Genomic DNA, 230,686 nt, shown 5'->3' on the forward strand with positions numbered 1-230,686 from the left:
TGAGCAGATATTTGCCCTTGATCTTGCCCTTCAGATAGAAGGCCAGCCGGCCCTTGGAATAGACCTCGTCATACTCGCCCGGACGCGCCACCTCGATGTTGTCGTCGCCCATGCGCTTGCCGATGGTCAGGTCGGCCAGCGCCACATAGAACCAGTCATTGTCGGGGATGTTGATGTCTCGGAAGAAGTTCAGCCCTCCGCTCTTCGACGGGCCGTTGACGGCGACATCGACCACATGGTCGCCCGCCGGCAGGATGCGTTGCACCACGAAGGCCTGATGGGGATCGACGGGAATCATCTCGCCGAACACCTCCACCGCATAGCCCGGCGGCACGTGCTGGCCGTGCACCGTCACCGCGCCGCCGCGCACCGGGATGTTGCGGAAAGCCGTGCGGTCCTCACCCATCCCCGGCGCCACCGCCTCCTCCTGCTTGTGCGAGGGAAAGTCGCGGCCGCTGCGGGCGATGGTGAACGGCTTCGTCTCGTCATAACGCCCCTTGGCGTCGTACACCCGCAGCACATAGGCGAAGTCGCTGTCCCCCTCGGCCGGCATGACCCAGCCGGCGGTGCCGTTGATGGCGACGGGGACGTTGGCGACGGGGCGCCCCGTTCCCTCCTCGCCCCGCCTGTAGATGCGGATCTCCGAGCGCTCGATGAAGGCCGGATAGTTGGCCGTGGCGAGGAAAGTGATCGCCTCGCCCGGCTTGTAGAGCCGCTCGATCGGCATGGTGGAGACGTTGAGGATCGTGCCGGCGTCAAGCCCGTCGAACTTCACCTGGATGTCGACCGCGCTCAAATCCAGATCCGCCTGCCGCTGCCGGTCGACCGGACGATCCGCCGGCTCCGCCTCGCCTGGGGCGAGCACCTTCGGCTCGGCACTCTTGTCCACCGTCTCCCCATCCACCTTGATCGTGAAAGGGATGGAGGGGGCATCGGCCGGCGTCTCATTTTCCGTGTTCTCGCCAACCGGCATGCCGCCGGTGGCACCGTTGTCGAGTGCCTTGCCGCGGATCTGGGTGGCGCAGTCGTCGGCCGTGCAGATAGCCTCCTCGGCGGAAGCCGGCGTACCGACGAAAGCCAATGCCATGAGCGCGCTGCCGGCCAGAAGAGGCGAGCGATGCCTGAGCGATGTCTGCGCAGTTGCCATGCCCGTGATCCCGATCATCGCTCTCATTGGACCGCCTCCACACGCATCTCGACTTCGAGCCGGTAGGCTCCCCCTCTCCTGCGCCAGCGGTCAGCGACGAGCCGCCTCATTTGCATGACCCGTTCGCCGGCAAACTTTCTGTCTGGATCGGCATAGAAGTACGTCACCCGCAGCACCGACTGCTCCTCGGCCAGGACGCCGACCAGCTGGTCGATGCCCTGATCCCACTCGGGCTTCAGCGCAGTGCTGCCGGCCTCGAAGGCATCGTCCGTCAGTTCCAGGCGCACCACCCGGCTGATCGAGGCGCCGAAATTGAGCTTGGTCATCTTGCCGGCCGTCAGGCGGACCACACGCGGGTTCTCCGTCGTCAGCCGGTAGCCGGTCGGCAGCGTGCGCGGGTCGAGCTTCATGATGAAGTTGGAGCCGATGCGGCTATCGGGCAGGTCCGCACAGGCCACGTGGAAGCGGCCATACGCGTCCGTCGTCACCAGCCAGCCCTTGACCGTGGCCAGCCGCACGCCGGCAAGACCGGGCTCGCCCTGGTCCTGGTAGCCATTGCGGTTCACATCGTCGAACACCTTGCCGATGATGTCGCCGCAGTCGAAGACCGGCTCGGCCAGGATCTCGACGACAGCCCGCGCCTCGTTCGACACGGTCCGGCCGGTCGGATCGGTGACGGTCGCCCGGTTCACGTGCTCGCCCGGTCCGGCGGAGCTAAGGGCAAGAAGCTGGAGCGAGATTTCGATCGTGCTGTCGGGTCCAAGCTGCAGACCTTCGAACACAATCCGTCTGCCATTGACGGCCGGCGTGACCTCGACGCCGTCAACCGCCGCCGAACCCTCCACATAGCGGAAGCCCGACGGCATGACGTCTGTGACCGTCACCGTGCCCACATTGCTCGTCGAGCTGTTTTCCACCCGGATCAGGTAGGGCACCTTCTCGCCGCGCCTGACCCGACGCAGCAGCGCCTGCTTGGTGATGACAACGGATGTTGGCTCCGCTGCAGGCAGCGAGATCACCGAGACGGCTTCGGGCGACGTGATCGTCTCACCATTGGCCAGCAAGCTGCTGGCCGTCGCGGCGTTCGCCACGGCATCCACCGCCCCGGCCGCATTGTCGATGTCCTCTTGCGACAGCGAGTAGCGAGCCGTGAACTCCTGCGTCTGCCCCGGCGCCAGCGTCACCAAGCTCGGAGCAAAGGGGGACAAAGTGCCGGAGCCCGGCGTGCCGGCGAATGTCGGTCCCGGATCCTCCAGCGTCACCTCGGGCAGCGTCACATTGCCCGTATTGGTCACCGTCAAGGTGTAGTCGATCGTCTCCCCGGCATCGGTGAAACCGTTGCCATTGGTGTCCTGCAGCGTTCCCGTCTTCTCCAGTTCGAGCTTCGGATCCTGCCCAAGCTCGACGATTGTCGGATCATCCGGATTGCCGTCGCCGTCGGGATCGACATCAGCCGTGTCGGTCGGATCGTCCGACGTGTCGGTTACGGAGTCGCCGTTCGGGTCAATGCCTTGCGCGGTGGCGACATTGACCACCGAGCCGGCGTCGATGTCGGCCTGCGTGACCACATAGCGCGCCGCAAAGGTCGTCGAATCCGACGCTCCCGGTGCCAGGGAGGGCAATGGTCCACCACTGACCGGCGCTTTCTCGTCGCTGATCGTAATGTTGGTGAGCGTGACCTGTCCGGTATTCGTCACCGTGAAGGCGTAATCGATCGCCTCGTCGACATCGGCGAACCCATTGCCGTTGGCATCATTCAGAGAGCCGGTCTTCTCCACCGACAGGCCCGACGTCTGCTCCGGCGGCACCGTCACCGTGTCGGGTGGGCTGGTGATCTCCGGACCCGAGGGCGGCGTGCCGGTGCCCGTCGCCGTGTTGGTGACCGAGCCGGCGTCGATGTCGGCCTGTGTCGGCGTGTAGGTCGCCGTGAAGGTGAAGGTGCCGCCCTGCGCCAATGTCTGCGGTCCCTGGTCGACGGTGACCAACGGGTCGTCGACCATGACGTCGGTCAGAGTCACATTGCCGGTGTTGGTGACGAGGAACGAATAGCTGATGGTCTCGCCGAGATCGAGCAGGCCGTCGCCGTTGAGATCGTTCAGCGTGCCCGTCTTCTCAATCGTGATGCCGGGCGTCTGGTCCGGCGGCACCGTCACAGTATCGGGCGGGCTCTCCGGCGTGTCGCCGTCCGGCGTCGTGCCGGTCGCTGTCGCCGTGTTCTCCACCGAGCCGGCATCGATGTCGGCCTGCGTCGGCGTATAAGTCGCCGTGAAGGTGAAGGACGCACCAGGAGCCAATGTCTGCGGTCCCTGGTCGATCGTCACCAGCGGATCGTTCACAGTGACGTCGGTCAGCGTCACATTGCCAGTATTGGTGACCAGGAATGAGTAGCTGATGGTCTCGCCCGGATCGATCAGGTCGTCGCCGTCGAGATCGTTCAGCGTGCCCGTCTTTTCGATGGTCAGGCCGGGCGTCTGGTCCGGCGGCACCGTCACGCTGTCGGGCGGGCTTTCGGTCGTATTCCCGCCGGGGTCGGTACCGGTGGCCCTTGCCGTGTTGGTGACCGAACCGTTGTCGATGTCGCTTTGGTTCGGCGCGTAGGTTGCGGTGAAGGTGAAGCTGCCGCCCGGCGTCAGCGTCTGCGGGCCCTGATCGACCGTCACCAGCGGATCGTTGACGGTGACATTGCTCAGCGTCACCGTGCCGGTATTGGTGACCAAGAACGAATAGCTGATCGTTTCGCCGAGATCGATGAGCCCGTCGCCGTCGCTGTCATTCAGCGTGCCGGTCTTCTCGATGGTCAAACCAGGGGTCTGGTCCGGTGGCACCGTCACGCTATCGGGCGGGCTTTCGGTGGTGTTGCCGCCCGGATCGGTACCGGTGCCTGTCGCCGTGTTGGTGACCGAGCCGGCATCGATGTCGGCCTGCGTCGGCGTGTAGGTCGCCGTGAAGGTGAAGCTGCCGCCCGGCTCCAGCGTCTGCGGGTCTTCGTTCACCGTCACCAGCGGGTCGTTCACAGTGACGTCGGTCAGCGTCACATTGCCGGTGTTGGTGACCAGGAACGAATAGCTGATCGTCTCGCCCGGATCGAGTAATCCGTCGCCGTCGAGATCGTTCAGCGTACCCGTCTTCTCAATGGTCATCGCAGGAGCGGCCTGCGCGTCGGTGTCGATCGCCGTGTTGTTGCGCGTGTCGGTGTCCGGCACGTCCGCCGGGCTGGCGACGGTCGCGGTGTTCACCAGGTCGCCGGTGAAATCCGCCGGCACGTCGATGGTGAGCGTGAAGGTGACGGAGCCGCCGGCCGGCAGGTTCACCGGCACGTCGGTGATCGCGCCCGTGCCGCTGGCCACGGTGCAGGTGGCACCCTCGGTCTCGGTACCGCAGGTCCAACTCGCCTCCGTGATGCCCGCCGGCAGCGCATCGTTCACCAGCGCGCCCTGCACGCCAAAGGGGCCGTTGTTGCTAACGACGATGTCGTAGACGGTCCGTCCGCCCGCGGTGTAGGTGTCGGTGTTGTCCGTCTTGGTGATCGCCGTATCGGCGGCGAATGTAAGCGCCGTGTTGACGCACTTGGCGCCGTCATTGCCGACCGAGTTCGGGGAGTCAGAGATCAGCGTCACCTCGCCCGTGGTCAGGTCGAACCGGTAGAAGCCACCGGTGTTTTTGGCACCGAACACGCCGTTGGTGGCGCCAAACAAGGCACCGAAACCCATGACAGCCTGCGGATCGCCGATCTCCGTCACCTGGCCGGTGGCCGGATCAATGGAGTAGAACTGCCCCGTGAGGTGAGACTGCGAATAGAGCAGGCCGTTATGCCAGGCGAGGTCGACGCCGAGCGGGCCGCCGGAAAGGGGGATGGCCGTGGCCGTCCGCGTGCTCAGGTCAATCCGGAACAAAGTACCGCTGTTGGAGGTGGGCGAGTAGACATAGTAGGCGCCGTCCGGCCCGATCTCGCCGGCCTGATACGGCGCGCTATTGGCGGGAGACGTGACACCTACGTTGATTCCGCCGCCCAAAACGTTGCCGAGATCCTGGGCCGATCCATCCGGCAGGATGCGCAGAAGCCTGACACCGCTGCCGTTCCACGTAAGGCCGTAGACAAAGTTGTCGAGCGGGTTATACCCAGCCGCATTATAGGTGAAACTCGTCGAGCCTTGCGTATTGTAGATGAACGGATTGCTCGACGAGTCGAACTGGATCAGCGTCGTCGGGGCACCGATGCTCGGATGCTGCATAAGATACATGTCGCTCGTGCACGAGCCGAAATCCGGCGGCGTTTGCGCCCGCGCCTCGGAATTCCCTCCGGTCAGCAGGAGGAACCCGGCGATCAATCCCGCAACAGTATTTTTGAAGAATCGCGGAGCAAGACCCGCCGCCGCCGACAGCGAAGCAATAATATGCATGAAAGTCCCCTCGGCTTTGCAATCGCCCGATGGCCGAGTCGCCTTTCGCTATGTACCCCCACCCCTATACAGCCGGCCTCCCCAGACCGGCTGAGCCACCCAACGATCAAAGCGACGGCCCCTCAAACACCGGACGGTTCATTTGTCTTACGCAGGACAACGCCGTATTTTGCCTTGGTGCGTATTCTCCCTCCGGAAAAACAATCACAGTATCCCCAAGCATTGTCGCACGATGTCATCTACTAATTCTGCTCATATCAGCGATTGTCTTACGTTGTCAACGTATTCCGATAAGGACCTAGCCAGCGGGTCGTGCGATATTGCAAGCCTGAAGCGTATCCTTGCGGCTTCGAACAGTCGGCAACCCATAATGCCCCGTTTTGTATGTGCCTTTAGAGCGGGTCAGCCGGCGGAGCTGGCCGGGACTATCACTTCGGGGTTGCCGTCGGCCGGCAGGCGTGCCACCAAAGCGTTGTCACATGTCCAACGCGAGCTAATCGTCAGAATGACGACGCAACGTGAAATTGCCCGGCGCGCCAAGACCTCGCTCAAGACGGTGTCGCGCGTCATCAACCGCGATCCGCTGGTCAACGCCAAGACCCGGGCGCGGATCGAGGCCATTGTCGCTGAGCTAAGGTACGAACCCTCCCAGGCGGCGCGCATGATGCGTTCGCAGCGCAGCAACATCATCGGCTTCCTGGCGGACCAGGTCGCCACATCGGCCTCCTCAATCGATCTCGTCCGCGGAGCCCAGGATGCGGCTTGGGAGTGCGGTAAGCAGATGATGCTGTTCAATATCGTGCGCGGGACACCGAGCCAGGACCTGGCCGATGCGCAGCTCGCCGCATTCCGCGCGGAAGCAGTCATCTACGCGGCGGTCTATCACCAACCGGTCGAACTGCCGCCTTCGGCCGTCCCCCGGGTGCTGCTCAACTGCTTTGACCCCGGAGGCGGCCAGCATGCGATCGTACCGGACGATTACCAGCTCGCGGCAACGCTTATGGACGAAGTACTCGACCGCGGGTACCGGCGCCCGGCCTTTCTCAATCTGAACCGGGCGATCGTCGCGGCGGGGCTGCGCGCCGCCGGCATCACCGATGCGGCGCACAAGCGCGGTCTCGACATGACTGGCCGTATTCATGAGGTCGTGGTCGGACCCGAGCATCACGGCCAGCCGCAGTTCATCGCCGACAAGATCGTTCCGGAGCTGATGTCGGCACCCTCCGAAAGCCGGCCAGACGTGCTCATCTGCGCCCAGGACATTCTTGCAATGGACGTCTACTTCGTCCTGTCAGAGCTTCGTCTTAAGGTCAGTCAGCACGTTGCTGTCGCCAGCTTCGACAATCGCGAGCCGATCGCCAGCCTCTTGAAACCGGGGCTCTCCACGATGGAACTGCCCTATTACGAGATGGGGCGCGCGGCGATGCTCGCCGCCATCAATCCGCCTCCCGCGCCGGAGACGGTGCGGCTCCCCGGAAGATTCATAGAGCGCGGCTCGCTTCAACCTTTCCACACGCTTGCAATTCACCGAACGGGCAGCACTCCCAATGCCTAGAGGTCTGCCTTTGACAACGTGCGTGGCTAGCTAATGCCTCACATTGTCATAGGACAACGTTTTCGGAGGAGACAAAGATGAAGCATGCCCTTTATGCTGGGGTGGCTCTGGCCGTCTGCATGACATCCCCGTACGCCTCGGCAGGCCAACTCACGACCTGGGTCATCGACGGAGACAGTGAAAAGTCCTATTTCACCCAACTCGAAGAGACCTTCAACGCCAAATACGGCACCGAGGGCATCACCGTCGATGTGGTGCCGATCCCGAGCTACAACGAGGCCATCCAGGCCGCGACCCTGTCGGGCGACCTGCCGGACGTGATCATGCTCGATGGTCCCAACATGGCGTCCGCCGCCTGGGCAGGAACCATCCAGCCGATCGGCGACATTCTCGATCCGGAAATCCTCGAGGACCTTTTGCCTGCCGTTAAGGCGCAGGGCACCTACGGCCCGGACCAGCAGCTCTATTTCGTCAGCCCCTACGATTCCGGCACCATCCTGTGGGGCAACACGGCGCTGCTCGAAAAGGCGGGCGTGCGGATCCCAACTTCCGTCGAGGACGCATGGACTCGCGAGGAAATGCGCGATGCGCTGGAGAAGCTTGCCGCACTGCCGGAAGTCGAGTGGCCGCTCGACGTCAAGATGCACTATGGCGCCGGCGAGTGGATGACCTATGGCTTTGCGCCCTTCGCCCAATCCAACGGCGGCGACATCATCGATCGCGAAACCTGGATTGCCGACGACACCATCAACTCCAGGTCCAATATCGAAACACTGACCGAACTGCAAAACTGGAACAAGAACGGCTGGATCGTTCCCGCCAGTGCCGGCGACAACAAGTTCTACGGCGAAAAGACCGCGGCTCTCTCCTGGGTCGGCAACTGGATGTGGCCTGCCCACCGCGAGAGCCTGGGCGACGATCTCGTTCTGATCCCGCCGCCGGCCTTCGGTGAAGCCGGCCCAATCTCGGCCAATGGCAGCTGGGGCTGGGCGGTCCCGGCCTCCTCGACCAATCTCGAAGATATCAAGGTGTTCCTCAACTACGCTATGTCCGGCGAACAGGTCGCGGCCTATGCCGATATCACCGGCTATGTCCCCTCCCGCGCCTCGGCTATTCCCCTGTCGAAAACCTATCGTGAAGGCGGCGCGGGCGAAATCTTCGCAAAGCTGGCCGAATGCTGCGGCGTGGTTCGTCCGGTGCACCCCGCCTATCCGGTCATAACCAATGCCTGGGCGACGGCCGTGGTCAACATCCTTTCGGGCGACGTCGACGTGAAGACCGAGCTCGACCGTGCGGCCCAGACCATCGATCAGGATATTGCCGATAACGACGGTTATCCGCCCTTCGGGCAGTAATCGGCGCCTGACGCAGACCTCGTCTTGGCGCCGACCAACCAGCTCTTTTGCCTCTCTCGTTTGTGCGGAAGAATCGGGAGGGAGTACAGCGGCCCGCAACGCCATCACCTCCTCGGTCCTCCGTTCAAGTGCCGAGAGCCACGATTGAGTCAAGACACGGGCCAGGAATGGCCGGGGGAGAAATCCATGGGAATCAGGACAAGCGGAAAGACACAGGAATGGGCCATGCTGCTTCCCGCGCTGTTCTTCATTACCGTGCTCATCATCGGCCCGTTTCTGCTCTCCGTCTGGTTCTCCTTTACCGATCAGCGACTGGTGCCGCGCCCGATCCCGACCAAGTTCATCGGCACCACCAACTACGAGCGAATGTTTGCCGATCCGCTATTCTGGCAGGCGATCTGGAACACCGTATTCTTCGCGGTGATCGTGACGCCGGTTCAGCTGTCCATGTCGCTCGGCGCGGCGCTGATCCTCAATTCAGCCGTTCCCTTCCGTGGCTTTTTCCGCTCGGTGGCCATCCTGCCTCTGTTGCTTCCGATGACGGTCATTGTCTCCATCTGGGCGGTACTGTTCCGCATCCCCTCAGGCCCGTTCAATGCCGTCTATCAGTGGTTCGCCGGGCAAGGGAATTATGTCGATTTTCTTGGCAATCCTTCCGTCGCCATGCTCTCGATCGTGGCGCTTTCGGCCTGGGCGACCTTCCCCTATCAGATGTTGATCTATCTCGCGGGCCTGCAGGAGATTCCGCAGGATCTTTATGAAGCCGCCAAGCTCGACGGGGCCAGGGCCTGGCACCGTTTCCGCTACGTCACCTGGCCGGGCCTGCGTAACGTCAATATCTTCCTGCTCATCATCACCACCGTGGGTGCGCTCAAGCTCTTCACCCAGGTCGACATCCTGACCAAGGGCGGCCCCAATGGCGCCACGACGACTATCATCCATTATCTCTTCAAGCGGGGCTACGCGAACCAGAAGGTTGGCTATGCCTCGGCCGTCGCTGTCTTCTTCTTCCTCGCGGTCACTGCCATAGCGCTCTTCCAGCGCCGTGTTCTCAAGAACGAGGGAGAAGCATAATGCGCATTCCCCGTGATGTCGTACTGCCATCGCTGTTTGCCGTTATCCTGGCGATGGGCGTGCTCTTGCCGCTGATGATGACCCTCACCATCAGCCTCAATCCCAACGAGCAGGACATCATGGTCTCCATGGGGGCCGTCCGCTCGTTCATCCCTCAGGTATTTTCGCTCCAGAACTATATCGAGGTATGGACTGACCCGGTGCACCCGTTCGCCCGTTACCTCGCCAACACCGCGCTCATAACTTTCTCCACGCTGGCACTCTCGATCCTGTTCAACTCGATGGCCGCCTTCGTATTGGCCCAAGGTACGCTACCCATCCGCAAGCCGGTGATGATCCTAGTCCTTGCAACCTTGGCCGTGCCCGGCGAGAGCCTGGTGCTGCCACAGTTGATGATGGCGGGCTGGGCCGGCATCGTTGACAGCTACGAGGTGCAGATCATGCCGGGCGTTGCCAACGCCATGTCGATCTTCCTCTTTTTCCAGTTCTTTTCGCGGCTGCCCAAAGAGCTGATCGAGGCGGCCCGCATTGATGGGTTCTCCTTTTTTCAGGTCTACAGGTATGTGGCCATGCCGCTCTCGAAGCCGGTGATCTCGGCAATCGCGGTGCTGCAGTTTCTCGAAATCTGGAACGCCTATCTCTGGCCCGTCATGGTGACCCGCGGCCCTGAATACCGTCCGCTTTCGGTCGCCATGTCCGCCTACTTCGGCACCAACCAAGCCGCTTGGGGCAACATCATGGCCTTTGCCGTATCCATGGCTGTCCCCGTCATCCTCTTCTTCCTTATCCTCCAGCGCCAGTTCATCGCCTCGGTGATGAGTTCGGGCATCAAGGGTTAAGCCAACACCATGACCGAGAAATACCGTTCCGATCTGCACTTCACGCCTCGCGCCGGCTGGATGAACGACCCAAATGGCTTGATCCGCATCGACGGCGTCTGGCACCTGTTCTTCCAGCACGATCCGAACAGCACCAGCCACGGCCCGATGCACTGGGGTCATGCCACCAGCACGAATCTCGTGCACTGGGCCGAGCAGCCCGTGGCACTCTATCCTACTGAACTTGGCACCTGCTATTCCGGCAGCGCGGTTGAAACCGCGGACGGTGAAATCAAGCTGTTCTACACGGCCCACAGTCGTACCTCGGAAGGCGACGACTACGAGGTGCAGTGCCTCGTCCATGCGGACCGTTCACTGTCTTTCTACCACGCAGAGCCGGCAAACCCTGTCGTCGCTAATCCCGGCCTCATCGTCTTCCGTGATCCCAAGGTCATCTGGCATGAACCGACCGGGCGCTGGATCATGCTGATCACGGAAGGCCAATCGATCGGCTTTTGCGGCTCCACCGATCTCAAGAGCTGGACGTACCTTTCCAGCTTCGGCGATGGTCACGGTCGCCACGGCTCCGGCCCCTGGGAATGTCCCGACCTGATGCCATTGACCGCGCCGAACGGCGACACCGTCTGGGTGCTGCTCGTCGGCCTCAACACCGGCAGCTATGCTCCGGGGTCGGGTACGCAATACTTTCTGGGCCAGTTCAACGGTACGGCGTTTACCAACGCCAATCCGCCCGAAACCGAACTCTGGCTCGACTATGGCCGCGATTATTATGCGGCGCAGACCTTTTTCGAACGCGGCGGCACCGATAAGCCCAGTGTCATGGCTTGGGCGAGCAACTGGCTCTATGCCAGGCAGACCCCGACGACGGCCTTCCGCGGCGTCATGTCCCTGCCGCGTGAACTGCGGTTGGTCGAAAGCCCGGATGGCCTTCGGGTCGCCGCCCGCGCGCCACTGGCCGCATGGCAGGCTTTCGGCGCCGCCGACCGTCCCGGCACCAGCCGCTCGGACCACAAGGCCGATCTCGCCGTCGGTGAGGAACTGGCCATCACACTTTTCGGTGAAGATCAGCCGCATTTCATCGCAAGGCGTACAGCAATCCATCGCGGCACGCTCCGCACGATGCGCGGCCCAGTACCTGGCATGCAGCAGTTCGCGCATGACTATGCGGTCGATTTCGCCTGGCCCGAAAGCGGTGCGTTGGACATCACGATCTTTATCGACCGTGGCCTTGTCGAACTCAGCGCCGCCGATGGCCTGGTCTGGATCACCAATCTCTTCTACCCCGCCAATCCTGATTGCTGCGGCGTTACGCGGCCGAGCAGAGTTGACCGCACTTTTGCGGTCAAAGGAACAGCGAGTCGTCGTACTGCGCGATACCGGTCAGGACGATCTGGTCGGCCTCCCCGTCGAGGGTGAGGACCAGTGACCCGAAAAGACTATTGTGGTCAGCGACCTTTGCTGCGCCCAGGTCGATTGCGTCGGTGCCGATCTCGAAATCGAAGATCATCGTGTGATCGCGGCGGCCGTCGTTGGTCTCCGCGCCGAAGAAGAAGATGTCGGAACCTTCGCCGCCCCAGACGCGGTCGAGCGCGCCGCCACCGGCGGAGATCACGTCGTTGCCGCTCCCACCGTTGATCCAGTCGCTGCCGCGGCCCGCACGCAGCACGTCGGCACCCGCGCCGCCTTCGATCCGATCGAGCCGATCGCTCCCGACGATCACATCGTTGCCGCCGCGGCCATCGAAGCGCAGCGCACCTGTGGCCCCCTCCCAAGGCATCGGCGACCGCCTTCCTAGCGTCCATGAAGGGGCCGCGCGCCGGCTACGGCGACGTGCAGCCCTTGCGAGTCCTCGCCGCCTTGCGCAGTTTCGCTTCTTCCCGTGTCCTCTTCTTTCTTTTCGACGTTCCTTTCGCACCGATCTTCGTGATCATCCTCTATTTCATCCATCCGGTGCCTTTTTTTGTGACGCTCGTGGGTGCGGCGGTGCTGCTGATGATTGCCGTCATCAACCAGATCGCCACCGTCAGAAGCGGCGCCCAGGCGGCGGAAACGACGGTGGGCGCGATGAACGCCGCACAAGTCTTCGTGCGCAATTTCGAGACCATCAAGGCGCTCGGCATGCTTTCCAACGTCACCGAAAACTGGGGAGGACGGTGTGCCGAATCCCTGCGGGCGACCGACCGGCTGGCGCGCACCAACTCCTTCTATAGCGGCCTGTCGCGGATACTGCGCATGGTACTGCAGATGTCGATTCTCGGCATAGGCGCCTATCTCGTTATCCAGGGCGAGATGACCGCGGGAATGATCTTCGCCTCCTCGATCATTTCCGGCCGCGCCCTGCAGCCGCTCGACCAGATCATCGGTGCCTGGCGCCAGATCGTGGAAAGCTACGGCGCATGTCGCCGGCTGAAAACGATCGCCCGCGAAGCACGGCACGCCGGCCATGAAGGCATCGTGCTGCCTTCGCCCGACGGCTCGCTCGCTGTCGAGCAACTCGTCTATTCCTTGCCCGACTCGGACGCCGGCGCACCGCCGCTCATCAAGCGTGTGAGTTTCGCGCTTGAGCCCGGCCAGTCGCTCGCTCTCATCGGGCCGAGCCGGGCCGGCAAATCGACTCTGGCGCGCCTGTTCGTCGGCGCCATTGAGCCGCGTTCGGGCGTCGTGCGTATCGACGGTTCCGATCTCCGCAACTGGAATTCGGACGCGCTCGGCAAGCATATTGGCTATCTCTCGCAGGAGGTGGAGCTATTCCCCGGAACGATCGCGGAGAACATTGCGCGCTTCGACCCCGATGCCGACGACGCGGCGATCATCGAAGCGGCCCGGCGGGCGCACGCCCATGAGCTTATTCTGGGCCAGAAGAAGGGCTATGCCACGGATATCGGGCCAGGCGGCACGCGTCTTTCGGGCGGGGAGCGGCAACGCATCGGCCTCGCGCGTGCCTTTTACGGCGACTCGAAGCTGCTCGTGCTCGACGAGCCCAATTCCAATCTGGATGCGGGAGGCGAAGCCGCTCTCGAAAAGGCGCTTGCGGAGGCCAAGGCCCGCGGCGCGACGGTGATCATGATCACCCACAAGATCGCCATCGCCGCGCGCTGCGACCGCATGCTGCTCCTGCAGGACGGTCAGGTCGAATTGTTTGGGACCTCGCAGGACGTCATCCAACGGTTGAGCCAGGGTATCCAGAGAATACAGCCGGCCAACACGGCCCAGCCTGCCCCGCAGGCGAAAACGGGAGATGGGCCGACCAGGCCGACGGCCTCCTTCGCCAAAGAGGCGAGGGTCGAGGCCAGTGGTTCCCCGATCCGGCGGCTATGATAAATGCGACGCCGCTACATATCGATGCCGATCCCGCGCTGCCGCCCAAAGGTCCATTCTATGCCGCCGGTGGTTCGGATATGGGCGCTGATGGTCTGGCCGATCCGCTTTTCCAGCATCGGCTCCCAAGGCACGAGATGGAGCTGGTGCCCGTCGTCGAGCATGGCGTAGCGGCCGCTGGCGAGATTGGCGGCGCCGACGAGCTTGCCGCGCGCTTCGTCGCCGATTTCCATGGCTGTGAAAATGCGGTCCCTGGCGTTGGCCATCTCGCGGCCGATGCGCTCCACTTCCTGTCGTTCCAGCGCGCGACGCATGCCCCGCGGGAACGTGATGACGCCGCTTGCGGCATCGCGCGTCGCTATCCCCATGTCAACGAGTTTGAAGGCGCGCCTATCAAGCGCCCGGTCGATCTCCCGGCCGAAGCCGCTGGGCGCGAGCCTGGTCTTGTCGGGTGAGGCAAGCTCGCGGTCGAGCCAGGTGGCGCCGTCGCTGCCAATCTGCGCTTCGAGATCGACAGCGGACAGCGTGCGGACGGTGAAGTCCTTGCCCCTGTTGCGCGCGTCATAGGCTATGCCGCGCTCGGGCAGGTCGGGCGGAACCTTCCAATGGTTCTCGTCGATGCGCTCGACATGGCCGGCCCGGCGCAGCGCTTCCAGGCGGCGGACATGGGAGCGGACGAAGGCGTCGGGATCGCCGCCCATGCGTTCGATCTTGTCGCGTGCTTGTTCTCGATGACGGCTCGGCCGGTAGAGGCCGCTCTCATCGGCTGCATCACGGATGTTGATGTCGGCGGGTCTGGGCTCGGTCTTGGCCTGGACCGGCTCCAGGGCGACGATGTGGCCTTTGCCGATGTCGTTGAGCTTTGCTGCGCCGGCCATCTCCACATAATGGACGCGGCCGTCGACCCCGTCGATGACGACATGCAGCCGGTCGCTCATCTCGTCGCCGGCCAGCCCCTTGGCCAGCACGCGGCCGATGATCGAGTCCTTGATGCTTGCCCCATGCATCGCGTAGCTGCCTGGCGAGCGCTCCTCGGAAAGGTTGTGCGCCTTTACAGCCCGGTGCATGGTCTTGATGATGTCGTTGCGGATGCCGAAGTCTCTCAAAGTCTTCTCGGCGTTGTCGGACAGCGACCATTGTCCGGGCTCGATTTCTTCGGCCAGTCCCATGCGCTCCAGCTTGCGCACCCGGTCGATCAGCAGATAGCGGTTGGCGCGGAGGGTGAAGCTGTCGCTGGCATTGGGATTGAGATCGATCAGGCCTTGGTCCCGCTGCTCGGCGATCAGCATGCGGTCGAGCCGGGTCAGCCGGTCGGCATCGACTTCCCTGGCGAGCTTTTGAGCGACCTCCCGCTCGCTCTGCGGGCCGAGCTCCAGCGTCAGCCGTTCCGATGCCCGGTGGCGGATGCCGTGGGCGATGTAGTTGCCGGCGATGTTGAGGGTCTTGCCGTCATCGGTGATGCCGCGCACCAGGATATGGGTGTGCGGATGACCGGTGTTGTGGTGGTTGATCGCCACCCAGTCGAGCCGCGTGTCGAGGTCGTCTTCTATTCTAGCCATCAGGTCACGGGTAAAGCCGCGCAGATCATTGAGCTCGGCGGCATCCTCCGGCGCAACGATGAAGCGGAACTGATGTCGGTCCGCGCGCCCGCGTTCGATGAAGGCCTTGCCGTCGGCCGCGTCCTCGAAAACCGAATACACGCGGCCCTTCTCACCGTCCCGGGTCACGCCGTCGCGTTCGAGATAGCGCAGATGCGCATCGACCGCTTTGGCACCGGTGACGAAGCTGCGGCCGCTGCGCCCTGCATTCAGCTTCACGACACGGGCCTTCACGACCACGCGGCGTGAGCGAAAGCGCATCCCGCCTTCGTATCGTTTCCAGCCGCTGCCTTCTTTGGGAAACGATGCCGCCAATTTGGCGCCGCGGCCGCGGGCATTGAACCGGCCGCTCTCCCTTCCGGCCGACCGCCCGATCCGGCGCGGATCGCCGCCCGCCTTGCGCACCGCCATTTCCACCTGGCGGCGGAACGAGTTTCCGCCCGACTTGCCGCCGCGGCCCCGGCTGCGCGACGGTCCCGGCCGGATCTGGAAAAGGTCATCGAAATCGTCTGCCATGAGAGCTGACATGGACCGACGATTCCGGGCGTTCAAGGGTGAAAACCGCGTGATCGCAGGTGGGCGGACATAAAGGCAGGGAGGGCGTAGCTACCTGGATTCCGCCTCTCAACGGCACCATGTCAAGCCATTGAAACCACGAAGAAATCTGACCCGCTGGCACCAGCCCACCTCCTGATGGTGCCAGCATGGCGCCAACCGGAGGCACAAAAAACAATGTGCAGACAATGGCTTAACGACCAGCGGGAGGGCGAACCCCGGTTCGCTTTATCTTGCTCTCCGCCGCCCCAAACCCTTCTCCCGCTCCAAACCACGCTGTCTGCTGGATCATGCTGGCGCTCATTTCTGCTACGGGAACCGCAGCCAGATTGCCCGGCCGATGACCAGCGACCGGTCCACCGGCCCGAAGTACCGCCCATCAAAGGAATCCGGATGGGCCTGCAGCACGAAAATCTGATCCTCGCGAAGCACCCTGCATCCCTGCCAGGCGGGCATTGTCCGCCCCAATCGATCCTCGTTTCTGGCCACCGCAACGGTCACGCCATCGAGCAGAATCTCCCGCTTCCGGCGGCAGATTTCGTCGCTGCCGACGGCGACGATGCGCTTGATCAGCGGCATACCGGGCGGCACATAGCGCCGCGTTTCGACAAGGTTTCGGACGCGGTCGGGTACGATCATCAGCACGAAATCGCCCCGCCCGACAGGCGCATCATCGATCCAGTAGAAGCCGATCCGGGCGCTCGCCGAGCCGTTGTAGATCAGCTTCGTCGGCAGCTCCGCGATGCTTGCTGCGGCCAGCGCGAGCATCGAGACGGCCGTGGCTGAAATCGTGACGAGCCTCATCGGCGCAGCCTTTTCGCGGCCAGATGGGCCGCGTGCTGATCACGGGAATAGGCGCGGATATCCCGTCCGGTCGCGAGGCGAACATGAACGTGGCGGTAGTAGGCGGGAGAAATATCTTCGGGCCGAAAGCCTTGGCTTTCCAGCTGATCGATCACCGCGAGGGCCCGCTTGACCCCCGCCTGTCCGGTCATCAAAAGCAGCACCTCCGCGCCCGGCACGACCCCCGGAATCCGGCTCAAAAGCAGCGACGGCTCCCGCGCCTCGATGATCGTGAACCGCCAGTCCTGCGTCCCGTATTCATTGGCGCGCCAGCGCACATAACCGAAGACCTGGCCAGGTTCGAACACGGCGATCGAGCGTCTGCGGTCGAGCTCGACGCGCTCGACCGGCGCGCCGAAGCGCAGCCAGTAATTGAGATACTCGGGATAAAATGCGATCTCGACGCGGGTCAGAAACTCACTCATCGGCGGTCGAATCCTTCTTTCTGAGGTTCGACCAGTCATTCAGATCATCGATGTGATAGCGCACGTGGCGGCCGTGCTTGCGGTAGATCGGGCCACCGCCATAAACGCGCATCTTTTCGAGCGTGTTGGGCTTGAGCTTGAGGAAACGCGCCGCTTCCTTCGTCGTCAGAAAGGGGGCGTCTTCGTCCCAGGGCGGTTCATTGTCAGTCATGGTCGCTCCGATATTGGCAAACGGAGCGGCCGGGCTCTCCCGTAACGCTGTCATGCGCGTGAAGAAAGCCGCTCCGAACAGCGCCACCATCGGCGAAGGACAGCCATTGCGGGACCGGCGAAAACTCGACCTTGAGTTTTCGCCGGACCTTCGGGCGTGATTTGTTCGTTTGAGCTTGCGAAAACCCCCGCGCCGGGCGGCGCGGGGGCTCTGTTTGAAGCCCTCAGTTCGGATTCCACAGGATCGCCATGACGTCTTCGTCGTCCTGGCCGGCGGCCCGGCCGAGATTGGCGTAGATCTTGTGCGGCCCGAATTCGGGGGCTGCGAAGGTCAGCGAGACGTAAGCGTTGCCGCTCGTCTTGCCGGTCCGGTTCCAGCCGCCGCCGATCTCCACGCGGTCTTCGGTATAGACCCGGAAGTCGGGCTGGGCGTCGCTTTCCTTGGCCCGGTTGGGCTGGATGCGGATGCGCTTCTTCAGGCTCATCATCGCGAGCGTGCCCTCATAAGCGCCGTTTTCCGTCTTCGTCACATATCCAAGTGCCTGTGCCATTTTTCAGTCTCCTTGTCGTTTGCCGCTTCGGGGCCCATCCCCTCGGCTGACGCGGGACCGTTGATGGCGGGCGGCGGACGGGCGAACCCGTCAGGGCCGCAGCGCAAGCGGAGGACCGGCGGCGCGCGGTTTTTTGTAGCGAAGCGGCCGCGAGGAAGTCCGCCCGCACGGGCGGATGGGGAAAAAACCGCGCGCCACCGGTTTCGCCCGACCGGCGTTCGCCATTGGTCCACAAAGCGAAAGCCGAGGGGATGGGCCCATGGCGCCCGCGTTGCAGGGAGACCAAAATGGCCGCCGGGTGCCTGGATATGTGACGAAGACGGACGGGGGACCCGGCTCGGGCAGCGCTCCGCCTGATGAGCCGTTGCGCCTCCGAGCGCACCACCGCGCGCACTGGCAGCGTCCCTACCCGACCAGAGATCATCCGCAGTCCGTGGAGACCAGCGGTGGCAGGAACCGCTCAACGTTGCAGGACCGGCCCGATCCAAGTTTCTCGCCTGAGCCGACTATTGGACCCGAATTTCGTGATCGAAGCTATTGCCGATTCTTTGACGGGCCGCCGGCCAGGACGACGAAGACGTCATGGCGATCCGCGCGATCCGTTCATGCGAATAGGCCCCGCGCCGCTTGGCGCGGGGGTTCTCGGATGCCGCATGACCGACCAATCGGCGGGGCGCGGACCTCCAGCAGTGGGTGAAAGGTCCGCACCCCGCCTCCCCCGGATCAACCGAGAATGCTAGCTGGAACGCTGTCTGGCGCGGCGGGCATTGTCGGTGAGCCGCCCGGCTCCAGCCTTGGTGTAGGCGGTAAGGGGGAACCCCATGTAGCGCGGTAGCCAGCCTTCCTTCTTCTCGCGGCCCTCGCCGGTGAGGAAGTCGCGGACGATCTTCTTTTGCACCTTGGTCGTGGCACTGACATTGCCGTCCGCAACCGCCTTGCCGCCGATATGTTTGAGCATGGCGTTGATCGCCGCCTTGTCGCGGATGAGTTCGAAGAAGGCATCGTCCGGCTCCCAAACCGCGCCCACATCGACATTCAGGTGACAGCCAATCTGCTCGACGACGCAGGTTCCCGCCTGCAAAGTTTCGGCCATGACGAAGGTCAGGATGCGCATGATTTCTGCATCGCTGAGCTTGATCAGCGCGGCAAACAACTGCCCGACGCGATGGTCGTCACCGTTCGAGCGCACAACCGAATGGCCGTGTTCGGGCAGGCCGAGGAGTTTCAGGATTTCGGTGCGCTCGGCCTCGAAGGCGGCCTGTGCCTTCGACTTGGCAAGGCTCTCGGCGGTGACTTCCTTGTCGGCCTTTTGCGGCTCAGGCCGCGTTTGCCACAGGGCCGATCCGCCGATGGCATGGGCAACCATGAGGCGCAACGTCAGTTGCGGCTGGCTCAACAGTGCATGGCGCACGGCAGCATGCCGGTGCAGTTCGATATAGTTCTGCGCGGCGGCGGTGAGTTCGGGGCGTACCGCCTGTGCTTCCCCTTCGGTGGCATCGCCACCGGCCAACTTGCGCATACGCTTGTCGTGCTCCTTGCGGGTGATGAACCCTTCGTGGAACGTCACTTCGCCGTTGGGCCGGACCTCGACATAGACCCGCCCGCCGTCCTTCTTGGCAGTCTTCACATGATCCCATGACTGGAAATGTTCGCCGCAATCGAGGACAACGACATCGTCCCATCCGGCCTTGATCATAGCCTCGCGCTTCTCGGCAATCGCAGCGTTCTGCAGTGACCAGAACCGTTCAGTATCGGCAAAATAGCCGCCCTCCCCGAACAGGTCGGTGACGATCTCGCCGGCGTAGCTGCCCAGCGGGAACAGCGCCACGCCGGTCTTGATCTCGCCGCCGAACAGCCATTGCTTCAACTGCCAGCCGCGCGGCGCATACTGCTCGGGATCGCAGAACAGGGCGAGCCACTCGGCCTGCTGCGCTTCACTGGCCAGCGTCAGTTGCCGGATGGTTTGCGTATCGATGTCCTCGGCGCGATAGGCTTCGCGAATGTCCGGCAACAGATTGCCGAGCGCCAGGGCGCGTTTGACCATAATCTCGGTTGTGCCGAAGGTCGCGGCGATATCCTCGACCGTACGGCCTTCCGATACCAGCCGGGCGAAGGTCTCGTACTGGGCCATATTGTCGGGGTCGAGCCGGGCGATGTTCTCGATCAGGGACGCTTCAAGCGCGGCCGCGTCGTCGCGTTCGGCCATCACGGCGCACGGCACCGGCTCGATCTCGCCGCCTTCCTTGGCTATTGCTTTGAGCGAGAAGAACCGCCGCCGTCCGGCGACGATCTCGTAGCCCTTGCCGTTCGGGCGAACGAGCAATGGCTGCTGGACGCCGCGCGCCCGGATGGACGGCAGGATGTCGGAAACGTCCGGGGCCTTGCGGGCATGGCGCATGTTGAAGGCGGACACCTTCAACTGGTCGAGCGGGATATGGGTGAGTTCCATGGGTCAGTCCTCCTGTTTGCGGTCGGTGGATGCGCCGCGTTCGACGGCGCGGAGAAGGTCGATCAGGTCGCACTGGTCGCGCGCGGCCGGATCGAACAGGCCGATGTCGCAGGGCTTCTGCTGGGCATCGGGATTGCGTTTCGGGGTCATTGGCGCGGCCGTCCGGGCGACAAGCTGGTCGCGCAAAGTGATCGGCGCGACGCCCGGAACAAGCATCTGCTCGCCTTCGGGCGTGATTTCGGTCGTTATGGGGCAGGTGTCTTCGGTCATCGCCCCGCCCTCACCGTGACCAGAAGACGTGCACGTCCTCGAAGCCGGGTTCGACGGTGAACACATCGCCATTCAGCTCCATATCGCGGGCCATCGCCGCGTAGTCGATGTAGTGGATCAGCGTCGGCGGGATGTCGGTGGTTTCCTCGGTGATCTCCTGTGCGAAGTCGGCAAGGGAGCGGTAGCAGCCCGCATATTCGTCAAAGGCAGCCTCGGCCTGATCGATATCGCCGCCGAAATGCTCCAGAACCTTCGCGCCGAGTTCACCGCGCTCGGCAATGAAGGCGGCCAGTTCCACCAGGCGCTCGATGCCGGAATATTCGTGAAGCTCCGCGCCCTCGAAGCCCTCATGGTCGTGGATCGCCCATTCCTCTGCGCCGAAAATGGGTGAGGCGTTCAGCATGGCGGAAATCTCCGCCTGAATGGCTTCCGGCTCCTGATCGGCGTCGATCCAGCGTCCGTGCAAATAGCCGTTATTGTAGGCCGCAAGGCAGGCCACATAGATGCGCGGCCCCGTGCCTGCCGCTTGCTTGAAGGTCTGTTCGGTGTGCTCGGTCATGACCGCTCTCTCCGTCTCCGCGCCGCTTTCCCCCGAGGTGGGGGGCGGCGAAGAGGCCCGTCAGCCCCGAGCGGGCGCGGCGCAACCGGTTCGGTAGGAGAAGGAAGACGATCTGGACGGATATAGAGCCGAAGCGGTTGCGGCGCGACCGCTCGGGGCTATAAGGGCCGACCGCCCCCCACCGACAGGGGAAAGCAATTAGAAAAACCGCGCCGGCGCCAGCTGGCGGCCTTATCCCGAAGCGTCAGCTTCGGGCCCGCGCCAGGGGGCGAAGCCGGATGGCCGAGACCGCCCGAGCAAAGCGAGGAATAGCGGGCTCGGTTCACGAGCACCCGGTGCGCGGCGACAGCCGCGCAGGCGCCCAACCATCTATGATCGGAGCTTGGCAAGTATCTCGCATGGATCGGCGTCAAGCGCGGCCGTCACCTCGAGAAACTCAATAACATCGAGGCGTCGTTCCCCACCCTCGTATTTGGCCACAAAGGACTGCGGGCGACCGAGCCTCTCAGCAACCTGCGTCTGGGTCAGGCCTTTGGCCTTGCGCAGTGAAATCAACTGGTTCAGAAATTGCTGTTGGCGGGGAGATCTAAGAGATTTGGGCATGTGGGCGAACCGGTCGTGAAAAGACCGGACACCGGCTAATCCCAGTTTCGGATTATCCCAGTTTGGGATATTCTGCTTTCGCTCCGTTACGAAAAGAGGAGAGGCTCGCAGCGATCATGAATCGACCGACGGAAACTGGTGTAGCACCAACCTCACATCTGGCCGAGGAAGTGCCTTGGTCGGACCGCCTCACGGCGTACGACAACGAGCACTTCACCATCTATATGCGGCTCCTGGACGCCTCGGCCGATGATGCCAGCGAAGAGGAAATGGCGCAGCTGATCCTCGGCATTGATCCGGTTACCGAACCGACGCGTGCCCGAAAGGTACTTCGCAGCCACCTCGACCGCGCGAACTGGATGGTCACGACGGGCTACAAGGAACTGTTCGCCGGGTGACAGGCACCCTCGGTCATGCACTGCTTTCTTTACACGAGGAAATCCAAATATCCGCTGTTCATCAGCGTATGACCGCGCAAAACGGCGCGGCGGATGCGATCGCGAAGATGATTACCCGGATCCGCCCAGTCTTCCTGGATGCGCTCCCGACCCAACAGCGCAATCGCGATGTCGCGGTGGGACGCACCGTTTAGGCTGCCGTCGAGTGCCCGAAGCACGAAACGAAGGCGATTGCCACGTGCGTCCGCTGGAAAGAGACCAACTGGAAAGCGCCCTTTGGCGTGGAGCGCATTGAGACAATCGAGCGCCACCAGACGATGTTTCGTCGATTTGGCGTCCCAGATCGCATGCACGCGTAGCCGCACAGGTTCCGTGATATCCGCGCCGGCGACACAGAGTTGGAGATCCCGGCCGCCAGCACGCAGCAAAACGTGCTGATGGTCGTCAGACGTCGTCAGGATCGTTGCGTGGCACGACATACTAGCCAGATCAAAGAATGGCGGCGTCGCCGGGCGATCGGCAACGACCGGAAGTACCAGCGGACATTGCCGCGGGCACCAGAGGACAGATGCATCAGAGCTTGCGGAATCGGCGAAAGAGAATGCCCCAGCGTGAGAGATCAACGGCCGACCTGATCACCTGAAGCGCCGCGCGCACCTCGGAACACATCGCCTGCTGGATGGCGATGGCCAGTTGGTGCCTGAATTCCGGATTGCGTCTGAGGAATTCCCATGCCCATCCCCGCCGCGTCAGCTGAGCGGTGTAGGCATATGCTTTCTCATTCCGCCAGTCCGGCGGGTTGGCATTGGGAGATCTCGCCATCATGCCGATGCTCTCCGCATTCGGTAAACAAGAGCGTTGCAGGCAGCCATCAGAGACTCCTTGTAACTACCGGCACCCACAGAACAGGCTTGGCGAAACCACCATTGCGACGGATCTCATCGAGGCTCTCGGCTGATACGGGGAGAAACCCGGCAACTGCGCGCGTGGTGCCGATCGTCCGCGGTACGGCGATGCGTTCCAGTGGCCAGCCTGCGCGGTGCAGGATCCGCTCCATGCGCAGATCGGTCACAGTCACAATCTTGCGCAGGCCGCGCGAGAGCCCAAATTCGATCATGCCCGCAAACAGTTCGTAGGTGCCGCGCGCAATGCCCCCTGCCCTTTTTGGAGTGGACGGTGGCAGGTCCAGCGCAAAACGGCTGCTCTCCCAGATATGAGGTGTCTGCGGTGGCGACAGGCCGTCCAGAAGCGCGGGAAACGTGTCGCGCAGCATTGTCGGCCCGGTCGTGGGAAGAAGACGGACGCATCCATCGACGCGCCCCTCCTCACCACGAAGCAGGAGATAGTGAGGCTTCAATGAATCGAAGGTATCGATCTCGAACCCGCCGCTGGTGCTTACGTCCCAATCGAGCCGCTCCTTGAAGACGCGGTAGCGCAGGCGATGCATGTCGTGAAGTTCGTAGGCGAAGTCGCCGTACCGATCAGGCGCAATAAGCTGCAACATCAGGGTCTCCTCGCAAGAATGACCCTGAAATTGAATGTGAAGCGGACCCGCGAAGCATCCTGTCGAGTTTCACAGGAACCATGACGGCCGCATCAACGACGGAACGGTCCGTGGGCGGAAAAGCGGGCGATGGCCTGCGCTCTGGTGCGAACGCCGAGCTTTGCCTTGGCGTTGTCGAGATGAAATGTAGCCGTGCGCTGCGTGATATCCAGTATGGCGCCGATATCGCGAGCTGACTTGCCGCGGGCTGCCCATTGCAGGCACTGGTACTCGCGCGGGGTCAGTCGCACGCCGTCCACAATCCGGCATCCCGAACGCTTGCGGCGCAGCTCGACATGAAAGCAGGTCGCCATGAGCTGGAGGGCCTGCTCGTAGCGATCAGCGACCCGCAGGAAGGCGTGATCATCCTCGTCGGCGGCAAACGTCATTGCGGCGAGGCCACCGCGGCGGTCGGCAATCGGAATTGTAAGCCCACAGCAGATACCGAACTCACTTGCTTCATCGAAGAGCCGCCTCTGGGCCTTCGAAGTGTCGGAGCAGCCGAATTGTGGTCCCCACCGAAACGGGCATCCGTCGCACCTTGCCCTGGTGATCACCGGATCGATCTTCTCGTACCGCTGGTTCAGGTAGCGGGTCGTCCAAGGGGACGGGTAGTTCGAGATCAGCCTTGGCGTTCCCGAGACGTCAGACGGCAGAGACAGATAGGCGAATGTGCGCAGATCGAATGCCCCAGCGGCATCAGCCATTGCCTTGCGCAAGTCCGCTTCATCGACACTCTCCGACAGCCGCTCCCAGAATGTTTCGTAGATGTGCTGCATACGTTTGTGTCGCCATTCTCATATAGGAAGTCGCATGGTGGGGTTGCCTGTGTCAGATGTCAGGCAGTCGAGTTCACGTTGGCTGGCAAGCCTGTGCTTCTTGGATCGAGCAATGTGGAGTCGCTCGCACCACAACTCCGCACATTCGCAGTTGCGGATCGGGCGCGAGCCAAGCATGAGGACGTTATCGAGCTCGCGCGACCGCAGGCGGCGATGTGTTCGTCGCGGCCGCCATCCCGAACGTCGATGTGCACCTTCGGATATTCCCGGCGATAAGCGACAAGCAGTTTCCGGAGAAACCCACCTGCAGTTGAGGTCAGGACGCCGATCCGGACGGTCCGCGCGGCCGGCGGCGCAAGCCGAACGGCGCGCCTGCTCGAGTTGCCGAAGCGCCGGCTCCACATCATCCAGGAAACGCTGCCCCGCATTGGTGAGCCGCGCGCCCGTATTGCTCCGTTCGAGCAGCGAAACGCCGAGCTTGTCCTCCAGACGCATGATTGTGCGGCTGAGGCAGGACTGCCCTACTCCGATCGTTTCGGCCGCCCGTCGCAGGCTTCCGTTCTCTGCCGCGGCTACAAAGCGGCGGATTTCCGAGAGTTGGGGCATGACATGATACGAGGCGACTTTGAGAAGGGCATCGAATGCGCTATGGTGTGCACGACAGCAAAAAGATCATTTATTTCAACGCTCTGCGTTTCAACAATTCTACCAAGGCAAGTCGATGCCCGCATTGTCGACATAGCGTCCATTGTCTATTGTCGTCATCGACTCGATCACCTTGCGCACGGAACGGGCGTTTTCTTCCGGTGTCGATGGCGCATTGTCGCCGCCCATAGAGGTTCGCGTCCAGCCGGGGTGCACCATCAAAATGGTAATCCCGTCTTCGTGCCAACGTGTCGCCATGCCGCGCATGAGACTGTTGACGGCTGCCTTCGACGAACAATAGTCGTAAGCGGTTCCCGGATGGTTGGTGACCGAGCCCCAATCGCTCGAAATGGTCACGAGCCGCGCAGCGCCCGCTTTGGCCAAATTGGCGCGCAACGCAAAAGACACGCGGGCGGGACCAATCGTATTGACCTGCAGCGTGTGCTCCCAATCGGCAAAGACAACCTCTTCAGGTACACTCCATTTGCGGTAGTGAACGCCGGCATTGTTGATCAGGATATCGACCGCCTGATCACCCACCTTGTCCTTAAACGCCGCCATCGAGGAGTCGCTCGTGACATCAAGCTTAAGCGCCGTGAGGTTGGGATATTTTTTGGCCAATCGGGCAATCTCGCCGCCGGACGGATTCAAGCAACCGGCAATGACACGGGCGCCTTCCTCGGCATATTGCTCCGCAAAGGCAAATCCAAGCCCCATATCGGCGCCGGTTATGATGATCGTTCGCATACTGGTACATACAAGCCATAGTTTGATGGAAAAATGCCGCCGCGAAGGTCGGCTGCATCCGGTCGGCATGGAATCTTAATAGCCCTTGCCGCGCATCTCTTCGGCGTTTTCTGCGGTAACAGCGACCGAATTCAGAATGATCTCCTTCTCTATCGTTTCGCCTTTCGCCACCTTGTAGGCGTACTGCACGCCCTCCGGCGCGCAGTAAGGATAGGTGAACGTGGCGTCCATCTTCCCTTCAGCCACCAGATCGATGGCCCCATTCGCGCCATTGATCGCCACGATGCTGACGGGATCGGTGCGGCCAGCTTCTTCCATTGCCTGTATTGCCGCGAACGCCATCTCGTCGGCATGGGTGTAGATGGCGTCGAACTCTCCTGGCCCGAAACGCTGCAGCGCGTCGACCATATAGGCAAGCGCCTTCTCCTGCAGATAATCGCAGTAAGGGTTGGCAACGATTTTCATGCCTTCGTGACCCTTCAGTCCGTTGGCGAAACCGACATTGCGATCCACCGTTGCCGAGGCACCGGCCGACCCCTGCAACTCGATGATCTTCGCCTTGCCGCCGAATTTGTTGACCAGGAATTGACCTGCCGCCTCGCCGATCGGCAGATTTCGTGCGCCAATATGACTGGTAACATCGGTATTGACCTCGCGGTCGATCGTCAGGACCGGAATGCCGGCCGCCATCACATCCGCCACGACGGGCGTCAGCGCGTCCGCCGTGACCGGAGAAATCATCAGGACATCGAGCCCTTGAACCATCAGGCTCTCGACATCAGCCACCTGCTTGTTGGCATTGTCCTGACCGTCGGTGAATATGAACTCGACGTCCGACAGGTTTACATCGATATATGCATTGTTGGTTTCCACCATGGCAACGCGCCATGGATGGTTCATTGTCGCCTGGCTGAAACCGATGCGATATCTTTTCTGAGCCAGCGCCGGGCGCGCCAGTGCGAATCCAGCGGCAGATGCCGTGAGCATCAAGGCGCCGCGTCTTGAAATGACTGTCATTACACCCCCCTCCTCCGTGAATGAAATCGCTATACAGCGGTGGGTTAAGAAAACGATTTCACGCGAAGTCTTCACAATTTTGGCGCACTTGTCAAGTTATTGGCCTTTTTCGGCGCATCGATTGCAAGTATGGGAATTTTCGGGCAAACGTTTTCTCAATAAACGGCCATCACAAGGCCTTGGGAGGAGATATGCTTGAAGGGTTTGGTGTTCATTCCAGCATTTTCGCGTCCGACTGGATCAGCGGCGCGTCGCACGCGGTCGACGACTCCGTCCGCTACGGTCTGGATTTCATTGAGATTCCACTTCTCGACCCCGCCAATTCGCAGCCGGAACGCGACCGCGGCCTGTTGCAGAAGAGCGGGCTGAAAGCGCTGTGTTCACTCGCACTGCCGGAAGGTTGCTGGCCATCGGTCAACGGTGATGAGGCGGTCGATTTTCTGAAGCTGGCCCTTGATAAAACCGAGCAGATCGGCGCGGTGGCTCTCAGCGGCGTCATCTATGGCGGCGTTGGACAACGCAGCGGAAATCCACCCACCGACCGAGAGATAGACGATATCGCGCGCGCGCTGGAGAAAGTCGCCGCCTATGCAAGGTCCAAGAACATCGCCCTGGGAATCGAGCCGATTAACCGGTACGAAAACCATCTTATCAATACCGGCAGCCAAGCCGCTGGCCTGATCGAGAAGATCGGTGCCGACGGGATGTTTGTTCATCTCGACACCTATCACATGAACATCGAGGAACGTGGCATAGCCCGCGGCATTATCGATTGCGGCGAGCATCTGGGCTATATCCATCTGTCCGAAAGCGACCGTGGCGTTCCGGGCAAGGGAACCGTTCCCTGGAACGAGATCTACGGGGCGCTGGCGGCGATCGGTTATAGCGGCGGCCAGGGCATTGAAAGTTTCGTCAATCTGCCGCCGCAATTTGCCTCTGCCCTTTGTGTCTGGCGGCCGGTTGCCGACAGTGCAGAAGAAGTCATGGCCGCCGGTCTTCCGTTCCTCAAAAATCTTTCCAGGCAATACGGACTGACGGCGTAAGCCGTCTGTCAGGGTCGGCCCAAAATCATGTCGGCGGCCTTTTCGGCGATCATGATCGTCGGTGCATTCGTGTTGCCCGAGACGAGTTGCGGCATGATCGAGGCATCGACGACCCGCAGCCTGTCTATGCCATAAACCCTCAGCCGATTGTCGACCACGCAGCCCTCGTGCGGACCCATCCGACAGGTACCGACCGGATGGTAACCCGAGCGAGCCTCGCGCCGAATATAGTTCGTTACAGCCGAGCGTGACTGCACCTGCGGGCCTGGCATCGTTTCATTCGCCAAATGACGTGCCATGCTCGGCTGGTTCATGATCGCCCGGCACATTTCGAAAGCCTCCACCGTCTTTTCAAGATCGTCAGGCTCAGCAAGAAAATTCGGATCGATAAGCGGCGGGTCGGCCGAGTTGGCCGATCTGAGGCGCAGACTGCCCCGCGACTTCGGATGGAGATAGTAGGCGTTGAGCGTACAGCCATTGTCCGGAGCACCCTCTTCGGTCACTGCCTCGATGCCGGAGCCGGCCAGAAAGTGAAATTGCACGTCGGGAGCTTCCGCGCGCCCTTCCGTCGACCAGAACGCCCCGCCTTCGACGATCACCGAACTGGCCGGTCCATGCCGGTCAACCAGATAGCGAAGCCCGACGCCGAGCTGGCGCAGCGGATTCTTGTAAACGTCATAGCTGTTGATGCCGGCAAGCTTGTAGATCGCGAAGACGTCGAGATGATCGTGCAGGTTCTGGCCGACTCCCGGCAGATCGCTCCGGCATGGGATGCCATGTGTCTCCAGCTCTGTTGCAGGCCCCACGCCCGACAGCATCATCAATTTCGGCGTGTTGAGCGCGCCTGCGCAAAGCAGGACCTCGCGTTCGGCTCGGACCTGCCGTAAATCGGCGCCGCGGCGATAGGAAACGCCGGTCGCGCGGCCGTTTTCGATCGTGATGCCCTCCACCATCGCACCTGTCACGATGGTGAGATTTTTGCGGCGGCGGATGGGAGACAGATAGCCGCGTGCAGCGCTGCAGCGCCGTCCGTCGCGGTTTGTCACCTGATAAAGGCCACAGCCGGCCTGGTCCCCGCCATTGAAGTCCTCGTTGTCCGGCATGCCGAATTCGCGGCAGGAGGCGAGAAACGCCTGGCTCAGCGGATGGACATGGCGCTGATCGGCAACACCCAACGGGCCGTCTGTGCCATGAAGCGGCGGGCCCTTGCTGGCATTGCCTTCCGCCTTGACGAAATAGGGCAGTACATCCGAATAGCCCCAGCCTTCGCAGCCAAGTGCGGCCCAGTTATCGTAGTCGGCGGCCGTCCCTCGGATGTAGACCTGTGCATTGATGGAACTGCCGCCGCCCAGAACGCGTGCTTGCACATATTCGGGCGTAATAGCGTCCTGATGGTGTTGCGCGGCGAGATGAAAACCCCAGGTCAGCGGCCCCTTCGCCGCGCGATAATAACCAACCGGCAAATGGATAAAGGGATTGAGATCACGCGGCCCGGCCTCGAGCAGGAGAACGCGACAGGCCGTATCCGCCGAAAGGCGGTTGGCCAAAACGCAGCCGGCCGAGCCACCACCGACAATGACGAAGTCATACCGATCCGCAGCTATACCCATTTGAGAATGTGCTGTCCGACACAGACGGTTTCGTCATTCTGGTTGGTGATGGTGATCTCGGAAACGGTGCGCCTTTGCTCCTCCAGCACATCTCGGACCTCGTAACGCAAGTGCACATTGTCGCCGATATAGACCGGCTTGACGAAGCGGATGCGATCATAACCGAGCGAAACCGGCGTCGCGCCGTCGCGAACGCCGGGCACCCGTTCCACGATTTCCGTCGAACAGGCCGACATATAGGCAATCAAAAGCGCACCATGGGCAATGCGCTTTCCATAGACAGAGCCGGACATATCTGCCTCGTCCATGTGATTGGGCGAGAAATCGCCACTCAGCTCCGCAAAGCTGTTGACCGCCGCTTCGGTCACGGTGTGATCCTGCTCGACGAAATCGCCGGGCTTCAGAAAAAAACCGTCAGCCAAGGGTACGCCCTCCATTGACCGCCAGGGTCTGGCCATTGACGAAGGACGCCGCATCGGAGGCCAGGAACGCCACGGCACCGGCAATGTCCTTCGGCTTGCCCATCCTGTTGAACGGGAGATGGGGGAGATAATCGGCAATCATCTTGTCTTTCGCCATTTCTTCATGCCGTTCGACGGTGATGAACCCCGGCTCGATGAGATTGACGTTGATTCCGAACGGGCCCAGCTCACTGGCCCACGACAGTGTCAAACCAAGCATGGCCGCCTTGGCACCGACATAATGGGCGAACTGGGCGTTGCCGATATTGACGACCTCGCTGCCGATATTGATGATCCTGCCGGAGCCACGCGCCTTCCAGCCGGCCACGACCTCCGCCATCAGCAGGACTGGCGCCTTGACGCTGAATTCGAGCTGAAAAAGGTGGTCTTCCCACGTCTGCTCTTCCAGCGGAATCACATCGTGATGGCCAACGGCATTGTTGACGATACAGTCGAGCGCACCGAACCTTTGATGCAGCTCCGCAATGCCGGCCATGACCGCATCGGCTTCCGTTACATCGAATTGAAAGACATCCGCCTCGCCGCCAGCGGTCCGGATCGCCTCGACCACATCCTCGGCCGCGCTGCGGCTGTTGGCGCAATTGACGGCAACCCGGTGTCCGTCTTTCGCCAGCGTTTCGGCAATAACGCGTCCCAATCCGCGCGATGCACCCGTCACCAATACAGTCTTCATCATCGCCTCCCGTAGAATGGCTCCATCCGCGGAGCCGTTTTTTGCTCCGCGTCAGGAAATTAAAATGGCGCGGAAATCATTGACATTGGTTCGCGTCGGTCCTGTGACCAGCAGGCTCTGGGCGGCATCGAATGCGCTCCAAGCATCATTGCCGGCCAGCAGCAATTTGGGGTCGGCACCCGTGGCGCGAATGCGGTCAGCCGTTGTCCCGTCGCAGAGCGCTCCGGCATTGTGCTCGGTACCGTCGCGGCCATCGGTGTCGGCGGCGAGCGCGTAGATGCCGTCGCGCCCGGCGATATCAAGCGCAAAACCAAGCAGGAATTCGCTGTTTCGCCCGCCCTTGCCCTCGGCGCGCACGGTTACGGTGGTCTCGCCGCCGGACAGCAGCAGACACGGCGCGGTGAAAGGCTGGCCGCGATCTTTGATCTGAAGCGCGAGCGCCGCATGCACGCGGCCCGCATCGCGAGCCTCGCCCTCGACACGATCCGACAGGATGTGAACATCGTAGCCACTTTGGCGCGCCTGCGCCGCGGCCGCCTCCAGCGAAACCTGCGCGCTGCCGATCACATGGCATTGCGCCGCGCCAAGGCGAGGATCGTCAGGCATCGGCGCCGAGCAATCTGGGTTGTCCAGCCATCGCATCAGCGCCTCTGGCAAAGCCATGCGGTAGCGCGTGACGATTTGCCTTGCCTGATCGCGATCGGTCTCGTCGGCGATCGTTGGCCCGGAGGCCACGAGATGCAGGATATCACCGGGAATGTCCGACAGGACCAGCGTGTGCACCCGCGCAGGATAGGCCGCGGCCGCCAGACGGCCGCCCTTGATGGCCGAAAAATGCTTGCGCACGCAATTCATCTCGGCAATTGTTGCGCCGGACTTCAATAGCGTATCGTTGAGCGTTTGCTTATCGGCCAGATCCAACCCGCCGGCCGGCAGACACAGCAGGGCAGAACCACCGCCGGAAATCAGTGCGACAAGTTGATCGTCCGGCCCCAACCCTTGCGCAAGCGCAAGGATGCGCTGCGCCGCCAAAAGGCTGTCATCATCGGGCACCGGGTGTCCGGCTTCGACGATTTCGATATCCTGGCACGGTTCGACATAGCCATATTGGGTGACGACCAGACCTTCGAGTTTGCCCCGTCCTGCATCGTGCCAGGCTGACTCGAAAGCCCGCGCCATCGCCGCTGAACCCTTCCCTGCGCCAACGACGACGGTGCGGCCGCCGACAGGCTCGGGAAGAAACTCACCGATCACACGTTGCGGCTGCGCGGCGGCGACCGCCGCATCGAACAGGTCGCGCAAAAGCGCGGTGGCTTGCTCGGACGTTATGGTGCAGGAGTGTGCGTTTATCACGGCAGTGCTATTTGACCCAGTGGTCGCGCTTGCCGAGGGCAATGTGGACCGATTTGACCTCGGTATATTCCTCAACGCCGTAGACGCCGGTCTCCCGTCCATTGCCCGATTGCTTAAAGCCGCCGATCGGAAGCTCCGGCCCGCCAGCGATTGTCGTATTCACCCAGGTGCGGCCCGCCTCGACGCGGCGCATGGCGTGAATGGCCTTGTCGAGATCCTTCGTCCAAATGCTTGCGGCAAGACCGAAGATGCTGTCATTGGCGATTTCGATGGCCTCTTCGAACGTCTCGAAAGTCTGCATGGCCAAAACCGGGCCGAAAATTTCATCACGCGCCACCGCCATCGACCGTTCGACATCGGTCAGAAGCGTCGGCAGCACGAAATGTCCACGCTCGGTCTCAACCGCGCAGCCGCCACAGACGACATTGGCTCCATCCTGCTTCCCGCTTTCGATGTAACCGAGAATTTTCTCGAAATGTTGCGGTGAAACGATAGCGCCGAGCTGTGTTTCGGGATCGAACACATCGCCCATCCGGACACGCTTCAGCTTGTCTGCGACCAGCGCGGCGAACTCCTTCGCGACCGATTTTTCGACGACCAGCCTGCTGCCCGACACACAGCATTGGCCCGCATTGAAGCAGAGGCCGAACACAACGCCATCGGCGGCATCTGCGAGATCGGCATCGGCGAAAACCACCTGCGGGTTCTTGCCGCCCAGCTCCAGCCCGAGCTTTTTGAAGTTTCCGGCAGATGCCATCAACGCCCTGCGGCCAACATCGACCGAGCCGGTGAACGACAGCATGTCAATATCGTCATGCTCGGTGATCGCCTGGCCGACCTCGGGGCCCATGCCCGTGACGACATTGAACACACCAGCCGGCATGCCGGCCGCGGTCAAAATCTCGGCCATGCGCAGCGTCGTTGTCGACGTCAGTTCGCTTGGTTTGCAGACAATCACGCATCCGGCAGCGAGCATGTAAGGAATGCGCTCAGCCAGGATGATGAAGGGAAAATTCCACGGGATGATCAGTCCGATGACACCGATGGGCTGGCGTGTGACCACGCCAAACATATCATCGCCCAGATTGTTGAAGCTGTCCCCGTGCAGCGACCGCGCAACGCCTGCCGCGTAGTCGTAGTGGCCGGCTGCCCCTTCGATTTCCCCGCGCGATTGCGAGATCGGCTTGCCAGTTTCGAGCGTCTCCCAATAGGCCAGTTCGTCCAGATTCTCACGAATGCCGGCGGCCGCTTTCAAGAGGACGGCGGCGCGCTCGGCGCCTGACCAACGCGACCACGCGCCGCTTTCGAAGGACTTGCGGGCCGCAGCAACCGCCTCGTCCACATCGGTTTTCGTGCACAGAACGGTTTCGCTGACAGCAACGTCATGAGCCGGGCTCAAACGGGTCAGAACTTCCCGCTCGCCGCGATCTCGCACCTGTCCGTCGACATAAAAACCGAGCTGGCGCGGTTCAGACGGAAGCTGGGGCGAATTGGCGTGATTGTTCATGGGGTTTTTTCCAAGGCCTTTGTTGGGGTTTCAGCGGTCGTCGCCGCCGGGCTCGAGAGGCGGCCCAGAACCAGATCAGCACCACGCTCGCCGATCATGATCGTCGGCGCATTGGTGTTGCCGCTCGGCAGAACCGGCATCACGGACGAATCGATGACGCGCAGCCCGTCCATCCCGTGAACGCGCAGCTGCGGATCGACCACTGCCATATCGTCAACGCCCATCTTGCACGTCCCGACCGGGTGATAATCGCAGCACGCATATTGGCGAGCGTAGGCGAGGATGTCCTCGTCGGTTTTCGCATCCTCGCCAGGCAGGCGCTCATGCTCGATCAGACCGCTGATTGCAGGCTGCGACAGGATGTTGCGGATTTCGCGCACCGATTGGATAGCCATCTGCCGATCGTAGGGATCGGCAAAATAGTTCGGATCGACCACCGGCTGATCGGCAGGATCTGACGATTTAAGCGTCAATGTGCCCCGACTGCGCGGGCGAAGGAACGTCGAATTTACGGTAAAGCCGTATCCGGGAATCGTCGATTGTCCACCGCGCACAACGGTGGCCGGCGCGACGTGGATCTGCAAATTGGGCCGGTCCTCGCCTTCGGTTTGCAGAAATCCGCCGCCTTCAACGATGACTGAGGCCGCAGGTCCGCTGCGATAAAGAAGCCATTGCAGGCCATGCACCATGCTAATCGGAAACTTGTCCTGGCCGTCATAGCTGATGCGCTTCTTGGTCTGCACATGAACGTTGGTGCAGATGTGATCGTGCAGGTTCTTGCCGACGCCATGCAAATCATGCACCGGCTCGATGCCAAGCCCTCTCAATTCATCGGCAGGGCCGATCCCCGACAGCAGCATCAATCGCGGCGAGTTGATCGCCCCGGAAGACACAAGAACCTCCGATGAAGCTTCGGCGCGTTCGACCTGGCCGCCCACCTCATACTCGACGCCCTTGGCGCGTCCGTCTTCGGTCAGGATGCGAAGTGCCCTTGCACCCGTGAGAACGGTCAGGTTCTTACGGGTGCGAATGGGCCACAGATAAGAGACAGAGGTCGAGCGCCGGCGACCATTGCGGCAAGTGACCTGGTAGAAGCCGGCGCCATACATCGTTTCGCCGTTAAAATCGGCATTGTAGGGCAAGCCATATTGCTGCATTGCTTTGACAAAGGCGCGGCTGATGCCATGCGGAGCGACCTGATCGGAAACCCACAGCGGTCCGTCTTGGCCGTGATACTTGTCGGCCAGCCGGTTGTTGTCCTCGGCCTTCTTGAAATAGGCAAGAACGTCGTCGTATCCCCAGCCTTCGTTGCCCAGCGCAGCCCAGTTGTCATAATCCTCTTTCTGGCAGCGGATATAGATCATCGCATTGATCGCCGACGAACCGCCCAGCGTCTTCCCTTGCGGATACCACACGGCGCGGTTGTCGAGATGCTTTTGAGGCGCGGTGAAAAAACGCCAGTTGACGCCAGGCCCGAACAGCTTGCCAAGGCCGCCGGGAATATGGATCATCGGGTTCCAGTCGCGGCTGCCGGCTTCCAGCAACAGCACCCGGCAATCGGGGTTTTCCGACAACCGGTTGGCAAGAACGCAACCGGCGGAACCGGCACCAACGACAATGTAATCCCAGCCTTTTTCACGCATCTCTTCATCTCCGGGATGGAACCGGACCATCCAACCTCGACGTCAGTCGCTCAGCGGCCCTTGAATTTTGGCTCGCGCTTTTCCGCGAATGCCTTGAGTCCCTCGATCCGGTCTTCCTTTTCGAAGGCAGCGACGGTCAGTTCGTGCTCCAATGCCAACCCCTCACCGAGCGGCAATTCGAAGGCGGCATTGACCGCGCGCTTGGCATAGGGTGTTATCGCGGACGATCTGGATGCGATCTCGCTCGCGATTTCGACCGCGCGATCCTGCAGCACTTCCAAGTCAACCGCTTCGCTGATCAATCCCTTGCGCTCAGCCAGATCCGCATCGACCATCGTTCCGGTCAGCACCATCTGCATCGCAAAGCTCTTGCCAACCAAACGTGGTAACCTTTGCGTCCCGCCATCGCCGGGAAAGGAGCCGATCTTGATTTCTGGCGAACCGAACTTCGCGGACTTCGCTGCAATAATGATGTCGCACAGCAAGGCAAGTTCGAGACCGCCGCCCAGGGCATACCCATTGACCGCCGCCAGGATCGGCTTGGGGAAATCCTCGATCCGGCGCCAGATTTCCAGTCGGTCGGGATCGGCATAGGAAGCCGCTCCACGTTCAATCATGTCGCCGATATCGGCGCCGGCGGCAAAGGCACGTCCGTTGCCGGTCAGGATCACGCAGCCGACCTCGGGCACGTCCTTGACAGTGTCCAGATGGGCAACCAGTTCGGCCAGCAGCGCTTTGGACAAAGCGTTCAGCTTGTCGGTGCGGTTGAGTGTCAACCGCACCACGCCTTTGCTCGGCGCGTCTTTCTCGACCAATGCCATCGGCAATTTCCTTTCGAGACAAACGGGCCAGCCAGGGGTTACCCCCCGGCGCACCGTTCACGCAGGTCCGGCCGCATCGCTCAGGCGGCGTTCCGGTAGACTGTATCTGCAGTCAGTCCGGCCTCTTCGAGCATACCACCGATTTTAGCAATCTCGTCCGGACCAGGCTTAACCAGGGGCGGACGGACATAGGACTGTTCCAGCTTGCCGAGCAGCACAAGCGCTTCCTTCATGCGGTTGTGCATGTCGAGAAGTGGCGCATCATAAAAGGCGCGAACGGTCGGATAGATGCGGTCGTTGATCGCGCGCGCCGCGTTCAGGTCGCCGGCCTGAACGGCACTGAACAATGAGACCTGCAGGTCGGCGATCACGCTTCCCGCACCAGACAAGAGACCGTCGCAACCCATCGAAAGCGAGCCCAAGAGCCAGGCACTATGGGTGGTCAGCGTATTGACGGGCTGATCCAGCTTCTTCAGCTCCCGCATCTGGTATTCGTGCAGATTGCCGTCGCCAATCTGGTCTTTGACCGCGCGGATCGTCGGAAATTTGTTGCACAACTCCAAGAGCGTCCCGATCGGATGCGACAGATTGGAACTCAACGGATACTGGAACAAGATAATCGGAAGGTCCGACGCGTCGGTGATAAATTTCAAATGCGTCTCAGTCATTTCCGGCCGCAAGTGACCACCCAGCGTCATGAAGCTGGGTGGAAAGACGAGCAGCGCGTCGGCACCTTCTTTTTGCGCATAGGCTGCCATGCGTCCGGCTTCCATGCTGGACTCTGTATAGACACCGGCGATCGTCGGCAGTCGGCTGCCCAGAACGTCTTTGGTGACCACGATGGCGCGATACTGCTCCTCGATGGTCAGCGCATGCACTTCCGCGGCATGGCCATTGATCGTAATCCCCGCAATACCGTCCACGGATGCGATATCTTCAAGATGAGCACGATAGGCTGCCTCGTCGATACCAAGGTCAGCATCGAACGGCATCAGGCAGGCGGGGATCACTCCTTTGGGTTCAAACGGATATTCACTGCTCATCTCAAGTTCCTTCTAGGTCTGGTAAAATCCGGACCGCACGGCTGACGTCGCGCGATCCGGTTGGGAGGAAATCGATCAGAAGCCGGTTCCAAGCATTTCATCGATGTTGTCGGCATCGACCTGCTTGCCGGGAAGGATGACTTCTTCTTCCACAGGTTCGCCCTGGGCAACTTTGTAGGCAATCTCGATGCCTTCCGGCGCGACATAGGGGTAGGTGAATGTTGCGGCCATCTTGCCTGCCTTGATCGCCTCGAAAGCGGTTTCCTGGCCGTCGACACCGACAACCATCACTTCTTCGAGCCGGCCAGCGGCTTCCAGGGCCTGAACGGCGCCGAGCGCCATCTCGTCATTGTGGGCGTAAACAGCCTGGATTTCGCCGGGGCCGAAGCGCTGAAGCTGGTCTTCCATGAACTTCAGCGCCTGCTCGCGCAGATAGTCGGCATGCTGGGAGGCAACCACTTTAAGGCCGCTGCCCTCGATGCCTTCCATGAATCCATCATGGCGATCGACTGTCGCCGAAGCGCCGGCAGTGCCCTGAATTTCGATGATCGCGCCTTCGCCACCCAGTTTCTCGACTAGGAACTTGCCGGCCTGCTCGCCGATCGGCTTGTTGAGCGCGCCAACATGAACCGTAACCGGAACATTGACTTTCCGGTCAAGTGTGACGACTTTAATGCCGGCGTCGAGCGCATCCTGGACGACTGGCGTTAAGGCGTCAGATGTCAGCGGGCTGATCATCAATACGTCGATTCCGCGTGCAATCAGGCTTTCCACGTCCGTCACTTGCTTTGCAGAATCGTTCTGGCCGTCCGTTACGATGAGCTCGACGTCAGGCAGATTTTCATTGGCGTATGTCTGGTTTCCCTCGACCATGGCCACGCGCCACGGATGGTTCATCGTGCCTTGCGAAAAGCCGATCACGATGTTGTCCTGGCTGAGCGCGGTGCCGACCATTAGGCCGAATGCGGTAGCGGCGGCGGCCGCTACACCAATGAACATGCGTTTCGAGATCTTTCGCATAAGGGTCCTCCCTGTTTTTTGCTAAAGGTTGATGAGGTTCATCATCACCTGCCCGATAACCGGAGCAGGCATGCTCAAGACGACCTCCGCCGCCTTTGCATTTCGTAGAGAACGGCGCCGACGATGATCGCGCCCTTCACAATCTGCTGGGTGAACGGCGTGATGCCGATCAAATTCATGATGTTGGCGAGAACGGCGAGAATGGCCGCCCCGATTATCGTGCCGACAATTCCGCCCTCGCCGCCAAAGAGGCTGGTGCCGCCGATGACGGTAATCGCGATGGCTTCCAGTTCGATGCCGGTGCCGGCCGTCGGCTCGCCCACGGTCAGCCGCGACACAAAGATCAGCGCGGTCAACGCGGCCAGCATTCCCGAAATCACATAGACCGAAAAGGTCACGAAACCGACATTGATGCCCGAGAGGCGCGCCGCTTCTGAATTTGAGCCGACGGCATAGATCTGTCGACCATAGGCGGTGTAGCGCAACACAACGATGGCGATCGCCGAGACAACGAAGAAGATCCACACAGGCACTGGCAGACCGAGGAAATCACCGCGGCCAAGCCACATGAATTTTGGTGCCGCCTCTCCAAGGCCGATCGGCTGACCGTTGGCCAGCGTAAGTGCTAGCCCGCGGCCCATAACCATCACACCGAGCGTCATAATGAACGGAGGCACTCCGCCAAGCGTCACACCCAGACCATTGACTGCGCCGAGCGCGGCGCCTGCCAACAACACTAAGAGAATGACCACGCCTGGTGCCCACCCATCTGTCAGCATTAGCGCAGTCACGACCGCGCAAACCCCAAGGATCGATCCGACCGACAGGTCAATGCCCTTGGTGAGAATCACGAATGTCATGCCAACACTGACAATGCCGAACAACGCCACCTGACGCAGCACGTTCGTCAGGTTGAGCGGGTTGAGAAATGCCGGTGAAAGCAGGGCTGCAAAGATACAAAGACCCAGCAATACCCAGATCAGCCCGGACCGTTTGGGCAGAAACGAGAAAAAGATCTTGCTGCTGCGTGGTTGTTCTGTCGTGAGTTCGGTCATGCGGTTGGTTCCTGATGAGCGTAATCGCTGTCGCGCGCCAGCACGCGGCGGATGGCCGCCGCCGCACCGGCATCTTCATTTGTTGTCGAGACCCAGTCGGCTATCTCTTTGAGCGCCGGCGTCGCATTACCCATCGCAATCGCGGTGCCGGCCCAGTTCAGGAGTTGCAGATCGTTTTCGGAATCGCCGATCGCGCAGACCTCCTCGGCCGAAATCTGCAGTTGGTTGCAAAGCCGGGCGATGGCCGTCTGCTTGGAAACGCCGTGGGCATTGATCTCTAGGAGATGGCAATCGGAAAATGCGAACTGAAATTCGCCGCTGAAGCACCTGATGAGATCGTCCATTTCCGAACCGCCACGCGGATCAAGGCAAAGGATTTTCATGACTGGCCCGTCATCACTCACACCGCCGGCAGCGATGCGCGGCCTGATACCGGTCGCCAGGGCTTCTCGGTCAACAAGCGGTCCGTCTGACAGTGCAAAAGAGCCCTCAGTCGTGAACCAAACGGGATTGAAGCCGGCCATGCCAGCAGCAGTGACCACGCGGATGGCTGACTGAGGGTTCATTGTCTGGCAATGCACCGCACCCTGACCGCAAAGCTTGCCCGTCCATGCACCGTTAAAGCACACGCACACACCGGAGATGCCCAAGCGATCGGCATACGGGCGAAGGGCTTGCGGCGAGCGCGCCGTCGAAGGGACTACCATGACGCCGTCGTTCAGGGCGTGCGCCACCGCATCAGCGACATCGGGAAGAACGCGATAGTCATTCGTTAGCGCAGTACGGTCCATATCCAAGGCAATCAGCCGGACCTTGCCGTGCGGAGCGACGATGTTAGTGGAAGGTCGCATGAGTCATGATCCCTTCCTCGGTGACGTCCTCGCGCATAATCTCAGCGGTTATCTCACCTTCGCGCATCACAAGAACGCGGTCGCACATGCCGATGATTTCCGGCAGTTCAGATGAGACCATGATGATCGCGAGGCCCTCGCGCTCTGTCAGATCAACCAGCAGATCATAAATTTCACGCTTGGCGCCGACGTCGACACCGCGTGTCGGCTCATCGACCAGCAAAATATCGCAATCGGCGTTGATCTGCTTGGCCAGAACGCATTTCTGTTGATTGCCGCCCGATAGGTTGCCAACCGGCGACTCGATGGTCGGCGTCTTGATACGAAACGCGCACGACAACTCGTTAACCCGGCTGCGCTCTTTGCGATGGTTGATCAGACTGCCGCTGAGATGTTCTTTCAGGCGCGAAATCGTGATGTTGAACTTCACGCTCTGGGCGAGGAACAATCCCTCCGTCTTGCGATCCTCCGGCGCAAATCCCAGGCCATAGCGAACAGCCGCACGCGGTGAAGGAATACGCACCGGCTTGCCGTGCAACTCGATCTCGCCTCCATCGATCGGATCGGCCCCGACGATGGCTTTCAAGAGCTCAGATCGGCCGGCGCCGGCCAGACCACAAACGCCGAGTATTTCGCCGGCCCGCAAATGCAGCGAGATATCCTTCAAGACGCCCTTGCGCGTCAGGTTTTTGACCCGGAGAACCTCGTCGCCGAAATTTGGATTGCGATTGGGGAAGAAGTCGGAAATCGACCGGCCGACCATCGATTGGATAAGCGTCTCGGTGGTCCATTCCGAAATCGGCTCACTCTTCATCACCTGCCCGTCACGCAAGACCGTGGCGCTCTGGCAGATATCGAAGACCTCTTTGAGCCGGTGCGAGATGTAGATAAAAGAGACACCTTCATTCTGAAGGCTGCGGATGGTCACGAACAGCTTCTCAAGTTCGCTGTCGCCAAGCACCGCCGACGGCTCGTCCAAAACGATCAGCTTTGCATTCTGGGAGACAGCCCGCGCAATCTCGACCATCTGGCGCTGCGCCACACCCAATTTGCTGATCTCGGTTTCCGGATCGATCATAAAACCGAGGCGGTTCATGTACTCGACCGCATCGGCACGCGCCTTGCGCCAGTCAACCAGCCCGCCTGCCTTGCGCGGCAACCTGTTCAGGAAGATGTTTTCGGCAACGCTCAAGTGCTCGGCTTGGGCAAACTCCTGATAGATAACCGCTAGCCCGCATTCGATCATTTCCGAGGGCGTTGCATTGGTGCGAATGGCCCCATCGAACGCAATGATGCCATGATCGGCCCGGTAGGCCCCGGACAGAATTTTCATCAGCGTGGATTTTCCGGCCCCGTTCTCCCCCACGAGCCCGTGAACCTCACCGCGCTGAACTTCGAAGGTGACCTTCTGCAGCGCTTTCACGCCGGGGAAAGATTTTTCGATTCCGACCATTTTCAAAATGGCATCAGAGTCCAAAACCTCTCTTTCCAACTTGTCTTTATCGTCAACCATTCTACCGTCCATCAACGCATCGCGGTTGTGAAATCGTTTTCTTTCAATTGCGCATTAAAGGCGCGGAATTTGAATACCGCCGCCAATATTGAAGACATCGCCTGTGCTGAACGGGATGGCACCGGAAGCAAGCGCGGCGACACCTTCGCCGACATCTTCCGGCTGACCCCATCGGCCAACTGGTCCCAGGCGCCCGGCGCGGACATCAGGATCGTAACGCTCGTACACATCCGCGGTCATATCCGTTTGGATCAGGCCTGGACGTATCTCGTGAACGGAAATGCCGTGCGGAGCCAGACGAATGGCGAATTGCTGCATGGCCATCGACAGACCGGCTTTGGAAACGCAATACGGCCCCTTCTCCGGCGAAACCATGTAGGCGTTCGCCGAGGTCAGCGTGATGATGGACCGCGCGACCTTCTTTTCGGCGGCTAGCATGCGGCGCGCGACGGCCTGCGTCATGAAAAACGTGCCGCGAAGATTGATCGAGATCAGCCGATCGAACGCCGCTTCGTTAACGTCGAGCAGATCGCCACGCTCGGAAACCTGAACACCGGCATTGTTCACCAGGCAGGTGACATCACCCAGCTCGGCTTCAACCTTCTCGATCAGCCCCGCATGCGCATCTGTGTCGGCAATATCGTTCTTGGCAAACCAGGCCCGACGCCCCGTTGCCACGAGCAGATCGAGCGTTTCATGGGCAAGATCGTCCTCGACGATATCCACCAGAGCGACATCGAAGCCACGGCCGGCGAGAGCCAAGCAGATGGCGCGACCGATACCGCGTCGTCCGCCGGTGACCAGCGCGACACCGCGCTCAGTCGACATATCTGATGTGGGCAGCGAGCCGGGCATGTCCTTAAGCATCGACGCGTCCTTCCGTCTTGGAGGCGTCGACCTGACGCGCGACCACTGCGCCGCTGCGAACCAGTTCGTCGATCTCGTCCCCGCCGAAACCGTGCTCGTTCAAGATTTCGCGCGTATGCTCGCCGATTTCCACGGCAAGGACACGCAGTTCAGGCACCTGCCCGTCATATCGGTTGGGGTGATTGACAAGATGAATGCGTCGTCCGCGCACGGTGACCTCGCGGAAAACCTGCGCGTGTTGAAGCTGCGGGTCGTTCAGAAGTTCATCATAGTATCGTATCGGCGCCCACCAGATGCCGCGCGCATCGAAACGCTCAGCCAGCTCCGACGCGGTGAACTCGGCTGTCGCGGCGGCAATCATGCGCGCATAGGTGTCGCGCTCGACATAGCGGTCGGCATCGGCGTTTTCGCGCAACTCCTCGCTTTCCAGCGCATCGGCCAGCACTTTCGGATCGCACAGCGAAATGACGATGTGCGCATCCGATGTCGGATAGATGCCGTAAGGCGCCTCATGGAACCAGGTCGCCAGGTTCTTTTCCCGCTTGAGAACGTCGCGCGTCTTATTGCCGGCCAGAAAATTGACGATCGCCTCGCCCTGCAAGTCGATACCGGAATTGATAAGGCTGGCCTCAACCCGCGTACCTTTGTTTTCGCGATGACGACGCACCAAGGCGCCCAAAATCCCCATCGCCATCAGCGCACCGCCATGCTGGTCGACAATCGCCGCTCCAACGGCAGTCGGGCCGACGGCCGGATTGCCGGTCACGCTGGCCAGACCCGAGCGCGCCTGAATCAACAAATCCTGGCCAGGCGACAACGCCATCGGCCCAGTGGAGCCGAACCCGCTTGCGGACGCGAAGATCAGGCTTGGATTGCGGCGCTTCATCTCGTCCCAGCCAAAACCGAGGCGCTCGAAGACTCCTGGCCGGAAATTCTCCATCACCACATCCGCCTGCTCGATCAGCCGCCAGGCAACACGCTTACCCTCATCCGACTTAAGATCGATGGCGACCGAGCGCTTGTTGCGGTTCGCGCAAAGAAAGAAGCCACTGACGTCATCGACGAAAACATTGGCACCCGACCAATGCCGCTCATGGGCTCCGCCTACCGGCTCCGCCTTGATCACATCGGCACCCATGTCAGCCAAATATTGCGCGGCAGCCGGCCCCTGGAGAAAGTGGCAGAAACTGACGATGCGCACGTCGTTCAACAACATGAAAAGCTCGCTCCCTGATCTTTTCGGACTTGTCTCGCCCGTTAAAGAAATCGTTTTCTCATATTCCCGGTTCACCGTCAACTACTGGGCCGCGGAAGCCGCTGCGGCAGGCGGCTTCACCCCATCCCCGGCGCCCATTTCAGCGATCCACGAAGATAATTGCGAGTACGCGCCCTGCCCGAGCCGCCATCAAATGAATCTCGGCATGAGAAGCTTTGGCAGCCACAAAGAGAGCGCAGGAACAAAGATGACGGCGAGGATGACGAGAATCATAAGGGCGAGGAAGATGAACATCTGCGGCATGACCTTGACGACGGAAACCTTCGAGATCATCGAAGCGACGAGCAGGCAGAGCCCATAGGGCGGCGTTACAAGGCCGAGCGCCAGCGTCATGATCACGACGATGCCGGTCTGCACCGGATGGGCGCCGGAGGCTTCGACTAGCCGTGACACGATTGGCATGAAGATGATGATGGCCGGCACCGCATCGAGAAAGGTTCCAAGCACGAGAAAAAGCGCCATGATGGCGATGAGGGTCGCTTCCGGTGACCCGAGCGCCGGCTCGGCAAAGTGTACCGCCATGTCCGGCACTTCCAAAAAGGCCAGAAGCCATCCGAAGAAGGAGGCGGCCGCGACCGCCAGCAGCGGCAGCGAATAGTTCACGACGGTTTCGCTCAGCAGCCTGGGAATGGAGCGGATCGGAAACGAACGGTAGACGATGAAGATGAGGAAAGCCGTATAGACCGTCGCCACCATGCCCGCTTCGGTCGCCGTGAACTGGCCGGACAGCACGCCGCCCAAAATGATCGCCGGCACAATCAGCGGGCCAATCGCCGCGCGGCCGGTGCGCCCAATCTCGCCGGCACCCTTCCACGGTTCAGCCGGGCTGCCATAAGAAACCGCATGCACGAACGAGTAGACCATCTGCACCAACCCGACGAGGAGGCCCGGAATGGCACCAGCCAGGAACAGCGCTCCGATCGAGACATTGCCGGCGGCGCCGTATATGACCATCAGGATGCTGGGCGGGATGATCGCGCCCATTGTCGAGGAGGCGGCCGTTAGCGCCACCACAAACGGCTCCGAATAGCCGCGCGATTTCATCGACGGGATGAGAATGGCGCCAACACCTGCCGTATCTGCCACCGCCGATCCGGACATGCCGGCAAACAACATGCTGACGACGACATTGACATGGGCAAGACCGCCCTTGATGTGGCCAACGAGCGCCATCGCGAAATTCATGATGCGGTCGGTCACTTCGCCCGCGTTCATCATCTGGCCGGCGAGCAGGAAGAAAGGCACAGCAAGCAGTGGAAACGAGTTCAGTCCCTCATACAATCTAGAAATGGCGACGATCGGATTGAGCCCCTCGATGAAGACGACGAGAAAGCCCGAGAGCCCTAGCGCCATGGCGATCGGCACGCGCAGCAGAAGCAGAACAAAAAAACTGGCGAAAAGAACCGTAACGCTCATTCCCCGGTCTCCGGCAGAGTGTTGCACGCAGCGCTTTGCGCGCGGGACGGATTTGCAATCAGATCGGCCAAATTGCCAAGAGCGAAGACGAACATGATGGCGGCAGAAACCGGAATCGCCGAATAGACGTAAATGCGTCTGTATCCGAGCATCATGGAATATTGTTTGTAACCCGACAGGGCAAAATTCAGCCCGTAAAAGGCAACGAGCACGATAAAGCAGAGCACCAGAATATAAGCTGTCGCTTGCAAGATCATTTCGGCGCGTTGCGAGCGAAACGCGACGAGCTCCACCGTGAAATGCATGTTCTTGCGCACGCCGACGGCAGCGCCGAGAAAGACCGACCAGACGAACAGCGCCAAGGCGATATCCACCGTCCACAAAATAGGCAGCTCGATGATTTCCCTGAACACCACGTCGAGAAAGACCAGGATGATGAAGGAGGCGAGCGACACCGCACAGAGGGCGCGCACCAAGGCTTCCAATGCGTCGAAAAACTTGATCATGGTCAGACCGTCCGCGAAGAAAAATGCCGGCGCCTTGACGCCGGCATCGTTTCAAGAAACGAGCGCTATCGCAGCTCGCGGATGCGCGTCAGCACATCCTGCATGCCCAGCTCCTCCGCCGCGCTGTCCTGGATCGGGGCGACTTTCTCCACGAAGCCGTCCGTATCGACTTCATTGACCTGAACACCGGAATTGGCGACCAGTTCTTCAAGCATGTCGGCGTCGGTTTTTGCCGCGTAATCGATCGACAGGTCCGTCGCCTCCTTGCCGATCTCCAAGAGCGTGTCCTGCTGGTCGGCCGTCAGGCTGTCCCAGCGCGACTGACTGATGAACACGAAACCGACGAGCCATTGGTGGCCTGTCAGGCTGTAATAGGGCGCCACCTCGTAGTGCTTGTTGGCAGCATAGACGGCCGCCGCATTCTCGGCGCCCTTGGCAAGGCCGGTCTGAAGCGCCGTGTAGACATCGGAGAACGGGATGGAAAATGGCGAAGCGCCGATCGCGCCCCAAACCTGCGATTCGATCGGCGATCCCATGACCCGCAGACGCAGGCCATCGACATCATCGACCATTTCCACCGCGCCGACCGCGTTGTAAAGGTTGCGCACGCCCGCCGTGATCGTCGCCACACGCTTCATGGCAACGTCCGATTCGGCGATCTTCTCATCGATCAGCGCGTTAAGCGCCTCGTCGTTCAGCGCCTTACGGAAATCCTCCTGCGTCGGGAAGATATAGCTGACAGAAAAAAAGCCCATCGATGGCACGAAGGTAGAGGTCCAGGCCGAGGCGGCGATCGCCATGTCCTGCACGCCTGCCATCACCGATTCGAGCATTGGCACCTCCTCGCCGAGCTGGGCGGCGGGGAAGATCTTGATATCGAGGCCCTCGAGACGCTTATCAGCCTCTTGGGCAAAATGGTCCGCGACCGCGTGGTAAACGTGATTGGTCTGCTGGTTATGGCCGAAGCGCAGGGTCTCCCCCTGTGCCACCGCGACCGTGAGCCCCATCGCGGCGAGCGTCGTCAGCGCGACCGCCAACCTGCGCCCGGTCATTTTTGCCGTGTGAAACACCATGATTTCTCCCTCCCTATGTTTGGACAAGCAGTCTCGCTTGGCCCTTCCGAAAACTCCGCACTGCGTTGCGGGCTCTCCTCTGCCGCGATGAGACGCGTCCCGCTCGGATTTAAGAAAACGTTTTCTCAAGCATATGAAGCCATGTCAATGCCCTATCGAAAACTCCAAGCGTACTTTACGCTTGCGAATTTAGATGTAATAAATCGATTTCAAGAACAGCAGGAAATCACGAGTGCCAAGTCCTTCCAGCGAAAAGACCAAACTGGTCGATGTGGCAAAGCGCGCTGGATGTTCGCCAGCCACCGTCTCGCGCGTCCTTAACAACAATCCCAAGGTCGGCCGCAACGAACGCGAACGTGTGCTCAAGGCCGCCGCGGAGCTTGGCTATGTACCCAACGGCTCTGCCCGAGCACTTCGCTCGACCCGCTCACGCCTGGTCGGCACAATCATCCCCACGCTCGATCATGCAATCTACGCCATCATGGTCAGCGGCCTTCAGGCCCGCCTGGCCGAAGGCGGTGTATCATTGATCATGAACACCTCCTCATATGACCTCAACATGGAGTATGAACAGGCGCGGCTACTGGTCGAGCGCGGTGTCGAAACAGTCGTTCTGGTCGGCTCGGAACACAAGAGCGAAACCATTGAGCTCCTGCAGCGGGATCGCATCGGATACGTCTTCACATACACCTGCCACGCCACCGGCGACGCCGCCGCGATCGGCTTTGACAATAAGAAGGCGGGGGTAACTGCCGCAAACTATCTTCATAGCCTCGGCCACCGGACATTCGGCATGATTGCCGGCATCACGAATGGCAATGATCGCGCCCGCGAGCGTCGGGATGGCTTCCTTGCTGGTCTCGCGTCCCTCGGCATCGGGAAGGAAAGCATCGGCGTCGTCGAGGCTCGCTACGACTTGGGTAGTGGTAAGCAGGCGATGCAGGCCCTGCTGCAATTATACCCCGATCTCACGGCCGTTTTTTGCGGCAGTGACATCATCGCGGCCGGCGCTCTCAAATACTGCCAATCGCGTGGCATCCGGGTGCCCGAGGACTTGTCAATCATAGGTTTTGATAACCTTGAAATCGCGACCCTGACCAGCCCCGAACTTACCACACTCGAGGTACCAGCCAGGGAAATGGGCACTCTTGCAGGGGAGTATGCCCTCACAGGTCCTGAAGAGCGGCACCTAATGCGTGAGCGAGAACTGGATGTTCGTCTCATCGTGCGGTCCAGCTCCGGCGCGGCAAAATCTGTGTGAACGAAACCGGCCAAGGAGATGAGAACAGGGCTCGGCGCAGATGCGGCATCGGGCTGAGGCACAACTCCTTTTCCCAAGTTGGTTTGACTGCCGCAGCGGTCTCAAGTTCTCGGGAGCCACGGCAGCAATCTTTTCATCGCCCGTTTTCAGCGCGCTACGCGGCAAAGCTGGCCTCGAATTCAGGGTTGGTGCAGGGATAAAGCCCGATGATGGACGTACCGGTCTTGACCAGACCAACGACGAAATCCTCATAGATGGTCATTTCGGTCGCTTCGCTCGCCACCTCTTCGGCCAGATGCGCAGGCACAACAATCACGGAATCCTCGTCACCAACGATGATCGCCGGGAAAGACAGGTGCATCACCGCAAGCGGTGGGCTGGTGATCGCGATCGCCTCGTTGTTCGTCAAATTGGTCGGGCTCGATGGCCGGGTGTGATAGGCTGGAATATCGAGTTCGCCGATCCGCGCCGCGTCACGGAAGCCTCCGTCGGTCACGACACCTATCGCCCCGCGCATCATCAAACGGGTGATCAAAATATCGCCCGCAGACGCAGCCTCCGCCTGTTAGCCAGCTAGTGCCAAGGACCAATCGTCTCTTGGCTCACGATGGCCGCATGCCTCTGTTTGCAGTCTTGGGTCACTGCTTTGAAGGGTGTATGAATCTTCATCTACCCGCCTCACCCGCCGATGGCATCGCACGGCTCGTGGCGTACGCCACCGTGCCAGACCTTCCCTTGGTGGCGATCGCGGCGGTTTCCCGTTCGCATGTTCTTACGCCCTGTTGGCAGCGAGTTTGGCGTGGTTTGGCACTTGGGTTCCCGGTTCTTCTACGATTGCTGGTCCTGTTATGGTGGCAGGCCTGCGTTGCCCCGAGACCCTTGGCCTTGAGCCTTTAGCGCCATCAAATCCCAATCGCCTCGTACAGCCCCTTGATGCGCGTAAGAGCGAGGACGTATGCAGCGGTACGGAAATCGGTCACGGCAGGGTTGTCGGCCAACAGAACCGACATTCGGGCATAGGTCGCGCGCATCTTTTCCTCAAGACCGGAGCGCACAAGATCAAGCTCAGCACCACCGGTGGCGAAGGCGGTCTTGTGCTCGGGAGCAAACTCGATATTGAGCGCATGCTCCAACCCTTCGATCAGTCTTGCTTGTTCGCGCTCGCGTTGACGGCGCTGCATCAGCCCGAAGGGCATGTGCGTGATGTTCTTGACCCATTCGAAATAACTGACGGTGACACCACCGGCATTGGCGAAAAGGTCGGGGATGATCACGACTCCCATCTCGTTGAGGATGTGGTCCGCCGCGTAGGTTACGGGTCCATTCGCCGCTTCTACGATCAACTGAGCTTTGATCCGCTGAGCGTTGCCGGAATGAATGACGCTTTCGAGCGCGGCGGGAATGAGAATGTCGCACGCGCGTTCCAAAGCCCCGGCGCCGTCCGGGTCGTAGTCGCCACCGCCGAAACCCTTGACGCCGCCACGGCTGTCCACATGCGCCTTGAGAGCTTCGACATCGAGGCCATCCGCTTTGCCGACCACCCCGTCCCGCTCAATCACCGCGATGATCCGGCAACCATCTTCGGCGAGGAATTTTGCCGCATGATATCCCACATTGCCCAAGCCCTGGACGATGACTCGGCATCCGTCGAGGGATTTGGGCAGTCGGGTGCGTTCTCGATCGCGGTCACTATTGAAGAACTCTCGAATGGCATATTGCACGCCCCGACCTGTGGCTTCGACACGCCCCTCAATGCCCCCAGCCGTTACCGGCTTGCCTGTGACGCAGGCAGCGGCATTGATGTCCCCTGGATGGATGCGCAGATATTCATTGGCCATCCACACCATGGTTCGCTCGGACGTCCCTACATCCGGCGCCGGCACATTGATGGCGGGACTCAAGAAATTCTGCCGCGCCAATTCCTGGGCGAAGCGGCGGGTGATGCGCTCGAGTTCGGCGTCAGTCCAGTCTGCCACGTTGATCTTCAGAGCCCCCTTCGAGCCTCCAAAGGGCAGATCCATCAGGGCACACTTATAGGTCATCAAAGCCGCCAGGGCCTCGACCTCGCTCTGATCGACGTTTGGTGCATACCGGATGCCGCCCTTGGCCGGCGCCGGATGATTGGTATGCACCGCTCGCCAGCCCTCGAAAGTGAACATCCTGCCGCGCAACCGCACGCCGAACCGGGTGATATAGGTCTCGTTGCAAATGCGGATCTTCTCGGCCAGCCCATCCTGCATCGGCACCAGTTCCACCGCCCGGCGGAACATCGCATCGACATCGGACAGAAAGCCGCGATGCGCGGGATCTGTTGCCGCATCGTCCAAAACAGCAAGGTCCTGCAATTCAGTCTCCCGAACGATCAGCGTCGTCTTATGCAAGCGTGAAAGAAGTGCGTGCTGAGAACGCGCGCAGCGTCATCTGAATGTCCTACGCGCGTATAATTGTTCCTTCCGATTGCCACCGTGTCCACCGCGCCGGGCGGGCACGGCCGTGGAGCGGAATCGCCCGGTCAGCGCAGGAAGCGCTTTTCGCTTTCCGTCACCTGATCCATTCTTTGCAGGCGAAAGATTTCGGAAACAGGGACAATCTCCGCGTCGGTATTCTGAATGCCGCCATCCTTGATGATCTGCGCAAAGACCTGCCGCATGCCGGTGACGGCTCCACGCACCGCATGATTGCCATAGATCAGGATGCCGACTTTCTTCAGGGCCTTGGCGCGCGCCTCGGTCATCTGCGGGTAGGCGGTGGGCACGATGACGATCGGCGCGTTCCCGTCCCAATTGTTGATGAAGCTCTCGATCTCGTCGGGCGTCTTCTGCTTGGAATGAATGAGGATCATGTCGGCACCAGCCGCTTCATATGCGCGCGCCCGTTCCAGGGCTTCCGTCTCGCCGCGGCCGGCGATCAACGCTTCGGTGCGCGCAATAATCAGGAAATCGGAATCCTTGCGCGCGCTGACGGCGGCTTCGACCTTACCCTGGAACTCGGGAATGGAGACCAGTTCCTGCCGGCCGCCCTCGATCAGTGATGTGACCTTGGGGAACATCTTGTCTTCGATCACGACGGCGGCGGCCCCGGCGGCTTCATACTGCTCGATCGTATAGAGCACGTTGATCGCATTGCCGTATCCGGTGTCGACATCGGCCACGATCGGCAACGAGGTGCGCTCCGCCATATGGCGCATGTTGGTGAGGTGCTCGGCCATGGAAACCAGCGAAACATCGGCCAGGCCCATTGCGGCCGAATACTCAAACCCGCTGGCCCAGATACCGTCGAATCCGGCTTCCTCGACCAGGATCGCAGAGAGTGGATCGTGCGCGGCCATCACCCGCGCCATTTCCCCCTTGGCCACAATCTCGCGCAGATTTTTGCTTGTCTTTCGCATCATTTGAACCTTTCAGGCCTAAGCCACGTCTTGCGGGGATGGGAATTTGGACACTGCTTGCCCGATAGCGGCGCAAGCCTTTTTCAGATCGTCTTCGGAGGACGCATAGGAGATGCGGATGAAACCGGCGGCGAGGAAACCCGAGCCGGGCACGACCGCCACGCCGGCCTCCTCCATGAGGTACATGGCAAAATCCATGTCTGTCTCAAGCCGTTTGCCAGAGGGCGTGTCGCGGCCAAGAAGCTTCTGGCAACCGACAAAGACATAGAACGCTCCGTCCGGTGTACTGCATTCGAGACCCGGGATATTGTTGATCAGGTTCACGACGAGATCCCGGCGCACCTTGAAGGCATCGCGGAATTCACGAATGAAACTCTGGTCGCCGTTGAGGGCTTCGACGGCCGCGTATTGGGAAATCGAGCAGGTGTGCGAGGTCGATTGCCCCTGCACTGTGTTCATGGCCTTGACAAGTTCGATCGGGCCGCCGGCATATCCAACCCGCCATCCTGTCATGGCGTAGGATTTGGAGACACCATTGACGGTCAGCGTGCGCGAGGCGAGATCGGGGGCTGCTTCGGCCATCGTGCTGAACTCGGCCTCGCCATAGACCAGATGTTCGTAGATGTCGTCGGCCAGCACCCAGACATCGGGGAAATCGCGCAGCACCGCCGCAAGATCCTCGAGGTTCTGGCGCGTATAGACTGCTCCGGTCGGATTGGACGGCGAATTTAGCATCAGCCATTTCGTTTTCGACGTGATGGCCGCACGCAGATCGTCGGGCCGCATGATGAAGCCGTTCTCGACACGGGTTTCGATCGGCACGGGAACGCCGCCCGCTAGTTTGATCATCTCCGGATAGGACACCCAACACGGCGTGGGGAAGACGACCTCGTCGCCCGCATCGAGGCTTGCTACCAGGGCGTTGAACAAGAGCTGTTTTGCGCCACAGCCGACGGTAATCTGGTCCGTCGTGAAGTTCAGCGAGTTCTCGCGCTGGAATTTTCGCACCACTGCTTCGCGCAGTTCGGGAATACCGGCGACAGCCGTATACTTGGTGCGCCCGGCATGGATGGCATTAATGGCTGCCTGGGAGATGTTTTCCGGAGTGCCGAAGTCCGGCTCTCCCTGGCTGAGCGTGATGATCGATTTGCCCTCAGCCCGCAAAGTCGCGGCAAGCGCCGTCATGGCTTTTGTTTGCGAAGGTTTTACCGCCGACAATTTGGCAGACAGGATACCCATTTTTCGGTCCTTTGGATTTGAAGGAGAAGGGCCGGTTCTACCCGGCCCCAGACTTGCGGAGGCCTCAGTCCCGAGCTTCGGTCCAGAGGTTGAGCAGCATCTCGCGGTCGGACGCCGCCTTGCCCTGATCGATATCGACGATGTTGATGTTGTTCATGAGCGGGAGACCGCTCGATTTGAGGGCATCGTCAAGGTCCGCGCGCGAGGGACGACGGAAGGTCAGGCCAACCAGGCCTGCCTGAATGTCATGCGACAAAAGCAGATCGTAGACGCGCTTGGCGTCTTCGGGATGCGGCGCATTCTCGATCAGAGCCAGCCCCTCAGGCGACAGGAAGGTGCCGTCGGAGGGATAAACGAGTTCGATCTCTTCCTGGCCACCGGCGACGTAGCGCTGCGCGGCGTATTCCATTGTCATTCCGACGGCATATTCACCTTGCGCCACCGAGCTGTATGCCCCGCTGGTCGAGCCTTGAAGCTCAACGACACCGGCGAGCTTGCGGACGCCTTCCTCGCCATAGAGCGTGTAAATCCCATAGAGCTGAGCGTAGGCGGAGCTGGAATTGGCGGGGTCAGCCATCGTGACCTTGCCTTTCCAGCTTTCGTTGAGAATGTCCTCCCAGCTTTGCGGGACATCGCCCTCGATCACGTCCTCATTGATCATCAGGACCATGACGTGGGTGTTGGTTCCGGTCCACGGATCGTCCTCCGCCCTCAATGCGGGCAGTAGGTTGTCCACTTGCGGACTGTCATATTTTACGAAGAGATCGGCGAATTCGGCGAGGGTCGAAAAACCGCTGCTCCAGAACAGATCCGCAACATTGGCATTCTTTTCCGCTTCGATACGGCGCAACAGTGTGCCGGAACTGCCCGCAATCACGTTGATGGTAATGTCGGGAGCTTCCTCGCGCACCTTGTCGAGGACCATCGCCACCGAGTCCTCGCTGTTCGATGTATAGAGATTGACTTCGCCAGCTGTCGCGATCGGGATGCCGACCAATGAGAGGGTCGCTGCCGTGGCAAGGTTCAAAAGTGCCTTTTTCATTTTGTGCTCCCTGGGGTTAGGACGAAAACAATTTCACCTTCATCACCCGGATCCCGAAGAAGACGGGTACTAGGATGATGATCATGTTGATGACGCCGAACGCGGAGGCCCGCGCCATCAGATCACTGCTGATGAGCCGGAAAATCTGGATGGGAAGCGTCTCTTGCCCGGCCTGATAGATGACGACGCTGGCGCTGAGTTCGGCCACGGTCGTCACCCATGTCAGAATGGCCGCGGCTGCAATTCCCGGCGCCATCAACGGCAATACCACGTTGAAAAAGGTGCGGCCGGGAGGGACGCCTAGGCTGACGGATGCTTCCTCTAGCGAGTTGGAAATATTGTGCAGATTGGACGACGCATTGCGCACGCCGAAGGGCAGCCGCCGCAGCATCATGGCGAGCACCATGATCGCCGCCGTTCCGGTGAGGACGAGTGGTCCGGAATTGAACCCCTGGGCCAACGCGATACCAAGCACCGTTCCCGAGATGGTAAGCGGCAAAAGCAGCAGGTAATCCAGCGTCGAACTGAGCGCGTTCCGCTTCTTGACGAGGAGGTAGGACACCAGTGTCGCGAAGGTCACGCCGAAAAGCGTGGCGAGAGAGGCAAATCTCAGCGAGTTGCCGATGACACCGAGGTTGAAGTCCAGGATACGGGTGTAGTTGTCGAGGGTGAATTGCCCCCAATACATGACCGGGCCGCGTGCATAGGTGAAAGAGCCGGCGAGCACCACAAATGCGGGCAGCAGAGAAAGGACGATAATCAAGCCGGCCGAACCGCCGGCCAACAGGGACTTCCAGCCCTTGAGCTTTGCCCGTGGCGGCGTGCGGCCGGCCACCATCTGGTAATCGCGCTTGCTGATATACCAGCGCTGGAGGAACAGGACCGACGCCACAAGAAGGATCGAGACCATCGCCAGCGTCGACTGCATGGTCGGGTTGCCCCCAAGCTCGCTGATGAAGCTGCGATAGGTCAGGACCGACAGGAGCGGTACGCGCTGACCGAGCGCGATGGAAATCGCGAAGTTCCCGACGACCAGCGTGAAGACGACCAGTCCCGACGACAAAACCGCCGGTAGGATGGTGGGGAAGACGACCCGGATGTATGTCGGCAGCGGTGCCGTGCCGAGGCTCTGGCCGGCTTCCTCAAGGCTGTGGTCAAACCCGCGCAGTGCGGCAAGCGCGGCCAGGAAGATGTGGACGTAGTAGGTGAGCGTCATCACATAGATGAGCCCGAACCAGCCGTAAAAGCGCGGAAACGGTATTCCCAGCGCATCGAACAGGTGCGTGATCAGTCCGTTGTTGCCGAAAACCATGATCCAGGACTGTGCCGAGATGAGCTCCGGAATGATCAGGACCGACAGCGGCAGGAGGAACACGATATTGGAGAAGGGAATTTCGAAGCGTGCCACGATGAAGGCGAGAAACACGCCGACCAGCGTACAGATAAAGGTGACCGCGATCCCGAGGATGATCGAGTTCAACAGAGCTTCGAGATAGCGGCCTTGCGTGAGAAAGATGACAAAACCCTCTGTCGAGAAGGCGCCCTTCTCCCCGATGAAGCTGCGCAGCAGGACCCCTAGGATCGGATAGGCGATGAACAGAAGCAGAAAGCCGAGGGCGAACAGGCTCAGAAGCCCCCAGGGCAGGAAACGGTTCATGACGACGCCTCCGGCACAAAGAGGCATTTGTCATTGAACGAGATGATGACCTCGTCGCCCCGCCCCAAGGGGGTGGCGGCCAGTTCTCCAAATGTCTCGACATTGACTTCCTCGCCACCGCACAGAACGACCCGGTAGCTCGTTCGGTAACCCTGGAACTGTAGCGATCGCACGCGCCCGGCGACTTCTCCTTCACCGGGTGCGCCAGAGGCCTTGCGGATCCCGAGATTCTCCGGACGGGCAACGACAAGATATCTGCCATCGGCAGCTTCGGACATCGTCCGGCCCGTCACGATTGTCCCATTGACCTCAAACCGGCCCACCTCTTCGGTCTGGTTGCCCATCGGCCTGGCTTCGAGCAGGTTGGCCGAGCCGACAAAGCGTGAGACATAGGCCGTTCGCGGGTTGCGGTAGACCTCGTCCGGCGCCCCGCACTGGTCAATGCGGCCATCTTTCATCACCGCGATCTGATCTGACATGGCCAGGGCTTCTTCCTGGTCATGCGTCACGAAGATGGTGGTGGTCTTGGTTTCCAATTGCAGCGAACGGATCACGTCGCGCATCTGCACGCGTAGTGCGGCGTCGAGATTGGACAACGGCTCATCCATCAGAAGAACCCGCGGACCGATCACGAGCGCGCGGGCGAGCGCCACGCGCTGGCGTTGACCTCCGCTCATTTCCGTTGGCAGCCTGTTACTCAGGCCGCCAAGTCCGACCCGCTCCAGATATTCGCCAACCTTGCGCTTGATTTCGTCATTGGGCCTTCTGCGCGCGCGAAGGCCGTAGGCAACGTTCTCGAACACCGATTTGTCGGGGAAAAGCGCGTAATCTTGGAAGACCATGCCGATTTCGCGCCGGTGCGGCGCGACATGCGTCACATCCTCTGCACCGAAATGCACCCTGCCGGCTGTGGGCGCGACAAATCCCGCCACGACACGCAGCAGGGTTGTCTTTCCGCATCCGCTCGGCCCGAGCAGCGTGAAGAAAGTTCCGTCGGGAATCCGACGGCTTATGCCTTTAAGGACTTCGACGTGGTGATAGGATTTCCTGATGTCACCTAAAACGAGTTCCGTCACGCCTACACTCCCAGGTTCCCCAAGCCGGCTTTCGTCCGAGCCTGAGGACTCCCCTACGGAGAGGGCAGAGAGAATGAAAGCAACAGAAATTTACCCTTGTGTTAGTATAACTAACGAAGGTGGGAAGATTTTTGCCGGAAATAGTGGAAAATATTCCAGAACATTAAGTTTTAATGACAGTTTGACGACCCAAAGATGACAGCGATCTGAAGGCAGGACGTCAGCCTTATCCGATCCCGTGTTAGGAATAGAGTTCCCATTCGACGTCCATGCCATCGGGGGTACCGTTTGGAACGCGCCGCATCAGCCAGTCGAGAAGTCCTTCTATATTGCGGATGCTCCGGTTCTGCTTGTCGTAAAGGGCGAAGAAGCCCGACCCGATCACAACGACGTCCGGACAGAGGTTGACCAACCGCCCTTCTTCGAGCTCCTGCTCGACGAAGGCGCGCGGAGTCAGGCAGATGCCGGCTCCGTTCTTGGCCGCGGCAATGCTCAAAAAAATGTGGTCGAAGACCTGGCCCTTCAGGGTCTGGCTCGATTCGATGCCAGCCTTGCGAAACCAGGTCGGCCAGGCCGATATCCGGCTTCTGATATGGAGCAGGTCGTAGTTCAGCAATTCCGACGCTTCGGCAACATGCCGATCCTCCAAAATCCTCGGAGACACAACGGCTATCGTTTCGTCTTCCAGCAGGCGCGTGCACACCATTCCCGACTGCTTCATCGGATATCGTCTGATGATCAGGTCGTTGTTTTCGGCCTCGTTGCGCAATTCATCGGTCGTCGATGTCTCTATCCGCACCTCGATGGTGGGGTAAGCACGCTGAAAATCAGCGACCCTCGGTATGAGCCACTGGGTGGCGAGGGTCGGCGTCGCGTTCACGCGCACCCTTTTTAACGCGCCCGAGCTTGAAAGATTTTCTGACGCGACGGCGATTAGATCGAGACTTTGCTTGATGTCCTGCAGGTAGTTTCTCGCCTTGGGCATCAGCTCCAGCCCGTTGCCCTTTTTTCTGAAGAGCTTTTGATTGAAATATTGCTCGAGCGCCTTGATCTGCTGGCTGACGGCGCTGTGACTCACATTGAGTTCGTCGGCCGCCCTGGTGACGCTCTCATGTCTGGCAGTGGCCTCGAAAGCCTGCAGCGCCTTCAGCGGGGGTAATCGTCGCATCGCGGGATCGTCTATATTTCTAACAAGCTCACCTTATGCCGCCCGTGGGTCCCCGACAATCACAGACTTGCCAGTCCACTGGACACAGCAGCAGGCTGTCGCTCCAGCCGATCAGGTCCAAATCGGGGTAGCTGGCGTAATCAACGATCTCCCCGGGGCACGCGAAGATTGGCTCGATTTCGCTCACTTGCTGCACGGGAATTGCACGGACATCTCATTAATATATTGAAATTTCCGTGTTTTTCGTCCAATCCATCATCGGTGCGACGGCAAACCGTGGCCCAGAGTAATTCATATCCGCGCGCGCATTCGTCCTGACAATATTTCTTCTCCAATGCGCCGTTCAGATGCTCGTGCTAAATATAGCCGTCATCCCCCTCCCCCGCCAGTCTGTTGACACCAACATAGTCCAAGCGGAAGAGACACTTTCAAAATCGATCAGCTATCGGTCCGAAGCGGTGAAGCGGTCATCGGGACACGTTGCTAGAAGCGACCGCTTTGCGCCTGATATCGGTCATTAAGGCTCGGAGATGAAGCCCGCGAAAGCAGACACTCGCTTTCGAATTGGTCGAAGTGCAGGAGGAAGGCAAGTCGCCGCAGAAACCTGCGGTATTCGCCGAAAAACGTCGCTCAGCCTCCGGTTCGAACCCCGGCGCGACTAAGTAGCGACCAGTTCGGCGATTTTGGCCGCGACTTCCGCCATCGACACTTCTGCAGTGCTCAGCCCGGCTCGGGAGGCTAGCAGGAGGCTGACCTGCTCAAGCTCTTCATAGGTCGTTCCGTGAACAACCGGGACGAGCCGCTCACGCCGGAGGAGCGGGGCTCGATCAATGCATCATCGAACACGGGATCAACAGCCCCGCCCCCTTACAGAACCTTCAGCGCGGTGCCCGTCTCCCAATATCTGCGGCAGAACCGGCGCTGATCTCTGCTCTCCCTTACGCCAATGTAAATCCTTGCAGACGCTCGCGTAGCATAGAGACGGTGGCGACCGTCGCATTGGCGAAGGCGAAGCGGAGATACCGCTCTTGACCGGGACCGAAAAACTCGCCTGGGATTGTGACGATGCCGGTACGCTTCGCCAACTCTTCGGCCACGCGGACAGAACTCACTCCCTCGAAGGGATGGCGAACGAAGGCGAAGTAGGCGCCAATCGCCTCAACCTGCCAGGCCATTTCTCCCAATGTTTCGACCAGGGCCTCAGCGCGAGCCGCGATCTCGGTCCGGTTTGCCCGTCTCCACTCGACTAAGGCCGAAAGACCTTTGGCGACGGCTGCTTGCGGCGCCCGCGATGCGCAGATCTGGAGGTTATCCATGATTTTACCGATCTGGACCACGACAGGCTGGTCCGCCACCACGGCACCGAGGCGGTGGCCGGGAATGCAGAAGGATTTGGAGAAACTATAGAGCTGGATCAACGCCTCGTTCCAGGCGGGTGCCGAGAAGAGCCTATGCGGCCTTTCGGTGCCAAGTGCTAGGAAATCGCGATAGGTCTCGTCGAGAATGAGCCACACGCCGTTCCTGTGGCAGATTTCGAAAATCGCATTGAGAAGCGCCGGCGGATAGACCGCACCCGTCGGATTGTTGGGCGAGACAAGCGCGACTGCCCGCACCTTCGGCCCGAGCGCCTTCTCGATCGTTTTAGGATCGGGAAGGAAACTCCGCTCCGGCAGGCAATCGACGGTCCGCGCCTCGATTCCCAGCATCCTGAGCGTCGTCTCATGGTTAAAATACCAGGGATTGGTCACCACGATCGCGTCGCCTGCCGCGGCGACGGCCATCACGGCGGCAACGAAGGCCTGATTGCAGCCGGAGGTAATGTGGACGTTTCGTGCAGCAATATCCGCGCCGTAGAGCGCCGAGACATTGAGCGCGTAGGCCGTGCGCAACGCCGGCTCCCCCTCGATATCGCCGTAACCCGCATAGGCCTTGGAAGCAGCCGCTTCGCCAAGCCAGCGCAGCAGATCCTTGTGCGGCGGATAGCCCGGAACGGCCTGTGAAAGGTCAATCAGCGGCCCATGCCTGCCCGAATAGGCGCGCGCCCAGCCCTGCACGGAGGGGATCGGCGGCGGCGAAAGCTCCGCAACGAGCGGATTGGGGACCGGCAGGGGCATGATGATCTATTTCCTTATGGATCTAAGCTTCGCGGCGCGTCGCGAAATTCGCCTGGTCTCGACGGGCTTCCCCGTCGCCCGGCGCAGTGCCCGTCGGGCTGAGCTTTGCGGCTCTGCCCGGGCATCGTCTTCCTCGAGCGCGGCAAACAGCCAGTCGATGAACACGTTGACAATCGGTGCCGCCCTCAAATCCTTCCGGCAGGCGACATAGAAGGCGTCGACAGCCGGCACGGCGAGATTGAAGGGGGCGACGAGTTGTCCCTTGGCCAGAAGGCTCGCTGCCGTCAGGGTGTCGCCCAGCGCAATGCCAAGACCATGCACCGCCGCCTCGGTTGCAAGGCGCGCGTCGGACATATGCAACTGCGGTCCGCGCTTCAGGTCGAGCGCGTCGGCCGCTGCAAGCCAGGTATGCCACTCCCGTCCGTCGTCGGCATGGACCATCACATGGTCGCTCATGTCGCGAATGGTACGGATCGGGCGGTTGTTGATCAGCGTCGGACTGACGACGGGAAACAGGTCAAGTGATGTCCATAGCTTGACCCAGCTATCGGTCCAGTTCCCGTCCCCGTAAAGAATTGCCACGTCGACATCAGGCGAGTGGACGTTGCCGGGATCGTTGGATGCATCGAGCGTCAGCCGAATTTCCGGATATTGGGCGATAAAGCCGCCGATACGCGGGATGAGCCAGAGCGACAGAAGCGCGGGAACGCAGGTGACAGACAGGGAACCGGAAGTGGTCGGCCGCGTCATGCGCGCCGTCGCCGTCGCGATCTCCTCGAAAGCAGAGGCGACCGCCGGCAAGAGTTCGGCGCCATGCCCCGTCAACTTCAGACGCTGGCCTGCCCGCTCGAACAGCTTCACGTCGAGCGAAGCTTCGAGCGCGCGGATCTGATGGCTCACCGCGCCATGGGTCACGTTCAATTCCACCGCCGCCTTTGTCAGCGAACCATGCCGCGCCGCCGCCTCGAAGGCGCGCAGCGGATTGAGCGGAGGCAGGCGTGTGGCCACGGGGGGGGCCTTTTGTTAGTTTTTCTCACAGTGATCCCTATAACAATATCAATTGCATTTTCAACTGCTCTGCACCACCATTCAGCGATCTTGAACATTGTCGACTGGTCGGAACCGCCCGCGAGGTAGCGTCCAATCCACCGGTCAAGGCAAGCGGGGAGGGAACTGAATGGCCTGGGACCACGCGAAGCTCGAAGCACTCAGGAAGAAATATGGCGAGGGCCATGGCGGCGAGCTGTTCGACCCGCGCTTCCGCCGCGTCGCCGACAAGATTTTCTCCGAGTCCGGAACACGCTTGGCGCCCTATGCCGGCATTCCAACTTTCCTTTCGGCACCCTATCGACAGGTCGATCCCGCCGCTCCCGATCTCACCAACCTCCACGTCGCCCTCCTGGGCGTGCCCATGGATCTCGGTGTGACCAACCGGCCGGGCTCACGCTTCGGCCCGCGCGCGGTTCGTGGGATCGAGCGCATCGGCCCCTACAACCACGTGCTCGACTGCGCCCCGGCTTTCGACCTCAACGTGGCCGATATCGGCGACGTGCCCTTCGCCAGCCGTTACCGACTGGAGCAGTCACACGAGGATATCGAGCGTTATGTGCGCAAAATTATCGACGCGGACGTCGTGCCACTCTCTGTGGGTGGCGATCATTCGATCACCCACCCGATCCTCAAGGCTGTGGGCAGTCAGCAGCCAGTCGGCATGATCCACATCGATGCCCATTGCGATACTGGCGGCGCCTTCGACCAGACCAAGTTCCATCATGGCGGGCCGTTCCGCAACGCGGTCCTTGACGGTGTTCTCGACCCGACCCGCACCATCCAGATCGGCATTCGCGGCGCGGCCGAATATCTTTGGGAGTTTTCCTACGAATCCGGCATGACGGTGATCCACGCCGAAGAAATGTCGGCTCTTGGCATTCCCGCGATCATCGAAAAGGCGCGAGAAGTAGTCGGCGACGGTCCGACTTATCTCTCCTTCGATATAGACAGCCTCGATCCGGCCTTCGCGCCTGGCACCGGCACACCGGAAATAGGCGGACTTACCACGCGCGAGGTGCTGGAGCTCCTGCGCGGGTTCAAGGGCGTGAACCTTGTCGGCGGCGACGTGGTCGAGGTCGCGCCCCAATATGATGCGACGGCCAACACCGCGCATGCCGGCGCGCAGGCGCTGTTCGAGATTCTGAGTCTCATGGTCTTCAGCCCTGCGGTGAACACAAAACAGGATTGAAGCGGAAATATTATAAGAAACAAAAGGGAACCGGGCTGAAAAACGGCCCACCTAGAGGAGAACAAAAAAATGAAGGGAATTCACAAGATGGGTATCAGCCGCCGCAAGATTCTGGCTGCCGGCCTGACCGGCGTGGGTATGCTTGCCGTGCCGTCCATTCTCCGTGCGCAGGACAGGTCGCTCAAGGTCGGCGTCTATGGCGGCTACTTCAAGGACTCCTTCGACGAGAACATCTTTCCGGAGTTCACCAAGGCCACCGGCATCGCCGTGGAATCTGTGGCCGAGCCGACCGGTGAAGCCTGGCTGGTGCAACTCGAACAGGCCGCCCGCGCCGGCCAGGCACCGGCAGACGTCTCGATGATGTCTCAGGTGGCGACGCTGAAAGGCCAGGAGACGGAGCTCTGGACACCACTCGATCCCGCCAAGATCGGGCACTACGACGACCTGCTCCCGCAATTCATTTCGAAGTACCCGGACTCCCGCGTGGCGGGCATAGGAGCCGTTGCCTGGTACATTACGCTGGTCACCAACACCGATACTTATCCCGAGCCGCCTGATTCCTGGGCCGCGCTCTGGGATCCGGAAAACAGGGATAGGCTCGGCCTCCTCGCGCTGGTCTCCAATTCTTTCCTGCTGGAAGTCACCGCCAAAACCTTCATGGGCGGGACCGACTCGCTCGATACCGAGGAAGGCCAGCTTGCGGCCTTCGAGAAGCTTGCCGAGGTGAAGCCCAATGTGCGGCTGTGGTATCGGGACGAGGCACAGTTCGAGCAGGCATTGAAGTCGGGCGAAATCCCGATGGGACAGTACTATCACGACGTCACGGGCCTTGCCGCAGCCGATGGCTTTCCCGTGCGTTCAACCTTTCCGAAAGAAGGCGGAATCCAGGATTCCGGCAACTGGGTTCTGACGCGCGCTTCGGACAAGACCGAGGAGGCGCATGTCTTCATCGATTATATGAGCCAGCCGGAGATCCAAAGCCTGATGTCGCGAAAGGTCGGCACCGCCCCCACGCTGAGACGCGACACGCTCGATCTCACAGACGAGGAGTTTTCGGCCGTGTCGTCGGAGATCGAGCCGATCATCCCCCGCTACGACCTCTACACGACCAAGTCCGACTGGCTGAACCAGAAGTGGACGGAGATGATCGCCGGGTGAGTACCGGCAAACAGGGCGGGCTGCTGAAGGCCCGCCCTCTCGCGACCCGTAATCATCGGCCCTCGCTTCGCTCGGCAAGGGTGCTGGAATATTTTGTCCACGCCAGGAGCACTTGCGAGCGGCCCCGTCCCCGAGCCAGTGCTTGAGAGACGATCGATTTCGATAGGTAATTCCATGTCAGGCCTGGTTTTCAACGATGTATCGAAGCATTTCGGCAACTTTGCCGCAGTCGACCGTGTCAATCTGAGTGTTCCTCACGGCACCTTCGTTTGCATGCTGGGGCCATCCGGCTGTGGCAAGACCACGCTGCTGCGCATGGTAGCCGGTCTCGAGGAATCTACGACGGGCACCATTCTCCTCGATGGGAAAGACATCACGCCGGTTCCCACGCACAAGCGCAATCTCGGCATGGTGTTCCAGTCTCTGGCGCTCTTCCCGCACCTTACGGTGGGTGAGAACGTCGCCTATCCCCTGCGCATCCGGAGTATGGCCAAAGAAGAGCAGAAGAAGCGCGTGGAAGAGCTTTTGACGCTCATCCACCTGCCCGGCTATGCCGAACGTCCGGTATCGAAGCTCTCCGGCGGGCAGCGCCAGCGCGTGGCGATCGCACGCGCCCTTGCCCTGTCGCCGCGCCTCTTCCTGCTTGACGAGCCGCTCTCGGCGCTCGATGCGAAGCTGCGCGAAGCCATGCAGGTGGAACTGCGACAACTCCAGCAGAAGCTCGGCATCACCACCATCGTGGTGACCCACGACCAGCGCGAGGCCATGACCATGGCTGACCTCGTGGTCGTGATGGGCGACGGGCGTATCCGGCAGGCAGCCTCCCCGATCGATATCTATCGCAAGCCGGCAGATGCTTTCGTGGCCGATTTCATCGGCTCGACCAACCTGCTCACCGTGGAGGCTGACAGCGCCGGCCGCGCTATCGTCCTGGGCCAGCCTGTTCCCGGCCTTTCGCTACCCAACGGGATGGCCAAGGGGCTCATCTCGATCCGACCGGAAGACGTGCATCTGGCGAAAAACGCCAACGGCGGCATTCGCGGGAAGGTCACCTTCATTCGCGATCTCGGCGGCACGATCGAGACCTTCGTCGATGCCAGCGGCACGACCATTGTCGCCGTGACCACGCCCCGCGAACGCGGCGATATCACGGCCGGTGCTGAGGTGAATGTGGTTCTTCCGGCGGACAGCTGCGTGGTCCTGAAACAATGAAACGCGAGCCGCCCCGCACGATCGCCGACTACGCTCCGTTGGCCTTTCCCGCAATCATGCTGATCGTCTTCTTCGTGGTTCCCTTCTCGACCATGATCGCGGTCAGCTTCTTCCGGCGCCAGCAGGGCGGTTTCTACACGCCCGACTTCGTCATCGACAATTATGCGCGCTTCCTGAGCGCCTTCTTCGGGGGCGTGCTCGGTTTCTCGCTGATGCTTGCGATCACGGTCGCCGTGATCTGCGTGGCGATTGCCTTCCCTTTCACCTATCTCCTGACCAAAGCCTCGCGGCGCGTGCAGATCGTGTGGCTCGTCTGCCTGCTCTCGGTGCTTTCACTATCGGAAGTCATCATCGGCTTCGCCTGGTCGACGCTGTTCTCGCGCACGGCAGGCATTACGAACCTTCTCGTCCCTCTTGGGCTGATGTCGGAATCCCAAGCCCTGCTGCCGGGCATCGGCGCGGTGCTGACCGGCATGGTCTACCAGGCCCTCCCCTACACGATCCTGGTGCTTTACCCCGCCCTGGTGCGACTCGACCCGACGCTTCTCGAGGCCGCACGCACATTAGGAGCCTCGCCGCTGCGGGGCTTCTTCGGCATCATAGTGCCAGCGCTGCGCAACACGATCGTCGCAACGCTGATCATGGTTTTCGTCTTCGCCCTTGGGTCCTATCTCCTGCCACAGATCCTTGGACGGCCCCAGCACTGGACGCTCTCGGTACACATTACCGACCAGGCGATCTACCAGTCCAACATGCCCTTTGCCGCCGCAATGGCAGTCTTCCTGGTGCTCATCTCGCTGGCATTGGTGGGGCTCACCTTGCTCGTCGGCGGACGCAAGGAGGTCGCATGATGGAAACCTTTCTGCGCCGGCTCGGTTTCGCACTTGTGGCGCTCTTTCTCGCCGGCCCGCTGATCGTCGTCGCCGGGGTGTCGGTCAACGAGAGACAATCCCTGTCCTTCCCGCCGCAGGGTTTTTCCATCGCCTGGTACAGCCAGATCTTCACCGATCCGGGTTGGCGCGCGGCCCTCATCGCCTCGGTTCTGCTTGCCGCCTTTTCCGCCGCGCTCGCCGTGATCATCGCACTGCCGCTTTCCTGGTTTCTCTGGCGGCGCGTGGCACCTTGGGCAAACGTCTTCCGCCTTCTCGGCGTGGCGCCCTTCATCCTGCCACCGGTCATCACGGCGCTCGGCCTGCTCACCTTCTGGGCCACCATTGGCTTCTACGGCCAGCCCTGGACCGCCGTCATCAGCCATGCAATCTTCTTCGTCACGCTGCCTTTGGTGACCCTCTCGCTCGGCTTCTCCTCGATCGACCGTTCTCTGGTCGAGGTCGCCGCGACCATGGGCGCCGACGAGCGCACGGTACTGCGCACAGTCGTCCTGCCGCTTATCCTACCCTATCTCATTTCGGGTTATGCCTTTGCCTTCGTGCTGTCGCTCAACGAGTACATCGTTGCCTATATGACCGTCGGCTTCACCATGGAGACGCTGCCCATCAAGATTTTCAACGCGCTGCGCTACGGCTACACGCCGACAATGGCTTCTGTCTCGATCTTCTTCGTGGCGATCGCGGCCCTCGTCTTCTCACTGATCGCCCGCTTTGGTGACCTGCCGCGGCTCCTGGGCGCGATGAGCTCGGAGGAAAAATGATGCGGATTGCGGCATTCCAGATGAAGGCGGGCGCCGTCGATCAGGCCGCCAACCTCGCCCGCATCGGGAATGCCGCACGCGATGCGGCGGCCGCCGGAGCGGAGTTCCTGATCACGCCCGAACTCGCCCTGCCGGGATACGGCGCGGGAGACGACATGCACCGGCTGGCCAGGCCGCCGGACGGCGAGATCGTCGCCAAGCTGGCGCTGATCTCACTGGAGGCGGGGATTGCAGTCCTTGCCGGCTTCGCCGAAGCAGCGAAGGGCTGCGCTTACAACAGCGCGGTCTTCGTTGATGGACGCCAGGAGCCTGTCATCTACCGCAAGTCCCACCTCTACAGCGACTACGAACGCAACCTCTTCGCCGCCGAGCAGCCTTCGGCCCGGATAGTCCAGCACGGCGGCATCCGGATCGGCATCCTCATCTGCTACGACGTCGAATTCCCCGAAAACGTCCGCCGCCTGGCACAGGCGGGCGTCGATCTCGTTGCTGTGCCAACCGCCCTGCCCACGAGTGACCATGCCGAGCTGATCGCGCGCAAGATGATCCCCGTCCGCGCCTTCGAGAACCAAGTGTTCGTGTCCTATGTCAATCATTGTGGTGCGGACGGCCTGTTCTCCTATGCCGGGCTTTCCACAATCGCCGCGCCCGACGGCAGCCTGCTCGCCGCAGCGGACGGCCCGTCCGAAAAGCTTATCTTCGCAGATATCCGGCCGCAGGACTTCGCCGCCTCGGCAGCCGCCAATCCCTATCTGCGCGACTTGCGCCCGTAATCCCACTGATCGTTTGCCAATAATCGGCGTGTCTGGCCCCTGCATGAGAGGCTTTCGTACGTCTGAGACGTCCGCTATCGCTTCCCGACGGCCGCAAGCGGACCTACTGCTCTCGGCCAAACCCGTCAACAAGCAAAGGGCCATCAAATCGGCCGTAGCTGTCTGGTTGATAAAGGCCGCGTGTTCGCTGGGTACAGTTCTTCTTCCGACCCCGCATAAAGGCCGAACATTCGCGCCGAGAATTCACATGTGCCGTGCGAAAGTGAGAACGAATGATGCAGGGCTTTCGATCTCCGGAAAGTCTGCAAAGCTTCGTCTCTGTCTTCTCAGCCCTTTGAAACCCTTCGTTCCACCCCGCAAACAACGTTCCGCATCCGAAATCGCGCTCACCGCCTCCAAGCGCTCGCGGAGTGGAGAGCTGTGGCGGGAGTCATGGCCTGAAATCAATTCGTAAGGCAGTATTCCCTCGGCACGCCCGGACGGCAGTTAAAGTAACATCGCCTGGCATCTACCGCAGCAAACTTCCCGCGACAGCCCTGTTTTATCGGTCGCCGTGCCGGGCCGAACAAGGCCGGCCCGGAGGCATTATCGGGCGTCCAGCGATTTTGCGAACGGCATGACGCGGATGCGCTTGCCAAGAGCCTTGTAGGCGGCATTGGCCACAGCAGGGCCGATGGGCGGAACGCCCGGTTCGCCGATGCCCGAAGGTGGATTGGCGGAGGCGAGGATGTGGACCTCCACCTCGGGCATCGCGTCGATCCTGAGCGGAGTGTAAAGATCGTAGTTGCCCTGGTCGACCTGGCCTTCGGTGAGCGTGATTTCCTCTTCAAGAATGGCGCCGAGACCGAAGCCGATGCCGCCTTCCACCTGAGCGCGGATCTGGTCGGGGTTGATCGCCACTCCACAATCCACTGCTGCAACCACACGTTCCACCTTGATGCCGCCGCGGCTATCGACCGAGACTTCGGCTACCTGAGCCACCACCGAGCCGAAGCTTTCGGCAACGGAGACGCCCCGGAACCGGCCTTCTGCCGCCGGCGTGTCCCAGCCGGACTTCTCCGCGACCATTTTCAGGATCGTGGCATGACGCGAATCCGGCTCCATCATCGACAGACGATACTCGATTGGGTCACGGCCGGCTGCTTCAGCGATCTCGTCCATGAACACCTCGACGACGAATGCCGTATGCGTGGAGCCCACCGCGCGCCACCAAAGGGGCGGAACGCCTGCTTGCGTGGTGGTCAGCCCCACCTTCAGGTTGGGGATAGCGTATGGCAGATGCACAGCCCCTTCCACCGATGTCGGATCGACACCATTCTGGACCATGCCCTCCATGATCGTGCCGGACATTATGGATTGCCCCACGATATGGTTACTCCAGGCGACCAGATTTCCAGCCTCGTCGAGACCGGCCTTGATGGCATGCGCGTAGGCGGGGCGATAGCGGCCGGCGCGCATGTCGTCCTCGCGCGTCCATTGTACCTTGACCGGAGCGCGGAAGCCAAGTGCCTTGGCAATATGCACAGCCTCAACCACCACATCGCCATCGGCCACCGCGCGCCGGCCGAAGCTGCCGCCCGCTTTCATGACATGCAGATGCACCTTGTCGGGTGTCACCTCTGCGATCTCGGCGGTGAGCGCCTGATACACATCCGGGAACTGATGACCGCCCCAAACTTCAACCGTGCCATCCGCATTCTTGCGGGCCACTGCATTCAGAGGCTCCAGGGCAGCATGGGCGAGATAGGGGAATTCGAAGGTGGCTTCGAGGACATTTGCCGCGCCGGCAAATGCCGCATCGGCATCACCATCCTCCCGGGCCATGGCTGCAGGAGGCTCTGCCGCCAGATCGCGGTACATCTGCGCCAGTTCTCCGGTGCTGCGCTTTTCGGCGCCGCTCTCGTCCCACTCGACGGTCACGGCGTCACGACCTTTGAGTGCGGCCCACATATGCTCGCCGACAACGGCAACACCGCGCGGTATCTCCACCACGTCAACGACGCCCGGCAACTTTTTCGCTTCGGTAGCGTCGAACGACTTCACCGTTCCACCGAACACCGGCGGATGAATCATGACGGCGGTCAGCAGGCCGGGCAGCTTGACGTCGATCGTGTACTGCTCGGTGCCATTGGTCTTTCCGGCACTGTCGTAACGCTTCAGGTCGGCATTGCCGATGAGCGTCCAGCCGGAAGGCTGCTTCAGGACCACCTCCGACGGCACGGGCATGGCCGCGGCTTTTGCCGCAAAATCGCCGAAGCCGCCCTGCCTTCCAGACGGGTGCTTGATAATTCCACGCTCAACGGAGATTTTCGCCGCCGGAACGTTCCATTCTGCAGCCGCGGCTGCAACGAGCATGGTGCGCGCGGCTGCGCCAGCGTTGCGGTAGCGCTCCCATGAGGTCATCATCGAGGTCGATCCGCCGGTGCCCTGAATCGCACCGCCGAAAGCAACGTTGCCGTATGCCTGTACATTGCCGGCAGCGCCTTGAACATCAATGGTGGAAAAATCCGCCTCAAGTTCCTCCGCAACCAGCGTCGCAAGGCCATGGTAGGAACCCTGGCCCATTTCGAACTGGGAAGACAGCACGGTCACCTTGCCGCTCGAATCGATAGTCAGATAGGGCGAGAAGGCGTGGGCATTTTCTCCGGCCGTCTCGTTGGCTGCGGCGGACACGGCGCCGAGCGTTCGGAAGCCGACGGCAAGGCCGGTGGCAGTGGCGACGGCACCGATCAGGAACTGCCGGCGCGAAGCCTGGACCCGGGGTGCCGGAATGGCGATCGAATGCATCAGTTTGGGAATCATGGCTCAGGCCTCCAGACGCTTGGCGGCTTCGTGAATACCGGCTCGGATCCGCTGATAAGTTGCGCAGCGACAGAGATTACCCGACATAGCGGCGTCGATGTCATCGTCGGTCGGCTTCGGATTGGTCGTCAGCAGGTCCGTTGCCGACATGATCTGGCCGGACTGGCAGTAACCGCATTGCGGCACATCCATATCGACCCAGACGGCCTGCACCGTTTCCGCGACTTTGCCGTCCAGACCCTCGATAGTGGTCACAGCCTGGCCTTCGATATCGCCAATGAAGGTCTGGCAGGACCGCATTGGCACGCCGTCGACGAAGACCGTGCAGGCACCGCATAGCGCCATACCGCAGCCGAACTTCGTGCCGGTCAGGCCGACGAGGTCGCGAATGACCCAGAGCAGCGGCATATCCGCCTCTGCCTCGACTGTGTGCTGGGTGCCGTTGATGGTTACAGTCACCATGGTTTTCTCCCTATGGTTGGCGCGCAGGACAAGTGCGGCGCGGCTTGGGCAGGCCAGATCACGCGCCATTTTCCGGACACTGAATTGCCGTTCCAGTTTAGTGGACAGGAGGGAAGTGGGGTAGGCACGATCCTGTCCCATTCTTGCCCGATCGTCTTTATGTTTGCCGCCGACCGCGTTCAGCCCACGACATCCCGCCGAGGCATCTCTTTGGAGTTGCGAATCGACTTGACGTCGCGCAGAGGCGGATGGCCGAACATGCGGCGGTATTCTCGACTAAACTGGGTGGGGCTCTCATAGCCCACCCTGTGCGCCGCCGTCGCGGCGTCGACCGATTCCGCCAGCATCAGCTCCCGCGCATGGTAGAGCCGCAGATGCTTCTGAAACTGCAGCGGGCTCATGGCCGTCATGGCGCGGAAGTGATGGTGGAGCGTCGACACGCCCATATTGGCTTTCCCGGCCAGTTCTTCCATCCGTAACGGTTGGGTGTAGTTCTCCCTGAGCCAGGCGATCGCCCGAGCCACACGATGGCCGTTGCTGCCGGCAAGCGCAACGCGCCGCAGCTGGCCGCCCTGATCGCTCGTCAGCAGCCTGTAAAGGATCTCGTTGTGGATGTGGTCGGCGAGAAAAAGCAGGTCGCCGGGCGCATCTGCAAGGGAAATCAGCCTTAGCAATGCATCGAACAACTCCGGCGTCGCGGTGCCGACGCTCACGCCGAGAGTGCGTTGCGATATGTGCGACTTACCCAGATCGTAATCGGCGATGATACGTCGCGCCTTTTCAAGATCGAGCCGAAGCCGCGCCGCTACGTACGGCTCGTCAAAGCTGGCCGCACAGACCTGCCCGGTGAGCGGCAAGCCGATGGATATGAGGAAGAAACTGGATTCGTCATACACCATCGTTTCGTCGCCGACGTGTATTTGTTTGCTGCCTTTGATGATCAGCGATACGCTGGGCTCGTAAACGAGGCACGCGGGAGCGAGCGGCTCGACCACGTGATACAGATCGAGATTAGGGATGGGATGCTGATAGGTCGTTCCGTCCCATACGAGCGATGACAACCGGTCAAGAATTTGGCTTCGGATGGCTGCGGTGGCCTCGTACACCGAACCTCTCTCGCTGAACACGCCATTCATGAAAACCTTCCAAGACGCCCGCTCACAAGTCGTGCAGTAGTCTGCGTACCTTACCACATGTCTCTAATTCGAAGAGAATCAGGCAAGAATACCGAAAAATCAGACTAACGTCTGCTTGCAAAAGTTTCGTGTCACCAGACCATCCAGAGATCTCGGTTCCGTTGCGCCGCAAATGACGTCAGTCCTCTGCCGTGGCGAAAGAGGCTTTTCGGTTGGGAACCTGGTGAGAGCCGATTGGATCGCAGCGACTTCGGCTACAACTTCATCTAAGATGATGCTGGCTCTCAAGCACAGGAAACTACATGCGCTATGGCTTGTTTGGGGTCGTCAACAGAACGACCGTTTGTACTGAGCGGCCCCCGAAAGCGGACCGTCAACTTCCGGCCCCAAACAGGACGTTCGTCAGCGCGCGAGAGTGCCCGCATTCCACCTAGCTCAGGCATCGCTGTCACGCGATAATCCTTGCATCGTCTTTGATTTCCTGGTGCACGGATAGTGCACAGGAACGCTGCTAACTATTTGAAAAAAGGGAGCTTTAGCTCCAATCCATCATGGGCGCGATAGCAAAAATGGCAGGCTCGAAATACCTTAATTTTTCTTTTGTCACAGGCTCTTGGGCCATTTTCTTTCTGTTTCGTTTACGCCGGTTTTGGACCAAATATAATCTCCGTGGACCAAATGAGGAAGCGGACATGAGCACGATTACTGCGCGCAAGCGCAAGGACGGCAGCGTCGACTGCAGGGCACACGTGCGTGACGGCGTGACTTATCACGAGACAGAGACCTTTGACAGACGGGCAGCAGCTACCGCCTGGTCACCGTCACGGGCGAAAAGGATCTCTCACGTATGGCGCCGGGTGCCGATCTTGCCACTCACCTCCTTCAGCACGGCGTTTACGAGCCGCACTTGGAGACGCTTTCGGCGATCGACGACGATGCATCGGCAAGGTTGCGCAAATTCGTAAAGGACGAATCCATCGATATGCTCGTCATGGGCGCATTCGTCCATTCACGCTTCCGACAGGCGATCCTCGGCGGCGTTACGCGTTCGCTGCTGGACGACGTTCCCGTGCCACTTTTCATGCCCTGGTGCTTGCGGAGGATGGCAGACCAACCGAAGTGGTCATTCCGCGCTGGACGAATGCCAATCCTGAGAAAATCTACCGCGAGCAACCTTTCGGGACTATCTCTCGACGTTCAAGCAATTTGAGGGCTATAAATTGCCCACGCGCGTCGAAGGGGGAAATCTCTTCGGCACCGAAGACTACTTCCCATTTGACAAGGCGGAAGTGAGCGCCATCGACCACCTTCAGAGAACGGTTGACCAGCGTCAGCATCATCAATGATGACTTCGCGGCTCCGCGAAGCTCGGATCTCACCCGGCCTCACCATCGTCAAATCCGGTGCGCGGGACGTGCTTGAGGAGGGAACGCTTGACGTATTCCTGCCTGAAGATCAGCATGTCGAACGCTTGACAAGCGCCTTGAGACGCTTGTCGTCCGACCATGCCTTACACGAAAAGCGGGCAAGAGGGCACTCGCAGTATTAGAAAAGTATTCGATGTCGCGAATACTCAAACTTTAGGATCTGACGTTGCGCGGAGCTATAAGCGCCGAACAAAGCGAGTTAGCCTGCAACGGAAGAATGGCGGTCGATCAACTTCCCTGCAGGAGGAACAGATGTACTCGCTGACAGAGCCCAAGCTCCCGATACATGTGCGGCTGCTCCCGTTGAGGATCACATGTGCGGGATTGTAGGGTTCTGGGGACACCATCGCCATGCCCATGTCCTGGCGCAAGATATGGCATCGCGCATCGCACACCGTGGTCCGAATACAAGCGGAGTTTGGAGTGACGAACATGCGGGCGTGACATTGGCACACCGGCGGCTAGCGATCGTAGATCTCTCACCTGCAGGTTTCCAGCCGATGGTCAGCCGGGACGGACGGTTCGTGCTAACCTACAATGGAGAACTATATAACCACCAGGAGATTCGTGCTGCCTTGATCACTCAAGGACCGATTGCCTGGCGCGGGAGTTCAGACACAGAGACACTGCTGGAGGCCGTTTCCACCTGGGGCCTGGAAACTGCGCTTGGTCGCTGTAACGGAATGTTTGCTTTCGCTCTGTGGGACCGCGCCAGCCGCGAGTTGCATCTCGCCCGCGACAGAATGGGCGAGAAGCCGCTATACTGGGGCAAGATCGGCTCCGACTTCGTTTTCGCATCCGAATTGAAGGCGCTACACGCGCATCCCGGTTGGACCGGAGAGGTCGACCGCGATGCTGTGGCCCTGTTCCTTCGCCACGACTATGTCCCCAGTCCCTATTGCATTCACAAAGGAATTCAGAAGTTGCCGGCGGCGCACTGGCTCACGGTGTCCCAGGCCGGCAAGTGCGTATCAGAACCAAAAAGTTATTGGTCCCTCGAAGAGGTCGTCGAACGTGGCGGCACGACCCCTTTCCTCGGCGACGAGGTTGCCGCGACTGATAAGCTCGAGAGTCTTATGAAGGATGCGGTCAAGCTCCGGATGATGGCCGACGTTCCATTGGGCGCCTTCCTTTCAGGCGGCTACGATTCGTCAACGGTCGTTGCGCTTATGCAAGCGCAATCTGATCGTCCCGTACAGACCTTCACAATCGGATATCACGAGAAAAGTTACAACGAGGCCGAGCACGCAAAGGCCATCGCCGCACACCTCGGTACCGACCATACGGAACTCTATGTGACTTCAGAGGATGCTCGCGCCGTTATCCCCGAACTGCCGCGCATCTGGGATGAACCCTTCTCGGATTCCTCGCAGATTCCTACACTGTTGGTTAGTCGCCTTGCCCGCCGTGACGTTACAGTTAGTCTCTCAGGAGACGGCGGAGATGAGCTGTTCTGCGGATACGGCAGATATCAGCTGGCCCACAACATGTGGTCGTGGCTTCGGCTGCTACCCTACCCGCTACGGCAGGGCGTCAGCGCCTTCTTGGAGAGGGTTCCCCCACATCTGGCAGATGGAGCAATGTCAGTATTGCCCCCCAATCTGCGCATCAAGGCGTTCGGAGATCGCCTTGCGAAACTGGCAGCCATACTGAATAGCGAGCGCCGGGAGCTGTTCTACAGGTCCCTTGTTTCGCACACCCATCGTCCTGAGACACTTGTGCGGAACGCGGTTGAGCCATGGACACTTCTTTCCGAACCGTCGGCATGGCCGGTACTTACAGAATTTCGTGATCAGATGATGTACATCGATTCCAAGATGTACCTGACCGACGACATTTTGACAAAATTGGACAGAGCAAGCATGGCTGTAAGTCTTGAGTCCCGCGTGCCCCTTCTTGATCACCGCTTGGTGGAGTTCGCCTGGTCCCTGCCAATACAGTTCAAGCACCGCCGAGGTCAGCCGAAATGGATCCTGCGTGAGGTGTTGAGCCGATATGTGCCACGAACGCTGACGGAACGCCCAAAGATGGGGTTTCGCGTTCCAATTGAAGAATGGTTGAGAGGGCCGCTCCGCGACTGGGCCGAGTCGCTGCTGTCGGAAGACCGACTTAGGCGGGAAGGCTTCTTCTCGCCCTCCGAAGTTCGGACGATGTGGCAAGAAAACCAGGCCGGCGCGCGCCGATGGCATTCACAGTTGTGGAATATCCTCATGTTCCAGGCCTGGCAGGACAGCATCAGCGAAACCTGGACGCGAGGCCCTGCCTTGGCTGATCAAACGAAGAGCATGAGCAGCGGTGGTGGCGCACGCTCGCAGTGATTGTACTCACCAGGAGGGCCAGAGCGAGGATTCGCGGGAACACCAGAAAGAACATTCTATTTATTTTTATCGATAAATTGCATTTTTAACATATTAGATCAGGTAATGAGCGCCATGCGGTAGATGGAACCTCATTGCACGGGCTTGCGGCTCATTTGATCTTTCTGTGCCCGGACCGAAAGGACCGTACGAGCATTGCCTGCATGATCGGAATGCCGCGATGAGCTGGAAGCCAGCGCCGGCAGAAGCTCATTCGAACTGTTTGCCGGCGATGTCCGGCTCCATCAGATGCCGTTCCACGGCGCGCAAATGGCGGTACATGGCTTGGCTGGCGCCGTCGAGATCCCGCTGCTCGATGGCCGTCACGATGCGGTCGTGTTCGGCGAAGGAATGATGGTCGGACGGCGGCCGGTCGGTATTCGAGCGCAGCAAGCCCCAGACTACCGCGCGCCGGACGGCGTTGAGCGCGTCAAACAGCGCCAGGAGCAGCCGGTTGTTCGCTGCTTCCGCAAGGCAGCGATGCAACTCATTGTCTGCCGTTTCATACTGCCGCCAGGTCGCCGCCTGATGCGTGCGTCGAATGCAGCGGCGCAAAGCCTCGATGTGCTTCGATGTGGCGTTGAGCGCCGCCTCGCGGGCGATAATGGGCTCGATCAGCAGCCGTGTGCGCATCACCTCAGCCGGATTCGTCTCCCGGTCGATGTCTGAAAGGCTCATGACCTCCGCCTTGCGTGCGCCGGTGAAAGTACCCTTGCCCACATGGCGCCAAAGCTGCCCCTCCGCTTCAAGCGTCGCCAGCGCCTTGCGCAGATCGCCACGCGAAACGCCAAGGATTTCACACAGTTCGCGCTCCGCCGGCAGCCGCGTATCAGGTGGGAAATCGTGCCGGGTGAGCCAGGCACGCAGTTGGACAAGCGTCGCGTCGTGGGCGTCATCCCTGATGGCTTCTTCGGTCTCGATCTGCCCGCGCAACCGGCTCTCCTTTGTTGTAGCTTGACCAATTTCATTGGTTTAACGATCAACTTAGGTGCATCTTTAGGCCAAGTCAAATGCACTTTCACACAGCCTTCGGCGCCATTGACATCTAACCAATCTCATGTTTTTATTTAACCAATATATATATTGGCTAAGCCTCAGCGACTTGGCTATGGAGGCGCAGGCATATGTTGCCGGCGAACACGGGAGGAAAATTCAATGACACTGACACGTAGAATGTTTTCCGTCTTGGCAGGTGCGGCGGCCCTTGCCGCCGCCAGCCTTGGCGCACCATCGGACTCTTCGGCGCAGGACAAGCCGATCCGCGTCGCCATGGGCGATATAGCCAGCGTCGAAAGCCTCGGCCTGCTGATCGCCATGGAGCGCGCCAAGGAACGCGGCGTTCCCATGGAACTCACTTTCTTCAATTCCGAGGATGTCGCCACGCAGGCCGTCGTTGGCGGACAGGCCGATGTCGGCGTCGGCGCGCCCTATGCCTTCATCCAGAATTCCAACGCGCCGATCCGCATGTTTTTCCGCATGAGTACGCTGCTCTTCTTCCCGGTGGTAAACTCCGAGGTCTATTCCGGCTGGAAGGATCTCGACGGCGAGGAAGTCACTGTTCATTCGCGCGGTTCCGGCACAGAGGCGTTGATGCGGTTGATGGAAGGCATCCACGGCATCAAATACTCCAACATCAGCTATGTTCCCGGCTCGGAAGTGCGCGCCGGTGCCATGCTACAAGGCACGATCAACGCGACCATTGTCGATGCGGCGGCATTTCGCCTGCTGCAGGAAAAAGGTGGCGCAAAGTTCGCTCGGCTACCGGTCGAGGGTGTCGACGCCACCGATGAAGCACTTTACGGAAACATCGATTTTCTCGAGCAACGCGGCGACGACGTAGCGGTGTTCGTCGAGGAGCTTTTGCGCACCTGGAAGGACATCAACGACAATCCGGCGATCGTCGCCGAACTGCGCAAACAATACGATCTCCTGCCCGATCTGCCGGACGAGGCGGCGGCCGACATCGAAAATTACTACAGAGAGGCCGCCGAGAGCGGTGTCTATCCGACCGACGGCGGTTCACCGGATGATGCGCGCGATGATGTGGCGTTCCTTGCGGCCGCCGGTCAGGTGAAGGAACCAGGCGATAATTTCGATCCGACGCAGTATTGGAGCTTCGACGCACTCGAGGCGGCACGCCAGCGGTGATTAGCGTTCGGCGCGGCTGTCGTGGCGGCCGCGCCCCTCACTGGCTTCCCGGCGCAACTGGATCGGAACTGGCATGTCGTTGACGCACACTGCAGAAAAACGGATCGGGGCAGCACGCGCCGATGCACCGGGCCTCATCAGATGGCTCAGCGAGTTCACACTGATATGGAAGATCCTTTCGATCGCCCTCTTCGCCGGCGCGTGGGAGTTGGCAGGCCGCTCGGGCTTTAATTTCTCTTTCCCTACCTTCTCCGACACCGTGGCCGCCCTTTGGGAGATGGCAGTGGACGGATCGCTCGGCGCGGCTTATCTGCGCACGCTCGAGCCACTGGTAATCGGTCTCGCCTTCTCGCTCATTGTCGGCATTTCCGCCGGCATCGCCATGGGTCTGCGCCACGACGTAGAATGGTTCAGCCTGCCGATCTTCATCGTCATGCAGGCAGCGCCCATGGCCGCCTTGATCCCGCTTGTCACCTTCGTCTATGGCATCGGCCTGACCGCCAAGGTGCTGGCGGTGGTCATGCTTGCCATGCCGGTGATCACCATCAACAGCTACAAGGCCGTTCGCAACGTGCCGCCGTCGCTCGTCTCCATGTGCCATTCCTTCATGGGCAGCCGGCAACAGCAGATCCTTCACATTATCATTCCAGCGGCCAGCCCCATGATGTTCGCCGGCCTGAGGCTCGGAGTGGCCGAAGGCTTTTCCGGCGTCGTGCTGGCCGAACTCCTCATCACGCCCACCGGCATCGGCGACCTCATCACCTTCCATCGCTCGATCGCCAATTTCGCCCACATGTACGCCACTATCGTTTCCATCGTTCTCTTCGCCATTGTCACCGTCGGTTCACTGCAATGGCTTGAAACGGCGCTGTTCCGGCCCGAAAAGCGGAGTTCACAATGAGCATTGCCATGCAGATCGAAACTGAAAACGCCGTGCCCGCCGCATCGAACCCGATCATCGAGGTGAAGGGCATCTCCAAGATCTATGGCAGCGACATCGTGGCGTTGGAAAACATCGACTTGGCGTTCGAGGAGGGACAGCTCACAAGCCTGCTCGGCCCTTCCGGGTGCGGCAAGACAACCCTTTTGAAGATTGTCGCTGGTCTCTTGAAGCCTAGCCATGGCGAAATCCTGGTCAAAGGCAAAAAGGTCCACGGACCAGGGCCGGAACGAGCCTTTGTCTTTCAGGACTTTGCTCTGATGCCTTGGGCCAATGTCATGCAGAACGTCGCTTTCGGCTTGAAAATGCAGGGCGTCGGCAAGGCCGCGCGCGAAGATACCGCACGCCACTATATTAGCGAGGTGGGCCTCTCCGGATTCGAGCAGAAATTTCCGCATCAACTGTCTGGCGGCATGCGCCAGCGCGTCGGCCTCGCGCGGGCGCTTGCGGTCAATGCCGACGTTCTCTTGATGGACGAACCGTTCTCGGCGGTCGACGAGCAGACGCGGCGCAAGTTTCAGGAAGACCTGATGCGGCTGCGCGAAGTGGAGAAGAAGACCTTCCTCTTCGTCACTCATTCGATTGAAGAAGCCGTCTATGTGTCCGACCGCATCGTGCTTCTGTCGCCGCGTCCCGGCCGGGTCAGCCAGATCATCGATCCGGATATTCCCCAGGATATCGGCCCCGACGAACTACGCCGCAACGATGTCTATCTCGATACGGTCGAGAGCATCTGGCACGGCATCAAGAAGTATGTGGAGTAGACGATGACCCTGTTGGGATACCGCGTGCCGATGATGGCCGCGCTGCTAGTCTGGGTGGTCGTCTGGGAGATCATCGGCCGGTTCGACCTGCTTCTTCTCTTCCCGCCCTTCACCGAGGTGTTGATGGCGCTGGGTGATGTAGTGACGTCACGCAGCTTCGCCGAGGCGATACGTATCACCGCCCTCTCCTATGCGTGCGGATTGGCGCTGGCAATTGCTGTCGGCGTTCCGCTGGGCTTGCTGATGGGTCTGGTGCCGGCCGCCGACAAGATGCTCAATATATGGGTGAATACCTTCCTTTCGGCGCCGCTCTCCGCCCTCGTTCCGGTTTTCATGATTCTGTTCGGCCTCGGTACGCCGACGGTGATCGTCACGGTCTTCATGTTCGCAGTATGGATCATTGTTCTCGACACACGCGCCGGTGTGCAGAACATCTCGCCCTCGCTTATGGAAATGGCTCACTCTTTTGGCGCTTCGCACGCAGAACGCGGCAAGATCGTTCTTCTGGCCGCCCTGCCCGAGATCCTCGCCGGCATTCGGCTCGGCATGATCCGTGGCGTCAAGGGCGTGGTGATCGGCCAGCTTCTGGTCTCGATCATCGGCGTCGGCGCGCTGTTTTCCCTCTATCAGCAGAATTTCCTCATGGCTCATTTCTGGGCGCTCATTCTGCTGCTTTTCGCCATGGCGCTCACCCTGTCCGGCCTCGTTGGCCGGCTGGAAAAGCGCATCGAATATTACGCAGGAGTCAGGAGCTAATAAATGTCCGAAGCCGCCTACCAGAACGCCAATCAGTACGTGATTGCGCCACCCGCCATGGCAGTGTTGCCGGTGGAAGGAAGCGACCAGCTTTTCCCCGTCAATCGCATTTTCTGCATTGGCCGCAACTATGCAGCCCACGCGGTGGAAATGGGCCATGACCCGGACAAGGAGCCGCCCTTCTTTTTCTTTAAGCATCCCACCAACCTGGCGGTTGGCGAAGACTTTCCCTATCCAGCCAAGACCAACGACGTGCATCACGAAATTGAGATGGTGGTGGCGCTCGCCAAGGGCGGAACGAATATCAGCGTCGAAGACGCGCTCGACCACGTCTTCGGTTACGGCGTGGGATTGGACATGACACGGCGCGACCTGCAGGGCGAGGCCAAGAAACTGGGGCGTCCGTGGGAGGTTGGAAAATCCTTCGAGAAATCAGCACCCTGCGGCCCGCTCGTTCCTGCGTCCCGCATCGGCCATCCGACCGCGGGGGCCGTGACGCTCAATGTCAACGGTGAAAGGCGCCAGAGTGGCGATCTCAATCAGATGCTCTGGAAGGTGCCCGAGATGATCGCCATCCTGTCGCGATACTTCGAACTGCAACCAGGCGACCTGATCATGAGCGGCACGCCGGCCGGTGTCGGGCCGATCCAACGCGGCGACGTGATGCATGGCAAGGTGGCGGGCGTCGGCGAAATCACCGTAAGGGTGATCTGATCCGCACCGGCCTTTCGGAAGGAGTGGCGTCCCATGCGGACGCCACTCGCTTCTATGCGGTGTTCAAAGGTCGATCTCGGTGGCCAACCCCGCGCTGCGCGCCGCCTCCGCGGCAAGTGCGGCGACCGCCAGGTCCTGGAGGCCGACGCCAGTGCCATCGAATAGGGTGATCTCGTCATCGCGGGTGCGGCCGGGATGCTTCCCGTTGACCACCGCGCCGACCGGCGTGATGTCGGCCTTGTCGATGAGCCCATGCGCGACCGCGTGTTGGCACTCGCCGATGCTGGCGGACTGCGCCACCTCGTCGGTGAACAGCGTAGCAGCGGCGACCATCTCTGCGTCCACCTCCTGCTTGCCCTTGGTGTCGGTACCCATGCAGGCCAGATGCGTGCCGGGCTTGACCTGGCCGCGCATGAGGATCGGCTCGAAGCTCGAGGTGATAGTGATGATCACGTCGGCTTCCGCACCGAGCCGGTCGAGCGAAACCGCCTCGAAGGGTAGGCCGAGCTCGGCCGCCGTTTCGCCCAGTCGCGGCAGCATTTCAGGGTGCAGGTTCCAGCCGATGACGCGCTCGAAATCCCGTTGCTCGGCCGCCGCGCGCATCTGGAAGGCCGACTGGAAGCCGGCGCCGACCATACCCAGCACCCTGGCATCCTTTCGCGCCAGATGGCTGATCGAGACGGCCGATGCCGCAGCCGTGCGAATCGCCGTCAGATAGTTGCCGCCCACCATGGCGTGCGGCCGGCCCGTATCGGGATCGAACAGGAACACGGTCGACTGATGGTTGGTCAGGCCGCGCTTCTCGTTGCCTGGCCAGTAACCGCCTGATTTCAGCCCGAGCACGCCGTTCTTCCGGTCGAAGCCCGATTTGAACCCGTAGAGAGCATCTGCATGGCCGATCGCCTCGCGGATAACGGGAAAATTATAGGCCTCGCCCGCCGCCATGGCGGCAAAAACGCCTTCGATGGCGGTGAAGGCATTCTCGCGCGTAACCACCTTGCGGCAGGTCTCTTCTGAAACGATCAGCATGCCCGGTCTCAATAGGCCATGCCGCGCGCCGTCACCGGCCACAGGCATTCCACCTTGCCGTTGCGGACGCCGACATACCAGTCGTGGACGTTACAGGTCGGATCGCAGTGACCGGGAACGAGGCGCAGCTTCTCGTTGATCTTCAGAACGCCATGGGGGTCCTCGATCACGCCGTGCTCGTCGGAGCACTTGATGTATTTCACATCGTCGCGGCCATAGATGAAGGGCAGCCCCGAATCCACCGACTGCGCCTTGAGGCCAGCGTCGCAGATCGCCTTGTCGGCCTTGGCGTGGCTCATCACACTCGTCAGGATGAATAGCGCGTTCTCCCATTCGCCCTGGTCGATGCGGTTGCCGTCCTTGTCCTTGATGCGCCCGTAATCGGCGTCCATGAAGGCGTAGGAACCGCATTGCAGCTCGTTGTAGACGCCGGATTCGCTCTCGAAATAATAGCTTCCCGTGCCGCCGCCGCTGACGAGCTCGGGCGTGAGCCCTTCCTTCTTCAGCGCTTCCACGGCGTCGGTCACCTGGGCGATAGCGGCACCGAGCTTGACCTTGCGGTCCTCATAGCTGTCGATGTGCTGCATCGCCCCCTGATAGGCCTGGATACCGGTAAAATCCAGATTTGGGGCGGCGGCGATCGCCTTGGCGATCTCGACCACCGCCTCGCTGGTCACAACGCCGCAGCGGCCGGCGCCACAGTCGATCTCCACGAAACACCCGAGCGTGGTGCCGTGCTTCTGCGCCGCCGCCGACAGGTCGGCGACGTTCTCGATATCGTCGACGCAGACGATGACACGGCCGCCGTAATTCGGCAGGTGGGCCAGGCGGTCGATCTTCGCCGGGTCGCGCACCTGGTTCGATACCAGAATGTCCTTGATGCCGCCGCGGGCGAACGCCTCAGCTTCCGACACCTTCTGGCAGCACACGCCGACCGCACCGCCGAGCTTTTCCTGCAGCTTTGCGACGTCGACGGATTTGTGCATCTTGCCGTGCACGCGGTGGCGCATGCCATGCCCTCTGGCGTAATCGCCCATCTTCCTGATGTTGCGCTCGAGCGCGTCGAGATCGAGGATCAGGCAAGGGGTCTGGATATCTTTCTCATCCATGCCAATGGCGGCGGGAATATCGTAGCCGACCTCATGCCCGGCGATGGTCTCATGCTTGGTCATAGGTATCTCCCTACACTTTGGCCCAGGGCAATTTGCCGAGATCGACATTGCCCCCGGTGATGATGACGCCGACGCGCTTGCCGGCGAAAAGCTCTTTATTCTTCAGGATCGTGGCCAGCGGCACTGCGCTCGATGGCTCCATGACGATCTTCATGCGCTCCCAGATGAGCCGCATCCCCGCAACGATCTCCTCCTCGGTGGCCGTGAAGATGTCCTCCACATGCTTCGAGACGAAATGCCAGGTGAGTTCCTTGAGCGGTACCTTCAGCCCGTCGGCCACCGTCTGCGGCGCATCGTCGGCAATGATGTGCCCGGCCTTGAAGGAGCGGTAGGCATCGTCCGCGTTCTTCGGCTCGGCCGCATAGATCTTCGTCTTCGGCGCAATGGTCGACAGCGTAAGGCAACAGCCCGAAACCATGCCGCCGCCGCCAATGGGCGCCACCACGGCATCGAGTTCGCCAATATCTTCGACGATCTCCTTCGCGCATGTCGCCTGCCCGGCGATGACGCGCGGGTCGTTATAGGGGTGCACGAACTCGGCCCCCGTCTCGGCCACGACCTCGGCGAACACCGCCTCGCGCGAGGAGGTCGAGGGCTCGCATTCGACGATGCGCCCGCCATAACCGCGAACCGCCGCCTTCTTGGGCTCCGGCGCGGTCCTCGGCATCACCACCGTCACGGGAATGCCGCGCTTGCCGGCGGCATAGCTCAGCGACAGCGCATGGTTCCCCGAGGAATGGGTCGCGACGCCGACCTTTGCCATTTTCTCATCCAGCCCGAACACCGCGTTGGATGCGCCTCGCGCCTTGAAGGCGCCCGCCTTTTGGAAGTTCTCGCATTTGAAGAACAATTCGGCACCGGTCAGGCCGTTGATGAAGCTGCTGGTCAGGATCGGCGTTCGGTGGATATGCGGAGCGATGCGCGCATGCGCGGCCTCGACATCGGCGTAGGTCGGTATGTCCATATCCCGTTCTCCTCAGGCTGCCGCGCGCGGCATGGCGCCCGCGCCGCGGCCGGCGGTCGCCCGATAATGCTCCTGCGCGGCGGCAACGCCAGAGCCGAGCGTGACCGGCAAGCCGAGATCCGCCATGACCATTTCCGCCGTGGCGATGCCCGATAACGCCATGACGTCGGTCATTGAGCCAAGATGGCCTATGCGGAACAGCTTGCCGGCCACCTCGCCCAACCCGACACCGAAGGCCACGCCGTATTTTTCGGCGGCGTGGGTGACGATGCGGGTTGCGTCGAAGCCGTCCGGGACGAGAACGGCGCTGACCGTGTCGGAGTAGAGCCCGGGCTCCTTCGCGCAAAGCGACAGACCCCAGGCATCGACCGCCTTGCGCACGCCATCGGCAATGCGACGGTGGCGCGTGAAGACGCGCTGAAGCCCCTCCTCCTCCAGCATGGCGATGGAGACGCTCAAGCCGCGGATCAGGTTGACGGGCGGCGTATAGGGAAAGCCGCCAGCCGCCTGCGTCTTCATCATGTCGCGAAAGTCGAAAAAGCAGCGCGTACACCTTGCCGAAGCGACCCTTTCCAGCGCCTTCGAGCCGATGCCGAGAATGGCCAGACCAGGCGGCAGCATGAACCCCTTCTGCGAGCCGGTGACGGCGATGTCGACACCCCATTCGTCCATGCGGAAATCCATGGAAGCGATGGAGCTAACACCGTCGACGTAAAGCAGTGCGGGATGCCCGGCGGCATCGAGCGCACGGCGCACGGCGGCGATGTCGCTCAGGACCCCCGTGGCGGTCTCGTTGTGGCAGACGATGAGTGCCTTGATGGAATGGCCGGCGTCGGCCTTCAGGACGCGCTCGAATTCATCGGCTGGGGCGCCCTCCCCCCATGGCGTCTCGATAACCTCGACATTGAGGCCGTGCCGCTGGCACAGATCGATCCAGCGGTGCGAGAACATGCCGTAGCGGGCAGCCAGAACCTTGTCGCCGGGCGACAGGGTGTTTGTGATCGCGGCTTCCCAGGCGCCCGTGCCGGTGGCCGGAAACAGGATGACTTCGGCGTCGCTCGATTGCAGCACGCGGCGCACGCCGTCGAGCGCCGGCCGATACATGTCGGCAAAGGTGGGCGAGCGGTGGTCGATGGACGGGTAGTCCACGGCCCGCCGCAGGGCTTCCGGTATGTTGGTCGGGCCGGGAATGAAGATCGGGTTCTGTGTCGACATCGGCTTGCGTTCCAAAAATTATCCGCCAAACGGCATTTGGAAACAGGCTAGGCTTCGATCAGCCTGCTGGCAATTTTTTTGAAAAATATTTTTATTTCCATGAGAATAATGATAATCGTTTGTTCTGAAACGTTTTTTCTATTTTGCAATTGGCGCAAAACTTTTCAAAAACTGCCGCCCAGTGCCAGGAGGACACTATGCCACAGAAAACCGGCCGTGCACGGGGGCGCCCGCGCTCCTTTCACGATACGTCGGAGAACACGCTGATCCAGTCCCTCGACCGCGCTATGGAAGTTCTGAAGGTCGTGGCGCGGGGCGGCGGCCTATCGCTGACAGAGATTGCCGACGTGTCCGGCCAGTCGGCTTCCACCGCCTATCGCATCCTCATCACGCTGCAAAAGCACCGTATCGTCGAGTTCGACGAGCCGGCGCAAATCTGGCATGTGGGGATCGAGGCGTTCCGTATCGGCAGCCATTTCCTCGGCCGCACCAGCATTGTCGAGCAGAGCCGGCCCGTCATGCAGCACATCATGGCCGAGACCGGCGAGACCGCCAATCTGGCCATCATTGACCGGGGCGAGGTGATCTTCGTCAGCCAGGTGGAAACGCATGAGCCGATCCGCGCCTTTTTTCGGCCCGGCACGCGCGGGCCCGTGCACGCATCGGGCATCGGCAAGGCACTGCTTGCCTATCTGCCGCGGGCACAGGCCGAAAGCATTTTGAAGAAGGGCCCGCTCAGCGCCTATACGGGCAAGACCATCGTCTCGCGCGAAACGCTTGCCGCCGAAATGGTGCGGATCCGCGCGCACGGCTTCGCCGTCGACGACGAGGAGCGCACCCAGGGCATGCGTTGCATCGCCGCTCCCATCTTCAACCAGTTCGGCGAGGCGGTGGCCGGGGTTTCGCTTTCCGGGCCCGCCTTCCGCATCACGCCTGGTCGCGACACGGAATATGGCGCCGTGGTCCGCAAAGCGGCAGAAGATATCACCCGCGCCATCGGCGGCATTCCGCCGCGGGAGTGATCGAATGCCCACACCCTGTCGTTGCATCTTGAACGGCGGTGGTGCGGACGCACAGAACAGCTCGTGATTGTCCCCGTGTTGCCGTCAACCGACGGTCAGGACGATTTTCCCAATATGCGCATTGGTTTCCATCAGCGCATGAGCCTGAGCGGCATCGGCCAATAGATAACGCTTGTGGATCAGCGGCCGGCACTTTCCCTGCGCCAGCAATGGCCAGACCTTTTCTTCCAGCTGGGCCGCAATACGCGCCTTGGCCGCGATGGGCTGCGAGCGCAAGGTCGACCCCGTATGCGTCAAGCGCTTGAGCATCAGGCGCATGTAATCAACCTCGACGCGCGAACCCTGCAGGAAGGCGATGTTGACGATCCGGCCATCGACGGCGGCGGCCTGGTAATTCTTTGCAATATAGGGTCCGCCGACCATATCCAGAATCACGTCGGCGCCGCGCTTGCTCGTTGCCTCCTTGACGACAGCAACCCAATCCTCCTCGCGGTAGTTGATGGCCACGTCAGCGCCGAGGTTGCGGCAGGCCTGACATTTCTCCTCCGAGCCGGCGGTGACCACCACGGTCGCGCCAAAGGCCTTGCCGAGCATGATCGCCGTCGTGCCGATGCCCGAACCGCCGCCATGGACAAGCAATGTTTCGCCGGCCTTCAGCGCGCCGCGCTCGAAGACATTGTGCCACACAGTGAAGAAGGTCTCGGGAATGGCCGAGGCTTCCTCCAAAGGCAACCCGGACGGAACGCGCAGCGCGTTCGAGGCATCGACCAGCGCATATTCTGCATAACCCCCACCCGGCGTCAGAGCACAGACCAGATCCCCCGGTTTCCAGCGCGAAACCTCGCTGCCGGCCGCCTGCACCGTGCCCGCGACCTCTAGCCCCGGAATCGCCGACGCCCCTTCAGGTGCCGGGTAGAGCCCTGCGCGCTGCAGAAGGTCGGGGCGGTTCACCCCGGCGGCCGCCACGCGGATCAGGATTTCGCTCGGGCCAGGCGGCGAAACGGCCAATTGCTCGAGCCGTAGCACATCCGGCCCGCCAGGCTCGCTGATGGTAGTGGCAGACATGGTTTTGGGAAACGCGGTCAAGATACCCTCCTGTATTGAGGAGAGTCAGCGAACCTGCCTCAGGCGCCGGGCGCATTTTCGCGACCTGCGAAACTCTCCGTACTGGCATCAGTCTAGAGCGCCCTTTGTGCGTCCATCTGGACGCACAAAGGGCGCTCTATCTTTTGGTTTTTCCGCATTCATACGGATGCCAGACGATTCCGCCTGGCTCAAAATGCTCTAGGTGAAGATGCCCTCGCTGTGCTTCTCCACATAATCGGCAAGGCCGAGCGTGTGGTCACGGCAGAGTTTTTCCGCCAATTCGGTTTCGCGTCTTTCCAATGCGTCGATAATGGCCAGATGATCCTTGATCGACTGGCTTGCCCGGTCGTCGCGCCCGATGGTGATTTTGCGGATGCCGCGCACATGCAGGAGAATGTTCTCGGTCATCTGCTGCAGGGTCTGCGATCCTGTCATCTGAATGAGCGTCTGGTGAAAGCGCAGATTTGCTTCGGAATATTCGCTCAGATAATCGCCGGGCGCGTGGCCCTCGTGGAACTCCTCGAAAATCTTCCGCAGGCGATCGATGTCCTTGCGGCTGGCGTTGAGCGAGATAAGCCGCGCCGCCATGCCTTCCAGCGCCGCCCATACCTGGATCATCTCGATGACCTCGCGTTTGGTCTTGCGCAGGACGATGATGCCGCGCCGCGCGATCGATTTCACGAAGCCTTGCTGTTCCAGCATGGCAATCGCCTCGCGGATAGGGGTGCGGCTGACATTGAGACGTTCGGCAAGCAGGCGCTCGTCGAGCCAGGTGTTTTCCTGCGTCGCGTAAATGTCCATATCGGCGATGGCATGCTTCAATGCCGCATAGACGCGTGTCTTGATATTCGGCTCCGCAGAGAAGGGCTCAAGAACGAGGCCCGGGGTACTCTCTTCGGGAAGCGGCCAGCGGGTCTGGCTTCTGGAACTCACTTCAGTCTCCTGCTTTCTGTCTGGAACCTATAATACCATAGAGTGAATGGAGCGCTTTCTCAAACGATGCAAGGATTGACTGACGCTTTCGCCGTCAGCCGTCACATCGTCCTCAGCGTTTATCGGAATCTCACGAAATCCTACCCTGCGGCTTCCAGGTACGCGCTTTCCGGCTGCCCGTTGAGAAGGTCTAGAAGCGTCTCGCCAAGGCGCGCCGGTGTGGGTGAGATACGGATGCCGGCCGCCTGCATGGCCTCGATCTTGTCTTCCGCCCCGCCCTTGCCGCCGGCGATGATGGCGCCCGCATGACCCATGCGCCGCCCCGGGGGAGCGGTGCGACCGGCAATGAAGCCGACTGTGGGCTTGCTTCTGCCGCGCCTTGCCACATCCGCAAGAAACGCGGCCGCCTCCTCCTCGGCCTGCCCGCCGATCTCGCCGATCATGACAATCGATTCGGTTTCGGGATCGGCAAGGAACATCTCCAGCACATCAATGAACTCGGTGCCCTTGATGGGATCCCCGCCGATGCCCACAGCCGTGGTCTGGCCAAGGCCCTTCTGCGAGGTCTGGAACACCGCCTCATAAGTGAGCGTACCGGAGCGCGAGACGATGCCGACGGAGCCCTTGCGGAAGATGGAGCCTGGCATGATACCGATCTTGCATTCGCCGGCAGTAATGATACCCGGGCAGTTCGGCCCGATCAGGCGTGAACGCGATCCCGAAAGCGCCCGCTTGACGCGCTGCATGTCGAGCACGGGAATGCCCTCGGTGATGCAGACGATCAGCGGGATCTCCGCGTCGATGGCCTCGCAAATCGCGTCCGCCGCTCCGAAGGGCGGCACGTAGATGACGGTCGCATCGGCATCCGTCGCCGCGCGTGCCTCCTTCACCGTATCGAAGACGGGCAGGCCCAGATGCATCATGCCCCCCTTCCCCGGTGCTACGCCCCCGACCATCTGCGTGCCATATTCGATGGCATGCCGTGAGTGGAATGTGGCGGTCTTGCCGGTAAAGCCCTGACAGAGGAGACGGGTGTTCTTGTTCACCAGGATGGACATCAGCTTCTTCCCTTGGCCGCAATGACGATTTTCCGCGCCGCATCGTCGAGGTCGTCCGCGGCGATGACGTCGAGGCCGGACTCTCCGATGATCTTCTTACCCTCTGCGACGTTCGTGCCTTCCAGCCGCACCACGAGCGGCACCTTCAAGCCCACTTCCTTGACGGCTTCCACCACCCCCTCGGCGATCACGTCGCAGCGCATGATGCCGCCGAAGATGTTGACCAGAATGCCCTTCACATTCGGATCGCTTGTGATGATCTTGAAAGCGGCCGTCACCTTTTCTGTCGTCGCACCGCCACCGACGTCGAGAAAGTTCGCCGGCTCGCCGCCGTGATGCTTGATGATGTCCATGGTCGCCATGGCGAGGCCCGCCCCGTTGACCATGCAGCCGATATCGCCTTCGAGAGCGATATAGGAAAGATCATGGCGCGAGGCCTCGATCTCCTTTTCATCCTCTTCCGTCTCGTCGCGCAGGCTAGCGAATTCAGGCCGCCGCTCCAATGCGTTCGAGTCAAAGCCAACCTTGGCGTCGAGACAGATAAGCCGCCCCTCACCCGTCAAGACGAGCGGGTTGATTTCCAGCATCTCCATGTCGGTGGCGGTGAAGGCCGTATAAAGCTGCGAGGCCAGAAGGCTCGCCTGCTTGGCGAGTTCGCCCTGAAGGCCGAGCGCCTTTGCAATTTGGCGGCCGTGATGGGGCATGAAACCAGTGGCCGGATCGACGGTCAGGGTGACGACTTTCTCCGGCGTTTGGGCGGCAACGGTCTCGATATCCATGCCGCCCTCCGTCGAGACCACGAAGGCGACACGGCTTGTCGCCCGGTCGATCAGCAGCGATATGTAGAACTCGCTTTCGATCTGCGAGCCGTTTTCCACATAAAGGCGGCTGACCTTCTTGCCGGTCGGCCCGGTCTGCACCGTGACCAGCGTGTTGCCGAGCATTTCTGCGGCATGCGCGCGCACTTCGGCCACCGTATCGGCCACGCGCACGCCGCCTTTCGCCTCGGGGCCGAGCTCTTTGAACTTGCCCTTGCCGCGCCCGCCCGCGTGGATCTGCGATTTGACGACGAAGACCGGACCTTCAAGGCCAGCCGCCACGTCGCCCGCCTTGGCGGCATCCATGGCCGGCGCGCCATCGGGAACGGGCACACCAAAGGACTTCAGAACGCCTTTGGCCTGATACTCATGAATATTCATCGAGGTATCACCTCTCTACAGCGACAGAAATGTTGGGAAGTGCCAGGCCCTGCCGAGCGTGGCGCGGTCTGATACGACCGCGCCACACCCGGTAGCAGGCCAGGCTGGTAACGATCACAGAAGGTCTGCGCCCCGCGCCCATTTATACTTAGCGCCCAGAACCTCGACCGGCAGTTCGGTCGAATAGGCGTAGGCGGGAATGCCGTGCTGGTAGAGATACTCGGCCGCCTCCTCGACTTCGACGTCACCTGCAAGCGAAGCGACCATCGGCTTTTCGATGCCCTTTGCCGCCATTTCCTCCTTCACCTCGACCATCAGTTTGGCAAAGACCATGGGCGGCGTGACGATGGTGTGCCAGTAACCGAGGATCAGCGCATGGATGCGATCGTCCTCAAGCCCCAGCTTGACCGTGTTCTTGTATGTTTGCGGCGGCTCGCCCCCAGTGATATCGACCGGATTGCCGGCCGCACCGAAAGGCGGAATAAACTTGCGGAAGGCCTCGTCCAGGTCGTCGGGCATCGACATCAGGCTCAGCTCGTTGTCGACGCAGGCGTCCGACAGGAGCACGCCGGAACCGCCCGCCCCGGTGATGATGACGACATTCTCGCCCTTCGGCGTCGGCAGCACTGGAACGCCGCGGGCGAACTCCAGAAGCTGCTTCAGCGAACGGGCACGAATGACGCCCGATTGCTTGAACACGTCTTCGTAAATCTTGTCGTTGCCGGCGAGCGCACCCGTGTGGGAGGATGCGGCCTTCGCCCCGGCAGACGTGCGGCCTGCCTTGAGGACGACAACCGGCTTGGTCTTTGAAACCCGTTTGGCGGCTTCGGCAAAGGCGCGCCCGTCTTTAAGGTCCTCGCAATGCTGGGCGATGATCTTGGTGTTTTCGTCCTGTTCGAAGAAGGCCAGCAGGTCATCCTCGTCGATGTCCGACTTGTTGCCGAGGCCAACGATGGCCGACACACCCATCTTCGCCGAGCGCGAGAAGCCGATAATGGCCATGCCGATTCCGCCGGACTGGGAGGACAGGGCGGCCGATCCCTTCACGTCATAGGCCGTGCAGAAGGTGGCGCAAAGATTTTCCGGCGTGTAGTAGAAGCCGTAGATGTTCGGCCCCATCATGCGGATATTGTATTTGCGGCCGATCTTTACGATCTCTTCCTGTAATTCAGGCGCCCCTGCCTCGGCGAAGCCGGAGGGTATGAGGACCGCGCCGGGAATGCCCTTTTCGCCGCATTCTGTCAGTGCGCCGGCGACGAATTTGGCTGGAATTGCGAAGACCGCAGTGTCGATCACGCCCGGAACGTCCTTGACGCTCTTGTAGGCCTTGTGCCCGAGAATCTCGTCGGCTTTGGGGTGAATGGGATAAATCTCACCCTTGTAGCCGCCGTCGATGAGGTTGCGCATGACCGAATTGCCGATCTTGCCCTGTTCGTTGGAGGCGCCGATGACGGCGACGGCTTTCGGCCGCATGATGCGGTTCATCGCCTCGACGATCTCGTCCTGACTCGGACGGTAGCGCGGTTCCGGCTGGCTATAATCTACGACGATGCGCACATCGGCCGCGATTGCCCCGTCTTTCGTGGCAAAGACCGGATTCAGGTCGAGCTCGGAGATTTCCGGATAGTCGTTAATCAACTCAGACACACGCACGATCATGTCGGCGAGTGCCTCGCGGTCAACGGGATCGCCGCCGCGCACGCCCTTGAGCATCTCAGCCGCCTGGATGCCATCGAGCATGGATAGCGCCTCGTTCCTGTCGAGGGGCGCCAGACGGAACGTGATATCCTTCAAGACCTCCACCAGGATACCGCCCATACCAAAAGCAACGAGCTTGCCGAAGCTGCCGTCGGTGACAGCTCCGATGATGACCTCCTGGCCGCCCGTCAGCATCTGCTGGACCTGCACACCCGCGATTTCGGCATCTGCCTTGTAGCGCCGCGCATTGGCGACGATGGTGTCGTAGCTCGTCCTAGCTTCTTCCGCCGACTTGACGCCGACAATGACGCCGCCGGCATCGGTCTTGTGCAGAATATCCCTTGAGACGATCTTCATCACCACCGGGAAACCCATGTCGGAAGCAAGTTTCGCCGCTTCCTCGGGACTGGTTGCCACCCCCTCCTGCGGGACTGCAATGCCGTAGGCATCGCACAGCAACTTGCCTTCAGGGGCGGTAAGCGCATCGCGCCCCTCTGACTTAACCTTCTCGAGCATGTTCCGGATAGCGGTCTTATCGAGCATGTCTTTCCTCCCTTGACCGCCAAGGCGGCTCTCCTGGTGGCCGGCTTGGCTTGATGCGTCGCAGCCGTGGTAGTGATCTTCTGCTATTCTGGCATTTTGTATTCCACAGCGACGTGATGTCAAGCCCACAAGCCGACGCAACTGTCTTTTAGAATGAACCGGCAACTGCGGATGACAGCCGGAGCGCTTCGGCAGGCAGAACAGCAATTTGATGCAATGCACAACGCATTAGGGCTTGACTCTACAAGGCTCCTGCGATGACATGATAGTTGGCATACAAAATGCCATGGTAAGCTGAGCAATCGGGAAATTTGCAATAGCCTTACGAGTATCATCCTGAATTTGCTTGGTAAAACGGGAGGAAATCGAATGGCGAATTTAAAGTTACAGGGCCTCGGAATGGCTTTGGCCGTGGGAGCGGCCCTTGCCATCACACCACAGTCCGCGGCCGCGGACTGGCAGCCGAGAAAGCCGGTGGAATTCATTATCATGGCGGGAACGGGGGGCGGCGCCGATCAGATCGCTCGCCTGATGCAGGGATTGATCCAGAAGAACGATCTGTCTCCCATGCCGTTCATCCCGATCAACAAGGCGGGCGGATCGGGCGCCGAGGCGTTGCGCTATATTCAGGACAAAGCCGGCGACGACCATACCTTGCTGGTCACCTTGAACAGCTTCTACACGACGCCGCTGGTGCAGGAGGGACTTGGAGTCGATATCACCAAGTTCACGCCGATCGCCCGCATGGCGATCGATACATTCCTGCTGTGGGTGCCGTCCGACTCGGAGATCTCCGATTTCCAGAGTTGGGGCGCCGAGGTGGCAAAGACCAACAAGGATTTCAAGGTTGGCGGTACGGGCACCGGCCAGGAGGACTCCATCCTATTCGCTATGCTCGAGGCCGAGTTCGGTGCGGACGTGACATACATCCCCTTCCCCGGCGGCGGCGATGTCGCCAAGAGCCTCGTCGGCAAGCACATCGTATCAACGGTAAACAATCCGGCCGAGCAGATGGAATTCTGGCGCGCAAAACAGAGCAAGCCGCTGGTGCAGTTCACCGATGAGCGGATGGAGTCCTTCGCCGATGTTCCCACCGCGAAGGAACTCGGGCATGATCTGGTCTATTACATGCAGCGCTCGATCAACGGCCCGCCTGGAATGTCTCCTGAGGCCCAGGAATGGTACGTCAACTTGTTCCAAGAACTCTTCAACTCACAGGAATGGCAGGATTTCTGCAAATCCGACGGGTTAACCTGCGATGAGTTCGTGGGAGGAGCGGAATTGGCGACATTCCACAACAACCAGTTGGAGCGCCACAAGGCGCTTATCGAGAAGGTCGGCGCCGCCGCGATTTCCAGCGAGTGAGGCCAAGACTTGCTTCGGCCGAGGGGATTTCCAGAAGGAGATCCCCTCCGTCGATGCAGGCGAGCGATCTCTCGGCTGATACGCATCGATATCAGCCGCCTTTGGGAGGAGTATTGAGAATGACTGTTCGCACGGCCGAATTTACCGCAGCACTGCTGCTCATTCTGGCTTCACTTGGGCTCATGTGGAAGAGCGCGGATGGCCTGTCGATCGGCTGGATCCGCGGCTCCGGTCCCGGCTCCGGCTTCTGGCCCTTCTGGTTGTCGGTCGTCATGCTCCTCTCGAGCACGGCCATACTCATACGCTGCTTTCTGCATGCGACACCGGAATCGCGCGACACCTCTTCTTTCGTGGATCGGCAAACCGTGTGGATCGTCGGTCTGACGGTCCTGGCCCTGTTTTTCCTTCTGCTCGCCTCCTCCTTCGTGGGAATGTACCTGTCCCTTATGGCGTTTTTACTATTCTACCTGAGATTTCTCGGGGGCCACTCATGGACCTTGTCGATCATATTGATGATCTTCATCCCGTCCTTTGTATTCTTTTTCTTTGAATATCTCATGACAATTCCACTGCCAAAGGGGATTACGGAACCTTTATTCTTCCCAATATACAGGTTGATATACTGACCTAAGGCTTCCCAAGAAACCCACCGCATGTTTTCGCGCAACGCAGCGCGCACAAAACGGAACACAGGAAGGTATTGGCAATGGAATCGGTACTCATCCCGCTAATGGGCGGCCTGGCCGACGCTCTTCAGCCATTGAATTTGACCATGCTCGTCATCGGCTGCCTCATCGGCCTGTTCGTCGGTGCGATGCCAGGACTCGGCTCGGTGAATGGGGTGGCGATCCTGCTGCCGGTAACCTTTCTGGTGCCGCCGGACGCTGCGATCATCTTCCTTGCCGCCGTCTATTACGGCGCCATGTATGGCGGAGCGGTTTCGTCGATTACGCTGGGCATTCCCGGCGCGTCGACGGCGGTCGCCACCGTCTTCGACGGGCGACCTATGGCGCAAGCCGGAAAGGCTGATCAGGCGCTGTTGACGGCGGCGATCGCCTCTTTCATCGGCGGAACGATTTCCGTCGTGTTGTTCACCTTGTTCGCGCCACCGCTCGCTGCCTTCGCCCTGAAGTTCGGACCAGCGGAAGAATTCGCGCTGATGATGCTGGCCTTTGCCACTTTCGTCGGCCTCGGCGGAGGCGATATCGCCAAGACCATCTGCTCGATCGTCATCGGCCTCGTCCTAGCTACGATCGGCCTGGATATTATTTCCGGTAAGCCGCGCCTGATCTTCTTCGACATTTCCGGCTTCTTCCACGGGGTAAACTTCCTCGTCCTGGCCATCGGCATTTATGGCATCGGCGAGATGCTGTGGACGCTGGAGCAAACCAAGGGCGACGTGCAGGCGCACCGCGTGTCCGCCGGATTGCAGTCGATCAAAGAGCATCTCAAGCGCATCAAGAGTTATATCGTCCCCGCCAGCCTCAGTGGCCTGCTCGGCTATTTCGTCGGAATCCTGCCGGCGGCGGGCGCCACGCCCGCCTCGCTGATGGCCTACGGCATGACGAAGGCGCTATCGAACGATCCCGACAGCTTTGGCAAGGGCAACATGAAGGGCGTCGCCGCCCCCGAAGCGGCGAACAATGCCGCTTCGACCGGATCGATGCTGCCGATGATCACGCTCGGCATTCCCGGCTCGCCGACGACGGCAATCCTTCTGGGCGGCATGATCATTTGGGGCCTGCGGCCAGGGCCGCTGTTGTTCACTGAGCATCCGGATTTCGTCTGGGGCCTTGTGGGGTCGCTCTATTTCGCCAATATCGTCAGCGTGCTCCTGAATATCGCCCTCATTCCGCTTTTCGTGCGCGTGCTGACGCTCAAGTTCACCATTCTAGCGCCGATCATCTTCGTGCTTTGCATCGTCGGGGGCTACGCACCAACCCAGACCATGCACGATTTGTGGCTGATGCTGCTGTTCGGCGTTGTCGGCTATCTGCTGCGCAAGCTCGACTACCCGGTAGCGCCAGCGGTGTTGGCCATCGTCCTCGGCCCTCTCGCCGAGCGTTCGTTGCGCCAGTCCCTTCTGTCCTCGCAGGGCGACCCCCTGATCTTCGTCGAGCGACCACTTTCGGCGATCTTCATGCTCGTCGCGGTGGTTCTCTTCGTCTACCCGCTGGCCCTGCGCTGGTGGCGCGCACGGCGCGCCGGCGACAACGTCGTGGCGGCCGGCGAATAGAAAACTGCCGCCCGCGCGCTGGTCGAACACCAACGGCCGCTGCTTCATTGAAAGCAGCGGCCGTATTCGCATTTGGACAAAACGATTGGCGGCCCCTTAAGGCGTTTTGCTGAAAAACACGGCATTCCAGGCGTCAAACGTAAAACTTTGCGCCGCGACACCACGCCGCAACTCAACCAACTCATTGTTTTACCGAATTAAATGTCCTCCTTGTCGAGCTATGCTGCAGGCGCGAAGGTGCTATGCAACATCTGGTATACAAAATTTCACAAAACCGCACTACATCGGCCCTATCACAAACGGGCTGCGAACGGCTCGCAATTCCTCAGGAGAGACATATGAACACGCATAGCAACATCGAAAATCTTTCCAGCCGGGATCAGCGGTGGGTCAATCTTGGCCTGGCCTTCGGCGCCCTGCTCAAGCAGATCTTCAATGATAGGGACACGAGGGGCGGCGCGAATGTGCGTCCGGATGCCTGCCAGCAGGTCTGATCCCCAATCCTAAAGCGAACACCGAGGGCCGCGGGCGATCCGCGGCCCTTTTCTTTTGGCGAATCATGCGTAGCCAACCGGATCCTCACCGGGAACCGCTGCCTCGTTCGACGTGCGTGGAAAGCGCCAGAGAAGGCGCATTCGGCACCGCCACGTGACACATTCATCTATCTCTTCTCTCCAGAAGCAATGAGTCCGAACCACCCGCTGCTGGTGAACGCCGAAGCGGTCGAAAGCACGTTTTAGCAAGCGGGGATGCGGTTTGACTTTTGGTATTAGTTATGCCAGAAATCGATGGACAACCGCGCTGGCTTGTCCGCTGCATTCTGGAACGTCGCGCATGAGAATTGCCGGGCGATGAGGGACGCTTATACGGCACGGTTGAAGAGGAGGAAGAACGTCAAATGACCATCGCCACAAAGGTTGAGTCGTCGATGCCCGAACAAGAACGGGAACTAACGGACGGCTTTCATCTTATTATCGACGCGCTCAAGCTCAACGGGCTTAACACGATCTACGGCGTGCCGGGGATTCCAATCACGGATTTCGGCCGTATGGCGCAGGCCGAGGGCATGCGCGTCATCTCCTTTAGGCACGAACAGCACGCCGGCTATGCGGCTGGAATTGCCGGCTTTTTGACGAAAAAGCCCGGCATCTGCCTGACTGTGTCTGCGCCGGGCTTCCTGAACGGCCTGACCGCGCTCGCCAATGCCACGACCAATTGCTTCCCGATGATCCTGATCTCAGGTTCATCGGAACGCGAGATCGTCGATCTGCAGCAGGGCGACTACGAGGAGATGGACCAACTCGCCATCGCCAAACCACTGTGCAAGGCGGCCTTCCGCGTGCTGCATGCAGAAGACATCGGCATCGGTATGGCGCGCGCCATCCGCGCCGCAGTTTCGGGCCGACCGGGCGGCGTGTATCTCGACCTGCCCGCCAAGCTCTTCCCGCAGGTGATGGAGGCGGAAGCCGGTCGTAAATCGCTCGTGAACGTCATCGACGCGGCGCCCGCGCAGATTCCCGCGCCCGCGGCAATCGAGCGCGCGCTCGACGTGCTCAAGAGCGCCAAGCGCCCTCTCATCATTCTCGGCAAAGGCGCGGCCTATGCCCAGGCCGATGAGGAAATCCGCGCTTTTGTCGAAAGAAGCGGCGTGCCGTTCCTGCAGATGAGCATGGCCAAAGGCCTGCTGCCAGACGTGCATCCGCAATCGGCGGGCGCAGCGCGGTCGACTGTTCTGAAGAATTCCGACGTGGTGATGCTGATCGGCGCGCGCCTCAATTGGCTCCTGTCGCACGGCAAGGGCAAAGCTTGGGGCGAGCCCGGCTCGAAACGGTTCATCCAGATCGACATCGAGCCGAAGGAGATGGATTCCAATGTCGAGATCGCGGCACCCGTGGTCGGCGACATCGGCTCCTGCGTCTCGGCCCTGCTTGAGCGCCTTGGCGACAATTGGCCCGCGCCACCCAGGGATTGGATCGACGCGGTCAGCGCCAAGAAGGAAGACAATATCGCGAAAATGGCGTTGCGCCTGAAGAAGAATTCAGCGCCGATGGACTTCCACGGCGCCCTCGGCGCCTTGCGCACGGTCGTCAAGGAGCGGCCGGACGCCATCCTCGTCAATGAAGGCGCCAACACGCTCGACCTGGCGCGCGGTATCATCGACATGTACCAGCCGCGCAAGCGGCTCGACGTGGGTACCTGGGGCGTCATGGGCGTCGGCATGGGTTCGGCAATCGCCGCGGCGGTCGAGACCGGCAAGCCCGTGCTGGCTATCGAGGGCGACTCCGCCTTTGGCTTCTGCGGCATGGAGGTGGAGACGATCTGCCGCTACAACCTGCCGGTCTGCATCGTCATCTTCAACAACAACGGTATCTATCGCGGCACCGACACCAATCCGACCGGCGGCGCGGATGCCGCCACAACCGTCTTCGTCAAGGACGCACGCTACGACAAGATGATGGAGGCGTTCGGCGGAGCAGGCGCTAACGTGACCACGCCCGATGAGCTCTATCACGCCGTCAGCGAGGCGATGGATTCGGGCAGGCCTACTCTCATCAATGCGGTCATTGACCCCGCAGCCGGCACCGAAAGCGGCCGCATCGGCAATCTCAACCCACAAAGCGTCGTCGGAAAGAAGTAAGGAGCCCACCATGAAAGCGCTCGAAGGCGTCCGCATCCTCGATTTCACCCATGTCCAGTCGGGCCCGACCTGCACGCAGTTGCTTGCTTGGTTCGGCGCTGACGTCATCAAGGTAGAACGGCCCGGTGTCGGCGACATCACGCGCGGTCAATTGCGCGACGTTCCCGATGCCGACAGCCTCTATTTCACCATGCTCAACCACAACAAGCGCTCGATCACGCTCAACACCAAGACCGCCGACGGCAAAAAGGTGCTGGAAGCATTGATCAAGCAGTGCGACGTGATGGTGGAGAATTTCGCGCCGGGCGCGCTCGACCGCATGGGCTTTACCTGGGAGCGCATCCAGGAGCTCAACCCGGCGATGATCGTTGCCTCCATCAAGGGGTTCGGGCCGGGTCCGTACCAGGACTGCAAGGTCTATGAGAACGTCGCCCAGTGCACCGGGGGGGCGGCTTCCACCACCGGCTTCCGCGACGGGCTGCCGCTGGTAACCGGCGCGCAGATCGGCGATTCGGGCACCGGCCTGCATCTGTGCCTCGGCATCGTCACGGCGCTTTACCAGCGCACCAAGACCGGGCGCGGCCAGAAAGTATCGGCCGCCATGCAGGATGGAGTGCTCAATCTCTGCCGCGTCAAGCTGCGCGATCAGCAGCGCCTCGCACATGGCCCGCTGAAGGAATACAGCCAGTATGGCGAGGGCATCGAGTTCGGCGATAGCGTGCCGCGCGCCGGCAATGATTCCGGCGGCGGGCAGCCCGGGCGCATCCTAAAATGCAAGGGCTGGGAGACTGATCCCAACGCCTATATCTACTTCATCACCCAGGCGCCGGTCTGGGAGGCAATCTGCGATGTCATCGGTAAACCGGGTTGGAAAAGCGATCCCGATTATGCCACACCCAATGCGCGGCTGCCCCGGCTCAATGAGATCTTCGCGCGGATCGAGGCATGGACCCAGACGCTCGACAAGTTCGAGGTGATGGACATTCTCAACGCCAAGGATATTCCCTGCGGCCCGATCCTCTCGATGAAGGAACTGGCCGAGGATGCTTCCCTGCGTGCCACCGGCACGGTGGTCGAAGTAGAGCATCCCGTGCGTGGCACGTATCTGTCGGTCGGCAATCCCATCAAGCTCTCTGACAGCCCTACCGAGGTGCAACGTTCGCCCCTACTCGGCGAACATACGGATGAAATCCTGCGCGAGGTGCTGCAGTTCGACGACCAGACGATCGCCGATCTGCAGAAAAGCGGCGCGCTTGGAGAAATCGTCAAAATGGCTGCAGAATAAACCGCCAGCCATCCCTCCCGGGAGTGGATTGCGGCGGCGCGCAGGTGCCGCCGTCATCCGTCCTGCTGAATCATATCGTTCAGCGTAACCACGGGACCCGATGTTCAGTGGCCGGTGAAAAAGCGGCGCTCCGTTCCTGAGACATCTCCAGGTGCCGTTCCGCTTCGAGATGGAACCTGCCAGTCCCGCCCTGTCTTCCCACTTCCGATTGACAGTCACACCAGCTATTGGCATTATATATACCAACAGCCAAACCGGCGCCGCAAATGGCAACCCGGCCGTTCGCGGGAGGAGGCAGCGCATGAATCTGCAGGAATTCCAATCCAAGATGTTGCTGGTGCGCTACGGGACCGACGTGCCCAAGGGGCATCCCGCGCTGACAGCCGATGATGCACAAGCGGCCGCGCGCTCCCTTGGCGTCGAACGCTACGCGGTAAAGGCGCAAGTTCCCGCCGGCGGGCGTGGGCGTTCGAAAGGCGTGGTGCTGGTCTCCTCCCCCGAAGAGGCAGGCGCGGCGGCGCGCGGATTGCTGGGCGAAACGCTTGTCACCGAGCAAACAGGCCCGGCCGGCTATCTCGTCCGGCAAGTTCTGGTCGAAGAGGCGATCGAGGCAAACAGGAGCCTTTACCTGGCCGTTCTCGTGGACACTGCCAGGGCCGAGATCGTCATTCTCGCCGGCCCCGAGGGAAGCGAGGATATCGAGGACAAGCTGCAGTCGGGAGAGACGCGAATCGAGCGGCTGGCGCTCGCCCCCGGCGGCGCCCTGAACGAAACCGATGTCAAGGCGTTGGCCCAGCGGCTTGGCCTCGACGCCAAGCTGCATTCGTCCTTTGCCCGGCTTCTCGGGCAGTTGCGCACCGCCTTCATGGAAAATGATGCAACCCTGATCGAGCTCAATCCACTCGCCATCACCGCTGCCGGCACCTTCGTTGCGCTCGATGCCAAGATCGTCATCGATGACAACGCGCTGTTTCGCCACCCCGATCTCATGGCACTACGCGATGACTGGGAGGATGACGGCGTGGAGATCGCCGCCCAGAGCCACCAGCTCAACTATGTGCGCATGGACGGCGATATCGGCGTCGTGGTCAATGGAGCGGGACTCGGCCTTGCGACGCTGGATATGATCCGCGCCGCCAATGGCCGGCCGGCCAACTTCATGGACATCCGCACCACCGCTACCAGCATCGACGTAGCGCATGGCTTCACACTGCTGCTCGATAACCCCGCCGTGCGCTCGATTCTGGTCAATGTCCATGGCGGCGGCATGCAGCCGTGCGACATCATTGCCGACGGGCTCGGCATCGCCATGCGCCGCACGGGAAAAGCGCGGCCGACGGTTGTCCGGCTGGCGGGCAACAACGCCGAATATGCCCGCTTCCGCTTCCAGAACTTCGGCTGCAAGGTGATCGACTGCCCCGATATGAAGGAGGCCGTCACCCGCGCCGTCGACGAAGCCAGTGCAAGGGGAGAAAGCCGATGAGCATTCTGGTCAATGCCGACACGCGGGTGATCTGCCAGGGCATGACAGGCCGCGCCGGCACCCACTATTCGGCCGCCATGATCGAATACGGCACACGCGTGGTCGGCGGCGTCAGGCCCGGTCGCGGCAGCAGCCGGCATCTGGGCCTGCCGGTCTTCGACACGGTCGCCTCGGCAAAAGCCGACACCGGCGCAAATGCCAGCATGGTTTTCGTTCCACCCGAAAATGCCGCCGCCGCGATGATCGAGGCGATCGAGGCCGAAATGCCGTTGGTGGTCGCGTTGACGGAGCGTGTGCCGCTACAGGACATGATCCGCGTGCGCGACGCGCTCAAGCACGGCACGACCACGCTGATCGGCCCCAACTCGCAAGGCATCCTTGCGCCGGGTGTGTGCAAGATCGGCGTGATGGCGACCGGTGGCGAAAGAAGCGGCCATATCGGCATCCTGTCGCGCTCCGCCTCGCTGACCAGTGAAGTGACCGCGCAGGTGAGCGCCGCCGGCCTTGGCCAATCGACGACGGTCGGCATCGGCGGCGACGCCATTCACGGGCTGAGCATGCGCGCCTGCTTCGAACTCTTCCTCGCCGATCCCGAAACCCACGGCGTCGTCATCGTCGGTGAAATCGGCAGCATCGAAGAGGAGGAATTGGCGGATTTCATCGCCACCAGCAGGCCGGACATGCCGGTGGTCGCGCTGATCGTCGGCCGCCACGCGCCCGAGCGCCGGCGCATGGGGCACAGCGGCGCATTCATCGAAGGCGCCAGGAACGACGCCGCAGGCAAGATCCGGGCTCTCGAGAATGCCGGCGTCATCATCGCCGAAAGCCCGCATCTGGTGGGCGAGACGATGCAGCGGGCTCTTCTGATCGAGGCTTGAGCCCCCTGCCCTCGCGGCAATTCCAGGAAAAGCGGATATCCCCTTTTCCTGGAACTGCGCAAGATCAACAGCTTGGATCGGTTCGCCGTTCCCCCTGGAATGGGGGCAGTGATCTATTGAATGAACCGGTTGGTCAGGGTACCGATTCCTTCGATCGTGACGCTGACGGTGTTGACCGGCTCCTTCATGGAGCCCACCCCCAGCGAGGTGCCGCAGCAGATCAGGTCGCCGGGCAACAGCGTCATGTCCTGTGAAAGCAGACTGACCAGCCGGGCCGGCGGGAAGATCATATCGTCCAGCGGATAATCTTGCCGCTCTGCACCGTTGAGCTCCGTTCGGACACGAAGACCGTCCGTATCAAGGCCGGTCGCAATTACCGGGCCGAAGGGGCAGAAGCCGTCGAAGCTCTTGGCGCGCGCCCATTGGGCAAAGGTCTTGTCCCGGCTGATGATATCGCCCGCCGTGACGTCGTTGACGCAGGTATAGCCGAAGATGGCGCTTGCCGCCTCCTTCTCCGCAACATCGCTTATCTGGCGGCCGATGACGATGCCCAACTCGCCCTCATAAACCACTCTTCCAGAATAGGAGGCAGGGCGGCTGATATCGGCGCCGGGCGCGGCAATGCTTGAAACCGCCTTCAGCAGGTAGAGCGGTTCGGCAGGTTCGGCGACTTCGAGCTTCGCAGCCAGTTGGTGAAAATTGTTCCACAGCGCGATGATCTTGGAAGGGCGGCAGGGCGGCAGAAGCCTTGCGGCATTCAACGGGTAGCGCATATCCGTCGGCTGAGGATCGTCGAAGAGATCGCCTTCATGCACAACGATCTGGTCGCCGTCGATAAGGCCGAATTGCTCCCGCCCGTCCGTCTCGAAACGCACCCATTGCATCATCATCTCTCCTCCAGGCTCTATTGTAAAAAGGCTGCCGCTCAGGAAGCCGTGCGCCGCTGTTCCGGCTCCACCTCGGGAAAGGTGGGATAGAGCCCTTTGACACGCCCCATCTGCTGGGCGAGCGCCAGCACACTGTCGATGAACGGCGTTTCGAAGCCGCCAAGGCGGCCCATCTCCTGAACGGACGTGAGGAGAGCGTCGAGTTCGATGGGGCGTCCATTGGTGACGTCCTGGAGCATCGACGTGCGATGGGCGCCGACGCCGGCGGCTCCATTGATGCGGCGCTCCACATCGACGCGGAAAGAGGCGCCGAAATGCTCGGCGATCTGCTGCGCCTCGATCATCATGTTGCGGGCAAGTGCCCGCGTGCCAGGTTCGGTGGCAACCACATCGAGCGTCGCGCCGGTGAGCGCCGAAATCGGATTGAAGCAGAGATTGCCCCACAATTTTATCCAGATGTCATTGCGGATGTCGTCGTAAAAGCGGGGCTTCAGATCGCCCGCCTCCAGCGCGGACGCCAGTTTCGCAACGCGCTCGCTCTGGCTGCGATCTGGTTCGCCAAGGCCGAACTGATTGCCGTAGACGTGCTTGATGACACCCGGCTCGATGATCTCTGCTGCGGGATAGACGGTGGCGCCGATGACCCGCTGCGGGCCGATGAGATGCCATTGCCGCTCGCCCGGATCCACGCTTTGCAGGCGAAAGCCTGAGAACGCGGAGCCCAGTCCGTGGAAGTACCACCATGGCAGGCCGTTCTGCGCCGTCACCACCGCTGTGTTCTCATGCATCAGCGGCGCCATGTCGGACGCCGAGTCCCATGCCTGATGCGCCTTCAGCGCGACGATCACATAATCCTGCGGGCCGATGTCGCGCGGGTCCTTGCTCGCGGGCATGTGCTCGACGATCTCCTCGCCGTCGATGAGAAGTTTGAGACCATCCTCCTGAATGGCTTTGAGATGTGGACCGCGAGCGATCAGTGAAACATCGGCACCGCCGCGCTTCATCATCACCGCCATGTAGCCGCCAATTGCGCCTGCGCCAAAAATGCAGATTTTCATTGTTCCTCCTCAGTCGATCATCAGGGCGCCGGGCATGAAACCGCGCGATCATCGCCAATCGGCCTTTGCCAACATCCATCAGCCCTAAGACCTGGACGGATACTTCAGCCCTATGGGCATCGCGTCTGGTTCTGGTATACATAATCCCAGAGAGAGCGCCGAGAGTCAAGGTAACGCTTCTGGGCGGCGGGCTGATTATGACTGAATAGAATTTCCGGACTGGCAAGGGAGTCGTAGTCGACCCCTACCAGCAGCCAACTACCCTCTTGCGTTGTCTTGCAGTCACAGAGCCCGCTGTCAGTTCCCCACGCGGCGCAGCAGAGCGCGAACAGCAGCGCAGCGCAGAATCTCCGCACATGAGCCGACGAGCAGGCCCCAGAAGGGGTCGACCCACACGGTGACACCCGCCGTCACCGCTATCACCGGCCAGCATGAAGGCTTGCAATTGAACAGGCGTTTTGTGAGCGCGAGTTCGCCGGAGGCCATCAGCAGCAGCGCGCCCAGCCCCGCCGCCGGTATCGCGGCTAGCGTGGACAGCCCGAGCCCACCCGGCAGAAGAGCGAAAACCAGCAGGGCCAGACCCAGGACGAGGGGCGCTGCGCCGCTGCGGGCGCCAAACCTGTAGTGTGCCGCCAGCCCACCGGCTCCGTGACACATGGGCAGAGCCCCAAATGGCGTCAGCAACAGGTTGGCAAGACCGCTTGTCACCGACAACCGCGCCGGTGTTACATGGGCGGCGCGATCACCGAAATAATCGCCGGCAATCAGCGCGGTGAGCAGAACGGCATTGGTAAGGGTCAGCGAAAGCTGCGGCAGCACAAATTGCGAGACGGCGCGCTCCAGCTCCGCCGGAGACGGCAGCGGCAGGGCAGAGAACGTGGTAGACGCAGTGTCCAGCTTCATCCCCGGGACATCGAACAGCTGCGCCAACACGATCGCCAGTACGAGTGCGATCAAGGCAGCCGGATAGCGCGGCACCAACAACAGCCCCAGAAGCAGTCCGAGGATCAGCACGGCAATGACTGGTGCCGTGGCCATCAATTCGATGCTAACCAGGGCGAGCGCCATACCGAGCCCCATTTGCAGTCCGGCCAGCACTGATTGCGGCACGACGCGGGCAAGCCGCGTAATCCATCCGGTCAGACCCAAAACCAGAAGTACCAGGCCGATCATGACACCGCTGGCCACCAGCCCGGCCGGCTCTATGCCGGCGGTAAGCAACACTGCCGCAACGGCCTTCATTGGCTGCACGGGTATGGGAAGGCGGTAGTGGACAGCAGTTGCGATATAAAAGATGGCGAACCCTAAAAGGACAGGCGTCGGCGCCAGCCCGACCACGGCGATGGAGCCGAGCATCAGGGGCAGCAACGTGCCAAGGTCACCCAGCGCGCCGCTCAGCTCGCGCAGGCTGAACACGAACCTTTCACCCGCAGCTCTTGGCATCGCTCGCAATCATCCGGTCGCCCCCCAATCCGAACCGTCAGCGGGATCGCGGAATCTCGTTGGCGGCCTCTATCTGTGCCGCACAATATTTGAATTCCGGAATCTTGCCGTAAGGATCGAGCATCGGGTTGGTCAGCTTGTTGGCCGGGCTTTCGTTGAAGCAGAATGGCATGAAGATCATACCGTCAGCCACTTCCCGGTCGGCTCGCAGGATAGCCTCTACAGTGCCGCGCCGCGTTTCAACCTTGACCATTTCACCCTGCGACAGCCCTCGCCTGGCGATTTCGCGCGGGTTCATCGCCGCGATACCGACGGGTTCGATCGCATCAAGCACACCGGCCCGCCGCGTCATGGCGCCGGTATGCCAATGCTCGAGAAGCCTGCCCGTGGTGAGCACCAGCGGATATTCCTCGTCGGGTACTTCATCGGGCGGCAGCAGGTCGGCCGGCGTAATGCGCCCACGACCATCGGAGGTCGGAAAACCGTCGGTGAAGATGATTTCGTTGCCGGGCTTGTCTTCGGCGTCAGCCGGGTAGATGACGGATTCTTCGCGCTCGACACGCTCCCAGGAAATGTTCCGAAGCGAAGGCATCACGCTCGCCATTTCGGTGTAGACCTCGGAAACGGACTTGTAGTTCCAGTCCAGTCCCATCCGCCTGCCGATCTCGACGATCAGTTTCCAGTCCTGCCGGGCTTCGCCGGGCGGGTCGAGCGCGGGGCGGCCGATCTGTACCTGACGGTTGGTGTTGGTGTAGGTGCCTAGCTTTTCCGCATGGGCCGAGGCCGGGAGCACGACATCGGCGTACCAGGCGGTCTCGGTCAGGAAGATATCCTGCACCACCAGATGTTCGAGTTTGGCCAATGCTTCGCGTGCATGGGTCTGGTCGGGATCCGACATGGCCGGATTCTCGCCCTGTATGTACATGCCCTTGATCTCGCCCTCGTGGATGGCGTCGATGATCTCCACCACGGTCAGACCGCGCTTGGGGTCCAGCGCCTGGCCCCAGAAATTCTCATACTGGCCACGGATATCTACGTTCTCGACCGACTTGTAGTCCGGGAAATACATGGGGATCAGCCCGGCATCCGACGCACCCTGAACATTGTTCTGGCCCCGCAACGGATGCAGGCCCGTGCCCGGGCGGCCGACATGGCCGGTGATCAGCGCCAACGCGATCAGGCAGCGCGAATTGTCGGTGCCGTGGGTATGCTGCGAAATGCCCATGCCCCAGAAAATGATCGAGCGCTCGGATGTGGCATAGGTCCGCGCGACATCGCGCAGCACGTCGGCCTCGATGCCACAGACCTCGGCCATCGCTTCGGGCGAGAAGTCCTTCACCTTCTCTTTCAGCGCCTCGAAGCCGGAAACATTGGCCTGTATATACTGCTCGTCATAGAGCTTCTCCTCGATGATCACGTGGATCAGCGCGTTCAGCAGGGCGACGTCGGTGCCCGGCTTGAACACGAGAGAATGGCTGGCATGGCGCATCAGATCCTGCCGGCGCGGATCAATGACGACCAGTTTGGCGCCGAGCTTGGCGGCCTGCTTGAAGTAGGTGGCGGCGACAGGATGGTTGGTCGTCGGGCGCGCGCCGATGACGATGATGCACTCGGCCTTCATGGCGTCGTTGAAAGGCGCCGAAACGGCGCCCGAGCCGACGCCCTCCATCAGGGCGGCGACCGAAGAGGCATGGCAGAGCCTGGTGCAGTGATCGACGTTGTTGGTGCCGAAACCCTGCCGTACCAGCTTTTGGAAAAGATAGGCTTCCTCGTTGGAGCCCTTGGCCGAACCGAAGCCGGCAAGCGACTTGCCGCCATGGGTATCGAGCAGGGACTTCAGCCCGCCCGCCGCACGCGAAAGCGCTTCTTCCCAGGTCGCCTCACGGAATATGGTGAGCGGATCCACGCCGCGCATGTCGATGTCGCCCGACTTCGGTGCGTCGTCGCGGCGGATGAGCGGCTTGGTCAGGCGCTCGGGCGACATGACATAGTCGAAGCCGAACCGGCCCTTCACACAGAGGCGATTCTCATTGGCAAAGCCGTCGCGGCCATCGACCTGGACGATCTTGCCGTCCTTGACGGCAACGCTGGTCTGGCAACCGACCCCACAGAAGGGACAGACACTGTCCACGACCTTGTCAAAGGTCTGGACGGCGCGGGTCCTGCCCGCCTTATCCATCAGCGACTTTTCATAAAGCGCGCCGGTCGGGCACGCTTGAACGCATTCGCCGCAGGTCACGCAGGTGGAATGCCCCATCGGGTCATGCATATCGAAGACGGGAAAGGCATGGTTGCCGCGATTGGCCATGCCGATCACGTCGTTCACCTGCACCTCTCGGCAGGCGCGCACGCAGGCGCCGCAGGAGATGCAGGCATCCAGATTGACCGCGATCGCCGGATTGGAAAGGTCGAGCTCCGGCTGGACATCGGATGAGAACTTCGAGCCGAGACGCTCGCTGCCCCCAATGCCCATGGAAGATGCCCATTCCCAGAAGACGGACTGGTTGTCGGGCCCCTCTTGGGCGGGGCGCATGTTGCTGGCCAGGAGCTCAAACACCATCTCACGCGACTTTACGGCGCGCTCGGTGTCGGTCCGCACGACCATCCCCTCGCCCGGCTTGCGGATACAGGAGGCGGCAAGCACGCGCTCGCCCTCGATATCGACCATGCAGGCACGGCAATTGCCGTCCGGCCGGTAGCCGGGCGCGTCGACATGGCAGAGATGCGGGATGCGCTTGCCCTCGCGCTTCGCCACTTCCCATATGGTCTCGCCTTCCGAGGCGGTTACCGTTTTCTCGTCGAGCGTAAAGGTTATCTTGCTGGACATGTCAAAGATCTTCCCGGAAATGGGTCAGAAGGTGGTTGACCGGATTGGGCGCGGCCTGGCCCAATCCGCATATCGAAGCGTCCCGCATCACCATTTCGAGGTCGCGGACGGTGGCTTCGTCGAATTTGTCCTGCGTCTTGAGCAGCGTGACCATTTTCTCGGTACCCTCGCGGCACGGCGTGCATTGGCCGCAGCTTTCGTGCTTGAAGAAATTCAGAAGGTTGAGCGTCACATCCTTGACGCTGTCGACCTGTGAAAAGATCACGATCGCATGCGAGCCGACAAAGGCGCCTTGTCTGGCGAGCTCGCCGCCGAAATCCAGCGGAATGTCGCCCATCGATGCAGGCAGGATACCGCCGGAGGCCCCGCCGGGCAAATATGCCTTGAACTCGTGGCCTTCCGCCATGCCGCCGCAATAATCGTCGATCAGCTCGCGCACCGTGACGCCGGCCGGCGCCAGCTTTACCCCCGGCTCGCGCACCCTGCCGGAAACCGACCAGGATCGCACGCCGGGGTGGTCCGGCCTGCCCTTTTTGGCGAACCATTCCGGCCCCTGCTCGACGATATCGCGGACCCACCACAATGTTTCGACATTGTGGTTGAGCGTCGGGCGGCCGAAAAGGCCGGCCTCGGCGATATAGGGCGGACGATGGCGCGGCAGGCCGCGCTTGCCTTCGATGCTCTCCAGCATCGCGCTTTCCTCGCCGCAGATATAAGCGCCCGCGCCGCGTCTCAGTTCGATGAAGCCGGGCTCCACGAGGCCGGCGGCCTCGAGAGCGGCGATCTCGGTGCGCAGGATCTGCAGGACCGCCGGATATTCATCGCGCATGTAGAAATAGATGCGCTCGGCCTCGACCGCGTGGGCGGCAATCAGGGCGCCTTCGAATGTACGGTGCGGGTCCCGTTCTAGATAGATGCGGTCCTTGAACGTTCCCGGTTCCCCCTCGTCGCCATTGATCGACATCAGGCGAGGCCCGGGATAGGAGCGCACGATGCCCCACTTCCGGCCGGCCGGAAAACCAGCGCCGCCAAGGCCGCGAAGGCCGGCGCTCTGCATGGTCTCGATCAGCGTGTCGACACTGATCTCGCCCGACCGCACCCTTTCCAGAAGTCGGTAGCCGCCGGACGCGCGATAGGAGTCAAGCCCGGTGTACGCAGGAACGAGCGTTTCCGTTTCGCCGTCGCTGGCCATGCGCAGCAGGCTTTCGGCGCTGGCATGATCGACCTCACGGTTGCCGATCCGCGCAGCCGGTGCAGTGTCGCAGCGGCCCATGCAGGGCGCACGCAGGACACGGATTGCATTGGGATCGGCTTTCGCGGCAAGCTTGCTGATCAGCGTTTCGGAGCCGGCCAGCATGCAACTCACCGAATCGCAGACACGGATTGTCAGCGGCGGCGGCGGCGTCTCGCCCTCCTTCACGATATCGAAGTGATCGTAGAAGGTAGCAACCTCATAGACCTCGGTCTGCGACAGGCGCATTTCTTCGGCCAGTGCGCGAAGATGGGCGGCGGAAAGGTATCCGTAGCGGTCCTGCACCAGGTGCAGAAACTCGATCAGGAGATCGCGACGACGCGGCCGCTCCCCCAGAAGGTTGCGGATATCGTCGAGCGCCGCATCATCAAGTGCACGTCCTTTAGGTCCACGATCGCGAGGACGCCGATCCTTCATCATCAAAACCCTTCATCTTTCGATCTCGGTAAGCACCGCGCACGACGATCGGTGTCAACACCATTTAGGCTGGATTCGCTCGCTTCGTTATCGGAGCGAACACGCTGCGGTCTGTACAGTGTGATCCATCTCCTCCCTTGATGGCAGTTTATACGATGATGGCAGCTCAGTTGCACCGATCGCAGATGCAGCAACGCCATCGCAAGTCGCAGATGCAGCAACATCGCTGCATGTCTCTGGCATTTTGTATTCCAGAGGCGCATACTGTCAAGCCCAATACCAACAGCCATGGATTTTGACAGAAACAAAAGGCGGTTGGGGGCGCTGGGGAGCGATGGCTTCAAGGCACCGCTGTTGCGAGCCTGCTATTCGAAAATGATCTCCGGCACGCCTGCCATCTGCCGCTCCTCTGCGATCCGCAGCCACACGCGGTTCGCGATTTCCTTGTAGACCGTGGCATGCACACTGTCGGGACTTGTCACGACCACAGGTGTGCCGCTGTCGGACGTCTCGCGAATCTGCATGTCGAGCGGCACTTCTCCGAGAAACGGCACGCCGATGCGTTCGGCTTCCGTGCGCGCACCGCCATGGCCGAAAATGTCGTGGCGGCCACCACAATCCGGACAGACGAAATAACTCATGTTCTCGACCACCCCGAGGATCGGCACATCGACCTTGCGGAACATGGCAAGCCCCTTGCGGGCGTCTATGAGGGCAAGGTCCTGCGGCGTGGAGACAATGACCGCGCCGGCAAGCGGGACGTTCTGCGCCATGGTGAGTTGTGCATCGCCCGTGCCGGGCGGCATGTCGACCACCAGCACGTCCAATTCACCCCATTCAACCTCGCGCAGCATCTGGGTGAGTGCCGAGATCACCATGGGGCCGCGCCAGATCATCGGCGTTTCCTCATCGACAAGGAAGCCCATGGACATGACCTTCAGCCCGTACCCCTCCATCGGCTTGAGGATGCGGCCGGTCACGCTCTGCGGACGCCCGGAAATGTGCAGGAGGCGTGGCATCGAAGGGCCGTAGATATCGGCGTCGAGCACTCCGACCCTGAGCCCGATGGCCTGCAGACCGAGCGCCAGATTGACGGCCGTGGTCGACTTGCCGACCCCGCCCTTGCCGGAAGCCACTGCGATGATGGCGTCGATGCCCGGCACGCCCGATCTAGCGGCCGGCGAAGGGGCCGCGTGTGGCGCGGCGCGTGCCGCCATTGGCGGCGGAACCATGGCGGCTTGGCTCCGGCTGGGCGCCGGTCTTACCGGGCGGGACGGCTCGCCTGCCTTCTTCGCGGCCGTCAGAACGACTGTTGCCTTTTCGACGCCCTCGGCGCGCAGCGCCGCCTTCTCCGCCGCCGCGCGCAACGGCTCCAGTTCCTCCGCGCGTTCGCCGGGCACCGTTAGCGAAAAGAACACGGCAGGCCCAGCAATCACGACCTCGGAGACGAGGCCGAGATCGACGATATTGCCGCTGAGGTCAGGGCCTTTGACCTTGCGAAGCTGTTCGAGAACATCCTGCCTGCTGATTTCCACTGACGCGCTCACTCCCCGTAACCCAGAACTTCAAGACTTAGAGCATTTTACAGCCGGATGAAATCACCTGACGCCAGCATAGATGCAGAAAAACAAAGAGATAAAGCGTCCTTGTGCAGCAGCCGGGTGAACGCACGGCGTTATCGTGCGATCTGCCGATCCGAGCCAGCGCAGGAATGCCCCGATGCGGGGTTCAGCCTTCGAGACGGCGGCGGATCGATACGCGCTGCCGCGGCCGCTCATCTTCTTCGCCGTCACCGGCATCCTCGCCATCGGGCGGCGCTGTCTGACTGCCAACGCTTTCGGCTGGATCGGCCTCCGGCTGCGCCACACTGGAAGTCACTTCCTGTTGCTCGACGACCGATACCGCCGGTCTGCTTTCCTCATTTCCGTCCGCTTCGTCAGGTTTGTCCTCGGACGCCTCGCGGATACCACCCGTATCTCGTTGCCTTTGCTGTTCGGACTTACTCAGAAACCCACGGCCGACCTGCCAAAGTGAGCTGTAGGTGTTGTGCGCCGGGTCGTTGAAATCCGTGTCATAATCATTGAGCCCGTCGAGATTTGCCAGCAGCGGATTGGACTGCCATAGCCTGCGCAGCGCCTTCGTGCGCAGCGCCGTCGGAACACCGCGCTTGAGAAACAGCGAAAAGTCATCGCCTTTTTCCAGGGAATCGATATCGATTGCTTCGGCGGCCAGGCGATTGGCTTCCATTTCCTCGTTAATCGCTTCCGCAGAAGGCTCCTCACCGGCTTCGTCGGGGCTGGAGACCTCGTCCGCATCCTGCCGCGAGACTTCCCGCTTGCGCCGCGACCAGCGAGACAGGAAGCCTTCATCCCCTGGCTCAGCCATCGAGTTTGCCTCCAGGGGGCCTGGCACGGTTTAGAAAGATCGGCTCCTTGCCGAATTGCTGAAGCTCGGCATGGCCCTGATCGCGCCGGCGCTTGATAAATTTCTCCTCCTTGTGAAAATGCCCGGTGAAATCCATGATCGCCCTGGCGATTTCGGGAGGCATGGCAACGCGTTCGACTATATCTTCGCCGACATCCTCGAAATCCTGCGCAAGATAGGGCGAGGCGGTTACGGTGTGGACAAACCAGGGCAAAGGATGCGTGCCGCCCGGATCGCGCCGCAAGACGACAAACAGCGCCGGGGTCTGGCTGTTGAAGTTGTGAATATAGGCCTCGGTTTCGGCGGCGTGACAGGTGAGGTCGGCCGTCCCCATGAAATAGCGTGTCATGCGCTCGTCGCTGACAAGCACATCGCCGGCCGAAAAGCCCGTTGGGCTCGGCGTGACGCCCACGGGAAGCCAGTAGTCTTTCGCCCATCGCGAAACCGACTGCCGGCATTCCGCCAGCACACCGACCAAAATCGTCAGTTCCCGAGCCATTACGTCATCACCTTTCCTCCGCCACTGTTGCCAGAGGCATATGAAAGAATAAGGTGCTAATGTTGGAGGAACAAGGGTGAGGCGATGAACTCGGAATACCGGCGGCGGCTGGTGTGCAACTGCGAAAAATCCATGTGGCTGGACGACAAGGCAATTGCCGCTGCCTTGGGTGATGACGATCTTCGCATCCACAGCCAGCTTTGCCGCAGCGAAATTGCAAGCTTTGAGGCCGCGCTCGGCGAGGGGCGCCGCCTGTGCGTGGCCTGCACGCAGGAAAGCCCCCTCTTCTCCGAGATCGCCGAAGAGGCCGGTCATGAAGCGCCGGTCTTCGTCAACATCCGCGAAATGGCCGGCTGGACGGCGGACAAGACCGACCCCTCGCCCAAAATGGCAGCCCTGATAGCCGCCGCCGAACTGCCGGCGAAGCCCGCCCGGCTGCGCACGATCGAAAGCGACGGTCTGTGCCTCGTCATGGGTCGGGGGCAAGCCGCCCTGGAGGCTGCGGAGCTCCTTAACCGGACCTTGTCGGTAACGCTGCTTTTGACCAGCTTCGAAGACGTGCTCCTGCCGACCGTGCTCGATTTTCCCATCTTCTGCGGGCGCGTTCGCTCGGCGCGCGGTTCGCTGGGGGCTTTCGACATCGTGGTGGACGGCTATGCGCCCATGCTACCGTCCTCGCGCAGCGCGCCTCAATTTGCACTGACCCGCGATGGCGCAAGTTCCAAATGCAGCGTCTTGTTCGACATGACCGGAGGACCTGCGCTGTTTGCACGGCCCGAAGGGCGCGACGGCTATTTTCACGCCGATCCGGCGGATCCGGCCGCCGTCATGCGCGCGGTGTTCGAAGCAAGCGCCTATGAGGGCGCGTTCGAAAAGCCGATCTATGTCAGCTACGATCCCTCGATCTGCGTGCATGAACGTTCGAAGAAGACGGGCTGCACCAAGTGCATCGACAATTGCCCGGCCGGCGCGATCACGCCGGACGGCGACAATGTCTCGGTCGACACCGCATTGTGCGGCGGCTGCGGCAATTGCGCGGCGCATTGCCCGACAGGTGCGGTCTCCTATGAATACCCGGCACGCCAACAATTGATCGAGCGCGTGCAAGTGCTGGCCCGGACCTATCTGGCGGCCGGCGGCAAGGAGCCGGTCCTGCTCATCCATGACGGCGAGCACGGCTCGGCGCTCATCAGTGCGATGGCGCGGTTTGGCCGTGGGCTGCCGGTCAACGTCATTCCGCTCCAGCTTCATTCGGTGAGCGGCCTTGGGCATGATCTGTTGGCGGCCGGCCTGGCCGCAGGTTTCCGCTCGGTCGTCGTGCTTGCCGATCCGCGCAAAAGCGACGAGCTCGGCGCCTTGAACGAAGAGCGCCATCTGCTTGAGGCCCTGCTGAGCGGGTTTGGGCTGGCGGGCGGCCGGTGTTCCGTGCTGCTGGAAACCGATCCCGACATCGTCGAGAATGTGCTCTACGACCTCGACCCTCCGCCCGAAGTCGCTCATACGGCTTTCGCTCCCGTCGGCGGCAAACGAGAAGTGGCTCGCGCAGCGCTCGCCCTTATTGCAGGCGCGGGCAGCGCCGGCGAAGAGATCATCCGGCTGCCGCTCTCCGCGCCTTATGGGGCGGTCGAGGTGGACAAGGAGGCATGTACGCTCTGCATGGCCTGCGTCTCCGCCTGTCCGGCCGATGCGCTGCGCGACAATCTGGAAAAGCCGCAATTGCGGTTCGTCGAATCGGCCTGCGTGCAATGCGGCATCTGCGCCGCGACCTGCCCGGAAGATGCGATCACCTTGTTGCCGCGCTACAATCTTGCGCCGAACGTGATGCAACCGGTAACGCTGAACGAGGACGAGCCAGCCGAATGCACCCGCTGCGGCAAGCCTTTTGCCTCACGCGGCGTGCTCGAGCGGGTGAAGGACAAGCTCGGCGGCAAGCATTGGATGTTCCAAAGCGACGACCGCATTTCGCTGCTTGAAATGTGCGACAGCTGCCGGCTCGAGACGCTCTCAGCCGGAGGCAGCGATCCCTTCGCGATTTCGCAGCGTCCGCGTACACGCACCACTGACGACTATAAGGAAGCCGGGAAGAGAGGACTTTCAGTCGAGGATTTCCTGAGCGAGGAATGATCGTTCTTCTGGTTGGAGCGCGATCCTTTCCGAAAACCGGCATCCATTGTTCGGGATCATGCTCTAATTTTGCTGCACGCAGAGCGATCGCGCACGTTGCAGCGACAATTCGGCGGCATGCGAATCCATCAGGCCTTGGTCAAGCAGCGCATTAATTTCAGCCTCACGCTTGCCGATGCAATTCGCCACTTCGCTGGGCACCCCCAGATCTGGCAGTTGATCCGCTGCAAGCGGATTGGCGACAGTGCGGCTTTCGGCATTTTGCCACACGAACCAGCCGGCAATGCCAAGCAGGATGGCAAGAATCAGCGCGACGAGGCGCATCCAACGGGCATTTACGATCATGGCTGCGGGAGCTGTCATGCGGTTGGTCCTTTCACTGCCGGTTGTCCCTCACAGGAAGGTTAGTGAGCAGATTTTGCGGCTTCAGCCGCACAAGACTGTCCTTTGTCATGGCCATTCCCAGGTAGACGGGCTTGCCGCGCATCGTATCGATTAGGCGGTCCTGCTCCAGAAACTCCAGGCGGAACAGCGCCATTATCCGTCCCAGTTCGTCCTCGCCAATCGCCCTGCCCTCATAGAGGCCATTGAGTATCTGCGTCGCCTGTGCATCCAGCCCGATATGCCAGCTCCAGCGCTCATCGGTGATAGACCGGACGGCCTGGACGCGCACCGGCAGACGGAAGAAATGGACAATCCAGCGCTCGATCACGCGAGCAAGCGCGTCCTGTCCCGGCTGGGTGAAGCGGAAATCGAGGGCGAAATTGAACTGGTCGGCACGTTCCAGATAACTTCCAGCATTGCCCTCGGTCAGCACATCGAGCGAAACCTCGCGCATCGCTGTTCCCGCCTCGGCAAGCAGCGCGCCCAGCCCACCCAGTCCTCCGGTCTCCGAATACATCTCCACGACTTCGGCGTCGGCAAGCATCAACTGCTCATCGGCAACGGTCGCCTTCTGCTCACGAAAAAAAAACTCCGCCGCGCGCAGGACGAAGGCGTCGCTTTCGCCATCGAGCATGTTGGAGATGACGAGATGGACCAGCTGTTCGATGAAGACCGGCGGAACCTGTGGCGCGCCGGACACGAACAGCGCCCTATAGCCGGCTTCGATCGAACCGTGTTTCAACAGGTGATCGCGGTATTGAAGGAGCAAGCGGTAATTATCGGCCGCGTCCCGGTCGGCGACCGCCGCTAGCTCGGCGTCCGCCACCGGTGCATCCGGGGCACCCATGAGCTTCTCGAACAAAAGGTGCTCGTTGCGGCAACTCGTATCGATGGGATGTATCTCGGGCCGTGTGTAGTAGGCGCGCAGGAGATCCGGCGACACAGCGAGCCAGCCATTGTCGAGCCGGTCGGTCAGATGCAGGCCAGCCGACTTCCAGATCGGCTTGCGGTCACTGTCTGGCCGCGCATGGATCGCCTCGGTCACGGACAGGGCTCCATCGCATCTACAAGTGGAACAGCATGTGTCGAACGGTGGGCCTTGAGAAGAAGGCTGCCATGCTCATCCAGCCCCATCATCGTCCCGGCCTGTTTTCCTCCGGGCAGCGCGAGATTGACGGGACTTTCCAAATCTTGCGCGCGCGATAGCCATGATTGATGCACAGGGGGAAACCCATCCTGAAGCCAGGTATCGATCCATGCCAGAAAGTGGCGCGCCACCGCTTCAATCAAGACTGTGCGGTCAAGTTCGCCACAGCCTTCCTCATGGAGGGCGGTGCTGTCCGGATGGAGGCCCGGATCGCCTTCACCTGTGGGCGATTCAAGGGCAAGATTGAAGCCGACGATCAACTTGTCGGGAACCAGCGACGGCGCCATGCCACCTGGAACGGCAACCGAAACGCAACCGACAACACCGCCATTGGCCAGCACCGCGAACGGCCAGCGGAAGGTGATGGCGAGAGCGGGCGGGCCGATCGCGCCCAGCGCGTCGCCGATGGCGACCATCAGGACCGGCGCCATCTGGATTGCCGTGGAAAGCGGAACTTCGGGTTCGAGCACGAAGGCTGCCGCCGCTCGGTTTGTATCCGTTGACCAGAATAGATCCCCTGCCCCGCTCTCAGCTCCAGCCGCCGCTGCGATGGCCGCAGCCATCGGCTCTTGCCCGTCGACGACAGCCAAATCCTTGAAGACCGGCGGAAACTGGGGGCTGGCTACGCTCACGGCAGTTCGATCTCTCCTGCCACGACGTGGTTCAATTCGGTGCCTTCGGCCGTCAGCACCATCTTGACCTTCAGCTTGCCCTGACCCGCCTTGCCGGAGCGGACGATTTCTTCGATCTGGCGCTGCGAGGTCACACCGACCTGCTTCAAGAACTTGCGTAATGACATATTGAAAGCTTCTTCGCTCATCGGTTTCCTCCTCGATGTCCTTTGAAATAGGCTGGTTGAAAGATTTGGCATTTGCCTGCTGCGGCGCCCGCCGCTCGCTGGTGCCCATTCACGGGAGCCTGACATTATCCGTTGAATAGGCCCTTCCCGCCGATGTCTCAAACTGCGAATTGAGAACGAAACCAGCGCCAAGGGCGATGACCAGCAGGATCACGACGCTCAAGAGGAAAGCTCTCATTATTGCCCGTTCTCCACTATCCCATGGCTCTTGGTGTCATTGACCTACCTACTCGGCGGGCTGAGGTTTCACGTCGTTGGACGAACGAGCCTCCGCCTTCTCGATCTGCTCGACCCAGAGCGAATGATGCTCCCTGGCCCAGTTAAGATCGACGTCGCCGCTGCCCATCGCATCATATGCCCCTTCCATACCGATCGTTCCGATATAGATGTGTGCAAGGATGACGCAAATCATGAAGACGGCCATGATCGCATGCCAAACCGAGTTGAACTGTTGCTCCTGGATCGGCGTATAGGGCGGCTCGGGCAACCCGAGCCAAGCGGGAATATCGATGCCGATCGCCGAAAGAGCCACGAATGTGTCGGTGAAGTAGGCGTGCTCGAACGGGAACAGCAGCGCCCAGCCCGACAGGGAGACCGACAGACCGCAGATCACGACGAGCCAGAAAATGATCTTCTGCCCCGCATTGAACTTCCGGGCCGGGGGATGCACTCCCTTGCTGAACATTCCGCCGCCCTTCGCGATCCAGATCAGATCCTGCCTGTTGGGAACGTTGTGCACGATCCACATAACAAATGCGACAGCCAGGCCGAGCATGAAGGCAAAAGCGACATAATTGTGTGTCTGCTTGAGGAAACCCGCCATCGGGCCGAAGGCATCCTTGCCCATCAGCGGCAGGATCAATTCGCGCCCGAATGAAATGTTGAGGCCACTGATGGCGAGGATGATAAAGGAAAGCGCCATCAGCCAATGAGCTGTTCGCTCGATCGTGCTGAATCGCTTGATCCTGACGCCTGACAAGCCATGCTCGACGCGGATGCGACCGCGAAACGCAAAAAACAGCGCCAATAAGAGCAGCGTCCCGATCATCGCCAGGCCGAGATAATCGAACATAGGCCCATTGCGCAGAAGCCGCCAGTTCTCCCCGTCGGACTGGACGAGCGTGGCCGCGTTCCGGTCGGGAATGGAGACCGTGCCGGCAACGCCCTGGCGCACCGCCCGCCAGGTCTCGGAGTCGGATGTCGTGCCAAGCGCATCACCGGGCACCGCACCGCCGACCGGACCGGCATCGCCGTTAACCGCTCCCTCGGGCGGACGTACCGAACTTTGTGCCAGCCCTGCGCTGGTCAGCGCTATGGAAACGAGCGCTGCGCAAACCAGTAGCCATAACCCCGAGAAAATGTGCGGGAGCCAAACACGCAGTGCCCTCAGACTGGACATTTTGTTTTCCTCCAATGCACTTTGGATTGTGCCGCCTGACGGGACTGGGTGCAAGAGACGGGCGGCACGCGATACGAGCCGCCCGTTATTAAATGGAGCAAGCCATACGAGGGCCCTTGCTCCGTCTTACGCAGCCAGGTCAGCCGCCCACTTTTCTCTCGTAGGCCGTGCCCCATCCCCAGGCGCCGGAGCCGAAGCCGCGCGCCACGACACGCTCACGGTAGATATTCGAAACAGTGTCGCCATCGCCGGCCAGGAGCGCCTTGGTCGAGCACATTTCCGCACATAGCGGCAGCTTGCCTTCCGCAAGACGATTGCGGCCGTATTTTTGGAATTCGGCCGCTGAATTGTCCTCCTCTGGACCGCCCGCACAGAAGGTGCATTTGTCCATCTTGCCCCGCGAGCCGAAATTGGAAGCTTGCGGATATTGCGGCGCGCCGAACGGGCATGCGTAGAAGCAGTAACCGCACCCGATGCACAAATCCTTGGAATGCAGCACCACGCCATCGGCTGTCTGGTAGAAGCAGTCGACCGGGCAAACCGCCATGCACGGCGCATCCGAGCAATGCATGCAGGCAACCGATATGGAGCGCTCGCCCGGCTTGCCGTCATTGATGGTGACAACCCGCCTGCGATTGACGCCCCAAGGCACCTCATGTTCGTTCTTGCACGCGGTGACGCAGGCGTTGCACTCGATGCAACGCTCGGCGTCGCAGAGGAATTTCATTCTTGCCATGGTTTGATTCCTCTCATTACGCTCGTTCGATCCGACACAGCGTCGTCTTGGTTTCCTGCATCTGGGTCACCGAATCGTATCCGTAGGTCTGGGCGGTGTTGCAGGCTTCACCGAGGACATAGGGATCGGCTCCTTCGGGATATTTGTGGCGCAGGTCCTCGCCCTGGAAATAGCCGCCGAAATGGAACGGCGTGAAGACAACACCCCTTCCCACGCGCTCCGTGATCATCGCCATGACGCGAATCTTGCCGCCTTCCGGACTGTGCAGCCACACCGTGTCGCGGTCCCTGAGGCCAAGATCGTTAGCGTCGGCGGGGTTGATCTCGACGAACATGTCCTGCTGCAGTTCGGCGAGCCACGGGTTCGACCGCGTTTCATCGCCGCCGCCTTCATATTCGACCAGCCGTCCCGACGTCATGATCATCGGGAAATCCTTGGAGAAATCTCTCTCCTGGATAGAGGCATAGGCCGTCGGCACTCGCCAGAAGGTCTTGTCCTCCCAGGTCGGATAGTCGGCGACGAGATCCCGGCGCGGCGTATAGAGCGGCTCACGATGGAGCGGGATCGGATCGGGGAACGTCCACACCACCGCACGGGCCTTGGCGTTGCCGTATGGCGCACAGCCATGCTTGATCGCAACGCGCTGGATGCCGCCGGAAAGGTCGGTCTTCCAGTTCACTGCGTCGACTTTCTCCTGATCGTCGGAACCGGCGACCATCCTGATGCTTTCCATCTCCTCGGGCGTCAGATCGCTGTCCCATCCCAGCTCACGCAGCATTGCCATGGTGAACTCGGGATAACCGTCCTCGATCTCCGAGCCTACCGGCCACGAGCCTTCGGCGAGCAGATTGTCGCCATCGCGCTCGACGCCGAAACGCGCCCGGAAACCCATGCCGCCTTCGGCGACGGGGATCGACGTGTCGTAAAGGTTCGCCGAGCCCGGATGCTTCATCTCCGGCGTGCCCCAGCATGGCCACGGCATACCATAGAACTCTCCGTCATGCGGACCGCCAAGGGCGCGCAGCGTGGTCTTGTCGAAGGTCTGCTGATGGGCCATGTGCGATTTCAGCCGCTCTGGCGACTGGCCGGTATAGCCGATCGTCCACATGCCGCGATTGTATTCGCGGGTGAGATCCTCGATCAGCGGTTCCTCGCCGTTAACCTGGATGTTGCGGAACATGCGGTCGGCAAATCCGAACTTCTGCGCGAACTTGTACATGATGGTCTGGTCGGGCAGCGATTCGAACAATGGCTCGACCACTTTTTCACGCCATTGCAGCGATCGGTTGGAAGCCGTCACCGAGCCGGAAGTCTCGAACTGGGTTGCCGCCGGCAGAAGGTAGACGCCGTCCTGCCGATCCTGCAGCACGGCCGTCATGGTCGGATAGGGATCGATGACGACGAGCATGTCGAGCATGCCCATGGCCTTCTGCATTTCCGGGAGCCTGGTCTGCGAGTTCGGCGCATGGCCCCAGAACACCATGACCTTGGTATTATCGGGCTGCACGAGGTTTTCCTTGGCTTCCAGCACGCCGTCGATCCAGCGCGAGACCGGAATCCCAGACTCGTTCATCATCGGCTTGTCTTCACCGTTGGCACTCTGAAGTACGGCAAACCGACCCTTGAGCCAGTCAAGGTCTTCTTCCCATACTCTCGCCCAGTGCGCCCACGAGCCGTCGGTCAGGCCGTAATAGCCCGGCAGCGTGTCGGCCAGCACGCCGAGGTCGGTCGCACCCTGCACATTGTCATGGCCGCGGAAGATGTTGGTACCGCCGCCCGCCATGCCGACATTTCCGAGCGCAAGCTGCAGGATGCAGTAGGCGCGGGTGTTGTTGTTGCCGGTGGTGTGCTGCGTGCCGCCCATGCACCAGATGAGGGTGCCGGGCCGATTCTCGGCCAGGGTGCGGGCGACCCGCTCGACCTGCGAGCCGGGAACGCCAGTGACACGTTCAACCTCGTCAGGCGTCCATTTGGCGACTTCGGTCCGGATCTGGTCCATGCCCCACACCCGGCTCTGGATATATTGCCTGTCCTCCCAGCCATTTTCGAAGATGTGATAGAGGATGCCCCAGATCAGGGCGACGTCGGTGCCGGGCCGCAGGCGCACATATTCATCGGCATGCGCGGCCGTTCGCGTAAACCGCGGATCGGCGACGATGAAGGGAGCGTTGTTCTCCTCCTTTGCCTTCAGCAGATGCAGAAGCGAAACCGGATGGGCCTCGGCGGGATTGCCGCCGATCAGGAAGATCGCCCTCGAATTGTGGATATCGTTGTAAGAATTGGTCATCGCGCCATAGCCCCAGGTGTTGGCGACACCTGCGACCGTGGTCGAGTGGCAAATCCGCGCCTGGTGGTCGACGTTGTTGGAGCCCCAATAGGCGGCCAGTTTGCGGATGAGATAAGCCTGCTCATTGGAATGCTTGGCCGAGCCCAGCCAGTAGACCGAGTCGGGACCGGAAGTTTCCCGCACCTCGAGCATCTTGTCGCCAATCTCGTTGATGGCTTCGTCCCAGCTGACGCGCTGCCATTTTCCACCGACTAGCTTCATCGGATATTTCAGGCGCCGCTCGCCATGCGCGTGCTCACGCACCGATGCGCCCTTGGCGCAATGGGCGCCGAGATTGAACGGGGAATCGAATCCGGGTTCCTGTCCGATCCACACGCCGTTGGAAACTTCCGCAATGACGGTGCAACCGACCGAGCAATGGGTGCACACGGACTTCTTGATCTCGACGTTTCCTGTGCCTGCGGCACCCTGGGCCTCCGCCTTGCGCACCATTCCGCCCGAAAGGGACGAGATCGCCGTCATCCCGCCGATGGCGAGACCTGAACGCTTCAGGAAAGTGCGGCGATCGACCGCCGCGTTTCCAAGCTCCGACAGCGCAGATGACAACCGGGGACCTCTCGCCGCTCCATTTGCCTTCTTCCTGAGCATGGTCGTCTCCATTCTTCCGTTGCAGCCGTCTGCAAACCGGTTTTCTTGTCAGCGGCGTCAGAAACGCGCCGACTTGTAGAACGCCTTCACATGATCGGTTTCCATATAGCCTGCGTCGGAAGACTTGGATTTTGCCTCCACCGCCTCGGCTTTCTTGCCGGTCACGAGCGCCGTGCCACCGGCAACGCTCCCGAGACCTGCAAATTTAAGGAAAGTTCGACGATCCGTTTTGGCGTTTTCGGCCTTGGCCATCATGTCTGTCTCCTTTTCGCCGGCCTGCTTTGATTCTTCCGTCCGGCCGGGCAACTTCACCGTGGCATTGCGATGTCGAAGTGCACTACATCTCGAATGCCGCCACTTCGATCTCCATGAAAAGTCTGCCGATCGTGCCTACGGGGCGGTAAAGCCGCGCGGCTCGCGCCGTTTCGAGATCTGCGTAGAAATGCGGCGTCCATGATCCGACATGCTTATCGAAAAACTCTTTCTGGACAGCCAGCGGCTGCGGCTCGCCAAAGGCGCCGTCGATCAGGCCCGCCATCATATCCATCAGCGCCCCTGCATGATCTTCCGGCTCCGCCGCTTCGGGCGAGCGACCAATGCCCAGCGGCACCATGTCATTGCGCAGACGTGCCAGCGGCTTCTCGTGCAAAAACCCCGTCAGGTAATAGGATGCATAGGGAACGAGTTCGCCGCGGCCGACCCCGATGAAGAGATCGTGATACTCTTCGCTCGCCTCGTCGGCAGACATCGCACCGGCCGTTGCCGAAAGCTCCCCGATCGCGCGGCCCAGTTCCGTATCGTCGCCGGAAAGCTCGCTCAGCGTCTGCAGCAATTGGAAATCAGGCGGGGCCGACAGGATCCGTGCGAGCAATCGGTAGAGATCAGCTCTCAACCGCTCAGACCCGGCCAGCATTGTCGACTTGGCGACATTTTGAATCGGCAACTGGCACCTCCCGAAATAAATAAAGCAACAAATCAAGAGATTTACAATGATACTTGCCATCAATTTGACGGCATCGGCGATTTATTTAACTAGACTTATTAGGTCATGTTTTCATTGCTTCTTGAACCCTCAGCTTACATGACGGTAGACTCCTCAAGCATCCTCCTTCATAATTTCCTGGCATAACGAATTTTCTGAAAGTATCATCCAATTATGCAGGATTTTGCATCATCGTTCTTCCTGGCTGTCAGCCTGATCCTGTCGGGCGATCCTGAGCTATGGTCGATCGTCCTGCTCTCCCTGAAGGTCTCGCTGACTGCCGTTGCCATCGCCGCGATGATCGGCATGCCGATCGGCGCAGCCTTGGGAGTAGGACGCTTTGCCGGCAGGCGGGCCCTCATCGTCCTGATAAACGCGCTCATGGGCCTGCCGCCTGTGGTGGTCGGCCTGATGGTCTACCTCTTGCTGTCGAACAGCGGCCCGCTCGGCGTTCTGCAACTGCTTTACACACCCACCGCCATGATCATCGCGCAGGTCATCCTGGTCACGCCGATCGTCGCCGCCCTGACGCGACAGGTGGTCGAAGATCTGGATGCCGAATATGCCGAACAGTTGCGTTCGATGGGCGTATCGCGCCTTGCCTCGGTTCCCACGCTCCTGTGGGACGGGAGGACCAGCTTGATGACAGCGGTTCTCGCCGGCTTCGGCCGCGCGACCGCCGAGGTCGGCGCGGTCATCATCGTCGGCGGCAACATCAACCACGTCACCCGCGTCATGACGACAGCGATCGCGCTCGAAACCTCGAAGGGCAATCTGGCGCTGGCACTGGCGCTCGGAGCCATCCTCATGCTCATCGCTATTTCCGTAAACGCGGCGGTAGGCCTCTTGGGCGTCAGGTCGGAGCGTGTCGCTCATGCCTGACGCCGCCCTCGCCCATTCCCTCGAGCCCCGCATCGCCCCAGCGGAAGGTTCGGCCGGAGCGGATACCGGCTCCGTCCTGCCGGTGAGCGCGGCGGGCCTGGTTTTCACCGTGAATGGCAAACGCCTCGTTGATATCGACCGTCTGACGCTGCGGGCGGGCGGGCCGACCATCATCATGGGGCCGAACGGCGCCGGCAAGAGCCTGCTCTTGCGCCTTCTGCACGGCCTCATCGAGGCCAGCGAAGGTACGGTGCTATTCAACACCCAACCGATGAATGCGCGGGTGCGCCGCCGGCAGGCCATGGTATTTCAGCGTCCGGTGGTCCTGCGCCGCTCGGTGCAGGCCAATATTGATTATGCGCTGGCCGCCGCACAGGGATACCGCGGGCCCAGCCGGCGCGGACGGCTGCGCGAACTTCTCGAAATGGGCGGGCTGGCCGACATGGCGCGGCAGCGCGCGCGCACGCTTTCCGGCGGGGAGCAACAGCGGCTCGCCCTGGTGCGCGCAGTTGCCGCCTCACCCGATCTGCTCTTCCTGGACGAGCCGACATCGAGCCTCGATCCCGCCTCGACGCATCGGATCGAAGCCCTGATCCACCGCTTTGCGGACGAAGGCACGAAGATCGTGATGGTGACGCATGATCTGGGCCAAGCGCGCCGTCTCGCCGGCGAGGTCGTGTTCATGCATCGCGGGAAAGTAACCGAGCAAACGCCGGCGAATGTCTTTTTCGACGCTCCCTCATCACCGGCAGCCCGAGACTTCATCACCGGCGGGCTGCTGGTTTGAACAAATTCAGATTTGGAGGAAACGATGGTAAATCCGCGCCCGCTGCTCGCCTTTGCCGCCATGCTGGCCATCCACTTTATAGTGGGACCGGCCGTAAGCGTGGCGCAAGACCGCTTTATCATCGTCCAGTCGACGACATCGACGGAGAATTCCGGCCTGTTCGATACGATCCTCCCGGCATTCGCCGATGAATCCGGCATCGAGGTGCGTGTCGTCGCGGTTGGCACGGGCCAGGCGATCAAGAATGCTCAAAACGGCGACGGCGACGTTCTTCTGGTGCATGCCAGGCCAGCGGAGGAAAAGTTCGTCGCCGACGGGTGGGGCGTGCAACGGTTCGACGTGATGTACAACGATTTCGTCGTGGTCGGACCGGAGGATGATCCTGCCGGCGTCGGCGGATCACGGGATGCTGTCGCCGCGCTGCGGAAAATCGGAGAAAGCAAGGCGCCCTTCGCCTCGCGCGGCGACGATTCGGGCACGCACAAGGCCGAACTGCAGCTGTGGAAGGAGACCGGGATCGATGTCGGGTCGGCGTCGGGAGAATGGTACCGCGAGACCGGCTCCGGAATGGGGGCGACGCTCAACACCGCAATTGGCATGGGCGCCTATGCGCTGACCGACCGCGCCACCTGGATCTCCTATGGGAACAAGGCCGGCCACAAAGTATTGGTCGAAGGCGATCCGAAGCTCTTCAATCAATACGGCGTCATTCTCGTCAATCCGGACAAGCACCCCAACGTGAAGGCAGAGGAAGGGCAGGCTTTCATCGACTGGCTGACGGGTCCGGAAGGCCAGGCAGCCATCGCCGGCTTCAAGGACGGCGACCAGCAGCTCTTTTTTCCGAACGCCCGGAGATAGAGCCATTCCACGAAAAGTCGAAGCCGGTTTTCCGTCCGGAGTTGCGTAGAGTGATACAGCTGGATCGGTTCAGCGTTTCCGTGAGACAGTGAATCGATCACCCTGCATCGCTGTTGAAATGGACGCGCCCAAGCCCACTGATATCGTAACCCATCAGTTCGCCGGCCCGGTCGGCAAACGGCTTTCCCGAAAGAAAGCGCATGAAAGTCTGAAACGGCGCTTCGAAATAGTCACGGCGCCAGACCAATATGTCGAACCGCTCCTCGAGAAGCGGTACGAAGCCAAGACGATAGCGCGCCGCCATCGCCGCCAGGCCGAAGGCCACATGAGCCTTGTCCTCCTGCACCTGCAGCGCGGCCTCGTCCTCCGTGAGCGCCGGAGAGGCGGGCCCCGCCAATGCTGCCACGTCGATACCCGCCTCTCCGGCTAAGGTCTCGAACAGGCGCTGGCTGGCGGCGCTCCGCTGGCGGCGCACGACACGGAGACCGGCAATGTCGCGCAAGCCCGTCACCGCCTGAGGATTGCCCGCGGCCACGACCAGGCCACGCTGACGGCGCGCGAACTCGATCAGCACCGTTGGCCGATCGCCCACCGCGCGCCTCGCCGTGTCGGTGTTCCACGCCCCCTCACCCTCATGCACATGCATGGCGCAGGCAACCGCCTCCCCGCGGGAAAGGCGCTCCACGCCATCCAGGCTGCCGTCGAAAAAGGCTGCGATGCCGCTGCCGGATTCGCGCAACGCCCACTCGAGCAGCGGATCGTGGCTGCCGGCCAGGATCAGCGGCACGCGTGCGGTCGGTGCCGTCGGTCCGGAACGCGAGGCCGCAATCCAGGCCGCGACCTCGCCGCGCGGGAACAAGAGTTTGCCGACGACCCGGACGCAAGGCACATCACCGCTGGCGGCAAGGTCATAGACCTTGCGCTCCTTGATGCGCAGCAGATCGGCAAGCTCGCGCGTGGTCAGGTAATCGGGTTCCGTCGCCGTCATGCCGCCCCGGCCTTCTCGATGCGGAAGATGAGGCGGTCGCCATCGCGAAGCGAGCCCTCGAGCCGGTCGCCGGTTTCGTTGAGCAGGTTGGGAATGTCGATTGCCGCCAGCGGATCGGTGCAATGGACTTCGAGCCGGCTGCCCGGCGTCAGCCGGCTCAGCGCCTTGCGCGTCTTGAGAGCTGGAAGCGGGCATTTCAGCCCCGAGAGATCGAGAATATCGGTTGTCATGACGCGACGTTGGTCCAGCCCGGCGTGCTTGTCAATTTGCCGCCTGTCATGGTCAGAACATGCTCGAATATGGGAGGAACCGCACCGTATCGCCGCGGCTTACCTCGACGGTCTCTTCATCGAGCTCGATCAGCCCGTCCGTTTCGACGAGCGAGGACAGGAGACCTGCGCCTTCGCGCGGAAACTTTACCGCTTCCATAACGCCATCCTCGCCCGGTCGAAGATTGGCGCGCACATATTCCCTGCGCCCCGGCTTCTTGCGATAGGTGAATGCTGCGCGTAGCGGCGTGAACAGCGGGGGCGGATCGATTGCGCCGGCGAGCGCCAGCACCGCCGCACGGGCAATATGGGCGAAGGTGACGAAGCTCGCCACCGGATTGCCAGGCAGTCCGATGAACGGCATGCCCCTGACCACACCCATGGCAACAGGCCGGCCGGGCTTGATCGCCACGCGCCAGAAGACCAGGGACCCGACGCTCTCTACCGCGGCTTTCACGTAATCTGCCTCGCCGGTCGAAACGCCGCCGGACGCGAGAATAAGATCATAATCCGCCGCGGCGTTCTCCAGCGCATCGGCGATGGGCGCTTGATCATCATCCAGAATGCCGAAATCGCCGACGGCGCAGCCGAGCCGTGCGAGCATCGCCGTCAGCATGAAGCGGTTGGAATCGAAGAGCTGCGCAGGCCCGCGCGCGGCACCCGGCTCCACGATCTCGTTGCCGGTCGAAAACACGGCCACGCGGACCGGGCGGCGAACCTTCACTGCGGTCACGCCCAGTGCGGCCGCCAGCGCAACGTCCTGCGGGCGCAGCCGCTGCCCCTGCCGCAGCACGGTCTGGCCCTGCGCGATGTCTTCGCCTTGCGGGCGCACATTAGCGCCACGGCGCAGGCCGGGCGGCAGGATCACGCGGCCCTCGCCGGCCTGTTGCACGTCCTCCTGCATGAAAACCGTGTCGGCGCCTTCGGGCATCGGCGCGCCGGTGAAGATGCGCACGGTCTGACCAGCGGCAATCCTCAAGCGCTCGGGCGAACCCGCCTGCAAACGCCCGGAAACAGCGAACGCACGCGGCGCATCCCGCGGAATCTCGCCGCCGGCCAGCGCATAGCCATCGACCGCCGAATTGGTGTAGGGCGGCAGCGCGATCGGCGCGACAATGTTTTCGGCCAGCACCCGGCCGTCGGCCGAAGCGATCGGAACGCTCTCCGTCTCCTCCACCGCGCCGAGCCGCGATCGGATCAGCGCAACGGTTTCGTCGACCGGCATCAGCGGACCGCCGAAGGCAAAGCAGTCGTCGGAAAGTTGCGCCATGAGGCTGTCAGTCTCCTTGCCGCGAGCTGATGGGAAGAATCGGAGTTGGAATACCGCCCTGCATCCCCGAATCCTCCCGGACCTTGCTACAACTAGCAAATCATTTGCCGCGCCCCACATGCAATAGCGCTGCGCCAAAGCGATTTCTTTTCCCAGGCGGATGCTTTAGTTCTAAGGCGTGACTGCTGGAGAAGACATGTACGAGACAACCGCCGGAAATCAATCCCTGACGATCATGCCCCGGCCTGAAGATCCGCGCCTGACCGAGCGCGTGGCGGGCATCGATCACACCGGCCAGCCGATCGAGGTGAACGTTCCGGTCGAGCGCGCCCTGACGCTCTATCTGAACGCCCAGGAGATCGTCACCATGATGACGATCAACGACTATCCCGAATATCTGGCGCTCGGCTATCTGCTCAACCAGAACATGCTCAAGCCGGACGACGTGGTGACCGGCGTCGACTACGACGAGGACATCGAAACCGTCGTCGTGCGCACCGAACGCAACACCAATTACGAGCAGAAGCTGAAGAAGAAGACGCTCACCTCGGGCTGCGCCCAGGGCACCGCCTTCGGCGACCTCATGGAGGCCATCGACCACATCATGCTGCCGGAGGCGGAATTGCGCACCTCCTGGCTCTACGAGATGACCCGCACCATCAACACGACGCCTTCGCTTTATCTCGAAGCCGGCGCGATCCACGGCTGCGTGCTTTGCGTCAAGGGCGAGCCCGTCTGCTATATGGAAGATGTTGGCCGCCACAATGCCGTCGACAAGATTGCCGGCTGGATGTTCCGCCACGGCGTCGATGCCGGCGACAAGATCCTCTATACGACCGGCCGCCTCACATCCGAAATGACGATCAAGACAGTGCGCATGGGCATTCCGATCCTGGTATCCCGCTCCGGCTTCACCGCCTGGGGCGTGGCCCTTGCCCGTCAGGTCGGCCTGACCCTGGTCGGGCGCGCGCGCGGCAAGCGCTTCACCGTTCTGTCCGGCCAGGAGCGCCTGGTCTACGACCAGGATCTTGCGGCGGTCGAAGAAGAATCTCCCCGCCACCAGCGCAAGGCTGCCGGCAATGCCGATTGAGGGGCCGACTGAAGCGCCCGCGGTGGGCGTCGTTCTGGCCGGCGGGCTCGCCCGGCGCATGGGCGGCGGCGACAAGACCATGCGCACGATCGCCGGGCGGCCGATTCTCGACCTGATCGTCGAGCGTCTGCGGCCGCAATGCGATGCGCTGATCCTCAACGCCAATGGCGATCCGATGCGCTTCGCCGGTTTCGGCCTGCCGGTTGTCGCCGACAGCGTGGCGGATTTTCCCGGCCCCCTCGCCGGCGTGCTTGCCGCGCTCGACTGGACTGCGAACAACCTGCCCGACAACAACTGGGTCGTCAGCGTAGCTGGCGACTGCCCGTTCCTGCCGCGCGACCTCGTCGCTGGCCTGCAGCAGGCACGGCGGAAAGAAGGCGCCGAGCTTGCGGTGGCGGCCTCGAACGAGCGGACGCATCCCGTGATCGGATTGTGGGACGTCAAGCTTCGCCATGCCCTGCGGCAGGCGCTGGTAGAGGAGGAAATCCGCAAGATCGACCGCTGGACCGCCCGCTACCGCGTTGCCGCCGTTAACTGGCCGACCGACCCCATCGATCCCTTTTTCAACGTCAACACCGTCGATGACTGGGGCGAAGCCGAACGCGCAGCAGCGATTGCGCTGAAATAAAAAGCCTCAACTTCTCTCCGGCCCCTGGTTTGCAGTTCAAATGAGGTTGTCCAATCGCTGTGAGCCCACCGCGGGAACGCAGCCCGGCAGTTCCGCCTCCGGCCCCGGCAAGACATCGCAGTGTAGCGAACTGCCGCTACGGTTTTGCCGCAGAGCCTGTCAGGGTTTTAATCCTCCAAAACCATCTAATTCTCGCTTAAAATCAACGAGTTGCGCGAAATATGAGGGGACCGGCGGCGTTGGTGGCCAATCGGAAATGGAAACACCGTCGTAAACGCACCAACCAGGAAGTTCTTCCATTCGCGCACGGGAACTAGACCCCATCGCGATATTGGAGAAGCGTCTTGAGACTTGCTATAATTGGTTCCGGCTATGTCGGACTTGTAACAGGCGCATGCTTGGCTGACTTCGGCCACACGGTGGTCTGCGTGGACAAGAGCGCATCCAGGATCGATACGCTGCAGCGCGGGAAAATTCCGATCTACGAGCCCGGTCTCGACGCGATTGTCGCCCAGAACATGCGTGACGGTCGTCTATCCTTCACCACGGATATCGCCGGTTCAGTCAAGGGCGCAGATGCCGTTTTCATAGCCGTGGGAACGCCCTCCCGACGCGGCGACGGCCACGCGGATCTCTCCTACGTCTACCAGGCCGCGCGTGAAATCGCCCAGGCCTTACAGGACAATACCGTCGTCGTAACGAAGTCGACCGTTCCCGTCGGCACAGGGGACGAGGTCGAGCGTATCATCCATGAAAGACGGCAGAGCAGCGTCATCAAAGTTGCCTCCAACCCGGAGTTTCTGCGCGAAGGCTCCGCCATTCAGGACTTCAAGCATCCCGACAGAATCGTTATCGGCGTAGAGGATGAGCACGCACGCGCGGTGATGGCGGAAATCTACCGGCCGCTGTTTCTCAACAAATCGCCAATCCTGTTCACCTCGCGCCGCTCGGCCGAGCTGATCAAATACGCCTCCAACGCGTTTCTTGCGATGAAAGTTACTTTCATAAACGAGATCTCGGATCTGTGTGAAAAGGTTGATGCGGACGTTCAGGAGGTGGCCCTCGGATTGGGCGCGGACAACCGCATCGGCCCGAAGTTCCTCCATGCCGGGCCGGGTTTCGGCGGCTCCTGCTTCCCGAAGGATGCGGTGGCTCTCGTCAAGACGGCGCAGGATTGTGACAGTCCGCTGCGTCTGATCGAAACGACGATAGCGATCAACGATACCCGCAAGCGCGCCATGGCGCGCCGTATCATCCAAGCCGCAGGCGGCAATGTCCGCGGCAAGACGATCGCTGTATTCGGGCTGACTTTCAAACCGAATACCGATGATATGCGTGAGGCGCCGTCAATCTCCATCATACAGGCACTTCAGGATGCCGGGGCCAATGTCAGCGCCTACGATCCGAAGGGCATGGATCAGGCGCGTGCGTTGTGGTCCGATGTCGCATTCCACGCGAGCCCCTATGAAGCCGCCCGAAACGCCAGCGCCATCTGCATCCTCACAGAATGGGAGCAGTTCCGGGCCCTGGACCTGCAACGGCTCGAGAAGGTGGTCGCACAGCCGGTCCTGGTCGACCTGCGAAATATCTATTCCGAAGAGGAAGTAACCCGCTTCGGTTTCGCCTATTCCGGAATCGGCTCGAGGCCCAGAACGCCAACGCATTTTACCGATCTGGCGGCCGCTCGCGAAAGATTGGTCGAGGCCGTGTGACCAAGAACGGGTGGACGTCCGAGGGCCGACATCGCTTATGCAGCGGTGTCGGCCTAATGCCGTAGCCTTTCGGAAATTGCCTGCCGCCCAAGAGAGGTATTCGAACGGCGGCGCCGCCGAGCGCCCGGCAAGCCTCACATGTTTGCCGCGCGCTTGAAGTCTGCACCTGCAGCTTGCTCCACAGGGCGGGGGCCTTCACCCTGGCGTTTACCGAAGCGAGGCAGGATAGTACGGATCGAGGCGAAGAGACCGTCCGTGTCGCCATCCTGAGCGCAAGCCTGCAACTTTGCGAACACATCCTGCAGCACCGGAATCGGCACCGGCGTCGGCATCGCGCCCAGGACACGCGGAACCGGTGGCGAGACTCTCTTTTCGGCTTCGTCGAAAAGTTCCTCGAACAGCTTTTCTCCTGGCCGGCAGCCGACAATCTGGATATGTATATCCTTGTCCGGAGTAAATCCGGCCAGTCGGATCATGCGCCGCGCTATGTCTATGATCTTGATGGGTTCGCCCATGTCGAGCACAAAGATCTCGCCCTGTCCCAGTTCCTTTTCCAGACCGTATGCCGAGGCCTGAAGAGTAAGCTCGACCGCCTCGCGAATGGTCATGAAAAAGCGCTTCATTTCTGGATGGGTCACCGTCAGCGGCCCGCCATGCGCCAGCTGGCGCTTGAACAGCGGTATGAGCGATCCGCTCGAGCCGAGAACATTGCCGAAGCGCACCGTCATGAAACGGGGACCGCCGGGCTGGCTCAAGCCTTCAAGATCAAGCGCCTGGCAATAAAGCTCGGCAAGCCGTTTGGTGGCGCCCATGACACTGGACGAATTCACCACCTTGTCCGTGGATATCTGCACCATACCGAGAGCGCGCCATCGCCGCACGGCATCAGCCACGTTACGGGTGCCGCAGACGTTGGTAAGCACCCCTTCGCAGGGATTGAGCTCCACCATGGGCACATGTTTAAGGGCGGCGGCATGGAAAACGAGTTCGGGCCTATGCCTCAGGAAAACCTCGTTTACCCGGTGCTGGTCGCGCACATCGCAAAGATGCGGCGTTCTCGGCACGTGGGCGAACTGTTCGGAAAGCTCGAGATCGATCGAATAGAGATTGAACTCGCAGCTGTCGATGATGGCCAGATGCGAAGGGCCAAGCGCTGCCACCTGTTTTGTCAGCTCGCTACCGATCGATCCGCCGGCGCCGGTTACGAGCACGCGCCGGCCACGAATGAAGCGCTGGAGAGCGGCAACATCGAGTGCCGCTTGCGGCCGTTCGAGCAAATCCGTGAGTTCGATGGGCCGCAGCTCAAATTCCTTCGTGAAGCGGGTGCTGCGCAGCTCCGTTACAGGATTGAGCCGGGAAATGGCCATGCCCATGCGATCGGCCTGCTCGATCAGCCGTTCGGCCGCCTCTCCCTCGAAGGATGAAGGCGGTGAGGTGAAGATAAGGTGGCGCGGTCTTTCCCCGCGCGCCTCGCACTCGTCCATCACGGCCTCAAAGTCGTCGGTGGTGCCCAGCACGGGAACGCCGCGAAGCGTCGTTCCGATCTCGGCCGGTGAATTATCCAGAAAGCCCACCGGCCAGTAAGTGCAATTGCGGTCGCGCTGAAGCGCCCGCAGATAGAGATCGGCTTCATGTCCCGCACCGACAAGCAGGACGGGCAGCATGCAGTCGGAGTTTTCCGATGCCGCGCGCGCGGACGGTATCCGGAATTTAAGGTCCTCCTGGCGGAAACTGAGCCGAACCGCTGCCAGCAGCGGCACAAGCGTCACGACCTCGATGGCAATCACGGAGCCCGGCACTAGGGCCAGGCCCGAATAGAAGAACAGGTAGGCCGTGAAGATCGCGGAAGCGAAGAGAACGGCCAGCACAAGAACGATGTAGTCCAGGATCGACGCAAATTTCCATTTCCGCTTGTAAAGACCGGCGGCCGGAAAGCTGACCGCACAAATCATCACGAACATTGCCGTTATCGAGCCGACCGACATTGCTGTCGTGGTATCAGCGAGAAGCACTTGCGACCCAAGACGGAGCCAGATCGCTAATACGATGGCTACCGCGCCCAATGCCAGATCCACCGCATAGAGGTGGCGGTTGTGAATGGTCGACTTCACCAGAGAGGTGAACCTGGAGCGGACCCCGCGATAGAAGGAATTTCTGCTCGGAGCCGCGGCCAGCAGCGAAAGCGGTGCGGGCACCTTCTGGAAATTCCGCGAATGCGCTCCTTTGGCAGCCAGATTATTGTCCATGCAGACAGACCTCTAAGCGTGGAGCGAAAGAGTGCGGGCGCCTGATCAGCTATCAGACGCGCGTCGTGAAAATCTCGCTCTGCATCCGTTTCGCTTTCGGAATGCCTTCGGGTAGCTGTGTGAAACCTTCTCCACACAACGAACGGCCGTTCCGAAGCCTTTGTAACTTCTGCTATTTTGCTGCAAGTGCAGAACGCTGCAAAGCAGCCGGAAACGCAAGGCGTGTCAGTTAAAGCCCTGCGGCAGCTTCCGGTTTTGCGCAGTTGCCGTTTCGGATGTCTCCGCTCTCCTTTCCCCGTCACTTCCCGGCATTTCAAGGGACCCGCGCAGCCAATGCGACAAGTCGCGACGGAGCAGACGGCCCAGCATATCGACATCCGGCTCGTAGTGGTCGATCAGCCGTTGACGCAGAGCGTTTGGCAATGGCGGATAGTGTATTTCCTTTGCGAACGCAGCGTGCAGGCGGCGAAACGACGTAGTCTCCCGCAGAGGTGCGACAACCGGCTTGAGCGGGCGAAACAGGCGGCGCATGGCGGGGCTCAGCATCGGAACGGTCTTGTCCTTCACCTTGCCGCGCAGCAGGTGATCCGACCCGTCGTCGGACAATCCCAGGAAATTTCTAACCCTGGCGAGTTGCTCTTTGGGGCAAGCGCCCACTGTTTCATAAAGAGTGACCAGGATGCGCTCGTCCGGGAAGCGGTCGAAATAGATCTGTAGCTGACGATAATAGAGGCCAGCGCCAATCAGGCGGGTATCGTGCGATAGGGTGGGGTCGAGATAGCGCTCGATATCACTGCCCACCTCGCCGCGCCGGTACATCATGCAATAGTCCGAATAGGCGCGTTCAACGGGGTTGCGGAGCTGTACCACAAGCTTGGCGTTCGGCACTTTTCGGGCGATGCGGTCGGCCGCCTCGGGCCTTTCCAGGTAGGAGTTTGATTTTTCTCCGACCACGCGCTCGCCGTCATTCAACGGAAATTGCGCTAGATACCAGTCATCGCCCCTGGCGAACTCGCGGCTGAAGTAATGCAGTTCGGGATCCGGCATCGAAACGACAGGGTCCGCCTGAAGAGATCGCTGCAGCCAAGTGGTGGCGCTCTTTGTCGCGCCGATGATCAGGAAATGGATATCGTCAAAGGTCATCGAACCGTCCATTGATCGGAATTGCGCTGAATATTGCGCGGTTGCTCTTGACCGCTGAGCAGCACGCGATAGATCGCCATGAGCTCGCGCGCATGCGTTTCCACGCCGTAGCTGGCGTAGGCGCATTCGCGTGCAGCCCGTGTGATCCGGCTTCGGTAGCCGCGGTCGGTCAGGAGCGAATGTACCGGCTCGACGAAACGCTCCGGCGCCTCGGGAGGCACGAGAAGGCCGGTGACACCATGTTCGATGGCTTCGGGATTGCCGCCGTCATCGGTCGCCACGACCGGCGTACCAAGGAACATCGCCTCAATCAGCGTGCGCCCGAAGGGCTCGCGAACAGCGGTGATCAAAAGAATGTCGATCGCCTGCATCCACGGTTCCACCGGGCTGCGGAAACCCATCAGCCGAATCCGGCTGCCTATACCGAGTGCTTCGGCCCGCTGTGTCACCGCCTGCCCGAGTTCGGGGGATTCGGTTCCAGGAGCGCCGAACAACAACCCCATTACCGGCATCTCAGGATAGCGCCGGACATAGGCAGCAACAGCTTCGACAAAATCCAAGGGCCGCTTGCGCTCGATCAGGACGCCGAAATAGCCTAGGAACAGCGTTTCGGAAGAGCAGCCGAGCGCCTCGATCAGCATTGCTCGGGCAGCAGACCTGTCGCAGGTTTCAGACGGTACGTCGAACGGGCTATGGATGACAGAAAGCTTCCGGCTAACGTCGACCAGCGGACGTTGCGGCCTTGCGAACCGGGAAACCGTCACGATGTGGCCTGCCACCAGAGGCGCCAGCCAGTTCACCCCGCGCGCATCCGGATCGCCACGATGATGCCAGACCTGCCGCGCCCCGGCCAGCCGCGCCGGCAAGGCCCACACCGCATGGATACGACCATCATTAGTATGGACAAGGTCGATATCGTTCTCTTTCAGGAAATGGGTTAACGGTGCCAGTGCACGGATTGTATAGCGCAGACCCCGCAGCGCAGCGGCGGGCTGGGAATTGCGGCCAGGAAACGGCCTGGCAGGAGCTCTGACGAAGGGAATGCCTCGCTCGGTCAGGTAGCCCGCCAGCGGCCCGTCGACGACGTGTAGCGCCACAAGAGCCCGCACAAAGCGGCGGTCCAAAGCCTGGATAAACCGGACCGCCGAGACATGACTGCCGCCAATCTCATCGCCGACGAATGGAAAGCAAACAGAGATAGGTCGAGCAAGCATGAAATCCTCAAGAGGAGCGGCGGAACCCGAATTCGGTTTCTGGAGGCAACCGTGCCGATGCCTGAACTGAAGATACGCATAAACCTTTCTGGCTGAAACCATTGCTCCGTCAGGAAAATCAGCAGCTTGTGGCCGTATTGTCAGTCAGAGATCTCCGTCGCGTCTCACCGATGCGCGGAGGCTCCTCTTTCGGCAGGGTTGCATCTGGCGCGTCCGGAGGCAGGGCGTTGGGATGCGATTTTATTTCTCCATGGAAAGCGATGAGCAATCCGGCAAGCCAAAGCCCTCCCATCACCGCATGGGCGACATTCGCCCCCATTGCGCCCAGTACGGGAATCATTGCGAGCGCCGTTGCGTGGAAGACAAGTGTTGAAACGACGACGATTTTCAGAACGACTGGTTGGCGCCCCATGGCAAGAAGTGCCGAACGCACCGCGCTGCCGCTCAGCATCATCGTCACTGCGATCAACTGCACGACGACCAGGGGACCTGCCGCCTCGAATTCGGGGCCAGCCGTCCAGTGGAGCACCGGCTCGATCCAGAGCAACGCGGCCGTGAACACCGCTACTCCGAAGGCCAGCAGGAAGATCTCGGTCTGCAGAACGATGCGGCGAAACTCCGATACCGCCCGTTGCGCCCACAGCCGGGAGATGTCGGGATAAACCACCGCCTGCACTTGAACCCCCAAATGCAGCACGAGGCGGCCGAGACGTTTGGCCACGTGGTAAAACCCGGCCGCGGGCGCCCCAGCGAGCGCTCCAACGAGCAGAGTGTCGAACTCCGTTGTGCTTGAACGCACCGTCATTTCGACCTTGCTGCCGAGAGTGAAAGCCCATAGCCCGTTGAAACGCTTCGTCACTCCGGTCAGTGGCGCCTTCAGAAGGTTCCGGACTCCCTGGCGGCGCAGTTCGACAAAGGCCAGGGTTAGAGAGATCAGCGAACCGGCAACCTGACTCACCGCCCAAGCAACCACGAAATAGGAAAGACCGGCGCCCGCCAAAAAGCCTGCAGCACACAGAATGAGACGCAATATCGTGCTGATCAGCGAGCCGTATGCAATCAGCCTGAATCGGCCGGCCAGACGCAGAACGGCTGTCGGAAACCCGTCGACCTGAAACAACAGGACGGTCGAGTAGATAAGAACGTGCTGAACATTGCTATCGCTGATGCCGACAAGCGGTCCGAAGATCAGGGCGAAGCCGACTGCCATTCCGTACGCCGTCAGCGCCGCCGAAAGGTCGACGAGAAGACCGAATTTCATCAATGCCCTGTAGGCGTTTCCATCTTCCCGCCCCCGTTCCTCGGCGCCATACTTGATGAGCGGCTGCCAGGTCTGGAACGCGATCAGGAGCTGAACTGATCGGGCATAGCTGTATGTAAGAGCGAGGATGCCGAAGTCATTGGGACCGAGGGCGCGGGCCGTTACCACGAAGGCCAGGAGCCCGACGACCGAGTTCATGATGTTGCCGGTAATCAAATGACCGATGCTGACGAGCCGGGCACGCAGCGACGCCTCGTCGCGCCAGAACCTGCGGGCACGCCGACCAAGTGAGTGAACGGTGGCCGGTAAAGACAATCGATGCCCCCCACCACAGCGCCCTGCCCTATTACGGCTGAGCAGCGATACGAAATAGCGATGCGTCGCCCCGTGAGATGGACGACACTATGCGGACGCCAGATGATCCCACCCGACGGCAAGATGCTATAAGGTCGGATGACGACACTTCCCCGACAGGAAAAACCTTACATTTCCACCGCATCATGGCCGGTGCGGATGCCGCGATCGCGCTGCAGCCAGGCTAGGCACTCGTCGAGTGCATCCAGGCTGGTGATGCGCGCATGAGGCTCATGTGCGGCACTGGGAGCCGTCAGATGATGAATCCGCGCGGGACGCGCTATCTGCACGGTATACCAGCCACGGGCGCGAGGAGTCACGAAATCCTTGACCGGATTGTCCGCCACGTAAACGAGCGGGGCGCGCGCAGGTCCGGCCCACTTCTCGACCTGTGCGAAAGCACGTGGATGCGGCTTGCCGAAGCCCTGACCGAACGCTCCGGTGCAGATGATGCAGCCGATATATTCCTCGAGCCCCAACGCAAGCGTTTTCGCGCGCTGAGTGGAGCTTGGGCCATCGGTTATCATGGCGCAAGGGATATCGCGGGAGCGCGAGACGAGATAGCGCGCCGCGTCGGCAGTCAGGTCGATATCCGGTCGATGCGACCGATAGACCTCTACGAGTTGCTCAACCAGCCCGCGATCAGGCCCTAGGCCGAGTTTCATCAACGCCAGGTCGAAAACGTGGAGCCGTTCTCCCGCCGCAAACAACGTGAGGCACGCTTGGCCAAGCCCATCCACGCCGGCCGTCCGGCGGAGCCAAGCATCGGCGGCGGCAAAGCCGCTCAGCACGAAATCGCGTTCTAGATACAAGGTGTCGTCGAGGTCGAAAACGACCAGTGTCGGCGCGGACATGACCCCTACCCACGGAAAATCGCCGCGTCGTAGCGCAGCATCAACGCCTCGGAGCGCCAATCGTCATGCGCAGTCGAAGGCAGGTCGACTACCTCCTCCAGCAGCCAACGCGTGTATTCAGCACCCGCGTAATGAACGAGCGGATAGCCGCCGCCAAACCGCGCATTTATATCGAAGACGCAGGGCCCGACCCTCTTGTCCACAATCACTTGGAAGCAAAGAACGCCGCGCGCAGACGGTAACGCCCGTGCGACACCTTCCGCCAGTTCGCGGAGCACCGGAACGCGCTCGGTCTGCCCTTTCTCGACCTCTCCGGCACGAACGCGCAAACGCCGATGCACCACGGCGTTGCACAACACGCCGTCCTGGTCGAGGAACATATTGACCGTGTATTCCGGCCCGATGAGCAATTGCTGCAGTATCATCGGTTCATCGGGAACTTCGGGCAGATCCGCAGAACTGTTCGCTACCTTGATGTTTCGGCTTGCGCTGCCGCCGGTGGGCTTCAAGAACATCGGCCAGACGATCGGATAGGCGGAGGCATGCGCTGCCTCGAGCGGCACGGTCCAGGGCACAGGAACACCGGCTGCCTCCATCACCTGAGCCGTCTTGAGCTTGTCGCGGACTACGTCGATGACGCAGGGCGGACTGACATGTACGCGTGCGCCGACGGACCTGAACCGTTCCGCAGAAGCTGCAAGCGGTGCCAGTTCCGGATCGATTGTCGGAACGACAAGCTGGACACCGCCTTCGCGCACGATATCGAGCATCGCTTCCACGAATCCCGGATCGTCGCATTTAGGCACCGCAAAGGCCCGGTCGGCCGCCTGGCAGGCTGCACTAAGCTGCGGCTCCCGATCGCAAGCGAGCACGTCCAGCTCGATTCCGAGCGTCGCCGCAGACCTGCGGAAACACTCGATGAGACCGACCCGTCGCCCTGCTGACGAAACCAGGATGGTAACGCGCATCTGTTTCGTGCCACCCGCTCTGCAAACAGCTACGATACAAGTGCCGCGCGCCGTCGCGCGATGCCAGGCGTCAGATCGGCCGTAGCTTCCTGCATGACCCTGCACACAGCGCGGGCTACCTTGTGCATGGCGGCGCGGCTTTGGCAGGGGTCGACCAGAAACGCCAGACTTGTCTCTCCGAGTTCGGCGGCGACCGGAAGACGCGCCGGTGGGGCCATGCCGGAATCCGTGAAGGCTTTTTCCCGATAGATCTCCGGGCAACTCCCCGTGAAACCGACAACACCGGATGCATTGAGTTCTGACAGTATCCGATCCCGGCTCCAGCCGTTTTTCAGCCTTTCGGGCCGCACGAATGTGTAGAAGCGATACCACGCGTGCCGCATGTGCGGCGGCGGCTGCGGGGTTCTCAACCCCGGCAGATCGCGCAAGGCATCGATAAGAACGGCTGCATTTGCCGCGCGCTGCGATTGCCAGCCGGGCAGCCGCTCGAGCTGCCTCAGGCCGATCGCTGCTTGGATTTCCGTCATCCGGTAGTTGGAGCCAAAGCTTTCATGAAGCCAGCGGAAGCCGGGCGCATGGCCTTTCTGGAACACTGTCTCATAGGCCTTGCCATGGTCCTTTCGGCTCCAGGCCCGCCTCCAGATCACCTCGTCGTCCATTGCCAGAAGCCCGCCTTCGCCACCGGTACTCAAGATCTTGTCCTGACAGAAGGAGAAGGCCGATATGTCGCCGAAGCTTCCGACCGGGTGGCCGGCAAATGTAGCGCCATGAGCCTGAGCGCAGTCCTCGATCACGAATATCCCATGCCGGCGGGCAAGGCGCATAATCGCCGGCATGTCGGCGGGCCAGCCTGCCAGGTGAACCACGATGACGGCCTTGGTGCGCGGGGTGAGCACTTCCGCAATGGTCTCCGCGGTTATGGCCTGGCTTTCCGGGTCGACATCAGTAAAGATCGGCACGCCGCCGGCCATCGGCACGCAGGCGGCGGAAGCGACAAAGCTGCGTGGCGTGACAATGACCTCATCGCCCGGCTGAAGGCCGATCGCATGAAGCGCGACATCGAGCGCAACCGTTCCATTCGCCAGTGCGATCGCGCGGCGACGGTCGAGCAACGCTGCATAGGTATCCTCGAACTCGGTCACCTTGCCACCCGTCCACGCATTGACCTTGCCGGATCGCAGCACGGCCATGGCGTCCTCGATCTGCTCCTCGTCATAGTAGGGCCAACGGTTCCCGACCGCCCCGTCGCGCACCGACTTCCTCGTGCGCGCGCCGAACCTGCGTGCCTGTACTTCCTTGGCGGCCAGATTGTTGTCCATCACGACCAGCTCCTCTGTCGAACAGCGGTAGAAACATCGGCCTGCGCTTTGACACGCAGGCTGTTGCCTAGGACGCCGACAGGCGTTCCGGCTTCCGCCATCCTTGAGAGATCGGCCAGGCTTGCAAAGGGGCGCGAAACCCAACGTTTGTCAGTTAAACCCCGCCACCGTTTCCGGTTTTACGCAGTTTCCGGCATCCCGGCTCAGGCGCTGTTCTGGTTGTGCTTTCCAGGCAGAATTGGCCGTCTGGGGATTCGTGGGGATAGGGGCAGACGTTGCGTCGCACACACCGCTTTGACCACGGCTGTCGCCCATGCGCCTGGCAATGTCGTGGCCGTGTCGATGAGCGTGGCTGACCGGCACGATCATCCGAGGCGCGACTCCCCACCGGCACACCATGGCGCGGAAGTCCGCGGTTGCCGCGAAAATGATTTCCGCGGAAAGAACGGCTTCACGCACGCGCGTTTCATCGTCGGCGTCAATGTAAAGGACACCCGGGATATTCAGCGGTAACGACGGAACGATTGGATCCAAGATGAGATTGACCGTTTGCGGTGAAATATCGCGCAGCACAAGAGCCACAAGGCCGTCCTGACTGGCTTGGTAGCTCGCCTCGATCAATCGCGCCGGTAGGCGGCCGTTCGATCTGCTGATTTCTACCACGTCGCGAATATGCATGGCCGCCTCTGTGCCGGGTTGCGCTGCATCCGACCCCCGTAGTGCTGCCCGTGCAACACCTTCGCTACCGCCCGGAAGATCGCGGCCAGACCGGGTGCACCGCTATGATAATGAAAGTGGGCAGTCCGGCCCCCATAGGATCAGCCGCGCGCCTGTCAGGTTTTTTCTCCCTCCAAGCCTGCTGACGGCTTCATTAGAATCCGGTCGATGAGCGGTTTTTTTCACTACGAATCCCGTGGGCCGGCCGGGCCGGTCCGCGCAGATTTGACAGGCACGCAAGAAAGGCTCACCGGCAATATCCCATGCGATGGATTTATGTTCCGATAGTGTTGGCTGGCCTGTCACAGCCTTCCTGGTCTCAATCGAGCTCCACGGATGACCTGGTTGCGCGTGCGGGAAATCAGATGCGGAGCGCGGCTATCTATTTTTCCGAGCAGGTCGCGCGCTACGGCAGTTATGTCTGGAACGTCTCGCCAGATCTCGAGTGGCGGTCTGGTGAAGGCGTCACGACGGACACGCAGGGCTGGGTACAGCCGCCCGGCACGCCGGCGGTGGGGCGGGCATTCCTCGCCGCATTCCACGCCACCGGGGAGCGCCTTTATCTCGATGCGGCAATAGAAACCGCCGAAGCTCTGCGTGCCACGCAGCTCGAATCTGGCGGCTGGTGGGCGCGGCTTGAATTCGATCCGGCATCGCGCCTGTCCTGGTGCTACCGCGATAACCACGCCGACCGTCCGCCCTGCCATGAAATGGAGGGCAACAAGGAACGCAACGCGACGATGCTCGACGACAACATGTCCCAAAGTGCACTGGCTTTCCTGATGCTCGTGGACGGGGCGCTGGAAGGGACCCATGAGGGTGTACGCGATGCTGTCGTCTACGGCCTGCGGGCCCTGGCCCAAATGCAGCATCCCAACGGTGCATGGCCCGTGCGATCCGATCACAGGATGCCGGATGCGTTAACGACGTCGGCATGGCGTGCACGCATGCCCGGCGACTGGGCGCGGGAGTATGTGGAGCCCGAGGGAGAGATTTACATCCTCAACGACAACCTGCAGCGGGACGTGATCAGGCTGTTCGCCCTTGCCTATCGCCTGTATGAAGAGCCGGAGTATCTGGCGGCCGCGCGACGCGGCGGCGAGTTTTTGTTGCGGGCGCAATTGCCGGGTGCCCAGTCGGGTTGGGCTCAAACCTACAATGCCGATCTCGAGCCGATCTGGGGGCGCAAGTTCGAACCCCCTTCCATCGCATCCGCGGAGACAGCAGGCGCCATCGATGCATTGCTCGATCTTTACGAACTGACAGACGAACGCCGCTATCTTGAGGGCGCGCAAAGTGCAGCCGAGTGGCTGCGCGCTGTGCAACTCCCGGATGGAGACTGGGCTCGATTCTACGAGCTTGGCTCCAACGCCCCATTATATTTCGACGCCGACTACAACCTTTCCTATTCCGCGCAAGGAGCACCGGATCACTATAACTTTAAAGGCGAATTCGACGTCGCGCATGTTCTGGAGCGCCTGGAAGATGTTAGCCGCAACGGCACGGCTACCGCCAAGACGCCGGAAGCCTGGGGCAGCGCCTGGGAAGCGGAGATTGAGGACGTCCTGGCGGCAGCCGACCGCAAAGGCCGCTGGGTCGAGGATGGGAAAATAAGCTCCGCGACGTTCGTCGAAAATCTTGGCCTCCTCGCCCAGTTCGTTGCACACGCGAGAGGTCGCCCGATACCCAACCAAACCAAGCTATTACCGTTGCCGCAAACGGGGCCATAGCCATTTCGAGTTCGGGCTTCGCCGCTGGAGCCCCCAAAGCTGGACTCGGTGTTTCTTCAAAGGCTGCGTGCCCAGGGAGGGAGAATGTCCGGAAAGCAGGAACGCGAAGAGAGCGTATGGCTTGCCGTTACCGCTTGCACACTCGTTGCGCTCTATTTCCTGGCCAGTACGCTCTATGCATTGGTGCATTTCGATGAGTTCGCCTCCGCCATACCGCAGTTTCTGCGTTATGTGCTTGCGCCCGCCCTATTGGGTGCGGGTTTCCTGGCAGTCGGACTGTTGGCAAAACCACGTTGGTCGAGACCGGTCGGGATCTACGGGCTGAGCCTTCTGGCGGGGCTCTTTCTGTTCGAAGGATTTCTCACGATCCGCCAGTTGTCGGTGCACTTCGCCTTGCTCGGCAGGCTCGATGAAGATCAGCGCGCCGTACTGTCGGACGACAAGGACTTCGTTCGCGGCTTCACCCTGCGGCAGCTTAATCTTCTTGCCGGCGTGAAAGGTTTGCCGGAAACGATGCTGTCCGGCTTTCCAAGGTCGACAACGCTGCTGTGCTCACCCCCCGGGCAGGTCATCACCTACAAGGCCGACCGCTACGGCTTCAACAATCCGGACAGCGTGTACGGAGCTTCGGTCGATCTCATGCTTCTCGGCGATTCCTTCGTAGAAGGCTTCTGCCTCAGGCCGGGCGTGGATCTGGCATCGCGGCTGCGGCAGCATGTGCCCAATACGGTGAGTATGGGAATACGCGGCAACGGTCCTCTGATCGAACTTGCCACGCTCGGGCGATACGGACCCATCCTGAAGCCCAATCATGTCGTGATGGCTTTTTTCGAGGGGAACGACTGGGAAAATCTCCAACGGTCGCTGAACCAGCCGTGGCTCAGAATTGCACTACAGCCGGATGCGAGATTCGGTACCCCATCCAGTGCTGTGCAAACGGTTCACAAGGCCCGCTCTGTCATGGATGAAATCAACAAGGAAGAAGTAACAATGACCGACCTGGTTGCGCGAAGATCCTTCTTGCGCAACTTCGCCGCTCTTCAGATGACAGGGACCTCCCTCGGCCTTCTTTACCCAAAGGTCTCGGGGGAGATCCCGGAGTTCCAGCAAACATTGCGACGGGCAAAGAAACTTACCGAAAGCTGGGGCGGATGCTTTTATCTTCTGTACATACCTCGGGTAGATCGCTTCGTCGGCCTGTTCCCGTCAGACCCCGGCTTTAGTCACCTCGAGGATCTGGTTCGTCAGGCGGCGGCGGCCGAAAATGTGCATGTCATCCATCTGAAGACCGCCTTCCGCCGTCATCCCGAGCCGGCGCGGCTATATGCACCGGACGCACATTTCAGTCAGGAGGGAGCCGTTCTGGCCGCCGACACGATTGCGCACGCACTATCAACAACACCAAGCTCCTCGGCCGGACGAAGCTGCGCCCCCGTCCTCGTTGACAAATCCTTTGGACCGGGGACGAATTTGCTCGGAGGAGATGAAGGACGGAAGTTCGGAGGATGATCGCAAAGGCTCGTGGCAACAGCTGATACCAAGGGCTATGGCCCTTGGTATGGCATGCAGGTTGTACCTTATAGCGACTTTACCCAGTCCAGATAATCGTCCGCAAGTGTACAATCCGCGGTGACGGGTGGATACTCGACAAACTCTCTCTCTGGTCTCGTGCCTTCCGATCCGCCGCGCCAAGTCTGCCAGAGCCACTGGTCGAGGACATCGGCGACAACGAAATGGCCATAGGGGGTCAAATGTTTGTCGATGACGCCATAGGTGCGGTCTGGATCCTCGCTCGCCAGTCGCGGCGTGACATCGAGGACGGATGCGTTCGGCGTTTGCGAAACGAAACCACGCAACATTTCACGCTGGCTTTCGGACGCCATGCCGTCGTCCCGGCCGACGATTTCCGGCCAGCCCGGAATCACCAGCACAAGCAGGTCGGCATCGTTCGCCCGCGCCTCCTCCGCCAGTCCGACAAGCAGACGCCGCGTCAACTCCAACGCATTGTCGATGTTGCGGCGCGCATCCCAGTTTTCAACTCTGGATCGAATCACCGAGGAATATATCAGCCTGTAAAGGTTGCTTGTTCTCCAGAGGGACGCATGAACCCCCAGGAGGAAAACCGTGCCCTGTGTGGTTTTGGCCGTTATCTTCGCGAAATCTATCTCGACGCCATCTCCCGCCATCCTTGTGCGCTCGACATTGTCATCGATGTCGTTGGGCAGGGTGAATTGCTGAATCACCAATCGGTGTGGAATTCGTGTTCCCTTGTCCTGGTAAATCCTCAGGGTATTTGCCTGGCCATAACCGCCGGCGCTGTAGATGCGAAACCCCGTATCGGGGTACCACTGGTTCATGAGGCTGGAAAAGGTCTCGTATTCGTTGACCAGCGTTCCCCGCGCAAAGGAATCGCCAAGGACGATAACCTGCTCCCCACCGTGGTTGTGGTTGTCGCGGAACCCTTCGTCGTTCACTTTGACATAGTACCAGGGATCGCGGCTGCTGTTTCGCTCGAAATAGCTAGCACCGGGTGTTTCGATGTAGCCGAATTCCGGATGCTCCAGATGGCGAGAATGAGGAGGCGCACAGAATACATATTCGCCTTCACCGGCCTGTACCTGAAGCTGTGGCACAGCCGCCAGAAAGACCTCGGCGATCCCCACTGCAAGGGCCACCGAAAAGGACAACAGAAGGAGGTTCCCCGCCATCCCGGTGCCCTTTGGCTTCGCCTTGCCGTCGGTACGGCTGATCCGTCGCGCTATGGAGGGGCCGGGTTCATGCGCTGGGGTGCCCGCAGTCGCCAAATCGGCCGATGGCTCGATGGCGTGGTCGCCTGCGACAGGGCGCTTCCTTGCCGTTCGGCGCGAACGCGCCACTGGCTTGTCGATATTCTTGCCCATCCTGCCCCCCTCCCGCTCGGCAGCTTCGATAAGCGGCAAAAGATCGCTTTAATAGTACATCAGCGGTTCCGCTCTGCCGCAAGTTGCGCCCGGACACGCCTCAATCCAATTCGAATTCTTCCCTGTAGTCTCTTTTCAGCGCACAGGGCTGATCCTCCTTGCGCAGCACGGCATTGCCGATGATAAGAAGCTCGATTTCGGTGCCCATGAAGCAGCGATAGGCGTCCTCCGGAGAACACACGATCGGCTCGCCTCGGACATTGAAACTCGTGTTGACCAGAATCGGACAGCCGGTGCGCTCCTTGAAAGCCGTCAGCAACCCCCAGTAGCGCTGATTGGTTTCACGGTGCACGGTCTGGACCCTGGCCGAATAGTCCACATGGGTCACTGCCGGCACCTTGGAGCGTGGCACATTCAGCCGCTCGATTCCGAACAATGCGTCTTCATCCTGATTGGGCGGCACGCGCTTGTCGTCGCGAACGCCGGCGACAAGCAGCATGTAAGGGCTGTCAGTGGACAGGTCGAACCAGTCGGACAGATCCTCGCGCCGGATGGAAGGAGCGAAAGGACGGAAGCTTTCCCGGTACTTGACCTTGAGATTGAGCATCTTTTGCATTCTCGGCGAACGGGGGTCGCCCAGGATGGAGCGATTGCCCAGCGCCCGCGGGCCGAATTCCATCCGTCCCTGCATCCACCCGACGGCCTTTTCTTCCGTGAGTGCATCGACGGTCGTTGAGATCAACTCGGATTCGGGCATGATGCTATAGACGGCGCCGGCCGCGCTGAGGCGCTGTTCGATTTCCCCTTGTGAATAAGCGGGGCCAAGATAAGCCCCCCTCATCATATCGCCGCCATTTGGGGTCCGCCTTTTACCAAGATACTGATGCCAGACGGCCAGTGCGGCACCCACCGCGCCGCCAGCATCGCCCGCCGCCGGCTGAACCCAGATATCGTCGAAGGTGCCTTCTCTCAGGATCCTGCCATTGGCGACACAATTCAGTGCAACCCCGCCTGCGAGGCAAAGCTGACGCTCGCCCGTTTCCTGCCGCGCGAATTTTGCCAGCCTCAGAACAGCCTCCTCAGTGACTGCCTGGATCGAGGCGGCCAAATCCATTTCGCGTTGCGTCAAAGGCGTGTCGGGCTTGCGCGGTTCGCCGCCGAAGAGCTCATGAAAGGCTGGCGAAGTCATCGTCAGGCCCGTGCAATAATCGAAATAGCGCTGATCCAGCCAGAAGGAGCCGTCCTCTTTGAGGTCGATCAGGTGGTCGAAAATCGTTTGGGCGAAACGGGGCTGGCCGTACGGCGCCAAGCCCATGATCTTGTACTCGCCGGAGTTGACCTTGAACCCCGTGTAGTAGGTGAAAGCCGAGTAAAGCAGCCCCAAAGAGTGCGGGAAATGGATCTCCCTGAGCAGATCGAGGCGCTCCCCGCTGCCATGGCCGAGCGATGTGGTACACCACTCGCCTACCCCATCCATCGTGAGCACCGCCGCGCTGCGATAGGGAGAGGCGAAAAAGGCGCTGGCGGCATGGGCCACGTGATGTTCGCTGAACAACAGGGAACCATCCCATGACTTGGAACCGGCAATCTCGCCCAGCTTCCGCCTCAGCCCCTTCTTCTGAAACAGCTTCTCCTTCACCCAGACCGGTATCGCGGCGCGGAAAGAGCGAAAGCCGCCGGGCACCGTCGCAAGATAGGTCTCGAGCAGCCGTTCGAACTTGAGGAAGGGCTTGTCGTAAAAAACTACATGGTCGATGTCGGCCATCCTGCAACCGCTTTCGGTCAGGCAGTATCTCACCGCACCAGCAGGAAAGGCCGGGTCATGCTTGCGCCGCGTGAAGCGTTCTTCCTGGGCGGCGGCAACGATTTGGCCGTCTTCTACCAGTGCCGCTGCACTGTCGTGGTAGAATGCCGAAACCCCCAAGATGCGCACGGCTTTCACGCCTCACCAGAACGTCAAAATAAGGTGTAGATGAAAGGTGCGACAGCCGTGCCCTGCGTGAGCACTATCAGGCCGCCGAACACGCCAAGCATGAAGAAAATCGGCAGCAACCAGAACTTCCTGCGTTCGGACATATAGGACCACAATTCGCGCACCAGTTCCATTTTTCAGCCTCTCTCAGCGATTAGCTCATGGCGATCGAATACGGCAGCCCGCATGTTCCTCAAAACTGGTTCCGCATCGCCTCAGCACCGGCCTTCGACTGCGTGCGCGATATCCAGTAGCTCTCACGCTTCCTGCCGGGCCTGCGCGCGAGCGGATCGTGCCCCCTCATCCGCAACACCATGCCGATCGGGACAAAGGTCGTGGCATAGATGCCCAGCATGATGACCGGATTGATAATCCGAAATAACAGCACCCCAAGCGCTGTCCAAAGCCGGTTCGGGCGTTCCAGCACAGCCGGCGCCGTAGCGGCCAGCAACACAAGAACGGCGCCGACGACCGCCAAGCTTGCCGTTGCGACAGTCAAATGGCCGGTCCACCAAAGTCTGACCGTTACGAAGGCAAGAAGAATGCCCCCCACAGTGAAGCCGAAAGCCCGATTGGACGGGCCTTCCAACTTCTCCTCGATCAGCCTTTCGTGGGGCGCCACTATCTGCTTCTCCCTGGCGAAGCGCACTGCCGCTCTTGGCCCGTTTGACGACAAGGCCACCCTCACCTGCCGCACGTGCGGCTTCGGTGACAAGGCGGCTTACGATTGTCGCGATCATTCTGAGCCGATCGGCACGCGCTGCAAAGGCACGCGGAGTCCGAACCGTGTCAGTTAAATCCCTCCGGCAGCTTCTGTTTTTGCGCATTGAACGACGTGGCGGACCAGCACGAAGGCCTCGGCGGCAGCCATGTGCATGGTGGAGCCGCGCAGCAAGGCGAGCGCCCTTAGCGCTTCCGGGGACCGCTCATGCGGGAAAGCCTTCAATTGTGTACCGAAACTGTCCATCGCTTCCAGCTTCAGCGAAAGCGTTTCGCTGATATCGACGAACACGTTGGGGTGGAATCCCGGTGTCAGATAAGGAGCATTCCAGTTGGTTTCCGACAGCGTCTCATATGCGAGGATCGTTACGGGGTATTCGGCCTGATGCGGTCTGGCTGCCACGAGGGCAGAGGAGAAGGTCAACTGGTGGTCGACGTGTATATCGCCCGGGAACGGCAGGATCACGGTCGTCGGCCGCAGCTTCGCGAAGAGTTCTTGCAGCGCCGAATTGAGCTCCGAATGAGGTGTATCGGAAAGACCGGCAGCCGGAAAATCGAGCCAGTATGTCGCGCGCACGCCGAGCAACGCATGCGCTCTCTCGGCTTCCCCCCGCACCGCCGCGATCTGGGCCGATGAAAACTTGGGTGGACGGCCGGAGGTCACAACAGCCACGAACACGTCCTCTCCGGCCTGGGCGAGCCTTGCTATGGTACCGCCCGTACCGAGCACTTCGTCATCGGGATGCGGCGCAACCACCAAGGTGCGCCCAAACGCCAGCGGATCTGTCATGGAGCATGTATCCCCAGCTTCGAATGGAGGCGAGGCTTGCGGGCGGCCCCGTCAAGCCTCCAGGAGGTAATGTGAACGCAGTCGCCATCGCCGCAGCGGACGACGAAGCCCTGAGGCGTGTCGCTTACGACTTGGCCAGGCAGACCGATGAAACGGCGGGATTCGGCGAATGGCTCGGCAGCATCGATGACAAGCTTGTGCGCGTTATAGGCCGTGAAGGCGCCGGGATAAGGATCACCCGCGGCGCGGATGAGGCGGAGGGCTGACTGTGCCGGTTGGCGCCAGTCGATCAACCCATCCTCCGGTGTCCGTTTTGCGCAATAGGTGGCCCGCGCATGATCCTGCTCGATCCGTGGCGCATTTCCGGTACGGACCAGTTCCACCGCTTCAGGTAGCATCCGCGCCAAGGCGGCAGTCTGCTTCAGGTAGAGCGTGCGGGCGGTTTCATCCTCAGCCACCTCGATCGTTTCCTGAAGGAGAAGCGGACCGGAATCGACACCCTCGTCGAGCCAGAACAACGATGCCGCGGTCGTAGTCTCTGCCAGAAGAATGGTCCAGGGGATCACCGCCCGCCCACGCATGCGCGGCAGGGGGGCCGGATGGAAACCCACGGCACCGAGGCGTGCGCTGGAACGGAAAGCTGGGCCACAGATCTGCGACCAGCCGATCACCAGTGCAAGATCCATTTCCGCCCCGAGCAACGCCTCGATCACCGGCGGTGCATTCACATCCTTGGTATAGAGAAGCTCGCTGCCGCATTTCCTGGCCAGAGGGGCAAGATCCACATAGTCGGAATGCCGATGCGCCGCATCCGGCGGCAATGTCACGACGAGCCGCGGCGCCAGACCCGCGCCTGCAAGCGCCTCCAATGCGATCGCAGACCCCTCGACCGCTCCGACGAACGCCGTTTTCATGCTCCCCCTCCCCCAGCTGCCACACCACCTTGAACGGCGGTGGCCAACCGCACGGCCAGCCTTTCTCGCGCCAGCGCAAGGGGCTTATTGCGAATGCGTTCACCGCGCAGCACGGTCACCACCGTGAGAAGAATGATCCAGGCGTCGAGCGCCGCCGAATGATTGTCGATATACCAGATGTCGAGCGCCAGCTTGTCGGCATCCGAAAGGCGCGTGTTGCCGTTCACCTGCGCCCAGCCGGTCAGACCCGGGCGCACCTCGTTCCGCACGCTTCCAAAGTGACCGAACGATGCGACGATGCGAGGCGGAAGCGGACGCGGACCGATGAAGTTCATGTCGCCGTTGAGGATCGCCAGCAGTTGCGGAATCTCGTCGAGACGCAAACGGCGAATGAGACGTGTTATCGCTGTTTCGCGCATGCAATCGGGCAGAAGCTCGCCCTCGGCATCGCGCAGGTCGTGCATCGTGCGAAACTTGATGAGGGTGAAAGCGCGCCCGCCGACACCGGACCGGACTTGGCGAAACAGGAGCGGCCGTCCGACAGAGATCCAAACCAGGGCCGCCGTCACCACGGCCGGTATCGCGACCATCGCCAGCACTATCGATGCGGCGATGCGCTGTCCCCACACCGCACTCGTCTGAGAGACGGTGGCGGCTGACTGCTTGTCGATTTCGGCCGTTTCCGTCACGTCCGGCTCCAACCTTCTCCTACCTGCTGGCCAGGTTAGGTCTCACGGCAGAGTACACCCCTGCATCGTTGCGCGAAGCACTATCGTTCCGCGGCAGCGTTGCGGCGGTCGATCCCGCGCTTCCCCCAACCATTCTCACCTCGATCAGATCACCGGGCGCGACAGGCGTCGTAGCAACGACGGGCAGTTCCGCGAGGCCGTTGTCGGTTTGTCGGCGGATCTTGATGTCGAGGACGATTTCCTTGTTGTTCGCCAACTCCTCCGCCGTCATGCTGGAAAGAAGAGCGAGTTGTTCCGCCGCCGCCCGGCGAGCGGCGATGGCGGTGGCGAGATTGGTGTTCTGGGTCTGCAGGTCGACCAGAGCGCCGACGCGCCGTTGCTGCATCAAGTCCGCGAGCCTGCTCTTCAGAGTCCCGACATTTCTTCTGGCCGCCGAAAGGTCCGACAGAACCTGAAGCTGCCGGACCTCTTCCGTGGCCACCTGACGCTCTATATTGGAGACCTCGCTCAACGTCTGAACGCCGCGCCGCTGGAGTTCGCGCGCGCGTTCCAGATCGGCATGCGTCAGTTCCACGGCTCGTTCCACCTTCCGCGCAAGTTCCTCGAGCAAGGCGATCTCGTCTTTCGCATCTTCCAGGTTCGCCGTCAGAACCTCTTCCTGCGCGGCAAAGCTTTCATTGCCAGCCCTTAGAATCCGCAGCTCGACCTCGCGTAGGGAAGCCGCAACGGGCCCAGTGACGGAGGGTCGTGCTATTTCGGGAATATCCTCGTCGATAATAACGTCCCGACCGGCAAGCTGGGCAGTCAACCTGGCGAATGACAATGCCGCGCCGATAATGCCGGTCTCGATCTCTTCAAGCTCGCCGCGCATGCGCGCACGAGCAAGAACGGGATCGTCAGTGGCTGTGGCGGTCAGCTGGCCGCCGGCAAGGGCTATAGCCTTCTCCACGGTAATTTCCGGCTTGAAATCATAGGCACCCGGCTGGCGCACATCGCCCGTCACATAGACCGGACGATACGCAGCCACAGACAGCGCCAGCTTCGGCACGACAAAGATCTGATGATCGGAATAGCGTCGCACCAGCTCCTTCCGCGCATCGGAAACCGCCAGCCCGGCTACCGGCACAGCGCCGACAAAGGGCACCTGGATCGAACCGTCCGGCGCGATCGGCAGTTCGATCGGGTCCTTGTCGTCGTCCAGGATGTCGAACTTCAGCAGGTCACCGGGAGCAAGAGCGTAATCGACTTTGTCGACTGGGCCCGCCGCCGCGCTGCCGATCCAAAGGACCAAGACGTTGAAAAGGAGAAGGCGCGGCGCAATAAACAGGGACTTGCTACAAAACATCATAGCGCTCTCCACTTTCGATTCTTTGTCGGCCCAAGATATTTCCAGTCCAACTACTCCAAAGATATGACTTTACATCCTCTCCGCCGTCGCAAAACTGACGGCAGGTAAGTTGCCGCATGGGATCCACCCGGCTCGTTTCATCTCTGGAGAACATTTCATGGATCAGTTCGTGGAATCCGCCTCTCCCCGAGCGGCGACAAAACGGTGCAAGATTGCGGTCATCTGCAGCTATACCGTCTCGCTCGCCAATTTCCGGCTCAAGCTCCTCCAAGCCCTGGTCGACAATGGGCACGAGGTGGTGGCGCTGGGCCCTGAGCGCCATGCACCGACGATCGAGGCCCTGGCTGACATAGGCGTCGCTTTCGAGCCGATTCCCATGGCCCGGGCCGGCCTGAACCCCGTGGCGGATGTGAGGACGCTGGCCGCGCTCTGGACGACCCTTCGCCGGTTCTCGCCGGACGTCGTTCTTTGCTACACGATGAAGCCCATCATTTACGGGCTCATTGCGGCGCGGCTGGCCGGCGTAAAGCAGCGTCACGCGCTGGTCACCGGACTTGGCTATATTTTCAGTGAGGATATCAAAAATCCTCGCCTGCCGCTCATCCGCGCCGTCGCCACCTGGCTCTACCGCGTGGCATTGCAAGGGCATGGCCGCGTGTTCGTCTACAACGAGGCCGACAGCGACGATATCCGCGCCGGCAGGATGGTCGATGACTTCACGCGCATCGTGCCCGTACCCGGATCCGGTATCGACCTCGACCGCTTCCGCCCCGCGGCGGTGCCGGCCGGCGGTCCCGTTTTCCTGATGGTGGCGCGGCTTCTCCGCCACAAGGGAATTCTCGAGTTCGTCGAGGCCGCACGGCGATTGCGCGCACGGCATCCGAATGCGCGTTTTCAAATCCTCGGGCGTTTCGACCCCGGTCCGCTTGCCATCACGCGGCAGGAGATTGACCGCTGGGCGGCGGAAGGGATGATCGACTATCTTGGGGAGACGGACGACGTCCGTCCCTTCCTCGCCAACTGCACCGTGTTTGTTCTGCCTTCCTACTATCGCGAGGGCATTCCGCGCAGCATTCTCGAGGCCATGGCGACGGGACGCGCCATCATAACCGCCGATACGCCGGGTTGCCGGGACACGGTCGTCCACGGCAGGAACGGTCTCATCGTGCCGCCGCGCGATCCGGCCGAACTCGCCGCAGCGATGGAACGCTTCATCGACGATCCTCTTACGGCTCGGCAAATGGGTCGGCGCTCTTTCGAAATGGCCCGCGAACGGTTCGACGTAGATGCCGTGAACCGTCTCCTCCTGGAAAGGATGGGTCTCCTCAATGTCGACGCATCGCCGCGCCGGCATCCTTCCATCCATAGGACATGTGTCGAAACTATCTGCCAAGATACGCCCTCGCCTGTCGTGGATAGCTCATCGCCCCCAGCAAATCGCCGCCCGTCTGCAGGCGCGGATCCACACCGTTGAGCACAGTGCCGAGCAGCGGTGCCCGGTTCAGGCGCAGGCGCGACACCGCGCTCGCAAGTTCCTGCTCGCTGGTACGATCGAACCGCGTCACCAGCAGCACGGCGTCGACCAGCGGCGACATCCAATTGGCATCCTCGGTCACCAGAACCGGCGCGCAGTCGATCACGACCAAGTCGTAGGCGAGGCGCAGCTCGTCGATTAGACGCTCCATGTCCTTTGATCGCATCAGCGCCCTGACCATGCCGCAATCTAGCCTCGCTGCATCCAACCGATCCAGTCCATCGACATCAGAGACCGGACGGATGGCATTGGTGAGGCTGGGGCCTTCCTCCAGCGTGGCCGGCACGTCGGCTCCACCGGGGTCGGCTCTACCGGAAAGCGAGTTCGATACGCGGGGGTCGAAATCGACGTAGACCGTCTTCAGACCGTCGCGGGCTGCGGAGCAGGCCAGGCCGAGCGCAACCGTGCTCACCCCATCGCCGGGCAACGGCGCCGTCATAAGGACAACGGGCTTGGCAATGGCCAGTTGTGCGCGACAGGCCAGATACAGGGATCGAAACGCCTCTGCCTGGATCGAACGCGGGCGTCCCATAAGCCCGCGCGGCACCGGCATCCTTCGCCTGAGCCAGCCGCGCGTTACCATCGGTACATTCGCCAGGTTGGGAAGCTGAACGACCTGGCGGATGCGCTGCCCTGATCGAATCCGCGTGTCTCCCGCTTCAAGCAGCAGGGCCAGAATGAGTGACAGAACCGCCGCACCGCCGATCCCGCCAGCCAATATTCGACCCTTCTGCGGAAAAGAGGGCTTGGTCGGAACCTCGGCGACAGAGACGACCCGCGCGCTCGGCTTCATGATCTCGGAAAAAGGATCGAGATCGCCAAGGCGTGCAACCACTAGGTCATGCATCTTTTGATCGGCAACAAGTTCCCGCTCCAGGACGCGCAACCTGATCTCCGCCAGAGAGCGCTTGCGGACCGTTTCCTGCATTTGTGATATCTGGGCTTCGAGTTGCCGAATCCGATTGCTGGTGATCTTCTCTTCACCCGACAGATCGTCCAAGATGCGCTGGTGTTCCTGGTCTATCATGACGTCGACGCTTCTCAGTTCGGCATCGGCATCGATAACTTGCGGATGGTTGGCGCCGAGATTGGCGGCATATTGCGCGCGTTCGCGTACCAGGGTAGCTCTTTCGCTACGCAGGGTGTTCAGCAGGGCCGAATCCAGTACCGTTCCCTCGGCCGTCCGGGAGCCGGCGAGCACGCCACGTGCCTGCTCCTGGCGCGCGCGAACCGATGCCAGTTCCACGCGCGCGGCGGTAAGCTGCGTGCTCATTTCATCTATGCGCTTGCGCAGCAGGTCGTCACGTTCGTCGGAAGAAAGAGCGTTAACGCGGCTGAACTCTGCGATTGCGCGCTCGCTCTCCGCGATCTGGGTCGCGATCTTATCCGCACGCTCGCGCAGGAACGACACCGCGTCTGCCATGGCCTGCTTCTTGAGATCGCGCGACCACTCGACATAGACGTTTGCAACAGTGTTGACCAGCATCGCTGAAAGCTCGGGCGACGGACTGCTCACACGCACGGTCACGGCAAAGCTCTCGCCGCTTCTCGACACCCTCATCCGGGAAACCAGCGACGAGATCGCGCGGTCGCGCTGCACGGATTCACTGGGTAGTGCTTCTTGCTCTGCTAAAATGTCGAAAGGAAGCACGTTCGCCAGAACCGCCTTGGCCGCACCCATGATGCGCCCCTGAAGGGTGGTCGGCGCGTCGTCGCCTTGCGCGCGCAGATAGGTGTTGAACCACGGGTGCTCGACCAGATTGGCAGCATCCACCACGCGACCGATAAACACCCGGGAGGAAATGATGTCCATTTCCGTCTCGATTGCACTGCGATCGCGCTGCTCGCTTTCCAACTGCGTGACCGCCTCCAGCATTCTGGTATCATTGCGTTCCAGCACCAGGGTAGCGGCGGCGGTATAGGTATTGGCCATCGACATGACGGCGGCAATCAGCAGCACGGAGGCCACAAGGACAAATGTGAGTATGAAGTACTTCCTTCGTATTATCAGATGCAGGGTATCGCGCATTCCTATTACGCCGGAAGCCTGACCCGAGTTGTCCGGATCAAGCATGTCTATGTTTATACCTAAATCTTTTGTAGCGGTTGACTTGTTCATATTTCGCCTGCATCGGAAACAAGTTACTATGTAAGTATCTTATAATTATTGAATTTATAACAGTAATTAATTTGACTTAATCTGTTATTGCAGATATCATATGACATATTGCCAAAGAACATCTTGAGCCGGCAATCATGGAGCAGATCCGTCCCTGGCCGCAGACACCGTTGCCGCGGGCGATGCCTGCCCCGGTGTCTGCCGCGCGCAAGCTGGAATTCGCGCTCGCCTGCGCGGTTGTATTCCTCGCGCCCATGAACGTGCTGAAATTGCCAGCGTTCTATTTTACGCTCAGCGACGCTTTCGCTTGTCTCTGCCTCGCCACCATGGCGCTCAACGGAACCATCCGGTTGAAGCCGCTCGGCCCGGGCACGGCTTTCTGGGTCTTCGGTCTTGTGTTGATGATCGGTGCGTTGCTGGCCAGCAGCCTGCTTGCAGGCGCGGTGGACCGCGGACTGATCCTGTCTCTGCAGTACCTGTTCGCCTACTTCCTGCTGCCCATCGTTCTCCTGGCGCGTCCATGGGACCAGACCGGCACTTTGATGAAAGTGTTCGTGGCGTCCATGACGGTTATGGTCATACACGGCATCTATGTCGTCAACATTGTCGGGGAAACAAACACCATCTTCGTCAGCGGCAGCGGTCGGCTGCAGGGATTCGTCGAACGGGAAAACGAATGCGGAGCCTTGCTCGCCCTGACCGCCCCGATGGTGCTGTCTATGACGGCGATGCGGCTGATGAAGACAGTCGTCGCGATACCCGTCCTGATCCTTCTCGGTTACGGCGTCATGTTGACTGGCTCGAATACGGCGCTCTACGGCATGCTGTTCGGATTGGGCGTCTTTAGTCTTTTCACACTCACGCCGAAGAGCATTCTCATCGGAGCGGCCAGCCTTGCCGCCATGTGGAGCTCGCTCGCTATACCGGCAGTTCGGGACGCGCTGCCGGCTGTGTTCAGGAAGCGCGTCCTCATCGGCCTTGAAAGTGGAGACCTCAGCGAGGCCGGTACATTCGCTGACCGGATGATGCTGAACGAAGAAGCGATCCGTCTCGGCGGAGAGGCACTGCTGCTTGGTCATGGTGCCGACCAGTATCGAGAGATCAGCGCGTATGGAAACCCGGTCCATAACCTCTACCTGCTCGTTTGGAATGAGGGAGGTCTTCCGGCGATGATCGGTTTCCTCATCATGCTGTCGGGAGCCGCCATTCCGGTGCTGATGGCACGGCGTCGGCGTGAAGGCCGGCACGCGGCCGTATGCGGCTTCTCCGCCGTCACTCTCTTTGCCATTCTTATCAACGCTGCCCCGCATGTTTACGGACGTTTCTGGGCGGTTCCGGTCCTACTGTCGATCGCTCCGGCCGTCGCTTTTCTCAACTTCGGCCCTCCCAAGCCGCGGCATCCCTCGATCGGAGGGAAGCCGCGCTGAAGACCTAGGTCGGGTCGGCACGGGCGTGGGGCCGGTCATACTGCCGATCAGCGGTGAGCTCCGCCCGCCCCATACCGACGCCGTCACCTGCAAGCTCATGGAGATACTCCTCCAGGTTGGTCCAGCCGTCACTGTCGAGGTCAAGTTGGCCATCGCCGGGATCGCCAGGGGCCAGACCGACCGAGCGCTCCCAGACATCCGCCATTCCGTCACGGTCTGCATCAGGCGGTGGAGGAGCCGAGACAAGCGTGGGCCATCCGCCAACCTTTTCGGGATTGGATTCCAGCAGAGTTCCGGACCGCGTGCGGACTGCGTCGATTATCCTCAAATCGACAGCATCGCGAGCCGGTTGGGTTGCCCCGGCGCCGACGAGCACATCGTCATAGGCCTCGCGCGCTGAACTGGCGCGCACGCCCGGTGTCGTGAACGGTCTGGAAACAACGTAACCGCGCAGATCCTCATCAAGCACCAGGTCCTCGGCCATTCCTGCTTCCAGGCGGTAGGTTTCGTCGATATTTCCGGAGACATGGACTGCGAACTCACCGTCTCCCTCTTCAAAGAGGTGAAGGAGGTGGTCCTCGATCTTTCGGGTCCCGGCGATCTTGTAGTTGCCGATGACGTTTGCCTGGACAGGAGCCAGTCGGTCGCTCAACCCGATCGCGTATTGCCAGACGGGCGAATAAAGGACGTTGTTGACCACCTCCGCAACGGCTCCAGGCTCGCTCATATGAATCTGCGGACTACGAAACTGGCCAAGCGCAAAAAGATTGTGGTGTATGCTGAGGTTGCCGCCCCTTGTCATCAGCATGTTGCGCGCGCGGTTGCGCTTGCCGGGCCCGCCGTCGAGCAACGGCTCGGATATGATGCTCCACTGGACCGTGACGTTGGTGGCATCTTGTGAATCAATGGTTTCGTCCGATCCCCAGCTTGCCGAAATGTGGTCGACGATGATGTCCCTCGCATCCTTGCCGTAAAAGCCAAGAGCGCCTGAGCAGCAGGCTTTTTCCTTATGTGGCCCGGGACGCAGGCGGACATGCCGGATAATGACGTCATGGGCCAGCACCTCCAGGGAAGGTCGCAATTGCAGCGGCCCGTTACGGATGGCAATCCCCCCGCCGGGTGCGGTCTCTCCCGCGATCGTCAGATACGGGTTGCGAACCACCAGCGACTGCTCCTCCAGCGTGATGGTGCCGCTAACGCGAAATACGCATGTTCGCGGGCCCGCCCCATCGATACAGGCCCGCAGTGTGCCTTCGCCCTTTTCCTCAAGACTGGTAACGAAGATCACCTTCCCGCCGCGCCCACCCTTGGCGGCAGCGCCGAAGCCTTCGGCGGTCGGAAAAGCCCGCTGCCTGCCATCCGGCAATCTGGGAGCAAGATGGGCAACCCCGTTCGTCGCGCCTGTGGAAATACCGAAGGCGCGCTCGGCCAACTGCGAGAGCCCGGCCATCGAGAGGTCGACAGTATAGAAAATGAAACTCGAAAGAAGGCCGAACCCGGCGACCGCGGCCAGAATTTTAGCGTAGAAAGGACCGCCCTTTGCGCTCATCGCCGGCGTCCTCCGTAAGCGGTGTGGCCAAGAATCAACGACTCGATTTCAGAGCCCTCGCCTATCCGCATTCGCACCGCGACCTGTCCGCGTTCCTGAAGTTCGAACAAGGAGCCATGATGGTGCTGCCCGTGGGTCCGTACCACCAGCAGCAGGCTGCCGGGTCCACGGCAGTAAGAAAGAATATTTGCGATCGCGGTACGGATTTGACCAGTCCGGAAATAGCCCAGATTGAGAATGTTGGCCGCGCGGACGAGATCGAATTGCCCGGTGAATTCCGGCGTCGCCACCAGTATGTCGTTCTCGACGAGCCTGATATTCCGGTCGGCGAGCGCACGACATTGCATCCGCACGGGGATGCTGCGCCCTTCTGCGATCTTCCGGTACAGCCGGCTGCGCAGCACTGCGCGCCCAACGAGCAGCGGTACGAAGGTCAGAGTGAAATAGTCCAACCGTCGTATCCAGGCGCGCAGGGGTCGGCTGGCCAGCTCGTATTGCAGTGGCCATCCCTCATCGTCCGCCAACACATGCAGTCGCGGTGAGACTTCAACAAGATGGGCCTCGATAAACAGATCGGTACCGATCACGCGGGGCGAGCCGCCTTCAGCCTGCAGGAAATCCGCCAGTTCGACCGTAGTCAGACCGCTCGAAGTTCCAACATCGAGCACCTGGCGAATGCTGCCGGCCCGTTCTCGAATGATCGGCCTTATCCCCTCTTCGACCGCAGCAAAACGCGACGGCCGCGTTAGTTTGAAAGTGCCGTTTCGCATTCTGAGGCTGGAAAAGAACGCGCATTCCGCCTCCGGATCCACGCCCCCCTCGTCGGAAAAGTAACGTCTGGCTGTCAACATCACCATTTGCGAACTCTCATACCCCGGTGTGGCTAGGCAGCAAGGCCAAGAAACGTATCGTAACGATGTGAAACCGCCGCCAGCGAGAAGTACTTCCCCACCCGGTGCCGAGCAGCCTCCGACCTGGCGGCATACGCTTCGCGACTGAGCCCGAGCATGTTATCCATTCCCTCGGCGAGAGCCTTCGGATTGCCTGGAGGAACCACTTCACCCGTCTCGCCGACCACCATCGCCGCATCACCCACATCGGTCGTAACCACCGGCTTGCCATAGCTCATCGCCTCGGCAACGACGTTGGGGAAGCCTTCTGTACGAGACGACAGGACCAGAAGATCGATCGCCCGGTAGAAGCTGTCCATGTCGTCGGTTTCGCCCATCAGCACGATGGAACTGGCTGGAAGTCCTGAAGCAGCCATCATTTTGCGGATCGCGGCATTGCTTTCGTGGAGCCCGGCACCAACAGCCATGAACCGAACGTCCGGCCGCTTTTGCGATATAATGGCCGCTGCTCGAAAAAAGGTTTCATGGTCCTTTTGCGGGTGGAGGCGTGCCGCGATACCCACAATCTTTGGCGATCGTCCAACCGGTGGCAGTTGCGCGACAGCGTCGAAGCCGTTTGGGATAACGCTCACATTGCGGTTGGCAAACCCATATTGGCGGTGCTGTTCGAGGGCACGTGAAGAATTGTAGATAATGCCGGCCGGCAGATGCGACAGATAGCGTGCCGCGGCCAAGGCGGCGCGCGTGCTGCGGGAAAGAACATCAGGATCGTCGAGCGACTGGCGGACGTTCCAGAAGACCGGCACCGGTCGACGCGACAGCTTTTGCGCCAGCACACCCGCAATCATCGCGTGATACATCCAGCACACGATCACGCGCGGCTGTTCGCGGACGATTAGATGCGCCAGGTCGCCGAGACCTGTTACGGCCCTTCCGATCGAGCCTATCCTGAGCGCTTCACAGCGTGCCCCTTCCCCAGCGAGAAGGCGATTGCGTTCCGACACCTCGAACAGCGATGCCACGAGCGTACCTTCGGCAGAGACTCGCAACAGCCTCGACAGCATCGTCTCCGCTCCGGCATTCGCCTCGTAATTCGTGATGATATGCATATTCATTCGTATGCGCCCCGAATTCGGTGATGCGCACGAGACAAATACGGCAGACTGGACGCCCATATCGTCGAAGGAGTTACCCGTCTTCGTTCACCCCGCACAACGCCCTCGCCATCCCGTTCGCCCGAGCGCAGCCTGGACAAGATAACCCGAGCCACCGGCGCTTAGGAGGATTAAAAACCTGACGAGACCGCACAGACCCTACAGGGGTGGCGTTGTCTCTACGGATGCAAGGCGGCCTGTCATGGCCCCCAAGGGAGCGGCAGGCAGCTCAAAACGCGGATATTTCGAAAAAAACCCGAAGAAAACCGCAAACCCGGAGAAACCTCGACGAAATTATTCAAGTATTAAAGCGACGTGTACTTCCAAATGGCGTGGCACTCCGATCTGCGGTACCCATTATTGCCTACCATCCGTCGCCTAATAGGCAATGGCAGTCATCAGGCCACAGGTGTAGTTTTCCTGACAGCTAGGGCACTGCGACCGGAGGGGCAGAAACCATGCGTCATTCCCCTAGAACATGCGCCGACAAATCTCGCCCGAACGGCGCAGATTCCGAAGAATTCGTCAGGCAATTCCAGTTGGCACAAGGCAAAAGCCGGACCTGCTCGCCGGCCGACTCGAAACTCGGCGGCGGAACGCAGGTCAAGGATTCTTGCAATCGGCAAGAAAAGGATCTCAGCCAATCTGGGGATATGGGCAGGATGCTTGGCGCCGCGGACGCGGAAAAGCCCCGTCAGGCCAACCCGGTCGGATTTCGAGACGGGCTCTCAACTCATTCCGACCGGCATGCCGCCGTTCGGCGTGCCATCGAGCAGGAACGCCTTCGCATCGCACGCGACATCCATGATCATGCAGGGCAACAGCTCGTAGGCATGATGCTTCGCCTTGCGGCCATGGAGTATCGCTTTGCAGACCCCTCCTTGCGCTCTTCACTTGTCGAACTTCGCTCCATCCTCGCGCAGTTCGGAGAAGAGCTCAAAGCAATCGCGGCGGGTGAACGCTGCGGAGTGCCCCAGGGCAACGAACTCATTCCTGCACTCGAAAAACTCCTCCGAGATTGGGAGCACGAAACAGGGATCCGCATTGTTTTCAAATGTAAGGTGGAAAGCGGCGCCGAACCGAGCGATGCCACGGCGGAGGTGGCATACCGGGTCGTTCAGGAAGCGCTGACCAATGTCGCCAAGCATGCTCGGGGCGCGTCACGGGTAGAGGTCGGACTCCGCCTGGGCGCCTATTCACTTCACTTACGTATCGAAGATGACGGACCCAGCCCACGGGTGATGCCGACAATGGGACGCCGAAGCGCCAGAGGACCCAACGGCATCGCGGGAATGTGTGAGCGCTTGGCTGAAGTCGGAGGAGAATTGGAAATCCGCCGTCTTCCACGGAGGGGTACGGGCCTGCACGTCAATATCCCTATCGGGAAGGCACAAACTACGCATTAGGGGGGCTATGATGGCCGCAGAACCAATTCGCACCTTCCTCGTCGACGACCATCCGGTGGTTCTTGCCGGCGCGCGCGCCCTGATCGACGCATCGCCAGACATCGTTTCCGTCGGAGAGGCCCGCACCGGAAAAGAAGCCACCACTCTTATCGAAGAGATCGAACCGGATGTCGTCATCATGGACGTGTCACTTCCCGACATCAACGGTCTGGTTCTTGCCGAGCAGCTTCTCAACAATGGGTGCCAGTCACACATTGTCATGATGACCCTTTATGAAGAGCGTACCTACGTCCAACAGGCGCTTCGGGTTGGCGTGAAGGGCTTTGTCCAGAAACGGTCTGCAGGACAGAACCTCCTCCTCGCCATACGCTCGGCGATGCTGGGCGGGCTCTTTCTCGATCCGCCGACCACATACGAAATGACGTCGTCGACGGAGCAGAGTTTGGCGCTGTCGAAATCCGGAGACAATCTGGGGCTCACCGCGCGCGAACAGGAAGTGCTGCGCATGGTGGCGCTGGGATACGCGAACAAGGAGATCGCCTGGCAGACCAAGGTCAGCGTCAAATCGATCGAAACATACAAGGCGCGCGCCGCCGAAAAGCTGAACCTGCACTCCCGGGCGCAGATCGTCCGCTTCGCGATAACGCATGGCTGGATGAACGTCGCTTAGGCCAGCGCCGGCAGCAGCCGCCTTTGATTTCCGGCCAGGCAGACCAGAGGCCGAAGATAAATACAACGGGGTCTTCGTGAAGATCGCATTCGTCCTATCGGGTCTCACCGCCGGCGGCACGGAAAAGATCGTGAACCTGCTTGCGCACCACCGCAGCGACCAGGGTGATGCGGTTAGCGTCCTCGCCATCAATGCCCCGGACACGCAGTCCTATTTCCCCTATGCGCCTCAGATCGGGATCGAGATCCTGCGCGGGCGACGGACCGGCTCTCTTGCGGCGGCGGGGCTGCAAGTGCTGCGGCTTCGCCGGAGCCTGCGGACCCTCGATCCCGACCTCGTGATAACGTTCCTGACGAAGGTCAATGCCCTGGTGGGCCTGGCCACGCTCGGACTTGGGACACCCGTCGTAATGTCCGAGCGCAACAATTTCCTCCTGCAAAGCAAGAATCCCCTCTGGCGCTTGATAGAGCCGATCGCCGTGCGCAAAGCCACCTGCCTTGTCATGCAAACCGAAGACGCCCGTGCAGCCCTACCTGCAGCACTGAGGCCCCAGGCGGTGGTGATACCCAATCCAGTCATCCTCCCGCAGGCACTCCCCCGCGTTCTTGACGAGAAAATCAGGGTAGTGGCGGCGGGACGGCTGGACAAGCAGAAGGGGTTCGACCTCCTGCTTGAGGCTTTCCGGCTGGTTGCAGATGACTTTGCAGCCACCACTTTGACCATCTTCGGCGAAGGACCGGAGCGAGAGTCGCTCGAGCGGCGGGCGCGCGATCTCGGGTTGTGCGGGCGCGTGAGCATGCCCGGCGTGACGCCTTCTCCGGCTGGGTGGATTTCCATGGGGGATATCTTCGTTCTGAGTTCGCGCTTTGAGGGTTTCCCCAACGTCCTGTTGGAGGCGCTGGCGGGCGGGATGCCCACCATCGCATTCGACTGCCCGTGGGGACCTTCGGACATTCTGAAGAATGAAGCGGGGATGCTCGTCCCGCGCGGCGACATCGCCCAACTGGGCAACGCGATACGCTGGCTTGTCGCGGACGCAGCTCTCAGGCGCAAACTGGCGATCGCCGGTCCCGCCGTCGCTGCGCGGTATTCCACGGCCAACGTGCTGGCACAATGGGATGCTGTGATTACTCGGGCAACGCGCTTGCGCCCGGTCGCTCCCCTTGCACCCGGCGGACATACAGAACGCCACTACCGTATCGGTTCGTGATACCGATATCCTCGACCCGGGCATACCCGTTGCGCTCGGCATAGGCCAACAACGACGCTTCGAGATCGGCATCGAAGCCCAGAAGCAGCGCCGCCGGCGGGTCGGCATCGAGAATCTGCCCGACTGTCGTGGGCGAGGTCATACGATAGAACCGGGCGAGTTCGGGCGGCGTAATGTCGGCGGTGCGATAGGCGAAGGGGCCGGTCGCCAGTTCGGGATAGACCTCGAGACCGCCTTCCAGCGGATAAAGGGGCAACAGCGTGGCCACCTTTCCCTCGACGCCGGCTTCGTCAAGAAGCTGCGCGATGGCCACACCGCTTTTGTGAACGCGACTTACGAGCCAGTGTTCCGGATGAACGGCCACACCCATGAATTGGGAAAGTCGCGGAACGCCGATCGCCAGCACGACGATCGTCGCAGCGACAATCGCGGGCAACGCCTGTTTCCGCGCATCAGGATCGAGCCCGGCAAACAGCACCGCCAACGCCAGCGGCAGACATATAAGCGGTGGGGCAAAATATTGCGGAAATGCTGGCGTAGGGACGAAGCTCAAGAAGGCGCTGAATGCGACCGCCGCAAAAATGACGATGAGGGGGCGGAGAGGCAGTTGCCAGCCGGGACGCCCAAGCGCCCTTCTCCACTGCACGCCTGTAAGGGCCAAGGCCAGGATGACCGCAAGCGAGACGGCAATAGCGCTGCTCAGCCAGATGTCGTAGGCAAGCAGCAATTTTTCTGCCAGCGATATCGCTGCGCCCTCGCCTCCACCCTGCCAATAGCGGACATGCGGCCCCGTGTGATAGCCCACCACATGGGCGAGAAACCGTGCCGAGTCCGAGACGAGATAGAACAGAATGGGCAGCCCGCCGACCAGCCCACCCACCGCCAAAGGCAGAACGACCCGCTTGACGCGTTGCCGGAATCTCAACGGGTACGGGAGGAACAAGGCCGCGAGGACGACCGGCGGAATGAACGCCACCGCACTGATCTTCAGCACCGTTGCGATCGACAGGAAAAGTCCTGCCAAGCCTATCACAACAGGCTGTGCACGGTCGTGACGCATACCCAGTATGAAGAGGCCGATACCAAGGAACGAGAATGGCAGTGGCAGCAGATTGTTCGTCGCCGTCATTCCGGTCTCTGTGAGGAACAAAGGGTTGAGAAGGGATAGGACCACGATGCACCAGCTGACCAGGCGCGAGCGCGTCAAGGCAAAGCTGACCAATCCGATCGCCGCAGCGAAGATGAGCCACCCCAGCAGAACACCGAGGCGGCCGTTCAGCAACAGGTAATCGGATCCGGTGATTTGCCGAATGGCATAGAACCACCAGGCGGAACCCGGAACGTGGTTATAGAAGAAATCTTCGTAAAGCCTGTGCTCATCCAGCAGGCGCACGGGTGGAACATAAAGCTCTTCGTCGCGCCGCAGATCATAATTCATAATCCGAATGGCAAGAGAAACGACCAGATAAGCGGAAATCGTCGCTAGCACGCCAGTCAGCAGCGCCGAACTCGTCTCGTCTCTATGCTTGACCGGCTTATGCACGGCGGTACCTCAAATCCTGTAACCATGGGGCGGTCCGGTCGGACCACTGTCGAAAGCCGCCCCATATTATCGGACCGGCGCAGCCCGATATGTGGACGCCGGCCATACCAACAACAATCCGCCTTCCGAGTAGCCGCAAGGTGTTCGAAAATCAGTCGGCGCTAACCCTGACAGGTAGACAGGGCTTTACCTGACGACTGCATTCCTTGCGGATTTTCATGACATCACCTAGACTTTCCCAACATGAGACGCGCAATAATCGAAAGACTTCAAAATCATACAATAGAATTTCTATGACAGATATACCACTTTTTACTTAAGAATTACCACGAGCGCGAATGGCTTGGGGGCGGATAGAAATATGGCATCAGTCACGCCCGTTTTAGTCATGCCCTCTTGAACAAGGGCAAACCGAGTTGGCGCCTGACTTTCATTCAGGCAGACACATGCGAGGCCGTCATGAAAGTGGTACTTCTGGCAGGAGGTCTCGGCTCTCGACTGGCCGAGGAGACGCACCGGATCCCGAAGCCGATGGTGGAAGTCGGTGGCCGCCCGATCATCCTGCATGTCATGGATATCTACAGTCATTGGGGCTTCCGCGATTTCGTCGTAGCGGGCGGCTACAAATGCATGCTGATCAAGAGCTTCTTTCACAATTTCCACCTGTCCACCGCGGACTTCACGGTAGCGCTCGGAAATGGCTCGATGATCCTGAGGCCGACCCGACCACTGGATTGGAACGTCTCGGTTGTTGATACCGGTGTTCCGACCATGACCGGCGGCCGCCTGTTGAATCTCCGCAACTGGCTCGACCGCGACACGTTTATGGTCACCTATTCCGATGGCCTGGGCAATATCGACCTGGAAGCGCTTCTGAATTTCCACCGTTCACACGGTCGATTGGCGACGGTGACGGCCGTGCAGCCGCCCGCGCGCTTCGGAAATCTGGAAATCGAGGGCGGACAGGTCGTCCAGTTCACCGAAAAGGTCCGCAAGCACGAGACCTGGATCAATGGCGGCTTCTTCGTCTTCGAGCCCGGTGTTCTCGACTACATCCCAGGTCCGAGCGAACCGCTCGAGAAGTCGCCACTGACGAATCTGGCCTTGGATGGCGAGCTCTTTGCCTACAAGCACAGAGGTTTTTGGCATCCGATGGATACGGTTCGCGATCGCGACGTCCTGGATGGGCTGTGCGAAACCGGCGAGCCTCCATGGCTGCAATTCGAGAATGGCGATGCTTCGCAGCCGCACACTCCAACCCCGATGCTCGAGATTGCCGGCAATGAACGCAACTCTGGGTGAAATCCGCCTCATGGAAGCGTTCCGGGGCCGCCGTGTGCTCGTTACCGGTCACACCGGCTTCAAGGGTGGCTGGCTGTCTCTTTGGCTAAGGCGCCTCGGCGCAACTGTCGTGGGGGTCGCACTGCCGCCGACAACGCCATCCTTCTGCACCGCCGTCGGCATCGAAGATCTTGTCGACAGCCGCATCGGCGATATCCGCACGGAAGACGGTTTGCGCGAGGCTATCGGCGGGCTCGATTTCGACCTTGTCATTCACATGGCCGCCCAGGCGATCGTGCGCACCTCCTACGAAGCGCCTGTCGATACCTATTTGACCAACGCCGTGGGCACCGCCGTGGTCCTGGAAACGGCACGCCGGATGCCGTCGCTGCGAGGCATAATCGTCGTCACGAGCGACAAGTGCTACGAAAACCGGGAATGGATGTGGCCTTATCGCGAGAACGACCCGATGGGGGGCCGGGACCCCTACAGCTCTTCCAAAGGTTGTGCGGAACTGATTGCCGCCGCCTACCGCGCCTCCTTCTTCAATATTATCGGCGGCCCTCAGCTTGCGACGGTGCGCGCGGGCAATGTGATCGGCGGGGGAGATTGGGGCGTCGACCGGCTGGTTGCCGACCTCGCTCGCTCGGCAAGCACCGGCGTACCCACGCGTATTCGCAACCCGGCCAATATACGACCCTGGCAACATGTTCTCGAGCCCATCCGCGGCTATCTGATGCTTGGCGCCCGCCTCCTCAATGACGGTCACCGCGTCGCGGACGCATGGAACTTCGGCCCCGATGCCGATGCCGACGTCAATGTCGGCACACTCGCCAGCCTGGTCGTCACGAAATGGCGGGGAGAGTGCCCCCGCTATGTGGTGGACCGTCAGGAAGACGAACCGCCGGAATCGGTCGTGCTACGGCTGGACAGCACGAAATCGCGGGTTGGGCTTGGCTGGAAGCCTTTGCTGCGCCTTGATGACGCGGTCGCGATGACCGTCGAATGGTATCGCACATTCAATCAGGAACCGTCTCGGATACGAGCGTTCTCACATCAACAGATCAACGATTATGCCGCGCGTTGGACCATGACCGATGAAGGACAGCCCGCGCAAGGTGATCGCAAGGAGGCCGCCGCATGCGCGTGAATTATGGCCAATCCGTCCACGGCGAGGACGAAATCGCCGCTGTCTTGGAGGTCCTGCGTTCCTCTACCCAGATGGGTGAACGGGTGCGGCAGATGGAGCAGCGCGTCGCCACACTCTTCTCCAAACGGCACGGCATTATGGTGAACTCTGGATCCTCCGCGAATTATCTAGCGATCGAACTGCTCGACCTTCCGCCTGGTGCAGAGGTGATCACGCCTGCCCTCACTTTCGCAACGACCGTCGCTCCGATCGTGCGGAAGGGCCTCGTCCCAGTCTTCGTCGATGCAGCCGAAGGCACCTACAACATCGATGTCAACGCTATCGAGCGTGCCATCTCACCCAGAACACGGGCGGTGATGATCCCCTCGCTGATTGGGAACCTGCCTGATTGGGACCGCATCAGCTCCATCGCGAAAGCACATAAGCTCATCGTCATCGAGGACAGCGCAGACACTCTCGGCGCCACGATCGATGGCATCAGTACTGGAACCCACTCAGACATCAGCACGACCAGTTTCTACGGCTCACATGTGATCACGGCCGCCGGCAATGGCGGCATGCTTTGCGTCAATGACGATGTTCTCGCCCGCCGCGCGCTGCTCCTGCGTTCATGGGGGCGGACTTCCTCGCTTTTCGTTGAATCCGAGACGATCGAGAACCGCTTCAATGTTAAGCTTGATGACTTTGAATATGATGCCAAATTCGTGTTCGAGGAAATGGGATTCAACATCGAACCGTCGGAATTGGGCGCGGCATTCGGGCTGGTTCAACTCAACCGGCTGGAGCAGAACATAGCGGCGCGTGAGCGCAATTTCGCGGCCCAGTATGCATTCTTTAAAGCCTATGAAGACTGGTTTGTACTTCCCCGACAGCTACCGGGATCGCGCACCGGCTGGCTTGCCTTTCCTCTGACAGTCAGGCGCGAGGCGCCCTTCAGCCGGCGCGAGATGCAAATATTCCTTGAAACGAAAAACATTCAGACGCGCCCTGTCTTCACCGGAAACATCCTGCGTCAACCCGCCATGGTCAATGTCGAGCACCGGGTAGAGGCGAGTGGCTATCCGGTGGCCGACGACGTGATGCGCGGAGGAGTATTGCTCGCCTGCCATCACGGCCTCACGGCCGAACAACTGGATTATGTCCATGAATGCTTCCGCGAATTCACGAAACGCTTCTCAACCACGCATCCGGTAGCAGGGGTGGCTCCTGTCCGCCCGGCTCAAATGGGAGTTTGACGAATGGCTTTGCTCACACGGTGCCGCGCCTGCCTTGCCTCCAAGCCGTATCTCTTCCTGCCAATGGGTGATCACCCACCGGCCAACGGCTTCGTGCGCGCCGAAGACATCGCAAAGGATCATCCCGCCGATCCGCTGAACTCCCAGGTGTGCCTGGGGTGCGGGCTGATACAGGTGGCCGATCAAGTTCCGGATGGGTTTTTCGAGCACTACCTTTACATGCCCTCTAGCGCGACGAGCATGCACGGTCATTTCGCGGAGCTCGCCGAGATATTGAAGCAGCAAGCCGGCACCGGGTTGATCGTTGATATCGGCTGCAATGACGGCCTGTTGCTTTCCGCCTGCAATACACTTGGCGGCACCACCCTTGGCGTGGACCCTGCCGCCAATCTGGCCGAAATCGCCCGGTCGCGCGGTGTCGAGGTAGAGGTCGGATACTTCTCCGCCGCCGCAGCACAAGGACTGGCAGACAAGCACGGCCGCGCAAAAGCGATCGTCACGACAAACACCTTCAACCACATAGGCGACCTCCACGATTTCATGAGAGGGGTCGCCCACTGGCTCGCCGATGACGGCGTCTTCGTCATTGAGGTCCCTTGGGCGAAGGACCTTCTGGAGAAGAATGAGTTCGACACGATCTATCACGAACATGTCTCGGAATTCAGCCTTCTGTCGCTGGTCAAACTCGGCGCGTTGTTCGACCTGACGGTTGTCGACGTACACCGCCTCGGCGTGCACGGCGGGTCGATGCGGGTCTTCCTGAAGCGGGCTGCCATCGTCGAAGCGGTCGTCGCAGAGATGTTGACCGAGGAGCGGGAGGCCGGAATGTGTTCCATGGCCACCTATCAGGCTTTTTCCGACCGGATCGAGAGCGTTCGGGATGACCTGACGACCATGTTGGCGGATATGAAGGCTCAGGGGCTGCGGATTGCCGGCTATGGCGCGCCTGCTAAAGGCAACACCCTTTTGAATTTCTTCAAGATCGGTCCTGAAACACTCGACTATCTCGTTGATCGCAACCCGCTCAAGCAGGGGCTTTATTCCCCTGGAATGAAGATCCCGATCCGCCCGCCCGAAGCATTGGTAGAAGACAGGCCCGATGTACTCCTTGTTCTGGCGTGGAACTTCTTCCGCGAAATCCGTGAGCAGCAGAGCGCGTTCGAGGCAGGAGGCGGACTGTTTCTCGTGCCTTTGCCAAGCCCGGTCCTGATCCCGGACCGCACGAGCATTCGCTCGAAGCCTGCAGCGTAGCCCATTCGGATGAGGTGAAGGCGTGCACCGAAGGCTGCGGATATTGATCACCGGTGGGGCCGGATTTGTCGGCTCCCATCTGGCCGGTGCCTATCTTGAGAAGGGGCACGAGGTCCATGCGGTGGTTCGTGAGCCTTCACGCCAGGGCCGGCTGCGGCGCTTGGGGCGCGAGATCGTTCTACATCATTTCGATCTGCGGTCCGATCTGGAACTGAAGCGCTGCATTCGGGATGTTGCCCCCCATGTGATCTATCATCTGGCGGCATCTCCGCGACGTCGCGAAGACACGAAGTTTAGGGACGTCACGGATTACCTCAGTGAAGACGTTCAAATCCTGATCAATCTCTTGAGTGCCGCCGCCAATAGCGGCTTCCCGCCATCTGCCGTGGTCAGGACCGGATCGCTCGCGGAGTACGGATTGGCGCCTAGCCCCTATCGTGAGGATATGCGTGAACAGCCAATCACGGTTTATGCTGCCAGCCTCGTTGCCGCCACCCATCTTGTCGGCGCTTTGCAGCGACGGCTTCCCTTCCCCGTCGCCACCGCCCGCCTTGCCCTGGTCTACGGCCCGACACAATCGACCGAGTATTTTGTGCCGTGGCTGATCCAAGGCTGCCTGGCCGGTGCGCGTTCAATCGTTCGTCGCCCTGATGATCGTCGAGATCTGATCCATGTCGACGACGCCGTCTCGGCGCTGATGCAGATGGGGACGGTATCCCTGCCCAGGGCCGCCATCATCAACATCGCAACGGGCGCTGCGCCGAGCATGCGCGAGGTGGCGCGCCAGATCATCGGGACAACGGGCGCCGATCCTGGCCTCGTCGAATATGGCGACGGCAATCCGCCGCATGGCGCATCCGACCTGCGGGGCGCACCCGGTCTCGCCCGCCAGTTGCTCGGATGGAGTGCCCGTATCCCGTTGGAGGAAGGCATTTCCCGCTTGATCGCGTGGCACCGCGACGGCGCTGTCCGCGCTGTAGATCGGAGCCCCGCGCCTGGCGCTCGCGAGCACAACAGCATGGGAGCAGGATGATGGTCGCTATGTTGCCGTTGACGGTCTCCGTTCTGGTGCCTGTCTTCAACGAGGAAGCCAATGTCCGGCGCGCATATGCGGCGATCACGAACACCTTCCAAGATCTGCCGGATTACGACTGCGAGATCATCTTCACCGATAATCATTCCACGGACGGCACATTTGAAATCCTGAAGGAGATATGCAGGTGTGACCGACGTGTTCGGGTTATCCGATTCAGCCGCAACGTCGGGTATCAGCGCTCGCTGCTGACCGCTTACAAGGCGGCGCGCGGTGCCTGCTCGGTTCAAATCGACTGCGACCTCCAGGATCCGCCGCAGCTCATCCCCCAAATGCTGACCCGGTGGCGGCAAGGCCATCAGGTCGTCTATGGCATCCGGCGTTCACTCACTGACAATCGGTTGACGGCGCTCGCGCGGCGCATCTTCTACCGGTGTATCAACGCGCTCAGCGAGGACGAGCTGCCGCTCAATGCCGGCGAATTCCGGCTGGTCGACCGGCGCATCCTGGATGAACTCCGCCATGTCGACGACACCTCGCCCTACCTGCGCGGCCTCATCAGTTCCATGGGCTTTTCGCAGGTCGGGTTCGAGTATGACCGGCAGGCCCGTGTGGCCGGTGAGAGCAAGTTCCCCCTCAGGGCCATGCTGTCGCTTGCGGTCGACGGCATCCTCAACCACTCGCTGATCCCGCTCAGGCTCGCTTCGATGGCGAGCCTCGTGGTCGGAACGGCAACCCTCCTGCTCCTCTTCGGCTATTTGGTCGGCAAGCTTCTGTTCGGACAGAACTGGCCGGCCGGTTTCGCCACCACGACAGCACTGCTGCTGCTTTCCATAACGCTCAATGCGATGTTCCTGGGGATCATCGGCGAGTATATCGGGCGGATTTTCATGCAGTCGAAACGGCGGCCGGTACCAATCGTGGAGGCAATGCTGAACGACAGGACCGGCCCCACGGAAGAGCCCCCATTGCCCGCATCGGAATCGATACAATGCCTGGACCGCGCAGCTTCAACCGGATCGAGAGCATCGAGCGTAGCATCGTAACGACAGCGCGCTTTGCCACCGTGGGTGCGATCACCACCACATTGGACGTAGCTCTTTTTACAGGGCTCATCCTCATGTCGATCGCGCCGACACTTGCCAATGTCCTTTCCTATTCCACCGGAATCCTGGTCAGCTATCAGCTCAACCGTTCATGGACCTTTCGCGCCGGCGGGAGTTATGTGCAGGCGGCAAAGTTCGTCATATCGACTTTGGCAGGCCTCCTGCTCTCTACGGTGCTTATCGCTTTTCTCGTGACCTTGATCCCTGCGCCCGCGGCAAAAATCGTGAGCGTGCCGATCGTCTTCGTCTGGAATTATGCTGTGGCTCGCCTGTGGGTGTTTCAGGTCGAGTGAAGGGCGGTGGGGTTTCAGGCCACCGCGGAGGCCTTGCCTTGGGTATAGCCCGCATAATCCCGATACCAGCCGACGAACTCCTCAAGTCCATCTGACAGGCTGGTGGATGGCTGGAAGCCGTAGTCGGCCTGCATGCCATCGATGTCGGCATAGGTCGAGACGACATCCCCCGGCTGCATCGATTCGTAGCGGATAGTCGCGGAGCGTCCCGTGTAGCGCTCGATGAGTCTGACCAGTTCGATAAGCTTCGAGGGACGGTTGTTGCCGATATTATAGACACGGTGGGGGTTTTCGCCCGGAAGGAAGACGGGGGATGTAACCGTCGAGACGACTCCCGACACGATGTCGTCCACATGCGTGAAATCACGCATCATGTTGCCGTTGTTGAACATCCGGATCGGACGTCCTTCGAGCACCGCCTTGGTGAAGATCCAGTAGGCCATGTCCGGTCGCCCCCAGGTGCCGTACACGGTGAAGAAGCGCAGCCCGATCTGCCTCAAGCCGAAGAGGCTCGCATAGGCTTCACTCATCAATTCGTCGCTTCGCTTGGTCGCGGCATACAGGGACTTTGGACTGTCGACGCGATCCGCTTCGCGGAAGGGCACCTTCTTGTTATCCCCATAGACGGAACTCGACGAGGCATAGACGAGATGTCTCAGACCTTCCCAATGCCGGCAGGCTTCAAGAACGGACAGGTGCCCGATCACGTTGGACCTCGCATAGGCGAAGGGATTTTCAAGTGAATAGCGGACGCCGGCCTGAGCGGCCAGATGAACGACAACGTCCGGGCGCTCCGCCTCGACCAGGGCGCTGAGCGCCTCCGTATCAGCGACATCCATCTCCTTGAAGCGGGCGCGCTCGCCCAGGACATTCAAGCGCCCTTGCTTCAATGAAACGGGATAGTAGTCGTTGAGATTGTCGATTCCGACGACCTCGTCACCGCGCGCGGCCAATCTCAACGCGGTATGGAATCCGATAAAGCCGGCTATGCCTGTTACGAGCACTTTCACGACTTGCACCCTTTTGCAGCAGGTCGGAGGTGATCTCCGTTTCGGGCCGTTTCCGGCGCGCCACCGGAAAATACATCGGGTGAGCAAAGGGTGACGGTCAGGTTTTCCCCGTCGCAAGGAGAGTTTTATCGTTAAGGAGACCGCGGCTGTGGCGATGGATGCCGGGGGACAAACCACCGGCCATTCCTCCCCTTTTCAGCGCGCCGGTTCCACCTCCTGGAGTTCGACCTTGTATCCCCAGAGCCGCTCGACATGCTTGAGCGTCGCCTCCCTGCTGGCGCTGGCCAGCGGAACGCCGTCGCGTCGCTCTGCCCGCAAGTGCAGGCAACGATCCCCCAGAAGGTCGGCATCGACGATCTGAATGTCCGGCTCCAAGGTGGATATGTCGTGGTTACCGGCCAGCGTGTCCCGCAGATGCCGATAGCCACGCGCGTCATGTATGCCGGTCACGGTGTAATAGGGATCGTCGGCATTGTCGGACAGCGCGAACATTCGGAACCTGCGCATCACCGTGGGACTGAGGAACTGCTGGATGAAGCTTTCGTCGCGATAGTTCGCCCAGGCATGCTTCAGCACGTTTCGCCAGTCGCCCTTGCCCGCGATATCGGGAAACCATTCGCGGTCCTCCTCGCTCGGTTCATCGCAGACGCGGCGTATGTCCTGCATCATGGCAAAGCCCAGCGCATATGGATTGATGCCGCCGAAACGGGGATCGTCGAAATCCGGCTGGGTCAGCACGTTGGTGTGGTTGTGGAGAATCTCCAGCATGGCGCCGTCGGTCAGCCGGCCGTCGGCGTGCAGGGCGTTTAAGATATGGTAGTGAACGAAGCAGGCACAGCCCTCGTTCATGACCTTGGTCTGCTTCTGCGGATAGAAATATTGGCCGACATTGCGGACGATCCTGAGGATTTCGCGCTGCCAAGACTTGAGAATGGGGCTGTAGTGCTCGAGGAAATAGAGCAGGTTCTCCTCCGGTAGCCGCATTTCCCGTTTGCGCTCCAGCATCGCAGCGTCTCTCTCCCGCTCCTCGCCGGGGCTGTTCGGGATCGTATTCCACAGATAGTAGACGTTCTCCTCCGCCGCTGCGCGCCGTTTCTCACGCTGCTCCTCCGCTTCCCGCAGGGAGGGCTGTCGCGGGCGGCGATGTTGAAAGACGCCGGACGGCATCAGCGCGTGGGCGGCGTCGAGCACCTTCTCGACCTCGTCCATTCCGTGCTGTTCTTCGCAGCGGGCGATATAGCGGCGGGCATAGTCCAGATAGTCGAGTATGCCCTCCGCGTCGGTCCATTGCTTGAACAAATGGTTGGACTTGAAGAAGTGATTATGCCCGAACGCCGCGTGGGCCATCACCAGGGCCTGGAGCGGCATCGTGTTTTCTTCCAGACAGTAGCTGATGCACGGATCGGAATTGATGACGATCTCGTAGGCGAGCCCGCGCGCTCCCTTGCGGTAGAGCCGCTCATGATGGAGAAAATGCTTGCCGAAGGACCAATGGCGATACATGAGCGGCATGCCGATGGAGGAATAGGCGTCGAGCATCTGTTCCGACGAGATGATCTCGATCTGATTAGAATAGATATCCAGCCCCAGGTCTTGCCGGGCCACCTGTTCGATCGCGTCGTATGTCCGCCGCAGCGCATCGAAGTCCCAGTCGACCTGCTCGAACACCGGAGCGGATTTAGACTGCGCGGCGCCCTTAACCATGTTTCTCTCCGGCTCCGGCATGGCTTCGCGCGAAGAGTTCGCGAAAGACGGGATAGATATCGGACGCCTTGGCGACGCGCTTCCTGGCAAAATTGGGCCAGATTTCGCTCACCTGGCGATAGGCTTGCCACAGTTCCATGCCGCTCGCCTCGCTATTGATCAGCCGGGCTTCCTCCTCGTCGACGATCTCGATATAGGCGAAATACTGGCAGATCTTCATCAGCTCCTGCGACAGAATCGTCGCGCATTTCGGAGAATCGCCGCCGAAATTCTCGCCGTCAGATGCCTGTGCGGCATAGATGTTCCATTCCGACGGCGGATAGCGTTCGTCGATTATCTCCTTCATCTTGACAAGGGCGGAACTGACTACGGTGCCACCCGTCTGGGGTGAGTAGAAAAAGGTTTCCTCGTCCACCTCGCTCGCATCGTGGGTATGACGGATGAAGACGATATCCGTCTTTTCGTAACGGCGGCTCAAGAACAGGTGCAAGAGCACAAAAAAACGCTTGGCCAGATCCTTCTCCCGCTCTCCCATCGAGGCCGACACGTCCATGAGACAGAACATCACCGCGGCTGCGTTCGGCTCGGGCTGCTGTTCGAAGTGGCTGTAGCGAACATCGAGCGGATCGATATAGGCGATCACCTTGCGCCGCCGCATGATCTCGTCGCGCTCCGCCCGCAGGGCAGACAGTTCGGCGCGCTGCTCCTTCGTCGGGGAAGAGATGAGCTCCAGCAGGAAAATCCTGCGCAGAAGCTCCCGCGCCTCATCATCCTTAGGGCGCTTCAACCCGATTCTTCGACCGACCGCGTTTTGCATCGTGCGCGACACATTGATGTTTGCCGGCGATCCGGTGGTGGAGTATCCGGCGCGGCGCGGATGCGTCCTTGTAATCTCCTTCAGGCTCCGCTTGACCAGATCCGGCAGTTCGAGATCGTCGAAAAAGAGGTCGAGAAACTCCTCGCGCGACAGCACGAACAGAAAGTCGTCCTCGCCTTCTCCATCCGGGGAGCCACGCCGCCCGCCGCCGCCCGCTCCCCCGCCCAGCGGCTTCTTGACCCTGTCGCCCGCCTGAAAGGTCTTGTTGCCTGTAAAGACTCGCTCGCGCCGGCCGCCTTCCTGCGCCTGTCGAAAGCTGGGCTCGGTAACACCGTCCGTGGGAACGGAGACGCTTTCGCCGCGGTCGACGTCGGCAATGCCGCGTCTGCGCACCGCTTCGTCCACGGCCTTTTTCACCTGGCTGCGCACCCGCTTGAGAAAGCGGCGTCGATTGCCCAGGCTCTTGTCTTTCGGATTCAGGCGGCGGTCGACGAAATGGGCCATCGCGTTCTGCCTCCTGAAGGGATCATCCTGCCTTGTTCACGCGCATGTACCACTCGACCAGCCGCCGCACCTGACGCCTCGTGTAACCGTGTCCCGTCATGCGTTCGACGAACTCATGGTGCTTGGCGTCGGTCTTCTTGTCTCGCTTGGCGCCGAAGCTGATCACCGGCAACAACTCCTCGACTTGGCCGAACATGCGCTTTTCGATGACCTGGCGCAGCTTTTCATATCGGCGCCAATCGGGGTTGCGGCCATGGTTCTCGGCGCGGGCGCGCAGCACGAACTTCACCACTTCGTTACGGAAGTCCTTCGGATTGCCTACGCCAGCCGGCTTCTCGATCTTTTCGAGTTCCTTTTCCAGAACCTCGCGGTCGAAGATCTGTCCGGTGTCGGGATCTTTATAATCTTGTTCCTCGATCCAAGCATCGGCATAGGCGATGTACCGGTCGAACAGGTTTTGGCCGTAGTCGGCATAGGATTCCAGATAGGCCTTCTGGATTTCGTTGCCGATGAACTCGGCGTAGCGCGGCGCAAGCTCCGTCTTGAGGAAATCGAGATACCGGCTTTCAGTCTCCTGGTCGAACTGCTCGCGCTTGACCGCCTGCTCGAGCACATACAGAAGGTGCACCGGATCGGCGGCGATCTCCTCGGTGTCGTGGTTGAAGGTTTCCGACAGGATCTTGAAGCCGAAGCGGGTGGAGATGCCGGTCATGCCTTCATCAACACCGGCGGCATCGCGATATTCCTGCAACGATTTCGCCTTCGGGTCGGCATCCTTCAGCGTTTCGCCGTCATAGACCCTGAGTTTGGAATAAAGCGTCGAATTCTCGTGCTCGTGCAGCCTGGTCAATACGCTGAAGCGCGCCAGAAGCGGCAATGTCTCAGGCGCGCAGGGCGCCTCCGCTAGCGCACTCTCATTCAGGAGCTTTCCGTAGATTTCAGCCTCCTCGGTGGCACGCAGGCAATAGGGGACCTTCACGACGCTGATGCGGTCGAGAAAGGCTTCGTTGTTCTTGTTGTTCTTGAACTGGTGCCATTCGGACTCGTTCGAATGCGCAAGAATGAGCCCTTGGTAGGGAAACGCGCCGATGTTCTCCGTGCCGACATAAGAGCCCTCCTGGGTCGCCGTCAGCAGCGGATGCAGCACCTTGATCGGCGCCTTGAACATCTCCACAAATTCCATCAGGCCCTGGGTCGTGCGATTGAGCGCGCCGGAGTAGCTATAGGCATCGGGGTCGTTCTGACTGAAATGCTCCAGCTTGCGAATGTCGAGCTTGCCGACCAGGGAGGAGACATCCTGGTTGTTCTCATCGCCCGGCTCGGTCTTGGTTACACCGATCTGGCGCAGCCGTGAGGGATAGAGCTTGACTATGGTGAACTTCGAGATATCGCCGTCGAACTCGTCGAGACGCTTGGCCGCCCACGGCGAAATCAGGCTCGTTAGGAGCCGTCTTGGAACATTGTACTTTTCCTCGAGGAGGTCGCCCATTCGATCCGGATTGAACAGGCCGAGCGGGGATTCGAAGACCGGGCTGATCTGGTCGCCCGCCTTGAGCGCGTAGATCGGCTCCTGCTCCATCAACTGCTTGAGAATTTCGGCTATGGTCGACTTGCCGCCGCCCACCGGTCCCAGCAGGTAGAGAATCTGCTTGCGCTCCTCAAGCCCCTGGCTGGCATGCCGGAAGAAGCCGACGATACGCTCGATCGTCGCCTCCATTCCGTAAAGGCGGCTAAAGGGGGCATACCGCTTGATCGTTCGATTCATGAATATTCGACCCAGGCGCTGGTCCTGGCTCGTATCGATCATCTCCGGCTCTCCGATCGCCGCCATCATCCGCTCCGCCGCCGTTGCGCGCATGAGTGGGTCGTCCCTGCATCCCAGCAGGTAATCCTGGATCGAAAGCTCCTCCAGGTTTCTGTGCCGGTAGTCCTCGGCGAACCGTGTATAGATCTCCATCTTTCGACACCCGTCTCTAGAGCCAATTCCGCAGAAGCAGCTTTTGTCTCCTAAGATGGGGTGTGAATTTGCTGTGGCAATTCAAACTTTCACTTCTCGCGGATTTTTGTTCGTCCGTAGTGGATAATGCCACATGTTTTTCGCGAATACCCCGTCGAACCATCCCAAGATGCTCGATCCGGTCTTGACATGGACAGGAGCCTAACCCCATCCTCACACCATCACCAGGGGGGTCCCGACAAGGGGCTGAGATACTGCTGGCGCGAATGCAGCGCAGTGACCCGTTGAACCTGATCCAGTTCATACTGGCGTAGGGATGGTGCGAAGGTCCTTGCGGCATCGCTTCGACGGAAATGACAAGGTTTCCCGAACGCAGACGGTAACAAGGTCCCATTCTCATCCTTCCGGCGACGAACTGGGTCTCCATTGCAACAACGCAAAGGAGCCTCGTCATGGATGTTCGGACACGAGAAAAAGCCGCGGTCGAAGTCACCACCGGCCCCCTGCCCGCTTCAAGGAAAGTCTATAAGCCCGGCGCGCTTCACGATGGGCTGCGCGTGCCGCTGCGCGAGATCGCCGTGCACCCCAGCGCGGGCGAACCGCCCGTCACCGTCTACGATTCCTCCGGTCCCTACACCGATCCGGACGTGTCGATCGAGATCGACAAGGGCCTGCCACGCACCCGCGAAGCCTGGATCATGGCACGCGGCGACGTGGAAACCTATGACGGCCGCGCGGTGGCTCCCGCCGACAACGGCTTCGTCACCGGCGACCGGCTGACACCGGAATTTCCTGCCCTGCGCAGGCCGCTGAGGGCCAAGGACGGCAAGGCGGTGACACAGATCGCCTATGCCCGCGCCGGCATCGTCACGCCGGAGATGGAATTCGTCGCCATCCGCGAAAACCTTGGCCGAGCCCAGGCGAAACACGCCCTCGCGCGCGACGGCGAGAGCTTCGGCGCGGCGGTGCCCGATTTCGTTACGCCGGAATTCGTGCGCGACGAGATCGCGCGCGGCCGCGCCATCATCCCGGCAAACATCAACCACCCGGAAACGGAGCCGATGATCATCGGCCGCAATTTCCTGACCAAGATCAACGCCAATATCGGCAATTCCGCCGTCACCTCCTCGATGGCCGAAGAGGTGGAGAAGATGGTCTGGGCGACGCGCTGGGGCGCCGACACGGTGATGGACCTTTCCACCGGCCGCAACATCCACAATATCCGCGAATGGATCATCCGCAATTCGCCCGTGCCGATCGGCACCGTCCCCATCTATCAGGCGCTGGAAAAGGTGAACGGCACGCCCGAGGCGCTCACCTGGGAAATCTACCGCGATACGCTGATCGAGCAGGCCGAACAGGGCGTCGACTACTTCACCATCCATGCCGGCGTGCGCCTGCATTATATCCCGCTCACCGTCGACCGAGTGACCGGCATCGTCTCGCGCGGCGGCTCCATCATGGCCAAGTGGTGCCTGCACCACCACAAGGAAAGCTTCCTCTACGAGCATTTCGAGGAGATCTGCGACATCTGCCGTGCCTATGACGTTTCCTTCTCGCTGGGCGACGGGCTGCGGCCGGGCTCGATTGCCGACGCCAACGACGCCGCCCAGTTCGCTGAGCTCGAAACGCTGGGAGAGCTCACGAAGATCACCTGGGCGAAGGACTGCCAGGTCATGATCGAGGGGCCCGGCCATGTGCCCATGCACAAGATCAAGGAGAACATGGACAAGCAGCTCGAGATCTGCGGCGAGGCTCCGTTCTATACGCTCGGCCCGCTCACCACCGACATAGCGCCCGGCTACGACCACATCACTTCGGCCATCGGCGCGGCGATGATCGGCTGGTTCGGCACCGCCATGCTCTGCTACGTCACGCCGAAGGAGCATCTGGGCCTGCCCGACCGTGACGACGTGAAGACCGGCGTCATCACCTACAAGATCGCCGCCCACGCCTCCGACCTTGCCAAGGGGCATCCGGCGGCGAAGATGAGGGACGACGCCCTCTCGCGGGCGCGCTTCGAGTTCCGCTGGGAGGATCAGTTCAACCTGTCGCTCGACCCGGAGACCGCACGCGACTTCCACGACGAGACCCTGCCGAAGGAGGCGCACAAGGTGGCACATTTCTGCTCCATGTGCGGCCCCAAATTCTGCTCAATGCGGATTTCCCATGAGATCCGCGATGCGGCGCAGCAAAAGGGGAAGCAGGAGGGCATGGAGAAGATGGCCGAGCGCTACCGCCAGGGCGGCGACCTCTATATGCCCGCCGATGAGGTGGAAGCAGCCGGCGAAGGCGGCGCTTGAGCCATGAAAGTGCTGGTCAAGGGGGCCGGCGTTGCCGGCCTCACGCTCGCCCATGAGCTTGCCGCTCGCGCCATGGACGTGGTCGTGACGGAGACGCGGCCCGGCCTTGCCGGCAGCGCCTCGTGGCAGGCCGGCGGCATGCTGGCGCCATGGTGCGAGCGGGAGAGCGCGGAAGAGGATGTGATCGCGCTCGGCGCTTCGGCCGCCGATTGGTGGGACGAAGCCCTTCCCGGCCATGTCGAGCGCAAGGGAACGCTGGTGCTGGCCCAGCCGCGCGATGCGGGCGAGTTGTCCCGCTTCGCCTTGCGCACCAGCGGCTGTTCATGGCTGGATGGCGACCAGGTGGGCGAGCTTGAACCGGACCTTGCCGGACGCTTCCGCCGTGGCCTGTTCTTCGCCCGCGAAGCCCATCTCGATCCGCGCCGGGTGCTGGAGGCGCTTCACCGGAAGCTTGCCGCAACGGGCGTTGCGTTCCGCTTCAATGCCGAGGCTGATCCTGCGGAAGGCGCTGATTTCGTGGCCGACTGCACGGGCATGGCCTCGCCGCAGGCAGGCCTACGCGGCGTACGCGGCGAGATGCTGATCCTGCACGCACCTGAAATCGCGCTGTCGCGTCCCGCAAGGCTGCTCCATCCCCGCTTCCCCGTCTATGTCGTGCCGCGCGCCGGCCATCGCTTCATGGTCGGCGCCACCATGCTTGAAAGCGATGCCTCGGGACCCGTGACCGCCCGCTCCATGATGGAGCTGCTCGCCGCCGCCTGCGGGCTGCACCCCGCTTTCGGCGAGGCCGAAGTGGTGGAAACGGCAAGCGGCGTACGCCCCGCCTACGCCGACAATCTGCCGCGCGTTCAAATGGATGGACGGACCATCCGCATCAACGGGCTTTACCGTCATGGCTTCCTTCTGGCCCCGGCGATGGCCAGACGCGCGGCGGCGACAATGATGATGATGGCGCACGATCCTGCGGGGAAGGAGGAATTTCTCCATGCAGCTCACGATTAACGACGAAAAGAGAGAAGTCTCGGCGGCCACGCTGGCGGGCTTGCTCGTGGAACTCGACTACCAGGGCGACTGGCTCGCCACCGCCCGCAACGGCGAAATCGTGCCTCGGGACCTGCGCTCCGAGTGCCGCCTCCACGAAGGCGACCGCATCGAAATCCTTTCTCCCATGCAGGGAGGCTGAACGATGCTGGAGCTCTACGGAAAGACGCTGTCCTCGCGGCTGCTGCTCGGCACCGCCCAATATCCCTCGCCCGCGATCATGGCGGAAGCCATCCGGGCGAGCCGGACGGAAATCGTCACCGTTTCCCTGCGCCGCGAGACGGCGGGCGCGGGCAGCGGCGGCGGGTTCTGGTCGCTGATCCGCTCGCTGAACGTCAACGTGCTGCCCAACACCGCCGGATGCCACTCAGTCAAGGAAGCCGTCACCACAGCGCGGATGGCGCGCGAGCTGTTCGCAACGAACTGGATCAAGCTCGAAGTGATCGGCAATCCCGACACGCTGCAACCGGACGTCTTCGGGCTGGTCGAGGCCGCGCGCATCCTGTCCGACGAGGGCTTCGAAGTCTTTCCCTATACGACCGATGATCTCATCGTCGCCGAGCGCCTGCTGGAGGCCGGCTGCCGGGTGCTGATGCCCTGGTGCGCGCCCATAGGCTCGGCGCGCGGCCCCTCGAATCTCGACGCGCTGCGCTCCCTGCGCGGCTATTTTCCGGACACGCCGCTCATCGTTGATGCGGGGCTCGGGCGGCCCTCCCATGCGGCAATCGTCATGGAACTCGGCTACGACGCCGTACTGCTCAATACGGCGGTGGCCAAGGCCGGCGACCCCGTCCGCATGGCCTCGGCCTTCGCGGATGCCGTGGACGCCGGCCACGCCGCGCACGAGGCCGGCCTGCTGGAGCCGCGCGACATGGCGGTTCCCTCCACGCCCATATTCGGCAAGGCGGTGCTGACATGAAGCTCGACCCGTTCTACCTGATCGTGGACAGCGCGGCCTGGGTCGAGCGTCTCGTGCCGCTCGGCGTCAAACTCGTGCAGCTGCGCGTCAAGGACGCCCCCGAGGACACGCTGCGCCGCGAAATCCGCCGCGCCCGCGACATCTGTTCGGCCCACCATTGCCAGCTCGTCGTCAACGATTACTGGCGCATCGCCATCGAAGAAGGCTGCGACTTCGTGCATCTGGGCCAGGAAGACCTCGCGGAAGCCGACCGGACGGCGATAGGCAGGGCCGGGGTGAAGCTGGGGCTGAGCACCCATGACCATGCCGAGCTTGAGACCGCGCTGGCCGCCGAGCCTGATTACATCGCGCTCGGTCCCATCTACCCGACCATCCTGAAAAAGATGAAATGGGCGCCGCAAGGCCTGCCGGGCATTACCGAATGGAAGAAGCGCGTTTCGCCTCTGCCGCTGGTCGCCATCGGCGGTCTGACGCCTGAGCGGCTTGCGGGTGTCTTCGAGCACGGCGCCGACTGCGCCGCCGTCGTCACCGACATCACGCTCAGCGCCGATCCGGAACGGCGCACCCGGCAATGGCTGACGGCGACCGCGCCATGGCGATGAAGGGCGATCGCTATGTGCTGATCGTCGCCGGCTCCGACTCCTCCGGCGGCGCCGGCATCGCCCGCGACGTCGAAACCATCGCCGCATGCGGCCTGCGCTCATGCCTTGCCGTAACGGCGGTGACCGTGCAGACCCATGAGCGGGTCGAGCATATCGAGCGCATCGCACCCGAGAATGTCGCCGCCCAGATGCGCGCTGCGCTTGCCGCCAACGATGTTGCCGCGATCAAGATTGGCATGCTTGGCGCGGGCGGCGTGGTGGAGGCAGTCGCCGCCGTCCTGCGCGACCACACGGCCGTGCCGGTGGTTCTCGATCCCGTCATCGCCGCCTCCTCAGGCCAGCCCCTCCTCCCCCGCGGTGCGGTGGACCTCATGCGCCGGCAACTGATGCCGCTATGCACCCTGGTAACGCCGAACCTTGTGGAACTCGCCATTCTGACCAACGAAGTTCCCGCCTACGACGAAGCCGCGATGGAGCGGCAGGCGCGCACCGTTCTGGACACCGGATGCGCCGGAGTGCTGGCCAAGGGCGGCCATATGGGCGGAACCCGTGCAACGGATATCCTGCTGCGGCGGGAACAGGCGGCGCGCCGCTTCGAGGCGCCCCGCATCGCCGGCTCCCTGCGCGGCACCGGCTGCATGCTATCCAGCGCCATAGCCGCCTGTCTGGCGCGGGGCGAGCCGATGGAAGCAAGCATCGGGGAGGCGAAGGCGATGGTGCTGGAGCGGCTGGCCGCGATTCAGGAAACATCGCCAGGCATTAGGTCCCGTATCTCGACTTCCCGCCTCATATGACCCAAACTGCGTATTGCGCGGGGTAGCTTGAGATGGGGTAACCTCCTGAAAGGCAGGAAAGCGTTCCGGCCCGTTGCTTGGTGCGCGCTCGGGTCCATCTTCTCGTGCGAAACGGAAACTGTTCGGGGTGTAATGTCTCTATCGGCGGCCAATATCCAATCTCTTGCCGAGCAGCCGCCTGCCGCCGCGATGCAGCGGGCACGGGGGCGCGGACGGATTGCGGTCAAAACGCTTCACGATAGAACTAAGCTCGACACGCTGTTTCAGGAGGGCTGCGCCAAGATCCGGCTGCCGCGCACCCACGGCAAGGCTATCGAGGCGGTTCTCATCAACACGGCCGGCGGGCTGACCGGCGGCGACGATCTGCGCTGGGAAGCGAACGCGGAGGCCGGCTCCAGGCTCGTCCTGACTACACAGGCCTGCGAACGCGTTTATAAATCCATGGGCGATGTCGCGCATATCGAATGCCGTCTGTCGGCCGGCGCCGGCGCTCATCTGGACTGGCTACCACAGGAAACGATCCTGTTCGAGGATAGCCGTCTCGACCGCACCCTTGAAGTCGACCTGGACGAGGGCGCGACATTCACGGCGGTGGAAGCGGTGCTTCTTGGCCGCGCCGCGATGGGAGAAGCCGCGCGCTCGGCCCGCATGTCGGACCGTTGGCGCATCCGGCGCAATGGCAGGCTCGTCCACGCCGAGGCGCTGCGATTGACAGGCTCGGACGACGAGCGCGACGGCATTGGCCTGCTCGCCGGCAATCATGCCTTCGCTACCGTTCTGGCCATAACGCCCGACGCCGACCGGCGGCTTCACCATGTCCGCGAGATTCTCGCCGGCACCCGTTTCGCCGCCGCCAGTGCCATTGGCGAGCGGCTCGTCGTCCGCATCGCCGCGCCCTCGGGCATGGCGCTGCGGAAGTCTCTCGCGCCGGTTCTTGCACTGCTTTCAGGCACCGGCGCCCTGCCCCGCCTTTGGACGATCTAGAGCATGATCCCGAGAAGTAGACACCGGTTTTCGGAAAAGATCATCCGCCAACAAGAGCTGAAAACGGACGAACGATGAACCTGACGCCGCGCGAGAAAGACAAGCTGCTGATCTCCATGGCCGCGATGGTGGCCCGCCGCCGCCTGGAGCGCGGCGTAAAACTGAACCATCCGGAGGCCGTCGCGCTCATCACCGATTATGTCGTCGAGGGCGCGCGTGACGGCCGCACCGTCGCCGATCTCATGGAAGCGGGTGCCCATGTCATTTCCCGCGATCAGGTGATGGAAGGCGTGCCCGAGATGATCCACGACATTCAGGTCGAAGCCACCTTCCCGGACGGCACCAAGCTCGTCACCGTCCACGAACCGATCCGCTAGGGAGGACAGCGATGCTCGAACTTCGGCCGAATTGCGAATGCTGCGATCGTGGTCTTCCTCCCGACGCTCCAAATGCGATGATCTGCACTTTTGAATGTACCTTTTGCGCCGAATGCGCCGACAGCCGCCTGCACAGTGTCTGCCCGAACTGTGGCGGCAATCTTGTTGCACGCCCAATCCGACCGGCAGTGCTGCTGGCGAAATACCCCGCTTCGATGCAACGCGTATTGAAGCCGGAAGGGTGTTTGACCGCCTGATCGCTGAAAGCCGCACTGGACTAAAACTATAATGGGGAACAGATAGCCATGAAGCAAATTCCTTACCTTCTGGCCGCGACAGTCGCCACGCCTGCCGTGGCGCACGAGATCACGGCTGATCATACTCATGTGGGCGAGACTGTCCTTTTCCACATGTCCCCCCTCCTCGCCCTCGGTGCCGGAATCGCCGCCCTCGCGGTCTTTGTCGTCCTGCGCACCAGGGGCACTCGGAAAATGGAAGAGGATCGCCATGATCCCCGGTGAAGTCGTTCCGCTGGCGGGCGAAATCGAGCTGAATGCCGGCGCCGACCAGATCGTGTTGGAGGTTGCAAACACCGGAGACCGCCCCGTGCAGGTAGGCTCGCACTACCACTTCTTCGAAACCAACGAGGCGCTTTCCTTCGACCGCGACAAGGCGCGCGGCATGCGGCTCGATATCGCTTCCGGCACCGCAGTGCGCTTCGAGCCGGGCCAGACCCGCGAAGTGCGCCTCGTTCCCGTTGCCGGCTCCAGGAAAATCTTCGGCTTCCAACAGAAAATCATGGGTGAGCTCTAATGCCCGCAAAAATCTCACGAGCCGCCTATGCAGACATCTACGGCCCCACGACCGGCGACAAGGTGCGGCTGGCCGATACCGAACTCTTCATAGAGGTCGAGAAGGATTTCACCACCTATGGCGAGGAGGTGAAATTCGGCGGCGGCAAGATCATCCGCGACGGCATGGGCCAAAGCCAGGCGACGCGAACGGAGGGCGCCGTCGACACGATCATAACCAACGCGCTGGTGGTCGACGTCACCGGCATCTACAAGGCCGACATCGGCCTGAAGAATGGCAATATCTTCGGCATCGGCAAGGCCGGAAATCCCGACACGCAGGACGGCGTGGACGTCATCATCGGCCCTTCCACGGAAGTCATCGCCGGCGAAGGCAAGATTCTGACCGCCGGCGGCTTCGACGCCCACATCCATTTCATCTGCCCCCAGCAGATCGAGGAAGCGCTGATGAGCGGCGTAACCACGATGCTCGGCGGCGGCTCCGGTCCTGCCCATGGTACGCTCGCCACCACCTGCACCGGCGCCTGGCACATCGGCCGCATGATCCAGTCCTTCGATGCCTTTCCCATGAATATCGGGCTCGCCGGAAAGGGCAACGCTTCGCTGCCCGCGCCGCTGGAGGAAATGGTTCTTGCCGGCGCCTGCTCGCTCAAGCTGCATGAGGACTGGGGCACCACGCCGGGTGCCATCGACAATTGCCTCTCGGTCGCCGACGATTACGACGTGCAGGTGATGATCCACACCGACACACTGAACGAAAGCGGCTTCGTGGAAAACACTGTCGCCGCCTTCAAGAACCGCACTATCCACGCCTACCACACCGAAGGCGCGGGAGGCGGTCATGCGCCCGACATCATCAAGGTTGCCGGGCTGGCGAATGTCATCCCCTCCTCCACAAATCCGACGCGCCCCTATACGCAGAACACCATCGCCGAACATCTCGATATGCTGATGGTGTGCCACCATCTGGACAGCGCCATTCCCGAGGATGTCGCTTTCGCCGAAAGCCGTATCCGCAAGGAGACCATCGCGGCCGAAGACATCCTGCACGACATGGGCGCCTTCTCCATCATCGCTTCGGACAGCCAGGCCATGGGCCGGGTCGGCGAAGTCATCATCCGCACCTGGCAGACGGCCGACAAGATGAAGCGCCAACGCGGAAGGCTAGCCGAGGAGAGCGGCGACAACGACAATTTCCGCGTTCGCCGCTATATCGCCAAATACACGATCAACCCGGCCATCGCCCACGGCATTTCCAAACACATCGGCTCCATCGAGGTGGGAAAGCGGGCGGACCTCGTTCTGTGGAAGCCGGCGTTTTTCGGCGTAAAGCCGGAAATGATAATGCTGGGCGGCGCCATCGCAGCGGCTCCCATGGGCGACCCCAACGCCTCTATCCCCACGCCACAGCCCATGCATTACCGGCCAATGTTCGGCGCCTATGGCAAGGCCGTCACGGCCTCGTCGCTAACCTTCGTCTCCCGGGCGGCCTTCGATGCGGGCCTTCAGGAGAAACTGGGTGTGGAAAAGGGAATGTTGGCCGTCGAGAACACGCGCGGCGGCATCGGCAAGAAATCCATGCGCCTCAACGATGCGACGCCGCATATCGAGGTCGATCCGGAGACCTATGAGGTGCGGGCCGATGGCAAGCTTCTCACCTGCGAGCCGGCGGAAGTGTTGCCGATGGCGCAGCGCTATTTTCTGTTCTAGTCTCGCGCTGGAATCCCATCTGCGAAAGGTCTCTCCATGATCGCCTGGTCGATCTTCATTCCCGCCTGTTTCGCGCTCAACTGCGCGCCGGGGCCCAATAACATGCTGGCTTTTGCCAACGGCGCGCGCCTGGGCTTTTTCCGGGCACTCGCCGGCGGCCTTGGCCGCATGCCGGCATTTGCCATCCTCATCCTGATCACCATTGTCGGCCTCGGCGCGGTTCTGGCGACTTCGGCCATCGCCTTCACGATCATTAAGATCGTCGGCGCGCTCTACCTCATCTATGTCGGCATCCAGTTCTGGCGCAAGGCGCGGGCCCTTGCCGCTGCGCAATCGGCGGCGACGGCGGTGAAGGCATTGATGCGTCGCGACTTTCTCATCGCCATCAGCAACCCTAAGGCCATCGCCGTGTTCACCGCCTTCTTCCCGCAGTTCATCGACGCCTCCGAACCCGCCTGGAGCCAGCTCGCGGCGATGGGCGGCGTATTTCTCCTTCTGGAGGTGGCTGCGGTGCTACTCTACGTGGCGGCCGGCGTCCTGCTCGGCAAGGTACTGACATCCCAGCGCATCTTCGTCACTCTCAACCGCCTGATCGGCGGTGTTCTTGTCGCCTCCGGCGCGACCATGGTCCTTTCGAGGCAATAGATGCCCCAGCAAGCAGCAAGGGCGGTCGTACATGAATTCGTGCAAGCCGCCGATACGATCACCCTCGACGAGACCGCCCGCCACCGGCGGCGCATGGCGATGCGCTCCGACCATGGCATCGAGTTCCTGCTCGATCTTCCCGAAGCCCGCCTCTTGAATCACGGCGATGGCCTGATGCTCGACGATGGCCGCATCATAGAAGTGCGCGCCGAGCCGGAAGCGCTCTACGAAGTACGAGGAAGAGACCCGCGCCATCTGCTGGCGCTGGCATGGCAACTCGGCAACCGTCATCTGCCGGCGCAGATCCATGCCGATCATATTCTGGTGCGCGAGGATCACGTCATCCACGACATGCTGCTAGGCCTTGGCGCCACGGTACAGCAAGTAAATGGGCCGTTCTCGCCCGAAGGCGGCGCCTATGCCGGTCATGCCCATTCCGGTCATCACCATGAACATGGCGGGCACCACCACGACCATGACTGAGGCTCGCGTCCTCCAGCGCCTGCTCGCCTGGGCTTCTCCCTCCTTCCCGATAGGCGGGTTTGCCTATTCCGCGGGGCTGGAAACCGCGATAGCCCGAGGCACTGTGCGCGATGCCAGCGCCAGCCGGCGATGGATCGCCGACAGCATTGGCCACGGTTCGGCCCACAATGAGGCGATCCTCGCCGCAGAGGCGTGCCGTACAAGCCAGGACCGACAGCGGGTGGCCGAACTCAGCGAGCTTTGCCTCGCGCTGACCCCTGCCCTGCACCGCCATGCGGAATCGATTGCCATGGGAAACGCCTTCGCCGCCGCCGTCTCGGCCTGGCCCGGCGAATTGACCCGGCTTCTACCCTCGCCCTGCGCCTACCCCGTGGCATTCGGGGCCGTGGCCGGCGCTTGCGGCATCGGAATTGAAACGGCCCTCATCGCCTACCTGACGGCCTATACCCAGGCTCAGATATCGGTTGCCATACGCCTGATCCCCATCGGACAGACGCAGGGTCTCGGTATTCTGGTTGCTCTGGAGCACCTGATCGAAGTGGAAGTGCGAAGCCTCAGCTCGCTGACGATAGACGATCTCGGCTCCGCCGGCATCACGGCAGACATTGCCGCCATGAACCACGAAACCCTTGAAACGAAGATTTTCCGCTCCTGACGTTCCAAAGGAGGCAACGACATGAAATCCACCAACGGCCCCCTGCGCATCGGTATCGGCGGCCCTGTCGGTTCGGGCAAGACGACGCTTTGCGAAATGCTGTTGAAGGCAATGCGCGGCCGCTATTCCATGGCCGTGGTGACCAACGACATCTATACGCGCGAGGATGCGCTGATCCTGGCCCGTGCCCAGGCGATCTCGGAGGATCGTATCGTCGGCGTCGAGACGGGCGGCTGCCCCCATACTGCGATCCGCGAGGACGCTTCGCTCAACCTCGCCGCCATCGACGGCCTGAATCGCCGGTTTCCCGATCTCGACGTGATTCTCATAGAAAGCGGCGGAGACAATCTCGCCGCCACCTTTTCACCCGACCTGGCCGACCTGACGCTTTACGTCATCTCCGTCGCACAAGGAGAAAAAATACCGCGCAAAGGCGGGCCGGCCATCACCCGGTCCGATCTGCTCATCATCAACAAGACAGATCTTGCGCCGCACGTGGGTGCAGATCTCAAAATTATGCAGTCCGACACGCAGAAGGTACGCGGCGGTCGTCCCTATGTCATGACGGACCTGCTACGCCGTAGCGGGCTGGAAGAAATCGTCGACTTTGTGGAGAAAACGGGCGGATTGCAGCCCAGAACGGCCGAAACGGCCTGAGAATCAATCGTCGCGGTAGACTTTCTCGCGGCGTTCATGACGTTCCTGCGCTTCGATCGAGAGGGTTGCGATGGGGCGCGCGTCGAGACGCTTCAGCGAAATCGGCTCACCGGTCTCCTCGCAATAGCCATAGGTGCCCTCGTCGATCCGCTGCAAGGCGGCGTCGATCTTGGATATGAGCTTGCGCTGCCGGTCGCGCGCGCGCAACTCGATAGCGCGGTCCGTCTCTGACGAAGCACGGTCGGCTAGATCGGGATGATTGGCGTTTTCCTGCTGCAGCGCGTCGAGCGTTTCGCGCGCCTCTCTGAGGATTTCGTTCTTCCAGGAAATGAGCTTGGCGCGGAAATAGGCCCGCTGCCGTTCGTTCATGAAGGGCTCGTCATCAGATGGGACGTATTTAGCATCAACGAGATCGGTCATCGATTCACCCCACAGCTTGCCAGCGGCGCCTATATATTCGCGCAAGCCGCCCCCGACAAGCGCAAAGCAGGTTCCGGTAACGTATTTGTCAAAATCTTCTTAATATTGCCTCGGGGTGAGACAAACCGTTGCCGCCGCGGCGTCTTTGCGCGTCGCCATGAAATTATCTTCCCCGAATTTATGCGCTTGCGGGCGGCCCTGGCGACACCGGCTAGCATCCAGGGGGCGAATCAGCCCGTACTAGCCACTCGCAAACGTGGAGAGGTGACCTTGTGTACAGGCTCTATCTGATGCGCCATGCCAAGGCGGCATGGGGGGGACCGGGAATTTCCGACTTCGAGCGCCCTCTGGCGCCCTCGGGCAAAGAGGATGCGGAGCTCCTCGGCCAGAACATGAAGAAACGGTCCTATTTGCCTCCTATCGTTATTTGTTCTGGAGCCAGACGAACACGCGAAACCTGGCATGTGGTTGCTCCCTTCATAGCCACTGCCCAGGAAATTCATTTCATGGACGACCTCTACCGGGCCGATGCCACCGAATGCCTGGCGTTGATTATGGCCTATGCCGGCCAATCCTCGCTCATGGTCGTCGGCCATAACCCGGTCATGGAAGATCTCGCGCTCGCGCTGGCCCCAACGGGCGACAGCCGGGCGCTGGCGGCCGTACGGGCGGGATTTCCCGCTGCCGGGCTCGCCGTGCTCGAATTTGAGACTCCGCTGGGCGAAGCTGGTCCGGGCAAGGGAGTGCTGGTGGATTTCCTGCGGCCGGCAAGGTGACGTAGCTGGTCCGTTTCATCTTTGCCGTGCATCTCCTATATGCGGAAGCCGGACATGCAGCCGGAAGGACTTTACGGAATGCCCAATTGCCGTCGCTGACCACCTTCACCGATGAAGCGCGCATCGCGCTCGACACCGTGGCCGACCGGGCAGCCGGTCTCTGGTCCCCTGCCATCCGCCTCGGCGTCACCGGCCTTTCCCGCGCCGGCAAGACCGTTTTCATCTCATCACTGGTGCACAATCTCATCCATGGCGGCCGTCTGCCGCTGTTCGAGGCCCAGGCTTCCGGCCGCATCGCCAGGGCCTATCTCGAACAGCAGCCCGACGACGCCGTTCCGCGCTTCCAGTACGAAGACCACATCGCCTCGCTGCTCGACGAGCGCATCTGGCCCCAGTCCACGCGCTCGATCTCCGAACTGCGTTTGACGATCGAGTACGAATCGGCCTCCGCCTGGGGCCGATTCCTGTCGCGCGGACGGCTGTCGGTGGACATCGTCGACTATCCCGGCGAATGGCTGCTCGACCTTCCCCTGCTCGGCAAATCCTACGAAGCGTTCAGCCGGGAAGCGGTGGAACTTGCGGCCGGCCCCGCCCGCGCCGACCTTTCGGCCGACTGGCGCAGCCTGGCTGAGACCGTCGATCCGGATGCGCCGGCCGATGAAATGCTTGCCCGGCACCTGCACGAGCTCTTTTCCGCCTATCTTGCCGCCTGCAAGCAGGAGAGCCGTGCTCTCTCCACCCTGCCGCCCGGCCGCTTTCTGATGCCCGGCGACCTGGACGGCTCCCCGGCCCTGACCTTTGCACCGCTGGCCGGCCTCGACGGCGGGCGCGGAAAGCCGAACTCCATGCGGGCCATGATGGAAAGGCGCTACGAAGCTTACAAGACCCACGTCATAAAGCCCTTCTTTCGCGAGCACATCGCCCGGCTCGACCGCCAGATCGTGCTGGTCGACGCCATGCAGGCCATCAATGCGGGGCCTTCCGCCATCGCCGACCTGGAGCGGTCCATCGGCGAGATCCTCGCCTGCTTCCGGCCGGGAAAGAGCCGCTTCCTGACCGACCTGGTCATGCGGCGCATCGACCGCATCCTAATCGCGGCGACGAAAGCCGACCATCTGCATCACGAAAGCCACGACCGCATGCAGGCCATCGTCCGGCGCCTGGCCGAGCGGGCCATCGCCCGCGCCGGCTTCAGCGGCGCCGAGGTGGAGGTGGTCGCCATGGCCGCGATCAGGGCCACCCGCGAGGGAACGGTCAAGCAGGGCCGGCAGAACCTGCCGGTGATCATCGGCACCCCGCTTGCCGGGGAAACGATCGGCGGAGAGACCTTCGACGGCCAGACCGAAACCGCGATCTTCCCCGGCGACCTGCCCGACACGCCTGCCGCCCTGTTCCGTAAGGGATCGGAAGCCGCCGCCGAGCCTGAACTGCGCTTCGTGCGCTTCCGCCCGCCGAAACTGGAGCGCACCGCCGAGGGCTTGACCCTTTCGCTGCCGCATATCCGCCTCGACCGGGCGCTTCAATTCCTGCTTGGAGATCAATTGGCATGAGCCAGACACGACGCCCGGCCGCCTTTCGCCTAGACCCGCCGGAGCCTTCCAAGGCCGGCGAGGACGGACAGCGTGAAGCGCCGCGCAAGCCGCGCGCCGTCAAGGATGCGGCGCAGATCGTCGTCACCCCGTCGGAGGACGACTTTTTCGAAGCGGCGGAGGCCGTCGATGCGGCACCGCCGCCACCAGTTGGGCGAAAAGGCGGCTCGCGGCTGGGCCGGATATTCCTGGCCGCCTTCGGGCTTCTCGTCTCGCTCGGGATCGGGCTCTGGGCCGACCGGCTGATCCGCGACATGTTCGCCCGCAGCGACTGGCTCGGATGGCTGGCCCTGGGGCTGGCCGCCATCGCGCTCCTCGCCCTCCTGGCGCTGATTGCCCGGGAAGCTTTCGCTCTTTCCCGCCTTGCCTCGGTGGAGCGGATGCGCAGGCGCGCCGAGGACGCCTATGCGCTCAACGACGCGGCTTCGGCCCGCGCCGTCATCGCCGATCTTTCGGCCCTGATGCAAAGCCATCCCGACACCGCAGCTGGCCGGCGCACGCTCAAGGTACTGGAGCACGACGTCATCGACGGCAGCGATTATCTGCGCATCGCCGAACAGGCGCTCCTGCGGCCGCTCGACGCGCGTGCCCAGAAACTGGTGCTCGATGCCGCCAAGCGCGTCTCGGTGGTGACCGCCGTTAGCCCGCGCGCGCTGGTGGATGTCGGCTATGTCCTGTTCGAGGCAGCACGGCTTGTGCGCCGCCTGGCTGAACTTTATTGCGGCAGGCCCGGTTTCTTCGGATTCCTGCGCCTGTCTCGCAGCGTCATCGCGCATCTGGCCGTCACCGGATCCATGGCGATGGGCGAAGCGCTCGTCCAGCAGGTGGTCGGCCACGGCCTTGCCGCACGCATCTCGACCCGTCTCGGCGAGGGCGTCGTCAACGGCATGATGACCGCCCGCATCGGTATCGCTGCGATGGACGCAATCCGCCCCCTGCCCTTCCACGCCGTCGAGCGGCCGGGCCTGGGCAATTTTCTGAAAGCGCTGACCCGCTTCGCTTCTCAGGAAAAGCAGCCCCCCGGCAAATAACCTTGCGCCTGCGCCGGGACTCGACCATTCTGCATCCGCCTGCGAGTGACGATCCGTTAACCAAAACAGGCCATCCTCGCTGAAACTGACCGCCCGAAACCTGCTGCCATTGAGCTGATCGATCCCATGCACGCATCGCTTCGCAAATTTGCCATCCTGCCGCTCGCGGCGCTGCTGTCGGCGGGCGTCGCCCAGACGGCCGCCGCTTCGGAGCGCGAGAAGCGCTTTTTCGAGCAGATGGAGGGCGAATGGTCGGGGCCGGGGGAGATCGTCGCCGGCAAGTACAAGGGCACGAAGTTCGTCTGCAAGTTCGCCGGCACCACGCCGGACGGCAAGATCGGCATGGCCCTCGATGGAGGCTGCCGCGTCGGCGTGATCAACCAGGAGATGTCCGCACGCATCGAACGCTCGCAGTCGGGCTATCGCGGCTCGTTCCTGGATGGCGCCAAAGGCAAGGGTCTCGACGTCGTGGGCGGTTCCGTCAAGGACAAATACGTCGTCTTCGCACTGCACCGCAACGAGCTCACCGGCGCCATGCGCGCCCAGATCAACGACAAGGATACGATGAACGTGACCATCTCCGTCCATGTGGACGAGGAACTGGTTCCCGTCATCGGCATGAACCTCAAGCGGCTGGACGCGCGTACCGTCGGCGCGCTCAGTGCGCAGTAGCCTTCAAGGCAGACCGCCACCAGCCGCCATCGCTGCTGGCGGGCTCTATTCCGGCCTGGTCCAGCGCGGCCAGATGCTTTTCCACGGGTGCGCCCGCGATATGCAGGCCGGGCGCGATCTCGGCCAGCGGCCGCAGCACAAAAGCACGCTCCAGCATGCGCGGATGCGGCACTTCGAGGCCCTCCCGCGCAACATGCTCGTCTCCGTACAGAAGCAAGTCGATGTCGATGACCCGCGGGCCCCAGCGCTCATTGCGCACGCGCTTCAGGCTCCGCTCTACCCGCAGGCAGAACTCCAGCAGTTCCGCCGGTCCGAGCCGCGTCGACAGCAGACAGGCAGCGTTCAGAAAATCCGGCTGGTCAAGTTTGCCCCAGGGCGGCGTGCGATAAAGTCGGGATACGGCGAGGATCTCGTTCTCTGGTGCGGCATCGATCCGGCGCAGTGCTTCGCTCATGGCATGCGCGGGCTTGCCGATATTCCCGCCGAACCCCAGAAACGCCCGCGCTGGCGTGACGGCGCTATTGCGGCCAGACAACCGTCACCTCGACATGGTCCAGCACGCCTGGCACCGGCGCATTAGGTTTGCGGATCGTGATCTGGGCTCGCGTGATCTCTTCGAAGCGCGCGCACAGCGTCTTGGCCACTTCCAGCGCCAGCGCCTCGATCAGAAACCGCCGCTTGCCGGTTATGATCTTCTCGATCTCGCTGAAGGCTACGCCATAATCGACGGTTCCGGCGATGGAATCTTCCTCCAGCGCATGACCTGGATCGACCTCCAGCAAGGCATCGACATAGAAACGTTGGCCAAGCCGCTCCTCCTCGTCAAGCACGCCGTGGCGTGCGAAGAAGGCGCAGTTCTTCATGTGGATCGTGTATCGGGGCATGGTATCTCCTCAACCTGCCGCCAGCATAGCATCGGCGACCAGCAGCGCGTCCCTGTTTTCCGCGACATCATGCACACGGAAAACCGACGCGCCGCGCATGCGCAGCAGCGCGCTGGTGGCCGCCGTACCCGCCGCCCGCGATCCCGCCTCGCGCCCCGTCAGATGCCCAATGAAACGCTTGCGCGACGTGCCTACAAGAAGGGGGAGCCCCAAGCCTCCAAGCTCGCCGAATCGCGCCATGATCTCTACATTCTCCGCCGGATCCTTGGCGAAGCCGAATCCCGGGTCGAGCACGATCTGCGCGTCGCCAACACCGGCTTCGCGGGCGATCTCTACGGAGCGCCGCAGGAATGCGAACTGGTCGGAGATGACATCGGGCAGTTTTTCACGCTCCCGCCCCGTGTGCATCAGCACAAGGCCCGCGCCGGTCTCGGCCGCCACCCGGGCAAGGCCCGCCTCCTTGTGCAGCCCCCATACGTCGTTGACGATATGGGCGCCCGCCTCGACCGCCAAGCCGGCGGTCTCGGCGCGATAGGTGTCGATTGACAGGATGATATCCTCGTCGCCGGCCAGCGCCTCGATCACCGGCAGCACGCGAGCCTGCTCCTCCGCAGCGCTTACCGCTTCGCCTCCGGGCCGGGTCGATTCGCCGCCGACATCGATGATGTCCGCGCCCTCCTCCCGCATTTCGCGCGCACGAGCGACGGCGCTGTCGATGGCCTCGTACCGTCCGCCATCGGAGAAGCTGTCCGGCGTGACGTTGAGTATGCCCATGATGCGTGCGCGGGGGCCGAGCTCGAGCCCGCACCCGTGCGCCAATTGCCAAATATGCCGCTTCATAAATCACACCTCTATCGCGCCGCTCGCACTTTGATCATCGCCATGTCCGGTGCTGTAGCCGACGACCACCGGCCTCACAACCTGCCGGCACCGAACATCCCTCAAAGATTTCCATTGCCGTCGCCGCCTGCGTGGCGCAATCATGGTCCATGAGGTGCCGTATGAAAACGACATTCGTCCTGCCGCTGCTCATGTGCCTGGCCGCCACAGGCGCGTCGGCGGCTTCAATGTCGCGTTCATACAGTTACTTCCCGATCGGCGGCCTCACCCTGCCGGAAATCGAGAGCCAGCTGCGCACGCGCGGTCCGAAACTCGAAAGCACCGGCACGCGCCATCCCGGCGCGACCAATCTCGAATTCAACACGAGTGTCGATTATGTCGAGCGGGATGGCCGCTGCCGTGTCTCCAACGCGACGGTATCGGTCAAGGCCAAGGTGACGCTGCCCCGCTGGCGCAACCGCAACCGTGCCAAGCAGGAAGTGCGCCTCATTTGGGACACGCTGGCCAAGGACATAAAGCGCCATGAGGAAAGCCACCTCAGCATCGCCAAGAATCACGCCCGACAGCTCGAGGACGCAATTGGCGGCATGGTGGGAACCGGTTCCTGCTCGGCGCTCGAAAAGCGAGTCCAGGCCAAGGCAGCCAAAGTCCTGGCCCAGCACGACGCCGCTCAGGAACGCTTCGACCGTATCGAGAGCATCAATTTCGAAAGCCGCATAATGCGACTTCTGCGCTACCGCCTTGAGCAGATCGAGGCCGGTCGTCTGAAATAGACGGTCCGAAATCATCGCCCCACCCGCGCTACGCTACGCCCAACTTCTTCTGCAGCTTCGTCGACGACGTCGTGTACTGGAAAACGACTTTCTCGTCGGGATGCACGATGCGTTTTGCCGCCTGCGCCGTCAGAGCCGCCTCGTGGAAGCCGGACAGGATCAGCTTCAGCTTTCCCGGATAGTGGTTGATGTCGCCGATGGCGAATATCCCCGGTTCCGACGACTCGAATTTCTCCGTATCGACGGGAATGAGGTTCTCATGGAGATTGATGCCCCAGTCCGCGATCGGCCCGAGCTTCATGGTCAGGCCGAAGAACGGTAAGAGCCGCGTGCTCGCGATCTCCCGCTCCCCGTCCGGCGTCTTCAGAATCGCCGCCTCCAGCTGGCCTTTCTCCCCGCGCAGGGCACCGACCTGCCCAACCGCGAAATCGATCTTTCCCGCATCGCGCAAGGCAAACATCTTCTTCACGCTGTCGGGCGCGGCGCGGAATTCAGGGCGGCGGTGGATAAGTGTCAGGGAGCGCGCGACAGGCGCCAGGTTCAAGGTCCAGTCCAGCGCAGAGTCCCCGCCGCCGACGATCACCAGGTCCTCGCCGCGAAAATCCTCCATGCGCCGCACGGAATAGTGCACACCGGTGCCTTCGAAGGCCTCAATGCCGGGAATCGGGGGCCGCTTCGGCTGGAAGGAACCGCCGCCCGCCGCGATCACTACCACCTTGGCCTCGAAATGTTCGTCTTCGTCGGTCGTGACGCGGAAGGAGCCGTCATCGAGACGCTCCAGCCCGCTGACCATGCGATTGAAGGTGAATTCGGCCCCGAAAGGCCGGATCTGCTCCATCAGCCGATCCACCAGTTCCTGCCCCGAAATCACCGGCCACGCCGGAATGTCGTAGATCGGCTTTTCGGGATAGAGCTCGGCGCACTGGCCGCCGGGACGATCGAGAATGTCGAGCAGGTGGCATTTAAGGTCGAGCAGCCCAAGCTCGAAGACGGCGAACAGTCCCACCGGGCCCGCGCCGATAATCAGGACATCAGTCCTTGCTGTTTCAGCCATGCGGCCTCCTGCCCTTTCCAGCGTCTATGCCTGGCGCTCAGGCACTTGAACGACCAACCCGTCCAACTCGTCGCTCACCCTGATCTGGCATGAAAGGCGCGAATTCGGCCGCACATCGTAGGCAAAGTCGAGCATGTCCTCCTCCATCACCTCCGGCCCGCCGACCGCATCCGTCCATTCCTCGTCGACATAGACGTGGCAGGTGGCGCATGCGCACGCCCCGCCGCACTCAGCCTCGATTCCCGGCACGCCGTTGCGGATGGCGTTTTCCATCACCGTCGAACCGTTCTCGGCGTCGACCTCGAACCTTGTGCCGTCAAATGCGATGAATGTCAGTCTGGTCATGCGTCGATCCTGCAGTTCTACAGCGCCCTTCGCACTCTTGGGCGCATGGGACGCAGTAAATTATCGAATCCGCGTATCGCACTTTCCGAATTCGAAAGCACGAGGCGCAGTCAGGAGCCCGAGATAAGGGTTGCAGGAAGCCTGTCAACTGGCCGGACCGAACCGCGCTACGACGAAGCGGCCCGCATCTCGACAAGATGACGTGTCTGGCGCGCGGCCTCGATCAGCGCTTCCAGGTCCGCCGCCTCCTGGCGCCCGGTTTCGATGCGGGCGGCCGCGTCGGCCAGCGCATGGGCGCCCAGAGCCCGCGCCGACCCGGCCAGCGCATGTGCCATTTCGCGACGAACCCTGTCGTCCGCCGCCGCGATGCCGGTCTGAATATCGGAAATCTGCTGCAGGAAAAGCTGAAGCACCTCGCGCTCCAGCATCTTGTCGCCAAGGGTCTGCCGTTCTAGCTGTATCAGATCGAACAACCGTCTCTCAATCGTTTCGCTCATATAGTCCAGTTCCCGCCAGCATCGTCCGACTGCGAGAATGGCCGGGAAACGATGTCTGCACAAGGCGTTAATGGAAAGGTCCAAAAATCCTTGCTCCCGCCATATTCGCGTTAACCTTATGTTTAAACTTCTGGGCATCGTCGTGAAAACGTGTTTCCAACGATTGCCTGTGCCACTACGATACGGGTTGGCGAGTTTTGGGCGTAGTGTGGGTTACGAGGACCCTAGCGGGAAGACCCATGCCAGTAACAGGGTGACGGCGGAATGGCTCGAAACACAACGAAAAAAACGGCACCGCAGGACGACTTCGCGAAAGAGCTTGAAGAAGCGCTTGAGCTTGAGGTGTCCGATTTTGCACTCACCGACGATGGCGACCTCGATATAGCCGCTTCGATGGAGGATCTGGAGGCACAGATATCCATGGCGGCCGAGGAACTGGCCAGGGAAGGTCGCTCGGATAGCGACGCCCCTGCCAAGACCGGGAAAGAGCCGAAGAGAGCCACCCTAGAGCCGGCGAAGGCCGAAGCTTCCAAAACGAAGCATACGGATTCGGATCACCCGGCCCCGGAGGCTGCCGGGGAAACAGCGTCACGGCAGGACAATCTGTCGCCGGCCCCCGTCACACCCTCCGCTTTCTCGCCTGCCAATGACGACCAGCAGCGTTCCCACGATACGTTCGGCAGCAAACTTGCCAGCCAACCGCCGCGTACCACCTACTGGATGGCCGCCGTGCTTTCCGTATTGTGGGTCGCCGGCGCTGCGATGTTGGGCCACTTGCTCTATTCGCCCGAAATCTGGCGGATTCGTTCGATCCAGGGCATTTTGGCTGCACCGCATACAATCGGCCTGTTGGTCGGCGCGCTGGTTCCTGTTCTGCTCTTCTGGGCCTTCGCCATCATGGTGCGCCGCGCGCAGGAGATGCGTATCGCAGCCCAGCAGATGGCCGAAATGGCCTTCCGCCTTACCGAGCCCGAAAATCTGGCGCAGGATCGTGTGATGATGGTCGGCCAGGCCGTGCGCCGCGAGGTGCAGGCCATGGGCGACGGCATCGAGCGCACGCTGGCGCGCGCCGTCGAACTTGAGACCCTGGTCCACACCGAGGTCAACGAACTGGAGCGCGCCTATTCCGAAAACGAGACCCGCATCCGCTTGCTGGTCGACAGCCTCGGCAGCGAGCGTGAAGGCATCGTCAGCCACGCCGAGCGTGTCCGCGCGTCCATTACCGGAGCCCACGAGATCCTCAAGGAGGAACTGGACTCCGCCGGCGAACAGATCCGCATCAGCGTGGACAGCGCCTCGCAGCGCCTCACCTCCTCTCTTGCGCAATCCGGCGACGGGCTGGTGGAACGCATCAGCAGCACCGGCGAGAACATCTACAAGGCCGTGGACGAACGGGTCGCAACGATCTCCGATCGCATCACCACGTCCGGCGATGCCGTCGCCAAACTGCTCGACACACGCATCGCCTCGCTCGGATCTTCGAGCGACGACCTCATGCAGCGCCTCAGCGAGGCCACCGCCGGCATCGGTCAGACGATCGACCACCGCGCCGAGGAACTCACGTCCCGCGTCCGCAAGTCCGGCGACGACGTTTCCGGTCTGCTGGATTCGCGCATTGCCTCCCTCGCTGCCTCTGGCGACGAACTGGTGCGCCGTCTCGACGAAACCACGGCCGGCGTCGGTCAGGCCATCGGCCACCGCGCCGAGGAACTCACGTCCCGCGTCCAAAAATCCGGTGACGACCTTGCCGGCATGTTGGACGCGCGCATCGCCTCCCTCGGCACCTCCGGCGACGAGCTGGTGCGCCGCCTCGACGAGACCACGGCCGGCGTCGGCCGGCTCCTCGACGACCGCGGCAACGAGCTTACAAATCGCGTGCAGGCAACGGGCGACAGCGTGGCGGGACTGCTCGACGCGCGCATTGCGTCCTTGTCGGACCGCACCGACGAAGCAACGCGCTCGCTGAGCGAGACCTTCGACAGCCGGGTGTCCGGCCTCTTGTCGTCGGTAGGCGATGCCTCCAGCAGGCTGAACGCCGAGTTCGACACGCGACTCGGCCAGCTTGAACGGTCGCTTTCCGAGCGCGGACAATCACTTATCGAAGAATTCTCGACTCGTGCCGAAGCACTCGACACGGGCATGCAGAAGCTTAACGCGGCCCTCGATGCGCGTGCGCGCAGCATCAACGAGTCGCTGGTCGAGCGCAGCCGGGAGATCGCCGACACCTTCGCCCGTGGTAAGCAGGATGTGTCGGCAGCGATCGAAAGCGGCAAGTCGGCGATTGACAGCGAGCTTGCTGATATCGTCGCCTCCACCTCGATCATGCTTGAAGGTAAGGCCGAAGATTTCGCCCGCCGCCTTGAAGACGGCCAGGCCATGCTCAGCGCTCGCCTCGACGGCGATCTTGGCCGGTTCGATTCCATTCAGGCCCGCATGGACGAAGCCGTCGGTCGTCAGGTGCAGGCCTTTTCCGAGAACCAGGACAGACTGGCCACCCTCCTTGAAGCCGATCTGGAAAAGCTCAACGAAGCGCGCAGTGCGTTCCAGGAACGCATCGAAGGCCAGTTGGAGAAGCTGTCGGAGACGCGCAGCACGTTTGCCGCGGCACTAGACCAGGATATCGCCAAGATCGGCGAACGCCGCGAGGAACTGACCGCCGCTATCGGCGCCGATATCGAGCGCATCAACGCCGCCTTCAGTGCCCATACCGGCGTGATCGAAGAGCGCACCAGCACCATGGAGAAGGCGCTCACGGTCGGCGTCAGCAATGTGCGCCAGACGTTGGAAAACAGCGCCGGAGCGCTGGCCGGCGCACTACGCGAAAAGGTCCTGGAAGCTACTACCTCGCTCAATGAAGAGGCCGGAAAGGTGCTCGATGGCGTCGATGCCCGCATCCAGACTCGTGTCGAGCATGCGGCGCAGACGCTCGGCCAGCAGGTGGATGCCATCGACCGCACCTTCGACGGCGCTGCCGAGCGGATCGCCACCCATACGTCGACATTCGGCGAGCATTTCGCGGATATCGACAACCGCATCGCAGCGCGCGTGTCGGAGACCGCGCAAACGCTCTCCGGCAGGGCCGAAGAAATATCCCGCACCTTTGAGCAGGTGGACAACCGCATCGCGGCGCGCACCCACGAAACGGCGGAAACGCTGGCTGCCCGTGCCGACGCCCTCGCCCGCACCTTCGAGGAGACCGATCAGCGGATCATTGCCCGCACGCATCAGACGTCAGCCGAGCTCGACGCCCGCGCGGCGGCCATTGCCGAAACGCTGGGCACGGTCGAAAACCGGCTCAAATCTACCGCCGGCTCCACTGCGTCGGCCTTCGTCAACGGCATGCTGGAAGTAGAAAAGAAGCTGACCGACAGCGCCACCCGCACCCGCGCCACGCTTGACGAGGGTCTGGGCGATGCCGAGACGCGCCTGCGCTCGTCGGCCGAACAGGCGGCACAGCACGTCAGCCAGCAGCTTTCGCGCACCCAGGCCGACCTCGTGTCCACTGCGGACACGATCGGCCAGACCTTCGCCGCCGTCAACGAGCACATCACCAAGCGCACCGGCGATACCGTCCGCACGCTCGACGAACGGACCCAGGAACTCAATGCCATGCTCGCCGGGCGTACCTCCGAGATTTCGCGCATTCTCGACGAGAGCGCGCGGCCGCTGGTCGAGCGGTTCGAGGCAAGCGGTGGTGAACTGCAGCAAAGCATTCGGGCTATCACAGACGAGACCGCCGAACGCCTTCAAAAGGAGAATGCCGCCCTGATCAACGCGCTGGCAGCCCGTACCTCCGATACGGTCGGCGCACTCGAACAGGCCCGCAACAGGCTCTCGGGCAACGTGCAGGAGCTTCTGGCGCAGCTTGACAATTCGGGCGATCGCCTGGGTCAGCTTATCGAGCAGGCTGCCCAGAACCTGAGCGACGTCGACAACCGCCTCGTCTCCACCACCAGCAACTTCGCCGCCAACGCGGAAAAAGCTGCCGAGACGTTCTCCAACTCCGCCAGCCTTATCAATGCCAATTCGGGTCGCCTGGCCGATTTCTCGGAGCGCACCCTGCGTGAGATCTCGGCTATCGCCAGCCGGTTCGAAGATCACAGCCGTGTTCTGGAAAGCGCATCGGAACTGCTCGACAAGGCGCAAAGCGGACTCTCCACCACACTGGAGGGGCGCCAGCAGGAGTTGCAGGCACTCGCCAGCGGCCTCGTCGAGAAATCGGAGAACCTGCAGCGCGTGATGCAATCCTTCGAAGGATATCTGGGCCGCGCGCTCGAAACGGCGGAAGGCCGCACCAAGCAGTCTGTCGAATCCATCCGCGACGCCATTGGCGAAGTCGTGGAGGCGGCAACCGAACGCTTCGCCGGCGCGACCGACGATATCCGCCGCACCGCCACGGAAATCCGCTCCGAGTTGGAGGCGACCCGTGCCGACATGAAGCGGGGCATCGCCGAGCTTCCAGAGGAAGCCAAACAGTCCACTTCCGCCATGCGTCGCGCCATAACGGAACAGATAAACGCACTCAAGGAACTTTCTGACATCGTTGCCAAATCAGGCAAGATGCAGAACCCGGCCAAGCCCGATGCAAACATGTCCTCACCGGCCGTGGAGCAATCCCGCCCGCCGCCTGCGCCCCAGCAGCCACGGCCGCAGCAGGCCCCCGTGTTGGAGCGCCCGGCTCCTGCCCCGGCCCGGCCGCAGCCGCGCACCGCGGCCCAGCCCGCTCCCGAACCGGCTCCCGAGGCCCAGCAGGGCGGCGGCTGGATAAGGGACCTTCTGCGCAGCGCGTCCCGCGAGGAAGAGACCGTCAATCGCAGCAAGTCGGCGGAAGCCGACCGTTCTGCGCTCCATGTGGTGGAATCGCTCAACTCCCTTTCCGTCGACATCGCCCGCGCCATCGACCATGACGCTTCCGTCGAGCTTTGGGACCGCTATCGCCGCGGCGAACGCAACGTCTTCACCCGTAGGCTCTATACGCTGAAGGGCCAGCAGACCTTTGACGAGATCCAGCGCAAGTACCGGGGCGATGCGGACTTCCGCAAGGCGGTCGATCAGTACTGCCGCGACTTCGAGAAGCTGCTCGCCGATGTGTCGCGTTCGGACCGTGACAACATCATGACGCAGACCTATCTCACCTCGGATACCGGCAAGGTCTATACTATGCTGGCTCATGCCAGCGGAAGGCTCCGTTGATCGAAGTAAATTCATGGGATGCGCGGAGCATCATCCGCGCACTGACCTCAGGGCTTCCGGTCACGACCGGAAGCCTTTCTTTTGCCTTAGCAAGCAAGGTAGGGGGGTGAATGACGGGAGAGCCGGTGCATCGCGGGGTGGCTGACGCCGTCGGCGCCGAACTGGTGGGACTGATCGAGGACTGCAACTCCGTTGGCAACGCCGTATTCGGTGTTCGCGACCGGCTTGCCGTCGAACATGTCACCTATCACTGCATCGCGCGGTATCCGGGCCACCTCCACGCTCCGTATATCCGCAGCACATATCCTGCCGAATGGATCGCCCGCTACGTCCTTGAAGATTATCTGAACATCGATCCGGTGGTGCTCTTCGGCTTTGAGACAGCCCGCCCCTTTTTCTGGCACCAGCTTTCGCTCACCCCACGGCAGCGTGAGCTGATGCAGGATTCGCTGACCCACGGCCTTGGCGACGCAGGTATTCCATCCCCATTGTCAGCGGACCAAGGCGCGCCCTGCTCAGCCTGAACGTGAAATGCTCTCAGTCCGACTTGGTCAGCTATGTGGAGAAGAACGCTGCGATGCTCATGCGTATTGCCAGCGCCATCGACGAAAAGGCGGCTCCGGCCTTGTTGCCCGAAACCGAAGCGTATCCGGTGCTCGCCCCACGCGAATGCGAATGCCTGCTCTGGACGGCGCGCGGCAAGGACGCCAAGGCTATCGCCGCCATATTGGTCCTGTCCGAATTCACCGTCCGAAGCTATTTGCGCTCCGCGCGGCAAAAATTGAAAAGCAGCACGCTTTCACAAGCTGTGGCCAAGGCCATAAACGCACGTCTGATCGCTCCCTGAACCTCCGCACGACCGTTAATTGTGCGTCAAGGTCCGACGCACGCAATCATGCCATCCGGCGAGCTTGCGTTCCCGCTCGTCGCTGTCCATCTGCGGCCTGAACTGCTGGTCGAGCGCCCACAGGCGGGAAAACTCCTCAGCGGAAGGCCAAACACCTGCTCTGGAGCCGGCAAGCCATGCAGCACCCAGCGCCGTCGTCTCCAGCGTCGTCGGCCGATCCACCGGGGCGTCGAGAATGTCGGCCAGCCTCTGCATGGTCCAGTCGCTCGCCACCATCCCCCCATCGACCCGCAGGATCGTTTCGTCGCCGCCGTCGGGCCAGTCCTTGCGCATCGCATCGAGCAGGTCGCGGGTCTGGAAGGCGATCGATTCCAGCGTCGCACGAGCGAACTCGGCCGGCCCCGTATTGCGCGTAAGGCCGAAGATCGCCCCGCGCGCCTCCGAATCCCAATGCGGCGCTCCGAGACCGACAAAGGCGGGAACCAGATAGACATCCTGGGTGGGATCGGCCTGATCGGCGAGCCTGCCGGAATCGGCTGCCTGATCGATGATCTTCAGCCCATCGCGCAGCCATTGCACGGCGGCCCCCGCCACGAATATCGAACCCTCCAGGGCATAAGTCGTCTCACCGTTCAGCCGGTAGGCGATGGTCGACAGCAGACGATTGGACGAGCGCACAAGCGACGTTCCGGTGTTCAGCACGGCAAAACAACCCGTGCCATAGGTGGATTTCAGCATACCGGGCTTGAAACAGGCCTGACCGATCGTCGCCGCTTGCTGATCGCCCGCCACGCCCAGGATGGGAATGGCCGCGCCGAACAAGCTTTCGTCGGTCACGCCGAATTCGTCGGCACTATCCTTCACCTCCGGCAGGAGTGCCGCCGGAATGTCCAAAATCGACAGCAACTCCTCATCCCAGCAGTTGTCGGCGATGTTGTAGAGGAGCGTTCGCGAGGCGTTGGTGGCGTCGGTCACATGCGACTTGCCGCCTGTCAGCCGCCAGATCAGGAAGGCGTCGACCGTGCCGGCGAGAAGTTCCCCCTTCTCCGCTCGCACGCGCGCGCAGTCGACATTGTCGAGGAGCCAGGCAAGTTTGGTGCCGGAGAAATAGGGGTCGAGCAGCAGGCCGGTCTTCTCGGAGAATTTCGGCTCCAGCCCCTGCTCCTTCAGCTTCTCGCATAGCGAGCTTGTCCGCCTGTCCTGCCATACGATGGCGTTATGCGCCGGCCTGCCGGTTTCCCGATCCCACAAAAGGATGGTTTCGCGCTGGTTGGTAATACCGATGGCCGCGACATCGCCGGCTGAAATGCCGGCATTTTGCAAAGCCGTCTTCACTGTAGAAACGACCGTCTTCCAGATGTCTTCGGGATCGTGCTCGACCCAGCCGGAGCGGGGAAAATGCTGCGTGAATTCTTCCTGGCCGACACCGACCGATTTCATTTCGGCGTCGAATACGATGGCGCGGCTCGATGTCGTCCCCTGATCGATCGCCAGAATGTGCCCAGCCATTTTCCCTCCCGATCATACCTGTCAAATGGGAGGAGGCGGTCAGGCCGCCTCCTCCCTCGTTATCCGGTCAAGCGCTAGTCGCTCCAGCTCTTGACGAGCTCGTCATAATTGACGGTCTTGGGCTCTTCCTTTTCATTCTCGATCTTGAGCTGCGGCGCAAGGTTGCCTGCCTCCTGAGCCTGCTTGTTCCAGTACTCCAGATCATGCTCTTCGGCCAGTTTCGGGCCGATATCGCCCTGAACTCCGGCGCGTTCGAGACGGGCAAGCACCTTTTCCTGCTCCTCGCAGAGCGAGTCCATGGCTGCCTGGGCCGTCTTGGCACCCGAGGAAGCGTCGCCGATGGCCTGCCACCAAAGCTGTGCCAGCTTTGGATAGTCGGGCACATTGGTGCCGGTCGGGGTCCACTGGACACGAGCGGGCGAACGGTAGAATTCCACCAGGCCGCCAAGTTCCGGCGCACGTTCCGTGAAGCTGTCGTGCTGGATCGAGCTTTCGCGGATGAAGGTCAGGCCGACATGGCTCTTCTTCACGTCCACGGTCTTCGAGGTCACGAACTGCGCGTAGAGCCAGGCTGCCTTGGCCCGATCGTCCGGCGTCGACTTCATCAGCGTCCAGGAACCTGCGTCCTGATAACCAAGCTTCATGCCGTCCTTCCAGTAGACACCATGCGGGCTCGGCGCCATGCGCCACTTCGGAGTACCATCCTCGTTCACCACCGGCAGTCCTTCCTTGACCATGTCCGCAGTGAAGGCGGTGTACCAGAATATCTGCTGGGCAATCGCTCCCTGCGCCGGCACCGGGCCGGATTCGGAGAAGGTCATGCCTTGGGCTTCCGGCGGAGCATAAGCGTTCAGCCACTCCAGATACTTTTCGATGGCGTAGACCGCGGCCGGGCCGTTGGTATCGCCGCCGCGTGCCACGCAAGAGCCGACGGGACGCGAATTCTCGTCAACCTTGATGCCCCACTCGTCAACCGGAACGCCGTTCGGAATGCCCCTGTCTCCATTGCCGGCCATCGACAGCCATGCATCGGTGAAGCGCCAGCCTAGTGACGGGTCCTTCTTGCCGTAATCCATATGGCCATAGACTTTCTGGCCATCGATTTCCTTACCAGTGAAGAACTCGGCAATGTCCTCATAGGCCGACCAGTTAACCGGCACGCCCAGTTCGTAGCCGTATTTCTCCTGGAATTCGGCCTTGATGGCGGGATCGTTGAACCAATCGTAGCGGAACCAGTAGAGGTTTGCGAACTGCTGGTCGGGAAGCTGGTAGAGCTTGCCGTCCGGCGCTGTGGTGAAGGACTTGCCAATGAAGTCGTCGACGTCGAGATTGGGGTTGGTGACGTCCGCGCCCTCGCCCGCCATCCAGTCGGTCAGGCTGCGCGCCTGCTGGTAGCGCCAGTGGGTGCCGATCAGATCGGAATCGTTGATATAGGCATCGTAAATGTTCTCGCCGGACTGCATCTGCGTCTGCAGCTTCTCGACAACATCGCCCTCGCCGATCAGATCGTGGGTGATCTTGATGCCGGTGATGGCTGTGAAAGCCGGTGCCAGCACCTTCGCTTCGTATTCATGCGTGGTGATCGTCTCCGACACCACCTTGATATCCATGCCCTGGAATGGCTCGGCGGCATCGACGAACCATTGCATCTCCGCTTCCTGTTCCTCGCGCGACAGCGTCGACAGGTCGCCGATCTCGGCATCGAGGAACTCCCGGGCTTCCTCCATCCCCGCCATGGCGCCGCCGCTGGTCATCAGCAGCATCAGCGCCGAGGTCGTCATTAACAAGTGCCGTTGCATAGTATCCTCCCTAGCAAATTTCGCACTCAAACGGAGAAACCGCGACGCGGTCCTCCAGCCCAATTCTCCCCCTAAACCAACCGAAAGACGCCGATGGCGTAGACGATCGACAGAGCGAGAGCCCACCACAGGTTGGGGCCGACAAGCCCCAGCCATGCGAGATGAATGAAAGCGCTACCCAATAGCGATACGAAGAGGCGGTCACCGCGCGTCGTCTCGAAGCGCAGAATGCCCACGCGCGGGTGCCCGCCCGGCGAAAAATACTCCCACACGCCCATCGAGATCAAAAGCAGCGCGATGACGATGAAGAACGTGGCGGTCGGCCAGGTCCAGGCCATCCATGACAAGCTCATCCTTGCCGCCTCCCTATACCCGGCCCAGGGCAAAGCCCTTGGCGATGTAGTTACGCACGAAATAGATCACGAGCGCACCCGGAATGATGGTCAGCACGCCCGCTGCCGCCAGCACGCCCCAGTCGAGACCGGATGCCGACACCGTGCGCGTCATGGTGGCGGCGATGGGCTTGGCCGCAGTCGTCGTCAGTGTGCGGGCCAGAAGAAGCTCCACCCACGAGAACATGAAGCAGAAGAAGGCGGCCACGCCGATGCCCGAAGCGATCAGAGGCATGAAGATCTTCACGAAAAAACGCGGGAATGAATAGCCGTCGATATAGGCTGTTTCGTCGATCTCCTTGGGCACCCCCGACATGAAGCCTTCCAGTATCCACACCGCCAGCGGCACATTGAACAGGCAATGCGCGATGGCGACCGCAATATGCGTATCGATCAGATTGAAGGCCGAATAAAGCTGGAAGAAGGGCAGCGCGAACACCGCTGGCGGTGCCATGCGGTTCGTCAGCAGCCAGAAGAACAGATGCTTGTCGCCCAGGAACCGGTAGCGCGAAAATGCATAGGCCGCGGGCAGCGCGGCGCTGACCGAGATCACCGTATTCAGCACCACATAGATGATCGAGTTGATATAGCCCGAATACCAGGACGGATCAGTGAAGATCACCATGTAGTTGCGCAGCGTCGGTTCCTGCGGCCAGAGCGAGAAGGTGCTCAGTATCTCGCCGTTGGTCTTGAAGCTCATATTGATCAGCCAGTAGATCGGCAGCATCAGAAAGACGATGTAGATCGTGGGAACCAGCCACCAGAAGCGCGACTGCGTGCCCCGCTTCAGCATGAGCTGGCCAAGTTCTTCCTGGCTCTTTGCGCTGCCGGAAGCGTTCTCACTTGTTCCGGCGGCAACGCGGTCCGCCGTCGTCGCGGTCTGGTTCTTCACCGCCATTATCGCCTCTCCGTCCCGTAATTTGTCATCACCGTGTAGAACACCCACGACATCACAAGGATGATGAGGAAGTAGATGATGGACATCGCCGCCGCCTCGCCGAGATTGAACTCGCCGATCGCCAGCTTCACCAGATCGATCGAAAGGAACGTGGTCGTGTTGCCCGGCCCGCCACCAGTCAGCACGAAGGGCTCCGTATAGATCATGAACGAGTCCATGAAGCGCAACAGGATGGCAATCAGCAGCACCCGGTGCATCTTGGGCAACTGGATGTAGCGAAACACCGCCCAGCGCGAAGCACCGTCGATCTTGGCCGCCTGGTAATAGGCGTCGGGGATCGAAACGAGCCCAGCATAGCAAAGCAGCACGACAAGACTCGTCCAGTGCCACACATCCATCAGGATAATGGTGACCCACGCATGCACCGGATTATTGACGTAGTTATAGTTGACGCCGAGCTCGGCGAGTGTATGGCCCAGCAGACCGATGTCGATCCGCCCGAAGACCTGCCAGATCGTGCCCACCACGTTGAAGGGAATGAGCAGCGGCAAGGCCATCAGCACCAGGCAGACCGGTACGCCCCAGCCCTTGCGGGGCATGTTGAGCGCGATGAATATGCCAAGCGGCACCTCGATCGCCAATATGATCGCCGAGAAGACGAGGTTGCGGCCCATCGCCGCCCAGAAGCGGTCGGAGGCCAGTATTTCCTGGAACCATTCGGTGCCCGCCCAGAAGAACACGTTGCTGCCGAAAGTGTCCTGAACCGAATAATTGACGACGGTCATCAGCGGAATGACGGCCGAAAAGGCGACCAGCACCAGCACCGGAAGCACCATGAACCAGGCCTTGTTGTTCAGCGTCTTGTTCATGCTGCGCCCTCCAGGTCCACACGCCAGGAATTGGCATAAAGGTTGAGATGCGCGGGGTCGAAAACCACATGCGGCTCCGCCGGCACCTCCGTGTCCTCATCGATCACTGCGGCTATCGTCTCACCCTCGAGCTCGGCGCGCACGATTTTCTTGCGCCCGATATCCTCCACCTTGGTGATTGAGATGGGCATGCCCTCGCGCCCGAGCTGCACGAATTCGGGGCGGATGCCGAGTTCGATGCGGTCCGAACCCAGGGCCCCCGCCCTGCCCGGCAATGTCAGCGATTGCGAACCTATGCGCACCGTGGCACCGTCGACGGATGCCGGCAGAAGGTTCATGCCGGGCGATCCGATGAAATAGCCGACAAAAGTGTGGCTCGGACGCTCGAACAGCTCTTCCGGCGTGCCGATCTGCACGATCTCGCCCTCATACATCACCACCACATTGTCGGCGAAAGTCAGCGCCTCCGTCTGGTCGTGGGTGACATAGACCATCGTGTAGCCGAAGCGCCGATGCAGCTCCTTCAGCTGCGTGCGCAGTTCCCACTTCATATGCGGATCGATAACCGTCAGCGGCTCGTCGAACAGGATGGCGTTGACGTCCGCCCGCGCCAGGCCGCGGCCCAGCGAAATCTTCTGCTTCTCGTCCGCCGTCAGCCCCTGCGCCTTGCGCCGCGCCCGCTCCTCCAGGCCGATCATGGCGATGATTTCGCGCACACGCTTGTCCACCACACCTTCGGGAACACCGCGATTGCGTAGTGGAAACGCCAGATTGTCGTAGACGGTCATCGTGTCGTAGACGACGGGGAACTGAAAGACCTGGGCAATGTTGCGCGCCTCGGTCGGCAGGCCCGTCACGTCGCGCGTGTCGAAAAGGATCTGCCCCTCACTCGGACGCAGCAGGCCGGAAATGATGTTGAGCAAGGTCGTCTTGCCGCAGCCCGATGGACCGAGAAGCGCGTAGGCGCCGCCGTCCACGAAGGTATGGTGCACCTTCTTGAGCGCGTAATCCTCGTCGCCGGCCGGATTGGCCATATAGGCGTGGCGGATATTGTCGAGATCTATACGTGCCATAATCCGCCTCCTATGCCGCCACTGGCCGCGCCGGCGCGGCGCTGCGTCCGGACGGCTCGAACACGAGAAGATGCCTGGTGTCGATATAGACCTCAACGGTGTCGTCGACGGAAAGGCGATGAACGCCTTCTTCCAGCATCACCCAACGGTTGCCCGCATAATCCAGATGAATGAAGCTCTCCGAACCGGTAATCTCCGTCACCGTCACTCTGGCGTTCAGCGCAGTATCGGCGCCTGTGCTGCTAGACAGGGAAAGATGATGCGGCTGAAAACCGATCCTATAGGGACCATCGGCAAGCCCCTCATATTCTGCCGGAACCGGCAGGCCCACCGTCGGGTCGAGCATGAAATTTCCGCGCTTTTTCTCCACTTCGATCGTGTTGAGTGGAGGGTCGGAAAAAGTTTGAGCGGTGATCAGGTCCGCCGGCTTGCGGAAACCCTCGATGGTCGGACCGAACTGCGTCACCCGGCCCTCGCTCAGGGTCGCTGTGTTGCCGCCCAAAAGCAGCGCCTCGCTGGGTTCGGTCGTGGCGTAGACGAAGATCGCGCCGGTAGCAGCGAAGATGCGCGGCAGCTCGGCGCGCAGTTCCTCGCGCAGCTTGTAGTCCAGATTGGCCAGCGGCTCGTCCAGCAGCACGAGCCTTGCATCCTTCACCATCGCCCGCGCAAGCGCCGTGCGCTGCTGCTGGCCGCCCGAAAGCTCGAGCGGCATCCGGTTGAGATAGGGTCCGAGCCGCAGCAGGTCGGCCGCCTCGCCGACCCTGCGCTTCAGCGTCTCGGCATTCGTGCCCGCCACCCGCAGAGGAGAAGCGATATTCTCAAACACGGTCATGGCCGGATAGTTGATGAATTGTTGGTAGACCATGGCAACCGAGCGGCGCTGCACCGGCACCCCGGTCACGTCCGCGCCGTCCATCCACACCGAGCCGGATGTCGGCTGATCCAACCCTGCCATCAGCCGCATAAGGCTGGTCTTGCCCGCCAGCGTCGGCCCCAGGAGGACGTTGAGCGAACCTTCCTCAAGGCGCAGCGAAACACCGCTGATATGGCGGGCGCCCGAAACGACCTTGGTGACGTTACGCAGCTCCAGCACGGCCCTGTCCTCCTCTGGCTACCTGTTCGACGGCGCGTCCGGCTGCATCCTCCGGATTGGCCCGGCGGGCGATATCTCCCATGAACGCATCGACAATGCCGGCTTCCTCCGACGACAATCGAAGCCCGCGCTTGGTGCGGCGCCACAGCACATCCTCGCCCGTGCAGGCCCATTCGCGCGCCGCGAGATGACGAAGCTCGACCTCATAGAGATCGGCGCCAAAATGGCGGCCCAAATCTTCGACCGAGGTCGCTCCGTTCAGGACATTATGCGCGACGCGGCCATAAAGCCTGACGAGCCGCCGAGCATGCTCTGCCTGGACAAACGGATAGGCGGACTGCAAGGTATCGACTTCCCGCTCGTAGCCGTCATGGCCGAAATCGCCGCCAGACAGCACTTCGCGATGCGTCCAGGCGGTGCCGCGCGCGCCGATCTTCCGACCGATCTCTGCGACGACCGATTCCGCCAACCGGCGGAAGGTCGTGATCTTGCCCCCGAAAACATGCACGATAGGCGCACCGAAGGTTTCTTCGTCGGACTTCAGAACGTAGTCTCGGGTGGCCTCCTGCGCCATCGACGCGCCATCATCGAACAGTGAGCGCACGCCAGAAAAGCTCCAGACAACGTCTTCCGGGTGGATCGGGTCGGTGAAATACTCGCTGGCGGCGGCGCAGAGATAGTCGATCTCTTCGCCGCTGATTTCCACCTTGGCCGGATCGCCCTCGAAATCCTGGTCCGTCGTGCCGATCAGCGTGAATTCTTCTTCATAGGGGATCGCGAAGATGATGCGGCCGTCCGCATTCTGGAAGAAATAGGCACGCTCACCGTCGAACTTTCTTGGAATGACGATGTGGCTGCCCTTGACCAGCCGCACATTGTGAACGTCGTTGCGGCCGAACGCGCCGGCGACCACCTCATCGACCCAAGGTCCGGCCGCGTTGATCAGCATGCGCGCCCGCACCTCCTCGCGTAACCCCGTCAACAGATCGTCGAGCGTCAGAATCCAGATTCCATCTTCGATACGCGCGCCGGATACCTTGGTTCGGGTGCGGATATCGGCGCCCCGGTCTGCCGCGTCGCGTGCGTTCAGCACGACCAGCCGGGCGTCGTTCACCCAGCAGTCGGAATATTCGAAAGCGCGCCGGTAGGAAGCTTTCAGCGGTTTTCCCGCCGCATCGCTGCGCATGTCCAGCGTGCGCGTGGCAGGCAGGAGCTTGCGGCCACCGATATGGTCGTAGAGAAAGAGGCCGAGCCTGATCAGCCAGCCGGGCCGCATGCCCTTGTGCAGCGGCAGCACGAAACGCATCGGCCAGATGATATGCGGAGCGTTGCGCCAAAGCACCTCGCGTTCCATCAGCGCTTCGCGCACCAGCCGGAACTCGTAATATTCGAGATAGCGCAAGCCGCCATGGATGAGCTTGGTGGAAGCCGAAGACGTCCCGCTCGCGAGGTCGTTCATTTCGGCCAGGCCGACCGAATAGCCGCGTCCGGCCGCATCCCGTGCCACACCGCAGCCGTTGATGCCGCCGCCGATGACGAAGACGTCGAAAACCGACTCTTGCTGGATCGGACGCTGGCCCAACCGCTCCTCCCGAATGGATCGTAAAGTCTCTCCCAAAAATGAAACTAAAACGAATGCATAACGAATGTCAAACGAATATCAGACAGCCTCAACCGTAGCGCAAGCCTCAACCAGATGCACATTCGCTTCCTCGCAAACAGCCCTGAAGCGCGAGTCGGGGCAGCGGTCGGTGATAAAGGTGTCCACCTGTGAGATATGGCCGATGCGCACAGGCGCGGCGCGGTCGAATTTGGATGAGTCGGAGACCAGCACCACATGCCGCGCATTGGCGATGATGGCTTGTGCCACCTTGACCTCGCGAAAATCGAAGTCGAACAGCGCACCGTCCTCATCGATCGCCGAAACGCCGATCACCGCGTAATCCACCTTGAACTGCCGGAAGAAATCAACGGCCACCTCGCCGACAACGCCGCCGTCTGAACCGCGGACCACACCGCCGGCGATGATGACCTCAAGCGAAGGATAGACCCGCATCCTGTTGGCAACATTGATGTTATTGGTAATGACCATCAACCCCTCATGATCAAGAAGTGCGTCGCTCACGGCCTCGGTCGTGGTGCCGATATTGATGAACAATGACGCCTTGTCGGGGATGAGCTGGGCTGCCGCGCGGCCGATGGCGCGCTTCTCATCCGCCGCCAGCTCCCGCCGCGCCTCATATTCCATGTTCTCGATGCCCGACGGCAGCAGAGCGCCGCCATGTATACGGGTCAGCAGGCGCTGGTCGCAGAGGTCGTTCAGATCCTTGCGTATCGTCTGCGGCGTCACGCTGAACAATTCGGCCAACGCATCGACCGTGACCCGGCCATGCTCCTTGGCAAGCTGCAGGATCCGTTCATGACGTGGCAGGAGAAACATCGGGGCCTCACTTTCGTTTCAGGAAATTTATAGCAGAAACGAAAGGATGCGAAAGTGCAGCCGCTGCAGCAGGCTTAACGAAACCTCAGGCGCTGAAATCGGGCAGGCTGCGGAATGCCTCTTTCAGGGCGCTCGACCAGCCATCGGAGATGGCCCTGAAATAGGGATCGTCGATCTCAATGCGTCTTTCGAACGACACCTGATAGGTATCGCGCTCGTAGAACATGAGATCGAGCGGCATTCCCACGGAAAGGTTCGACTTCAGCGTCGAATCGAAAGAGACCAGCAAGAGCTTGACGGTTTCCTCGAAACTCATCTTCGGATCGTGCGCGCGCACGAGAATGGGCTTGCCGTATTTGGTCTCGCCAACCTGGAAGAAGGGGGTGTCGTCGCCGGCCTCGATGAAATTACCTTCCGGATAAATCAAGAACAGCCGCGGCTCCATCCCCTTGATCTGCCCGCCGAGGATGAACGATGCGCCGAAAGCGTCGGCATTCTGGCCCACCGGCGCCGTCTGGCGAATGACTTCCTTGACGGTGTCACCCACCAGCTTGGCCGCCTGATAGAGCGAAGGCACCTCTAGCATGGTGGCGGAACGCTCTTCAGGCGCCTTGGTCCGCTCGTCGAGCAGGCTCACCACCGCCTGTGTTGTCGCCAGGTTCCCCGCCGACAGAAGCACCAGAACCCGCTCGCCGGGCTTGGTCCAGCAATGCATCTTCTTGAACGTGGAGACGTTGTCGACGCCGGCATTCGTCCGCGTATCGGACATGAAGACCAGCCCACGATCGATCTTGAGCCCGACGCAATAAGTCATGCCGGTGCGAATCCTCTAAAATAGCTGAGCGAATTACTGCTCGACCGTGATGTGGACTGCAAGCTGTTCCTGCGCCTGTCCCAGCCGAATGCCCATTACAGGCATGGCGTCACGGTAGTCCCGTCCCGTCGCGATGCGCACATAACGCTCGTCCGGGGAAATGCCGTTGGAGCAATCGAAGCCGACCCAGCCGATCTCCGCCACATGGGCCTCCGCCCAGGCGTGGCTCGCCGTCTGCTCGTCGACACCGTCCATGCGCAGATAGCCGCTCACATAGCGGGCCGGGTAGCCCAGCTTGCGCGCCGCGCCCAGGAAGATGTGCGAATGGTCCTGGCAAACGCCCCGGCCGGCGCAAAGCGCCTCCTCGCCCGTGGTGGTCGCTTCCGTCGTCCCCGTCTCATAGGCGACGCGCCCGCGTATGAGCAGCATCAGCTGATGAAGCCGGTCGAGGTCGGAGCCCTCCCCGATCTCCGCCACCAGCGCCGTGATCTTCTCGCCGGCAGCGCTCAGCGCCGTATCGCGCTCGAAGAGCCACAGGGGCGCGAGCCCCGCATGCCGGCCCGAAACGCCGGCGGTGTCGACCGTTTCGACCGTGCCCGAGGCCGTGACGGTGATCGTCTGCGGCGCGCCTTCGATGCTCAGAAGCCGCGTGTCGTTGCCATAGCAGTCGTCGTAGCGCACCTCTTCACGCGCACCCTCGATTGCCAGCGACCATTCCACGACTTTCTGGACAACATCGCTCTTGGGAAACACCCGCAGCCGCTGCAAGGCGTAGGAAAGCGGCGCGTCGTAAGCGTATTCGGTGCAGTGGGAAATTTTTAGACGCATGGATCTCACTCATAAAAGCGATAATCCGCCGCGATCTGGTTGCCCAGCTCGGCGTTATCGCGAATGAACTCGCTCAGGAATTCGTGCAGCCCCTCGTCGAATATATCTCCGACTGTGGCCGTTTTGAGCTTGGAGAGCTTCGCGCCCGCCCGATCCAGCGACTTATGCCGGGTTCCGTACTCCTCGGTAAGAAACTCAAGGGAATCGCAGATGCCGCGATAGCAGAAGGCGAGCGAGCGCGGCATGCGTCGATTGAGGATCAGGTAGTGGGCGATGTTGCCCGGCTGATAATCCCCTTCATAGTTCCAGCGGTACGAACGATGCGCCGAGACCGACCGCAGGATCAGCTGCCACTGATGATTGTCGAGCGATGATCCCACCCACGTCGCCGACGGAAGCAATATGTAATATTTGACGTCGAGAATGCGCGCCGTGTTGTCGGCCCGCTCCATGAGCGTTCCGATCTGCGCGAAGTCGAAGATCTCGTTGCGCAGCATGGTGCCCTGGAAAGCCCCCCGGATCAGCGCCGTCTCGCGCTTGATCGCGTCGAGGACGCTCGGCATGTCGCGCTCGTCGATGGGCCGCGTCAGCATCCGCCGCAGCGCCATCCAGGCCTCGTTGATGCTTTCCCATACCTCCCGCGTGAGCGATGTCCGGACCATGCGCGCGTTCATCCGCGCCGTCTCCATGGAGGCCATCACGCTGGATGAGTTGGACAGGTCGCGCAGAAGAAAATCCGAGACGCTGCGCGCATCATATTCGTCGTAGCACTGTTCGAAGGCATCGCGCACGCCGGCGCTGGTCATGACCGAGGCCCATTCGTCGGCGGGGGAGCTCGTCTGGGTCAGGGCGAGCCGCTGCCCCGTATCGACAAGCCGGGCCATATTCTCGGCCCTCTCGATATACCGGCTCATCCAGTAAAGCCCGTTCGCCGCCCGCCCCAGAAGCATCAGCAGCGTCCCCGGCATCGTGCGGCCATCAATTGCTGCGGGTCAGTCATCGAGAACCCATGTGTCTTTCGTCCCGCCCCCTTGAGATGAATTGACCACCAGCGATCCCTCCTTCAACGCCACCCGCGTCAGCCCGCCGGGCACGATGCGGATACGGTCCGACACCAGCACGAAGGGCCGCAGATCGACATGCCGCGGCGCCAGCCCGCCATCGGTCAGGATCGGGCAGGTCGAAAGGGAAAGGGTCGGTTGCGCGATGTAGTTGGCGGGCCTGGCCTTCAGCTTCTGCGCAAAAGCCTCCCTCTCCTTCTTCGAGGCGGCAGGCCCCACCAGCATGCCGTAGCCGCCCGACCCGTGAACCTCCTTGACCACCAGCTCCTCCAGATGCTCCAGCACATAGGCAAGGCTGTCCGCTTCCGCGCAGCGCCAGGTCGGCACATTCTGAAGGATGGCCTTGCGGCCCGTATAGAACTCCACGATCTCGGGCATGTAGGAATAGATCGCCTTGTCGTCGGCGATACCGGTGCCGGGCGCGTTGGCAATGGCAATGTTGCCGGCCCGGTAGACATCCATGATGCCGGGCACGCCCAGCGCCGAATCTGGCCGGAACGTCAGCGGATCGAGAAAATCGTCGTCAACCCGGCGATAGAGCACATCGATGGGCTTGTAGCCCTGGGTCGTGCGCATCGCCACGCGCCCGTCGATGACCCTGAGGTCCTGTCCCTCCACCAGTTCCACGCCCATCTGGTCGGCAAGGAAGGCGTGCTCGAAATAGGCAGAATTGAAGCTGCCGGGCGTGAGCACGGCGATGGTCGGCTTGCCCTCGCAGCCCTTCGGCCGAACCGCCCCCAGGGACTCGCGCAGCAACTGCGGGTAGTTCTCCACCGGCAGGACCTTGATCTTCTGAAACAGCTCCGGAAAGAGCTGCATCATCGTCTCCCGGTTCTCCAGCATGTAGGAGACGCCCGAGGGCGTGCGCGCATTGTCCTCGAGCACGAAGAACTCGTTCTCTTCGGTGCGCACGATATCGACGCCGATAATGTGGGTATAGACGCCGCCCGGCGGCCGTACGCCGATCATTTCCGGCAGGAAGGCCTCGTTTCCGGCGATGATCTCCTTGGGGATGCGGCCGGCGCGCAATATCTCCTGGCGGTGATAGATATCGTCAAGGAAGGCGTTCAACGCCTGAACCCGCTGCTCTATCCCCTGCACCAGGCGGCGCCACTCCTTGCCGGAGATGATGCGCGGAACGATGTCGAAGGGAATGAGCCGCTCGGCCGCTTCGGTGTCGCCATAGACCGCGAAGGTGATGCCGGTGCGCCGGAAAACCCGCTCCGCATCCAACGATTTCTCGTTGAGACGACCCGCATCCTGCTGGTTGAACCAGTCCTCGTACGCTTCGTATGGCTGTCTCGCCCGGGCCCCCAGGCGCATCTCGTCGAACGCGGTCAAGAAATGCTCCTTCTAGAAGGGCATTTCAGCGTCCTTGCCAGGCAAAAGCAAGCAATTTCTAAGGCTTGCCGTCTTCTGCCCAATCCGTGGGCAGCATGGACGCCGCACAGGCAGCGCCAGCCCGGACTTGCCGCAGCGACGGGCAGACTCACAGGGCCGGTACGTCGCCCCGCATCCATTCCTCGCGAATCTCCCCTGCCCGTTCGGCGAACCGGCCCGCTTCGATCGCCGCACGGATGTCGGCCATCAGGCCCTGGTAGTAGGCCAGATTGTTCCAGGTGAGCAGCATGCCGCCCAGCGCCTCCCCGGACTTCACCAGATGATGCAGATAGGCGCGCGAATAGTCCCGCGTCGCCGGGCAATCGCTCTCCTCGTCCAGCGGGCGCGGATCTTCCGCATGGCGCGCATTCTTGAGGTTAATCTTGCCGCGGCGGGTGAAGGCAAGCCCGTGGCGGCCTGCGCGGGTGGGCATCACGCAATCGAACATGTCGACGCCCCGCTCGACCGACCGCAGGATATCGTCCGGCGTTCCGACCCCCATCAGATAGCGCGGCTTGTCGGACGGAAGCGCCGGGCATGTGGCCGCCAGCACCTCCAGCATCACCCCCTGCGGCTCGCCCACCGCCAGCCCGCCGACGGCATAGCCCTTCAGGTCCATCGCAGCCAGGGCCGATGCGGAACGCTCGCGCAGCTTCAGGTCGTCGCCGCCCTGGACAATGCCGAACATGGCCTTTCCAGGCTGGTCGCCGAAGGCCGTCTTGCACCGCTCCGCCCAGCGCAGCGAAAGCTCCATCGCCCGCGCGATCTCCTTTTCGTCCGCCGGCAGCGCCACGCACTCGTCGAGCTGCATCTGTATGTCGGAGTCCAGAAGGCCCTGGATTTCGATGGAACGTTCCGGCGACATGTCGAACACCTGCCCATCGACATGCGAGCGGAACGTGACGCCCTTTTCGGTGATCTTGCGCAGCGCCGACAGCGACATCACCTGAAAGCCGCCCGAATCCGTCAGGATCGGATAGGGCCAACGCGCGAACTCGTGCAGCCCGCCGAGCCGCGCCACGCGCTCAGCGCCCGGCCGCAGCATCAGATGGTAGGTGTTGCCCAGGATGATGTCGCTGCCCAGCGCCCGCACCTGGTCGAGATACATCGCCTTGACCGTGCCGCCGGTGCCGACCGGCATGAAGGCCGGCGTGCGGATGGCCCCGCGCGGCGTGGAAATTTCGCCGCGCCGGGCTTCTCCGTCCCGCGCCAGAAGATGAAAAGAGAATGCGTCGGTCACGGCTCTGCCCTGAACAGGAGGCTGCCATCGCCATAGGAATAGAAGCGGTAGCCGCTTGCGATGGCATGCGCATAGGCCCGTTTCATGCGCTCGAGCCCGCTGAACGCGGAAACGAGCATGAAAAGGGTCGAGCGCGGAAGGTGAAAATTGGTCATCAGAATGTCGGCCGTGCGGAACCGGTATCCGGGCGTGATGAAGATGTCGGTCGCCCCCGACCACGGTTTGAGCAGCCCATCCTCGCCGACCGCGCTTTCCATGAGCCGCAGCGAGGTCGTGCCCACGGAAACGATGCGCCCGCCCCGCGCCTTGACGGCGTTCAGCGCTGCGGCCGTGCCTTCGCTCACCACGCCGATCTCGGCATGCATGCGGTGGTCTTCCGTCTCCTCGGCCTTGACCGGCAGGAATGTCCCCGCCCCCACATGCAGCGTCACGAAGTGCATCTCGATGCCCGCCGCCTTCAGCGCCTCCAGCAGTTCCGGCGTGAAGTGCAGGCCGGCGGTGGGCGCTGCGACCGCGCCTTCCTCGCGCGCGTAGACGGTCTGGTAGTCCTGCTGGTCGCGCTCGTCTTCGGGCCGCTTGGCGGCAATATAGGGCGGCAACGGCATGTGGCCGGCCGCCATGATCGCCTCGTCGAGAGCCGGCCCCGACAGCTCGAAGACAAGCAGCGCCTCGCCGCCCTCGCCCTTTTCCGCGACGGTGGCGTCGAGTGCGCCTAGAAAACAGGCTTCGCCGTCATGGCCGAACCGGATGCGCTCGCCCACCGCCACGCGCTTTGCCGGTTTGAGGAACGCCTGCCACCGATCTGGCCCGGCCCGCATATGCAGCGTCGCCTCGATCCGCGCCGCGCCCTCGCCGCGCCGGCGTAGACCGGCAAGGCGCGCCGGGATCACCTTCGTGTCGTTGAAGACGAGCGCATCGCCCGGCCTCAGCAGCGAAGGCAGGTCGCGCACGATCCGGTCTTCCAGCCGTTCACCATCGACCACCAGCAGGCGCGCGGAATCGCGCGGGCTGGCCGGCCGCAGCGCGATCCGGTCTTCGGGCAGATCGAAATCGAATTGATCAACACGCATATTGGCAGCTCAGGAACGAAACGGCACCTTGGCCGTCATGCCGGCCAAGGGTAGCGGGAGCCGGGCCGATTGATAAGCGCGGCCGGCCCTCACAGAAGGCGGGGCCGGTGCTGAAATGGCCAGGACCGGCCGCGCTCCACGATGATCCTTCAACCGGTCCCGGTTAGGCTCTCGGGCCTCCGGAATGAGGACGTTGGATCCCTCAGGCCACGTCCGCCGCGACCCGCATCGAAACGATGGAATCGGGGTTCTGGACCGGCTCGCCGCGCTTGATCTGGTCGATATTGTCCATGCCCTCGATCACCTGGCCCCAGGCCGAATACTGGCGGTCGAGCCAGGGGGCGCGGTCGAAGCAGATGAAAAACTGCGAATTCGCCGAGTTCGGGTTCTGCGACCGCGCCATGGAGCAGGTGCCACGCTGATGCTGCGTGTTGGAGAACTCGGCCTTCAGGTCCGGCTTGTCCGAGCCCCCCGTGCCGGTGCCCGTCGGATCGCCTGTCTGTGCCATGAAGCCATCGATCACCCGGTGGAAGACGATGCCGTCGTAGAAACCGTCGCGCGACAGTTCCTTGATGCGGGCCACATGGCCCGGCGCGACATCCGGCAGAAGCTGGATGACCACCTTCCCCTTCGTCGTTTCCATGATGATGGTGTTTTCCGGATCCTTGATCTCGGCCATGACGCGTCCTTTCTGATTGGTCTTATTAGTCAGCGGCGATTTTTGCGCTGACGATGCGGTCCGGGTTGTCGACCGAGCCGTTATTGGCCTGATCGCCCTTCTTGATGTTGTCGACAAATTCCATGCCGCTTTCCACCTGCCCGACGACCGTGTACTGGCCGTTGAGGAACGGGCCTTCGGCGAACATGATGAAGAACTGGGAATTGGCCGAATTGGGATCCTGAGCCCGCGCCATGCCCACCGTGCCGCGCTCGAACGGCACGTCGGAGAACTCGGCGGGCACATTGGGCAGGTCGGAGCTGCCGGTGCCGGCGCGGGCGGCCACAAAGCCCTCTTCCATGTCGCCGAACTGGACGTCGCCGGTCTGCGCCATGAAGCCATCGATCACCCGGTGAAAGGCGACATTGTCATATTCGCCGGCACGCGCGAGCTTCTTGATCTGCTCGACATGCTTGGGCGCAAGGTCGGGCCGCAGCGCGATCTGCACCTCGCCGTCCTTCAGTTCCAGGATGAGCGTGTTTTCCGGCTCGGCCGCCCCTGCGGCGTAAGCCGAGGCGAACAGCCCCGCCGCGACACACAACGGCGCAATGAATTTCGTGAACTGCATTGAAGATCTCCCGAATGCTTTCGATCAGCCGGCGAATTTGGCTTTGAGCGCCCCGGCAACGACGGCCGGCACGAATGGCGTTATATCGCCGCCCATGGACGCGATCTGGCGCACAAGTGTGGCCGTAATGGTGCGGACCGACGGGCTTGCCGGCAAAAAAACGGTCTGCAGGTCCGGCGCCATGGTCTCGTTCATGCCCGCCATCTGCATCTCGTAGTCAAGGTCTGTGCCGTCGCGCAGGCCCCGAATCATGATCGAGGCACCATGGGTGCGGGCGGCATCGACGACGAGGTTGTCGAAGGCCGCCACCTTGATGCGGTCGGCATCCGCGCCGAGCTCGTCCACCGCCGATCGTTCGATCAGCATGACCCTTTCATCATAGTCGAAAAGCGGCTTCTTGCCGGGATGAAGCCCGATGCCGATAACAATCGTATCGGCAATCGTCATCGCCCCCTTGAGCACGTCCAGATGGCCGTTTGTCAGGGGATCGAAGGAGCCGGCGTAAAAAGCGGTGCGCGTGATCATGCCAGCGCTTTTACTTGGCCGCGCCGCTCAACGCAATTCGCAACACGCTACCGGCGCGCAAAGGCGAGCCAGAGCCCGCCACCTATGAGAAACGTCCCGGAAATGCGCTCGGCCAGCCGCACGCGCGCCCGCGTAAGCCTGGCCCCGGCGCCGCCGGCGGCGAAGGCGTAGAGCGAATCGAACACCGTTGCCACCGCCATGAATATCGCCGTCTGCGCAACGGCGCCGCCCGCCGGGTCGATGAATTGCGGAATGAAGGCACCGAAGAACAGCAAGGCCTTGGGATTGGACCATATGACGACAAAACCCTGCAGGACGAAGGAGTTGCCCGCCGCAGGCGTGCTTTCGCCCGTGCCGAGTGAGCCGTCGGAGCGCCACATGCGAATACCCAGCCACACCAGATAGGCCGCACCGAGAAGCCGAAGCACGTCGAAAACGCTGGCCATGGCGCTGACAACTGCCGAAAGCCCACAGGCAAGGACGCCGATCATCAAGGCAAGACCAAGCTGCGTGCCGGCTACATTCAAAATCCCGGCGCGCGCGCCGTGGCGCATAGAATTGGCGACGATCACCGTGACCGAGGGGCCCGGCACGACGACGATCAGGATGCAGGCGGCAATATAGGAAAACAGTGCAGCGGTTTCCGGCATTAGTCGATCTCCCCACTCGGTCGGAGACACGAAGCCACAACTGCGCAAGCCATGCAAGCGCTCCGCGCAGTGCCCGCACTCGGCCACGGTAAGCGTCCCTCTCCTGCCGATGAACGCTACATGAACGGCTCATTCAGCATTGGTTTGAACCAAACCTGTCATCAACCGCACCAAGGCATGATGAAACAAAAGGCGGTTTGGGCCGTTATCGATCCAAGGAGACACGACCATGATGATCTTTACGCTGGCAGCCGCAATGACCTTGGCCATGCTGATTGCTACCGCTTTCGGACTTCATCAGGAAGCACAGCGTGTGAGGCTCAAGAACCGTATCGCCGACAAGCGCTATCCCTACCGCAGATAGGAAAAAGGCGCTGTCCTGCAGCGCCTTTCCTTTCCGGCTCAAGTCTGTCCGGACGGCGTATCGTCCGCTGACAAGCCGGGTGCTTCCGGCGCAATAATGCCCTCGGCTTGAGCCACTTCTTCTTCCTCGCCCTGCGGTTCGGATATCCGCTCGACCGAAACCACCCTCTCCCCCTTGGCGGTATTGAAGATCGTCACGCCCTTGGTGGCGCGGCTGGCGATGCGAATGCCGTTCACCGGCACGCGGATCACCTGCCCGGCATTCGAAACCAGCATGATCTGGTCCTCCTTGGCCACGGGGAATGCCGCGATCAACTGGCCGATCTCATCTTTCTTGGAGACGTCCGTTGCGCGAATTCCCTTGCCGCCGCGCCCGATAACACGGAAGTCGTAGGAGGAGGAGCGCTTCCCGTAGCCGAACTCGCTGACGGTCAGCACGAATTGCTCGTGCGCCTTCAATTCCTCATAGCGCTCAGGCGACAGGTCGGTTTCCTCGCCGACATCCTCGTTGGTCAGCGAAACTTCCTCGTCTTCGCCCGTGGCAAGCCGGCGTTCGGCGGCGGCCTGCTTGAGATAGGCCGCGCGCTCGGCCGGTGTCGCCTCCACGTGCTCCAGGATCGCCATCGAGATGACGGTATCGCCATTGGCGAGATTGATGCCGCGCACGCCGATCGAGTTGCGGCCCGCGAATACACGTACATCGCTGACGGGGAAGCGGATGCACTGGCCGGAGGCGGCCGTCAGAAGCACGTCGTCGCCTTCCGTACAGGTGAAGACGCCGAGGATCTCGTCGGCTTCGTCCTCCAGCTTCATGGCGATCTTGCCGTTGCGGTTGACCTGAACGAAGTCCGAAAGCTTGTTGCGCCGCACCGTTCCGCGCGTGGTGGCGAACATGACGTCCAGATCGCCCCAGCTTTCCTCGTCCTCCGGCAGCGGCATGATCGAGGTAATGCGCTCGCCGTCCTGCAGCGGCAGCATGTTGCGCAGGAACTTGCCCACCGATTGCGGCGAACCGACCGGCAGCCGCCAGACCTTTTCCTTGTACACGATGCCGCGCGAGGAGAAGAACAGGATCGGCGTGTGGGTGCTGGCCACGAACAGCCGCGTGACGAAATCCTCGTCCTTGGTCGACATGCCGGAGCGGCCCTTGCCGCCGCGCGCCTGCGCCCGGTAGATCGAAAGCGGCACCCGCTTGATATAGCCCTTGTGGGTGACGGTGACGACCATGTCCTCGCGCTGGATCAGATCCTCGTCATCCATGTCCGGACCGCCCTCGACGATCTCGGTGCGGCGCGGCGTGCCGAACTCGTCGCGAACAGCGACAAGCTCGTCCTTGATGATCTGCTGGATGCGCGCCCGCGAGGACAGGATGTCGAGGAAATCGCTGATCTCGGCGCCGATCTTGTTCAACTCGTCGGCAATTTCGTCGCGGCCCAGCGCCGTCAGCCTTTGCAGGCGCAGATCGAGGATGGCGCGGGCCTGTTCTTCGGAAAGATTGTACGTCCCGTCGTCATTAACCTTGTGGCGCGGGTCGTCGATCAAAAGGATCAACGCCTCGACCTCATGGGCCGGCCAGCGCCGCGTCATAAGCTGTTCGCGCGCGGTCTGCGGATCGGGCGCCTGCCGGATCAGCTTGATCACCTCGTCGATATTGGCGACAGCGATGGCAAGGCCCACCAATACATGGGCCCGCTCGCGCACCTTGCGCAGCAGGTACTTCGTGCGCCGGCTGACCACGACCTCTCGGAAATGGACGAAGGCCTTCAACATATCGGCCAGTGTCAGCAACTCGGGCTTGCCGCCATTCAGCGCCACCATGTTGCAGCCGAACGAGGTCTGCAGCGGCGTGTAGCGGTAGAGCTGGTTCAGCACTACATCCGCCATGGCATCGCGCTTGAGCTCGATCACCACCCGATAGCCCTGGCGGTCGCTTTCGTCGCGGATATCGGAAATGCCCTCGATCCGCTTGTCGCGCACCAGTTCGGCCATCTTCTCGATCATCGAGGCCTTGTTGACCTGGTAGGGCACCTCGGTGATGACGATCGCCTCGCGCTCTCCGCGCACATTCTCGACATTGACCTTGCCGCGCATCATCACGGAGCCGCGCCCCGTCTCATAGGCGCTGCGGATGCCTGAGCGGCCGAGGATGATGCCGCCGGTCGGGAAATCCGGCCCCGGTATCATTTCCATGAGTTGCTGCAGGGAGATGGCGGGATTGTCGATCAGCGCGACGCAGGCGTCGATCACTTCGGACAGGTTGTGCGGCGGGATGTTGGTGGCCATGCCGACAGCGATGCCGCCGGAGCCATTGACCAGCAGATTGGGAAAGCGCGCCGGCAGAACCTTGGGCTCCCGCCCGGAGCCGTCATAAGTATCCTGGAAATCGACCGTTTCCTTGTCGATATCCTCGAGAAGCTCGTGCGCCACCTTCGACAGCCGCGACTCGGTGTACCGCATGGCCGCCGGCGGATCGCCGTCGATCGAGCCGAAATTGCCCTGCCCGTCAATCAGCGGCACGCGCATCGACCAATCCTGGTCCATGCGCACCAGCGCGTCATAGATCGAGGCGTCGCCATGGGGATGGTACTTACCCATGACGTCGGCGACGGGACGCGCCGACTTCACATATTTACGGTTCCAATGATAACCGCTCTCGTGGGAGGCATAGAGAATGCGGCGATGCACGGGTTTCAACCCGTCGCGCACGTCCGGCAGCGCCCGGCTCACGATCACGCTCATAGCGTAATCGAGATAGGAACGCTGCATTTCCTCAATGATCGAGATCGGCTCGATGTCGTCGGGCCCGATCGGCCCGCTCGGCGTCGTCTGGTCAGTCAAGATGGGTCACATTCAGCTAACAGAATCACTTTATCCTTATATAGGAACAGGGGCCGTGACTCCAATCGTCCGGACCATTATTCACGAGGAATTTCAGAAGCTTTTTCAAATAGATAGTATTACAAGAGGATTCTCCACAGAGGCGCTTCGTCGCATCGGACCATTTTGCGCCTGACGATTGCCCGTTTCGGCCTCCGGGAGATCGGGAATCTTCGTCTGTTGTGCCAGCGCGCCGCATGTTCTCCTGGACTTTCAAAGTCGCTCCGTCCTCTTGTTTTTCCGTATTTGTGTCAACGCCAGACGTGCCGCCTGATCGTAAAATGCTATAGCAATGGCTGGCAGAAGGAGATGCCGATGCCGGCTTTCGATACATTGCTCAATGCCTTCGTGACACTGCTCGTTACCGTCGATCCGCCCGGCCTAGCCCCGCTTTTCCTGGCGCTGACCGCGGGCATGAACCGTTCCGAGCGCAATCAGGTCGCCATCCGCGCCAGCCTTATCGGCCTGTCGATCCTGCTGGTATTCGCTCTTGCCGGTGGTGCGATCCTGAAGGTCTTCGGCATCACGCTTCCAGCATTCCGCGTTGCCGGCGGTCTGCTCCTGTTCTGGATCGCTTTCGAGATGATTTTCGAGCGCCGGCAGGAGCGCCACGAAAAGAGCGCCGAGCGCGCCGTCACACGCGACATGATCCGCAACATCGCGGCCTTCCCGCTCGCCATTCCGCTCATTGCCGGCCCCGGTGCGATATCGGCTTCTGTGCTCCTGTCGGGAAGTTTCGCCGGACCGGCGGACCGCGCCGCCCTTGCCCTGATCATCGCCTCGGTGATCGCGTTGACCTATATCGTCTTCGTACTGGCCGAGCGCATCGACGGCTTTCTCGGCGAGACCGGCCGGTCGATCCTGACACGGCTCCTAGGCGTGATGCTCGCAGCGCTCGCCGTCCAGTTCGTCTCCGATGGCGTCAAACACCTTTTCGGCATTGCCGCGTAGAGCCCATAATGGACTGGAGCGCCGTGCACCCATCAGGACGCACGGCGTTCCATCTCTTCGTCTTTCCGTATTTGTGCGGACGCCGGATGATTCCACCTGGCTACAAGATGCTATGGCGTTGGGACCGAGGCCTTATCCGCCTGGAAGGAGCACCGACATCTCCTTGCCGCCATAGCCATGCACGGAATCTCGCGCACGGATCGTCACTTCGCGGATTTGAGCAGGCAAGGAGACACCGGAAAGGCTGCGTGTGAATGGCTGCTCGTCCACATGGGGATGGGCCAGCACGCGCGTCGCCAGCACTTCGTCTTCGCCGCTCAACACTTCCCACTGGTCGACGTAGTGATCCCAACCGGCGTCTTCATGGGAAACGGTGACATCGAACCGGAAGGAACCGGGCGCGCCGTCGGGTTTCACGACGACGGCCACCACATCGGCTTCGCCCGCCATTGCCAGCGCACCCGTCGAAAGGAGCAGCGCCCCCAGGACAAGACAGTATATGGATCGGTGCCCCATGAAGATCAGAACGGAATTTCATCGTCCAAGTCACGTGAAAAGCCACCGCCGGCATTCTCTGTCGGGCTGGACTGGCCGAAATCGGAGCCGCGTCCGCCGCCCTGGTTGACCTGCTGGCCGCCGTAGCTGCCCTGGCTTTCACCGCCCTGGCTGCGCGTATCCAGCATCTGCAATTCACCACGGAACTTCTGCAGCACGACCTCCGTCGTGTAGCGGTCCTGCCCCTGCTGGTCGGTCCATTTGCGGGTCTGCAGCTGGCCTTCGATATAAACCTTCGCGCCCTTCTTCAGGTACTGCTCGGCCACCTTGGCGAGATTGTCGTTGAAGATGACGACATTGTGCCACTCAGTGCGCTCGCGGCGCTCTCCCGACTGGCGGTCGCGCCATGTCTCGGACGTGGCGATACGCAGGTTGACCACCGGATCGCCC

The 230,686-nt window shown here is 61.4% G+C and carries 209 protein-coding genes, 4 pseudogenes and 1 riboswitch (1 of these 214 cut by a window edge); of the genes and pseudogenes, 80 read left to right on the forward strand and 133 right to left on the reverse strand.

Going from position 1 to position 230,686, the window contains the following annotated elements:
- Together N1058_RS14065 and N1058_RS14070 are read right to left on the reverse strand one after the other, a co-directional pair.
- Window positions 1–1,174: pseudogene (locus N1058_RS14065) on the reverse strand (TonB-dependent receptor); the annotation flags it as partial.
- Window positions 1,171–5,547: a DUF7507 domain-containing protein gene (locus N1058_RS14070; RefSeq protein WP_265518214.1), complete on the reverse strand. Its 4,377-nt coding sequence runs from the start codon at window positions 5,545–5,547 to the stop codon at window positions 1,171–1,173. The gene N1058_RS14070 and the pseudogene N1058_RS14065, both read right to left, overlap by 4 nt.
- A gap of 505 nt (window positions 5,548–6,052) precedes the next feature.
- On the opposite strand from N1058_RS14070, the gene N1058_RS14075 reads away from it, so the two are divergent.
- The 5 genes from N1058_RS14075 (at window position 6,053) to N1058_RS14095 (ending at window position 11,786) form a co-directional block, all read left to right on the forward strand.
- On the forward strand, window positions 6,053–7,102 hold the full coding sequence (locus N1058_RS14075) for a LacI family DNA-binding transcriptional regulator (RefSeq protein WP_265518215.1): 1,050 nt from the start codon (window positions 6,053–6,055) through the stop codon (window positions 7,100–7,102).
- A 77-nt stretch (window positions 7,103–7,179) separates the two neighbouring features.
- Window positions 7,180–8,457 (forward strand): sugar ABC transporter substrate-binding protein, encoded by a 1,278-nt coding sequence (locus tag N1058_RS14080; RefSeq protein ID WP_265518216.1) that lies wholly within the window; start codon window positions 7,180–7,182, stop codon window positions 8,455–8,457.
- Between the two features lie 186 nt (window positions 8,458–8,643).
- Window positions 8,644–9,531, forward strand: coding sequence for a carbohydrate ABC transporter permease (locus N1058_RS14085; protein ID WP_265518217.1), 888 nt, complete (start codon window positions 8,644–8,646; stop codon window positions 9,529–9,531).
- Window positions 9,531–10,370, forward strand: coding sequence for a carbohydrate ABC transporter permease (locus N1058_RS14090; protein ID WP_265518219.1), 840 nt, complete (start codon window positions 9,531–9,533; stop codon window positions 10,368–10,370). Before N1058_RS14085 ends, N1058_RS14090 begins: the two co-directional genes overlap by 1 nt.
- Before the next feature lie 9 nt (window positions 10,371–10,379).
- On the forward strand, window positions 10,380–11,786 hold the full coding sequence (locus tag N1058_RS14095; protein ID WP_265518220.1) for a glycoside hydrolase family 32 protein: 1,407 nt from the start codon (window positions 10,380–10,382) through the stop codon (window positions 11,784–11,786).
- Here the strand turns inward: N1058_RS14095 and N1058_RS14100 are convergent.
- On the reverse strand, window positions 11,713–12,147 hold the full coding sequence (locus N1058_RS14100) for a M10 family metallopeptidase C-terminal domain-containing protein (RefSeq protein WP_265518221.1): 435 nt from the start codon (window positions 12,145–12,147) through the stop codon (window positions 11,713–11,715). The two genes, N1058_RS14095 and N1058_RS14100, sit on opposite strands and share 74 nt — an antisense overlap.
- Before the next feature lie 23 nt (window positions 12,148–12,170).
- Here N1058_RS14100 and N1058_RS14105 point away from each other — a divergent pair, with 23 nt between their 5' ends.
- Window positions 12,171–13,688 (forward strand): type I secretion system permease/ATPase, encoded by a 1,518-nt coding sequence (locus N1058_RS14105; protein ID WP_265518222.1) that lies wholly within the window; start codon window positions 12,171–12,173, stop codon window positions 13,686–13,688.
- Between the two features lie 14 nt (window positions 13,689–13,702).
- Here the strand turns inward: N1058_RS14105 and N1058_RS14110 are convergent, their stop codons facing one another.
- From N1058_RS14110 to N1058_RS14150, 9 genes are all read right to left on the reverse strand, one after another.
- Window positions 13,703–15,814 carry a DUF3363 domain-containing protein gene (locus N1058_RS14110; RefSeq protein WP_265518223.1) on the reverse strand — a complete coding sequence of 704 codons (2,112 nt, stop codon included), beginning with the start codon at window positions 15,812–15,814 and terminating at the stop codon, window positions 13,703–13,705.
- Between the two features lie 336 nt (window positions 15,815–16,150).
- Window positions 16,151–16,645 (reverse strand): S26 family signal peptidase, encoded by a 495-nt coding sequence (locus N1058_RS14115; protein WP_265518224.1) that lies wholly within the window; start codon window positions 16,643–16,645, stop codon window positions 16,151–16,153.
- Window positions 16,642–17,109: a DUF2840 domain-containing protein gene (locus tag N1058_RS14120; protein WP_265518225.1), complete on the reverse strand. Its 468-nt coding sequence runs from the start codon at window positions 17,107–17,109 to the stop codon at window positions 16,642–16,644. Before N1058_RS14120 ends, N1058_RS14115 begins: the two co-directional genes overlap by 4 nt.
- Window positions 17,102–17,320: a helix-turn-helix domain-containing protein gene (locus tag N1058_RS14125; protein WP_265518226.1), complete on the reverse strand. Its 219-nt coding sequence runs from the start codon at window positions 17,318–17,320 to the stop codon at window positions 17,102–17,104. The genes N1058_RS14120 and N1058_RS14125 overlap by 8 nt, the downstream gene beginning before the upstream one ends.
- Window positions 17,321–17,543: 223 nt before the next feature.
- Complete coding sequence (locus N1058_RS14130; RefSeq protein WP_265518227.1) at window positions 17,544–17,870, reverse strand: DUF736 domain-containing protein; 327 nt, start codon at window positions 17,868–17,870, stop codon at window positions 17,544–17,546.
- Window positions 17,871–18,606: 736 nt separating this feature from the next.
- Window positions 18,607–20,319 (reverse strand): ParB/RepB/Spo0J family partition protein, encoded by a 1,713-nt coding sequence (locus N1058_RS14135; protein WP_265518228.1) that lies wholly within the window; start codon window positions 20,317–20,319, stop codon window positions 18,607–18,609.
- A gap of 3 nt (window positions 20,320–20,322) precedes the next feature.
- Window positions 20,323–20,589: a hypothetical protein gene (locus N1058_RS14140; RefSeq protein WP_265518229.1), complete on the reverse strand. Its 267-nt coding sequence runs from the start codon at window positions 20,587–20,589 to the stop codon at window positions 20,323–20,325.
- Between the two features lie 10 nt (window positions 20,590–20,599).
- Window positions 20,600–21,148, reverse strand: a complete 549-nt coding sequence (locus N1058_RS14145) for an antirestriction protein ArdA (protein WP_265518230.1) — start codon at window positions 21,146–21,148, stop codon at window positions 20,600–20,602.
- A 369-nt stretch (window positions 21,149–21,517) separates the two neighbouring features.
- Window positions 21,518–21,751, reverse strand: coding sequence for a helix-turn-helix domain-containing protein (locus N1058_RS14150; protein WP_265518231.1), 234 nt, complete (start codon window positions 21,749–21,751; stop codon window positions 21,518–21,520).
- Between the two features lie 116 nt (window positions 21,752–21,867).
- On the opposite strand from N1058_RS14150, the gene N1058_RS14155 reads away from it, so the two are divergent.
- Window positions 21,868–22,149, forward strand: coding sequence for a DNA -binding domain-containing protein (locus tag N1058_RS14155; protein WP_265518232.1), 282 nt, complete (start codon window positions 21,868–21,870; stop codon window positions 22,147–22,149).
- A gap of 29 nt (window positions 22,150–22,178) precedes the next feature.
- Here the strand turns inward: N1058_RS14155 and N1058_RS14160 are convergent, their stop codons facing one another.
- The 7 genes from N1058_RS14160 to N1058_RS14185 form a co-directional block, all read right to left on the reverse strand.
- Window positions 22,179–22,502 carry a DUF2285 domain-containing protein gene (locus N1058_RS14160; RefSeq protein ID WP_265518233.1) on the reverse strand — a complete coding sequence of 108 codons (324 nt, stop codon included), beginning with the start codon at window positions 22,500–22,502 and terminating at the stop codon, window positions 22,179–22,181.
- 220 nt (window positions 22,503–22,722) lie between these two features.
- Window positions 22,723–22,974, reverse strand: coding sequence for a transcriptional regulator domain-containing protein (locus N1058_RS14165; protein ID WP_265518234.1), 252 nt, complete (start codon window positions 22,972–22,974; stop codon window positions 22,723–22,725).
- A gap of 46 nt (window positions 22,975–23,020) precedes the next feature.
- Window positions 23,021–23,653: an acyl-homoserine-lactone synthase gene (locus N1058_RS14170; protein WP_265518235.1), complete on the reverse strand. Its 633-nt coding sequence runs from the start codon at window positions 23,651–23,653 to the stop codon at window positions 23,021–23,023.
- Window positions 23,654–23,745: 92 nt separating this feature from the next.
- Complete coding sequence (locus N1058_RS14175) at window positions 23,746–24,471, reverse strand: LuxR family transcriptional regulator (protein ID WP_265518236.1); 726 nt, start codon at window positions 24,469–24,471, stop codon at window positions 23,746–23,748.
- Window positions 24,472–24,489: 18 nt separating this feature from the next.
- Window positions 24,490–25,077 (reverse strand): LysR family transcriptional regulator, encoded by a 588-nt coding sequence (locus N1058_RS24240; RefSeq protein WP_420847990.1) that lies wholly within the window; start codon window positions 25,075–25,077, stop codon window positions 24,490–24,492.
- 99 nt (window positions 25,078–25,176) lie between these two features.
- Window positions 25,177–25,863, reverse strand: coding sequence for an SDR family oxidoreductase (locus N1058_RS14180; protein ID WP_265518237.1), 687 nt, complete (start codon window positions 25,861–25,863; stop codon window positions 25,177–25,179).
- Window positions 25,864–25,938: 75 nt separating this feature from the next.
- Window positions 25,939–26,880: a substrate-binding domain-containing protein gene (locus N1058_RS14185; RefSeq protein ID WP_265518238.1), complete on the reverse strand. Its 942-nt coding sequence runs from the start codon at window positions 26,878–26,880 to the stop codon at window positions 25,939–25,941.
- 191 nt (window positions 26,881–27,071) lie between these two features.
- Here N1058_RS14185 and N1058_RS14190 point away from each other — a divergent pair, with 191 nt between their 5' ends.
- Window positions 27,072–27,923 carry a sugar phosphate isomerase/epimerase family protein gene (locus N1058_RS14190; RefSeq protein ID WP_265518239.1) on the forward strand — a complete coding sequence of 284 codons (852 nt, stop codon included), beginning with the start codon at window positions 27,072–27,074 and terminating at the stop codon, window positions 27,921–27,923.
- Between the two features lie 8 nt (window positions 27,924–27,931).
- Here N1058_RS14190 and N1058_RS14195 read toward each other — a convergent pair whose 3' ends face one another.
- The 17 genes from N1058_RS14195 to N1058_RS14275 all read right to left on the reverse strand — a co-directional run bounded on the left by N1058_RS14195 (window position 27,932) and on the right by N1058_RS14275 (window position 46,632).
- Window positions 27,932–29,533 (reverse strand): GMC family oxidoreductase, encoded by a 1,602-nt coding sequence (locus N1058_RS14195; protein ID WP_265518240.1) that lies wholly within the window; start codon window positions 29,531–29,533, stop codon window positions 27,932–27,934.
- Window positions 29,524–29,955, reverse strand: coding sequence for a MaoC family dehydratase (locus N1058_RS14200; RefSeq protein ID WP_265518241.1), 432 nt, complete (start codon window positions 29,953–29,955; stop codon window positions 29,524–29,526). Before N1058_RS14200 ends, N1058_RS14195 begins: the two co-directional genes overlap by 10 nt.
- On the reverse strand, window positions 29,948–30,688 hold the full coding sequence (locus N1058_RS14205; protein ID WP_265518242.1) for an SDR family NAD(P)-dependent oxidoreductase: 741 nt from the start codon (window positions 30,686–30,688) through the stop codon (window positions 29,948–29,950). Before N1058_RS14205 ends, N1058_RS14200 begins: the two co-directional genes overlap by 8 nt.
- A gap of 51 nt (window positions 30,689–30,739) precedes the next feature.
- A complete protein-coding gene (locus N1058_RS14210) occupies window positions 30,740–32,017 on the reverse strand; it encodes a glycerate kinase type-2 family protein (RefSeq protein WP_420847998.1) in 1,278 nt (425 codons plus the stop codon).
- A 31-nt stretch (window positions 32,018–32,048) separates the two neighbouring features.
- A complete protein-coding gene (locus tag N1058_RS14215; RefSeq protein WP_265518244.1) occupies window positions 32,049–33,548 on the reverse strand; it encodes an aldehyde dehydrogenase family protein in 1,500 nt (499 codons plus the stop codon).
- Complete coding sequence (locus N1058_RS14220) at window positions 33,545–35,191, reverse strand: GMC family oxidoreductase (protein ID WP_265518245.1); 1,647 nt, start codon at window positions 35,189–35,191, stop codon at window positions 33,545–33,547. Before N1058_RS14220 ends, N1058_RS14215 begins: the two co-directional genes overlap by 4 nt.
- A gap of 50 nt (window positions 35,192–35,241) precedes the next feature.
- Complete coding sequence (locus tag N1058_RS14225) at window positions 35,242–36,012, reverse strand: enoyl-CoA hydratase-related protein (protein WP_265518246.1); 771 nt, start codon at window positions 36,010–36,012, stop codon at window positions 35,242–35,244.
- A gap of 80 nt (window positions 36,013–36,092) precedes the next feature.
- Complete coding sequence (locus N1058_RS14230; RefSeq protein ID WP_265518247.1) at window positions 36,093–37,055, reverse strand: dihydrodipicolinate synthase family protein; 963 nt, start codon at window positions 37,053–37,055, stop codon at window positions 36,093–36,095.
- A 75-nt stretch (window positions 37,056–37,130) separates the two neighbouring features.
- Window positions 37,131–38,009, reverse strand: coding sequence for a substrate-binding domain-containing protein (locus N1058_RS14235; RefSeq protein WP_265518248.1), 879 nt, complete (start codon window positions 38,007–38,009; stop codon window positions 37,131–37,133).
- A 140-nt stretch (window positions 38,010–38,149) separates the two neighbouring features.
- Window positions 38,150–39,130: an ABC transporter permease gene (locus tag N1058_RS14240; RefSeq protein ID WP_265518249.1), complete on the reverse strand. Its 981-nt coding sequence runs from the start codon at window positions 39,128–39,130 to the stop codon at window positions 38,150–38,152.
- Complete coding sequence (locus tag N1058_RS14245; RefSeq protein ID WP_265518250.1) at window positions 39,127–39,981, reverse strand: HAD family hydrolase; 855 nt, start codon at window positions 39,979–39,981, stop codon at window positions 39,127–39,129. Before N1058_RS14245 ends, N1058_RS14240 begins: the two co-directional genes overlap by 4 nt.
- Entirely contained in the window at window positions 39,965–41,494 is a 1,530-nt protein-coding gene (locus N1058_RS14250) for a sugar ABC transporter ATP-binding protein (protein WP_265518253.1), read from the reverse strand. The genes N1058_RS14245 and N1058_RS14250 overlap by 17 nt, the downstream gene beginning before the upstream one ends.
- Window positions 41,495–41,548: 54 nt before the next feature.
- Window positions 41,549–42,349 (reverse strand): 3-ketoacyl-ACP reductase, encoded by an 801-nt coding sequence (locus N1058_RS14255; RefSeq protein ID WP_265518255.1) that lies wholly within the window; start codon window positions 42,347–42,349, stop codon window positions 41,549–41,551.
- Window positions 42,350–42,353: 4 nt separating this feature from the next.
- A complete protein-coding gene (locus tag N1058_RS14260) occupies window positions 42,354–43,577 on the reverse strand; it encodes a CaiB/BaiF CoA transferase family protein (protein WP_265518257.1) in 1,224 nt (407 codons plus the stop codon).
- 189 nt (window positions 43,578–43,766) lie between these two features.
- The gene (locus N1058_RS14265) at window positions 43,767–45,053 is read right to left on the reverse strand and encodes a TRAP transporter large permease (protein WP_265518259.1); all 1,287 of its coding nucleotides are present in this window, start codon (window positions 45,051–45,053) and stop codon (window positions 43,767–43,769) included.
- Window positions 45,050–45,559 (reverse strand): TRAP transporter small permease, encoded by a 510-nt coding sequence (locus tag N1058_RS14270; RefSeq protein ID WP_265518260.1) that lies wholly within the window; start codon window positions 45,557–45,559, stop codon window positions 45,050–45,052. The genes N1058_RS14265 and N1058_RS14270 overlap by 4 nt, the downstream gene beginning before the upstream one ends.
- A 65-nt stretch (window positions 45,560–45,624) precedes the next feature.
- Window positions 45,625–46,632, reverse strand: a complete 1,008-nt coding sequence (locus tag N1058_RS14275; protein ID WP_265518261.1) for a TRAP transporter substrate-binding protein — start codon at window positions 46,630–46,632, stop codon at window positions 45,625–45,627.
- 232 nt (window positions 46,633–46,864) lie between these two features.
- Here N1058_RS14275 and N1058_RS14280 point away from each other — a divergent pair, with 232 nt between their 5' ends.
- Complete coding sequence (locus N1058_RS14280) at window positions 46,865–47,893, forward strand: LacI family DNA-binding transcriptional regulator (RefSeq protein WP_265518262.1); 1,029 nt, start codon at window positions 46,865–46,867, stop codon at window positions 47,891–47,893.
- A 154-nt stretch (window positions 47,894–48,047) separates the two neighbouring features.
- Here N1058_RS14280 and N1058_RS14285 read toward each other — a convergent pair.
- From N1058_RS14285 to gcvA, 10 genes and pseudogenes are all read right to left on the reverse strand, one after another.
- A pseudogene (locus N1058_RS14285) lies at window positions 48,048–48,437 on the reverse strand (RraA family protein); the annotation flags it as partial.
- 358 nt (window positions 48,438–48,795) lie between these two features.
- On the reverse strand, window positions 48,796–50,163 hold the full coding sequence (locus N1058_RS14290) for a Glu/Leu/Phe/Val family dehydrogenase (protein ID WP_265518503.1): 1,368 nt from the start codon (window positions 50,161–50,163) through the stop codon (window positions 48,796–48,798).
- Window positions 50,164–50,405: 242 nt separating this feature from the next.
- On the reverse strand, window positions 50,406–51,284 hold the full coding sequence (locus N1058_RS14295) for a phosphonopyruvate hydrolase (protein WP_265518263.1): 879 nt from the start codon (window positions 51,282–51,284) through the stop codon (window positions 50,406–50,408).
- A gap of 15 nt (window positions 51,285–51,299) precedes the next feature.
- Entirely contained in the window at window positions 51,300–52,520 is a 1,221-nt protein-coding gene (locus N1058_RS14300) for a pyridoxal phosphate-dependent aminotransferase (protein WP_265518264.1), read from the reverse strand.
- 64 nt (window positions 52,521–52,584) lie between these two features.
- Window positions 52,585–53,562 carry an extracellular solute-binding protein gene (locus N1058_RS14305; RefSeq protein ID WP_265518265.1) on the reverse strand — a complete coding sequence of 326 codons (978 nt, stop codon included), beginning with the start codon at window positions 53,560–53,562 and terminating at the stop codon, window positions 52,585–52,587.
- Window positions 53,563–53,578: 16 nt separating this feature from the next.
- The gene (locus N1058_RS14310; protein ID WP_265518266.1) at window positions 53,579–55,219 is read right to left on the reverse strand and encodes an ABC transporter permease; all 1,641 of its coding nucleotides are present in this window, start codon (window positions 55,217–55,219) and stop codon (window positions 53,579–53,581) included.
- Complete coding sequence (locus tag N1058_RS24130; protein ID WP_265518267.1) at window positions 55,216–56,295, reverse strand: ABC transporter ATP-binding protein; 1,080 nt, start codon at window positions 56,293–56,295, stop codon at window positions 55,216–55,218. Before N1058_RS24130 ends, N1058_RS14310 begins: the two co-directional genes overlap by 4 nt.
- 241 nt (window positions 56,296–56,536) lie before the next feature.
- A complete protein-coding gene (locus N1058_RS14320) occupies window positions 56,537–57,463 on the reverse strand; it encodes a LysR substrate-binding domain-containing protein (protein WP_265518268.1) in 927 nt (308 codons plus the stop codon).
- A 938-nt stretch (window positions 57,464–58,401) separates the two neighbouring features.
- Window positions 58,402–59,577 carry an aminotransferase gene (locus N1058_RS14325; RefSeq protein WP_265518269.1) on the reverse strand — a complete coding sequence of 392 codons (1,176 nt, stop codon included), beginning with the start codon at window positions 59,575–59,577 and terminating at the stop codon, window positions 58,402–58,404.
- A 6-nt stretch (window positions 59,578–59,583) separates the two neighbouring features.
- Window positions 59,584–60,585, reverse strand: a complete 1,002-nt coding sequence (gene gcvA, locus N1058_RS14330; RefSeq protein WP_265518270.1) for a transcriptional regulator GcvA — start codon at window positions 60,583–60,585, stop codon at window positions 59,584–59,586.
- A gap of 169 nt (window positions 60,586–60,754) precedes the next feature.
- Between gcvA and speB the strand changes: the two genes are divergently transcribed.
- The 7 genes and pseudogenes from speB to N1058_RS24245 all read left to right on the forward strand — a co-directional run.
- On the forward strand, window positions 60,755–61,816 hold the full coding sequence (gene speB, locus N1058_RS14335) for an agmatinase (protein WP_265518271.1): 1,062 nt from the start codon (window positions 60,755–60,757) through the stop codon (window positions 61,814–61,816).
- A gap of 69 nt (window positions 61,817–61,885) precedes the next feature.
- Window positions 61,886–62,974: an ABC transporter substrate-binding protein gene (locus tag N1058_RS14340; protein WP_420847991.1), complete on the forward strand. Its 1,089-nt coding sequence runs from the start codon at window positions 61,886–61,888 to the stop codon at window positions 62,972–62,974.
- Window positions 62,975–63,148: 174 nt separating this feature from the next.
- A complete protein-coding gene (locus tag N1058_RS14345) occupies window positions 63,149–64,186 on the forward strand; it encodes an ABC transporter ATP-binding protein (RefSeq protein WP_265518272.1) in 1,038 nt (345 codons plus the stop codon).
- Window positions 64,183–65,037: an ABC transporter permease gene (locus tag N1058_RS14350; protein ID WP_265518273.1), complete on the forward strand. Its 855-nt coding sequence runs from the start codon at window positions 64,183–64,185 to the stop codon at window positions 65,035–65,037. Before N1058_RS14345 ends, N1058_RS14350 begins: the two co-directional genes overlap by 4 nt.
- Window positions 65,034–65,837 (forward strand): ABC transporter permease, encoded by an 804-nt coding sequence (locus N1058_RS14355; RefSeq protein WP_420847992.1) that lies wholly within the window; start codon window positions 65,034–65,036, stop codon window positions 65,835–65,837. The genes N1058_RS14350 and N1058_RS14355 overlap by 4 nt, the downstream gene beginning before the upstream one ends.
- On the forward strand, window positions 65,834–66,610 hold the full coding sequence (locus tag N1058_RS14360) for a carbon-nitrogen hydrolase family protein (protein WP_265518274.1): 777 nt from the start codon (window positions 65,834–65,836) through the stop codon (window positions 66,608–66,610). Before N1058_RS14355 ends, N1058_RS14360 begins: the two co-directional genes overlap by 4 nt.
- Before the next feature lie 225 nt (window positions 66,611–66,835).
- A pseudogene (locus tag N1058_RS24245) lies at window positions 66,836–67,051 on the forward strand (IS6 family transposase); the annotation flags it as partial.
- Between the two features lie 144 nt (window positions 67,052–67,195).
- Here the strand turns inward: N1058_RS24245 and N1058_RS14365 are convergent.
- The 3 genes from N1058_RS14365 to N1058_RS14375 form a co-directional block, all read right to left on the reverse strand.
- Window positions 67,196–69,412: a xanthine dehydrogenase family protein molybdopterin-binding subunit gene (locus N1058_RS14365; RefSeq protein ID WP_265518275.1), complete on the reverse strand. Its 2,217-nt coding sequence runs from the start codon at window positions 69,410–69,412 to the stop codon at window positions 67,196–67,198.
- Between the two features lie 3 nt (window positions 69,413–69,415).
- The gene (locus N1058_RS14370; protein ID WP_265518276.1) at window positions 69,416–69,874 is read right to left on the reverse strand and encodes a (2Fe-2S)-binding protein; all 459 of its coding nucleotides are present in this window, start codon (window positions 69,872–69,874) and stop codon (window positions 69,416–69,418) included.
- A gap of 179 nt (window positions 69,875–70,053) precedes the next feature.
- Complete coding sequence (locus N1058_RS14375) at window positions 70,054–71,010, reverse strand: AraC family transcriptional regulator (protein WP_265518277.1); 957 nt, start codon at window positions 71,008–71,010, stop codon at window positions 70,054–70,056.
- Window positions 71,011–71,857: 847 nt separating this feature from the next.
- Here N1058_RS14375 and N1058_RS14380 point away from each other — a divergent pair.
- Window positions 71,858–72,220 (forward strand): universal stress protein, encoded by a 363-nt coding sequence (locus tag N1058_RS14380; protein WP_265518278.1) that lies wholly within the window; start codon window positions 71,858–71,860, stop codon window positions 72,218–72,220.
- Window positions 72,221–72,751: 531 nt separating this feature from the next.
- Window positions 72,752–74,755 (forward strand): asparagine synthase (glutamine-hydrolyzing), encoded by a 2,004-nt coding sequence (gene asnB, locus N1058_RS14385; RefSeq protein ID WP_265518279.1) that lies wholly within the window; start codon window positions 72,752–72,754, stop codon window positions 74,753–74,755.
- 249 nt (window positions 74,756–75,004) lie between these two features.
- Here the strand turns inward: asnB and N1058_RS14390 are convergent, their stop codons facing one another.
- The gene (locus tag N1058_RS14390) at window positions 75,005–75,727 is read right to left on the reverse strand and encodes a FadR/GntR family transcriptional regulator (protein ID WP_265518280.1); all 723 of its coding nucleotides are present in this window, start codon (window positions 75,725–75,727) and stop codon (window positions 75,005–75,007) included.
- A gap of 222 nt (window positions 75,728–75,949) precedes the next feature.
- Here N1058_RS14390 and N1058_RS14395 point away from each other — a divergent pair, with 222 nt between their 5' ends.
- The 5 genes from N1058_RS14395 (at window position 75,950) to N1058_RS14415 (ending at window position 80,116) form a co-directional block, all read left to right on the forward strand.
- On the forward strand, window positions 75,950–76,942 hold the full coding sequence (locus N1058_RS14395; protein ID WP_265518281.1) for an ABC transporter substrate-binding protein: 993 nt from the start codon (window positions 75,950–75,952) through the stop codon (window positions 76,940–76,942).
- Window positions 76,943–77,015: 73 nt separating this feature from the next.
- Window positions 77,016–77,843, forward strand: a complete 828-nt coding sequence (locus N1058_RS14400; protein WP_265518282.1) for an ABC transporter permease — start codon at window positions 77,016–77,018, stop codon at window positions 77,841–77,843.
- Window positions 77,840–78,646 (forward strand): ABC transporter ATP-binding protein, encoded by an 807-nt coding sequence (locus N1058_RS14405; RefSeq protein WP_265518283.1) that lies wholly within the window; start codon window positions 77,840–77,842, stop codon window positions 78,644–78,646. The genes N1058_RS14400 and N1058_RS14405 overlap by 4 nt, the downstream gene beginning before the upstream one ends.
- 3 nt (window positions 78,647–78,649) lie before the next feature.
- On the forward strand, window positions 78,650–79,402 hold the full coding sequence (locus tag N1058_RS14410; protein ID WP_265518284.1) for an ABC transporter permease: 753 nt from the start codon (window positions 78,650–78,652) through the stop codon (window positions 79,400–79,402).
- A gap of 3 nt (window positions 79,403–79,405) precedes the next feature.
- On the forward strand, window positions 79,406–80,116 hold the full coding sequence (locus N1058_RS14415) for a fumarylacetoacetate hydrolase family protein (RefSeq protein ID WP_265518285.1): 711 nt from the start codon (window positions 79,406–79,408) through the stop codon (window positions 80,114–80,116).
- A 63-nt stretch (window positions 80,117–80,179) separates the two neighbouring features.
- Here N1058_RS14415 and bhcD read toward each other — a convergent pair whose 3' ends face one another.
- Genes bhcD through bhcA form a run of 4 tightly spaced genes read right to left on the reverse strand, consistent with a single transcriptional unit; the run spans window position 80,180 to window position 84,496 of the window.
- Window positions 80,180–81,145 (reverse strand): iminosuccinate reductase BhcD, encoded by a 966-nt coding sequence (bhcD, locus tag N1058_RS14420; RefSeq protein ID WP_265518286.1) that lies wholly within the window; start codon window positions 81,143–81,145, stop codon window positions 80,180–80,182.
- Between the two features lie 8 nt (window positions 81,146–81,153).
- A complete protein-coding gene (gene bhcC, locus N1058_RS14425) occupies window positions 81,154–82,317 on the reverse strand; it encodes a 3-hydroxy-D-aspartate aldolase BhcC (RefSeq protein ID WP_265518287.1) in 1,164 nt (387 codons plus the stop codon).
- Window positions 82,318–82,327: 10 nt separating this feature from the next.
- Window positions 82,328–83,281, reverse strand: a complete 954-nt coding sequence (bhcB, locus tag N1058_RS14430; RefSeq protein ID WP_265518288.1) for a beta-hydroxyaspartate dehydratase BhcB — start codon at window positions 83,279–83,281, stop codon at window positions 82,328–82,330.
- A gap of 12 nt (window positions 83,282–83,293) precedes the next feature.
- A complete protein-coding gene (bhcA, locus tag N1058_RS14435; RefSeq protein WP_265518289.1) occupies window positions 83,294–84,496 on the reverse strand; it encodes an L-aspartate--glyoxylate aminotransferase BhcA in 1,203 nt (400 codons plus the stop codon).
- A gap of 197 nt (window positions 84,497–84,693) precedes the next feature.
- On the opposite strand from bhcA, the gene bhcR reads away from it, so the two are divergent.
- Window positions 84,694–85,518 (forward strand): HTH-type transcriptional regulator BhcR, encoded by an 825-nt coding sequence (gene bhcR / locus N1058_RS14440; RefSeq protein ID WP_265518290.1) that lies wholly within the window; start codon window positions 84,694–84,696, stop codon window positions 85,516–85,518.
- Between the two features lie 84 nt (window positions 85,519–85,602).
- On the opposite strand, the gene N1058_RS14445 is transcribed toward bhcR, so the two are convergent.
- The 5 genes from N1058_RS14445 to N1058_RS14465 form a co-directional block, all read right to left on the reverse strand.
- Window positions 85,603–86,604: an NAD(P)H-quinone oxidoreductase gene (locus N1058_RS14445; protein WP_420847993.1), complete on the reverse strand. Its 1,002-nt coding sequence runs from the start codon at window positions 86,602–86,604 to the stop codon at window positions 85,603–85,605.
- A gap of 198 nt (window positions 86,605–86,802) precedes the next feature.
- On the reverse strand, window positions 86,803–87,537 hold the full coding sequence (locus N1058_RS14450; RefSeq protein ID WP_265518291.1) for a GntR family transcriptional regulator: 735 nt from the start codon (window positions 87,535–87,537) through the stop codon (window positions 86,803–86,805).
- 140 nt (window positions 87,538–87,677) lie between these two features.
- Complete coding sequence (sucD, locus tag N1058_RS14455) at window positions 87,678–88,595, reverse strand: succinate--CoA ligase subunit alpha (RefSeq protein WP_265518292.1); 918 nt, start codon at window positions 88,593–88,595, stop codon at window positions 87,678–87,680.
- A complete protein-coding gene (sucC, locus tag N1058_RS14460) occupies window positions 88,595–89,794 on the reverse strand; it encodes an ADP-forming succinate--CoA ligase subunit beta (protein WP_265518293.1) in 1,200 nt (399 codons plus the stop codon). The genes sucD and sucC (N1058_RS14460) overlap by 1 nt, the downstream gene beginning before the upstream one ends.
- A gap of 114 nt (window positions 89,795–89,908) precedes the next feature.
- Window positions 89,909–92,035 (reverse strand): acetate--CoA ligase family protein, encoded by a 2,127-nt coding sequence (locus tag N1058_RS14465; RefSeq protein ID WP_265518294.1) that lies wholly within the window; start codon window positions 92,033–92,035, stop codon window positions 89,909–89,911.
- A 342-nt stretch (window positions 92,036–92,377) separates the two neighbouring features.
- Here N1058_RS14465 and N1058_RS14470 point away from each other — a divergent pair, with 342 nt between their 5' ends.
- The 8 genes from N1058_RS14470 to N1058_RS14505 all read left to right on the forward strand — a co-directional run bounded on the left by N1058_RS14470 (window position 92,378) and on the right by N1058_RS14505 (window position 101,920).
- Window positions 92,378–93,400 carry a Bug family tripartite tricarboxylate transporter substrate binding protein gene (locus tag N1058_RS14470; protein ID WP_265518295.1) on the forward strand — a complete coding sequence of 341 codons (1,023 nt, stop codon included), beginning with the start codon at window positions 92,378–92,380 and terminating at the stop codon, window positions 93,398–93,400.
- Between the two features lie 119 nt (window positions 93,401–93,519).
- Window positions 93,520–94,026: a tripartite tricarboxylate transporter TctB family protein gene (locus N1058_RS14475; RefSeq protein ID WP_265518296.1), complete on the forward strand. Its 507-nt coding sequence runs from the start codon at window positions 93,520–93,522 to the stop codon at window positions 94,024–94,026.
- Between the two features lie 80 nt (window positions 94,027–94,106).
- Entirely contained in the window at window positions 94,107–95,636 is a 1,530-nt protein-coding gene (locus N1058_RS14480; RefSeq protein ID WP_265518297.1) for a tripartite tricarboxylate transporter permease, read from the forward strand.
- 338 nt (window positions 95,637–95,974) lie between these two features.
- Window positions 95,975–96,130: a hypothetical protein gene (locus N1058_RS14485; protein ID WP_265518299.1), complete on the forward strand. Its 156-nt coding sequence runs from the start codon at window positions 95,975–95,977 to the stop codon at window positions 96,128–96,130.
- 404 nt (window positions 96,131–96,534) lie between these two features.
- Complete coding sequence (oxc, locus tag N1058_RS14490) at window positions 96,535–98,274, forward strand: oxalyl-CoA decarboxylase (protein ID WP_265518301.1); 1,740 nt, start codon at window positions 96,535–96,537, stop codon at window positions 98,272–98,274.
- A gap of 10 nt (window positions 98,275–98,284) precedes the next feature.
- Window positions 98,285–99,559, forward strand: coding sequence for a formyl-CoA transferase (frc, locus tag N1058_RS14495; protein WP_265518303.1), 1,275 nt, complete (start codon window positions 98,285–98,287; stop codon window positions 99,557–99,559).
- 301 nt (window positions 99,560–99,860) lie between these two features.
- Entirely contained in the window at window positions 99,861–101,042 is a 1,182-nt protein-coding gene (sucC, locus tag N1058_RS14500) for an ADP-forming succinate--CoA ligase subunit beta (RefSeq protein WP_265518304.1), read from the forward strand.
- The gene (locus N1058_RS14505) at window positions 101,039–101,920 is read left to right on the forward strand and encodes a succinate--CoA ligase subunit alpha (protein ID WP_265518305.1); all 882 of its coding nucleotides are present in this window, start codon (window positions 101,039–101,041) and stop codon (window positions 101,918–101,920) included. Before sucC (N1058_RS14500) ends, N1058_RS14505 begins: the two co-directional genes overlap by 4 nt.
- 113 nt (window positions 101,921–102,033) lie before the next feature.
- On the opposite strand, the gene N1058_RS14510 is transcribed toward N1058_RS14505, so the two are convergent.
- The 8 genes from N1058_RS14510 to N1058_RS14545 all read right to left on the reverse strand — a co-directional run bounded on the left by N1058_RS14510 (window position 102,034) and on the right by N1058_RS14545 (window position 112,727).
- Entirely contained in the window at window positions 102,034–102,807 is a 774-nt protein-coding gene (locus N1058_RS14510) for a fumarylacetoacetate hydrolase family protein (RefSeq protein ID WP_265518507.1), read from the reverse strand.
- Window positions 102,808–102,845: 38 nt separating this feature from the next.
- Window positions 102,846–103,865, reverse strand: coding sequence for a 2-dehydropantoate 2-reductase (locus tag N1058_RS14515; RefSeq protein ID WP_265518306.1), 1,020 nt, complete (start codon window positions 103,863–103,865; stop codon window positions 102,846–102,848).
- A gap of 297 nt (window positions 103,866–104,162) precedes the next feature.
- On the reverse strand, window positions 104,163–105,308 hold the full coding sequence (locus tag N1058_RS14520; protein WP_265518307.1) for a putative sulfate/molybdate transporter: 1,146 nt from the start codon (window positions 105,306–105,308) through the stop codon (window positions 104,163–104,165).
- Window positions 105,309–105,345: 37 nt separating this feature from the next.
- Window positions 105,346–108,135, reverse strand: coding sequence for a formate dehydrogenase subunit alpha (gene fdhF, locus N1058_RS14525; protein ID WP_265518308.1), 2,790 nt, complete (start codon window positions 108,133–108,135; stop codon window positions 105,346–105,348).
- Between the two features lies 1 nt (window position 108,136).
- Window positions 108,137–109,804 carry an NAD(P)H-dependent oxidoreductase subunit E gene (locus N1058_RS14530; RefSeq protein ID WP_420847999.1) on the reverse strand — a complete coding sequence of 556 codons (1,668 nt, stop codon included), beginning with the start codon at window positions 109,802–109,804 and terminating at the stop codon, window positions 108,137–108,139.
- 365 nt (window positions 109,805–110,169) lie between these two features.
- Window positions 110,170–111,339 (reverse strand): Mrp/NBP35 family ATP-binding protein, encoded by a 1,170-nt coding sequence (locus tag N1058_RS14535; RefSeq protein WP_265518508.1) that lies wholly within the window; start codon window positions 111,337–111,339, stop codon window positions 110,170–110,172.
- Window positions 111,340–111,532: 193 nt separating this feature from the next.
- Window positions 111,533–112,189, reverse strand: a complete 657-nt coding sequence (locus N1058_RS14540) for a DUF3306 domain-containing protein (protein WP_265518310.1) — start codon at window positions 112,187–112,189, stop codon at window positions 111,533–111,535.
- The gene (locus N1058_RS14545) at window positions 112,182–112,727 is read right to left on the reverse strand and encodes a DUF3305 domain-containing protein (RefSeq protein WP_265518311.1); all 546 of its coding nucleotides are present in this window, start codon (window positions 112,725–112,727) and stop codon (window positions 112,182–112,184) included. Before N1058_RS14545 ends, N1058_RS14540 begins: the two co-directional genes overlap by 8 nt.
- A gap of 84 nt (window positions 112,728–112,811) precedes the next feature.
- Between N1058_RS14545 and N1058_RS14550 the strand changes: the two genes are divergently transcribed.
- Entirely contained in the window at window positions 112,812–114,851 is a 2,040-nt protein-coding gene (locus N1058_RS14550) for a 4Fe-4S dicluster domain-containing protein (RefSeq protein WP_265518312.1), read from the forward strand.
- 63 nt (window positions 114,852–114,914) lie between these two features.
- Here N1058_RS14550 and N1058_RS14555 read toward each other — a convergent pair whose 3' ends face one another.
- The 9 genes from N1058_RS14555 to N1058_RS14595 form a co-directional block, all read right to left on the reverse strand.
- Window positions 114,915–115,214 (reverse strand): hypothetical protein, encoded by a 300-nt coding sequence (locus tag N1058_RS14555; RefSeq protein WP_265518313.1) that lies wholly within the window; start codon window positions 115,212–115,214, stop codon window positions 114,915–114,917.
- A gap of 13 nt (window positions 115,215–115,227) precedes the next feature.
- Window positions 115,228–116,280, reverse strand: coding sequence for a DUF6352 family protein (locus N1058_RS14560; RefSeq protein WP_265518314.1), 1,053 nt, complete (start codon window positions 116,278–116,280; stop codon window positions 115,228–115,230).
- The gene (locus N1058_RS14565; RefSeq protein ID WP_265518315.1) at window positions 116,277–117,014 is read right to left on the reverse strand and encodes a biotin/lipoate--protein ligase family protein; all 738 of its coding nucleotides are present in this window, start codon (window positions 117,012–117,014) and stop codon (window positions 116,277–116,279) included. Before N1058_RS14565 ends, N1058_RS14560 begins: the two co-directional genes overlap by 4 nt.
- Entirely contained in the window at window positions 117,011–117,202 is a 192-nt protein-coding gene (locus N1058_RS14570; protein ID WP_265518316.1) for a DUF6494 family protein, read from the reverse strand. The genes N1058_RS14565 and N1058_RS14570 overlap by 4 nt, the downstream gene beginning before the upstream one ends.
- 265 nt (window positions 117,203–117,467) lie before the next feature.
- Window positions 117,468–118,640, reverse strand: coding sequence for a formate dehydrogenase subunit gamma (locus tag N1058_RS14575; protein WP_265518317.1), 1,173 nt, complete (start codon window positions 118,638–118,640; stop codon window positions 117,468–117,470).
- A gap of 139 nt (window positions 118,641–118,779) precedes the next feature.
- On the reverse strand, window positions 118,780–119,376 hold the full coding sequence (gene fdh3B / locus N1058_RS14580) for a formate dehydrogenase FDH3 subunit beta (protein WP_265518319.1): 597 nt from the start codon (window positions 119,374–119,376) through the stop codon (window positions 118,780–118,782).
- A gap of 16 nt (window positions 119,377–119,392) precedes the next feature.
- On the reverse strand, window positions 119,393–122,311 hold the full coding sequence (locus N1058_RS14585; protein ID WP_265518321.1) for a formate dehydrogenase subunit alpha: 2,919 nt from the start codon (window positions 122,309–122,311) through the stop codon (window positions 119,393–119,395).
- Between the two features lie 57 nt (window positions 122,312–122,368).
- On the reverse strand, window positions 122,369–122,566 hold the full coding sequence (locus N1058_RS14590) for a twin-arginine translocation signal domain-containing protein (RefSeq protein ID WP_265518322.1): 198 nt from the start codon (window positions 122,564–122,566) through the stop codon (window positions 122,369–122,371).
- 82 nt (window positions 122,567–122,648) lie between these two features.
- Window positions 122,649–123,254, reverse strand: coding sequence for a TorD/DmsD family molecular chaperone (locus tag N1058_RS14595; protein WP_265518323.1), 606 nt, complete (start codon window positions 123,252–123,254; stop codon window positions 122,649–122,651).
- Window positions 123,255–123,467: 213 nt separating this feature from the next.
- Between N1058_RS14595 and N1058_RS14600 the strand changes: the two genes are divergently transcribed.
- The 3 genes from N1058_RS14600 to N1058_RS14610 are packed head-to-tail and all read left to right on the forward strand — an operon-like array spanning window position 123,468 to window position 125,820.
- A complete protein-coding gene (locus N1058_RS14600) occupies window positions 123,468–124,175 on the forward strand; it encodes an ABC transporter permease (protein ID WP_265518324.1) in 708 nt (235 codons plus the stop codon).
- Window positions 124,168–124,962, forward strand: coding sequence for an ATP-binding cassette domain-containing protein (locus N1058_RS14605; RefSeq protein WP_265518325.1), 795 nt, complete (start codon window positions 124,168–124,170; stop codon window positions 124,960–124,962). The genes N1058_RS14600 and N1058_RS14605 overlap by 8 nt, the downstream gene beginning before the upstream one ends.
- A gap of 24 nt (window positions 124,963–124,986) precedes the next feature.
- Window positions 124,987–125,820, forward strand: coding sequence for an ABC transporter substrate-binding protein (locus N1058_RS14610; RefSeq protein WP_420847994.1), 834 nt, complete (start codon window positions 124,987–124,989; stop codon window positions 125,818–125,820).
- Between the two features lie 97 nt (window positions 125,821–125,917).
- Here N1058_RS14610 and N1058_RS14615 read toward each other — a convergent pair whose 3' ends face one another.
- The 3 genes from N1058_RS14615 to N1058_RS14625 are packed head-to-tail and all read right to left on the reverse strand — an operon-like array spanning window position 125,918 to window position 128,347.
- Window positions 125,918–126,808: a helix-turn-helix transcriptional regulator gene (locus N1058_RS14615; RefSeq protein ID WP_265518326.1), complete on the reverse strand. Its 891-nt coding sequence runs from the start codon at window positions 126,806–126,808 to the stop codon at window positions 125,918–125,920.
- Window positions 126,805–127,038: a sulfurtransferase TusA family protein gene (locus tag N1058_RS14620; RefSeq protein WP_265518327.1), complete on the reverse strand. Its 234-nt coding sequence runs from the start codon at window positions 127,036–127,038 to the stop codon at window positions 126,805–126,807. The genes N1058_RS14615 and N1058_RS14620 overlap by 4 nt, the downstream gene beginning before the upstream one ends.
- Before the next feature lie 52 nt (window positions 127,039–127,090).
- Window positions 127,091–128,347, reverse strand: a complete 1,257-nt coding sequence (locus N1058_RS14625) for a molybdopterin molybdotransferase MoeA (RefSeq protein WP_265518328.1) — start codon at window positions 128,345–128,347, stop codon at window positions 127,091–127,093.
- Window positions 128,348–128,543: 196 nt separating this feature from the next.
- Here N1058_RS14625 and fdhD point away from each other — a divergent pair, with 196 nt between their 5' ends.
- From fdhD to N1058_RS14640, 3 genes are all read left to right on the forward strand, one after another.
- Entirely contained in the window at window positions 128,544–129,437 is an 894-nt protein-coding gene (gene fdhD / locus N1058_RS14630) for a formate dehydrogenase accessory sulfurtransferase FdhD (RefSeq protein WP_265518329.1), read from the forward strand.
- Entirely contained in the window at window positions 129,427–130,065 is a 639-nt protein-coding gene (gene mobA, locus N1058_RS14635) for a molybdenum cofactor guanylyltransferase MobA (RefSeq protein WP_265518330.1), read from the forward strand. Before fdhD ends, mobA begins: the two co-directional genes overlap by 11 nt.
- 344 nt (window positions 130,066–130,409) lie before the next feature.
- The gene (locus N1058_RS14640; RefSeq protein ID WP_265518331.1) at window positions 130,410–131,777 is read left to right on the forward strand and encodes a UDP-glucose dehydrogenase family protein; all 1,368 of its coding nucleotides are present in this window, start codon (window positions 130,410–130,412) and stop codon (window positions 131,775–131,777) included.
- Window positions 131,778–131,911: 134 nt separating this feature from the next.
- Here the strand turns inward: N1058_RS14640 and N1058_RS14645 are convergent, their stop codons facing one another.
- The 8 genes from N1058_RS14645 to N1058_RS14680 all read right to left on the reverse strand — a co-directional run bounded on the left by N1058_RS14645 (window position 131,912) and on the right by N1058_RS14680 (window position 141,814).
- Complete coding sequence (locus N1058_RS14645) at window positions 131,912–134,023, reverse strand: nucleoside-diphosphate sugar epimerase/dehydratase (RefSeq protein ID WP_265518332.1); 2,112 nt, start codon at window positions 134,021–134,023, stop codon at window positions 131,912–131,914.
- 225 nt (window positions 134,024–134,248) lie between these two features.
- Window positions 134,249–135,166: a sulfotransferase family protein gene (locus N1058_RS14650; RefSeq protein ID WP_265518333.1), complete on the reverse strand. Its 918-nt coding sequence runs from the start codon at window positions 135,164–135,166 to the stop codon at window positions 134,249–134,251.
- The gene (locus N1058_RS14655) at window positions 135,163–136,380 is read right to left on the reverse strand and encodes a glycosyltransferase family 4 protein (protein ID WP_265518334.1); all 1,218 of its coding nucleotides are present in this window, start codon (window positions 136,378–136,380) and stop codon (window positions 135,163–135,165) included. The genes N1058_RS14650 and N1058_RS14655 overlap by 4 nt, the downstream gene beginning before the upstream one ends.
- A 118-nt stretch (window positions 136,381–136,498) precedes the next feature.
- Window positions 136,499–137,956, reverse strand: coding sequence for a lipopolysaccharide biosynthesis protein (locus tag N1058_RS14660; RefSeq protein WP_265518335.1), 1,458 nt, complete (start codon window positions 137,954–137,956; stop codon window positions 136,499–136,501).
- A 167-nt stretch (window positions 137,957–138,123) separates the two neighbouring features.
- Window positions 138,124–138,849, reverse strand: coding sequence for an HAD family hydrolase (locus tag N1058_RS14665; protein ID WP_265518336.1), 726 nt, complete (start codon window positions 138,847–138,849; stop codon window positions 138,124–138,126).
- 5 nt (window positions 138,850–138,854) lie between these two features.
- The gene (locus tag N1058_RS14670) at window positions 138,855–139,817 is read right to left on the reverse strand and encodes an ATP-grasp domain-containing protein (RefSeq protein WP_265518337.1); all 963 of its coding nucleotides are present in this window, start codon (window positions 139,815–139,817) and stop codon (window positions 138,855–138,857) included.
- Window positions 139,818–139,846: 29 nt separating this feature from the next.
- Window positions 139,847–141,136, reverse strand: coding sequence for a DegT/DnrJ/EryC1/StrS family aminotransferase (locus N1058_RS14675; RefSeq protein ID WP_265518338.1), 1,290 nt, complete (start codon window positions 141,134–141,136; stop codon window positions 139,847–139,849).
- A gap of 150 nt (window positions 141,137–141,286) precedes the next feature.
- A complete protein-coding gene (locus N1058_RS14680; RefSeq protein ID WP_265518339.1) occupies window positions 141,287–141,814 on the reverse strand; it encodes a hypothetical protein in 528 nt (175 codons plus the stop codon).
- A 326-nt stretch (window positions 141,815–142,140) separates the two neighbouring features.
- Here N1058_RS14680 and N1058_RS14685 point away from each other — a divergent pair, with 326 nt between their 5' ends.
- Together N1058_RS14685 and N1058_RS14690 are read left to right on the forward strand one after the other, a co-directional pair.
- Window positions 142,141–143,583 carry a pectate lyase gene (locus N1058_RS14685; RefSeq protein ID WP_265518340.1) on the forward strand — a complete coding sequence of 481 codons (1,443 nt, stop codon included), beginning with the start codon at window positions 142,141–142,143 and terminating at the stop codon, window positions 143,581–143,583.
- 84 nt (window positions 143,584–143,667) lie between these two features.
- The gene (locus N1058_RS14690; protein WP_265518341.1) at window positions 143,668–145,092 is read left to right on the forward strand and encodes a GDSL-type esterase/lipase family protein; all 1,425 of its coding nucleotides are present in this window, start codon (window positions 143,668–143,670) and stop codon (window positions 145,090–145,092) included.
- Window positions 145,093–145,160: 68 nt separating this feature from the next.
- Here N1058_RS14690 and N1058_RS14695 read toward each other — a convergent pair whose 3' ends face one another.
- The 8 genes from N1058_RS14695 to N1058_RS14730 form a co-directional block, all read right to left on the reverse strand.
- The gene (locus N1058_RS14695; protein WP_265518342.1) at window positions 145,161–146,483 is read right to left on the reverse strand and encodes a hypothetical protein; all 1,323 of its coding nucleotides are present in this window, start codon (window positions 146,481–146,483) and stop codon (window positions 145,161–145,163) included.
- 100 nt (window positions 146,484–146,583) lie between these two features.
- The gene (locus N1058_RS14700; protein WP_265518343.1) at window positions 146,584–148,416 is read right to left on the reverse strand and encodes a carbamoyltransferase family protein; all 1,833 of its coding nucleotides are present in this window, start codon (window positions 148,414–148,416) and stop codon (window positions 146,584–146,586) included.
- 23 nt (window positions 148,417–148,439) lie between these two features.
- On the reverse strand, window positions 148,440–148,589 hold the full coding sequence (locus tag N1058_RS14705) for a DUF5989 family protein (RefSeq protein WP_265518344.1): 150 nt from the start codon (window positions 148,587–148,589) through the stop codon (window positions 148,440–148,442).
- A 59-nt stretch (window positions 148,590–148,648) separates the two neighbouring features.
- Window positions 148,649–149,077 carry an SxtJ family membrane protein gene (locus N1058_RS14710; protein ID WP_265518345.1) on the reverse strand — a complete coding sequence of 143 codons (429 nt, stop codon included), beginning with the start codon at window positions 149,075–149,077 and terminating at the stop codon, window positions 148,649–148,651.
- Between the two features lie 171 nt (window positions 149,078–149,248).
- Window positions 149,249–149,965 carry a PIG-L deacetylase family protein gene (locus N1058_RS14715; RefSeq protein WP_265518346.1) on the reverse strand — a complete coding sequence of 239 codons (717 nt, stop codon included), beginning with the start codon at window positions 149,963–149,965 and terminating at the stop codon, window positions 149,249–149,251.
- Complete coding sequence (locus N1058_RS14720) at window positions 149,962–150,879, reverse strand: methionyl-tRNA formyltransferase (RefSeq protein WP_265518347.1); 918 nt, start codon at window positions 150,877–150,879, stop codon at window positions 149,962–149,964. Before N1058_RS14720 ends, N1058_RS14715 begins: the two co-directional genes overlap by 4 nt.
- Window positions 150,876–151,568 (reverse strand): sugar transferase, encoded by a 693-nt coding sequence (locus tag N1058_RS14725; protein WP_265518348.1) that lies wholly within the window; start codon window positions 151,566–151,568, stop codon window positions 150,876–150,878. The genes N1058_RS14720 and N1058_RS14725 overlap by 4 nt, the downstream gene beginning before the upstream one ends.
- A 19-nt stretch (window positions 151,569–151,587) precedes the next feature.
- Window positions 151,588–152,916 carry a polysaccharide biosynthesis/export family protein gene (locus N1058_RS14730; RefSeq protein WP_265518349.1) on the reverse strand — a complete coding sequence of 443 codons (1,329 nt, stop codon included), beginning with the start codon at window positions 152,914–152,916 and terminating at the stop codon, window positions 151,588–151,590.
- A 157-nt stretch (window positions 152,917–153,073) separates the two neighbouring features.
- On the opposite strand from N1058_RS14730, the gene N1058_RS14735 reads away from it, so the two are divergent.
- Window positions 153,074–154,390 carry a glycosyltransferase family 4 protein gene (locus N1058_RS14735; RefSeq protein WP_265518350.1) on the forward strand — a complete coding sequence of 439 codons (1,317 nt, stop codon included), beginning with the start codon at window positions 153,074–153,076 and terminating at the stop codon, window positions 154,388–154,390.
- On the opposite strand, the gene N1058_RS14740 is transcribed toward N1058_RS14735, so the two are convergent.
- Window positions 154,299–156,569 carry a GumC family protein gene (locus N1058_RS14740; RefSeq protein ID WP_265518351.1) on the reverse strand — a complete coding sequence of 757 codons (2,271 nt, stop codon included), beginning with the start codon at window positions 156,567–156,569 and terminating at the stop codon, window positions 154,299–154,301. The two genes, N1058_RS14735 and N1058_RS14740, sit on opposite strands and share 92 nt — an antisense overlap.
- 137 nt (window positions 156,570–156,706) lie before the next feature.
- Between N1058_RS14740 and N1058_RS14745 the strand changes: the two genes are divergently transcribed.
- Window positions 156,707–157,996 carry an O-antigen ligase family protein gene (locus N1058_RS14745; protein WP_265518352.1) on the forward strand — a complete coding sequence of 430 codons (1,290 nt, stop codon included), beginning with the start codon at window positions 156,707–156,709 and terminating at the stop codon, window positions 157,994–157,996.
- Window positions 157,997–158,000: 4 nt separating this feature from the next.
- On the opposite strand, the gene N1058_RS14750 is transcribed toward N1058_RS14745, so the two are convergent.
- From N1058_RS14750 to N1058_RS14760, 3 genes are read right to left on the reverse strand one after another with little or no spacing between them, the layout of a single operon-like run.
- Complete coding sequence (locus N1058_RS14750; RefSeq protein ID WP_265518353.1) at window positions 158,001–159,545, reverse strand: pectate lyase; 1,545 nt, start codon at window positions 159,543–159,545, stop codon at window positions 158,001–158,003.
- A complete protein-coding gene (locus N1058_RS14755; RefSeq protein ID WP_265518355.1) occupies window positions 159,542–160,402 on the reverse strand; it encodes an ATP-binding protein in 861 nt (286 codons plus the stop codon). Before N1058_RS14755 ends, N1058_RS14750 begins: the two co-directional genes overlap by 4 nt.
- Window positions 160,403–160,428: 26 nt before the next feature.
- Window positions 160,429–161,511 (reverse strand): glycosyltransferase, encoded by a 1,083-nt coding sequence (locus N1058_RS14760; protein ID WP_265518356.1) that lies wholly within the window; start codon window positions 161,509–161,511, stop codon window positions 160,429–160,431.
- Window positions 161,512–162,008: 497 nt separating this feature from the next.
- Here N1058_RS14760 and N1058_RS14765 point away from each other — a divergent pair, with 497 nt between their 5' ends.
- The 3 genes from N1058_RS14765 to N1058_RS24135 all read left to right on the forward strand — a co-directional run bounded on the left by N1058_RS14765 (window position 162,009) and on the right by N1058_RS24135 (window position 164,836).
- Window positions 162,009–162,956: a sensor histidine kinase gene (locus N1058_RS14765; protein WP_265518357.1), complete on the forward strand. Its 948-nt coding sequence runs from the start codon at window positions 162,009–162,011 to the stop codon at window positions 162,954–162,956.
- A 10-nt stretch (window positions 162,957–162,966) separates the two neighbouring features.
- Window positions 162,967–163,626, forward strand: a complete 660-nt coding sequence (locus N1058_RS14770) for a response regulator (RefSeq protein WP_265518358.1) — start codon at window positions 162,967–162,969, stop codon at window positions 163,624–163,626.
- 76 nt (window positions 163,627–163,702) lie between these two features.
- The gene (locus N1058_RS24135; protein ID WP_265518359.1) at window positions 163,703–164,836 is read left to right on the forward strand and encodes a glycosyltransferase family 4 protein; all 1,134 of its coding nucleotides are present in this window, start codon (window positions 163,703–163,705) and stop codon (window positions 164,834–164,836) included.
- On the opposite strand, the gene N1058_RS14780 is transcribed toward N1058_RS24135, so the two are convergent.
- Entirely contained in the window at window positions 164,754–166,379 is a 1,626-nt protein-coding gene (locus N1058_RS14780) for a hypothetical protein (RefSeq protein WP_265518360.1), read from the reverse strand. The two genes, N1058_RS24135 and N1058_RS14780, sit on opposite strands and share 83 nt — an antisense overlap.
- Window positions 166,380–166,838: 459 nt before the next feature.
- On the opposite strand from N1058_RS14780, the gene rfbF reads away from it, so the two are divergent.
- The 7 genes from rfbF to N1058_RS14815 are packed head-to-tail and all read left to right on the forward strand — an operon-like array spanning window position 166,839 to window position 173,728.
- The gene (rfbF, locus tag N1058_RS14785) at window positions 166,839–167,681 is read left to right on the forward strand and encodes a glucose-1-phosphate cytidylyltransferase (RefSeq protein ID WP_265518361.1); all 843 of its coding nucleotides are present in this window, start codon (window positions 166,839–166,841) and stop codon (window positions 167,679–167,681) included.
- Window positions 167,662–168,810 (forward strand): CDP-glucose 4,6-dehydratase, encoded by a 1,149-nt coding sequence (gene rfbG / locus N1058_RS14790; protein ID WP_265518362.1) that lies wholly within the window; start codon window positions 167,662–167,664, stop codon window positions 168,808–168,810. Before rfbF ends, rfbG begins: the two co-directional genes overlap by 20 nt.
- Window positions 168,801–170,045: a DegT/DnrJ/EryC1/StrS family aminotransferase gene (locus tag N1058_RS14795; RefSeq protein WP_265518363.1), complete on the forward strand. Its 1,245-nt coding sequence runs from the start codon at window positions 168,801–168,803 to the stop codon at window positions 170,043–170,045. The genes rfbG and N1058_RS14795 overlap by 10 nt, the downstream gene beginning before the upstream one ends.
- A gap of 3 nt (window positions 170,046–170,048) precedes the next feature.
- Window positions 170,049–171,296 carry a class I SAM-dependent methyltransferase gene (locus N1058_RS14800; RefSeq protein WP_265518365.1) on the forward strand — a complete coding sequence of 416 codons (1,248 nt, stop codon included), beginning with the start codon at window positions 170,049–170,051 and terminating at the stop codon, window positions 171,294–171,296.
- Between the two features lie 22 nt (window positions 171,297–171,318).
- Window positions 171,319–172,329: an NAD-dependent epimerase/dehydratase family protein gene (locus N1058_RS14805; protein ID WP_265518367.1), complete on the forward strand. Its 1,011-nt coding sequence runs from the start codon at window positions 171,319–171,321 to the stop codon at window positions 172,327–172,329.
- Between the two features lie 8 nt (window positions 172,330–172,337).
- Entirely contained in the window at window positions 172,338–173,375 is a 1,038-nt protein-coding gene (locus tag N1058_RS14810; protein WP_265518368.1) for a glycosyltransferase family 2 protein, read from the forward strand.
- A complete protein-coding gene (locus tag N1058_RS14815) occupies window positions 173,321–173,728 on the forward strand; it encodes a GtrA family protein (protein WP_265518369.1) in 408 nt (135 codons plus the stop codon). Before N1058_RS14810 ends, N1058_RS14815 begins: the two co-directional genes overlap by 55 nt.
- A gap of 14 nt (window positions 173,729–173,742) precedes the next feature.
- Here the strand turns inward: N1058_RS14815 and N1058_RS14820 are convergent, their stop codons facing one another.
- From N1058_RS14820 to N1058_RS14835, 4 genes are all read right to left on the reverse strand, one after another.
- Window positions 173,743–174,738, reverse strand: a complete 996-nt coding sequence (locus N1058_RS14820; protein ID WP_265518370.1) for an NAD-dependent epimerase/dehydratase family protein — start codon at window positions 174,736–174,738, stop codon at window positions 173,743–173,745.
- Window positions 174,739–174,933: 195 nt separating this feature from the next.
- A complete protein-coding gene (locus tag N1058_RS14825) occupies window positions 174,934–176,442 on the reverse strand; it encodes a SpoVR family protein (protein ID WP_265518371.1) in 1,509 nt (502 codons plus the stop codon).
- Window positions 176,435–177,763 carry a YeaH/YhbH family protein gene (locus N1058_RS14830; RefSeq protein ID WP_265518372.1) on the reverse strand — a complete coding sequence of 443 codons (1,329 nt, stop codon included), beginning with the start codon at window positions 177,761–177,763 and terminating at the stop codon, window positions 176,435–176,437. Before N1058_RS14830 ends, N1058_RS14825 begins: the two co-directional genes overlap by 8 nt.
- A 22-nt stretch (window positions 177,764–177,785) precedes the next feature.
- Window positions 177,786–179,720, reverse strand: a complete 1,935-nt coding sequence (locus tag N1058_RS14835; RefSeq protein ID WP_265518373.1) for a PrkA family serine protein kinase — start codon at window positions 179,718–179,720, stop codon at window positions 177,786–177,788.
- Window positions 179,721–179,937: 217 nt separating this feature from the next.
- Window positions 179,938–180,054, forward strand: a riboswitch (TPP riboswitch).
- Window positions 180,055–180,172: 118 nt separating this feature from the next.
- On the opposite strand from N1058_RS14835, the gene thiC reads away from it, so the two are divergent.
- The 16 genes from thiC (at window position 180,173) to ureG (ending at window position 191,702) form a co-directional block, all read left to right on the forward strand.
- Window positions 180,173–182,023 (forward strand): phosphomethylpyrimidine synthase ThiC, encoded by a 1,851-nt coding sequence (gene thiC / locus N1058_RS14840; RefSeq protein WP_265518374.1) that lies wholly within the window; start codon window positions 180,173–180,175, stop codon window positions 182,021–182,023.
- Window positions 182,024–182,026: 3 nt separating this feature from the next.
- Window positions 182,027–183,025, forward strand: a complete 999-nt coding sequence (gene thiO, locus N1058_RS14845) for a glycine oxidase ThiO (RefSeq protein ID WP_265518375.1) — start codon at window positions 182,027–182,029, stop codon at window positions 183,023–183,025.
- Window positions 183,009–183,206 (forward strand): sulfur carrier protein ThiS, encoded by a 198-nt coding sequence (gene thiS / locus N1058_RS14850; RefSeq protein WP_265518376.1) that lies wholly within the window; start codon window positions 183,009–183,011, stop codon window positions 183,204–183,206. Before thiO ends, thiS begins: the two co-directional genes overlap by 17 nt.
- 3 nt (window positions 183,207–183,209) lie before the next feature.
- Complete coding sequence (locus N1058_RS14855) at window positions 183,210–183,983, forward strand: thiazole synthase (protein WP_265518377.1); 774 nt, start codon at window positions 183,210–183,212, stop codon at window positions 183,981–183,983.
- Window positions 183,980–184,585: a thiamine phosphate synthase gene (locus tag N1058_RS14860; RefSeq protein WP_265518378.1), complete on the forward strand. Its 606-nt coding sequence runs from the start codon at window positions 183,980–183,982 to the stop codon at window positions 184,583–184,585. The genes N1058_RS14855 and N1058_RS14860 overlap by 4 nt, the downstream gene beginning before the upstream one ends.
- The gene (gene thiD, locus N1058_RS14865) at window positions 184,555–185,379 is read left to right on the forward strand and encodes a bifunctional hydroxymethylpyrimidine kinase/phosphomethylpyrimidine kinase (RefSeq protein ID WP_265518379.1); all 825 of its coding nucleotides are present in this window, start codon (window positions 184,555–184,557) and stop codon (window positions 185,377–185,379) included. The genes N1058_RS14860 and thiD overlap by 31 nt, the downstream gene beginning before the upstream one ends.
- 132 nt (window positions 185,380–185,511) lie before the next feature.
- Window positions 185,512–186,363 carry an urease accessory protein UreD gene (locus N1058_RS14870; protein ID WP_265518380.1) on the forward strand — a complete coding sequence of 284 codons (852 nt, stop codon included), beginning with the start codon at window positions 185,512–185,514 and terminating at the stop codon, window positions 186,361–186,363.
- A gap of 74 nt (window positions 186,364–186,437) precedes the next feature.
- A complete protein-coding gene (locus tag N1058_RS14875; protein ID WP_265518381.1) occupies window positions 186,438–186,740 on the forward strand; it encodes an urease subunit gamma in 303 nt (100 codons plus the stop codon).
- 11 nt (window positions 186,741–186,751) lie between these two features.
- Window positions 186,752–186,997, forward strand: coding sequence for a DUF1272 domain-containing protein (locus tag N1058_RS14880; RefSeq protein ID WP_265518382.1), 246 nt, complete (start codon window positions 186,752–186,754; stop codon window positions 186,995–186,997).
- A 48-nt stretch (window positions 186,998–187,045) separates the two neighbouring features.
- Window positions 187,046–187,261, forward strand: coding sequence for a hypothetical protein (locus N1058_RS14885; RefSeq protein WP_265518383.1), 216 nt, complete (start codon window positions 187,046–187,048; stop codon window positions 187,259–187,261).
- The gene (locus N1058_RS14890) at window positions 187,248–187,553 is read left to right on the forward strand and encodes an urease subunit beta (RefSeq protein ID WP_265518384.1); all 306 of its coding nucleotides are present in this window, start codon (window positions 187,248–187,250) and stop codon (window positions 187,551–187,553) included. Before N1058_RS14885 ends, N1058_RS14890 begins: the two co-directional genes overlap by 14 nt.
- Window positions 187,553–189,262, forward strand: coding sequence for an urease subunit alpha (ureC, locus tag N1058_RS14895; RefSeq protein WP_265518385.1), 1,710 nt, complete (start codon window positions 187,553–187,555; stop codon window positions 189,260–189,262). The genes N1058_RS14890 and ureC overlap by 1 nt, the downstream gene beginning before the upstream one ends.
- Window positions 189,263–189,298: 36 nt before the next feature.
- The gene (locus tag N1058_RS14900; protein WP_265518386.1) at window positions 189,299–189,907 is read left to right on the forward strand and encodes a LysE family translocator; all 609 of its coding nucleotides are present in this window, start codon (window positions 189,299–189,301) and stop codon (window positions 189,905–189,907) included.
- The gene (locus tag N1058_RS14905) at window positions 189,908–190,390 is read left to right on the forward strand and encodes an urease accessory protein UreE (RefSeq protein ID WP_265518387.1); all 483 of its coding nucleotides are present in this window, start codon (window positions 189,908–189,910) and stop codon (window positions 190,388–190,390) included. It begins immediately after the preceding gene.
- A complete protein-coding gene (locus N1058_RS14910; RefSeq protein WP_265518388.1) occupies window positions 190,326–191,045 on the forward strand; it encodes an urease accessory protein UreF in 720 nt (239 codons plus the stop codon). Before N1058_RS14905 ends, N1058_RS14910 begins: the two co-directional genes overlap by 65 nt.
- Window positions 191,046–191,066: 21 nt before the next feature.
- Window positions 191,067–191,702, forward strand: coding sequence for an urease accessory protein UreG (gene ureG, locus N1058_RS14915; protein ID WP_265518389.1), 636 nt, complete (start codon window positions 191,067–191,069; stop codon window positions 191,700–191,702).
- A 3-nt stretch (window positions 191,703–191,705) separates the two neighbouring features.
- Here the strand turns inward: ureG and dksA are convergent, their stop codons facing one another.
- Entirely contained in the window at window positions 191,706–192,122 is a 417-nt protein-coding gene (gene dksA / locus N1058_RS14920; protein WP_265518390.1) for an RNA polymerase-binding protein DksA, read from the reverse strand.
- A 290-nt stretch (window positions 192,123–192,412) separates the two neighbouring features.
- Between dksA and N1058_RS14925 the strand changes: the two are divergent.
- The 5 genes and pseudogenes from N1058_RS14925 to N1058_RS14945 all read left to right on the forward strand — a co-directional run.
- Window positions 192,413–192,616 (forward strand): annotated as a pseudogene (locus tag N1058_RS14925) (SixA phosphatase family protein); the annotation flags it as partial.
- A gap of 12 nt (window positions 192,617–192,628) precedes the next feature.
- Window positions 192,629–192,898 (forward strand): SixA phosphatase family protein, encoded by a 270-nt coding sequence (locus N1058_RS14930; protein WP_265518519.1) that lies wholly within the window; start codon window positions 192,629–192,631, stop codon window positions 192,896–192,898.
- 86 nt (window positions 192,899–192,984) lie between these two features.
- Window positions 192,985–194,448, forward strand: coding sequence for a YcjX family GTP-binding protein (locus tag N1058_RS14935; protein ID WP_265518391.1), 1,464 nt, complete (start codon window positions 192,985–192,987; stop codon window positions 194,446–194,448).
- Window positions 194,445–195,518, forward strand: coding sequence for a YcjF family protein (locus N1058_RS14940; protein ID WP_265518392.1), 1,074 nt, complete (start codon window positions 194,445–194,447; stop codon window positions 195,516–195,518). Before N1058_RS14935 ends, N1058_RS14940 begins: the two co-directional genes overlap by 4 nt.
- A 126-nt stretch (window positions 195,519–195,644) precedes the next feature.
- A complete protein-coding gene (locus N1058_RS14945) occupies window positions 195,645–196,190 on the forward strand; it encodes a hypothetical protein (protein WP_265518393.1) in 546 nt (181 codons plus the stop codon).
- Here N1058_RS14945 and folK read toward each other — a convergent pair.
- Genes folK through folP form a run of 3 tightly spaced genes read right to left on the reverse strand, consistent with a single transcriptional unit; the run spans window position 196,177 to window position 197,914 of the window.
- Window positions 196,177–196,725 carry a 2-amino-4-hydroxy-6-hydroxymethyldihydropteridine diphosphokinase gene (gene folK / locus N1058_RS14950; RefSeq protein ID WP_265518394.1) on the reverse strand — a complete coding sequence of 183 codons (549 nt, stop codon included), beginning with the start codon at window positions 196,723–196,725 and terminating at the stop codon, window positions 196,177–196,179. The two genes, N1058_RS14945 and folK, sit on opposite strands and share 14 nt — an antisense overlap.
- Complete coding sequence (gene folB / locus N1058_RS14955; RefSeq protein ID WP_265518395.1) at window positions 196,709–197,074, reverse strand: dihydroneopterin aldolase; 366 nt, start codon at window positions 197,072–197,074, stop codon at window positions 196,709–196,711. The genes folK and folB overlap by 17 nt, the downstream gene beginning before the upstream one ends.
- A 9-nt stretch (window positions 197,075–197,083) precedes the next feature.
- Window positions 197,084–197,914: a dihydropteroate synthase gene (folP, locus tag N1058_RS14960; protein ID WP_265518396.1), complete on the reverse strand. Its 831-nt coding sequence runs from the start codon at window positions 197,912–197,914 to the stop codon at window positions 197,084–197,086.
- Between the two features lie 161 nt (window positions 197,915–198,075).
- On the opposite strand from folP, the gene N1058_RS14965 reads away from it, so the two are divergent.
- On the forward strand, window positions 198,076–198,687 hold the full coding sequence (locus tag N1058_RS14965) for a DUF922 domain-containing Zn-dependent protease (protein ID WP_265518397.1): 612 nt from the start codon (window positions 198,076–198,078) through the stop codon (window positions 198,685–198,687).
- Window positions 198,688–198,715: 28 nt separating this feature from the next.
- Here N1058_RS14965 and N1058_RS14970 read toward each other — a convergent pair whose 3' ends face one another.
- The 3 genes from N1058_RS14970 to N1058_RS14980 form a co-directional block, all read right to left on the reverse strand.
- The gene (locus N1058_RS14970; RefSeq protein ID WP_265518398.1) at window positions 198,716–199,741 is read right to left on the reverse strand and encodes an NAD(P)/FAD-dependent oxidoreductase; all 1,026 of its coding nucleotides are present in this window, start codon (window positions 199,739–199,741) and stop codon (window positions 198,716–198,718) included.
- 24 nt (window positions 199,742–199,765) lie between these two features.
- Window positions 199,766–200,086, reverse strand: a complete 321-nt coding sequence (locus N1058_RS14975; RefSeq protein ID WP_265518399.1) for a 2Fe-2S iron-sulfur cluster-binding protein — start codon at window positions 200,084–200,086, stop codon at window positions 199,766–199,768.
- A gap of 167 nt (window positions 200,087–200,253) precedes the next feature.
- Complete coding sequence (locus tag N1058_RS14980; RefSeq protein ID WP_265518400.1) at window positions 200,254–200,583, reverse strand: Hpt domain-containing protein; 330 nt, start codon at window positions 200,581–200,583, stop codon at window positions 200,254–200,256.
- Between the two features lie 264 nt (window positions 200,584–200,847).
- On the opposite strand from N1058_RS14980, the gene N1058_RS14985 reads away from it, so the two are divergent.
- The 3 genes from N1058_RS14985 to N1058_RS14995 all read left to right on the forward strand — a co-directional run bounded on the left by N1058_RS14985 (window position 200,848) and on the right by N1058_RS14995 (window position 206,623).
- Entirely contained in the window at window positions 200,848–205,776 is a 4,929-nt protein-coding gene (locus tag N1058_RS14985) for an apolipoprotein A-IV repeat region-like domain-containing protein (RefSeq protein ID WP_265518401.1), read from the forward strand.
- A 110-nt stretch (window positions 205,777–205,886) separates the two neighbouring features.
- Window positions 205,887–206,300 carry an autoinducer binding domain-containing protein gene (locus N1058_RS14990; RefSeq protein WP_265518402.1) on the forward strand — a complete coding sequence of 138 codons (414 nt, stop codon included), beginning with the start codon at window positions 205,887–205,889 and terminating at the stop codon, window positions 206,298–206,300.
- 23 nt (window positions 206,301–206,323) lie between these two features.
- Window positions 206,324–206,623, forward strand: coding sequence for a helix-turn-helix domain-containing protein (locus N1058_RS14995; protein ID WP_265518403.1), 300 nt, complete (start codon window positions 206,324–206,326; stop codon window positions 206,621–206,623).
- Window positions 206,624–206,638: 15 nt separating this feature from the next.
- Here N1058_RS14995 and glpK read toward each other — a convergent pair whose 3' ends face one another.
- The 19 genes from glpK to N1058_RS15090 all read right to left on the reverse strand — a co-directional run bounded on the left by glpK (window position 206,639) and on the right by N1058_RS15090 (window position 225,550).
- Window positions 206,639–208,132, reverse strand: coding sequence for a glycerol kinase GlpK (glpK, locus tag N1058_RS15000; protein WP_265518404.1), 1,494 nt, complete (start codon window positions 208,130–208,132; stop codon window positions 206,639–206,641).
- Window positions 208,133–208,206: 74 nt separating this feature from the next.
- Complete coding sequence (locus tag N1058_RS15005; RefSeq protein WP_265518405.1) at window positions 208,207–209,931, reverse strand: ABC transporter substrate-binding protein; 1,725 nt, start codon at window positions 209,929–209,931, stop codon at window positions 208,207–208,209.
- 71 nt (window positions 209,932–210,002) lie between these two features.
- On the reverse strand, window positions 210,003–210,284 hold the full coding sequence (locus N1058_RS15010) for a DUF2160 domain-containing protein (protein ID WP_265518406.1): 282 nt from the start codon (window positions 210,282–210,284) through the stop codon (window positions 210,003–210,005).
- 13 nt (window positions 210,285–210,297) lie between these two features.
- A complete protein-coding gene (locus N1058_RS15015) occupies window positions 210,298–211,116 on the reverse strand; it encodes a carbohydrate ABC transporter permease (protein ID WP_265518510.1) in 819 nt (272 codons plus the stop codon).
- 104 nt (window positions 211,117–211,220) lie between these two features.
- Window positions 211,221–212,090, reverse strand: a complete 870-nt coding sequence (locus tag N1058_RS15020) for a carbohydrate ABC transporter permease (RefSeq protein WP_265518407.1) — start codon at window positions 212,088–212,090, stop codon at window positions 211,221–211,223.
- Complete coding sequence (locus tag N1058_RS15025; RefSeq protein WP_265518408.1) at window positions 212,087–213,163, reverse strand: ABC transporter ATP-binding protein; 1,077 nt, start codon at window positions 213,161–213,163, stop codon at window positions 212,087–212,089. The genes N1058_RS15020 and N1058_RS15025 overlap by 4 nt, the downstream gene beginning before the upstream one ends.
- Window positions 213,164–213,173: 10 nt before the next feature.
- Window positions 213,174–214,256, reverse strand: coding sequence for an ABC transporter ATP-binding protein (locus N1058_RS15030; protein WP_265518409.1), 1,083 nt, complete (start codon window positions 214,254–214,256; stop codon window positions 213,174–213,176).
- Window positions 214,240–215,823: a glycerol-3-phosphate dehydrogenase gene (gene glpD / locus N1058_RS15035; RefSeq protein ID WP_265518511.1), complete on the reverse strand. Its 1,584-nt coding sequence runs from the start codon at window positions 215,821–215,823 to the stop codon at window positions 214,240–214,242. The genes N1058_RS15030 and glpD overlap by 17 nt, the downstream gene beginning before the upstream one ends.
- Before the next feature lie 93 nt (window positions 215,824–215,916).
- Complete coding sequence (locus N1058_RS15040; protein WP_265518410.1) at window positions 215,917–216,696, reverse strand: DeoR/GlpR family DNA-binding transcription regulator; 780 nt, start codon at window positions 216,694–216,696, stop codon at window positions 215,917–215,919.
- Window positions 216,697–216,781: 85 nt separating this feature from the next.
- Window positions 216,782–217,510: a proteasome-type protease gene (locus tag N1058_RS15045; RefSeq protein ID WP_265518411.1), complete on the reverse strand. Its 729-nt coding sequence runs from the start codon at window positions 217,508–217,510 to the stop codon at window positions 216,782–216,784.
- Window positions 217,511–217,543: 33 nt separating this feature from the next.
- Window positions 217,544–218,338, reverse strand: coding sequence for a transglutaminase family protein (locus N1058_RS15050; protein ID WP_265518412.1), 795 nt, complete (start codon window positions 218,336–218,338; stop codon window positions 217,544–217,546).
- A gap of 5 nt (window positions 218,339–218,343) precedes the next feature.
- Entirely contained in the window at window positions 218,344–219,288 is a 945-nt protein-coding gene (locus N1058_RS15055; protein ID WP_265518512.1) for an alpha-E domain-containing protein, read from the reverse strand.
- A 42-nt stretch (window positions 219,289–219,330) separates the two neighbouring features.
- Window positions 219,331–220,740, reverse strand: a complete 1,410-nt coding sequence (locus N1058_RS15060; RefSeq protein WP_420847995.1) for a circularly permuted type 2 ATP-grasp protein — start codon at window positions 220,738–220,740, stop codon at window positions 219,331–219,333.
- A gap of 148 nt (window positions 220,741–220,888) precedes the next feature.
- Window positions 220,889–222,019: a tRNA guanosine(34) transglycosylase Tgt gene (gene tgt / locus N1058_RS15065; protein ID WP_265518413.1), complete on the reverse strand. Its 1,131-nt coding sequence runs from the start codon at window positions 222,017–222,019 to the stop codon at window positions 220,889–220,891.
- Window positions 222,016–223,089, reverse strand: a complete 1,074-nt coding sequence (gene queA, locus N1058_RS15070; RefSeq protein ID WP_265518414.1) for a tRNA preQ1(34) S-adenosylmethionine ribosyltransferase-isomerase QueA — start codon at window positions 223,087–223,089, stop codon at window positions 222,016–222,018. The genes tgt and queA overlap by 4 nt, the downstream gene beginning before the upstream one ends.
- Before the next feature lie 202 nt (window positions 223,090–223,291).
- Entirely contained in the window at window positions 223,292–223,768 is a 477-nt protein-coding gene (locus N1058_RS15075) for a peptidylprolyl isomerase (RefSeq protein ID WP_265518415.1), read from the reverse strand.
- 25 nt (window positions 223,769–223,793) lie between these two features.
- Window positions 223,794–224,375 (reverse strand): peptidylprolyl isomerase, encoded by a 582-nt coding sequence (locus N1058_RS15080; protein WP_265518416.1) that lies wholly within the window; start codon window positions 224,373–224,375, stop codon window positions 223,794–223,796.
- A gap of 24 nt (window positions 224,376–224,399) precedes the next feature.
- Window positions 224,400–224,900, reverse strand: a complete 501-nt coding sequence (gene coaD, locus N1058_RS15085) for a pantetheine-phosphate adenylyltransferase (protein ID WP_265518417.1) — start codon at window positions 224,898–224,900, stop codon at window positions 224,400–224,402.
- Window positions 224,901–224,947: 47 nt separating this feature from the next.
- A complete protein-coding gene (locus N1058_RS15090; RefSeq protein ID WP_265518418.1) occupies window positions 224,948–225,550 on the reverse strand; it encodes a LysE family translocator in 603 nt (200 codons plus the stop codon).
- 229 nt (window positions 225,551–225,779) lie between these two features.
- Between N1058_RS15090 and N1058_RS15095 the strand changes: the two genes are divergently transcribed.
- The gene (locus N1058_RS15095) at window positions 225,780–225,914 is read left to right on the forward strand and encodes a hypothetical protein (protein ID WP_265518419.1); all 135 of its coding nucleotides are present in this window, start codon (window positions 225,780–225,782) and stop codon (window positions 225,912–225,914) included.
- Between the two features lie 38 nt (window positions 225,915–225,952).
- On the opposite strand, the gene gyrA is transcribed toward N1058_RS15095, so the two are convergent.
- Window positions 225,953–228,751, reverse strand: coding sequence for a DNA gyrase subunit A (gene gyrA / locus N1058_RS15100; protein ID WP_265518420.1), 2,799 nt, complete (start codon window positions 228,749–228,751; stop codon window positions 225,953–225,955).
- A gap of 354 nt (window positions 228,752–229,105) precedes the next feature.
- On the opposite strand from gyrA, the gene N1058_RS15105 reads away from it, so the two are divergent.
- Entirely contained in the window at window positions 229,106–229,741 is a 636-nt protein-coding gene (locus N1058_RS15105; RefSeq protein ID WP_265518421.1) for a MarC family protein, read from the forward strand.
- A gap of 132 nt (window positions 229,742–229,873) precedes the next feature.
- On the opposite strand, the gene N1058_RS15110 is transcribed toward N1058_RS15105, so the two are convergent.
- The gene (locus N1058_RS15110; protein WP_265518422.1) at window positions 229,874–230,191 is read right to left on the reverse strand and encodes a hypothetical protein; all 318 of its coding nucleotides are present in this window, start codon (window positions 230,189–230,191) and stop codon (window positions 229,874–229,876) included.
- Window positions 230,192–230,262: 71 nt separating this feature from the next.
- On the reverse strand, window positions 230,263–230,686 hold the 3' portion of the coding sequence (locus N1058_RS15115) for a single-stranded DNA-binding protein (protein ID WP_265518423.1). 74 nt of this gene lie beyond the right edge of the window; only the last 424 of its 498 coding nucleotides appear in the window; its start codon lies beyond the right edge, outside the window; it ends in the stop codon at window positions 230,263–230,265.

It is taken from the genome of Nitratireductor luteus, from assembly GCF_026162365.1.
GTDB lineage: Bacteria > Pseudomonadota > Alphaproteobacteria > Rhizobiales > Rhizobiaceae > Chelativorans > Chelativorans luteus.

Bases quoted from the DNA above. Each gene is read 5' to 3' on its own strand.
- N1058_RS14070 (WP_265518214.1), bottom strand. From the start codon at position 5,547: ATGCATATTATTGCTTCGCTGTCGGCGGCGGCGGGTCTTGCTCCGCGA.
- N1058_RS14075 (WP_265518215.1), top strand. From the start codon at position 6,053: ATGACGACGCAACGTGAAATTGCCCGGCGCGCCAAGACCTCGCTCAAG.
- N1058_RS14080 (WP_265518216.1), top strand. From the start codon at position 7,180: ATGAAGCATGCCCTTTATGCTGGGGTGGCTCTGGCCGTCTGCATGACA.
- N1058_RS14085 (WP_265518217.1), top strand. From the start codon at position 8,644: ATGGGAATCAGGACAAGCGGAAAGACACAGGAATGGGCCATGCTGCTT.
- N1058_RS14090 (WP_265518219.1), top strand. From the start codon at position 9,531: ATGCGCATTCCCCGTGATGTCGTACTGCCATCGCTGTTTGCCGTTATC.
- N1058_RS14095 (WP_265518220.1), top strand. From the start codon at position 10,380: ATGACCGAGAAATACCGTTCCGATCTGCACTTCACGCCTCGCGCCGGC.
- N1058_RS14100 (WP_265518221.1), bottom strand. From the start codon at position 12,147: ATGCCTTGGGAGGGGGCCACAGGTGCGCTGCGCTTCGATGGCCGCGGC.
- N1058_RS14105 (WP_265518222.1), top strand. From the start codon at position 12,171: ATGAAGGGGCCGCGCGCCGGCTACGGCGACGTGCAGCCCTTGCGAGTC.
- N1058_RS14110 (WP_265518223.1), bottom strand. From the start codon at position 15,814: ATGTCAGCTCTCATGGCAGACGATTTCGATGACCTTTTCCAGATCCGG.
- N1058_RS14115 (WP_265518224.1), bottom strand. From the start codon at position 16,645: ATGAGGCTCGTCACGATTTCAGCCACGGCCGTCTCGATGCTCGCGCTG.
- N1058_RS14120 (WP_265518225.1), bottom strand. From the start codon at position 17,109: ATGAGTGAGTTTCTGACCCGCGTCGAGATCGCATTTTATCCCGAGTAT.
- N1058_RS14125 (WP_265518226.1), bottom strand. From the start codon at position 17,320: ATGACTGACAATGAACCGCCCTGGGACGAAGACGCCCCCTTTCTGACG.
- N1058_RS14130 (WP_265518227.1), bottom strand. From the start codon at position 17,870: ATGGCACAGGCACTTGGATATGTGACGAAGACGGAAAACGGCGCTTAT.
- N1058_RS14135 (WP_265518228.1), bottom strand. From the start codon at position 20,319: ATGGAACTCACCCATATCCCGCTCGACCAGTTGAAGGTGTCCGCCTTC.
- N1058_RS14140 (WP_265518229.1), bottom strand. From the start codon at position 20,589: ATGACCGAAGACACCTGCCCCATAACGACCGAAATCACGCCCGAAGGC.
- N1058_RS14145 (WP_265518230.1), bottom strand. From the start codon at position 21,148: ATGACCGAGCACACCGAACAGACCTTCAAGCAAGCGGCAGGCACGGGG.
- N1058_RS14150 (WP_265518231.1), bottom strand. From the start codon at position 21,751: ATGCCCAAATCTCTTAGATCTCCCCGCCAACAGCAATTTCTGAACCAG.
- N1058_RS14155 (WP_265518232.1), top strand. From the start codon at position 21,868: ATGAATCGACCGACGGAAACTGGTGTAGCACCAACCTCACATCTGGCC.
- N1058_RS14165 (WP_265518234.1), bottom strand. From the start codon at position 22,974: ATGATGGCGAGATCTCCCAATGCCAACCCGCCGGACTGGCGGAATGAG.
- N1058_RS14170 (WP_265518235.1), bottom strand. From the start codon at position 23,653: ATGTTGCAGCTTATTGCGCCTGATCGGTACGGCGACTTCGCCTACGAA.
- N1058_RS14175 (WP_265518236.1), bottom strand. From the start codon at position 24,471: ATGCAGCACATCTACGAAACATTCTGGGAGCGGCTGTCGGAGAGTGTC.
- N1058_RS24240 (WP_420847990.1), bottom strand. From the start codon at position 25,077: ATGCCCCAACTCTCGGAAATCCGCCGCTTTGTAGCCGCGGCAGAGAAC.
- N1058_RS14180 (WP_265518237.1), bottom strand. From the start codon at position 25,863: ATGCGAACGATCATCATAACCGGCGCCGATATGGGGCTTGGATTTGCC.
- N1058_RS14185 (WP_265518238.1), bottom strand. From the start codon at position 26,880: ATGACAGTCATTTCAAGACGCGGCGCCTTGATGCTCACGGCATCTGCC.
- N1058_RS14190 (WP_265518239.1), top strand. From the start codon at position 27,072: ATGCTTGAAGGGTTTGGTGTTCATTCCAGCATTTTCGCGTCCGACTGG.
- N1058_RS14195 (WP_265518240.1), bottom strand. From the start codon at position 29,533: ATGGGTATAGCTGCGGATCGGTATGACTTCGTCATTGTCGGTGGTGGC.
- N1058_RS14205 (WP_265518242.1), bottom strand. From the start codon at position 30,688: ATGAAGACTGTATTGGTGACGGGTGCATCGCGCGGATTGGGACGCGTT.
- N1058_RS14215 (WP_265518244.1), bottom strand. From the start codon at position 33,548: ATGAACAATCACGCCAATTCGCCCCAGCTTCCGTCTGAACCGCGCCAG.
- N1058_RS14220 (WP_265518245.1), bottom strand. From the start codon at position 35,191: ATGCGTGAAAAAGGCTGGGATTACATTGTCGTTGGTGCCGGTTCCGCC.
- N1058_RS14225 (WP_265518246.1), bottom strand. From the start codon at position 36,012: ATGGCATTGGTCGAGAAAGACGCGCCGAGCAAAGGCGTGGTGCGGTTG.
- N1058_RS14230 (WP_265518247.1), bottom strand. From the start codon at position 37,055: ATGAGCAGTGAATATCCGTTTGAACCCAAAGGAGTGATCCCCGCCTGC.
- N1058_RS14235 (WP_265518248.1), bottom strand. From the start codon at position 38,009: ATGGTCGGCACCGCGCTCAGCCAGGACAACATCGTGATCGGCTTTTCG.
- N1058_RS14240 (WP_265518249.1), bottom strand. From the start codon at position 39,130: ATGACCGAACTCACGACAGAACAACCACGCAGCAGCAAGATCTTTTTC.
- N1058_RS14245 (WP_265518250.1), bottom strand. From the start codon at position 39,981: ATGCGACCTTCCACTAACATCGTCGCTCCGCACGGCAAGGTCCGGCTG.
- N1058_RS14250 (WP_265518253.1), bottom strand. From the start codon at position 41,494: ATGGTTGACGATAAAGACAAGTTGGAAAGAGAGGTTTTGGACTCTGAT.
- N1058_RS14255 (WP_265518255.1), bottom strand. From the start codon at position 42,349: ATGCCCGGCTCGCTGCCCACATCAGATATGTCGACTGAGCGCGGTGTC.
- N1058_RS14260 (WP_265518257.1), bottom strand. From the start codon at position 43,577: ATGTTGTTGAACGACGTGCGCATCGTCAGTTTCTGCCACTTTCTCCAG.
- N1058_RS14265 (WP_265518259.1), bottom strand. From the start codon at position 45,053: ATGAGCGTTACGGTTCTTTTCGCCAGTTTTTTTGTTCTGCTTCTGCTG.
- N1058_RS14270 (WP_265518260.1), bottom strand. From the start codon at position 45,559: ATGATCAAGTTTTTCGACGCATTGGAAGCCTTGGTGCGCGCCCTCTGT.
- N1058_RS14275 (WP_265518261.1), bottom strand. From the start codon at position 46,632: ATGGTGTTTCACACGGCAAAAATGACCGGGCGCAGGTTGGCGGTCGCG.
- N1058_RS14290 (WP_265518503.1), bottom strand. From the start codon at position 50,163: ATGTTCCGCCGGGCGGTGGAACTGGTGCCGATGCAGGATGGGCTGGCC.
- N1058_RS14295 (WP_265518263.1), bottom strand. From the start codon at position 51,284: ATGATGCGAAAGACAAGCAAAAATCTGCGCGAGATTGTGGCCAAGGGG.
- N1058_RS14300 (WP_265518264.1), bottom strand. From the start codon at position 52,520: ATGGGTATCCTGTCTGCCAAATTGTCGGCGGTAAAACCTTCGCAAACA.
- N1058_RS14305 (WP_265518265.1), bottom strand. From the start codon at position 53,562: ATGAAAAAGGCACTTTTGAACCTTGCCACGGCAGCGACCCTCTCATTG.
- N1058_RS14310 (WP_265518266.1), bottom strand. From the start codon at position 55,219: ATGAACCGTTTCCTGCCCTGGGGGCTTCTGAGCCTGTTCGCCCTCGGC.
- N1058_RS14320 (WP_265518268.1), bottom strand. From the start codon at position 57,463: ATGCGACGATTACCCCCGCTGAAGGCGCTGCAGGCTTTCGAGGCCACT.
- N1058_RS14325 (WP_265518269.1), bottom strand. From the start codon at position 59,577: ATGCCCCTGCCGGTCCCCAATCCGCTCGTTGCGGAGCTTTCGCCGCCG.
- speB (WP_265518271.1), top strand. From the start codon at position 60,755: ATGGCCTGGGACCACGCGAAGCTCGAAGCACTCAGGAAGAAATATGGC.
- N1058_RS14340 (WP_420847991.1), top strand. From the start codon at position 61,886: ATGAAGGGAATTCACAAGATGGGTATCAGCCGCCGCAAGATTCTGGCT.
- N1058_RS14345 (WP_265518272.1), top strand. From the start codon at position 63,149: ATGTCAGGCCTGGTTTTCAACGATGTATCGAAGCATTTCGGCAACTTT.
- N1058_RS14350 (WP_265518273.1), top strand. From the start codon at position 64,183: ATGAAACGCGAGCCGCCCCGCACGATCGCCGACTACGCTCCGTTGGCC.
- N1058_RS14355 (WP_420847992.1), top strand. From the start codon at position 65,034: ATGATGGAAACCTTTCTGCGCCGGCTCGGTTTCGCACTTGTGGCGCTC.
- N1058_RS14360 (WP_265518274.1), top strand. From the start codon at position 65,834: ATGATGCGGATTGCGGCATTCCAGATGAAGGCGGGCGCCGTCGATCAG.
- N1058_RS14365 (WP_265518275.1), bottom strand. From the start codon at position 69,412: ATGATTCCCAAACTGATGCATTCGATCGCCATTCCGGCACCCCGGGTC.
- N1058_RS14370 (WP_265518276.1), bottom strand. From the start codon at position 69,874: ATGGTGACTGTAACCATCAACGGCACCCAGCACACAGTCGAGGCAGAG.
- N1058_RS14375 (WP_265518277.1), bottom strand. From the start codon at position 71,010: ATGAATGGCGTGTTCAGCGAGAGAGGTTCGGTGTACGAGGCCACCGCA.
- N1058_RS14380 (WP_265518278.1), top strand. From the start codon at position 71,858: ATGGCGCCGGGTGCCGATCTTGCCACTCACCTCCTTCAGCACGGCGTT.
- asnB (WP_265518279.1), top strand. From the start codon at position 72,752: ATGTGCGGGATTGTAGGGTTCTGGGGACACCATCGCCATGCCCATGTC.
- N1058_RS14395 (WP_265518281.1), top strand. From the start codon at position 75,950: ATGACACTGACACGTAGAATGTTTTCCGTCTTGGCAGGTGCGGCGGCC.
- N1058_RS14400 (WP_265518282.1), top strand. From the start codon at position 77,016: ATGTCGTTGACGCACACTGCAGAAAAACGGATCGGGGCAGCACGCGCC.
- N1058_RS14405 (WP_265518283.1), top strand. From the start codon at position 77,840: ATGAGCATTGCCATGCAGATCGAAACTGAAAACGCCGTGCCCGCCGCA.
- N1058_RS14410 (WP_265518284.1), top strand. From the start codon at position 78,650: ATGACCCTGTTGGGATACCGCGTGCCGATGATGGCCGCGCTGCTAGTC.
- N1058_RS14415 (WP_265518285.1), top strand. From the start codon at position 79,406: ATGTCCGAAGCCGCCTACCAGAACGCCAATCAGTACGTGATTGCGCCA.
- bhcD (WP_265518286.1), bottom strand. From the start codon at position 81,145: ATGCTGATCGTTTCAGAAGAGACCTGCCGCAAGGTGGTTACGCGCGAG.
- bhcC (WP_265518287.1), bottom strand. From the start codon at position 82,317: ATGACCAAGCATGAGACCATCGCCGGGCATGAGGTCGGCTACGATATT.
- bhcB (WP_265518288.1), bottom strand. From the start codon at position 83,281: ATGGACATACCGACCTACGCCGATGTCGAGGCCGCGCATGCGCGCATC.
- bhcA (WP_265518289.1), bottom strand. From the start codon at position 84,496: ATGTCGACACAGAACCCGATCTTCATTCCCGGCCCGACCAACATACCG.
- bhcR (WP_265518290.1), top strand. From the start codon at position 84,694: ATGCCACAGAAAACCGGCCGTGCACGGGGGCGCCCGCGCTCCTTTCAC.
- sucD (WP_265518292.1), bottom strand. From the start codon at position 88,595: ATGTCCATCCTGGTGAACAAGAACACCCGTCTCCTCTGTCAGGGCTTT.
- sucC (WP_265518293.1), bottom strand. From the start codon at position 89,794: ATGAATATTCATGAGTATCAGGCCAAAGGCGTTCTGAAGTCCTTTGGT.
- N1058_RS14465 (WP_265518294.1), bottom strand. From the start codon at position 92,035: ATGCTCGATAAGACCGCTATCCGGAACATGCTCGAGAAGGTTAAGTCA.
- N1058_RS14475 (WP_265518296.1), top strand. From the start codon at position 93,520: ATGACTGTTCGCACGGCCGAATTTACCGCAGCACTGCTGCTCATTCTG.
- N1058_RS14480 (WP_265518297.1), top strand. From the start codon at position 94,107: ATGGAATCGGTACTCATCCCGCTAATGGGCGGCCTGGCCGACGCTCTT.
- N1058_RS14485 (WP_265518299.1), top strand. From the start codon at position 95,975: ATGAACACGCATAGCAACATCGAAAATCTTTCCAGCCGGGATCAGCGG.
- oxc (WP_265518301.1), top strand. From the start codon at position 96,535: ATGACCATCGCCACAAAGGTTGAGTCGTCGATGCCCGAACAAGAACGG.
- frc (WP_265518303.1), top strand. From the start codon at position 98,285: ATGAAAGCGCTCGAAGGCGTCCGCATCCTCGATTTCACCCATGTCCAG.
- sucC (WP_265518304.1), top strand. From the start codon at position 99,861: ATGAATCTGCAGGAATTCCAATCCAAGATGTTGCTGGTGCGCTACGGG.
- N1058_RS14505 (WP_265518305.1), top strand. From the start codon at position 101,039: ATGAGCATTCTGGTCAATGCCGACACGCGGGTGATCTGCCAGGGCATG.
- N1058_RS14510 (WP_265518507.1), bottom strand. From the start codon at position 102,807: ATGATGCAATGGGTGCGTTTCGAGACGGACGGGCGGGAGCAATTCGGC.
- N1058_RS14515 (WP_265518306.1), bottom strand. From the start codon at position 103,865: ATGAAAATCTGCATTTTTGGCGCAGGCGCAATTGGCGGCTACATGGCG.
- N1058_RS14520 (WP_265518307.1), bottom strand. From the start codon at position 105,308: ATGCCAAGAGCTGCGGGTGAAAGGTTCGTGTTCAGCCTGCGCGAGCTG.
- fdhF (WP_265518308.1), bottom strand. From the start codon at position 108,135: ATGTCCAGCAAGATAACCTTTACGCTCGACGAGAAAACGGTAACCGCC.
- N1058_RS14530 (WP_420847999.1), bottom strand. From the start codon at position 109,804: ATGAAGGATCGGCGTCCTCGCGATCGTGGACCTAAAGGACGTGCACTT.
- N1058_RS14540 (WP_265518310.1), bottom strand. From the start codon at position 112,189: ATGGCTGAGCCAGGGGATGAAGGCTTCCTGTCTCGCTGGTCGCGGCGC.
- N1058_RS14545 (WP_265518311.1), bottom strand. From the start codon at position 112,727: ATGGCTCGGGAACTGACGATTTTGGTCGGTGTGCTGGCGGAATGCCGG.
- N1058_RS14550 (WP_265518312.1), top strand. From the start codon at position 112,812: ATGAACTCGGAATACCGGCGGCGGCTGGTGTGCAACTGCGAAAAATCC.
- N1058_RS14555 (WP_265518313.1), bottom strand. From the start codon at position 115,214: ATGACAGCTCCCGCAGCCATGATCGTAAATGCCCGTTGGATGCGCCTC.
- N1058_RS14570 (WP_265518316.1), bottom strand. From the start codon at position 117,202: ATGAGCGAAGAAGCTTTCAATATGTCATTACGCAAGTTCTTGAAGCAG.
- N1058_RS14575 (WP_265518317.1), bottom strand. From the start codon at position 118,640: ATGTCCAGTCTGAGGGCACTGCGTGTTTGGCTCCCGCACATTTTCTCG.
- fdh3B (WP_265518319.1), bottom strand. From the start codon at position 119,376: ATGGCAAGAATGAAATTCCTCTGCGACGCCGAGCGTTGCATCGAGTGC.
- N1058_RS14585 (WP_265518321.1), bottom strand. From the start codon at position 122,311: ATGCTCAGGAAGAAGGCAAATGGAGCGGCGAGAGGTCCCCGGTTGTCA.
- N1058_RS14590 (WP_265518322.1), bottom strand. From the start codon at position 122,566: ATGATGGCCAAGGCCGAAAACGCCAAAACGGATCGTCGAACTTTCCTT.
- N1058_RS14600 (WP_265518324.1), top strand. From the start codon at position 123,468: ATGCAGGATTTTGCATCATCGTTCTTCCTGGCTGTCAGCCTGATCCTG.
- N1058_RS14605 (WP_265518325.1), top strand. From the start codon at position 124,168: ATGCCTGACGCCGCCCTCGCCCATTCCCTCGAGCCCCGCATCGCCCCA.
- N1058_RS14610 (WP_420847994.1), top strand. From the start codon at position 124,987: ATGGTAAATCCGCGCCCGCTGCTCGCCTTTGCCGCCATGCTGGCCATC.
- N1058_RS14615 (WP_265518326.1), bottom strand. From the start codon at position 126,808: ATGACGGCGACGGAACCCGATTACCTGACCACGCGCGAGCTTGCCGAT.
- N1058_RS14620 (WP_265518327.1), bottom strand. From the start codon at position 127,038: ATGACAACCGATATTCTCGATCTCTCGGGGCTGAAATGCCCGCTTCCA.
- N1058_RS14625 (WP_265518328.1), bottom strand. From the start codon at position 128,347: ATGGCGCAACTTTCCGACGACTGCTTTGCCTTCGGCGGTCCGCTGATG.
- fdhD (WP_265518329.1), top strand. From the start codon at position 128,544: ATGTACGAGACAACCGCCGGAAATCAATCCCTGACGATCATGCCCCGG.
- mobA (WP_265518330.1), top strand. From the start codon at position 129,427: ATGCCGATTGAGGGGCCGACTGAAGCGCCCGCGGTGGGCGTCGTTCTG.
- N1058_RS14645 (WP_265518332.1), bottom strand. From the start codon at position 134,023: ATGGACAATAATCTGGCTGCCAAAGGAGCGCATTCGCGGAATTTCCAG.
- N1058_RS14650 (WP_265518333.1), bottom strand. From the start codon at position 135,166: ATGACCTTTGACGATATCCATTTCCTGATCATCGGCGCGACAAAGAGC.
- N1058_RS14655 (WP_265518334.1), bottom strand. From the start codon at position 136,380: ATGCTTGCTCGACCTATCTCTGTTTGCTTTCCATTCGTCGGCGATGAG.
- N1058_RS14665 (WP_265518336.1), bottom strand. From the start codon at position 138,849: ATGTCCGCGCCGACACTGGTCGTTTTCGACCTCGACGACACCTTGTAT.
- N1058_RS14670 (WP_265518337.1), bottom strand. From the start codon at position 139,817: ATGCGCGTTACCATCCTGGTTTCGTCAGCAGGGCGACGGGTCGGTCTC.
- N1058_RS14675 (WP_265518338.1), bottom strand. From the start codon at position 141,136: ATGGACAACAATCTGGCCGCCAAGGAAGTACAGGCACGCAGGTTCGGC.
- N1058_RS14680 (WP_265518339.1), bottom strand. From the start codon at position 141,814: ATGCATATTCGCGACGTGGTAGAAATCAGCAGATCGAACGGCCGCCTA.
- N1058_RS14690 (WP_265518341.1), top strand. From the start codon at position 143,668: ATGTCCGGAAAGCAGGAACGCGAAGAGAGCGTATGGCTTGCCGTTACC.
- N1058_RS14695 (WP_265518342.1), bottom strand. From the start codon at position 146,483: ATGGGCAAGAATATCGACAAGCCAGTGGCGCGTTCGCGCCGAACGGCA.
- N1058_RS14705 (WP_265518344.1), bottom strand. From the start codon at position 148,589: ATGGAACTGGTGCGCGAATTGTGGTCCTATATGTCCGAACGCAGGAAG.
- N1058_RS14715 (WP_265518346.1), bottom strand. From the start codon at position 149,965: ATGACAGATCCGCTGGCGTTTGGGCGCACCTTGGTGGTTGCGCCGCAT.
- N1058_RS14720 (WP_265518347.1), bottom strand. From the start codon at position 150,879: ATGAAAACGGCGTTCGTCGGAGCGGTCGAGGGGTCTGCGATCGCATTG.
- N1058_RS14730 (WP_265518349.1), bottom strand. From the start codon at position 152,916: ATGATGTTTTGTAGCAAGTCCCTGTTTATTGCGCCGCGCCTTCTCCTT.
- N1058_RS14735 (WP_265518350.1), top strand. From the start codon at position 153,074: ATGGATCAGTTCGTGGAATCCGCCTCTCCCCGAGCGGCGACAAAACGG.
- N1058_RS14740 (WP_265518351.1), bottom strand. From the start codon at position 156,569: ATGAACAAGTCAACCGCTACAAAAGATTTAGGTATAAACATAGACATG.
- N1058_RS14745 (WP_265518352.1), top strand. From the start codon at position 156,707: ATGGAGCAGATCCGTCCCTGGCCGCAGACACCGTTGCCGCGGGCGATG.
- N1058_RS14750 (WP_265518353.1), bottom strand. From the start codon at position 159,545: ATGAGCGCAAAGGGCGGTCCTTTCTACGCTAAAATTCTGGCCGCGGTC.
- N1058_RS14755 (WP_265518355.1), bottom strand. From the start codon at position 160,402: ATGGTGATGTTGACAGCCAGACGTTACTTTTCCGACGAGGGGGGCGTG.
- N1058_RS14760 (WP_265518356.1), bottom strand. From the start codon at position 161,511: ATGAATATGCATATCATCACGAATTACGAGGCGAATGCCGGAGCGGAG.
- N1058_RS14765 (WP_265518357.1), top strand. From the start codon at position 162,009: ATGCGTCATTCCCCTAGAACATGCGCCGACAAATCTCGCCCGAACGGC.
- N1058_RS14770 (WP_265518358.1), top strand. From the start codon at position 162,967: ATGGCCGCAGAACCAATTCGCACCTTCCTCGTCGACGACCATCCGGTG.
- rfbF (WP_265518361.1), top strand. From the start codon at position 166,839: ATGAAAGTGGTACTTCTGGCAGGAGGTCTCGGCTCTCGACTGGCCGAG.
- rfbG (WP_265518362.1), top strand. From the start codon at position 167,662: ATGAACGCAACTCTGGGTGAAATCCGCCTCATGGAAGCGTTCCGGGGC.
- N1058_RS14795 (WP_265518363.1), top strand. From the start codon at position 168,801: ATGCGCGTGAATTATGGCCAATCCGTCCACGGCGAGGACGAAATCGCC.
- N1058_RS14800 (WP_265518365.1), top strand. From the start codon at position 170,049: ATGGCTTTGCTCACACGGTGCCGCGCCTGCCTTGCCTCCAAGCCGTAT.
- N1058_RS14810 (WP_265518368.1), top strand. From the start codon at position 172,338: ATGTTGCCGTTGACGGTCTCCGTTCTGGTGCCTGTCTTCAACGAGGAA.
- N1058_RS14815 (WP_265518369.1), top strand. From the start codon at position 173,321: ATGCCTGGACCGCGCAGCTTCAACCGGATCGAGAGCATCGAGCGTAGC.
- N1058_RS14825 (WP_265518371.1), bottom strand. From the start codon at position 176,442: ATGGTTAAGGGCGCCGCGCAGTCTAAATCCGCTCCGGTGTTCGAGCAG.
- N1058_RS14830 (WP_265518372.1), bottom strand. From the start codon at position 177,763: ATGGCCCATTTCGTCGACCGCCGCCTGAATCCGAAAGACAAGAGCCTG.
- N1058_RS14835 (WP_265518373.1), bottom strand. From the start codon at position 179,720: ATGGAGATCTATACACGGTTCGCCGAGGACTACCGGCACAGAAACCTG.
- thiC (WP_265518374.1), top strand. From the start codon at position 180,173: ATGGATGTTCGGACACGAGAAAAAGCCGCGGTCGAAGTCACCACCGGC.
- thiO (WP_265518375.1), top strand. From the start codon at position 182,027: ATGAAAGTGCTGGTCAAGGGGGCCGGCGTTGCCGGCCTCACGCTCGCC.
- thiS (WP_265518376.1), top strand. From the start codon at position 183,009: ATGCAGCTCACGATTAACGACGAAAAGAGAGAAGTCTCGGCGGCCACG.
- N1058_RS14855 (WP_265518377.1), top strand. From the start codon at position 183,210: ATGCTGGAGCTCTACGGAAAGACGCTGTCCTCGCGGCTGCTGCTCGGC.
- N1058_RS14860 (WP_265518378.1), top strand. From the start codon at position 183,980: ATGAAGCTCGACCCGTTCTACCTGATCGTGGACAGCGCGGCCTGGGTC.
- thiD (WP_265518379.1), top strand. From the start codon at position 184,555: ATGGCTGACGGCGACCGCGCCATGGCGATGAAGGGCGATCGCTATGTG.
- N1058_RS14870 (WP_265518380.1), top strand. From the start codon at position 185,512: ATGTCTCTATCGGCGGCCAATATCCAATCTCTTGCCGAGCAGCCGCCT.
- N1058_RS14875 (WP_265518381.1), top strand. From the start codon at position 186,438: ATGAACCTGACGCCGCGCGAGAAAGACAAGCTGCTGATCTCCATGGCC.
- N1058_RS14880 (WP_265518382.1), top strand. From the start codon at position 186,752: ATGCTCGAACTTCGGCCGAATTGCGAATGCTGCGATCGTGGTCTTCCT.
- N1058_RS14885 (WP_265518383.1), top strand. From the start codon at position 187,046: ATGAAGCAAATTCCTTACCTTCTGGCCGCGACAGTCGCCACGCCTGCC.
- N1058_RS14890 (WP_265518384.1), top strand. From the start codon at position 187,248: ATGATCCCCGGTGAAGTCGTTCCGCTGGCGGGCGAAATCGAGCTGAAT.
- ureC (WP_265518385.1), top strand. From the start codon at position 187,553: ATGCCCGCAAAAATCTCACGAGCCGCCTATGCAGACATCTACGGCCCC.
- N1058_RS14900 (WP_265518386.1), top strand. From the start codon at position 189,299: ATGATCGCCTGGTCGATCTTCATTCCCGCCTGTTTCGCGCTCAACTGC.
- N1058_RS14905 (WP_265518387.1), top strand. From the start codon at position 189,908: ATGCCCCAGCAAGCAGCAAGGGCGGTCGTACATGAATTCGTGCAAGCC.
- N1058_RS14910 (WP_265518388.1), top strand. From the start codon at position 190,326: ATGCCGGTCATGCCCATTCCGGTCATCACCATGAACATGGCGGGCACC.
- ureG (WP_265518389.1), top strand. From the start codon at position 191,067: ATGAAATCCACCAACGGCCCCCTGCGCATCGGTATCGGCGGCCCTGTC.
- dksA (WP_265518390.1), bottom strand. From the start codon at position 192,122: ATGACCGATCTCGTTGATGCTAAATACGTCCCATCTGATGACGAGCCC.
- N1058_RS14930 (WP_265518519.1), top strand. From the start codon at position 192,629: ATGGACGACCTCTACCGGGCCGATGCCACCGAATGCCTGGCGTTGATT.
- N1058_RS14940 (WP_265518392.1), top strand. From the start codon at position 194,445: ATGAGCCAGACACGACGCCCGGCCGCCTTTCGCCTAGACCCGCCGGAG.
- N1058_RS14945 (WP_265518393.1), top strand. From the start codon at position 195,645: ATGCACGCATCGCTTCGCAAATTTGCCATCCTGCCGCTCGCGGCGCTG.
- folB (WP_265518395.1), bottom strand. From the start codon at position 197,074: ATGCCCCGATACACGATCCACATGAAGAACTGCGCCTTCTTCGCACGC.
- folP (WP_265518396.1), bottom strand. From the start codon at position 197,914: ATGAAGCGGCATATTTGGCAATTGGCGCACGGGTGCGGGCTCGAGCTC.
- N1058_RS14965 (WP_265518397.1), top strand. From the start codon at position 198,076: ATGAAAACGACATTCGTCCTGCCGCTGCTCATGTGCCTGGCCGCCACA.
- N1058_RS14970 (WP_265518398.1), bottom strand. From the start codon at position 199,741: ATGGCTGAAACAGCAAGGACTGATGTCCTGATTATCGGCGCGGGCCCG.
- N1058_RS14975 (WP_265518399.1), bottom strand. From the start codon at position 200,086: ATGACCAGACTGACATTCATCGCATTTGACGGCACAAGGTTCGAGGTC.
- N1058_RS14980 (WP_265518400.1), bottom strand. From the start codon at position 200,583: ATGAGCGAAACGATTGAGAGACGGTTGTTCGATCTGATACAGCTAGAA.
- N1058_RS14985 (WP_265518401.1), top strand. From the start codon at position 200,848: ATGGCTCGAAACACAACGAAAAAAACGGCACCGCAGGACGACTTCGCG.
- N1058_RS14990 (WP_265518402.1), top strand. From the start codon at position 205,887: ATGACGGGAGAGCCGGTGCATCGCGGGGTGGCTGACGCCGTCGGCGCC.
- glpK (WP_265518404.1), bottom strand. From the start codon at position 208,132: ATGGCTGGGCACATTCTGGCGATCGATCAGGGGACGACATCGAGCCGC.
- N1058_RS15005 (WP_265518405.1), bottom strand. From the start codon at position 209,931: ATGCAACGGCACTTGTTAATGACGACCTCGGCGCTGATGCTGCTGATG.
- N1058_RS15010 (WP_265518406.1), bottom strand. From the start codon at position 210,284: ATGAGCTTGTCATGGATGGCCTGGACCTGGCCGACCGCCACGTTCTTC.
- N1058_RS15015 (WP_265518510.1), bottom strand. From the start codon at position 211,116: ATGCTGAAGCGGGGCACGCAGTCGCGCTTCTGGTGGCTGGTTCCCACG.
- N1058_RS15020 (WP_265518407.1), bottom strand. From the start codon at position 212,090: ATGAACAAGACGCTGAACAACAAGGCCTGGTTCATGGTGCTTCCGGTG.
- N1058_RS15025 (WP_265518408.1), bottom strand. From the start codon at position 213,163: ATGGCACGTATAGATCTCGACAATATCCGCCACGCCTATATGGCCAAT.
- N1058_RS15040 (WP_265518410.1), bottom strand. From the start codon at position 216,696: ATGTTTCTCCTGCCACGTCATGAACGGATCCTGCAGCTTGCCAAGGAG.
- N1058_RS15045 (WP_265518411.1), bottom strand. From the start codon at position 217,510: ATGACTTATTGCGTCGGGCTCAAGATCGATCGTGGGCTGGTCTTCATG.
- N1058_RS15050 (WP_265518412.1), bottom strand. From the start codon at position 218,338: ATGCGTCTAAAAATTTCCCACTGCACCGAATACGCTTACGACGCGCCG.
- N1058_RS15055 (WP_265518512.1), bottom strand. From the start codon at position 219,288: ATGCTTCTGGGGCGGGCGGCGAACGGGCTTTACTGGATGAGCCGGTAT.
- queA (WP_265518414.1), bottom strand. From the start codon at position 223,089: ATGCGTGTTGATCAATTCGATTTCGATCTGCCCGAAGACCGGATCGCG.
- N1058_RS15075 (WP_265518415.1), bottom strand. From the start codon at position 223,768: ATGGCCGAGATCAAGGATCCGGAAAACACCATCATCATGGAAACGACG.
- N1058_RS15080 (WP_265518416.1), bottom strand. From the start codon at position 224,375: ATGCAGTTCACGAAATTCATTGCGCCGTTGTGTGTCGCGGCGGGGCTG.
- coaD (WP_265518417.1), bottom strand. From the start codon at position 224,900: ATGATCACGCGCACCGCTTTTTACGCCGGCTCCTTCGATCCCCTGACA.
- N1058_RS15090 (WP_265518418.1), bottom strand. From the start codon at position 225,550: ATGCCGGAAACCGCTGCACTGTTTTCCTATATTGCCGCCTGCATCCTG.
- N1058_RS15095 (WP_265518419.1), top strand. From the start codon at position 225,780: ATGATGATCTTTACGCTGGCAGCCGCAATGACCTTGGCCATGCTGATT.
- N1058_RS15105 (WP_265518421.1), top strand. From the start codon at position 229,106: ATGCCGGCTTTCGATACATTGCTCAATGCCTTCGTGACACTGCTCGTT.
- N1058_RS15110 (WP_265518422.1), bottom strand. From the start codon at position 230,191: ATGGCGGGCGAAGCCGATGTGGTGGCCGTCGTCGTGAAACCCGACGGC.